Below are 230,686 nucleotides of genomic sequence, written 5' to 3' on the forward strand. Positions count from 1 at the left end.
TCATAGGATTCTCCTGCTGATATATTTTAGCAGTTAATCTCTATTTCTAAGTGTTCTTATTTAGTGGGGGGATTACCTTCCGAGTTAATGAATGTCAAAAAATACAACCTCCTACTTCATCATTAGAGGGCTCTACGGTTGAGATAATTATTAATAGAACTAGTCAAAACTCCCAATCAACAGTAGGCACCCTTTCCATTCCAAATTATAACTTCGACGGCTTTGTACTAGAAAGACCAGGTCCTGATACTACTACTAGGAATATGCGCAAAAGAGTTCCTACAGGAGTTTATAAAGTGAAATGGCATGAAACAAAGCTAAATCGTTCTTTGGGGAAAGCTTTTGTTCTTTTCAATGATGATGTTCCTGCTGACAGGTATATATTAATACATATTGGAAATTACCCAAAGGATACCGACGGCTGTATTTTACTAGGAAGCTCAAAGGGTAAAGACTTTGTGGGTAATAGCACCAATACTGTATTTGCTTTTTATAAACTATTCGAGAATTCTAACCTTACTAAAATCCGAGTTAAGATAACTGAGAGCTATTAAATGAAAGCATTTACATCTGTATTATTAGTAACTACCCTCGCCTTAGTATCCTGTGACAGTACGGGTAATACAAATAAACCTGAGACTAAGGATGCAGACGGTAGCATTACTACACCAAAACAGTCAGTATCTGATATCCCATTACATTTTAAAGACGCTCATGAATTTAGGCTATTTCTTGATACCAATCAGTATGGTGATGAAGAAAAAATAGACATGATTAATAATTTTTTCGATAGTATTTCTGATTACTCTACTAGTGAGTTAACTCACTCGTTTGCAAGTATAGGCGCTAATATTGAATGGGACGTTGATTTAATTTCTCAGTTCAAACACAACATGCAAAAAACAATCATTAATAATCCTAACTTATTGATAATTATTAGTGACAATCTGAATAATGATGAACTTAAACGCTTTGCAAAATTTTACTTTGGTAACGTTATTTGGAACGATGAATTTCCCAGCGAGCTATATTACCTCAAGACAAATAACTCACAGTCTTTTGAAGTATTTATTGAAACTTTTTATGGGCTCTATCAAGCAATGTCGCCTCGCATACTTAATACAAGCTATATCGTAGCAGATAAAGATGGCAATACTAATATTAGAGAATTACCTAGCTCTAATTCTAAACGTGTAGGTAAGTTTAATAATGGTAGTAAAGCTACTGCTTTATGGATAGAAGGCGATTGGCTTTTTGTTCATAACAAGTCCAATGTTGGTTACGTTCATGTAAGTAATTTAAATGCAGTTGATTCAGCCATAGACAAGTTACAATCTAGTGATAACCCTACTAATGTCATTTTAGAAAAAGAAGCTGACTTAGATATGGACGGTGATAGCGATGTCATAAGCGTTGCAAAGCCTAAAGAACAAGACGATAGAAACTTTGATCTTGAAATTTCCGTATATCGAACGGTCAACGGGAAAAGTCATTTGTGGCAACAAAACACGTTAATGTTCAAGGATCCAATCAATGGCTGCATGATGGACGGTTTGGAAGATATCAGTACAAGCTCAGGTAAGTTTACTATTGAATATATGTCTTGCTACGATAACAAGTATGGTAAAAGGTTTGTGAGCTTTTCCTATGACATTCAGTCAGATGATTTTAAGGTGATTAAAAATATAATAAGCTTTTTTAACTCTGAATCGAATGAGATGAACCAAACGTTTAATTGCAAAGATAATGGATATTTGTTTTCATCTTACAATGATGATTGTGAGTGGTTGTAGCAATTTTTTTGAATTTCTAGTAAGAGCAAATTAAATGAAAAATACGCTGAAAACACTTCTTTTGCTAATAGCCCCAATCTCTATCGTTGCTTGTAATGCACAATCAACTTCTTCAGAACATCAACCAAGCAATGAAGGAACGATAACCACGGCTAAAGTGGCTAACGTTAACAGCGACATTAACGCTAAGAGAAATATCGTTCTGTATATGGAAGCTCATGATTTATCCGGTCTTGAACAATCCTCTAAGTCAGACGCGCATTATTATCGAGTTCTCATTAAGAAATTATCTAATAATCGTTATTTAGTGCAGGATTTCTTTATCTTGGGAGATAAGTTTACAGATCCGTATATATTGACAGAGGGAAAGCTTGATTATACCGATAACGAGGACGTAGCCCATCCCAATAATTATTATCCAAGGGAAGGAATAAGAACCGTATTGTTTGAGTCTGGTAGTAAAAAAATACAATCCTATTATAAAAATAATTTGCCAACAGGGACTTGGATTGAGTATTTTGAAAATGGACAAAAAAAGAGTGAAGATACTTACAAAGATGGGGTTTTGCATGGTATATCTAAGAAATGGAATGAGCAAGGTGACCTAACAGGTGAATGCACTTATGACCATGGTGTCAAAAATGGTCGCTGTTATTCAAAATTCACGTTATATCCTAATATCTATCACTCTGACAGTAAATATAAGAATGGTAAAAGATTTGGTATTTCTAAATCATGGAATATAGATGGTACCATTGAAGAATTCATATTTAATGGGCCACTATCTCTGCAGGAAATCGAAAAGGATTTGACAAAAAATCAGTTTAAAATATTTACTCTTGATGTTACTGCAGATGGCATAGATGATTTAGTGATTAGTCGTATCAATGATAATGCTAATCTATATCAAGGTGACGAACTTTATGTTCTTATTGGAGACAAAGGTGGTAAATACAAATTGAGCTTGAGTACGTCAAATTATGCCAGCGATGGAGGTTACTTTTTATACGATATATTACCTCGACCGAACTATAATGGTTTTATTCTTGGCACATATTTTTCAAGTAAAGGTCAACCAAACATTAATTACTATTTTACCTTTAAAAATAAAGATTGGTATGTTTCAACCACTACGATGGGAGGGTCTATGCCTAGTGGAGAATATTATTATTGTATTGATAATAATCAAAAACACATAAAAGAATATACTAATAGTATGCCGCCTGCTGATGATACTAAGCCCTGTACCCCACCACCCACCAAGTACGTCGTCACGTCAGATAAGGCAGAAATATTGTCTGACACCTTTGAATCTAGATCACCACCAAATTACTATATCCAAAAAGATACTATTGAAGCTATTGATCAAAATGAAGACTGGGTACAAGTATCTTATAAAAATGGTACTAAATTTGGTTGGATCGATAAGCGTGATTTGACGCCTATACCAAACTAACTCGAGGCAAAGACATTCATTACAAGCTTTACCGATGATAGTAGCTAGAAAAGCTAATAAAAAAACCAAAAAAATCCGACTGCATTAAGCGATCGGATTTTTAATATTTGGTGGAGAGGTAATCATCCCAACCATAAGACACTTATCAAATAGAATTAAGCTGTATGGTTTAGTTTCTGTATTGGCGTAAAGCCACCATTGCCCATGCTCGGGCGCTCATAATTGCATTTGATCTTTAATAGTTCGATGTCATAGTGGCACGCCTTTCTGGCCCTTGTATTGATAGGTCATTGCTACGCTGTGGACTTTATTATCTTACAATTACTTATGGTAGGTTGTAGTGCTTAACTGTGGATAGTCGCTCAATCCTCTTTTCTGGTTTTACCCTAGCTGCTTCTGCATTGGACTCTGCCCAAGCTGCGTATGCTTTAGCCCTAGCTATTTTCTCTTCTGCCCTAACTGCTTTTTCTGCTGCCCTAGCAGATTCTACTTTTGCAATGGCTGCGTTCGCTTTTGCAATGGCTACGTCTGCTTTCGCAATGGCTTCTGCCCTAGCTACTTTTTCTGCTGCGTGTGCTTTTGTGTATGCTTCTACACTAGGTTGTTTGGCTGCAGCCATGGCATATTCATTATGGGCATTTGCTACTCCAAAAGTAAAAACAGTCAAAGTTATTACACCTGATAGAAATGTAAATAATTGGTTTAATGCTTTCATTGTATTGTTTACTCTCAGTTTTATTCAAATGTACCTACAATACACGATGTCTAAATCATTAGGCAAGCTTGCTTCCTCCTACTTCATCAAACGTTAAAAAGTCCTTAAAGTTGAATAAAATACTTCTCCTTTATAGCCTATATTTTATAGGGTATTAATAAAGGCGTTTTGACTGTATAGCTTACGTGTTAAAGTATTAAAGAAAACGTAATGATCGAAAAATCCTAGCGCCTTGATTTGCTCTAAGATCACCATTACTTACTGGTGGCTTTAATGAAAAAATACTTACCAAATCCTCCTTCTGGAAACAAACCCACACCTTATCATAATAGTAAGCTTATACTTGATCCAAGATTTCCTGAGGGATGAGAAATGAAAAAAAATATTTATAGGATTTTACTGACAATATTATCTATTACATTAGCAGGTTGCAGTAATGCGGAGAATAAAAATCAATCAGTGCTACCTCAGACTAATAAAGAAGATATTTTTTTAGATAAACCAAAAATGCAATCATCAAAAACATCCGAACCTCAATTAAAATGCGCACAGTTTAATCTAGATAATACTGTATGTACCTACTGGAAAAACTCTGAGAAATTTAAGGAAGAGATAAAAATCCAAGAATATGAAATTTACCCTTCGCTTATAGAAGTCCATGAATTATCTCCGACTGAATATAATTTTTTTACAACTACAAATATGTATTATAAAAACAAGAGTTATGAGGCTAATATTTTTCCAAATTCTAGAGTCCAACTATCAAATGGAAATGAAGTTATCAACTTAATCTGTAATAAAGATAGTTGTTCTAAGCCATTTTTATGGGGTTTTGCTACAGAGTCAACTATAAGAGATAATCCTAAATTAGCTGATGCGATGATGACTAAGATATCATTTATATATACCAAAAACTATAAAAGCTATCTTAATAAAATTAGCAAGCAGTCAATTAAAGACAAATTAGCTGTGAAAGTTTATTTTGAAAACCCAAATCTAGATGACTCAGACTATGTCATTAGATTTGTGAATAAAGAATCGCCACTTAAGAATGCGATTCAAGAATACTTAAACGGTCTAACACCAGAGGAGAAAAAGCTAGGGTTTGAGTCTAGTAATTTCGGCAATGAAAATTTTACAGTGAAAATTGAGAACCACATCGCTAAGATTCATTTTACTGCTAATGACTTAACTAAAGATTTGAGATCGCCACAGCAAGTGATCGATTTTACAATGGCTATCACTTTAACAGCCGAGCAATTTGATGCTGTTAATGATGCACAGATTTGCGTCAATAATACTTATAATTACGAAATAACTTTTTTTGCTAATGAAGAATCAGTTGATTGTCCCTTTTAACTTTTATTTCAACTATCTACATTTAAAATTAAACCAAAAAAAAATCCGACCACATTAAGTGATCGGATTTTTAATATTTGGTGGAGATGGCGGGAGTTGAACCCGCGTCCGCCAGCATTACGCTCATGAATCTACATGTTTAGTTTCTGTCTTTAGATTTAATCCGCACCGATCCGACAGTCAGGATGGATTGGACGATTCTCTACTTTTGAACCCAAGCGATTGAGACAATCACTTGTGGCGAGCCTACATGCGGACGCTTCAACTTAGTTGACCAACTGTAGGTGATCAGCAACTAAGTAAACAGGTTTAAACCATGTAAACAGGGTTTAAGCTGCTAGAGCGTAATTTTCGTCGTTTGCGACTATAACAATATATGTTTGATTAACGAGAGGACATATACTCTCGACATGCATCATTGAGTTTCATTACCAGCGTCGAAGCCAGAACATCCCCAATAAGGTCATCAATTATATAGGACTTATAGGTCGACTTTCAACATATATAATATCTATATTACATTACGTTACGTTACAGCTGCGCGCTCTAAGCCAGTACTTTATTGAACCACTTACCAATATTTTGAATCTGCGGCATGCAAACTTGATGTGCCATCGGATAAGTATGATAAGCAACATTATAGCCTTTAGCGGATAATAACTGCTGCGCCTGCTCGCCCAAAATTACAGGAACAACTGGATCATGCGTACCATGCTCAATCAATATTGGCATATCTTTATTAGCAGCGCTATAGCTAATATTATCATTAGTCGCTAGATAAGTAGAGAGTGTCATCAAGCCAGCTAAACGCTGCGGGTAGCCAAGTGCCACATGATATGCCACTGCCCCACCTTGCGAAAATCCTGCGATCACAATGTGTTCAGGCTTAACGCCACCCTCTATCTCACGGCTGATCAAATCACGGATTTGCTGCGCAGACTCTTCAATCTGAGCGACATCGACTTTACGCTCTAGGCTCATCTCTAAGATGTCGTACCATGCTGGCATTACCATACCACCATTCACCGTCACTGGGCGCTTTGGTGCATGCGGGAAAATAAAACGCACTGCCATATTATCCGCTAAACCTAGCTGTGGTACCACTGGCTCAAAATCATGACCACTCGCGCCCAAACCATGTAGCCAAATAACGGCTCTATCTATCTTTTTTTGCGTTGGATTATGCTCAACGATGACCGCATCTAAATAGTCACTCATATTTTTAAATTCCTTTAAATAAAAATGGTAGGTACATCAAACTTATTTTTAGTAAAACTGATATTCGCACTATATTTCAATATTTTTTATAATAATACTGATTATTTTACAGCCTTTCATCAAAACCGCCAGTCAAAAAAGTCTTCGCTAATAATGCCAATTTCCATCAACTTTTCACATCTTTTAAGGCCTGATAGCAAAAGCGAGTGCGACTTTTGTGCTACGATAAATTTATTAACATAGCTACTGACTCTAGCTACTGTATGATGCCCTACACTCATTTTTCAATGTTCCTATCTCATTAGATATTAATAACCCCTTTATCTTAAACAGTTTTTCTTTATATAGCGATATAGAGCTTATGACCCATATTTTATTGGTAGAAGACGATCCTGCTATCGCGATGTCACTGAAAGTCACTTGCAAGCGTGAAGGCTGGCAAATCACTTGGCTTGATAACGCCAGTAGCGTGTTGCCTTTTCTGCGCAATTTACATAATAGTGCTGAAGCGCAAGATCTATCGGCAATTATTTTGGATGTTGGGCTGCCAGATGGTGATGGTCTCAGTCTCTGTCAACAAATACGCCACACCCCTGATATTGCTGGCTTAAAGGACATTCCTATCATCTTCTTGACGGCTCGTAGCGATGAGGTCGATCGTATTTTGGGTTTGGAAATGGGCGGCGATGACTATTGTGCCAAGCCATTTAGCCCGCGCGAGTTGGTTGCTCGCCTAAAAGCCATTTGGCGACGTGAGCAATTATTGTCCCAGCAGTCTACTAATCATACAACAGCAGCAGATAATACCGTTAATGACAATTCTTCTAGCAATATGTCGGGGCAAGCCTTAACGTTTGAATGTCAGTCTGGCATCTGGCACTACCAACCACTTAATTATTCGTTAATGTGGCAAGAGCAGAAGCTTGAGCTGAGTAACACCGAACGCAAAATCTTATTGACCCTGTTAAAAGCGCCCAATCAAGTCTTTAGCCGTGAGCAACTGCTGAGCGCGGTGAGCGATTACCCTGATCATCGCTTGGCGAGAACTATAGACAGTCATATCAAGTCCATTCGTAAGCAACTAGCGACCGTCGATGCCAGCATTGATGTTATCCATACCCATCGCGGCTTGGGTTACGCCTTGTGTCCCGCCTAGCTGCACTACCCATAGCCATATTTTGATTAAAACCGACCTTCTATAACGTCAAATAATACACCTAAAAATATGAATCATAAAACCAACGATAGTGCTAACAGCCATCCTAATACTCATATTAATAAGGCTGATAACAGCGCGCATGCCAGCCAAAGCAATTGGTATGCAAAACTGCATCCTATCGGCACCGCGCAGCAAACGACTAAACCAAAACGACTGCTGAATTTAAGTATATTTTTTAGGATTTGGCTCGCGTTGGCGTTAGTGCTGATTATCTGCGGTGTGGTCGCATTTACTCAGCTGTTTGGTTATGTCAAACCGACGGCGCAGCAAGTGATCGAAGATACGTTGTTAGATACCAGCAAATTGCTGGCAGCAAGTTTGCAGATGCCGCTATCTTCAGGACAGCTATACGATGAGCAGTATCAAACGAAACTCGATGCGGCATTTATCGGCACGCCCACGATAAGTAAAACAACAGATCCAGAATATAAAAATAAAAGCCCTAGCAGCTTTCGGATATATGTCACCGATGATAAAGGCGTTGTCATATACGACTCACTACCCGAACCTGACAATGATGAAGGACAAGATTACAGCCGCTGGAATGATGTCTATCTAACGTTAAATGGTCAATATGGCGCGAGAAGTACAACGCTAGATCATAATCAGCGAGATGGTACGGTGATGTATGTGGCACAGCCGATAAAGGATGAAACTGGCAACTTGATTGGTATCATCAGCGTTGGCAAACCTGTCGCTAGCGTGTTGCCTTATTTGGACGATACGCGCAATCGCATGCTTATCACAGCACTGCTCATGAGTATTGCTGCCCTTATATTAGCAGGACTGGTCGCATGGTGGCTCAAGCAAAGCATCAGTTTGGTGACCCAATATACCAGTGCACTGGCAGAAGACACCAAAAAGCCCTATTTTTACTTAGGTCATGAACTTAATAGCCTAACGGATACCATTGAGTCTATGAAACATCGATTGGAAAATCGCGCCTATGTTACTGACTATGTTCATACCCTGACCCATGAGCTCAAAAGTCCGTTAACCGCCATTCGTGCCAGTAGTGAGTTGCTAGAAGACGACGGGCTTGATAAAGAAGATCAACAGATGCTCATCCAGTCCATTGGTGAACAAAGTATCAAAATGCAGCAATTGATTGATCGGCTGCTATTACTTGCCAAAGTTGAGCAACCGACTTTTAAGCTGAATCGCCAGCTGACCCCTCTACTACCGTTGTTGCAAACCCTTGCAAAAAACAATAGCGCTAAATTGCAACAGCAGCACCTAGCGCCTATCGACATCTATCTTAATGATAAATGGGTGACTGAAACAGCGACTTTATCACCAAATGCCTTGGCAAATACCAGCGTTTTCGCTGACCAGTTTTGGTTGGTACAAGTGCTGCAAAATGTATTGGACAATGCCATTCATTTTGCCGATAGCACAGTCGTTATTTATCTGCACAACATCGCGCAACATGGTTCAGCGCAAACTGTGACTATTGATATCTTTAATAATGGTAAATTGCTCCCTGAGTATGCCGTTGATAAAGCGTTTGACCGTTATTTTAGCTTATCGCATCAGAGCCAAGCTGCTGAAAAAGCCTCAGAGCATGCACCAGATAAATCTTCCAAGTTAGAAATCAAACAAGCACAGCAGCCCAATGTCACAAGTAATACCCTCAAAAAAGGCACTGGCCTTGGTTTAACCCTTGTGAAGCAAGTTATTGAGCATCATGGCGGTCATGTTGCCATTACTAATATTCAAGAAAATAGCGATGACAGTAGTCACAATAGTAATGAAAAAAACGCTGCTATTAAGCAATATTCAGGCGTGATGGTTAGTATTACCTTGCCTTTGACTAAAGAATAGAGGCTTAGATAAGATAGATAGACAGTTACTCAAATTCATTAAATTATTTTCGATTAGCAATAATGCCAGTTCATGAATTTTCCATCATTCCTACACAGGTTTTCTATCTGCTTGTTTTACGATAGCGTTATTCAAATTCGTAACCCATATTAAGGATAGAAAGACCATGAAAGACGCTATTGAACAAAATCAAATTATAAAAAACTGCTTAGGCGGTAGTCGTCATTTTTGCCTACAAGCGCTGTCAGGTGAAGGGATTGATAGTATCGCTTTTGGGCATTGGTTAGCCATTCCCAGTCAACAACTGCTATTGGTATTTCGCCACCAGCAATGTGTGGCTATTGACCACTATCAAGTAGCGGCTTAAAAATTCATTCAATTTACTGATTAAATCTTATCAACTAAGTTGCTGACTTGTTAATTATTTATAAAAAATCAGTCAAAAAAAAACCCTCTATCATATCTAGTTAGAAACACTAGTTAGATATGATAGAGGGTTTATAATTTTACGGCAAACAATTTAAGTAATCGATTCAACCGGCGGCTTAACATCTGCATTTTGGCCGCGATGGCGCAAATAGTGATCGAGCAAGACAATAGCTAGCATGGCTTCTGCGATAGGCGTGGCACGTACACCAACACAAGGATCATGACGACCTTTGGTCAGCATATCAACCGACTCGCCTTGTGTATTGATACTCTTGCCAGCCGTCGTAATACTAGAGGTTGGCTTAAGCGCAATACTGACACGGATGTCTTGCCCTGACGAGATGCCACCCAAAATACCACCAGCATGATTTGCAGTAAAACCGTCTGGCGTCAGCTCATCACGAGAGCTATGACCGAACTGCCCTGCCACTGCCATGCCGTCGCCGACCTCAACGCCTTTAACAGCATTGATGCTCATCATCGCATGGGCAATATCCGCATCTAAACGATCAAATACTGGCTCGCCAAGTCCGACTGGCACACCGCTAGCGATAATCTCAAGACGGGCACCGCAGCTAGTGCCTTCACGGCGCAAACTGTCTATCAAGGTCTCAAAACGACTGACAGCATCGGCATCGGCGCAAAAAAACGGATTGCTATTCACAAAGTCCCAATCAATTTGGCTTGGGTTTAGGACATTACTGTACTCATTGCCAATTTGGGTGACGTGACCACGGACTTGCACACCTAAGCGCTCTTGTAGATATTTCTTAGCGATAGCACCTGCCGCCACGCGCATCGCTGTCTCGCGCGCTGAGGAGCGCCCACCACCACGATAATCACGAAAGCCATATTTCATGCTATAGGTATAGTCGGCATGACCGGGGCGAAACGTGTCTTTAATCTCGCCATAGTCTTTGGATTTTTGATTGGTATTACGAATCAGCAGGCCAATAGACGTACCAGTCGTCTTACCCTCAAACACACCAGAGATAATCTCAACTTCATCGGACTCGCGGCGCTGGGTAGAGTATTTAGACGTGCCCGGTTTGCGGCGATCTAAATCGATTTGCAAATCATCTGCAGATAAGGCTAAACCCGGTGGCACGCCATCGACGATTGCCATAAGACCTGCACCATGCGACTCGCCGCACGTGGTGACCGTAAAAACCTGTCCAATGCTATTGCCTGCCATATTTATCCTTAAATAAATGAAGTCAATTTTTGAGTATCGCGTAAATCTCGATGGTTTTATTACTCAACAGTTCTAGTACTCGATAGCTCTATTACCTGACAGTTCTATTGAATGCTATCTAACAGTTGCACGTAAGCATTGAACAGCTCACGATGCGCCATGAGCTCATCATAAGTAATCGCAAAGACACCGTGACCACCGTGGGCAAATTTCAACCAATCAAACTGAATTTCAGGATAGGCTTGCTTCAATGCCCACTCACTATCACCTACTTCACAAACTAACAAGCCTTCAGGGCTCAGATAATCTGGCGCTTCAAACAAAATACGATGCACCAAATCCAGCCCATCTTGACCCGCGGCTAGCGCATGCTCTGGCTCATATAAAAATTCAGGTGGCAGCTCTGCCATAATAGCCGCATCAACATACGGCGGATTGGTGACGATCAGTTCATACTGGTGTTCAGCAGGAATCTTAGCAAACAGATCGGACTCAATCACATTAACCTGATGCCCAAGATCATGATGATCGACGTTAACCATGGCTACTTCAAGCGCACTTTTATCAATATCAACAGCATCAACCAGCGCATCAACGAAACGCGTCGCAAGTGCAATAGCAATACAACCAGAACCAGTGCATAAATCTAAAATACGCTCAGGCTGCGACAGTTGCTTGACCTCTAAACCGTGATCATAAAATACAGCAGCCTGCTCGTTGACGCTCTTACCAAGTGGCTTGGCAAGCTCATTGACATCAAAATATGGATGGAACTGCTGACGAATCAATTCTGCGATAGGCGATCTTGGAATTAGTACACGCTCATCGACATAAAAAGGCAAATCACAGAAGTATGATAAATTAATCAAATAGCTTAATGGTTTACGCTCAGCGATACGCTCTTCTAACAAACTCAGTACCAACTGCTTCTCTGAGATGGTCAAGCGACAATCGAGAATCTGCTCATTGGCTGACCAGTCTAAAGCCAGAGAATGCAAAACAATGGCGGATGCTTCAGCAAACTCATCGGTGGTGCCTTGTGCAACGACCACATCATAATTACGGAGCTGGGTGACCGAAAAGCGAATAAAATCACGAATACTGACCAATTGCTCGCGGGCCTCTTCTAATTCTGCAGGCAAATTGGCAAATTGATCGTCTTCACCCAGAATCCCACTCTCTAAATCAAACACCATTTCACTCTCTAGACCATCGTCATTGAAGTATTGATTTTGAAATTCTTCTGCGCTCATTGTTTGGTCTTCTGACATATCGCACCTTGCTGATTACATGTTCACTGACTACATGCGGATGGGTTAAAACGCCTTTTATTAAAAGCCGATCTATTAAATAAAAATTTATTCACCATTATAGACATAAACGCTAAGTTGCGCCAATTTTTGCAGTTTTATATTCATAAAAATGGCTCTAAAAACAATGTGAATAATGAGGATTGTAAGTAAGAATAGCGCATCATCTTATGCATACCCTCGCTCAGTTATTGCCCAACTGTAGTGAATACGTCAACGGTTGACGTTTGGCAAGACTTTAATGAAAAAAGATGTGTCAAAAGTTTGCGAAGCATTCAAATTATGCGCATAATAGCCCCATTAGTTATAACCATAAGTATCCCAATATGATGAAAATGAAGCCTCTTATTACCGCTATATCAATTGCTGTCGTTACTGCCAGTGTCAGCGCCGTTGCCGCACCTGATGATAATACGCGCACCTTACCAGTACGAACCGCTGACTCAATGCCTAGCATTGCCAAAAAAGTCAGCCTTAATGTACAAGAGAATCGCAGTAGCTCAATCGATGGTCGTGCTCCTGTCGTAGCCACGCCTGCTTTAAAGCCTAATATGCCTGACCGTATGACTCAGCTGATTGACGAAAAGCAGGAAGTCGATGTAGAGACAGCGCAACAAGCAGTCAGTGCTGATAACATGACGGTAGAAGAACTGGCTCGTAAGGATGTGCAGTCTGATAGCACTGACGATATTAGTGAAGGTCAAGCCGTCGCTGCCCCTACCGCAGCCATATCTGATACTAGCCCAGCAGATACTTCTATCAAAAGCATCGAAGATGTTAATGGTAAAAAACATACCACGCTGAATTTGTCGAATTATGCCAAACAAGTAAACGGTGCCACATGGACACCGAATATGAAAGTTAACTCGGCAATGACAATCAAAATGCAGGCACTGCTTGATTGGAACCATGCTTCTCCTGGCGCTATCGATGGCGGCTGGGGCATGAACAGTAAAAAAGCGCTGATCAACTTTCAAACCATGAAAGGTCTGCCAGCCACAGGTAAAATGGATCAAAAAACGTGGGATGCGTTAAATAAAAATATCCCAGCGAATAAACCGGTACTCGTGACTTACACCATCACTGAAGATGATATTAAGACCAACTTTGCTAGCACACCTGCAGGTTCAGAAGCCAAGTCCAAAATGAAAGGCTTATACTATCAAGACATTAAAGAGATGTTTGGTGAGCGCTTCCATATGGATGTGCGTTATTTAGATAAGCTGAATAAAAATAAGCAGTATAAAGCGGGCGAAACCATCACTGTTTTAAATACCCGTACACCACTTAAGCAGCGCATTAACCGTGTGGTTGCCAATAAAGCCGATAAGACATTATATGCTTATAACGGCGATAAGCTGGTGGCTACTTACCCAACGACAATCGGTAGCGATGCCACACCATCGCCACAAGGTTCGTTTAAAATCATTAACAAGGTGAAAATGCCTTGGTACAAAGCAACCGTTGGTAAAGGCGCAGACAAACAAATACATATGCTACCACCAGGACCAAATAGCCCTGTTGGCGTCGTATGGATGGGCTTATCTAAACCTTCATATGGTATTCATGGTTCACCAAAGCCTGAAGGCATCAGTCGCCAAGCCTCTGCAGGTTGTGTGCGTTTGACCAACTGGGATGTGTTAGAGGTTTACGCCAATATCGAAAATGGCGCGACTGTTGAGCTTAAATAAATTGAGCTTAATTAATAAGTCATAAATGATGAATAAAAAAAGACCTTACTATCAAGGTCTTTTTTTATGGCTGATAATCGGATTTATTGATTTAAATTGACAACATTATTCATTTTTATGCTTTATAGCCTTCTTCATTACCAGTAATGCTACCGACTTTTTTGGTAAAAAACATGCCTGCAGGGATGGACACCAAAACGCCCAATGCTACTGCTATTTGGATATGAGGTATTTCATTAAAACCTGTGACTAAAGCGCCAATCATAAAAACGCCAATGGTAACGGTTGCTGCGATTGAATAGATAACAGAGAATAATGGCCAGTTCATAACTTATTCCTCATTTTTATTGTGGATATAGTACCTTTATACACTAAACCCACAAAGAAAGTAAGTATTTCCTATAAACCTGCGAGCCAGCTATAGTAGGTGACTAAGCATAAAAAACCCTGTTAAAGTTAAGGTTTTTATTGTTATAAGTTAGTGATGCATAATTTTACTATTTTAAGTATTACTACTTAATGACACTGCGCTCTATTTAGTGGTAAAAAACCCATACGTTGTCCTCTTTTTATCATTACAATAATGTCTTTCTTTTACTTTTTAAGAAAGCTATTTGCCATGACCTCACCTGAAAACAAACCCTCTAATGATTCTTCAGTTATAAAAGATGCCTCAAGCACGGCCAATTATTCAGACAAAAAAGTGGTGCTAACTGACGCAGATGATAGCTCTGTACTAGATAGCACTGTTGAACATACTGAGTCTTCAAAAAGCTCAGAGACTCATGATGACAATGACTGTGGCGAGGATATGGCTTGTGCACAGCCGCCTGAAACAACGATAGCGATAAAGTCCATTGGTGCTGACGAGGTAGTGGCAACGTTAGAAACCGCTCAGCCCAACAATGAGTCTGAAACAACTAAACTTGAAATCACTGGGCTTGAGACACCACTATCCAATGAATCGTTAAAATCGACAACAGCGCCCAATCATAAAAATCTAAAAAATGTATCAGCAGAACATGCTCAAGCAGAAGAAGATAACGCTTACGAGCAAAATTCTCAAGAAGATGCTGAGGTAACGGTAGAGGCAGAGGATAGTGCCCCCGCTGATGCACAGAGCACTTATCCTATCTCTGATAACCCTCAGCAAGAAAGCAAAGCAAATAGTAACAACGCAAAACCGTCCTCAATTGATAAACAGCCAGACACGCCTAAAAATAATGACACTATCGTAAAAAATACTGTGAAAGATAAAGTTGATAATCAGGAAGAACTAGAAGACGAGATTAAAGAAAAAAAAGAAGCTAAATTGGAGTCTTATAAGCAATTTGTTGCCGAGCAATTCAGCAATCAAAAGGTAGACTATCCAGAAGTACGGGTCAGAATCGAGGCCAACGCTCTGCCTAGCAAAATATATTTCATTATGAATATACTTTCTGCCATCATCGCCAGTTATGGGTTAGTGACCAATTCAGCTGCCGTCGTCATTGGCGCCATGTTGGTTGCCATGATGTTAGGTCCCATTACTGGCATAGCGTTAGCGATTATTGATCATCGTATGCCATTGCTACGTAAATCACTGATTACGGTTATCGTTGGTGTGTCCTTAGTGGTATTGGTTGGTTTTATCGTCGGCTGGTTACACAAAGATCAGCCACTGACCGCAGAGATATTATCGCGCACTCAGCCAACCTCGATGGATTTAATGATTGCGCTGGCAGGGGGTACTGCTGGTGCTTATGCGATGGTTTCACCGCACCTATCAGTGGCAGTGGTCGGCGTGGCGGTAGCCACTGCATTGGTGCCACCTCTTGCCGCGAGTGGTATCTTATTTGCCAATGGCGAGACGCAGCTTGGACTTGGGGCACTGCTACTGGCGCTAACCAATATTATTGCTATCCAGTTTACCAATGCTTTAGTACTTTGGTTATTAGGCTTTCGCCGTTTGGTCGATGACGATTATAAATCCAGCACCTATTTGACCTTTTTACGGCGTAATGCGGTGACGTTATTATTGTTAGGTGGCTTAGGGACATATTTGACCATCAACCTACAGACCAATGCCAAACAACAGGTTTTTGAGAGTAGCGTCAAAGAAGCCATCAATAGCTACTTTATCGACAAAGGCAACGTGCTGACCAATACTCAGTTTGATACTTCAGAAGAAAATAAAGTCGTACGTGCGGTCATTCGCGGAGAGACGACGCCTACCTCATACGATGTACGGCAAATCGAAACCGTCATTGCTCAAGATATGGCAGAGAATTTCCCTGAGTATTTACCCATTAAGCTACAGCTACGCTACTTGCCAGTACAAGTCATTGAGTCTAATCCATTGATACAAGATAAACTGGATAAGACTGATGCGGCGATTTTGACCAATTAGCTTTTTTGACCAACTGGCTTTAAGATGCGCTACAAATCCATCGAGCATCTACATGCGTAGAATAACCTAGCCGTTGTAACTCTTGTACCAAGAGCTTGGGCGTTTGTGCTAAAATCGTTTGCAAAATTATTTTACTCAATTCTATTCGCCAGTAAGGAGCCGCTGTGAGCCAGCCATTTCGCTCAGCCGATATTCGTCAAGCTTTTATCGATTTTTTCATAAGCAAGCAGCACACCCCCGTCGCCTCATCGAGTTTGATTCCACACAATGACCCGACATTGCTATTTACCAATGCCGGCATGAATCAATTTAAAGAAACGTTTTTGGGTATGGAGCCACGTGATTATACCCGTGCGGTGACGTCGCAAAAGTGCGTACGTGCTGGCGGCAAGCACAACGATTTGGACAATGTTGGCTACACGGCACGTCATCATACGTTTTTTGAAATGCTCGGTAATTTCTCTTTTGGTGACTACTTTAAGCAAGCTGGTATTTGCTATATTTGGGAGTTTTTGACCTCAGATGAATGGCTAGCAATCGATAAAAATCGCTTGTATGTGACCATTTATGAGACTGACGACGAAGCCTTTGATATTTGGCATAAAGACATCGGCATCCCAAGCGAGCGCATTATTCGTATTGGCGATAATAAAGGCGCGCCTTACGCCTCAGACAACTTTTGGACGATGGGTGACACCGGCCCTTGTGGTCCTTGTACCGAAGTCTTTTATGACCATGGTGCTGATATCGAAGGCGGTCTACCGGGCACACCTGAAGAAGATGGCGACCGTTATATCGAGATTTGGAACTGCGTCTTTATGCAGTTTAATCGTCAAAAAGATGGCACTATGCTACCGCTACCAGCGCCAAGCGTAGATACTGGCATGGGACTTGAGCGTATCAGCGCCATCATGCAAGGCGTCCATGGCAACTACGAGATAGATTTATTTGTACATTTGATGGATGCGGCGGCTGAGATTTTAGAGATTGAAAACCAGCAACAATCGTCATTAAAAGTCATCGCTGACCATATTCGCGCCGTTTCATTTTTGATTGCTGATGGCGTTACTCCAAGCAACGAAGGTCGTGGTTATGTACTGCGCCGTATCATTCGTCGTGCGGTACGTCATGGCAATAAACTTGGTGCTGACAGTGAGTTTTTCTATAAAATGGTCGAGCCCTTGGTTGCTGAAATGGGTACGGCGTATCCTGAGTTAAAAGATAAGCAAAGCGTCATTGAAAATGCCATTCAAAAAGAAGAAGCACAGTTTGCCAAAACTTTGGCACAAGGCTTGCGTCTACTTGCCAGCGAACTGGAAGGTCTAAAAGATGGCGACACGCTATCTGGGGAAGCCGCATTTAAACTGTACGATACTTATGGTTTCCCGATCGATTTGACTGCGGATATCACTCGTGAGCGCGGTATTGTGATTGATGAAGCTGAATTTGATGAGCATATGCAAGCGCAACGTGAGCGTGCTCGTGATGCTGGCAAATTTGACGTTGATTATAGCAGTGTCATTCAAGTAGAAAACCCAACGACCTTTATCGGTTATGAGCAGCTTGCAGAAGAAGGCGTCACGATTGATGCGCTGTATCAAGATGGCAATCCAGCCGATAGCTTAGCTGAGGGCATGGAAGGCGTCGTCGTATTGGATCGCACCCCATTTTATGCTGAAGGTGGTGGTCAAGTTGGTGAGCTTGGCGAAATCCGCACTGCAACTGGCGTTTTTGAAGTGCAAGATACCAAAAAATCTGGGCAAGCCATCATCCATTATGGTGTTGTGACCATGGGCGACATTAACACCAAACAAACCGCCGATGCGCAAGTCTTGTCGAGTATTCGCGCAGCCAGTGCCAAAAACCACTCTGCCACGCATCTATTGCATGCGGCATTAAGAGAAGTATTGGGCGACGCGGTCACGCAAAAAGGCTCGCTAGTATCAAGCGAAGTCTTACGTTTCGATTTCTCCTATGACAAGCCCGTCAGCACTGCCGAAATTACGCGTATCGAACGCTTAGTCAATGAGCAAATTCAAGCCAACACCCCTGCTCGCATCGAGAATATGTCTATCGACGAAGCGATGAAACAAGGTGCAATGGCATTATTTGGTGAAAAATATGGCAGTGACGTTCGCGTCTTAACCATGGGCACTGACAGTATTGTCGATGGTCAGCGCAAGCCCTTCTCTATTGAGTTGTGCGGTGGTTTGCACGTTAAACGTACTGGTGATATTGGTGTGCTAAAAATTACCAGCGAATCAGGTATTGCTGCTGGCATCCGCCGTATTGAAGCGGTCACTGGCATGAATGCAATTAAAAATATTCAGCAAAGTGAACAACAGCTGAGCGAGCTTGCCAGTCAGCTAAAAGTAAAACGTCCTGAAGTGGCACAGCGCGTGCGTACCATGGCGGATAAGCAGCGCGAACTTGAGAAACAACTAGAGCGTTTAGAGCAAAAAATCGCCAGCGCCCAAGCAGCCAATTTACTCGATGAAGTACAGACCATCGCAGGCATGCCCGTGCTTATCAGTACCTTAAGCGGTATCGACGGCAAATCTATCCGTACCCTGATGGACGATATTAAGTCTAAACTTCCTGATAGCGTGATTGTATTGATTGGTGATAAAGACGAACAGTTAGCCCTAGCTGCAAGCGTGGCAAAATCAGTCACCGCTAAAGTAAAAGCTGGTGATATCATTCGTCATTTGGCAAGTGAGCTGGGCGGTAAAGGTGGTGGTAAGCCAGATTACGCACAAGGCGGCGCGCCAAAGTCTGGCAACTGTACCGCGGTTATCAACGCCCTACCTGCTTGGATTGAAACTCAGCTTAGCTAGTCCTGAAAAAAACATGAATACAGCGCATCACTTGGGTCTACTACGCATAAAATACGCGATTGGTTATAACGGTTATAACCAATCGCCATGTATCTAAGCGCTACGGGCACTTAACGTTGTGACGTAGATATGATATAAAGGTCAACGTTTATATGCATCGTGCGTGCATTACCTAGTCAGCACTACTGAATACATAAACGAAAAGCATGGGCGCAATTCTTATAATACGGCTTTATCTATACAAGCATTGATTGAGCGTCACATCCGCATACTGGCTCTCATTGATGATAATAAAAGGCCATTAATGAATAATAGGTAGATTTTTATGGCGTTAATAGTACAGAAATACGGCGGCACCTCGATGGGCAGTATCGACCGCATCAAAAACGTCGCCAAACGAGTCAAACGCTGGCATGACAACGGTCATCAAATAGTTGTTGTCGTCTCTGCCATGAGCGGCGAAACCAACCGTTTGATTGATCTAGCACGCCAAATTAGCACTCAGCCTGACCCCCGTGAATACGACCAAATGGTCTCAACCGGTGAGCAAGTATCGATTTCATTACTTGCTATGGCGATTAAAGAGCTTGGTGTAGGCGCTCGTTCATTTACTGGTCGTCAAGTCGCGATTAAAACGGACAATGCCCACAATAAAGCCCGTATCGAAAGCATCGATGACAAAAATATCCGCGCGCAACTCGATGCAGGCAATGTCGTCATCGTCGCAGGCTTTCAAGGTATTGATGACGAAGGCAACGCGACCACATTAGGGCGCGGTGGCTCTGATACCACAGGTGTCGCTATTGCTGCTGCCTTGGGTGCTGATGAATGTCAGATTTATACCGATGTTGATGGCGTTTATACCACTGACCCTCGTGTGACCTCAAAAGCCAAAAAACTTGAAAAAATTACCTTTGAAGAAATGCTAGAGATGGCAAGTCTTGGCTCTAAGATTTTACAGATTCGTTCGGTAGAATTCGCCGGTAAATATGGTGTACCACTGCGCGTATTATCTAGCTTTGATGAAAACAACGATGGTAGCTTCGACCAAGAATTTCAAGACAATGTCGGCACCTTAATTACGATAGACGAAGGAGACAATATGGAACAGGCAATTATCTCAGGTATCGCTTTTAATCGAGACGAAGCAAAAATAGTCGTGCGCGGTGTACCTGATCATCCTGGTATTGCCTCCGCTATCCTAAGCCCGATTGGTCGTGCCAATATTGAAATTGATATGATAGTGCAAAACCTCTCTACTAACGGCACCACCGACTTTACTTTCACTGTCAACCGTACTGACATGGACAAAACCATGAAAGTACTGGAAAATGAAGTCAAAGATGAGATCGGTGCTAAAGAGATATTGGCTAATGATGAAGTCGTTAAAGTCTCTTTAGTCGGCGTCGGCATGCGCTCTCATGCTGGTGTTGCGAGCCTCATGTTCCAAACCCTTGCTGAAAACAATATCAATATTCAAATGATATCAACCAGCGAAATCAAAGTGTCTGTCCTTATCCAAGAACAGTATTTAGAAAAAGCTGTTAAATCACTACATACCGCATTTGGTCTGGATCGTGAAGATGGCGAAAGTAAAATCGCTGGGCTATAATTTATTTTAAAACGCTTAAAATAATCGATTTAGCATCAACAGTTATGCATTAAGTCAGTATCAATTACTTTCAACAATGTATTAAATTAAATAGGGTCTTTTTAGATCCTATTTTTATTTTTTATTATTGCTAGGGTAACTATTTACCCAATAGTTTTGTGAAAATCCGTGACAGTCTCTGTTATGCCCCCTATAATGGGGCTTTCATTTGGGCTAAATGAATCTACCTATCATTACCGCTATTGGCACAATAGTAAGCATTGTGGTTGTCATTGATACATTGTCTTTCTAGTGCTGCGGTAATGTCCTGCAATTGAGAAGTAATCTGATGAGTAATAATTTGTTGATGCGACATAAGGAGTGTGACGCATGTTAATTTTGACACGCCGCGTGGGCGAAACGCTAATGATTGGTGATGAGGTCAGTGTGACTGTCCTAGGTGTCAAAGGCAATCAAGTACGTATCGGTGTAAATGCACCGAAAGATATTGCCGTACACCGCGAAGAGATTTACCAACGTATTCAGCATGAGCGTTCTGTACAGTCGCAAATGCAACATCTTGAGCAAGGCAATTTTGCGCCTTCATTTGATGACGAAGACTATTTCAATCGCTAAGTTACATACTTTCACTTTTTTAATCTGCTCTGAGGTCATTTATTTATGAGTATCCGCCAATCAGATGTATCGGCTCTACTTAATGGTTTGGATAAAAAAGCCATTGGATTCAATGATGTCATCAGTTTTATTGATGATTTTTATCGCTACGCACCTGCCCCGTTTGTGAACGGTATGGTACACAATGCAGCTGGTGAAAATGAAGGTAGTGCGAAAATTTTTGGCTTTGCCAAGCACCATGGTCTGAATCAATTGGACACGCTAAAACTGTTTGGCGAGCATTATGCCAAAGTTCAAGCAACTCCTAACGGTACTGACCATGCCAATATCCGCAATTTTTTACATTGGGGCTGGCAAGGGTTTTTGATGCAAAAAAATCCATTAACGGTTCGCCCTAGTGTTGATACGACGGCGCTTTAAAAAGTTATTAAATAAGAGAAGGCCACGCTGATTAGCGTGGCCTTTTTTATGTGCTTCATTTTTTATCATAAAACTTAGCCACCAGCCTATTTATCACGAAACTTGACGGGTTGGACTGCGCCTTTCGGATTAGGCATGTTTGGATAATGATGCTCGTGCTCGACATCACATTCTGCCCCGACAATAGAGCCATCGTCTTTGACTGGCTTATGAATATAGCCTGTGCGCTCAGCAGGTGGTAGATGCTCGTGCTCCCACACCATCACCGCTTGCATACAGGTCTCGCGCTGCTCAGCGGTCAGCTTGCGACCATCAGGCCACTTACCCAACTCAATCGCCATGCGGAATTTATCCACCACTTCTGGCGTTAAACTTGCTAATATCGTTTGCTTATCCATCCTGCCTATTCTCCACTACTATTTTTTATAACATATTTTTTATAACGTTTTTATATAAAAGAGACACTTATTCGTCGTCCATAATATCATCATCCACGTCAAGACTGAATTCCTCAGCATGGACGTTCCAGTGCAATTTAGTGCGACAAGCTTCATAAAAATCAAACCCTGGCGGGTGCAATAAAGTAAGCTTATCTGGATGCTTACGAATATAGAGCCGTTGCTCCTGCTCAAGTGGCACGCTTGGCTTGCCGTCGGCACTGACCATCGGCTGAGTGCGATTGTCTTCATGAATGCGAATGCATACTTCGCTATTACCGCTCACCACAATCGGTCTGCTAGACAGCGTATGGGGATGCATGGGCACCAAACAGATAGCATCCATACTCGGATGAATAATGGGACCGCCGCCAGAGAGTGCATAGGCCGTTGAACCGGTAGGCGTTGCTGCAATCAAACCATCACTATGCTGACGATAGACATCTTGACCATCGATTTTCATCTGAAAATCAATCATATGAACCGATTTTCCCGCATGCAATACGATATCATTGAGCGCCATGTCTTCATGAATGATAGTACGCCCTTCTCGTATCTCCATCGTTAATAGAAAACGATGATCCAACTGATAATCACCCATCAGGACTTGGCGCAATTTAAACGCCGCTTCATCAGGTTTTACATCCGCCAAAAAACCAAGCCGACCACGGTTGACGCCAAGTACAGGCACACGGTAGCGTGCCAACGCTTCAGCCGCGTGCAATATCGAGCCATCACCGCCAACAACGATGACCAAATCACAAATCTCACCAATCAAACTACGCTTAACGATTTTGACCTTTTCAATCTCAGTAAGGTTCAAAGTGGGCAAGTTCGCCGTTTGCACATCCATAATTAATGTGAGATTCATCTCATTGATAGTCTGGGCAATTTGTACCAAACTTTGAGTGACACTACGTTTACCAGCGCGGCCCATAAGCCCAATACGCCTAAAAGCAGGGTTTTTGATAGCGTGGAACAGCTCTGATTCATGTAAGTGCGGCAATCTTGCGGATTGCGCTGAGTTTTCCATAAAACGACTCGGCATAACGGTAAATTACTCGCCAATGATAGCGATAAACGAGCGTTTAGACTAGCATGTTTATGAATTATCGTTGTTAACTGTCGTAATCAACCCCATATAAAAGCCATCGCACGTTACTCTTAAACGTGTTTGTTTAGCTAGGCAATACGCCAAAATACATCAACTAATAATAGCTCTATAAGGTCGTGAAGCCTTGATGGCTGTCACGTAAACACAGTTGACAATAATGGCGGTTTTGCTAAAGTAGCTAGCATCATTATTATTTATATTTTATTAAGGACAACTTTATGGCCAATCCTATTGTCAGTCGCGCAGAACTTGCGATCGGCGGTAAGCCAATGACGGTCAAGGGCGTGATTCAAAAGACCAGTCTATTACTTGGATTATCTGCGATCACTGGTGTGGGCTTTTTCTTTTATGCCCTTATGGCAGGTTTGTCGCAAGGCTTTATCACGATGGCTGCCTTCGGCAGTATGTTTGCTGCTTTTGGTCTCGCGCTTTTTATCACTTTTAAACCTCATAAGGCCAAAACCTTTGCGGTGCCTTATGCACTGTTAGAAGGCATATTTTTAGGCGGCATCTCGCTGTTCTTTATGCGGATGTATCCGAGTGTACCAGTGACCGCTATGTGTGCCACTTTTGTGACGGCAGCCGTTATGCTAGGGCTATATCGCTCAGGTCTGGTCAAGGTGACTGAAAAGTTCCGCTCAATTGTGACTTCAGCATTGATTGCAATTATGCTGGTTTATGTGGCGCAATGGGTACTTTCTTTAGCGTTTGGTTCAAGCTTACCGTTCTTATTTGAAGGTGGTGCTATCGCTATCGGCTTTAGCTTATTTGTGATTATCATCGCTTCTTTCACGCTGTTATTAGACTTCGATAATATCGATCGCGGTGTGGCAATGGGTGTCTCTGAAGATTACGAATGGTTATTTAGTATTGGTATTCTTGCCACGCTCGTATGGATGTACATTGAATTTATGCGTTTGCTTAGCTACTTACAAGACTAACTGCTCTCTAAATCTACTTGTAGTTTGGTAAAAAACCGCCTTAGCTATTCATATAGTTAAAGGCGGTTTTTTTATGGGTAAAGTTAAATACTTATAATAGACATACTGTTTGGAAAAATGTGAGCAGCAAGGAAGATGAGTCTCAGTACTACATTAGTAGGCTAAGTAAGTATGGCGCAGCTAATCGTTTTTTTGAATAGGTATTAAGCACGCTTTAAGCGCAGCGCATTTAAGACCACAAACAATGAACTTAATGACATACCAATAGCAGCCAGCCAAGGTGGCACATAGCCTAACGCTGCTGGTATTAGCACACTGCCATTATAAATCAGTGCCCAGCGGAAGTTTTGTTTGATAATACGTTCCGTTTTATCAGAGATACGCTTAGCCGCAGTAATAGCGTCGATTTGACCATTTAAGATAATACTGTCACTCGATACTTGTGCCAAATCTGCCGCCCCCGCAATAGAAGTCGAGACATCTGCTGCGGCTAGCACTGGCGCATCATTAATACCGTCTCCCACCATCAACACTACGCCACCTTCCGCCTGTAGTTTTTGAATGTGAGTAACCTTGTCTGTTGGCGATAGACCATTGTAAGCAGAATGCATTCCTAAGCTTTCAGCCAATACCAGCGCTTGCGGGCTTGGGTCACCAGTCAACATAACTGTCTCAATACCCAACTCTTTAAGCGTATCGAGCATGGCTTTGGCACTATCACGCACCTTATCATTGAAATAGAAGCATGCCAGCGCTTGCCAAGTGACCGAGTCATTTTGTTGACAAGATAAAACCACCGCTGAGCTGGCGCGCTGTGATACTAAATCAATGACCATATCATTATCAGTATCGTTTAACGCAAAATCCACATGACCAATTCGATATAATACGCCATCAATCACTGCCTCAACACCGCCTGCTGGATAATGCTGTAAGGCCTGCGTCGATGGCAAATGCAACTGATAGGCAGCAGTCAATAGTGCATGAGCAATCGGATGACGGCTTCCTACTTCTAGAGCCGCAGCGATTGCTAATAGCGTATCTTTTTGCTCATCTGTAGCCGTTGCAATATCATTATCTTTAAGCAGCTCAATATTTAATAAATTTGGCTTACCATAAGTGAGCGTGCCTGTTTTATCAAAAGCGACATGAGTGATTTCAGCGAGCGTTTGTAGCGTATGTCCACGCGTCGTCAAAAACCCATAGCTTGCCAGTCGATTGGTCGCGACCGTCAGCGCAATCGGCGTCGCTAAAGACAGTGCACAAGGGCAAGTCGCGACCAATACCGCGACCGTAGCCCAAATCGCTTGGCTTGGGTCAACGATATACCAACCAATGAATACCAAGACAGACAATACCAAAATACGCGCCACAAACCAGCGTGCCAGCTTGTCTGCTTGCTGTGCCAGTTTGGGCTTTTCACTCATGGCACGGTTCATCAGCCGATCAATCAAGCCAATTTGGCTGTCTGCTGGCAATGCTGTGACCAGCATCTCAAACGGTTGGCTATCGTTTTGTGCACCGCCGACGATATAGTCACCTTGGCTCTTGATAATCAAGTCGCCCTCACCCGTCAATAGGCTTTGCGACACGGTAGCAGTCTGGCTCAGCAAAATACCATCGCTGATGATTTCAGAGCCAGCCTCAACTAAAATGATATCACCCACTTGCAAACTATGGGCGGTGACCATTTGTTTTTCTTTTGCCTCATCTGCTGTTGTTGATATGGCTGATTTTTGAGTACGCGTGCGTTGCCAGTCTTGTGCAATTTTTGATGTGAGCTGATGAACATTGGCATCCATGCTTTGCATAAAATTAGGCGTTGGATTGGCTGATGTGCTCGCCTCATTTGTATCCAAATTACTGACTTGATTACTCACGTCTTCATTTACAGCTGTTTTCTCGAGCTCATTTTTCTTTAACTGCTGTAATATAAGCTCGGCGGCTTCTTTATCTTCCGCAATTTTTTGTACCAGTACTGGCTCAACCACGACCAAGTCATTGGCCATGGTGGCGGCTTTTAGGCGTGCATTATGCTCAATGTAACGCCCTGCCAGTAAAAAGAAAATAAACATACTGACCGAATCGTAATAGGTTTCCCCTTGCCCAGTGATGGTCGCATATAGGCTCGCGAAAAAAGTCACAATCAGCGCGATACTGACGGGTACATCCATATTAACTTGACGGGCACGAATTGCCGACCACGCTGAGGTAAAGAACGGGATACCCGCATAGAAGAACACGGGCGTACTGACAAATAAAGACACCCAGCGCAAAAAATCACGCTGAAATATTAGCATGTCGCTGTATTCACCAAAATAGATGGCAACGGCATACATCATCGCTTGCATCGAGCCCAACGCGGCAATGCCCAATCTTATGAGCATTTGGTTGTTATGACGTGCCAGCATCGCCTCATGCGTATCTTGACGATAAGGCTTGGCTTCGTAGCCTATTTCATTAATGGTGGCAAGAATACGGCTGATCGGCAGCTTATCCTCGTTCCATATCACACGCATCCGCTGATTGGTCAAATTCACCTGACATTTACTGATGCCCTCTAACTCATCGAGACGCGACTCAATTAGCCAAGTACACGCCGCACAGCGTAGGTTATTGACGGACAGCTCTGCAACCGACAGTCCGTCTTGTGCATAGACAAACTGTGATTTGATCTCGTCATGGTCATAGGCCTCAAGGCGAGTCAACTGCGTCGGTAGACTTGCCGTGCGATTGATCTCTGAGCGATCCAGATAATACTGTTCAAGTCCTGCCTCTACGATGCTTTGAGAGGCTAACTGACAGCCCATACAGCACATCTCACGCGACTTACCCAATATCTTGGCATGGAACGGCGGCTGCGGTACAGGATCACCGCAGTGGAAACAGTGACCTGCGAGTGGCAGTACTAAACCTTCGATGATAGAGTTATCTTCATAATGCTGGCTGGTGGTCGATGCCATGGATGAGGGGACATTGGACATAATCGCGCTTACTTCCTTTAGACAGGTTTGCTCGAACCTTATTCGCTTTAAGTAAACTTACTATCACTAACGAGACTCAACGCCTATGCAGAAGACCTATCTAAAACAGCTATTTTAAATAACTCTCAGCACGGCTCGCAAAAAATAAAACAATAACAGTAGCGGTTAATTCATAAAAAACACATCGTTGGCGCATCTCTAAACTGCTATCGTGCATGGCTATGTGACATGGTGACATGAAGCTAATATGACACTTATATAACAATGATACTGCCAATCTAAAGCTTTTAATGCTTTGTTAGCAATGACCGTGTTTTAACAGAGATTATACTATAAGCAAGTGCTGTGAAGAGCATAACGACTCACAGCTTAAAATCAATGAATGCCTGCGTTGACGATGATAGATTGAAAAATTTGTCAATTTGCGTCATTATGAGGCAGTTTTTTATACCAAAATGGTGCGACATCAGTGCAAACATCCAATTCCAAGTTACCAAATACCAAGTTAACACAGCCCTCTAAATCTGTTAACCACACGCTCCCTTCACAGCAGCGTGGGTTGGTATTTAGTAGTCTTATCTTAATTGTCATTATTGCTGGCATGGTGCTCTTGGCGCTATATTTAATCAAACTTGATCGCACCATTACTCATAAGTTTGAGGGTAAGCGCTGGGATATTCCTGCTAAAGTGTATTCGCAGCCGCTTGAATTGTATCAAGGCGCGAGTGTCGACAAAGATACGATGAAGACATGGCTGGAGTTGCTGAACTATCAAAGCAACAAAGCTTATGATCGCACGGGAACCTATCATAGATCAGGTAATACCTACTTTATTCATACTCGCGGTTTTACTTATAGCGCCAACGATGTGGATAAAGAGCAAGTCATAAAAATGACCATTGCTGGTAATAAGATTGAGTCCGTGCAAAGCACTTTGCCTGCCAAAAGCGGCATCATTCGCTTAGAGCCGGTGAGTATCGGTGGTATTTATCCTGACAGTAATGAAGATCGTTTGGTCGTCTCGTTAGATGAAGTGCCACAACCACTCATTGATGCGTTAATAGCCACAGAAGATCGTGCATTTTATGAGCACAAAGGTGTCTCTATACGAGGCATTGCACGTGCCATACTGAACAACTTTTCTGGTGGCTCTAGACAAGGCGGCTCGACCATCACTCAGCAGCTAATTAAAAACTTCTATCTCAATTCAGATCGTACGCTGAAGCGCAAAGCCAACGAAGCGTTAATGGCAGTATTGCTCGAGCTACATTATAGCAAAGATGAAATTCTACAAACGTACCTCAACGAGATTTATTTGGGTCAAAACGGCAACCGCTCTATTAATGGTTTTGGCTTGGCATCACAGTTTTACTTTGATAAACCACTGAATGAGCTGCGCTTGGATCAGCAAGCCCTGTTAGTCGGTATGGCAAAAGGCCCGAGTATCTACAACCCACGTCGCCATCCAAACGATTCAAAAGCACGCCGTGACGTCGTACTGGGCAATATGCTGGCCGTTGGCTCACTCAGTCAAGAAGACTATGAAAAAGCGCTAAAGCAGCCACTTGGTGTCGTGGACAAACCTGTCGAAGGCAAAAGTCAATTCCCTGACTTTTTGGATATCGTCAAGCGCGAGCTGAATACCGTGTACTATTCTGATGATCTCAAGAATGAAGGTCTTATCATTATCAGTACTTTGGACCCTATTGCACAATTAGCCGCAGACAAAGCGGTTGATAGAAAATTGGGTGAGCTGCGTCGTAATAGTAGCAAAACTAAAGACTTGCAAGGTGCCTTAGTGAGTGCCAATCCTGAGACTGGTGAGCTGGTCTCTGTGGTGGGTAGTGGCAGTGAATTTACCGGCTTTAACCGTGCGGTCGATGCCAAGCGCCAAGTGGGTTCGTTATTGAAGCCTATTATTTATATGACAGCACTTGAAAGTGGACGCTATAATCTTGCAAGCTCAGTCGATGACTCACCGATTACCGTCAATCTAAGCGATGGTACTAAATGGAACCCCAAAAACTATGACAATCGTGACCATGGTTATGTGCCATTTACCACCGCTTTATCAAAGTCTTATAACCAAGCAGCGGTACGCTTAGGTATGGAGTTTGGGGTCGATACCTTTGCCAAGCAGTTACAGCGCATGGGTATTAAAGAAAAAATACCACCCTACCCGTCAGCATTGTTAGGTTCTGTTAATCTTAGCCCAATGGACATGCTTGGTGTCTATCAAGTCTTTGCAACTGGTGGCTTCCGTACGCCTATCCATAGTATTCGCACCGTCATTGATGACCGTGGTCGTATTTTACAACGTACTGGACTCAACACTCAGCGTAGTATTCCGCCTGAGACCAATTTCTTAATTAACTATGCTTTACAAGATGTGGTCAAAAACGGTACTGCCAAACGCGTGCAATCACTTGGTAGCAATCTAAATCTTGCTGGCAAAACAGGTACCACAAATGATTACCGCGACGCTTGGTTTGCAGGCTACAGTGGCAACTATGTCAGTGTGGTTTGGGTTGGCCGTGATGATAACAAGCCAATTGGTTTAAGCGGCGGTACTGGCGCATTGCCAGTTTGGGTTGACTATATGAATCGCTTGAAACTGACGCCTGTGGCACTACCAGAGCCTGAAGGTATTGAATGGTTGTGGTTAGAGAACAACTCAGGCAAGTTGTCTAATGAGCGCTGTGCAGATGCACGCTATCTGCCTGTCCTGTCGGCATATTTACCAGAAGAAGCCAGCAGTTGCGCTGTCGGCTTATATCAACAAGATCGTGCTCGTGAACAAAACCAGCAGCGCCGTAGTGAAGGTTTAGAGATTCCAAATGGCGAAGCTGTTGATAGCGACAACCAGGAAAACAGTGATGGGTCAAATGGTAATGATGCAGAAAGTCGTGCCGATACTTGGTATGATCGTGCCGTTGAATGGTTCTAAAGTTATTTGTGAAACTTAAAAAAGGTCTCAACTTAATGTTATCTCTCAAGCAAACTGTATCAGCTAGGTCAGCCGTCATAACGCGGTCTATCAAAATCAAGCCAGCCAATACGATGCTGGCAGTCAGTGCTCTAGCTGGCATGTTGAGTTTGAGCGCTTGCCAGACTGCGCCGACTGCATCTACCGCTATGAAAACCGTACCGACTCAAACGCTGCCATCATCGCAGACAGCTAAAGCCCCCATAGCGACTGTGACGCAAACGCCCATTGTCAGAACAGAGGACGAGGATGACTACCCCATTGAGCCTTATAATCCCTCTGAGCCAGCCGAATCAACCAATCCATTGACTCAAGAGACGCCTGTATTTACACCATCTAATCCCGTGTTGACCCAACCTGATTCAGTTATAATCATTCCTTCGCGTGATGACTACATCATCTCTGAGCCGTCAGCACCGTCACACAACGAATTGCTAGAGCAGGCAAGAAAAAACTCGCAGCAACGGACACAGCAAGCTACCACCAACAATAGCAACCTGCCAGCATTTCGCAATTTGATGCAAGCAGGTATCAGTCAACTAAAAGCTGGCAAACTGACCAATGCTGAAAACAGCTTTACCCGTGCACAGCGCCTAGCACCTAAATCTTCTGCGGTGTATTTCTATTTGGCACAAGTGGCATTAAAAAAGAACCAGCCGCGTAAGGCAGAAGCCATGGCACGCCGTGGTCTGAGTGTTTCTCAAGATACCAGTCGTCGTCGCGCGCTGTGGCAAATTATTTTGCAATCAGGACAAGCCCAAGGCAACGCTCGCGTCATCAGTGAAGCGAAGCAAGCCTTACGCTGATATCAAGACATACCGAAGTGAATAGATACCAAGTTTATCACTTGATATCTATTCACTTTTTATATTGTGCATACGCATCATTTATCCAAAATAGACATTTATTTTTAATTAAGGTTATCGTTATGGCATGGCAACAACTGCATTTACAATGTGAAAAAGCAAACGTCGATTTGGCTGAGGCACTGCTCCTAGAAGCAGGTGCATTATCCATTGCCTTAGACGACGCAGGTGACCAGCCTTTATTTGAGCCATTACCTGGTGAATCACCGCTATGGGATGAAGTTATCTTGACAGGGCTATTTGATGCGACCACCGATGCTGGCAGTCGTCAGGCAGTCGAGCAGCTCAGTCATGAAATCGCAGCACAAGTGCAAGCCACCCGTATCTGGCTCACGGCTGTAGATGATAAAGACTGGGAGCGCGAATGGATGAGCAATTACCATCCTATCGAATGTGCCAATAATTTATGGATTGTACCCAACTGGCTGACGCCGCCCAATCCTGAGGCGACTAACATTATTATGGACCCGGGCCTAGCTTTTGGTACAGGCTATCATGCCACTACCCGCTTATGTCTTGACTGGTTAACAGAACAAGATCTAAAAGACAAAGTGGTCATTGATTATGGTTGTGGTTCAGGTATTTTAGGCATCGCTGCTTTGTTATTAGGTGCACGCCACGTATATGCCGTCGATATCGACCCACAAGCAGTGCTGGCAACCAATCAAAATGCCGCACGCAATCACGTTGGGGATCGTCTGCAAGCGTTTTTACCAGAAGACTTCACTGACTACTGCGCACAAAATGATGTGTTACCTGTAGACGTAATCGTTGCAAACATTCTAGCCAAGCCGCTTATTGGCTTAGCGCCTTACTTCGCCACTTTAATCGCACCAAAAGGTCGCATTGTCTTGGCTGGTCTAATAGAGTCACAAACCGAACAGGTAACGGCGGCTTATCAACCTTATTTTGCGCTTGATGCAAAGCATGCTTTTACAGCGCAAGAAGACCAACATTGGCAGCGTTTATCTGGTACATTTACAGGCTAGCAACATTTAATTACATCTGTTACGATAGAGGGCAGTCAAATGTCATGCATTTGACGCCACTCTGTCCTTATTCATGATTTATGGACATTTACAGCTAATATTTAAAGCTGATACAAACGGCAGTATTAGCACTATAGGCAACTATTAGCGAGTGGCTAAGCGGTATTGATAACCATAATTTTTTGGATTCGACCCTATGACCACGCCCATAAAAACTCAGTGCCCTCATTGCCAAGCTTGCTTTAAAATACAGCAAACACAGTTGAATAAAGTAAACGCCACTGTTAGCTGTGATCAATGCCAACAGAGTTTTTTGGTCAATAAACATCTTATCCTCACTGCCGATGCTGTCAGTACTTCCACTATTCAAGAAAACACAACGACTGACACCAATACGCTATCCGATTCAAATGGACATTCTGCACAAACCGCTGACAATCATAATAAAAATCAACATGCAGCAGGCGCTTCTAAGTCACCACTCACTCCTCCACATTTAAAAAATATTTCATCTGATACTTTAATTGGGGACGATTTGATTCATGACGGCTTAATCTATGATGATATGGATAGCGATGAGCCAGAAGAAAGTGTTTTAGAGTATGATTCTCTAGATAGTATGGATGCTTGGCTGACTCAAGCAAGCAATATGAATAATAGCAGTTATACTTCTACAGCAGACAACCAACCAACAAGCAACCTCTCTAAAAAAACAGATAAAAACAACGCGTCATCAGCGAAAGTATCATCTGATGCGACAACAGAAAATTCCTCATCAGCACAAATGGCGCTCAGTTCAGCAGCCGCTAATGATATTCATGCCAATGTGGATGATACTGCGGACAATTCTTGGCTCGAAAAACTCCTAAAAGACCAAAATAAAAGCGAAGAGGTTCGACAAGACGATACCGACTTATCACAACTGTTGCTCGATATGGGTGTACCAATTAAAGATGAAGCATCAACCTCCGAAGAGCGTGTGAGAAAAGCACAAGCAAAGTTTACACCTACGCCGCAGAGACGTTCTATCGCATCCTTACTATGGACGCTAGGATGCTTAGTATTAGCACTGCTACTTTTTGCTCAATACGTCATTTTTAATCTAGAAACTTTGATGAAAAACCCAGTGCATGCAGAGCGCTTACAATCAGTATGTGCAGTGGCTGCCTGTAGTTTACCTAGTGCCGATCTAACAGCATTCACGATTACCAACCTTAATCATAAATCGAGTAAGATTAAGATGGATGGAAAGTCGAGCGATGTCAGTGCCACATTAAACAATCAAAGTGCCAAAGCACAGCTGTATCCGAATGTTAAAGTCAGCGTATACGGCGCAAATGATATGATTGGAGAATTCATCGCCACGCCAGCTGATTATCTATTAAGCAAGCAAAGCCAATTAGCGGCGAACAGTAGTCGAAACATATTATTTACCATCCCTGTTGCTAATAGACAAATTCGAGAAGTGACTATAAGTCCTCTGTATTGAATGGATAATTACCAACAAAATATTGTCTATCTATAAACAACCTTGTCTTTTAAAACTTCAATCGTCAGAAAAACGTAGACAGGTCGCAAGTTCAGTAGTGATGCAAGTGCGACCCAGCCAGTTATATTTTGTGGCAATGTTATAATAGTAAGCATATACCCTAGTCATACTGCTGCCAATATAAGGTTAATCTGTCAGCGCTAAACGATATTAATTTGATATAATACCCTGATATCTTATGGTTTGACTCTTTCCAATCCCAAGGACATTATCTTATGGCACCTCATGCACAGCATAATGCCAATCATTTTGCCACAAGCTCTGAGCATCCTGCCGATTATAGTACAGCTAACCATCATTCAACTCGTCATGTTGACTCCTCATTAGACAGCGATGCGAGCCAGCGTCATGAACCACTGCGCGTACATGTGGAGCGTGTGGTACGACAGTACTTCGCGATGCTAGGCGATGAGATGCCGACCGACTTGTATGAGCTTATTTTAAAACAAGTTGAAGAGCCACTATTATCGGTTGTCCTTGAAAAAACGCGAGGCAATCAAACCAAGTGTGCACAAATCTTAGGTCTGAATCGTGGCACTTTACGCAAAAAACTCAAAACTTATGACTTAATGTAGCATCTGCTATATGCATTTCTCTGTCTTTATTACCAATCATTATGTATGGCAATTTAACGTTATTGACGCTATCCACCATGATATGTCTGCAAAAATTGTCATTGTTACCTTGCCAGACGTTTACGTCAGGCTTTTTTTATGGAAATTTTCTTATGAGTACAACCCCACTTGCTCTATTGTCAGTCTCTGATAAATCTAATATCGTTGAATTTGCGCAAGGCCTTATTAAGTCAGGCTTTGGCTTACTGTCTACTGGCGGTACTTATCGTTTACTCACAGAAAACAATGTTGCTGTGACCGAAGTATCCGATTACACAGGTTTCCCTGAAATGATGGATGGCCGTGTCAAAACGCTACATCCTAAAATTCATGGTGGCATCTTAGGACGCCGTGGTACAGACGATGCCGTCATGAGTGAGCATGCGATTGAGCGTATTGATTTGGTTGTCGTGAATTTATATCCGTTTGCTGAAACTATTGCTCGTGCGGATGTCACCATGAACGATGCTATCGAAAACATCGACATCGGTGGTCCTACGATGGTGCGTTCTGCGGCGAAAAACCACGCTCATGTGGGTATCGTGACTGATCCAGCAGATTATGAGCGCATACTTGCCGCTTTAGGTGATGGCACCGAGCTGACACCTGCTTTGCGCTATGACTTAGCGGTTAAGGCTTTTGAGCATACTGCACAGTACGACGGAATGATTGCCAATTTCTTAGGTAGCCGTGTCAATGAAAGCCAGCAGCCTGAGAATTTCTCACGTACCTTTAATGTGCAGCTCGAAAAAGCACAGGATCTACGCTACGGCGAAAACCCACATCAAAACGCCGCTTTTTATACAGAAAACCATCCGCTAAAAAGCCAACAAGCTTCTATAGCGACTGCTAAGCAACTGCAAGGCAAGGCGCTGTCTTATAACAATATCGCCGATACTGATGCTGCTCTTGAGTGCGTGAAAGCCTTTAGCGCCCCTGCTTGCGTAATCGTTAAGCATGCCAATCCTTGCGGTGTCGCTGTGGATAACGATCAAGTAACCGCGTATAACACTGCCTTCAGTACTGATCCTGAGTCTTCTTTTGGCGGCATCATTGCTTTTAACCGCCCATTGACGTTAGTAGCTGCTAAAGCCATTATCGACAATCAGTTTGTAGAAGTTATTATTGCACCAAGCATCGAAGATGGTGTGCTTGAAGCGACAGCTGCTAAGAAAAATGTCCGTGTATTGGTGTGCGGCGAACTGCCAGCGCCAGATCAACGCGATAGTCAGCTTGACTACAAGCGCGTCAACGGTGGACTGCTAGTACAAGAGCAAGATCTTGGTTTGATTACAGCCAATGACTTAAAGATTGTCACTGATGTACAACCAACAGAAGCGCAAATCGCCGATCTATTATTCAGCTGGAATGTAGCAAAATACGTCAAATCTAATGCCATTGTTTATGCCAAAGGTCAGCGTACTATCGGTGTTGGTGCTGGTCAGATGAGCCGTGTCAACTCAGCGCGTATCGCTGCTATCAAAGCTGAGCACGCTGGATTGGCTACTGAAGGTGCTGTTATGGCATCAGATGCCTTCTTCCCATTCCGTGATGGCATCGATAACGCTGCCCAAGTCGGTATTGCTGCTATTATCCAGCCAGGTGGGTCTATGCGTGATGACGAAACCATTGCTGCGGCAAATGAGCATGGCATCGCGATGGTATTCACTGGTATGCGTCATTTCCGCCATTAAATTGTTCCGTATCACTTTGAATAGTAGCATTGATAGCAGTATTGAATTTTGTATCGCCATTAATGCTAAATCTTTATGATAAAAGTAATACTCATTAAAAAAGCCACTGTAGACAGTGGCTTTTTTATGCTTAAAACTTGAAAAGGTTATTCAGAAAGAATGACTAAGTAAGTATCTCAAGTTTTCCTTAATAGCTTTATTTCTAACGCCCTTGCGCGTTTGCTATATTGGCGTCATTAACTTCAACTTTATATACCAAGCGGAGATAATCCAAGTAATCTTGTAGCTGATCTTGCCCCAAGTTATCACGAATGATTGCAGCTGTTTGTGCTCTTTGCACATCAGATAATGGCGACTGCTCCTCTGTTTTAATACGATCACCGACCAACAAAGTCGCACCCATCTCAGTCTCACTGGCAATGGCAACGACGCCATTATTAGCTGCTTGCTGACTAAAGGCTAATCCGCGTTCTTTCTCTGTCAATAGAGTGGTTTGGCGATTAACTTCACCTAATGATTGAAAACGTACTGGCTGTTTATTGATATCAGCAGGCGTTTTAATACCAGCGGCTAGTTTCTTCGCCTCTTTTAGCGCCAATGCCGTTGCCTTTTCTTGACGTAATATCTGAGTAATTTTTGGCGTAGCAGCAGCTAAGCTAAGCGTTTTCGTAGGACGATAGTTGCTTGGCTGCACCCATACCGTACCGTTACCGACTTCGATACCTGCGGTTACTGCCTGATCTTGAATGGTAAACTCATCAAAAGCCTGCTTAATCACTGCTGGTTGTGATAGCTCCGACTTGTTGTTTTCTTTACGATAATCCTTGATACGTTTTAGCGTTACGTTCTCTTGCTGAGCGATGTCTTCGATACTAAAGCCATCTGCTGCCAAGTCATTAATCGCTGTCACTTTATCTGCATAGATTTCTTGACGCTTATATTCTTTCGCTTTTGCTGTCAGCTCTGCACGCATGCTTTCTAGGCTTGGGATTTTACTACCGTTATCTTCGGTTACAGTAAATATCTGATAGCCAAAGCTGGTCTTAATAGGTGCTGTTACATCACCCACACTTAAGCCCTCTAAAGCTTGCTCAACCGCTGCGGCATCATTACCAAATACAGAGGGATTAAAGGTGCCAATATCGCCACCTGTTGCTCCTGATGGATCATCTGACTCGGCTTTAGCCAATGCCGCAAAAGACTCACCTTTATCCAAGCGGGCTTTGATTTTGGCCGCTCTGGTCTTCGCGTCTTTACCCGTCAATAGGATTTGACTGATTTTACGTTCATCGACGACCGCTAACCCTTGCTTATAAGCTTCATATTGCTGCTGCAAATCCTCTGCCGTAACCTCATTCACTTGAATGGTTTTAGGACTTAATTGCAAATATGCCAAATCTACCATCGCCGCACTTTTTAGCGTATCTTTATTGGCATCATAATAGGCTTGTATATCGCCTTTACTTAACTTGACCTGATCTGCATAATCTTGCCAATTAAATCGATGCAGCCAGATATTGCGCGACTCAAGTTGTAAGTCAATCAATTGACTGACCGCTTGCATGGGATATACTGCCGTGCCAACAATACTGGCATTGAGCTGGTCGAGGCTTAACTGGTTACGAAACTCAGCAAATAGCTGATCTTTAGTCATGCCTCGCTGGCGCAAGAAGTTTGAAAATTGGTCGTTAGAAAAATTACCTTCTGCGTCCTTAAAAATTTCTTCTTCACGCAACAAACGATTAATCGTGTCATCAGAGACTGTCATACCAAGCTTGCCCGCTTGCTGCTCCAATAGCGTACGATCAATGAGACCTTTGAGCACCTGCTCGTGCAACACATCTTCATTTAATAGACTGGCATCATCAACTTGTTCTAGTATTTCAGTACGACGGTTATTTACGGCAGTCTGATACTCGGACAACCCTACGCTTGCTTCACCCACCTGAGCGACTTGGTTGGGATCGACCCCGCCTCCAAAATAGCTTTCGACACCCAATAGAGCGAGCGGCGATAGGCATAAAATCAATAAAATGCGACCTGGCCAGCTTTTTAAGAAATCGCGCAATTTATCCATAGTTATCTCTGCTTTATAAACCTATATTGATGAAAAACCATTGTAATATTACTATTAATATCAATGCTATCTAAGCAGGCAATGGTAAGAATAAGAAAGTGTGAATTTGATATAGAATAACAAGACTGAGTAAAACGGCCTTATTTAAACAACGCATCTATCGCGCGCCCTATGATACGTGATTTTTGATGCAGACTCAAAATATTCACGTGGTATGATACAAACTATAGCGATAAAAAAAGCACCTAATATCTAGGTGCTTTTTTATAATTCATATTATGACTTTTCAGCCATGCTATAAACCATATAGTACTTTACTAAGTAAACGCTGTATTCATTCGTATATCACGTCGTTATACAGCATCCGTTTTAATAAAACGGCTTAGTTTAAACGCTCTTTTAAGTTTTTACCCGCTTTAAAGCTTGGTACTTTACTTGCTGGAATGCTAAGCTCTTCACCCGTCTTAGGGTTACGGCCAGTACGTGCTTTACGGTCTTTTACGCTGAAAGTACCAAAACCAACCAATGAGATGCTATCGCCAGCTTCTAGCGCTTCACCAACACTTTCCATAACAGCATTCAATGCATCGCCAGCTTGGGTTTTGTTTAGGCCACTTTTGTCTGCGATGCTATCAATTAATTCTGACTTATTCATAAAATTTCCTTCAAGTTTAAGGGGGATAATAAACGCTCACGCCAAGCATTGTAACGCTCTCATAGCATTTAAGCAATAAAAACTGCCTGACTGGCGTATTAACAGGTTTCGCTTTGTTATCGTCTTTATATCAAGGCAGCATAAGGAGCGCAAGCGATTTTACATATTTTTGCCTACTGTACTACGTATTTGACACTCAATGTTACGCAAAGCCTCTGCAACGGTCATAACTGCTAGTAACCTTGGCTTTTCCTAACTTCGACTTAGCGAGTCAACCTCTATACTGCCTTATCGTTCAAAGAGATGTCATCTCATACTGAGGCATCGCCAGTCATAAATATCTGTGTCCTTGTTGATTACCAAATTGTAAAGTAATAATTTTCCAACTGACAGAAACTAGCGTTACTTTTTATTATAAAGGCGTTACTATAAGCAAAATATCACTGCACCTTTTGGGTCAATTTTGACTCTTGTTTGTCTTTTGCCTCTAATTTGCCAAATATAAAACGGATTATTTACATGAAGCGTTCTACGTTGTCTCACTCTTTTCTTAATATCATGCTGGTGTTCATCGAGTCGGCGCTGACACTATTGTTACGTTTAGATCCCGAACTACGTAAGGCCGCTTACCCACTTGCCAAGCAAGGTACTGTCGTGGCGCTACGCTTGTATCTACCGCATGTTGAGGTGTTTGCCACTTTTAGCACCAAAGGCGTATTATTAGACGCAGAGTTACCTATTGACCGCAGCGAACCTGACGTCATCATTAATGCTTATAGCATCCAAGTGATCAATGCGATCACCACTCATGACAGCGAAACCACCGAAAAACTACAAATGCGCGGCGAGTCTGTTCAAGTACAGTTGGTCAAGCAGTTTATTATGCAACTCGGTCTTGGCAGCTTAATTCAAGGTCTTATTAAAAAGATAAAAGGTGGCAAAGGTAAGACCAAGCCTACTGAAGCTGAAATGGCTGACAAAAAGGACAGCTATAAATTACGCATCAAAGAGCAACAAACCCAAATAAACACCTTGACTATTAAAAACCGTGAGCTTGAAATCACGGTTAAAGAGTTACAGAGCAAACAGAAAACCCTGATAATCGTCACCGTGGCTGCTCTTGTCATTATGATCGCAGCCATTATCGCGCTATTAATGAATTAATTTCGCCAACAACGACTTACCAATGTCAGCTTAACAATGAAAGGCTGCTTACTACTTTACCAAATGCGTTTGATGCCGATTAAAGCATATTAAGAGCTTAAATGACTAGGGCGTATTGACCATTCAGTACGTCCTAATATAATTGATAGAAGTTAAAAAAATGCCTGACTCAAACCTTAAGACTGTATTTTAGTATTTCAAAAATGCTAGGAATCAATATTTTCAATCTTATAGCCCCTCCCTTTAATACCATTGTTTTTATCAATCATAGTGATAAGCTCGATTAACCATTCAACCACACTTTAATCTTGACTAAATTACTCAGGATTAAGTATAATTGGCTTAATCGTTGCACACATCGGGTTCATCATCTGCTGTTTAATAACGATAAGACACAACTTAGCGGTTATGTGATTCCATCAGTAGCTTTCATATTGCGCTACAAGCTGCCACCACTATCATTTTGCTAAGGTCGTTGTTAAATAAAAATGACTTAAAAGTTTGGAGATAACACATGCGTTTGACTACTCGAGGCAGATATGCCGTTACTGCGTTACTGGATTTGGCATTACAAACCAGCCAACAAGACACTGCAGTCTCCTTATCTGATATCGCCAAGCGGCAATCAATTTCTATCTCTTACCTTGAACAACTGTTTTCCAAACTTCGTAAGCGTGGTCTAGTCACTAGCATCCGAGGTGCAGCAGGCGGCTATCATCTAGCCAAACCCTTGCATGAAATAGACGTCATGAGCATCATATCTGCCGTCGATGAGTCGGTTAATGCGATGCAGTGCGAAGGACGTGGCGACTGTCAAGGTGGTACAATGTGCTTAACCCATGATTTATGGTGTGCACTGTCCAATCATATCGAACAGTACTTGAAAAATATAACATTAGCGCAATTATTAGACATGGAAAATGTGCAGTCAGTGTCAGAGCGTCAGCACAGCTCTACCAAAGAGATTTCCATAAAAGATATCAACACTATTACCCTATCGAACAGCGAGGCAAACCCAGCATGAGCCAACATAACAACCTTATATACTTAGATTATGCCGCCACCACACCAGTTGCAAAATCAGTAGCTGCTAAGATGAGCGAGTATCTGACAGTAGATGGCATCTTTGGTAACCCAGCCTCGCGCTCGCATGGCTATGGCTGGCAAGCAGAAGAAGCGGTAGAAACAGCGCGTCAACAAGTGGCTGAAGTCATTAATGCTGATCCACGCGAAATCGTCTTTACCTCTGGTGCAACAGAATCAGACAACCTAGCGATTAAAGGTGCCGCCCACTTCTATCAATCTCGTGGTAAGCACATCATTACCAGTAAGATCGAACATAAAGCCGTATTAGATACGTGCCGTGAGCTTGAGCAAGAAGGTTTTGAGATTACTTATCTTGAGCCACAGCCAAGCACTGGGCTAATCTTACCAGAGCAAGTGAAAGAAGCATTACGTGACGATACTATCTTAGTATCACTCATGATGGTGAATAATGAGCTTGGTACGATTACTGATGTCGCTGCCATTGGTGAAATTACTCGTGAAGCGGGTGTGGTCTTCCACGTCGATGGCGCACAATCTGTTGGTAAAGTATTAATTGACCTTGAAACCACGAAGATCGATTTGATGAGCTTCTCAGGTCACAAAGCCTACGGTCCTAAAGGTATTGGTGCATTATTTGTTCGCCGTAAGCCACGTATCCGCTTGAAAGCAGAGCAGCATGGCGGTGGTCATGAGCGCGGTATGCGTTCAGGTACATTACCGACGCATCAAATCGTTGGTCTTGGAGCAGCATTTGCTTTAGCCAATGAGCGTTATGAAGAAGACCATGCACATGCAGCCAAGCTACGCCAAAAACTGTGGGACGGTCTACAAGATATCGAAGAGATTTACCTAAATGGTGATCTTGAGCACAGCGTACCTAACATCGTAAACATCAGCTTCAACTTCGTTGAGGGCGAGTCTCTCATGATGTCGCTCAAAGATTTAGCGGTATCATCAGGCTCAGCCTGTACGTCAGCGACGCTTGAGCCATCATATGTATTACGCGCTATCGGTCGCCCAGACGAATTGGCACACAGCTCAATTCGTTTCAGCTTTGGTCGTTATACCACAGAAGCAGACATCGATACTGTCATCAAACAAATGCATGAAGCAGTCGATAAATTACGTGCCTTATCACCACTTTGGGATATGTACCAAGAAGGTGTTGATTTAGATTCAGTCGAATGGGCTGAGCACTAAAATTACCGAAAACAACGACATAGTTATCAAACAGAACCATTAAACGATTGATCAGACACTTATAAATCCAGTTTTTATAAATACCGTTTTTATAAATACCGTTTCTATTAACTAAATGTTTGACCCCAATTATCGATGAGTAGTTAGACATTTAAAGTCAGTAATTGACTACTCATCATCTAACTAGGAGAAAACCCCATGGCCTATAGTGACCAAGTTATTGATCATTACGAAAATCCACGCAACGTCGGCAATCTTGATAAAAATGCCAAAAACGTTGGTACTGGTATGGTTGGTGCCCCAGCTTGTGGCGATGTAATGCGCCTACAGATTCAAGTTGATGATAACGGCATCATTGAAGATGCACGCTTTAAAACTTATGGCTGTGGTTCAGCAATCGCTTCAAGCTCGCTCGTGACTGAGTGGCTAAAAGGCAAAAGCTTGGATCAAGCGGGCGAAATCAAAAACAACGATATCGCGAAAGAGTTGGCCTTACCACCAGTAAAAGTGCATTGCTCTGTACTTGCTGAAGACGCCATTAAAGCCGCTATTAGCGACTATAAAGGTAAGCATAGCGCAGCAGTAGAGACAGAAGAAGCGGCTAGCTAAACCTATTAGCGTAAGTATTGTACTTCTAAGTACACGGTCTTAATGGCCGTACTTTAGTAGTCGATGTATTGAACAGCTACTAACGCTAAAGAGGTGACAATAACGCTAATGTAATTGTCACCTTTTATTTTCTAGTGATTCTTAACTGGTCGTTATTAAGATTTTTTTGGCAAGTGCGCTATTTTCATTGCCAGTTTATACAGATTTTTTTGATTGATATTTATCATTGATAGTCAATGGGAGTTGGCATGATTGAAATGACAGAACGCGCCGCTCAGCATGTTCGAGACTTTTTGGACAATCGCGGCAAAGGCGAAGGTATTCGAGTGGGTATCCGTACCGCGGGTTGCTCAGGCTTAGCTTACGTTTTAGAGTTTGTAGATACCCCTGATGAAAATGACACGCGTTACGAAAGCCGCGGCGTTAACATCTTTATTGATCCTAAAAGTTTGGTCTATTTAGATGGTTTGTTGATGGACTACGAAAAAGAAGGTCTTAACGAAGGCTTTAAGTTCACCAATCCCAATCAAAAAGGCGAATGTGGTTGCGGCGAGTCTTTTACCGTTTAATGGTTCAAAGGTTAAAAAACCCTTGATTTTAGAGTTTCCTAACTCTATATTCAAGCCATAATAAATATGTTCTCAGCTAAAGAAAACTTTCAAAATAAATAACAAGCAAGGCGTATGATATGACAGACATTACTGCAGAAGCCCAGTTTGATAACTTCTTTGCCCTATTTGAGCAGCCTGTACAGTTTGAAGTCAATCAAGAGAGTCTCGATCAGCATCTACGTCTGCTACAAAAACGTTATCATCCTGATAATGTCACCAAGAATCTAGCCAATACTACGCAAGCGCAACAGCAGTCTGAGCAGGCCTCAGCGTTAATCAATCAAGCCTACCAAGCGCTAAGTGCGCCTGATAGTCGTGCTAGCTATCTACTAGACATGGCAGATCAAGCACAGAATCTAGAGCATTCAATTGCAGACTTGGACTTTTTAGAAGATGCGATGCAGATGCGTATGGATTTAGATGACGCTATTGAGGGTAAAGATCGTGCGACATTGCAACAACTACACCCTCAAATCACCGAGCGACTGGCAAAACAGTCTAAGCATTTTAACGATGCTTACCAAAACCAAGATTGGCAAACGGCGATTGATGCGACACAAAAACTAAAATTCTTAGTCAAATTAAATGCTGACGTGACTACTGGTATCGATGAGTTAGCGACTGCTGAGCATTCAGATGATGATGATTTATACGTCTAACTAACTGAGTATAAGCCTGTTAATTTATTTTATATGCCAAATTTATTTATAAATGCTATTAGCTTATGACGCTTATTTGAAAACTATATTATAAGCGATGGTTAAAATAGTCACAGCGATGCCGTATAATCCCTTATTTTAAGCACTTTTAATCGCTAAGTATCTTCGTTTTCACGTGCATACAAAGCAGTTAAACCACAATAGTGCGCTTATCATATTTGTTCCATTTCACTTATTAATTTTATCTCCTTCATTTTATCTTTGAGTTATCTTATGTCTTTATTGCAAATTGCCGAACCAAATCAAAGCGCCCAACCCCATCAGCATCGTTTTGGCCTAGGAATTGATCTTGGTACCACGCGCTCATTGGTCGCGGTAGTACGCTCAGGCAAGGCGCAAGTCTTAGAGGCAAGCGCAGCTACCGATACCTTATTACCTTCTGTGGTCTATTATCCAAGCATAGGTAAGCCGTTAGTTGGCTCTGATGCATTAGCCCACTTAGCGGATGATCCAAAAAATACGATCGTCTCGGCTAAACGTTTTATGGGTCGTAGTCAAGCTGATATCAAATTCTCTCATCCTTATGAGTTAAGCGGCAGTAAAGATGACATGCCAGCATTTGTGACGGCTCAAGGTGAAGTATCGCCTGTTGAAGTATCAGCACGTATTTTAGCAGCGCTTGAGCAACGGGCAGCGAGCGCATTGCCTGCAGACAGTATCGAGGGTGCGGTCATTACTGTCCCTGCTTATTTTGATGAAGCACAGCGTCAAGCGACCAAAGATGCAGCCCAAGCGGCTGGTATCAATGTGTTACGTCTGCTAAATGAGCCTACTGCTGCTGCTGTCGCCTATGGTCTCGACCAGTCAACGCAAAACGGCGATAAAGAAAGTTATTATTTAATTTACGATCTGGGTGGCGGTACTTTTGACGTTTCTATCTTAAAGCTGACTGATGGCGTCTTTGAAGTATTGGCAACTGGCGGTAATAGTGCATTAGGCGGTGATGACATCGATCGTCTAATGACCAATTGGCTTATCAAACAATTAGCTATCGATCCTAAAGACGTGAATCGTCATGATAAATCGATACTCGCCCAACAAGCCAAGGCTTATAAACAAGCCCTGACGGATGCTGAACAAGTCAATATTGACATCACTGTGAATGAGCAATCTTATCAAGGTGTGCTGCGCCGTGAAGATTTGCTGGCTATTGCAGAGCCAGTTAGCCGCCGTACATTGAGCGTATGCGAACAAGTCCTGCGTGATGCCAAGCTTTTGAGTGCTGATCTAGACGAAGTGATTTTGGTCGGTGGCTCTACTCGTATGCCTGCTATACAACAAGTCGTGACAGAGTTTTTTGCTAAGCAACCGCTTTGTCGTCTAAATCCAGATGAAGTCGTGGCTTTAGGTGCTGCCCAAACGGCGCATCAATTGGTCAATGGCGATAGTAATAACAACCTACTATTGTTAGACGTAACGCCGCTATCGCTTGGTCTTGAGACCATGGGCGGCTTAGTTGAAGTACTGATTCCACGTAATACGCCTATCCCTGTCAAAAAACGCCAAGTGTTTACCACCTATCAAGATGGTCAAACAGGCATGGTGATTCATGTGGTACAGGGCGAACGCGAGACAGTAGATAACTGCCGTTCATTGGGTCGTTTTGAGCTATATGGTATCCCGCCAATGAAAGCTGGATTTGCTCGTATTGAGGTCACCTTTAGTATCGATGCGAATGGACAGCTAACCGTCAGCGCCCAGGAAACCACAACCAAGACAGAAAGTAAGATTGAGATTGTGCCTTCTTATGGGTTATCAGATGAGCAAAAAGAACAATTGCTCGTTGCAGGATTCAAGCACGCAGAAGAAGATAAAAATACACGTTCTTTAATCGAAACCAAAGTAGAAGCGGAGCGTGAAGTATTAGCGCTACAATCTGCCCTTAAAGAATTTGCAGCTTTATTGTCTTCTGAGGAGCAGCACTCATTGGCTGAGCAAATACAAGTGTTGCAGACAACGCTCATTACTGATGATTTGGCACTTATCGAGGCACAGCAAGCAAAGCTTAAGCCTCACAGTGATGCCTTTGCTGCCCGTATTATGAATCAAAGCGTTAAAGCCAGCATGGCAGGCACGAATGCCCAAGATTGGTAGCAGATACATTTAAAATGTGGCTTAGTCACCATACTAAGCTCATTTCTTATATTTTTATTCTTTTAATTGATTAGCACTGGAAAGACGATTTATGCCAAAAATTACCGTACTACCGCATCATGAAATTTGCCCTGAAGGCGCTGAAGTCGAGCTAGAAGCTGGCAGCAACTTATGTAAAGCGCTATTGGAAAAAGGCATTAAAATTGAACATGCATGTGAGATGTCAAAAGCCTGCACCACATGCCATGTGGTCGTCCGTAAAGGTTTTAATAGTTTAGATGAAATGGATGATATTGAAGCCGATTTATTAGATCGTGCTTGGGGATTAGAGCCTGACTCACGCCTATCTTGTCAGGTCATGCTCGATGATGAAGACTTAACCATTGAGATTCCTAAATATACGCTCAACCATGCAAAAGAAAACCACTAAACGCTAGAACACGTTCTAATATTACAGTTTACTTCATTAGATAAGAAAGCCAGCTATCATAATAATAGCTGGCTTTTTTGCGCTTGATTTTATAAACATTATTTTTGGATGATTATTTATGATGATTATTTATGATGATTATCATTGATTGTCATTACGTTTGCTTGCTGCCGCTATGTCAGTTGCCACTTTTTCTTGCTCCTGCTCGACACGTTCAAGCGCAAAATTTAAGCGTGCTCTGATATCTTGATAATCATTATCCTTCATATCTTTAAAATTTAGATGCAAATTGAAACCTGGTAGTGTGTGATCAACCCACTTTGATAAATGACCTTTATACGTATCTGGATCCAGCACTTGCCATGCATTTATCTTGCTATCAAAACCCTTTAACTTGAACGCACCCGCATGCTGACAGTCATAATTATGACAAATATAATCGTAGGTACTCTCACTGACCAGTATCTCATCTTTACCAGCGCTCGACTCCAGTCTTGCCGCTAGATTGGCCTCTTTACCAATAAGAGTATAGCTTAGACGGTTATTACTACCAAAATTACCAACATGGCAATAACCTGTGCTGATGCCGATACGGATGTACAACCCCTCAAAGCCCATCAAGCGCCATTTCTGCCTCAAAGTTCGCATCTCGCGACGCATATCTATTGCCATTGCAATACAGTCTAAAGCATCTTGGCGCGCACCGCGACTATTTGGCTCACCGAAAAAACACACCATGCCATCACCAATAAATTTATCAAGTACGGCGCCATGCTTGTTTGCTATCAATGTCATACAATGCATATAAGTATTTAAGATATCAGCCAAATTGTCAGCGCTCAAACTATCTGACAATTCCGTAAAGCCAACGATATCTGAGAACATAATCGTCAGCTTAGCGCGCTTATTAGCAACGGTAACTGGGCTATCAGATTTTACGATAGGCTCCCAAACTTGTGGAGGTATGAAGCGCGTCAACTTATTAATGACGGAGACCATCGTGCTTAATCGCCCAACAGCTTGATGAGCACGAGTTTCATAACCAATATACTCTTGGTACACATGCCAAAACTGATACAGTATGACGATCATACTGGCTAATAATATTATTGGTGTGGTCCAGCCTTCATGGCAATCTATATCAGCACTGCTTAGAGTAACGCTAACATAATAGAAAACAATGACGGTTATTACAGAGACGGCAATCAGTTTTAAATGATTTTCAGGGCTACTGATAATAATTCTGAGTGCTATGAGCGCGGCTAAGCTAAGCGAAATAACCGTGCAAAACTGTATCGATCCAATAACTACCGATAGTAAAATGATAACAATATTAGACGTCCAAAAGCTTTTTTGGCGGCGATAGTTATAAATCAAAATCATTAAACTTGGCAGACAAACAATAACGAGCAGTGCCATTGAAGTAGGTCTAAAATTAAAATGTACAGCGAGGAGTATGACCGTAAGTATTAAAACGAAGACTTCTGGATAGTCAAATCGATAAATCCCTTCATTTTTTGAAGAGTGATTTGGTCTCAGCGTGTCTAAAAAAGGCATATGAAGTATTCGCTCACGTAAAACAGGCTATGTAAAAAATTAAAAGGCTTGAGGATAGCACACGCGTACTACCTGCCTCTATGCCAAGTTGTGTATAAAATTAATCAATGATTACATTATACTTTTTAAATGCAACAAAACCCATGTCACTGATAGCCAAAAGCCTACCACTCATCACTCATCTTGTCTTAATACGCTACTAAATCAGGATTATAAGACATATCGTTTGAGCCAAACACAAAAAATCCAGATAATATTTATCTGGATTTCAAATACTTAAAACCTATTAATATATAAAAATTAGGGGCTGTAATAACTGAGCATAACGTTGGCACATAACCGTGAAACGACTAAGACACCAAAATAAGGCTTAACTTTAAACGTTTAGCCAGTTTTCCAGTTACTTTGATGGGTCAATCGATGCCTAGCCAATAGAGTATCATTATCAATTTGCCAATCAACTTACCGACCTATTACTACTCAGGTATTTATTACATTTGCCAATCAAATGGCATCTGATGATGGCCACGTAGCGCCATCATTAACGTCTGCTGCATCTGCGCCAACACTTCTTTAGTATAAGGAATAGCAGGAACGCCCCATACTGGATTTGGCCATTGCATGTCATTTTGATAGCGAACGATATGATGAAAATGAAGTTGCGGCACTTGATTACCGAGTGCAGCTACATTCATTTTATCAGCTTGAAAGGTCTTGGCTAGCTGACTCGATAACCAGCTTGATTCACGCAAAAACTGCGTTTGATCAGCCTCAGATAATTCATACAACTCTTTGATACCTGATACACGCGGCACTAATATTAACCAAGGAAACTGGCAATCATTGATTAAACGACAAGTCGATAATGGGAAATCACCCACTAAAAAGCTATCGGCAGCAAGTTTATGATGAAGTTGGAACATAATGACGGTTCTCTTGTTATGACACTCAGATAAAAGGAATATGAATCTAGAAAAGTAGAATTTAATTTACTAAAAAACAATAGGCTAAATATAGGATGTCGCTATTTTATCAGTTATCCGACCGATAAAATAGCGCTATGACTCATTGTCTTGACGTCCTACTCGAGCACTGGCTAGCTGACTTATTGAGCTGATTGAATCTACCGAAAATCATTGCTTAGCTCTCAAAATGCCGAAATGCCAAAACAACTACGCTGACTCTGCCACCGTATGCTCGCTAAAATAGCGTAATAATTCTTGAATCGCGGTGACGCGCTGTTGGGGCGTTGCCAGTTTATCAGCATCTTGATAACGAATACCAGAAGCACCATTCATACGATAACGCTGACCATTTGATTGAATCAACTTAATAATCGCTAAGGCATCGACTGGGGTATCAGGCGCAAACTCTAATGTCATGCTATTACTATTGGCATCAATCTTATTAATCTTGAGCGGCTCAGCTTGTATACGCAGTCCGTGGATGGCGAATAACTGCTTCGTTTGCTCTGGTAATGTACCAAAACGGTCAATCATTTCGGTACGAATATCAATCAATGCCTCTTTATCATCGGCATTACTGATGCGCTTATAAAATAACAAACGCTGATGGACATCATGTAGATATTCTTCTGGTATCAATGCTGAGCTATGCAGATTAATCTCACTAGTCAGCGACAACGGTGTGCTTAAATCAGGCTCTTTACCCGCTTTAATGGCTTTTGTCGCTCGCTCCAGCATGTCCATATATAAACTAAAACCAATCGCCTGCATATTACCACTTTGCTGCTTACCGAGTATTTCGCCAGCACCGCGAATTTCTAAGTCTTCGCTAGCCAGCATAAAACCTGCACCCAACGTATTGGCGCGTTCAATCGCATGCAATCGGCGTTTAGCATCGCCTTTAAGACCTTTGATAGAAGGCACAAGTAGATAACAATACGCTTGATGATGACTACGACCGACACGACCACGCAGCTGATGTAATTGTGCCAAGCCAAACTTATCGGCGCGCTCAATGATAATGGTATTGGCATTGGGTACATCAATACCGGTTTCGATAATGGTGGAGCATATCAGTACATTGAATTTTTTATGATAAAACTGCTGCATCACTTGCTCAAGTTGGCGCTCTTGCATTTGCCCGTGAGCGACCCCTACTCGCGCCTCAGGCACCAATTCACGTATGGTCTCTGCCATACGCTCGATACTAGCCACATCATTATGCAATAAATAAACCTGCCCACCACGCAGTAACTCACGCAAGATCGCCTCTTTCATTAAAGCATCAGTTTTTTGCATGACAAAGGTTTTAATCGCCAAACGTCGTGCTGGAGGTGTCGCGATAATTGACATGTCACGCATACCTGAGAGCGCCATATTGAGCGTTCTAGGGATGGGGGTTGCTGTCATCGACATACTATCGACATCCGTCTGAATCGCCTTGATACGCTCTTTATGGCGCACGCCAAAGCGATGCTCTTCATCGACAATCATCAAACCTAGATTAGAAAACTTCACATCAGGTTGTAACAGTTTATGAGTACCGATGACGATATCGACTTTACCTGCTGCTAAATCTGTCAACACCGTTTCTTGGTGCTTTTTGCCGCCAAAGCGTGATAGCGTCTCGATACGCACTGGCCAATCAGCAAATCTATCGCGGAAATTATCTTCATGCTGACCTGCTAGCAAGGTTGTCGGCACCAATACTGCCACTTGATAACCGGCGCTTACCGCGATAAACGCCGCGCGCATAGCGACTTCAGTCTTACCAAAACCAACATCACCGCAGATGAGCCGATCCATTGGTTGGTTTTGTCGCATGTCTTCCATCACCGCATGAATGGCATTGGCTTGATCCAGCGTTTCTTCAAAGGCAAATTGACTGGCAAAGAGCTCATACTGTGACGCATCTATTTTAAAATGAATACCGACTTTGGCTTCACGACGCGCTTGCATATTAAGCAGTTCGGCCGCTACGTCATGGATTTGCTCAAGCGCTTTTTGCTTAGCCTTATCCCATTTACCGCTACCGATTTTGTGCAATGGCGCAAGTGCTGGGTCACCGCCACTATAACGGTTAATCATTTGCAAATTAGCAACGGGCACATAAATACTGGCATCATCGGCATATTTTAAGTGAATAAACTCTTGCTCGCCATCACCCACATCTAACGTAATCAGCCCATTGTAACGCCCAATACCATGCTCGATATGCACCACTGGGCTGCCTTCAGTTATTTCAGTAACACTCTTAACCAAAAACTCTTCCGACACCCCGCTTTGGCGGCGACGGCGTGTTTGCAGCACTTGCCGACCAAATAACTGCGTCTCACTAATCAGCACCAAACGCTCAGGAACATAAACCCCGCGCTCAATGGGCGCAACGGTTAAACCAACCTGCGGCAGCTTATTACCTTTAACGCTGTTGGTTTTGTCCGCTGCTAGAAACGCTGCAAAGCTGTCATAAGCCTTAATGTCAATCTTGCCTTTGAACAGCTCAATAAGAATCTCACGACGACCCGCTGTTTCAGCAACGATCAATACTGGCGTCGCTGTTTGTGCTTGCAGCTCTAAAAATTCTAATAGCTGGGTAAGAGGCTCAGCCTTTTGGTGGTTAACGGTCAATTGTGGCGGCTCTTGCGCACTGAGCGTCACCAAGCCTTGCTGCTTATTTGCCGTCAGCGGCAATTGTGGCTGTAAATCTGATTGGTGTTCAACTTGTAACAATGAACTGTCTGCTAACAACGAATCACCGCTGTCAATCGCAGCGACATCCGTCATGCTAGCCAGCTCATTGCGCGCACTGAGAATCACGCGTGGATAATGATTAAGATGTTCGTTAAGAGTATTTGACAATAAATACAGCAACTCAGGCGCGACAATAGGTTTATCGATATCATGACGACGCTCTTCATAACGGCGCTGAATTTGTGACCAGTAATCTACCTGTTTTTCATTAATCAATTCATCAGTGATAAACAGCGCATCGCTTGGTAAGTAAGCAAACAAGCTACTCTCTGCTGTCCACGCTTTTAAATCAAAAAATAGCGGCTGATAATATTCAAGTCCGCTACTAGCGATACCTGCCATTACGTCTTTATGTAGCTCAAACTTGCGGCTGCTCGCATTAGGGAACATCGTGGCGAAGTTGGTACGAAACGTCTCACGCCCTTCATCAAGCGGGAACTCTTTGGCGGGTAGTATTTGGAATTGTTCGATAGGTTTTGAGATATCTGGCAGCTTGTGTAGCAGTGATAGTGACTCTTTGCCCATACTACTATCGTTGCCGCTCATCATTGTTTTGAGGTCATCAACGGTCAATGTCCGCTGGGTTTGCGGATTAAAAAAACGAATGGTCTCAATCTCATCATCAAACAAATCTAAACGTAATGGAAACGGCTGACCCATAGCAAAGATATCAATGATACTGCCACGTACCGCGAACTCACCCGGCTCAAACACATTCTCAACGGCGCGGTAACCTGCCTTTGCCAGCAATCCGCGCTGGGTATTGATATCAAATCGATCACCAACGCTCAAATCAAAATGCTGCCCAATCAACCAGCTTGGCGGTGCTACGCGATGCATTAATGCCTGTACCGAGATTAGCAGTACGCCTGTCGTTGGCATATCCGTTAATAGATTGATACGCTCACTAACAATATCTTGATGCGGTGACAGCTCATCATAGGTCAACGTCTCCCAATCGGGGAACACATAAGCATCGACGCCGCAAAATGCCAATTCCGTCTCTATCTGATTGAGCTGGTTTTGGTCACGCGTCACCACAACTTTTAATCGGTCGGCAACATTCCATAGCGGTGTTTGCACCAGACTTGCTAGCCACAAACTGCTGACTGCGCCATGCACAGGTGCCAGCCAACGCCGCTCGGCATTCTGGATAGGAAACAACTGCTGGTTAATTGGTTCAAAGGCGTCAGTCAAAGCAGTGATAGGCATAAAAAGTAGGATCAACGTTAAGAGTCAGAGAGCTATTATACGAATATTTCAGCAATTACCAAAATTTATGCCGTAACGGTTTGTCACTTAGCATTTTTATTAAAAAACCAATAGCCAAATAGCTGATAAAGATTATATTCGTATATAAAGACAGGATGATTAAATGTAAAAACCTCAACGGCTAAGCTGAGGTTTTTGAGTGCTATTTATTAAGCTAGTGTTAAATTAATGGCTTGTCGCTAGCGATAATACCGTTATTGTCTGCGTAGACAAACATACCAGAATTTAGTGTTAAATCACCAAAGCTGATTTCAATATCGGTTTGACCTTCATCGCGGCGATTCGATTTACGCGGAATGCAACCAAGCGCCATAACACCGATGTCCATTGCTGCCATATCATCAACATCACGGACGCAGCCGTACACGATAACCCCCACCCAGCCATTATCAATCGCTGACTGCGCAATCATGTCGCCTAGCAGCGCACAACGCATTGAACCACCACCGTCAACCACCAACACCTTACCGTTACCATCCTTGTCTTTACCATCGCTATTTAGCAATGATTTGACGCGACTATTGTCTTCGAAGCATTTCACCGTCACAATTTCACCGCAGAATTTCTTTTTGCCGCCAAAGCTATGAAAAGACTTGCCTTCGATATTAGGCAAACACACCTGCGACTTAGGATTGGCATCCAATAAATCACAGGTCACAAAGTTCTTTTTATCCATTGTTATTGATTCTGGCATATCTGACATAGTGACGCTCCTTGTTATATATGATTGGTTATTCATGACTGATTATTGATGACTAGGGCTTAATTTAATTGTTCCTTTAACTTAATACTTAGGCTATTTTTTAACTTTAGTCATTGCTAGCATTTGCTTATTTTCGATGATATCAGTGGTTTGGATAGCAGGTTCAGTACGGTATTTATTACGCTGATAAACATCATGCGCACTCATCGCCATGGCAATGGCAACGCGTTTGGCGGAAATGGGATGCAGTGACAATGATTCTGAAACTAAGGGCGATATCAGCTGAAAGGCTTTTTGACCAATACTTTCGAGCGGACGACCTTTATGCTTGCCAAGTAACAAGGACGGACGGAAAATGACTAGCTGCGTAAAACCTAGCGCCATAATAGACTGTTCAGTTTCAGCTTTTACGCGATTGTATAAAAACCGACTATGAATATCAGCATTCATGGATGATAACAAAAAGAAATTTTCAACACCTTTTTCTTGGCACAGTTTGGCAAAATTGACATTATAATCATGATCAACCTTTCGAAAGGCCTCATCGCTACCAGCCTGCTTCTTAGTCGTACCAAGACAGCTAAAAGCGTCCGTCTTTCGATCAACACCAACGCTGGCAAATATTTCAGCCAAATTATCAAAATCATTGACCTGATAAAAACGCATGCTGGTATTGATATAGCGTGGCGGACGCCTTGCAATCACAATTAACGTGTCATAAAGCTCACTAAGCTGTTTGACAAGATGCTGTCCGACCAATCCTGTCGCGCCAATTACAATTGCTTTTCGCTGCATAGCCTATCCATTTATAGTGTGTTGGAAAATAGATGATAATGAAAAATCTGATTTTAAAGCCTATCACCAAAGCTTTTCATCTTAGGGCGTATCCTCATTTTTAAAATGGTGATAACAATGAGATAAATCATAGTCAAATGAGGAAAATAGCGCAGATACTATCAGAATGTTAAATAGTATCGGGATATTAACCAGCTATTTGACATTTTTTTTAACATTGTTTGGCAAGATTCAGCCACTTTTAGCCCATTTAGATGTCCATCGATTGAATTGAGGACATGCCCTAGTATCATACCTAAATTAACGCATAACTGAGGGTATTCTATAGAATTTATTGTAAGAGATTTTATCGGCTAAGCGATTTATTCACTCATAAGCGGTTTTTAGTGCAACAATATTGATAAATATTTCAAGAAATAGTTGAGCAGAGACACAAAAAACTGTCGTATATATGATCACACAACTTCTTTAAGCATTAATCATCAAATATATTGTTCTAAGGGCGATAATTTGCTAAGATAACCGGCTTTACACGTTAACGCTGTTTAATTATTCCAAACAGTTTTGGCGCTTGCGATGCTCTATTGCTCATTTAGGTGCCTTTAATAACAGATAGGTACTTTAATATTAGACATCGACATCATGTTTGGCGAGACGGCTGCTCGTTACCGATGATGGTTAAACCCTTTTTTATTGTAATCCACATTCATATTTTTATCTGTCTTTATCAAGGAGATTCGCGTGGCTAATACTGCACAAGCTCGTAAACGCGCCCGTCAAAACACCAAACGTCGTCAGAACTCTGCGTCACAACGCTCTATGGTTCGTACTTACTTAAAACGTGTTGATGCGGCTATCGCAGCTAAAGATTATGACGCGGCTACCGAAGCTTACAAAAAAGCGGTACCAGTTCTTGATCGTATGGCTGACAAAGGTATTATTCATAAGAATAAAGCTGCTCGTCGTAAGAGCCGCCTGAACAAAACCATCAAAGGCCTACAAGCTTAAGATTGGTAACGTTTAGACCACATCTCGCCTTTATAGCGTGATGACTAAAACCTTGTTACTGGTTCTAATACTGGGGCAAGGTTTTTTTATGTCTGATTGAAAAATGAGTAGTAATCTTTTCAATAGTATTTAGATTAAATAGTATTTAAATCCATTTTACTTCTGGTGGTAAGAGCAATGTATTAGGATGAAAGCCGGCAGCACGGTAGTCTTCTAATAAAGTATGAATCGGGCGCACATACACTTCACCGCGCCAAACGAAGTGTGCACTGGCTTGTTCAAACGGCTTATCATCAAACCACAAAAACACGCCTTCCATCATCTTTGGCCAATCATTCCAATCAATCTCGACCACATCAAACATCACTGCTAAAAAAGCAGATAACAACGTATCATGACTAACAGCAAGCATGAGATGCCCTTGCCGCGGCTGATGTTGATAAAACAGCGATAAAATATCGAGACCGCCTTGGTAAGCGTTTTTGGTACCTTCAAGATTGCCTTGCAAAAATCGATTGATAAAGTTGAGTACACCAATTTCTTTAAATACTGGATTTGCTATTTCAGGCTCAGTCACTAGGCTACCAGGCTCGACCAACAATGACTGATGCGTAATATCACGTTGTAGTCCCGCACCTGCTTGCATCAGCTGCGCCGTGTCAATACAGCGTCCAATCGGACTTGAGATACTGTCTACATCGAGCGAGTACGGTAAATGCCCTGCCAACCAACGCCCCCAAGACTTCGCTAGTACTCGACCTTTAGGTGTTAGGGGTAATTGATAACTGGCAAAACCATTGCCATCAGAGCGTTCACGTAAGGAATGTCTGGTAAATAAAATAAGCCGTTTATCTTCAGGCAATAAGCTGACTGAGGAAATCATACTATCAGGCAAGTGCGAAGGCGCCGGAGCACTTGGAGTATGACTCGCAAGCTTTTCAGCAGACAGTTTTGAGGGATTGTTATTGAGATATTTGCTCATGGTAGCAAGCGTAGCAGATTTTTTGATATGAATGAACAAAATATCAGTTCAATTGTAATATTGCTTACGAGTCTATGCGGTTAGACTTTAAAATAAGCACTATTTTATATTCACTATTTTAAAAAATACGAATCAAGGTGACAAATAACTAAAAAGATATTTACTTTCAAGAGGCTAAAATTACTTAGCCGATATCAATGACTTTGTCCCACGCGAACGCTAATGCAGTGCTGCTCACCTCATTTGGATACGCACGTGGATTGACAATGACTCGTGTATTACCAATACGGTAATCAAATGCTTCGTGTGTATGTCCATGTACCCATAGTATTGGCGCCCAATCTTCATGCATCCAGCCAGATAAATCACTGATAAAAGCTGCGTTACTTGGTAGATTCGCATACTTCTCAGACACCGATAATGGACTGATACTATGATGGCTCATTACAACAGTTTTTTTGCCAAGTGTTTTGGCGGTGATCAATGCTTGCTTTAACCATTGACGCTGCTTAGCATGGATTTGCATCGATACTTCAGGTGAAAAAAGCTCTCCTCCAGCATAGATTTGTTTATAGTCACGCATAAAGCGCATAGCAGCAGCTATAGTATCTTCATTGGCCTGATATTGGTAATCTGTCCATAAAGTACAACCTAGGATACGTATGTCACCAATATCAATATGTTGACACTGTAGAAAACGGACGCCTTGCTGCGACTGGGCATTATAATTATCCCAAGTCGCCAGCTTTTTATCAAAATGTAGCACATCTTCATTAAAGTATTCATGATTACCAGCTATCGTAATCACAGGCACTTGCAAACGTGCTGCCTGCTCTTGTAGCCATGGCATACCACTATCACTGTTAGCAGTATCGCCCGCGACTAATACCACGTCTGCATCAGTTTTGGGAATATGCCCTAGCGGATGTGACTGACGCGCATAACTGTCAATATGTAAGTCACTTAAAATCTGTAATTTCATAAGTTCTAATATCATTAAATAAACGTAAATAGTTTAGCACTTTTTGATATACCCGCAAAAATTAAAAAAAGACAGCGGATGAGGCTGTCTTTTTTATCATGCTGACACTATAAAATGCTAAACGCTTTGTAAATATCCAAATATTTTATAAGTATCTAAATACCTCGGAGTATCTTTTGTAATTTAGCCGCAGGATCTGCTACCTGAGTAATTGAACGACCAATCACCAAATAATCAGAACCATCATCTAACGCCTGTTTTGGCGTGCAAATACGCTTTTGATCATCTGCATTGTCGTCTAGCAAGCGAATACCAGGGGTAATCAATTTAAAATCCTGACCACATAGTGTCTTGAGCGTTTTAGCTTCTTGCGCTGAACAGACCACACCATCAAGACCTGCTTTCTTGGTTAATTGTGCCAATCGACTCACTTGCGCATCTAGACCATCGGTAATACCTGTTTGCATCAATGCTTGATTATCCATAGAGGTCAGCACGGTGACGGCTATCAGCAAGGTATCAAAGTTACCGTCTAACAAGCGCTGTTTAGCCAATGACATCGCCTCTAAGCCCGCGCTGGCATGCACATTCACCATCCATACGCCAAGCTCAGCTGCCGCTAGTACCGCTTGAGCGGTAGTATTAGGAATATCATGGAATTTCAAGTCTAGAAATACGTCAAAATTACGCTGATGTAGCGCCTTAACTATCTCAGGACCACAGCGAGTAAATAGCTCTTTACCCACTTTTAAGCGGCATGATGTTGGATCTAACTGATCAGCTAATGCTACCGATGCCTCCATCGTCATATTATCTAAGGCAACGATGACTGGGGAGTTCATTGTATTATTCATGGTTTTACCATATCTATATCAGAATTATCAAAACACTATATATGAACTGCTCATAGGTCAGTACAAAATATAATTTAGTCTCGTTTTTGTTTGGTAAGTGTCGCGCCTTCATCTACAGTAAGTACTTCTGCGTCTTGCACTTGCACATTGGTCGCTGTCGAACCATAAACAGCCTCTTCCACCGTTGGTGCAGTTGCTTGGCGATCAATGACAGCGTTGGCTTGTGTCAGTTGCGCTTGCAAGTTCACATTCGCTTTTTGCAAACGCGAGATTTCCCACTTATTCTGTAAGACACGGAAGATAAGCAGTGCCAACAAGATGCCAATAACAATACCAAGCATAAGGCATAAAATCAGCAGCAATCCTAGATTCATCGTCGGTGCTTGCGAGAATAATAAATTTACGCCAACTTCGGTATTATTTGCCAACACCAAACCAAGTGAATAAGCAAAGCTCAAAAACAGCAATACAAATAGTAAAAAGCGCATGAGACGTCTACCTCGATTTGGAATGTCGTTAGTGTTTTAAAAATAGCACTCTAAAACCTTCATCAACCCAAACATTTATATGCTTATAAACTCACTAGTGATAAGTTCTAGCAAAAATGGCTGGCAAGCACTCTTGTTGGCAATTTTACCCAATAAATACTTTATAACACACTTAGCTATTTGCTACTGTATCATTGACTGCCTCACGTAATGCCTTACCTGGTTTAAAGTGCGGTATCGCTTTGGCAGGTACAGGTACGCTTTCTCCTGTTTTAGGATTTCGACCCATACGGGCACGACGATGGTGCAGACAAAAACTGCCAAAACCACGAACTTCTACGCGTCCATCATTGGCTAACGTATCGGTCATCAAGTTTAATATTTCACGTACTGCATCATCGACTACAGTATCAGTCATATTGTCACAGTTCGCACTTAAATTACTAATAAATTCGGACTTGTTAATCGCTTGCTGCATTATTACGCTTGCCTTGTTGATTAATGGATAAGATGACTGTGAATTGGACCATCATTTTCGATAGCTGGTTACTTTTAAGACAAGCTATACATCAAGATCATAAGGATAAATAGCCATTCACTAAAATAATCTCAGTGTCTTAAATAAGTAATAATTCACATCTCGTTACTCAATGTTGCAAATGATAGCGGATATTACGGTAAATGGAAATAAGAGTTTGCCCGTTTAAGCAAAAACCTCGTTGATTAAATAGTGCACTTAAAATTTAAGCAAAAAAAAAGCGACCATAGTCGCTTCTTTTATAATCTTATATCAATAACGTGCAGCTTACTGCATTTGCTCTTTGATCAAATCACCAATTGTTTTTGGCTGTGCATCAGAACTGGCAGTAGTACTAGTCGTGCTAGTGCTGCTTAGCTCTTTAATCGCTTGACGCTCTTCAGCTTCGTCTTTCGCTTTGATAGACAAGTTGATGTTGCGAGTTTTACGATCAACACTGATGATTTTCGCTTCAACGTCATCACCAACGCTCAAATGCTTAGTCGCATCTTCAACGCGATCACGTTGAATTTCAGAGGCACGTAGATACGCTTCAACTTCGTCAGCAAGCTCGATAGTAGCGCCTTTAGCATCTACTTCTTTTACTTTACCATTAACGATAGCACCGCGGTCATTGTTGACTAGGTATTCGTTGAATGGATCAGAGCTTAACTGCTTCACGCCTAGGCTAATACGGTTTGCTTCTGCATCTACTGACAATACCATTGCTTCAACGGTGTCGCCTTTATTGTAGTTACGGATAGCGTCTTCGCCAGTTTCGTTCCAAGAGATATCAGATAGATGAACAAGACCATCAATACCACCGTCTAGACCGATAAAGATACCGAAGTCAGTGATTGATTTGATCGTACCAGTGATTTTATCACCGCGCTCATGTTTCTTATCAAACTCATCCCATGGGTTAGCTAGAGTTTGTTTGATACCTAAGCTGATACGACGACGTTCTTCATCGATATCAAGAATCATTACTTCAACTTCATCGCCCACTTGAACAACTTTTGATGGGTGGATGTTTTTGTTGGTATGATCCATTTCTGACACGTGTACTAGACCTTCAATACCTTCAGAAATCTCAGCGAAACAACCATAATCAGTTAAGTTGGTGACGCGTGCTTTAACCACACTACCTACTGGGTAAGTGCCGCCAACGTTATCCCAAGGATCAGTACCAAGTTGTTTTAGACCTAGGCTAACGCGATTGCGCTCACGGTCAAACTTCAATACTTTAACTTTTAGGTCTTGACCAACTTCAACAACTTCAGATGGATGCTTGATACGGCGCCATGCCATGTCAGTGATGTGCAATAGACCATCGATACCACCTAGATCAACGAATGCGCCGTAATCAGTAAGGTTCTTAACGATACCTTCGATCTCGATGCCTTCTTCAAGCTTGTTCAATAGCTCTTCGCGCTCAGCTGAATTTTCAGCTTCCATAACTGCACGACGGCTAACAACAACGTTGTTGCGCTTTTGATCAAGTTTGATAACTTTGAATTCTAGCTCTTTGCCTTCAAGATGCGTGGTGTCACGGATAGGACGAACATCTACCAATGAACCTGGTAGGAACGCACGTACTGAACCGATATCTACAGTGAAACCGCCTTTAACTTTGCTTGAGATGATACCTTTTACGATTTCATCATTATCAGCGATTTTTTCAAGGAAGTTCCAAGTTTCAACACGTTTGGCTTTTTCACGTGAAAGCAAGGTTTGACCCATGCCGTTATCAACCGCTTCAACCACGACATCAACGCTATCGCCAACTTCAACTTCAAGTTCGCCTTCTTCGCTTAAAAACTCTTCACGAGCGACGATACCTTCAGATTTCAGACCAGTATCAACAGTGATCCAGTCGTTATCAATGGCCACAACAGTACCAGTGATAACCGAGCCACGCTCGATATCCAGACCTGTTTCTTCGATGCTCGCTTCAAATAGTTCAGCAAATGATTCCATTATGTCTACCTTTGTATAGCCGTATCCTGTCCAGCACAGTACGGATCAAATTTATGATTGCATAAAACGAGAATACTGGTTTTATATCCCATACAATCATATATAAAAACGTTTGTTGTTAGTAAGCACATAACTTATTAAACTCACTAGCAACAACTGTCTTATATTGCAATGCCTTATACTTTTAAATCTCTATGATTTAGAAAGAATATTTTTATCACTCTCTAGAGATTATTAGCGTCTACTACTGTGATTTTATACTAAAATCAAGCGTATAGGAAACTTTTTCATACTTACTAACTTGTTTTTATTAACTATTAAAGAAAATACCTTTATCCTGACAATGTCTTTTCACTTGTGCATAAACTTCATCAGCATCTAAGTTAGAGCTATCTAGTAGTAGAGCATCTTCTGCAGGCTTTGATGGTGCAGTCGCTCGATTCTCATCACGATCATCACGAGCTTTAATCGTCGCTAAAATCGCGTCAAAATCTGCCGTCTGACCAGCATTTATTAACTGTGTTACGCGGCGCTCGGCACGCGCTTCAGCACTGGCAGTCAAATACACTTTTACATCCGCATCTGGGAACACCACCGTTCCCATATCGCGACCATCAGCGACCAATCCAGAACGAGTTGCCATATCTTGTTGCAACTTTAGTAATGCTTGACGAACTTTTGGAAATACGGCTATTTGTGATGCATAGCCGCCCACGGTTTCATTACGAACCTGCTCACCAACCGCTTCACCATTCACTAAAATATCAACACGTCCTGATGCATTGTTAGGTACAAAAGCAATCTCTAGGCGCTGCGTTAATGCTAATACAACCATCTCGTCAATGGCTTGGCTTCCATCTGCCGCAACTAATCCCGCTTCAAATGCTTTGAGTCCAACGATACGATACAAAGCACCTGAATCTAGCAGTTGATAATTCAATGCTTGGGCTAAACGCCACGTGACCGTACCTTTACCTGCCCCACTTGGTCCATCAATGCAGATAACTGGGTAGCGCAACACTGGCGCTTGGTTATCATTACTGCCAGCACCAAAGTTATCAAGTATAGCGTTATCAGCTGTAGAAACGGTCATAATACTCACTTAATAGTAGACGATACTGATACGGCTTAGTGCATGCTAGCTGCAGAATAATATTTACTTATTTATCAAACGCTTGACAATTAATTCATCATTTCGTCATCAAATAGGGCGATATTATAGCAAAGAAACCTACCCATCACTAGCAGCAAGACTGATATCTTGTTAATTGCTTATATTGTCTTTCTTTTTTGCCGCTTTTCGTCGTTCACGGAAAAAGGTCTTAAGCATCTGGCTACTATGCTCACGACATAAGCCATTATGTACTTCGATAGCATGATTATAAAAAGGTTGTATCGGTAAATTTATCTGACTACCAACCATACCCGCTCGTGGCTCGCTTGCTGCATAAACCAATCTATCTACCCGCGCATGAATGAGCGCTCCGATACACATCGTACAAGGCTCTAAGGTAACGTATAACGTTGTCTGTAATGGTAAACGATAGTTTTTTAAGCGCGCACACGCTTCTCTTAATGCGACAATCTCGGCATGAGCGGTCGCATCGTGACGACCAATTGGCTCATTGAATCCTTGACCAATAATCTGCTGATTATGTACCAGTATCGCTCCTACTGGCACCTCTCCACACTCAGCACCTTGCCTAGCAAGTTTAAGAGCTATGTTCATCCAGCTCATATCTTGAAGTGACCAAAATGCGCTGGCTTGCATATCTTCAATAACTAACTGACTATTTGCAGTTGGATATGGCTTCAAGCTTATATTTTGTTTATGTTTCATTTATTTTGACAACTATTGCGGTAATTGCCAATCGATAGGCGTTTGCCCATACTGTACCAGATAATCATTGGTCTTAGAAAACGGCTTGGAACCAAAGAATCCACCACGATTGGCAGCAAGTGGTGATGGGTGTACAGCGGTGAGAATAAGATGCTTATCAGTATTGATATATTTGCCTTTTTTCTGTGCTTTACTGCCCCACAATATAAATACGGTATGTTCTGTTTGTTCATTAACCACATCAATCACCGCATCGGTAAACTGCTCCCAACCTTTATTTTGATGGCTATTTGGCTCACTTTCTCGCACGGTCAGAGAGCTATTTAATAGCAAAACTCCTTGCTGCGCCCAGTAAGTCAGGTCGCCATGTTTTGAGGGTGCGATACCAACGTCACTTGCCATCTCTTTTAACAAATTATTGAGTGAGGGTGGCTTTGGAATGACTTTGGGCACTGAAAACGATAAGCCCATTGCCTGCCCTGGTCCATGATAAGGATCTTGACCTAGTATCACGACTTTAACTTGTGATAAAGGGGTCAGGTTTAACGCATTAAATATTAAAGGTGCTGGCGGATAGATACTGTTTTCTGATTGATAGGCTTCTTTTAAAAACGCACGCAAGTCGTCCATATTGTTAGAAGTTAACTCGTCTGCTAACGCCGTTTTCCAATCTTCTGGCAAGCGCACATTGTCTAAAATTGCTTGTTTTTGCGCTGGCGTTTTTGGCGTTTGTTCATCGAATAATTCCATAGTATGTCCTGTTATATTTGTTATTAATTAGATAAATATCGAGTAATGATGCGTAAACCAATCTCGCACATGAATGGGAGCTCGCGATTTCATACGTTGGTTTTGTTATGAATTATAGCAATAAAAAAACGGCTACCACAGTAACATGGTAACCGTTGTTATTACATTAGTAGCAAAAACTTAGCTGGCGAGTGACTCAGAGTCTGGATGTGGCTCATGAGTCTCAACGACCGTCAAGATAATACGACTATCTGCTGATCCTTTATATGTAGAGTTATAATCCGTCTTACCACTGTACTTATCAAGCTTAACAGAATCACCATCTTGTTCATCATTAGCTTCAGGCTCTAAGGTGAGATGTACTACCCCACCATTGACCAAATCACCAAACAAAATCATACTTGCCAATGACTTTTTGATCTCATCTTGAATCAGACGCTGCATTGGGCGTGCACCCATTAGGCGATCATAGCCTTTGTGAGCCAAATAATCGCGTACTTCGTCATCAATCTCTAAGGTGACTTGTTTATCATCAAGCTGGACTTGTAGCTCAACCAAGAATTTATCAACCACAGATACCACCACGGAGGTATCTAATGGGTTAAATTGGATGATGGCATCTAGACGGTTACGGAACTCTGGCGTAAAGACACGTTTGAGCGACTCCGTATTATCACGGCTATGGTCTTGCTGAGTAAAGCCCATTGAAGAGCGGCTAATACTATCAGCACCGACATTGGTCGTCATAATCACAATGACTTGCTTAAAGATAGCCACACGACCATTGTTATCAGTCAACGTACCATGATCCATCACTTGCAGTAACAAGTTGAAGACATCAGGGTGCGCTTTTTCAATCTCATCAAGCAATAAAACACAATGTGGATGTTGATTGATTTTTTCAGTCAACAAACCACCTTGATCATAACCGACATAGCCAGGAGGCGCACCAATCAAACGCGATGCGGTATGGGCTTCCATATATTCTGACATATCAAAACGAACCAGTTCTACGCCTAACAAATTTGCCAATTGACGTGAAACTTCGGTTTTACCCACCCCAGTAGGACCGGCAAACATAAACGAACCAATTGGCTTATCTGGTGCTTTTAGACCGGCACGTGATAGCTTAATGGCGTCGGCTAATGTTTCAATTGCTTCATCTTGACCAAACACTAAGTGTTTAAGATCACGATCTAAGTGCTGAAGAATACTCTTATCATCACTCGATACTGACTTGGGCGGAATACGTGCAAGCTTGGCAACAATCGCCTCAATATCTGCCACATCGATTTTCATTGGTGGTTTTTTCTTAGCCTTGGCACTTTTTGACTCACTGAACGATTTGGCACGATCATTGGCTTTTGCAGTTTCCGCTTCATCCTGCATTTCGCTATCGCTATACGTGTCGCCATCGAGACCCTCAACATCGGCATCAATCTGAGCATCAAAATCTTGCTCTATATCCGCAATGAAGATTTCTTCTGCATCAATATCATCAGCATCAGGAATCACGCCTAAACGCTTATAGGCACCTGCTTCGTCAATCACATCAATCGCTTTATCTGGTAAGAAACGCTCGTGAATATGCTTAGCAGATAATTGAACGGCGGTGACCAACGCTTCATCGGTATATTCAACATTATGAAATTCCTCATAACGAGGCTTCAGACCGCGCAAAATATCAATTGTATCGTCGACACTTGGTTCTTTGACATCAATTTTTTGGAAGCGACGTGACAGTGCATGGTCTTTTTCAAACACTTGACGGTATTCGGTAAAGGTAGTTGAGCCGATACAGCGCAGCTCACCATTAGCAAGTGCTGGCTTAATCAAGTTTGATACGTCCATATTGCTACTCATTGACGACCCTGCGCCAATAATCATATGAATCTCATCAATAAACAAGATCGCATTGGGCTTCTTCTTTAGCGCATCAAGCAGCGACTTCATGCGTTTTTCGAAATCACCACGGTATTTGGTACCAGCGATTAATGAGCCAATATCAAGGCTATAAATCACGCAGCCATTCAATGGTTTCGGTGCTTTATCATTAATAATCAACCACGCCAAGCCTTCAGCGATAGAGGTCTTACCGACGCCAGGCTCACCAACCAATAACGGGTTATTTTTACGGCGACGACATAATACTTGCGCGGCTCGCTCAATTTCAGGGCCACGTCCAATCAATGGATCAGTCTTACCTTCAGCCGCACGCTGGTTCAGGTTGGTCGCAAACTCAACCAAGGGATCTTTACTGGTTTTTTCTGAGGCACTACGGCGTTCGCCCGTCATAGAAGCACGTGGCTCAGATGGCTCGTCTTTATCTTGACCATGCGATAAGTACTGGGTCAGCTCAAGACGACTAATACCCTGCTTTTTGAGCAAATAAACGGCATAAGTATCGTGCTCTGAAAACATAGATACTAAAATGTCTGAGCCTTCAACAAGGCGACCACCACCAATAGATTGTACATGGAAAATAGCACGCTGCAGAATACGATCAAAGCTTTGGGTTGGCTGCGGTGACTGCTCGGTGTCTGCGTCTACCGTTGGCGTATGCTTATTGATATAAGCTTCTAACTCGGTGCGCAGCGTTGAAACATTAGCATTACAGGCAGTTAATGTATTGGCAGCGTGAGTATTCTCTAATAACGCCAATAATAGATGCTCAACAGTGAGGTACTCATGCGATTTTTGGCGCGCAAGTGTCATTGCTAAACGCAAAGAAACTTCAAGATGACGACTTAACATAACGACTTCCTACGGTTATACCTATCTTTATAATTGATAGCTTTATGAATGAGTTAGTAAGTAAATCAGGGCGACAGATGGATTGTTCAAGGGCTAAATCTGTATTATCAAAAGACAGCGCTAAATGATATTGACCATGTATTACTCAAGTAGCAGTGCTATCTACTTATCACCAATTAAGCGTTTTGATCACTCATACTTGCTTTTCTTTATCTCAACACGATACTTAAGAAGAGTCAATCTATTAACACAGACTAAAATGTATCAAGGCGTACTGCGCATCAATATTTATAGTAAAGAAATAGCATGAAAGCTTCAAAAACTGAGCAAATAAAGGAGAAATCAGTAATAGAATAATAAATGAGAGAGTGAAGGATACAAGTGACTTTTTTAAGCCATCAGCTGATTAAATTATAGAAAAATTCAAGTTAATAAAATGACTAGAAAATGATACGAGTGCAGCAATCATTTCTATAAAATTTAGACAGCTGTTTGATGTGATTGCTTAATATAGATAAGGGTATATTAAAGAAAAATCAAGGTTAGGAAATTTTTATAATAAGGAATTTATGAGTGACTGCTTGGATACAGAGTACCTATCAAGCTCACAATGAGCAGTTTTTAGAGCGTGACAGGGTTTCTAAACGATAAAACCATTGGAAATAATAAGATAGAAACACGAAAAGAAGATAGAACTTTAAATTCATATTTACGCTATTTTCTTATTCGCCTTGATGTGGCTCAATCTGGGTCAATAAGGGATAGCCTTCACGATGTGCCAGACTGTTTACTTTTTTGGCTTTGGTCTCAGCGATATCTTTCGGATAGATACCAGCAATGCCTTTGCTACTGTTATGAATCGTTAGCATAACTTCGACTGCCGAATCCATACTATGACGAAATTCAGACTGTAAAATATAAACGACGAACTCCATCGGCGTATAATTATCATTATACATAACGACGGCATACATAGGCGGCTTAGCCACTTCTGGCTCTGCAACCAGTACATCTGCTTGTGGCGAGGTCTCGCCGTCCGTATCACCATCTTGTGCACGATTAGCAGGTATGGTTGGAAAGTGCCAATCAGCAACAGTTGGCAACGCTTGCAATAGGGTTTGTTTTATCATAATTGGCATACAAATTAATGGTTATATTTATAACAGAATAAAGAGCGCTAACAGAGGTTGGCAAATGCAATGCTTATTATAGCGCTCTTAAATATGAATAGATTAAGGCTCAATCGGACTTTCGTCGACTTCAGGTAAATCTAAAAGTGATAACGGCATATTATCAACTCGGTCGCCAAGCTTCCAATCATAGAGCTGCTCCACTTGTTGCCCGCCAGCTTGTAAGCTAAGTTTGACTTGTAACGGTTTAAAGCCTGATGGCATCATGAAACGACCACGAATACGAACGATACCTTCAATAGTATAAACTGGAGGATCTAGCGGCACCTCTACAAAATCATCGTCATTGAGCAACGTCAACGTTGGCTTTAGGCGTTTGGCTTTGCCATCGCTAGCAAGCATGCCTATATCGAAACCATATTCGAAGGCATTTTCAGGTAACGGCTCAATCTTTGCCGCTATTACCTGTAAAGGCATGCCGCCTTTGTCACGAAGGACATCAGCATATAATTCATTCAGTTGAGAGACTTGTCTATTCTCAACCGTTAATTCTTGCTGGTTTTCACGCAACTCTTTGATGTTAGCCAAGCTAATCGCCAGCTCCTGCTTAGCAGTAGCCGCTTGATTGGCCGCTATTTTATGACTAAGACGCAAATCTTCAAGCGCTTCTGTTGCCTCAGTGCTATTGATCATCGCTTGCTTGGTTTCAGTTTGCATAGAATGAAAGCCACGCTGATATCCTAATTTATGACCGAATATCAATCCAACAATGGCAGTCACCAATATGACAACGACAAAGAGAGCCAACACCAATGTGGATGCCCCTTGTTGGGTACCACCTACCTTAGTTACTGAACTAGCATTGGTTTTAAGAGAATGCGGACTACGCTCTAAATGATACAAATCAGAGTCTTTGCACGATGAAAGTGCGGGCTGTGAGCAAAAGCGTCGTACAAGCTTGACACGCATTTAGACAATATCTCTTAACAGTAATGGCAATATTATAGCGGAATTTATAATCAATACCTAGCACCATAAATGTGAATGATTTGACCACAGCTAAACATCTGCTACGGAACAATAGGTGCAAAGTTTAGACCCATTGTTTCATCGAATCCGAACATGACATTCATATTTTGTACCGCTTGTCCTGCTGCCCCTTTTACCAAATTGTCTTGTACGACAATCACTGTCAATTCAGCCCGTTCATTGTCTTGATGCACAGCAATGCGTAAACGGTTGCTGGCGCGGACACTACGGGTATCTGGATAAATACCTTTTGGCATGACATCAATAAACGCTTCTGACTCATAGCATGTTTCAAATATCTGCTGCCAATCAATAGCAGCACCCGCATCCGTCAGCTCAAGATGAATAGAGCTCAGCATGCCACGTATCATCGGCACAAGATGCGGTAAAAAACGAATGCGATGGGTGAACTGGCTGTCTAATAACTGCGCCACGCCTTGCTCAATCTCGGGCAGGTGACGATGTCCTTCAACGCTATAAGCTTTAAAGTTATCAGTAGTTTCAGCATAATTAAGCGCAAGTGAAGCTTGGCGACCAGCGCCAGAAACACCTGACTTTGCATCGATAACGATGCGGGATTCCACCAATCTCTCTGCTTGCTTATTTTGCATGTCGATTATTGGTTTCAAACCCAAAATAGCGGTAGTCGGATAACAACCAGGATTACCGACGACTAAAGCAGTGGCAAGTTTATCCCGATTGACTTCAGGTAAACCATAAACAGCTGTCTTTAGTAGCTCAGGACAAGCATGCGACTGCTGATACCAGTGTTCAAAATCGGACAGTGACTGCAAACGAAAATCAGCAGCCAAATCAATGACTTTCACACCGGCTTGCGTTAGCGCCTCTGCTTGCTTCATCGCTACGCCATGTGGAGTGGCAAAAAAGACCACATCACACTTTTGCAGCGTTGCAAGCGTCTCATCGCCCAAGTCGCTAAAGACAATATCTGATATACCGCGTAAGCTTGGAAATATCTCATCAGCGCGTGTACCAGCTTCGCTACGCGAGGTTAGCAAATCAATAGATACTTCAGGATGCGCAGATAACAAGCGAATCAGCTCAATACCCGTATAACCTGTACCACCAACAATCGCTGCTGAAATCATAAGATATTCCTTTTTATTTTACTTGGTAAATATCAGTGTTTGTTAAACAAATCTTAGATAGAAAGCTCGCTTATATACCTGAACTTTGTCATTTTTGGATTCTAGCAGCTTTAGATTTTATAATCGTGCACCGCATCGATAAATACTTTGGCATTGTCAGGATTGACCCACTGCGTAATACCATGACCTAAGTTTGCTATATAACCCGTTTTTTCGCCGCTTGCATAAGCACTATCAAGCATTGCATTTACTTCAGCACGAATCGTCGCAGGTGAACCATACAATGTTGCTGGATCCAAGTTGCCTTGAATGGCTTTACTACTCTGTAGTTTTTTGTGCTGTTTGGTCAATTGACGCTGACTTTCAGCCAATACTTGGCGTGCACGATCAATGGGCATCGTCCAATCTAACCCTAAAACATCAGCTTGACTATCTGCTTGCACATCCAACCATAACCCACCACCTTTGGTAAATAATACCACTGGTATCTGCGGATGGCGTACTTTTAATTCAGCGACGATACGCTTATTATAAGCATGAGAAAAATCGATAAACTGACGATGGCCAAGCGCCCCGCCCCAACTATCAAAAATCTGTAAAATTTGAGCGCCAGCGACCACCTGTGCATCTAGATAATCAATGACAGAAGTGGCTAATTTATCTAATAATTGATGCAAGAAATCAGGGTTGCTATACAAAAAGCCTTTAGTATAACGATAGTCTTTTGAGCTGCCGCCTTCAATCATGTAGGTGGCCAATGTCCATGGACTACCAGAGAAACCAAATAACGGCACTTGACCATTTAATGCTTTGCGGATGCTCGTCACCGCACGCATGACATAATCAAGAGAATCATTGGGTTCAAGTACTGGCAATCTATCTAAGTCTGCTTGCGTACGAATAGGATGTTTAAACTTAGGGCCTTCGCCCGCCTCAAAGTATAAGCCTAGACCCATAGCGTCAGGTATGGTCAAAATATCACTAAATAAGATAGCAGCATCTAAATCATAACGGCGTAGTGGCTGTAAAGTGACTTCAGTGGCGCGGTCCGTATCTTTGCACAGGCTCATAAAGTCACCCGCTTCTGCACGAGTGGCTTTATATTCTGGTAAATAACGACCAGCTTGACGCATCATCCAGACTGGCGTGGTGTCTATTGATTCAAAGCGTAATGCCCGTAACAATCTGTCGTTCTTTAAAGGCGCAAACTCTTGCTGAATCGAGTTACTATTGTCTGAAGCACTCATGTACAAATCTCCAAAACAACACCGCATTCATGATCATCAATGAATACGGTGCTGGATAAAATAAGTTGAATAAAAGAATATTAAAACGTTTAGATAGCGACAATCTATTCTAAAAAACCACAAATAATGAGATATTAGTTAATAACAATTTATTGGTTAATATCTCTCGTGTTAACAATCATAAAAACAGTAATCATTAAAAGTATTTGTGTTTTTTAGAGCGTCATTTGCCGTTAGTCTTTAATCAATAATATCGTGCTCATATTTGAAATTAGATGAATACCATGAATGGTCTACATGGTCAGCGCTAAATTATCACGGTGTACCATGACCACACGCTCTTCATTATTACCAAGAATTCTATCAAACTGCTCAGTACGCTCACGAGCCACTCGGCAAGCATCCCGAGATGAGAAGTTCACTTGTCCAACCGCTAAACGCTCGCCCGTATCTTGGTGAACCACCTCAACCACATCACCTTCATCGAAATCACCGCGTACTTCCACAACGCCGACCGGTAGCAAGCTCTTGTGATGCTCGACTACTGCTTTTGCTGCGCCTGCATCGACTATTAGAGTGCCTGACATACGTAAATGTGCGGCAAGCCATTGTTTGCGTGCAATGATTTTGTCTTGATCATTGGTGGTCAACAAAGTACCGACCGCTTCGCCTGATACCACACGAGTAATAACATCATCGATAGCACCGCTCACGATAACGGTTGGACAACCACCCATCGCAGCAAGACGACCAGCACGAATTTTGGTCAGCATACCGCCGCAACCAAGCTTGCCACCATCCCCTGCAATATCAAATAAGTAATCCGCCATCGCACGCTCTTGGCGAATCATTTTTGCATTAGGATTGTCACGTGGGTTGTCCGTAAACACCCCATCTTGATCGGTTAAAATGATATATAAATCGGCATTGACCATCGCCGCCGCCATCGCGCCCAAAGTATCATTATCACCAAATTTAATTTCATCAATGGTAATGGTATCATTTTCATTGATGACTGGTAGCACGCGCCACTCTAGTAATTGTGTCAACGCGCCCGTCGTATTGAGATAACGGCTACGATTGGACAAATCATCATGTGTTAGTAGCAGCTGCGAGCTTTGAATACCATGTTGGATTAATGCTGACCACCACGTTTCAATCAAACCCATTTGACCAATAGAAGCACAGGCCTGTAGTGCTGCTAGTTTCTTCGGGCGCTCCTCAAGGTTCATTCGTACCACACCTTCAGCAACGGCACCTGACGATACTAGCAGTACTTCGACGCCTTGCTTGTGCAATTTAGCGATCTGCTTTGCCCACTCATATATGGCAGTTCGATCCAGCCCTCGACCGTTATTGGTTAACAACGATGAGCCAATCTTGACAATAACGCGCTGAATATCAAAGTTGCGAGTTTGTTTAATAAACCTTGCTTCTTCGGTCGTGTTTTCTATGTCACCTGCCATATAAACTCCTGTCTCTCATGTGAATTGATTACGGGGATTGATCTAAAAAATTCAAGTATATCAGCTCAAGCGTGTTAGCTTAAGGAACATAAATGACCTCGACACCATCTTCGTCGTCATCGTCAAAATCAGCATCGTCGTCGCTTAAATCTACACCTTCGCGAGCCGCTTTGCGAGCCGCACGATAGGCTTCACGCTGCGCCTCAGTGTTTAGACGTACTTCTACTTCTAAGCGCTCAAAACGGCTTCTTTGTGCTTCAGCGAAGATAGGATCTTCTAGTTCACGCTCACGCTCTAGTTCAATCTCATTCATTAAATGATATTTAACTGCATCCGTCCCTTCACCCATTAGGGTTGACGTGCGAAATACATCGCCTGTCCAATCAAGCTCGGCGACAATATGAGTACAAAGCTCATCTAACTCTTCGTCAGGCACCTGATCAATTTTGTTTAATATCAAAATCTGGGGCAAGTTGGATAACTCAGGCGAAAAACGCTCAAGTTCATTCAAGATAACACGAGCGTTGGCTACCGGATCGCTGCCATCAATTGGCTTTACATCAACCACATGTAACAGACGACGAGTACGAGCCACATGTTTTAAGAAACGAATGCCAAGTCCAGCACCTTCTGAAGCACCTTCGATCAAACCTGGAATATCTGCCATCACAAATGAGCGATGACGACCGATATCAACCACACCTAGATTCGGAACGAGGGTGGTAAACGGATAGTCAGCAACTTTTGGTCTAGCAGCAGAGACTTGACGAATAAAGGTAGATTTACCAGCATTAGGCAAACCAATCAAGCCAACATCAGCCACAACTTTTAGCTCAAACTTAAGAACTTTTAACTCACCTTCAAAACCAGACGTCGATTTACGCGGTGCTTGGTTGGTAGAGCTCTTAAAATGGGTATTGCCCAAACCACCATCACCACCTTTGGCAATCAGTAGCGTCTGACCAAGTTCAATCAAGTCACCCAACACTTCGTCAGTTTCGGTATCAACTACCGTGGTACCGATAGGTACTGGTAAAAACAAATCATCAGAGCCCTTGCCTGAACAGTTTCTACTGTGGCCATTCTCTGCTCGCATAGCATCATGACGACGGGTATAACGATAGTCCACTAGGGTGTTGGTGTTATCCTCTGCAATGACGTAAATATCTCCGCCCTTGCCACCATCTCCACCATCAGGTCCACCACGTGGGACATACTTTTCTCGGCGAAAACTGGCGATTCCGTTACCACCGTCACCTGCTTTTACCGTTACGACGGCTTCATCAATAAATCGCATCTTACGTTCCTTTATTTACACTCTAGTTTATAGACTCAATAGCAGTCATATACTGCTTCTTTTGCCTATAGGTATCTTTTAAAAAATAGGAGACTTACGTCTATGTTGCTATATATCATTGCTTTATTTATGACAATAACACCCGATAACCAATTGGACTATCGGGTGCGGTATATATTAACTTAAAAAATCACATCTATTTGTCCATGCTAAAAGTGACTATTAAAATACTTTCTTATAAAGAGTACCTCAATATTAAAAACTCACTACTGCTGTACAAATGTATTAAGCTGGAATCTGTGTATAACTGATGCCTGCCATTTGTGTGGCTAAACGTAATACTTGCGTACTATAGCCAACTTCATTGTCATACCAGATATAAACAATGGCATGATTGTCGGTCAAAATAGTCGCTTGGGCATCGACAATACCTACATGGGTATCACCAACAAAATCCGTCGATACCGCTTCAGTAGAATCTGTATAAGCAATCTGTGTTTGCCACTGACTGCTATTAGAGATTTTACGCATGAATTCATTTAACGCATCAGCATTTTCTGGTGCTGTTTTAAGATTCAAGTTTAAAATCGCTAAGCTGACGTTTGGCGTTGGTACACGGATGGCATTACCCGTTAGTTTACCACTAAGCTCTGGCAGTGCTTTACCAACCGCTTTAGCAGCACCCGTACTGGTAATAACCATATTCAATACAGCACTACGACCACGGCGATCCGCTTTATGATAATTATCAATCAAGTTCTGATCGTTAGTGAATGAGTGAATCGTTTCAACGTGACCGTTTTCGATACCGTATTCATCGTTCAATACTTTTAACGTTGGGGTGATTGCGTTGGTGGTACAGCTCGCCGCACTGACGATTGTATCTTCACCGACTGTATCGTTATTTACACCATAAACAACGTTTTTAATCTCACCGCCAGCTGGGGCTGTTAATAGGACTTTTTTCACACCAGTCGATTGCAAGTGCTTACCAAGACCCGCTTCATCTTTCCAAATGCCCGTATTGTCAATCACTAACGCATCATTAATACCGTAAGCCGTATAATCGATCTCGCTTGGATCTTTGGCGTAGATGACCTGAACAAAGCGGCCATTGATAATCAAGCCGTTGTTTTCATCATCAACCACCACGCCACCAGCAAAGCTACCATGAATCGAATCACGCTCTAGCAATGAGGCGCGCTTGGCCAAATCGCCAGATGCCGCAGGACGTACAACTATGGCTTTTAACTGCATACCTTTAGCACTTGACGCTTGTGATAATAGCAGGCGAGTTAAAATACGACCGATACGACCAAAACCGTATAGCACAACATCAGTCGCAGGATTAACCGTAGTGTCATCACTATTAACGGCTTGAAGTGCTGCTTGTAAATCACTGTCATTAGCGATTAATTGACCAACATCAACCTGTGCAGACTGAAGCTTATCATTAGCCGCTAGCGCTTTAACCATGGCTAAAGTGTCAGCGATATCAATAGATTTAGCCTCTTGGTTACGCAAGGCTACTTTTTGATGCAATGCCAATATTTGACCAACTGACGTCGTATTTAACGTGTCACCGAACAAGGTTACTTGTACGTCTTGCTCATTATAGAGCTTATTCAATAGCCCCATCAGCTCAATCGCTTGTTGCTCTTGATTGTTGTAGTTGCTTAAGTGGTCTTGATGTAATTGGCGTAAGGTATCAGCGTTGCTCACGAGAAACATCCTTATGGTCAGTAATGTGTGATCAGTAAATGATAGAGAATACAGATTAGATAGATTATGTGTGGTCTACGCAATCACTCTAGTATGGCAACCGCACGATATCGGTGTCAGTTATTGATATAGAGTATTGAGATCGCCTAGATTTTAGCCTAAAACGGCCTATTTTGCCAGTGATAACCGATCTGCTAGCGCTTATAAAGCATTTTATTGAGTTGTGCAGGTTATTATGAAAATAAAGGCAGCCAATTATGCTGCCTTTTTGTTTATTATTGCCAGTATCAAATAGTGGATGATGAAGTAACACTACTATTTAACCCAATATCTAATAGGTGATGCTCATTATGGAACGAGGCTAACCGTTTGATTGGTCTGCGAGGTTAACTTAAATTCTTTTAAGTCATAGCCTTGCTGTTGAGCGATTTGACGATATTTGGCATAGGTTTCTTGAGTGACATTTGGCGAACGCGCCAATAACCATAAATATTTTTTATCAGGTGTTCCTACTAAAGCAGTCTTGTAATCAGCATCACGTGCTAGTACCCAATAGTCGGCACGACCAACTGGCAACCAACGAATCCACGATGGTAAAAATGTGACCTTTAACTTACTGCCTGACTCATCAACAGGCTTAGCGATACCCTCAGAAGTAATACCAGAACCGTCTTTCTGTACGCATTTATTAGTGACTATGATACCTGAACCATCGGTTTTTTCCGTATAATTGGCGGTGACATTACTGGCACAATTGCGCTGAAAATACATGGGCAAACGACCTATCTCATACCATGTCCCTGCATACCTTTTTAGATCAACGCTATCCACTGTGGTCGGTGTACTTGCAGACTTATGAATGATGGCATTTGGCTTAATTGACAGTGTCTCTGTAGTGGTTCTATCAATAGTGGCGTTAGCAGTCATGTCAGCGGTAGCATTGACTGGTAGCGTCGCCGCATACGCTGAAAATGCAGCTAATGGTATGATAATAGCTAGAGCTATGCCCGTATGCTTGATAAGTCCATTCATAAATATACGCTCCGGTATTTCTTTGTATGATGAGTAAGTAGAGGTTGATGATGAATCAGTATTTTGCTTTGAATGGTGGTTCTGTCCAGATTCTTTTTCGCTCAGCTCTTGTGACCATTTATAATCGTTAGTGTAGCGTCCACTATCCTTGATACAGTAATCACTAACGAAATTACTGCTTTCGCTATGTTTTGAATCGCCATCTTTGTTATTGTTGCTGTTAGTCATAGCAGACTCTTTTGCCCGTAGTGGGCTCTTATCGGCGCTTTTATATCCAAAATAGTGATCTTGCGAAGACGTTTTTTTTGCCAGATGGGTAGAATATTGGTCATTTAGATTATCATGGTTGTAGCTAGCATCGTTGCTGGCATGACCTGTCTGCCGTGTACTATCCTCATTCAGATGATAGTGGCGCGACTGGGTAGTCTGCTTAGATTGAGAACCAGCTTCCTTTGTATCAGACCATGCTGATTGAGGTAACTTATTGGTTTTCATAGAGGTACCATTATTGATAGTGACTGTTAACTATTCTTCTTATATGCCCTATATGTACTCTCATCTTCTGTGCGTCTTCAACTTTTAAAAATATATTGAATGTAAAAGCTGGCGCTGTAAAAACCAAATATTATGAGAGGACTTAAGAGGTATATTGATAAGCAATTCGCTTATAAGAATATAGAGTAAGTACTCTTTGTTTAGGTGATATATATTAATGGCAGCTCGACTATTAAAACAGTGTCGCAATGTAGGAAAAAGCAACGGTTTGTAAGTAACTATGCGTTTATGCAGCAGAATAAATACCGAGTAAACACATAGTTACTGATTGGATAAATATATTAAAAATCAATTATTTGCCCTGATAGATGCCAATTAATGCCAATTCTGGTTCAGGACTGGTCAGCATTGGTGCCAACACTCCCTCTATTAGTTTTTTACTATTCAAAGAACTGTCGAATACCAGCAACACTGATACCACCATGCTCTAATACTTGATGAATCATCACAGGTGATAAACCACCCAAACCGATAATCGGCATGTCAGCCAATTGTGCCAATGCTGACCATGATTCCCAACCAAGTGGCACAGTATCAGGATGTGTATGGGTAACTAGTACAGGAGACAAAAAGGCGCCAATGACGGGCGGTAATTGCTGCTGTAACCGAGTATGAGCCAGTTTATTGGCAGCATCAATACTAGCGGCATCATGACAACTGACTATTAACGGATAATTTTTAGACAGCACTGTATCTTGTGTATCCTTCGACCATTGTAACAATGCGGTATGAGACAGATGATTGGCAACGATTGAATTGGCAGTGGTTGTATCTTTCATTGCTAGCGGCGCTTCAGTGGTTAGGGTCTGTCCATTGACATCACAAGGGACAATCGCCTTAATATCTGGACGCATATGCATCAACTGCGCTGCTATACTTTCTGAGCCAGCTGCCTTTATTCGAATATATACCCAAGCATTGGCTGTTAGCTTATTTTGATGAAAAGTCAGCCATGCGGCCATTGGATCAGGTGAGGCATCAAAATGCGTCAATGGATAGGTAATTGCTATCGTTGTTGGCACACTCAACCATTCGAGAATCGTCTGGTTAGCAGCGGGTAAATGATACTTTCCTGCTAATAAATCTGCCTTATTTACCCACGTTAGCGCCTGACCTTCTAGCCCATATTGGCGATGCTTATGCTCCTCATACTGCTGCGCAGTCAGCTCAACCTTATAAATCTGTAAACTGACCTGTTTATCACCATAATCATGATGTAGACGTCCAAGCTTGACCATCGTATTGTCACAAATCTCAATACCTGTCTCTTCAGCGACTTCCCGAATCAATGCCTGCTCGGCGTTTTCATTGGTTTCTATTTTGCCACCTACAAATTCATAGCGGTTGCCTTGATGCTGGGCGGCGTTTCTAAATCCAAGTAAATATTGGGCTTTATGATGAATGACCGCAACTGCCACGTTTACGATAAGTACTTTTTCGCTGTTAAATGAGCTATCAATGTGGTTGTCTGCTTCATTTGGCATCGGCGTCTCCTTTATTACTGTTTTTTTAAAGTGCGATTTGATTGGTTTATACTTTCAAAAAACCAAGTCGATTTAAAACCAACCTATTGATTTATAATAACAATTAGCTGATTTTTATTTATTTAAACCTCATTTACAAAAGTTGCTTTAGATAAGTTTACACAATGACTGCATTTTATTTTATCAATTACCTTGCAAAATCCTTCAATGTAAATGATAATTATTATCGTTAAAGATAGTTACTGTATCGCCATTATTATTCAGCCATTTTTTATCAAAAGGAATTTATTATGAGCATGGTTATCTCTCGTTACTTGAATTGCCGTGAAAACCGTTTACCAACTTTGCAATCACAACACTTATTTGCACTCACTAAAGAAGTGCGTATCGAGCATGAGGGTGAAGAGTATCGACTACGTTTGACACGTAATAATCGCTTAATCCTGACTAAATAGATTAATATCATTGATCATCAATATTAGGGCGTGTCCTCATTTTAAAAATGGTGATAAAAATGAGATAAATTGCCGTCAAACAAGGAAAATAGCTGACTAATATCGAGATATTAGTCAGCTATTTGACGCCGTTCAGCAAGATTTAGCCATTTTAAACCCATTTAGATGACTATCGATTGAATTAAGGACACCCCCTAGCCTATCTATAAAAAAACGCCTTCATTCAAAGGCGTTTTTTATTGGATAAAACGATGCGATTTAGAACTGCCAACTGTAAACCACATCCACCGCGTTTTCTGCCGCTGAGGTTGCCTCTACATAAATACGTCGAGTTAACTGATAACGAATAGATAAGCTATTTTGAGCATTAAACACCCCTACTCCGTAGCGTATATACAAGTCAGGCGTCACGTAACCGGTGACGTTGACGTTGGTGTCTTCACTACTACCTGAGGCATCAACGGTCAAGCTCTGAAAACCAAAAATCTGACCGATTTGATTGGTTAGATTGCGCGTGCCACTCAGTCCAAAGCTTAAGCCCGCGGCGGCTAGGTTATTCGTCACTTGCGATTTAAAGCCTTGCTCACTGATTTGGGTGGCGCCCTTGTTATTAATTCGACCTGTCACCAAAGCATTCATCGCCTGCTGTTGGGTCAAACCTGCATTATTAAAGACAATAATATTGGGGCTTTCTGTATTGCCTTTGACACGCACACCTACCGTTTTACCACTGATCGTTTTAACCGCCTCAATACTGAGGTTAGGTTTCATCACATCACCGTTGAAGCGCACTTGTCCGTAGTTAAGCTCTAGGTTCTGACCAAAAGCGTTGATATTGGTACGACGTGATACTTGCACCACCCCTTTCGCACGCATGACACCCGTGCCATTTTGAGTGATATTAATCGCACCAGCTAAAGGAATAACGGCACCAAAACCACGGAAGTTGATATCATCACCCAAGTCGACACCGATATCCGCATTGATTGACCAAGGTTTCGATATTGCCAATACCTCATCAATATTGCCAATGAGACGACGATCAAGAACTACTGCATCCTCGGTTTGAGTAATGATATCTTCGCTGGCTTCTGGCGGACGAATGGTCGCTGACGGTACGCTGACCGCCCCTTTAATATCGACATAACGATCGCCTGGACGCACGATGATATCAATATCAGGATTGATTTCTGCCACTAACAATGGTGGCTGAGTAATCACCAAACGCTCGCCGCTGACGCTAAGCTTGGCTTGGAGTTTTTGTTGCCAATTAACTGTCCCAGTCAAAACCCCTTTACCCGTACCACTGCTAAAGGTTCCATCAATAGTCGCTTGCGTACCACGAATTTTGGCGTCAGTATTTACATTGGTTAAATTAATGGGCAAATCAAGCATCGCAATACGGCCATTAGCAAGTTTCACATCGCCATAGAATTGCGGCTTATCTAATGTACCGCCCAATCCTCCTGCCATCGTGACATTGCCCTCTAGCACTCGCATACCTGGGAAGAAAGGCTTGAATATCGCAAGGTTAAGCTCATTCAATACCAAAGCGCCCGAAATTGGCTTAGGTGTCTTATAAGGATCAACGACCACTTCAGCATAGCCCCGCGCACCGCCACCAGTGTTAATATCGGTACGTAGTTTGATGCCCTCAGGGACGGACAGTGCAATCAATGAGACCCGCTTATAAGGCAGAGTGACGGGTAAACTATCACCATCTTGAATCAAACCGATTTTGCCGTTGTCTGAATACAGTGTGGTATTAATCGTCGGTGGACGACCACGTTGCCAGCCAACAATCGCCTTACCATTAATTTTGCCATGCCAGTCGATATCTTTGGGTAAAAAGACCGATAGTAATGACGTATCTAGATTTTGTAAGGCGATATTCACCTCACCTTTATCAGGTGACGCGATTAAGTTTTCACGTAAGCACACCTTGCCCGTTTGATCGGTGGCCTGCCAGCAGTGCGCTGCCAACTGTACTTTTAAATCGGTAGTATTGCCATTTTGATTGTTGGGTAAATTAACAATTAACTGCGCTGGCTGTAACTGATTTAAGGTCGCATATTTGGATTGAACACGGCCCTTACCGATGACGCCAGACCAGCTTAGTTTATCCCGATTGAAGCCGCCTTTAAGCCTTGCGCCAATCGTAAGCTGCTCATTGGCAACGTCAAGATTGACTACATGCGCCTGCTCAGTACCATTAAAGGTTGCTTTAACGCTTTTAAAACTCTGTCCAGCTGCATCTAAGCCTTCAGCGGTGATAATAAGTTGACTTGGGCTGTTTGCCAAATTGACCAGCTTACCGCGCACGCGACCTTGGCGCAAAATAAAGCCCGGCAGCGCAATCCGCTCACCAACCAAATCGATATAAATAGTTGGCAGCGCTTGTCCTGTTGGCTGTGATAAGGTCGCACCGCCAGTGACTTTGCCAGCCAATTTATCTGACAACTGATCCAGACTGGTGATATTAATTTTGGTTTGTAATTGCTTAGCATTGCCATTAGCAGTGACATAATTATCACCCCAACGTAGCACTAAATTATCCGCGTTTAAGCTGTCTATCAAGGCATTTACTTGCTTATATTGCGCCTGTGCATCTTGCGTTTGTAGACGCTTGAAATAGCTTGCCAAATCTTTTGGCAGACGCATCTTCGCCGCTAAGCTACCCTTGGCACTAAGCGGTTGACCCTTTAGCATACCTCTTAAATCAATTTTTTTGATATTAATGATTTGCTGCGAGTCACTCCAGCGCCCATCCGTATCGATAGTACCGGTGATAAGGCTTGGGGTATCTTTGAGGAAATAACCAATATTAAAACGATCCATCACTGCGTCAATATCCCATGCAATGCCTTGACGTACATCAACCGTCCCTTTGGCGTCAATACTGCCTGCCGCGCCCACATGACGGAAACGCTTGATACGAATCAGCTGATCATCACCACTGGCATCAATGGTCAGCTTGCCCGCTGGCAATTGCTCAGCATCTAGCACTCCATCAAAATTCACCGCAAAACGTTGCAGTTTGCCTGCGGTATTGGCATTGTTTTTGGATGCCGTTTGCCACTCGCCGCTGGTCTTCAAGTCACCGGTAATAATCGCTGGATTGTTGGGCAGGAAATAACCCAAATTAAATTTATCGAAGCGGCCATTTATCGTCCAGCCGATATTTTTACGCAAATCGATGACGCCCTTGGCATTCACTTCGCCCGCTTCACCATTGTAATTAAGCTTACGAATACTGATAAACTTTGGCGTGCCAGCCGCATCAATAGATAGGCGTCCTTTTGGTACATCTGCAGTATCGACTTGCCCATTGAAGCGCGCATCGAACATAGACAGCTCGCCACCAACGATATCGACTTTGGCATCACCCGCACCCGTTATGCCAATAGCACGGCCATCTTGAGTCGCATCAAGTTGCGCCTGCAAGTCGGTATTTTTTAAATTAATAATATGACGCTGACCACTAACGCCACCTTTAGTAATAGTCAATAAACGACCACGCGCGCTGACACTACCGGTTAGGCGCTCAAGCGGCAAATCACTGCGATACTGTTTGGGTAATAATCCATTGGTACGCGCATCTATCTGCCATGTGAGCGGACGCTTTTTATTTGCCAATTGAATCTGCCCAGTACCTGATAAGTCGCCCACGACCCCTTTATAGTTCAGGCGATTGATGTCGATGACATCCCCAGCTTTGCGCACGCGCACATCATAGTTGCCTTTAGGAGCGGCATTCAATTCATTAATGACTGCATTGGCATCTACTGATAACCGTGAGCCACGAATGATGACATTCGCCTGTCCACGCGGACTATCAATATTACCGATATTAGGCACATCGCGGCGGATTAGGTTTTGCCATTTGGCATCGATATACCAAGGCGCTACCTGTGTCAACTTCGCTGACGTTTTGCCTTGGACGATATTAGCATTCACATGCTCGCCATCACGTTGACGCAAATCTGCATCAAGCTCTATGTTACCAGCGCTGTTTTGCTGCTGATAATGTAATGACAGTCGACCATTCAGCTTTTGCGGTGCATATGCTTTGAAATCAACATAGTCATTAGGAATAACGCGGCGAATATCAAAATTGCTACCTGTCGCTCGTACTTTTGCATCAAAACTGTCTTGCCAATCTAAAATACCTTGCAGAATTAAATTTCCAGCTGGCACCTGAGCATCTAAGCGATCAATACGTAACTGACTGTTTGCAATGACGGCGCGACCTTGATAGTGACCAGACGGAATGTCTTTAGCCGTCAGCTCAGTATTGATACGCAGACGTATTTCAGAGATAACCCCTGTCGCGGTAGCAGTACCACTTTTTAAACGAATTTTTTGGCTTTCAGCATAAGGGATCAAAATATCATCCCATTGCAATTTTGCCTGGAACGGCGAATCCTGATCTAAACCTTGTACAACAAAATCACCGCTCACATCGCTGTCATTGTAACGACTACGAACCTTACCAACCGTACGTTTTAGCGTCCCTGTTGCTGTGATATTCAATGGGTCAACATAGGCTTTTTCTAGCGCACTGACTTCTGCAATCGCGCTTAAATCTAGCGGATAGTCGCCTTGTAAATCAATTTCACCTTGTAAGGCACTGATTTTGACGATATCAGCATATTGTAAATCGCCGCGACCAACCGTTACCGTGCTACCGACCCATGTCAAATCACGGGCAACAATATCCTGCACAACGATGGGCTCTTTGGTCACTTGTTTATAAGTAATATTTTTTATTTTAGCGTGATCAAAGCGTAAGTTCACTGGTAGCTGTAACGTTTTATAATCGAACGGCTCACCCGTTGGTGGCTTGTTATTGATAATCTCAATGGTTTGTATGTCTGCATCACGCAGATGCACTTCTTTGGCAAATATGGCACGCCAGCCTATCTTGACGTAAGCTTTATCAACCAATACTTCAAGGTCTTCAGTCGCCTTGATATCGATATCAGTGACCCAGATACCATCACGTAAATTACCGCGACCATATTTAAAATCAATGCCCGTCTCAGCACTGACTTTCTCTAATATAAACTTCGTACCCGACTCTGTGCCCATTGCGTAAAAAAACACGGCAAACATGATGGCCAGCACAATTAAAATAAGCACCAGTAATTTGAGCAAAAATGACAGCGGATACCAACGTCTGACGGCACGAGCGTCTCGCTGTGCTGGATCTTCATCTGGGGCGTTATTAGGCGGGGTATTTTTTGTCAGCATGACACTCAACTACGTTAAAGAATGGTCACCGGCAATCGGCACGATAAATAAGAAATACAACGGATATTGCTAATAGCGCGTATTGAACCTGTCTCTATGTCACTAACGGAGACGACTTAATAATGTTCAATACGCGCTAAATGATGTCACTACTGGATTACATGGCTATAAAGGCGAGCCAATAAAGAAATGCAGTCTAACGGGTATGCTTTCTTCTGTCACGCCAGCAGCCACATCAACTCGTACCACACCGACTGGCGATGCCCAGCGGATACCAACACCGACGCCGACCTTTGTCTCAGTCTCGAAGTTTTTGTCGTAAGCATTACCCACATCAGTGAAGAATGCCCCACGGAATCCTGGTTTAAATTCATAGTTATACTCTGCACTACCAACCGCAAGCACTTGCCCACCAGTCAAATAGCCCTTGTCGAGCGGTGACAAGCTCTCATAGTCATAACCACGAATACTTTGATCGCCACCCGCAAAGAAGCGTAATTTATAAGGCACATCATAAAAATCATCTGCCCAGATGTAGCCTGTATTCAGACTGCCCAGCACTTGATGCTTTTGCTCATCGCCAAAACTATAAATGCCGCTGACACCCGCGCGAATGATTGCCATATTAGTGTCGCTAAGGGCTTTATCAGCTCCTGCTTCAAGCGAGTAATACTGACGCATACCGCGAGTCGGATTGGTCACACTGTCTACATCGGTTTTGTTCATACCATAACCGAATAGCAGCGCTTGCTGCTTAGGCTTAGATGAAGTAAAGCGAATAGGTAGATCGTCCAACTCTGTTTCATCGACCCCAGTCTCTAGCTCATCTAAACGGTAATTCACAGAGTAGCTGCGATTCCAGCCACTGTCACGGCGAATATTACGTGCCAATGCTGCTTTTAGCGTCGTAGTAGATAGGTCAAAGTTGCCTTCACCTTGGTCGATGACCTCTTCTTCATAGGTAAGACGCGCATCTAATTTATCGTTAAGTGGATGTTTCCAAGGTCGACTGGCATAAACAGCGACGTTTTTAGTAATTCTGGAAACTTCGGTCTCTGCACCAGCTTGGTAGCCTTTACGATTGAGCAAATTATAGTCTATTTTTGCCGTCGCTCGCACGCCCGTATCTGTGCCGTAACCAAGACCTACTTGGGCATCGCGCGGCTTACTTGAAGAGACAAAAACATACAACGGTACTTTTTTACTTTCTGCCACTTGTTGCGGGGTTTTTCGACCAGCCAGCGTTGGTGGTACAAAGTTTTCATCAGTGATTAAGCTTTCTTCATCAGGGAATATTTTTTGCGCAATATTACTGATGCCGTCGCTTATTTTACCCAAAAGATTGTCCGCTTCTTGGTCTTTTTCATCCAATACACGGTCATTTGGTAAGCGGCTCAAACGCTCTGCTTTTTGTTTGATAGCTTGTAGTTTATCAAGTGTAGCTGCATCAGCTTCAAAATCGATCGCCGCAATGTCGGCGGGATTGACTGTTTCACCGCTATTAGCAGTCGTATTACCCTCACTCTCTGCGTTATTTTCATCACCATCATCAGCGTTATTGTCTTGATTAACACGGCTACTATTAGAAGCAGCTGAGCTTTCAGCACCATTATTACCCGCAATGTCTAAGGCGCCATCACTATTAATATCGTCGTCGAGTGTGCCGCTATTATTGGTAGGCGTGTTATCAAAAGCCAAAGTACTGGCTTCACTGCGTTCATCTGGCGGCAATATCGACTCAACGTTGACCGTATTAAAATAACGAGTCGCTGATAAGTCATTGCTAAACTCGGTCACCGCTGGACGATAAAAAGGATCGCCGGGCTTAAAGTCGAACAACTGTTGTAATAGTGGCAACTCAACAGGTAGCTTGTCAGGATCTTGGGTTAAGGTGTTGGTTTCTTCATCGTATGTAAAAAACACAACGTCATCAAACTCATAACGATCACCAGTGTTGTAGACCAGCGATACATCTGCTGTATTATCTGGCAAGATAATATCGACGGATTTGTTGAGCCAATATTGATCAAAATAGCCATAAGTATTACTCAGCGACTCAAGGGCCGCCTTGCTATCTTTATAAACACGGTGATTGAAGATATCGCCTACTTGTGGCGGCAAGTCTTTTTCAAGTGCTATATATTCTGGTTGTTCACTGCCTTCACCGCGAATCTCAACAATACGGCTGTCCACACGTACCGGCTCGCCCAGCTCTTCGATAATGACATCGATCGTGTCAGCATTGCGCTGACGTAGGCGTAACGTAATATCATAGTAACCCACTGCTTGGGCTGCCTCTAATGCTGTTTGGCGCAGGCGTGGCAAGGCGGCCGTAAAGTCGGTAACTGACTGAACCGTCGTATCATCAAGGGCAGCCTTGATGTTTTTCATGGGCTGAACGTCATTATCCGCTTTGGTGAGCTTTGGCTTACCATTGACAGTACCTTCAGCGGTCGCTTGCCGTAGATAAATTGTAGTATCTACATGTGGTAATGCCATCACACCTGCATTGAATAAACGGTTATAAAGGCGTTTCACGATATTGCCTTTATTACGCGCCATTGGCTTGGGCTTACTAGCTTGTTCGATACTCTGGTTTATTCCCTGAGAGTCCGCTTGATAGTCTGGCAAGTAGTCATCAGGGTTGATGATATCTGACGTTGTACCATCTTCATTGGTCTCATCACTGGCGTTGGCAACAATCTCATTATCGAAAGTACCGGTTCCATCCACGCGCCCACTACTGACAGAGTCGCTAACATCGATCGGACGCGACATAACTTCAGCCGTCTGTGCACTTTCAGCAGCGCTCTCATTCCTACCTAATGTCTCAAGATTGTTAGGAGCTGGCAGATTGGTCGCATCCAAATCCACATCTAAACCAATAGGCGGGGTTGTATCATCTAATGTAGCAATTGGCGCGTCAAAATCTCGATCGTTATTGCTGATATCATTATTATTGTTACTGTAATTGTTATAGTTAACGTTGGTACTATTATTGATGTCATCAATATCTTTGGCATTCTGCATGTCCATCGCAGCCAGCTCACGATCAATCTCTTCAGGCGTCATCATCTGATAACCCTGCTGCTGTATGGCTGCGGCTTGTTGCAACAAGTCATCATTGGCGTTATTGGAAAGATCGAGCTGAGCATTATTTGCGCCAGCCATATTATCCATGGCATTTGCCTGAGAATTGGCCATACCCTGAGACTGAGCAGCTGGTTTTTTAGCGCTTTTATCTTGAGCATCAGACTTTTTAATGCCTAGGCTTTGTTCGCTGTACTCATCCAATACTGACTGATCGATAATGCCCTGCTCTACTGCCTTTTTTAGGCGCAATGCATCCAAAGCGATATCGAGCTGAGTATCATCATCTGACAGTGTGGTCGATTGAGTGCTGGTTGATTGACTGTTTGATTGATCGACAGCTATTTGATTGCTCGTAGGTTGTTTAGGAGAACTGACATTATTTGTGGTATCAGCCAATGCAGCAGGTGCCATACCGAAACCCACCAGGCTGGTCGCTAGCGCAGTGAAAAGTGCTGAGCGCGTAAAATGAATGCGCGGCGCATTGCCATGAGTTGCCATAGCTGCTGCACGACGTGTTTTTTGAAAACGGTCACTCTGAAAATCTTGAATTTCAATATCCTCTCGAACATTATCCGTATCACACTGCATCATCGATACATTGCGCGCAAGCGTTGAAGGCTGGTGTTTCATGTGTATTTCCTATCACCTCACGCGGCACAATATTATGAACGATAACAATCGCCTAGTCTTACCGGTGAATAAACTTATAGCAGTTGGCTGAATTATGGTTTACTGTCTTGCTTTGGATAATGACCGTTTATAACGCAAACCTTGGTGTCAGATTAGCACCATGTTTTTATCAAAAAATAGACATGCGTGAGTGGTAGCAAGCCTTTGCCATTACTCACACCTCGCGACGCAACCATGCAAAATTTACAAATCATAACTTAGATAATTATGAAATCATAGCGTCGAGCGCATGTATTTTTACCAAAGCCTTGCTATTATACGGCTTAATATTGATAAAACCTATGCTATATTTCGATAAGTTTTTGATACTGTTAATAATTATATCGATAATTACTTTCACTTTAAAAGCGGTATTCAGCGCTTTTCTTTGATCTAGCAACCGCGACCCGTCTGTAGGAATGTTCATGGCCAATCAGTTTCAATTATTTAAGCACCGCCGTTTTAGCGCCATGTTTTTTACCCAGTTTTTGGGCGCGTTTAATGACAATATTTTTAAGCAAGCGCTCATACTGGTTTTGACTTACACCGCTGCGAGTCAGTTGGGCATGGAAGTCAGTATTTTGAATAACTTGGCCGCGATGTTGTTTATTTTGCCTTATTTTTTGTTTTCTGCGCTGGCAGGACAAATCGCGGATAAATTCGAAAAATCAAAACTCACACGATTGATTAAGCTGCTTGAGTTCGTAATTATGGTGATTGCGGCAGTAGGGTTCGTGTTTGAATGGTATGCATTGTTATTTGTTGCGTTGTTTCTCATGGGTACTCAATCTACTTTTTTCGGGCCTATTAAATACGCCTACTTACCACAAGCGATGAAAGAAGATGAATTGGTTGGTGCTAATGGTTTGTTTCAAATGGGAACATCGTTAGCGATCTTGCTCGGTATGATTATCGCGGGTGTTTTAACTCAGATAGCGCAGCCGCTCTATTGGATAAGTGTGACCGTATTGGTCATCGCCGTATTGGGTTATTTTGTCGCACGATTGATACCCCACATGCCAGCGATGCAGCCAAACCTAAAAATCAACTGGAACATTGTGACCACTAGTGTGGCGACGGTGCGCTACTTATATTCATTGCCTTTTTTGTTCTTTGTCATCCTTGGTAATAGCTGGTTTTGGTTTTATGGCGCGACGTTTTTGACCCAAACGCCAGAATTCAGCAAGGTCATCTTACATGGTGATGAATCAGTGGTTATTTTCCTATTAACCTTGTTTTCTGTTGGTGTGTCGATTGGCTCATTATTATGCAAATCACTAACCAAAAACCAAGTCAGCTTACGTCTTTTGCCCTTTGGTATCGCCGGCTTAAGTATTTTTGCGATTGACTTATACTTTTCGCTGTCAGGATTGAATATTAACGTTACTAGTGAGGCGTTACTTGGTATTAGCGATTTATTTGGGATGAGTGGCAGCTGGCGCGTGTTTGCTGATTTATTCTTTTTGGGCTTTAGCGGCGGTTTATACATCGTACCGTTGTATGCCTCTATGCAAGCCTATGCACCCAAGAGCCACCGCGCGCGCGTCGTTGGTGCCAACAATATCTTTAACGCGATATTTATGGTCACCTCAGCGATTTTCTCTATCGTGATCTTGAACGCTTTGGGATTCAATTTACCTCAGTTATTTTTGGTGACAGGACTCATAAACATTGCCTTCGGTGCCTTTTTATACAGTAAACTCAATAAACATATTAAAAATGCGGTCATCCAAACGCATGATGAAGTGGCTCCATAAGTAAGATTGACATGCTGCTATAGCAATCGGTGTGTTATCAAATGGATAATATTGGTGCTGATAATTTAGATTGTTTGCTATAGTAATGTCTATGCGTTAATCACTATCATTATTTTAGAAAAACAGACAATGTTTTTAGAAGAACAGATAAGTTTAATTTTTTGATCGTATTTAAGCCATCAGGAGTGAATCATGGCCCTGCGTCCCTTATCCAAAGTCGACCAATTATTACTTGGGGTCGATAAGGCATTACGAGCTGTCGTACCACATTCAAACCCTAGCACTCGTCCACTACCAGTCAGCAGTGACGAGATTCCTGAGCTCACTATCACCGAGGCGCGACATGTCGCAGGATTGATGCGTATCAATCATACTGGTGAAGTATGCGCGCAAGGTCTGTATCATGGTCAAGCATTTGCCGCCAAAGACAGTGGCGTCAAGCAAGCCATGCAGCAATCAGCCGAAGAAGAGGTCGATCATTTGGTCTGGTGCGAGACGCGATTAAACGAGCTTGGCAGTCATGCCAGTGTCTTTACGCCATTATGGTATGGCATGTCTTTCGGTCTTGGCGCAGTCGCGGGTGCCATCTCTAATGAATTTAGTTTGGGATTCGTCGCAGAGACAGAAGCTCAAGTCAGCGAACATTTACAAGACCATATCACCCAATTACCAGAGCACGATAAACGCTCAAAAGAGATACTGGCACAAATGGATATTGAAGAGTTGCATCATCGTGAGCTAGCATTAGCAAATGGCGGCGCAGCGTTATCACCACCTGTACGTCATACTATGCGCTGGATGGCCAATCGCATGAAAGCCACGGCATATCACTTGTAATTGCCATCTTTGATAGCAGATTTTGAGCGATAGGTTGTGATGGTAAGTTCGTTGTGAGGGTAATTACAGTGCGCTTTATTATTGATATTGCTTTCATTTACCCTGCTGTCGCTGGCATGACGTACACGCTATCGCGTTACTATTAACAATCCTACTACTGATAGCGCTCAGTTGAATTTGTTAGGGTATTAAAAATTTGTATGATTTTGCCGCAAAGACATGAGCTAATAACCATTCAATTGCTAAATAACAACTAAATAAATTAAGGTAACGATTTTTATGAAAGCCATCAACCAATCGACTCTCTCTGCCCGTTCGTCTAGCAAGTCGCCTAAACTGGCAACTCTGACAGCACTGGCAACAGCTTGTGCCATGCTATTATCAGCGCCTGTCAATGCAGCAGAAACCAATGCGGCAACAGATGCTGCAAAGACCGATACTACTGCCACATCGGTGCCTAGTGCCATGGATTCTAGCAAACGTGTGATTCGCCTTGCTCGACCGACTGCGGCTAGTACAGCACAAGAGGGTACTTTACCGACTGCGGCGGTGACAGCCAATACTCAACCAACTGACCTTCAAAGCACTAGCGTTCCACAAAGTGCTCCTTTACCAAATAATGCTCAGCCGTATCGTGCGCCAATGAGTACATTGCAACCACAAGATGTTGTACCAGCACCAAAAATACCTGAGTTCACTGGCACCACTCGAGTTTATGAGCCTGGTCCTTTGACCGCTACTGGTGTCGACCTGCGTAGTGGTCAGCTTGCCAATATACCAACGCCGCAAGTGCAATTGTCAGACGTAAGCTTTGTACCGACCGTGTTGATTCCTCAGCAAAACGGTAATAACAACGATCAGCTAGATGTGAGCTTGCTTGATGATTTCATCGAAGACGTATCACCTAATGCCCGTCATTACCCACCAAACTTCCCTAACCGCTCACAGCGCCATTATACGCGTGAAAAAATCAAAGTATTGGCTGAATGGATACAGCCTTATGCTGAATCACCAAATGCCTCTTATGATGTACTGATTCGTGCTGCTAAACTTAATGGCATGGGACGTAACTTAGATTTGGGGTCAGACTATACGATACGTGGTGGAAAATATGTTGACCGTGCCATTAAACTGCAACCTGATAGCGGCGAAGCCAACTTCTTATATGGCATGATGTTGTCAGAAGGCGGCGGCTTCAAAGAAGGTCAAAAATACCTAGACCGCGCAGTGTCTCTTGGCTATACCGAAGCAGAGCAAAGCTTGGCACAGTCAGACTTGTTAAGTGATCGCCGCGATAACGCACTAGAGCGCTTACGTCGTCTTGAACAGAAAAACCCTAACAATGACATCATTCGTCAGCAAATCAAACTTATTGAAGAGGGTAAATTCTACATTTGGGATATACCTGCGCCTGACATCAATGTTAAGCCTAGTGCTTAACATTGATTAGGTGTTTAAATGTCATTAAGTAAGTTCACCAAATACTATGATTGCTCCATAAGCTAGATTGACTCGACTAAGCCCCTGACTTTATATGGAAATTACTTCAATATAGAGTCAGGGGCTTTTTTATGTCTAGCAAAACTCCATTGAACCCAACTTGCTGTCTACCTTAATTAAATGCGTGTTCGATTCGATTATCCAAGTTTAAACCGTATTTTTGAAATTTAAATAAAATAGTTTAATGCGAAAAGTTACGCTACACTTCTTCTTATAAATTACTGACTCAATCATGCTTTTACGACTAACTGGACTCACCTATGACTTTCGCTAGCCCTATCAAAAATATGGTGACGCATGCTAAGAAAACCCCATTTTCGATCACATCAGTCGCCTTGATAGCCGCGGTAGCATTACTACCTGCGTGCAGTACGGTATCAGTGAATAAGCAAGCGTCAGCGAAGACGATTACTGCGCAGCGCGGTAATATCGTCACCACCAAAAAACTCAGCAGTGACACGGCATCAGCGCTCTTATCGGCAGGGCTCAATGAGCAAGCCTGTATGCAGCAGTTTGATTTATGCCTCACTCAGCTTACTGACAGTATTTTGAATGAACACTACCGTCCTGCTTTGGCAGTTTTTGCAGAGTTACACTACGCAAAAGCGCGACAGCTTTCTGCCTCTCAAGACTGCCGCAATGCGCTGGCTCGCCCGCCACTTGATCCTTATTATGCCAACGCACCTTTAGAAGATACAGAAGCTAAAGTCCAGCAAGAAAACACCAATCGCTGTCTAACAGGTTATCAAGAGCGGCTATTCGATGCTATCAAATCCAGTTATACCTATTTATTTTATGACAGTTTGACGCATGATTTTGAGGGCGCAGATCAAGATAAAAGTCCCTCTCAGGCACAGAACCGTATTCCAAATGACACCGATATTCAAACCCAAGACATCTATAATGCCGCCAGTAATGATGTGATAACCCAGCTTTATAGATCAACCAACGGCTCAAATAAATTGATGGGCGGCACCAAAGTAGATTATTTGCCCACATCCGCTAGTAATCTTAATGACAGTAGCCAAGCCGCGATTGCCAATTATTCACCGCTCAAAGGTAAACCTACTGATCAAGTCAACGTCATGAAAATACAAATTGATGATTATGATCTTGGTGTTTATTTGCCTAATGAAAATAACTATTTGCAAAATGCACATAAGCAGACCTCTGCACTAGCAGACTTGGTTTCCACTTACGAATTACGCCTCTCTGGGCTTAACTCAATTAGCAAACGTCCAGGCTTAGGTATCAGCTTGGTGGCCTCACTAGATGACCGTTATACCACCACGATTCGCCAATTATTAGTGTCATCATTGTCAGGTCGATTGGCCAATGAGAAAGATGGAGACACAGATGAGAGCAAGCCAAGTTCGCGTATCTACCCTACTGGACATTTGCTATTAACAGGATTGATTGAACCAAGCGGCGATAGCGTATTGGATGTACTAAGCAGTCGCAAGCTCGATATTCATTTATACAACCCATACCAAAGCGAAAGCGTCAATATCCTTAATAGTGACTATCCACTGGCGGCTAACTTTTCTGCAGGTTATGGCTTGTGGCTGTCAGAGAACCAACTGGATGGCGTCGGTTATCTCAATTTAATCACTCGCCAGCCAGAGGCCAGACTGCCCAAATTATTCATGCTTGAGCCTTATGATCCCAATAAGCGCGTCCTGATTATGCTGCATGGTTTGGCTTCTAGCCCTGCCACTTGGGTCAATTTAACCAACGATATTCTCAACGACGATAAGTTGCGTGATAACTATCAAGTGTGGCAGATATTCTATCCAACCAATTTGCCCATTTTAGAAAACCGTTATCAAATACAACAGTTAATCAACAGCACCTACCAGCAAACTGATCCTAAAGGACAAAATCGTGCCAGCAAAAACAGCGTGATTATCAGTCATAGTATGGGTGCCATTATCGCCCGCATGATGCTATCTGATGAAAACTTGGTCGATGACCTAGATCGATTAGACGATCAAAATGTGCTGTCTGATAGTGAAAAACGTAAGATTCGTGACGCACTTAAAGCATCATTTGGCGAAGATCAGCTAAAAGAACGCTTTGAGCTAAAAGCCTTACCACAAGTAGATACGGCTGTCTTTTTATCAGCGCCTTTTCGCGGAACTGACTATGCAGATCGCTGGTTCACTCGGGCACTGCGCCGTATTGTCTATTTGCCAGTCGGTTTGGTAAAAACTGTCACGGACAATTTAGCAACTATTGCCACGCAGGGTGATTTGGCACAAAATTCTTTGGGTGCATTATATTTACAAAATGGCGCAAGTCAACTGAGCGACAAATCCTCTTTTATACAGCTGACGAAAGACATCACCATCAATGATCGTGTGACCTATCACTCTATCATTGCCAATAATGATGCCGACATTACCAAAGGACTGGCGCAAATGCAGCCAGCTGGTGCAAAGGTTGATTTGTCACAAGCAGTAGAAGAAGACATTGAAAATGAAACAGTCGGTACCAGTAGCCCTTCTGATAGCTCAAAGCTCTCTGCCCAACCACTGGTTGCAGCCGTCACTGTCAATGAAGATATCAGCCAGGCACTAACTGAACGTTTATCAGATGGTATTGTTCCTTATACCAGCGCTCATCTCGATGGCGCGGCTTCTGAGACGATTATCAGCGGTGGTCATAGCATTCAAACTAACCCGCAAACTATTTTGACATTACGCCAGATTTTACATAAACAATTGCAGGAATAATGATTGCTTATGTCATATAGCACTGCACTGGTCTTTGCACTTTAAAATTAAGAGTAAAGCAGATGGCTTTGCAACTTTGTACTCTGTTGGATATTTGTGCCTATACTAGGACAAAAATAAAACATTACTGTTATTAAGGTAAACTTGATAACACCTTGTTTTCCCAAGCGATTAGTCTGATATATCTGGGTTTATCTCAGCAGTTTTTAATGACTATCAGGTATGCGACCAATCTGTTGCGCAGCTTGCGTGTGTATCGAGGGAAGCGCATAATATATTGACAGCACCTGACAGTAATGTATTAATTTATAGGGATATAAATTACTTAATTCAGCTAAACAGTCGTTAGCTTAGCCGCACTCTATCCCTAAGATTGCTCGCTAATCAACACTGAGCCATTGCCCGTACTATTTTTTACCTTAATCTATAGACGATTGCGGGCAGTTACTTGAGCGTTTTATGGAAGCCAGCGCTATTCAGCTAACAGATAAGGGTAACCGTTTATGTTCGCTACGTTTATGATTGACCAGCTCGATGCGCTGATGCTCGCGCGTATCCAATTCGCTTTTGTTATCTCGTTTCATATTGTCTTTCCCGCCTTTTCTATCGGACTTGCCAGCTGGTTAACGGTGCTTGAATTCCGTTGGCTCAAAACAGGCGAGCCAATTTATGCTGAAGTTTATAAACACTGGGTCAAGATATTTGCCGTTGTTTTCGGCTTAGGCGTGGTATCCGGTGTAGTAATGTCCTACCAGTTCGGTACTAACTGGGCGGTCTTTTCTGACAAAGCCGGTAACGTCTTGGGCCCCCTACTCGCCTACGAAGTATTGACCGCGTTTTTCTTAGAAGCGTCTTTTTTAGGTATTATGCTGTTTGGTTGGGGGCGCGTGAGCAAACGTATGCACTTTGCTTCCACTGCCATTGTCGCCATTGGTACACTGATTTCAGGCTTTTGGATTTTAGCCGCCAACAGCTTTATGCAGACGCCGCAAGGCTTTATGATGGGCGCAGATGGTCTTTTATATCCTACCAACTGGCTTGAGATCATCTTTAGCCCTTCATTCCCTTACCGCTATGCTCATATGATGACAGCGGCATTCTTGACAACTGCCTTTGTCATTGGCGGGGTTGGTGCTTATTATATTCAATCTAAAAAGCATACTGAACATCGCCAGCACGGTCGTGTCATGCTAGGTATGGCCATGATTATGGCCATATTTATCGCACCCGCTCAAGTATTAATTGGCGATGAGCATGGTCTAAATACTTTAGAGCATCAGCCAGCCAAAGTCGCAGCGATGGAAGGTATTTGGGAGGATGAGCGCGGCGCAGCGTTACGCTTATTCGCTATTCCTGACCAAGAAAACCAAACCAATAAATATGAAATAAGCATCCCCTATGTTTCAGGCTTGATTCTTACCCATTCGTTAGATGGCGAAGTAAAAGGCCTAAAAAACTGGGCACCTGAAGACCAACCACCGGTGATGATTGTATTCTGGGCATTTCGCATCATGGTTGGTATTGGCATGTTAATGGTGCTGGTCGGCTTATTTAGTCTCTATAAATACTTTAAAAAACAACAATATAACCCCGAAAGTGTCTGGTTCCACCGTGCTTGGATGATGATGACGCCACTTGGCTTTATCGCATTACTGGCGGGCTGGTTTGTGACCGAGACAGGTCGTCAACCATGGACTGTATATGGTGTGATACGCACCGCAGAAAGCATGTCACCGCTCGCAGCACAGCAAGTGGCAACTACGTTGATTGGTTTTATTGTCCTCTATATATTTGTCTTCGGTGCAGGCAGTTTTTATATTCTACGCTTGATCGCTCAGGGGCCAAAACCGTACGAAGACCCTGCTGATGATAATTTCTATGAGCACTCAGTGACCGAAAGCCAAGGTCGTGCGCTCAGTGGCGATAGCAATCCTGCTAAGAGTACTGAAGAAGATATAGATACTCCTGCAAACGACGTCGATGATGGAGGGTTACGCTAATGTTTAACTACGGTGATGTATTAGACTTACCTTTAATTTGGGGCGGACTGATCGCTCTATCCGTCTTTATCTATGTATTGCTTGATGGCTTTGATTTGGGCTGTGGCATTTTGTTTCCCTTTGCTGGCTCAGATAAAAACCGTAGCCGCATTATGAACTCTATTGCCCCGTTTTGGGATGGTAACGAGACTTGGCTAGTATTGGGCGGTGGCGGCTTGTTCGCTGCTTTCCCAGTGGCTTATGGCATCATTATGACGGGGCTTTATCTGCCTGTTACTTTTATGCTATTCGGTCTAATAATGCGCGGTGTGGCATTTGAATTTCGCTTCAAAGCATCGTCACGTCGTCACGTATGGGACACTTTCTTTTTTGTTGGTTCAGTCGTTGCTACATTCTCTCAAGGTATTATGCTTGGGGCGCTTGTACAAGGTCTTGAGGCAAGCAACCGTCTCTATACTGGTGGGCCATTTGACTGGCTCACACCTTTCTCGATCGTCTGCGGCTTTGCCATGATTATTGGTTATGCCTTGCTTGGCTCTACATGGCTCATTATCAAAACTGAGCATACCCTACAAGTCTGGGCACGCAAAGTGTCTGGCTGGATGCTATCTGCTTTGGTAGTGGCAATGATCGTCGTCACAGCGTTTATGTATTTTTCAGACATTAATGCCCTCGAAGGCTGGTTTGGCTTCCCAGGTCTATTATATCTAGCGCCAATGCCAATTATAGTTTTACTATTATTTTTCTTGATGCGTAAAGACTTAAGTGGCAAGCGCGAATATCGTCCTTTCTTATTGACTGTGGCACTGTTTTTGATGGGCTATATCGGGGTTTGTTTCGCCATGTTCCCATACATCGTACCGTATCAGATGACGATTTATGAGGCAGCCGCAGCTGACACCTCACTATCTTTTATGTTAGTTGGTGCCGTCATAATGCTACCGATTATCCTGAGTTATACCGCTTTTGCCTATTACACCTTTAAGGGTAAAACTGGACATGAGCATATGTACTAAGGGTAAACAAAGGATATAAAAATGTGGCTACTGCAAATATGAGCAGTGGCTACACTTTTTAAAGCGCATTAACACGTAGTAGGAGGCGAGCATGAAGAAGCTCAGTAAGAAACAGTCACAATGGGCATGGTTCATTGGGCTATATATAGCAGGGTTTGCAGTTATTTTTACGATTGCTCAATTGATCAAGTTGGCTATGGGCATCTAGCAATCATTTGCAGCCCACTTAGCCATGGCTATATCACATAAAAAAGCAGCGCCGATTCATCGACGCTGCTTTTTTATGTGATTACTTATATAAGATTAATAAGAATTAGGCATCTTAATCTAAGCCCTTTATTATAAATCCCATAGTCTAAACGCCATAATCTAAGCGCCTTTATGGTGATCAACACCATTGCTTTTGATAAATTCATTTACCTGCGCTAAGCGTTCAGGCGTGCCCACATCTATCCAATTATCAGAAATTATTTCAGCCGTGATTTGGAACTTTATCATCGCTTGCTTGAGCAATGGTGCCAACGCCGCTGGCTGACCTGATATCAGCCCATCGACCAATCGTGGTGACATCACACTAATGCCAGCAAAGGTGTATTTGTCTGCATCACCAATCGGCTGCTCGCTGGCTAAACCATTATTGATCGCAAAATCACCGCCGTTATTATGCTCTGGATTGTCAATCAATAACAGATGTGCGCGCTGATCTGCGCCAAGCTTATAATCTCGCAACTGCGCAAAATCATAGGTCGTCCATACATCTGAGTTCACTAAGATAAATGGCTCGTCGCGCAGCTTGCCAGTTTGTAACGCTTGAAAAATACCACCTGCGGTCTCTAGAGGCTCATCATCCTCTACTGACCAATGCAATTTAACACCGTATTGACTGCCATCACCCAGTGTATCCATCAGCTTATCAGCCAGCCATGACGCATTAATGGTGATATCAGTGATACCAGCTGCTTGTAGCGCTTTAATGTGCCAGACGATAAGCGGCTGTCCACCCACCTCTACCAGAGGTTTGGGCGTATCAAGTGTTAACGGACGCAGACGCGTGCCCTTACCAGCAGCCAAAATCATTGCTTGGGTAATCATTGCTCGGTCAATCTCAGACATGTGCGCTCCTTTTTTTATTTTATGGGATTATACATTCAGATTAAAACTTGCTAATGTTTTAACGTCACTTATCAAATGAGCATTACTTATCAGATGAGCATTCGCGTCAAATAAAGCTCGCAAGTGCTTCGTTCTAAATATATTGCTGTACGAACTTACTTTGATAAGCTGGCAGTATATTATCCCTGAGACTCTCATTAAACGGCGCTACTGCTTGTTGCATATGCGGTCTACCGTGCGCCTCTAACCATTCTAACTCGAACATTAAATCACGCATCACCTTAGGAATATCCGCCAAATAGCGGTCTTTACCATCTCTCTCAGACAAGCGAATAAAAATTCCCAACACTTTTAGATGGCGCTGCACGCCCATGACATTTATATCGTTTTCGAGCTGCTCTATGCTATCTGCCGTAGTCAAGCCTGCCTGCTTTTGCAACTGCCAAAAATCATTAATCCATGCAGAGACTTGGCTCTCTGGCCATTCTACATAAGCATCTCGCAGCAATGACACCAAATCATAAGTATAAGAGCCGATGACGGCGTCTTGAAAGTCAATCACGCCTAAGCGCGAGCGATCCGCTTGGTCCTGCATCAAATTGCGACTGTGATAATCACGATGGACGATGACTTGTGGTTGCTGCAAAATCTCTTTTATTAAGGCTTCTTTTAAAGTATTCCATAATGCTTTATCAAGCTCGACACCGATATAAGGTATAAACCAATCGCTGAATAAATCCATCTCACGATCTAATAACTCGGTATCATAATCTGGCAGTTGATGTTGCGACTTGGCTGTTTCAACTGGCACGGTCTGTAGCGCGACCAACGTCTGCATTGCCAACTGATAATGCTCATCTATCTGCGCAGGCGTCGCATCAACGAGCAGATGGGCGAACTCTACCGCACCAAAATCCTGTAACACCAAAAATCCTTTCGTCACGTCTTGCGCGATGAGCGTCGGCACATTGATCGCCGGTGCCATCAGCTTAGTCACATTGATAAACTGGCGCATGGCGTCTTGTTCGTCCGCTGAATCCATGACAATATAATGTGCGACTGTCGTGTCATTACTGTCTGACAGCTGGATTCTATGGTATTGGCGAGCACTTGCGTCACCGGGTAGACTATCGAGTTGGAACGTTTGACCAGCAAATACTTGCTGCAACCAGCTCTCTAATTGTTGTAGACGGCTATTGAGTTTGGTATCGATCATATTAGGCTCTAAAAGTATTTTATCAGTCATAATGGGCATCGCAGGTTAAATATAAGTCATAAACAATTAAAGTAGTGATAAGTCAGGCAAAACCTTGTTAAAATAGCAACGTCTTGAGCCAAAAAAACTGCGATAGCAGGCGTATTGGGATATCATTCGACATCTAGCGCTGAGCATAACCTCAGCAACCATTCAAAAAACAGCTTGGCTATATTATAAATTTTGGTAAATAGTGTAGCTGATTTGGTTTTTTTTGACTATGATTAGTCGTCATTATATGTAAAACAGCCAAATTCTTAAGATAGCATTATCAATCAGTGATTTTTTAGTCGTTTATTAACCGCCATACATGATTAATAATATGGTTACTAAATTCAGTATCGCAATTCAATAGGCTCTGCAATCATAGGTGTGCCCTTGTTATATTCTCCGCTTTACCAAAGCATCCGTTTGATCTTATTTGGTGCCTTAGGCTTGTCCAGCCTAACCGTTAGTGCTGCGCCCAGCAATGCTGACACACAGCAAACTGAGTCGCTAATCACTGACAGTAGCACCCGCTATATCTCTGATGTTACACCTGATGCCAATCGCAGTAGCGTCCAAAAAGACAGCGACTATAATGATATCCGCTATCAAAATAGCAATAATCAAAAGACTGACTTTCAGCGTAATACGTCTCAAAAGGCTGCTACTGATGACAATGCGTCAGACAATAGTTTTGACAATACTTTTAATGAAAGCGCTTTTAATGAAAGCACCTTCAACGACAGCATCTCTAATGAGAATGCTACTAATGAAAGTCCTTTAGACAACCGCCCTCTAGAAATTACCGCCATCAACGAGAGTGATGATAAAGGTTTTGTACCAGCATCAGATACGATTGCGACCACTCAGAACAATAGCACTGCCCAGCTTGCTGAAACCACTGCACCTAAAGCCGCACAGAAGACTGGTAAAGTTGATGTGAGTGATGAAAGTATTCAAGATAGTCTGATGCGTTTAGCAGAATTTTATGAGCTGACACCTGATACAGATGCCTCAACGTTAAACAATGGTGATAATGCTAACCAAAATGTCATTCAAAACGAGCTAACACCTACCCCGCAAACCATTCCAAAAGTGGGTAAAAACTTACAGTTATTACCGAATGCTGTAGATAGCGCCCAACGCTGCGAAGGTCAATGGGTTTATCCAAAGAGCAACCCCAACTATCAACGCGCGGTCAATGAGGCAGGAGCAACCAATGGGCAGCCTGCGCCAAACTTAAATGGTCTCCCGAATAATCAAGCGCCGCTGTTTTCAGAATCAGATTATGGTTATTATGACAATGTCGACTATGCAGAGCTGTCGGGCAATGTCATCATCAATCAGGGTACCCAGCAGATAGAAGCAGAAAAAGTCTTGTTAGATTTGAGCAATGGCGTTGCCGCCGCTCAAGGCAAAGTCATGTTTACTGACCAAGCGACAGGTCAGCAAGTATTACGCAGCAACGCACTAGATAGCAATGCAACAAACCGCTCATCGAATAACCCCCAAGCCAATTTCACTGAGAAAGCATCAAAAGACGGGCTTATTGGGGTCGCCGATAGTTTAAATTATAATACTGAAACTGGACAGTCGACAGCCAATGATGTGGCTTTTGCTAGTGTAGAACTGCAAGCTCATGGTTATGCCAAGCGCTTGAACAGACCGAATGACAGTCAATATGAGCTAGATGACGTCATGTTTAGTACCTGTCCACCAACCAATCGTAAATGGCAGTTTGATGCCAAAAGCATTGATTTGGATACCGATACAGGTCGCGGCGAAGCCTATAACACTACTTTCCGTATCGCTGACGTGCCTGTGTTCTATTTGCCTTATTTCAACTTCCCGATTGATAATCGTCGCACCAGTGGTTTTTTATTGCCGAATGCCAGTATCAGTAGTGAAAGCGGTCTTGAGGTTGATATACCCTACTATTTCAATTTGGCACCCAATTATGATGCCACGCTCAATACCCATATTTATACCGATCGTAATCCTATGGTGTCAGGCGAGTTTCGCTATCTGACCGAAAGTTATGGCGAAGGTATTTTTAATGGTTCATATTTGCCTAATGACAAAGAGTACAATGACGAAGACCGCTCTAGCTTCTTTTATGATCATTATTGGTCATCTAAGAGCATTCCACGCTTAAGCGGTGATGCAAAATACAGCTATGTGTCAGATTCAGATTACCTCAATGATTTTGACACGCTGGGTCTATCAGACAGCACCATAAACTTACCACGCCGTGCGCGTGTCAATTATTATAATGACTATGTTGATGGTGAATTAAAGGTAGAAACCTTTCAAACTCTAGACGCTTTTACCAGTAATGGTAAACCCTTAGAAGACAAAGATAAACCTTATTCAAGATTGCCGCAGCTCAAGCTCGATTATCGACTGCCTTGGGCGAAGAGCTTCGATATCACTGGTGTACATGATTCCGCTTATTTCAAAAAATCCATCGACGATGGCTCTGAGAATGAAAAAAGTGGCGGGCGAATTTATAATAAACTCAGCGCCGTTTATCCAATGGAAAAATCTTGGGGTTATATCAAGCCCAAACTGAGCTTACAACATCTCTATACTTCTTATGACGAGGACAGCTTAGCCGACAACCAGTTGAGTGATAAAGACGGTAGCCAGTCGGTATTTGTACCTCAAGCCAGTATCGATGCAGGTCTGAATTTCTATCAAGCAGGCTCGCCTTTTGGCGCATTCGACGATACCATGGGTGGCTATCGCTTGCTAAGCCCACGATTGAAATACACCTACTCGCCATATGAAGACCAAAACGATATTCCGAACTTTAATACGCGTATTGCCTCTATTAACTATGAACAGCTGTTTTCTGACAGTTGGTTCTTAGGGCATGATCGCTTGCAAGATTTGCATTCGATTACTCCTGGTATCAATTATCGTTACATCGACGCAACGGGTGTGACACGTTTTGATGGTAGCATTGCAGAGCAGTTTTATATCGATAATGGACGTGTTACGCTTGATGATCAGCAACCTGTCTTCACCTCTTCATCTTCAGGGATGGTTTGGGATACCAGCACGCAACCTTACAACAACTTTTGGGTTGATGTTAGTGGCGCACTGACCAATGATTATGATTTAAATTATATTACGACTGAGCTGCGTTATCAGCCGTCTGACAACAGCTTGTTTAATGTTGGATTTGTCAAACGTCAACGTGATGAAAACACCGATCAGCTGCCACTCTCTGCTTTTACCGCATCGGCTGTCTTTCCAATCAATAACAGCTGGCGAATCTTGGCTCAAGGTCAATACGATTACAATCGTGATAAAGTCCTTGATTCGTTGGTCGGCGTTGATTACGAAGATTGCTGCTTTGGTTTTGCAGTTTATGGTCGTCGTTACTATAATGACTTAAATGTCAAAGACAAACCAACGCAAGCTATTATGGCAGAGATTAGATTGAATGGTTTGGGTAGTGGTAGCAGCCGCCTGACTCGCTTACTCTCTGATAAAATCTTGGGCTTTGAACCTGTCCAGACTGCTTGGAAAGATTAAGACCGTGCTTGTATAAATATTTTTGCTATATATTTCATAACCCTGTTTGTAACCCTATTATGGTCAATCCTGTCTAATATTTGACTGTTAAAAGTATTAAACAGTGTTGACCAACTACCATCCGATGCGATGACATTGATGAGGAGCATCATGAGATTTTTTTCTTTACGTCAAACCAGCCGTGCTGTATTGCTAGCTATGAGTGCCAGCCTTGCGCTTACATTGAGCGCCCAAGCTGCCACCGTTAAACCTGCAAAATCACAAGCGCCTCAGGCAAATGCCGTGACCGCGCAGAATAACGTCAATCGTTTGACGCCAGCCAATAGCACCGATGGCATTATTGCTTTAGTCAATGAAAATGCTATCTTAAAGAGCGATTTGATCGATGCTACTACCCAAGCACAAGCACGTGCACAAGCGGCTGGTGAACCAATAGCAAACTCAGCACAACTACAGTCTGAGGTGTTAAATGCGCTCATATTGCGTGAGTTACAACTGTCCATGGTTAAGCGCGTCGGTTTAAACCCTGATGAAGCGGCTATTAATCAACGCCTTGGTCAAATCGCGCAAGCAGAAGGGCTGACGAGCATCTCAGCTTTGCAACAGCGTTTGGACGCAGCAAAACCTGGTAGCTATGCGGCGCTACGTGCGCAATTAATCGAAGACGCAGCCATTCAAGCCTTGCAACAGCGCCAAATCGGTAACCGCGTGCGCATTAGCGAACAAGATATTGATGCATTTTTGGCCTCGCCTGAAGCCAAGCGCTTAAACCAGAGTGAGTATCAAACGATTCATGTACGAGTGCCTTACATGGATGACTACAGCCGACTCTCAGAAGCCCAACGCAATGAGGCGTTAAAGGTAGCAGAAGCTCTGCGTACTCGCCTGCTTGCACCAAACGTTGATGTCGCTGAAGCGGTCGCTGCCAGCCAAGGCAACTATCCTATTCCGCTACAAGGTGGCGATATGGGCTTTCATAAAGCCGCTTCTCTACCTACAGAGCTATCAAGTGAGATTACCAAACTTGAGGTTGGTGCGGTCAGCGCACCACTAATAACGCCTGAAGGCATCGACATCATCAAACTTGCTGACAAAAAAGCCAGCGACACTATGCTGATACCACAGTGGCGTACTCGTCACATATTGGTAAAAGTTGATGAGCTACAGACAGACGCGCTTGCTGAGCAAAAGATTAATGATTTGTATGAACAGCTACGCAGCGGCGCTGATTTTGCTGGTTTAGCATCGACCTATTCAGATGATCCCGGTTCCGCTGGCCGCGGTGGCGATCTTGATTGGGTGAGCGAAGAAGATATGATTGGTCCATTCGAAGCCATGATGAAAAATACGGCGGTTGGTGACTACTCTGCTCCTTTCAAAACCCAGTTTGGCTGGCATATATTGAAAATAGACGGCAAACGCCAACAAGATATTAGCGATCAATATCGTCGCAACATGGCACGTCAAGCGCTTTATCAGCGCTTAGCACCGCAAGCCAAAGAAGACTGGCTACAAGAGCTACGCGCAGGTGCTTACATCCAAGTACTTGGCTAACTGATATAGGCATCGATAAGTCAAATCTAATAATGCTTTGTCAAAAAGGGTATATGCTAATGCATGTACCCTTTCTTTATTGACGTTTATTTATGCGCTAAAAATAATCAGAAGGTCATCTTAAATATATTGCAGCATATCCAAACACAAGAATATCGAATAAAATAAATGTAAGCATTACGCACACAAAGAAAAGCCCCGAACCTAGGGCGATTGGTTCGGGGCTATGGCGCTTCATATTGTTGTTATTATTTCTTCCATGCTGACTCATCCTAAGTCATAAACAGTATCCTATAAGACAGCGGGCTGACCTGTGTTTTATTGATACTGTCTCAACACTGCATCCATGCGTATCCTTGTGTTGATGCAGGTATTGTAGGGTAATCAGTTTAATGCGACTAGAGGCTAAAGACCTTATTTAACGTAAGCATATGCTTACAGCCTCTTTTAACATTGCATCATACGATGGCTATAGTATTGGCAGGCTATCAACCCTAACTTCTCTGCTCTTCTGCATGTTCCTTTGAGACTTTTTCACCTTCTTTTTTACCTTCTACTATTTTATTATCAGTCTCTTTTATATCTTCCGCTTCTGCAGTAGGGGCATTTTGCGCTTGATTGCTCTCCTCTTCTGGTTCGTATTGTAAAGTCGTCATAACAGGAAAGTGATCCGAACCTATCGACGGCATACGCCGAATATCTACCACCGTAAAGCAAGCACTATGGAAAATATGATCCAGCGCCCAACGTAAAAATGGATAGCTGACATGAAACGTATTGATAAAATGTCGACCAATACGCGGATCCAACAATCCTGAGATACGTTGAAAGCGTCGAGTCGTCTTTGACCATGCCACATCGTTGAGGTCGCCTGCCAATATCGCCGTTTGCTTGTTTTCTTTGATGTGTTTGCCAACCATCAATAGCTCAGCATCGCGGGTAGTAGATTTATCCGCTTCCGTCGGGCTTGGCGGCATGGGATGCAAGCAATACAACCAAATCACGCGACCACTTTGCAGGCGCAGTTGGGCATGAATAGAAGGTATGTCATCAATCATCAAGTACTTAACTTCAGGATCAATCAACTCAAGCTTAGAATAAAGATGCATCCCATACAGATTATCTAGTGGCACTTTCACGGTGTAAGGATAATCAGCTTCGATTTGATGCAGCGCTTTTTCCCATTTTTCATCACTCTCTAGCGTAATTAAAATATCAGGCTGTCTTTGCTTCACCAAATCCACCAATTTTTGGGTGTCATCATTGGGCGTTAGTACGTTTGATACCATTATTTTTAGTTGATGCACCTGCCCTTCTGGCTTGTCTTTTGCCTTTTGAACTTCTTTTTTCCATAGCTTGGTATAAGGCAATACCATCCTAAGCTGAAAGGCTAATGTAATGCTTAAGACGGTAAATAACAGCCACTGTCCCAGCTGCCACTCTGACCAAAAAATCAGCATACCAACCCAAGCAATGACACCCAATACCATGATCTGAATACGCGGAAATTCAACACCGCGCACCCACCAATTATCCAGTGGTATCCAGCCCCAAATCGTCACAAATGCGATGAATCCTGCTAGCCACTGTATGCTGTAATATAATAGTGAGAGATCCATAGTATGTATTAGCCGTCTATTAAATGATGAATATCGCCATGGTTTTAACTGAACTGACGTTAGCTGTTTACTTTAGCATTTCAGAAGGTTATCGCCTACTGATGAGCATGGATTATTCGTTAACCGCTATAAAACATTACACTTTTAATTCGCCCACCATAACGAATACTACGGACGAACTTATTTTTAGGGCTATCTACTTGTGGCGAGTGAGGCATCGCCACTATCGCCATTAGGTTAATAACTTAAAGTTATACTGAACATCATTAATAGTGTATGAAAAACCACTAAAAACGGCCAAAACGCCTTGCTTTTTATGGCTATTCACGGCATTGTTATCGGCTGACAATGCAACAATTTATGGTAAAAAGGATTGAGTTTCATGAGTAATTTAACAGTAGGCTTGGTAGGCTGGCGCGGCATGGTCGGTTCAGTATTAATACAACGTATGACTGAGGAAAAAGACTTTGACGGTATTACACCCGTGTTTTTCTCAACCAGCAACGCAGGTGGTGATGCCCCAAGCCTTGATGGTATTCATACCGGCCAATTAAAAGATGCTCATGATATTGACGCGCTAGCAGCTTGCGATGTCATCATTACCTGCCAAGGCGGCGACTATACCTCGCAAGTCCATCAACCGCTACGTGATAGTGGCTGGAATGGCTACTGGATTGATGCGGCAAGCACCTTGCGAATGGAAGATGACAGCATCATCATTCTCGATCCAGTCAATCGCGCCGTTATTGACAGCGCCCTAGCCAATGGCAAAAAAGACTTTATCGGTGGTAACTGTACCGTGTCATTGATGCTCATGGCGATTGGTGAGCTGTTTAATAAAGGCTGGGTAGAATGGGTCAGCGCCATGACTTATCAGGCCGCTAGTGGCTCTGGTGCTAACAACATGCGCGAATTAATCGCTGGCATGGGCGTGCTACACAATGCGGTCAAAGACGAGTTGGCTGATCCTGCCAGCGCCATCCTTGAGATTGATAAAAAAATCGCTCAGACTCAGCGCTCAGATGATTTTCCTAAGCGATACTTTGGTGTGCCACTAGCAGGTAGCTTGATCCCCTATATCGATGTTCAGTTAGAAAACAAACAGTCAAAAGAAGAATGGAAAGGCGGTGTCGAGACCAATAAAATCCTTGGTAATTCTGAAGCCGATAAGATTGCTATCGACGGCATGTGTGTGCGCGTTGGCGCGATGCGCTGTCATGCGCAAGGCCTTACCATCAAGCTCAAAAAAGACATTCCGCTAGAAGAAATCGAAGCAGCACTTAAAAACAGCGGCAATGAATGGCTGGACTTGGTCGAAGACGACAAAGAAGCGACTATGAATCGTTTAACGCCAGTGGCAGTGACTGGTACATTGACAGTTGCACTAGGTCGCTTGCGTAAGCTCAATATGGGCCCTGAGTATCTAGGCGCATTTACCGTTGGTGATCAATTATTATGGGGCGCAGCCGAGCCGCTACGTCGTATGCTGAATATCATCCGTGAGCAAAAAGACTAAGTTTATTTTCTTAAAAAGTCAGTACAAAAAAGACAGCAAATGCTGTCTTTTTTTATGGGCGTACCACTTCCAAAAATTTGAATAGCACGGCAAACAAATGCAAGTCCTACTTATAACAAGCTCAGCAAATGTGACAACGCTCATCTTATACTTTGAGGCTAGTATTACTTTGTCTTGTAAGCAATCATCACTTCATTACGGCGCAAAAAAGGCAGTGTCCAAGGCGGATTATAACGCGCCAGTTCAGGCTCGCCCGTTATAGTCAAATTTTGGGTTTGCATCCAAGATTGTAGCTCTTCCGTTTTAGTCGCTACTTTTTTACTGCCTGCCAACCCTGAAAACTTAATCACACCGTACGTCTGTGCTGGCACCTCGGTAATCGTGATGTTTGGATTATTAGGCTTTGGCAGTGTTTGCATCGTATATTGACTGGGCATAGTAAATTGTACACGCCACTTACCATCGTCTTGCTGCATGCTTACTGGTGCTGTCATCGCAATTTTCTGTGATTCGCTATCACTCTTTTTGTTATTAGGCTGCATTGTAACGGGCGCAGTCATGCTAATTTTACTACTGCCGCCAGTTGGCGCTGTATTATTGCCAAATATATAGTCGGCTAACACTTTAAACCCTTCGCGACTCGCTGAGTCTTGGTCACCACTTACCAACGTTTGTGCCACTAGCTGCTTATCGTAACGACGCAGCTCAAAGTCATCCATTTGCGACAACACTGTATAATTCGGCTCTTCGGTCGCCATAGCTGCTCCTGAGGTTAATAATGAACCACTTAATAATAAGTAGGTTACCTTTTTCATAGTATGTCTCCAGCAGTTAAAACATCGCTTAGCAATGGTTACTGTCTCGCCATTATGATTTCTACTTTACCAACTACTCATAAGTACTGTCTGTGTCTTTTGGTTATGACAAAATACTATTAACCAAAAGACACATTTATCAGATATATCAATACCTCATAAACATCCATGTCCAAAAAAACTGCTAACAATGCTATAATTATCACCATTTTCATAGCGTAAATAGCGATAATCATATGCAATTTGTCTTACATAAAACGGCCAGCGGTGACACGCGTGCGCGCCGTGGTACGGTTCATCTCAATCATGGCGACGTACAAACGCCAGCGTTTATGCCTGTTGGCACTTATGGTACAGTCAAGGGCATGCTGCCACGTGATATTGAAGCCATTGGTGCGGATATTATTTTGGGCAATACCTTTCATCTATGGTTACGTCCAGGTACCGAGGTGATTGATAAGTTTGGCGGCTTACATAAGTTCATGCACTGGGATAAGCCTATCCTGACCGATTCAGGTGGCTTCCAAGTATTCAGTCTGGGTGCCATGCGTAAAATCACCGAAGAAGGGGTCGACTTTAAGTCTCCTATCGATGGTGCGAAAGTTTTTCTGTCTCCAGAAAAATCGATGCAGATTCAGTACAGCTTGAACTCAGACATCGTCATGCAATTTGATGAGTGTACGCCCTATCCTGCAACTCATGACGAAGCAAAAAAATCGTTAGAGTTGTCCTTACGTTGGGGACAGCGCTGTGCTGATGAGCACAACAGACTGGGCAGCACCAACGCATTATTTGGCATTATTCAAGGCAGTATGTATCCTGATTTGCGTCAGCAATCACTTGAAGGCCTGCTCGATATCGGCTTTGATGGTTATGCCATTGGTGGTCTGTCAGTTGGTGAACCAAAAGATGAAATGATAGATGTCCTAGATTACCTCCCTGATGATATGCCAGCAGATAAGCCACGCTATCTGATGGGCGTTGGTAAGCCTGAGGATTTAGTTGAAGGCGTACGTCGCGGTGTCGATATGTTCGACTGTGTGATGCCGACGCGTAACGCGCGTAATGGTCACTACTTCGTCACAGGCGATGCAGACAATGCTGGTGTGGTACGTATCCGTAACAGCCAATATCGCAATGACGAAGGTCCACTAGATCCTGAGTGCGACTGCTATACTTGCCAAAATTTTAGCCGTGCTTATCTCTACCATCTTAATAAGTGTAAAGAGATGCTGGGTGCTCAATTAGCGACTATCCATAACTTGCGCTATTATCAGCGTTTGATGCAAGGTATTCGTGATGCCATTGAACAAGACAAATTTGATGAGTTTGTCAGCGAATTTTATAACAAACGTGGACAAACAGTACCTGAGTTAAATCTACGCTAATCATACTTTTGCCATTGTCATAGCTATAAAAAGGGCTTAAGAATTATCTTAAGCCCTTTTTAGTGTGTTGCTTTTATTATTTCTAGTTAATCAGTACTAGCCCATTAACGAGGTTACAAATACCACGATCACGGCAATCGGTGCTACAAACTTAGCAACGATTTGCCATAATTGCCATGCACTATTAGACAGACCAAGCTCTTGTTGAATACTGCGTTGATCCATTTGCCAACCAACGAAAATAATTGCAGCAAGACCAGTTAGCGGGAGAAGGAATTTACTGGTAATTTTATCCAATGCATCAAAGATACCGTTCCCCATGATAGTGAAGTCAGACCATAGGTTAAATGATAGTAATGCCGCAACGCCTAATAGCCAAATCACTGTACTGGCAACGATGGTTGATACCGTACGACTCATCGGTGTACGTTCTTCTAAAAACTCAACGGTTGGCTCAAGCAATGAGATTGATGAGGTAATAGCAGCAAAAGTAATAAGTAAGAAGAACAACGTACCAATGATCGTCCCTGCACCCATGCTACCAAAAGCGATCGGTAAGCTGACAAAGATAAGACCAGGACCTGAAGCAGGGTCTAGACCATTGCTAAAGATGATTGGGAAGATTGCTAGACCAGCAGCCAAAGCAATAACCGTATCTAAAATCACAACGGTACGGGCGGTTTTTAGTAAGTTCACTTCACGACCCAAATATGAGCCATAAGCAATCATAATACCCATACCAATAGATAGGGTGAAGAAGGCATGACCCAATGCTGCAAGCATCACATCGCCAGTCAACTTGCTAAGATCTGGTGTGAATAGATAAGCCACTGCTTCGCCAAAACCACCGTTTATTACGTTGTAACCAACGATGACGAACAAAATCACGCCGAGTAGTGGCATTAAGACTTTAGCTGTGGTTTCGATACCTTTGGTCACACCAATACCGACAATCAAAGCAGTAATAGCCATAAACACGGTATGCCAAATCGTCAACGTACCTGCTGAAGCCAACATAGCATCAAAGGTCGCAGCAATAGAATCACTGTCTTGACCAATAAAACTGCCTGTACCTGCTTTAGTAATATAGTTGAGTGCCCAGCCGCCAATCACACTATAAAACGATAGAATTAAGAAACCACCTAAAATACCTGACGCACCGATGATGCCCCAACTGCGCGATTTACCTTCACTTGCTGCAACATCCGCAAAAGTGTTGACTGGGTTCTTTTGCCCACGGCGACCAATCAGCCATTCAGCGACTAGAATCGGAAAACCTACCAGCGCGATACAGAATAAATAAGCGATAACGAAAGCTGAACCACCGCTTTCACCGACCATATAGGGAAACTTCCATATGTTTCCCAAACCAACTGCTGAACCAACCGCTGCCAATACGAAGCCAAAACTTGAGCTCCACTGTGCATGTTCTTGTTTATTAATAGCCATTTTTTCCGTCCTCGTGCTTCAATTAACATCACTGATAATCTTCCTTGATTATCATAAATAGCCATGAGAAATATCAGGCTATTCAATAAACACCTCAATGTGAGGCGTCCAGCAACATTAAGAAAGAATTGTTTACAATATCGTAAAGGCTCAGTTTCTGCTAAGCCACCAAAAAAGTCAAGCGCTCATAAACATAAAAAGCCATAACAATTGGTTATGGCTTCTGGTAATTTTATCTATAACTGACAAGAGTTTGGCTGATTACTGAATGCATACTATATATGATTTTCAGCAAAAGCCAATCGCCGTTCTAGCGCACCACACCACGGCGGCTTTTTTGTAGTGAATCAATGAGCAACTGGATTTTTGGCTCTTTTGGTAGCAACTCATTATTCAAAACCTCAAGCGCTTGCACGGTCGTCAGACCAGATCTAAAAATCATACGATAAGCTTGACGCAATACCTCAATTGTCTCTTTTGACCATCCTTTACGACGCATACCTTCCACATTGAGACCATGAGTCGTTGCTGGATTACCAGATACCATGGTAAAGGCGGCTACATCTTTTAGAATCAGACTTGCGCCCCCAATCAAGCTATAGTCATCAACCGTACAAAACTGATGAATACCTGAATTACCGCCAATGATCGTGTGATTACCAATAGTCACATGCCCTGCAACGCCAACATTGTTGGCCAATACATTATGATCGCCAATCACACAATCATGAGCCACATGAGTGTTCACCATCAGTAGATTATGGCTGCCTATTTTAGTGAGCTCACTATCTTGTGCAGTACCACGGTGTAAACTACAGGCTTCTCGAATGGTATTATGATCGCCAATCTCAAGCCAAGTACGCTCACCAGCATACTTTAAATCCTGAGGATCTTCGCCAATGCTCGCAAATTGATAAAACTCATTGTGTTGACCAATACGAGTCAATTTGGTAACAACTACATGGCGATGCAGAACCGTGTGAGCGCCAATAGTGACCTCATCACCGACGATACAATACGGACCAATGATAGCAGTCTCATCAATTTGGGCGGACGGTGAGATGAGTGCTGTTGGATGGATCTGACTCATAATGTGGGCCTTTGTATGATCTGATGCGAGTAAATGGTAAAACAAATACAGCCAATTTAGTTTTATGAGAAAACCTAAGCATGGCTCTGCTGTTAAATGCGAGTGTCAATTATAATGCTTATGACCCGCTTTGACCTAATTCTTTAGACGCTTTGTTTAAAGAATTAGGTCAGCTACGAGGCACAATGGCTATTAGTAAACGTTATTGTTCTTGGCGAGCAATCATTATTTGCGCACTGGCAGCTAACTCATCGTCAACATGTACAGTACAGTCAAATTTATAAATACCGCGCTTCTGCATCACTGTTTTAGCACGAATAGTCAGCTGATCACCAGGAATCACTCGACGTTTAAAACGGACTTTATCAACACCTGCAAACAGATATAAATAACCATCTTCTGCGGTCAGACCGGCACTGATAAATCCGAGCACGCCTGAGACCTGAGCCATGCACTCAACCATAAGTACCCCTGGCATAATCGGCTCATCAGGAAAATGACCATTGAAAAACTCTTCATTGATAGTCACATTCTTAATACCCGTAATGCACTCACCAGGTGTGCAATCAATAATCTTATCTACTAAAAGAAAAGGATAACGGTGTGGCAAATAATGCTTTAACGTATGATAAGTTAATGGCAGCGTAAGACCTTGCTCAGCTAAGCTTTTCATTTCTTTATCATTCAAAATATCGATATCGGTGCTGCTCATAATGGTGCTTCCTTGCTATGTTTCAAATCGCTATGATTTTACTGTGTTTGTATATATGCATTGATATTTTCGCTAATCACGCCCAAGCTGACGGAAGCGTACAGCTGCCCGTCGCCAGTTAGCGGTCGGCATAGCAGCCGTTCCAGAGGAGTATGAACCAGCGGTTTTGATAGATTTGGTTACCATGGTCATCCCAGATAAAGTGACATCATCTGTAATCTCAATATGACCTGTGATACCGACCGCACCGCCAATAATACAGCGCTTGCCGATACTAGTGCTGCCCGCGATACCCGTTTGAGCCGCGATGGCCGTGCCATCGCCGATACGCACGTTATGAGCAACTTGTACCAAATTATCAATAATAACGTGATTGCCAATGACCGTATCATCAATGGCACCTCGGTCAATGCAAGTTTGACTACCAATTCGCACATGATTGCCAATTACGACCCGTCCTAATTGAGCAATACGCTCCCAACCAGTGTTACTAGGATCTTTGGTTGGTGCAAAACCAAAACCTTCTGCACCCACACTGACACCCGCGTGTAACCTCACATGATCACCAATGACACAATCATGCCCGATCACCACTTGTGATTTGATAACGCCATCAGTACCAATAGTCGTATTTTCTTCGATCACCACATGCGCCGCAAGTGAGCTACGCGCACCAATTTGCACATAATCGGCTATCACACAAAAAGGTCCGATATTCACCTGCTCACCAATGACCGCACTATCAGCAATCACAGCGCTAGGATGAATACCACCAGACAGTGACTCACGAGCAAACAACTGACTAGCACCAGCATAAGCTAAGTATGGGCTTGCGACGACTAACGCTATCGCTGTGGCGGGCACTTGATTGCGATATTCTGCAGTAACCAATACAGCCCCTGCCTCGCTGATAGCCAGACTAGAAATATAATGAGGATCGGCCAAAAAGCTTAACTGATTATGACCAGCCGTGGTCAAACTACCAATACTGCTGAATTTTTGACGTAGCTGTTCAGCGCTGATTTCAGCCTTATTGGTGATGGGCTGACGCTGCTCAATCCGAGTGATAAGTTGCTCAATCGTTATCATAGTGACTATTAATATAAATATTGTTATGAATAAGACAATCGCCAAGCTGAACAATCACCTTGGCGATCTACTAATATCTAACAGATGCTGCGTTCATGTAAGTAACTGCTATGGTTAACGACATGAACGCAAACAATCATGCTACGTTAAAACGTATTACCAATCTGGAACTGAACTTTTTCAGTTTCATCGCCTTCTTTATCACCAATAGGTACAGCATAACTCAATGAAATTGGACCAATTGGCGTATACCAGGTTATACCTGCACCCGCACTAAAGCGCATGCTATTGTCTTGCGTCAACAGTGGTACGCCCGTATCAGTACCGTCATTAGGATTGATAAAAGTGCGATCTTCCTTATCAGTCGTATCAAATACTTGACCACCTTCAGCAAACAATACTGGACGCACTTGATCTGCCCAATCGCCCTTAAACGGCATTGGCAAAATTAGCTCACTACCGAAGCTGACTAACGCATTACCACCGATGTCTTCGTCTTTGTAACGCACATCATCATTTATGGCATCATAATACGTTTGTGATTTTGGCCCAAGAGTTGAGGCCTCATAACCACGTACAGAGCCATAACCTCCAGCATAAAAGTTTTCATAAAATGGCAAATCATTACCATAGCCAAGCTTAGTATAACCGCGTGCTACCCAGTCTTTGTAGAAGGGATAATAGATGTTGCCGCTATAAACAAGTTTTTGATAGTTGGTATCACCCAAGCCAATGGTGGCATCGACCGTATGGCTCATACCTTTGGTCGGGAATACTGGACGATCTAAGGTGCTATAGTCCCAGCCGAATAGTAGGTTATAAGTATTGTAATCATTTTTGAAGCCCGTGCGTCCAGAAGCCTGATTTTCATCATTGACAAAGTTCTCAAACGTACCGCCATCATCAATAATTTGCTGAACGTTTGATACACCCAAGAAGCGACCACCACGTACTGAAGTGTTATCAACATTCAAACCGGCACTAACACGTTTGGTTTCGTCAACAGGATAACTATAGTTCAGCGTAGCACCATAAGAATCGGTGACATAGTTACTAACGTTTCTATCATCGTATTTCGTTTCACGATAATAGGCACTAAGACCTTGTGAGACGCCGTTTTCGGTAAAGTACGGATCGGTATAACCCAAGCTATAAGAATCACGGGTTTCTGAGCGTGATAGTGCCGCTTTCACACGGTTACCTGTACCCATAAAGTTGTTTTGTGTTAGATCTAACTGGAAAGTCACACCGCCGCTTTGTGAGTAACCCGCGGCAATCGTTGAGCTACCAGAAGGCTGCTCTTCAACCGTATAATTGATGTCTACTTGGTCTGGTTGATTCGGTACGGGCTTGACATCAACGTTGACAGCTTTAAAGAAGCCTGTACGCATCAGGCGTGTCCGTGACAACTGGATTTTGTCACTAGTTGCCAATGCGCCTTCTAATTGACGCATTTCTCGGCGCAGTACTTCGTCTTGAGTTTTGATGTTACCAGTAAAATTAATACGACGAACGTAAATAGGACGTGCAGGGTCGATGAAATAATCGATATCCACTACTTTGGTCTCGTCATTGATACGTGGTACTGGTCTCACCTGCGCCAAATAATAGCCTTCATTACCGTAACGACTCTTAAGTGCCGCGGTGGTTTCATCGAGCTTGGCTTGCGAGTACTTTTCATTGGGTGCAAAAGTTACCAACTCTGTTAGTTCATTGTTCTCAAAAGTCGGCTTACCTAAGAAATTCACTTCGCCAAACTGATATTGTTCGCCTTCGCTTAGACTCACTTCGATAAACACGCTGCTCTTATCTTCACTGATGTTGAGCACCGCATTATCTACTGCAAAACGCACATAACCATCGTTTTGGTAAAGCGCTTTTAGATTCTCTAAACTGGCAGCCAGTTTTTCTTTGGCATAACGATCAGACTTTGACAGCAGACGTGTCCACGAAGACTCTTTTACTGCAAAAACGTCTTTGATTTCTTCATCACTAAAGTGTTTATTGCCAATGATATTAATATCGACCACTTTGGCAGGTTTGCCTTCGACAAAACGCACGTCGAGCTTGACGCGATTGCCATCAAGTAACGTTTGATCAACCTCGATATTGCTGTTGTAATAGCCTTGGCTGATATATTGTTGCTGTAGCTCGTTGGCAACGCCTTGTAGCGTGGCTTGTTTCAACACATTACCGGCAGACAGACCAGCATTGTCTAGCCCTTGCTCTAGCCCTTCTTTTGGAATGAGCTTATTGCCCTCAAAATTGACTTCAGCAATCGTTGGGCGCTCAACGACATCAAACCGTAGCTGTCCACCTTCGATACGGCTTTGAATATCAGCAAAATTTTCGGTCGCATAAAGCGCCTTAATACTGGCTGCTAAACTACTGTCATTTACCGTATCCCCTACCGAAATAGGTAGAACCGGATAGAGGCTATCGGGGGTTAAACGTTGCAAACCATTGAAACCGATGTCAGTGACTACAAATTCTGCAGCCTGTACTGGCATACTCATCATCGCTACAACTAACGGCAACCCTGCCGCGCTCATAAATAAAGGCGTACGCATAAACACTATCCGTCAATAAAAAACTTGCTTAAGTTAAGTTAAAAAGCCCATATTGTCTAGCGCATTTCGCATGAAATTTAAGCGCATACGCAGCAGACTCAGAACACTTTATATAAAATGCATCACAAAATAAACTAAAAATTACGATTAGTACAGAGGCCATGATACAAAGCATGCTACCTATCATGGTCATAATCATCCCATAATAGGCGTAAAACCATTAGTATCTCGTGCCTTATCGATCATATTAGCGATTCGCTGGTCAAAACAGCCGACTAATATCATTACCAATTGCTAACACCATGAAACCTGCCAGCAAGAGTAAGCCGATATTTAGTCCAATCATTTGCACCCCTTCCGAGAGTGGCTTACCACGAATCAATTCAATAAGATAATATACAATATGACCGCCATCCAACACAGGAATGGGTAAAAGATTGAGTACAGCAAGACTCAAACTAATCAAAGCCGCCGTCGATAACACCATCTGCCAACTGATATCAAAACTCTGTTTGGCCACTTTAGCGATAGTAATCGGACCTGACAAATTGTTCAAACCAATCATGCCTGATAACATCTTACCCATTGAGCTGACGGTCATCACTGCAAGCTGTTCAGTTTTCTCAAATGATTTCACCAATGACTCACCAGGGCCATAGACTACAGTGGTCTTGTAAGCGTCAGGAATAACAATTTCGGACTGTGCCACCATAGCACCAATTTGCCCATAATCGTTACCCAAATTGTCTTTTTTGCCTTGCGGCATAATCTGAAGCTGTACGGTTTTACCATCACGCAATACTGTGAAGTTAAGCAAAGTTTCAGGACTGTCGCGGATGATACGAGTGGCACTGAGCCAATCTTTAATTGGTTGATCATTGATAGCAACAATACGATCGCCTACTTTTAGTCCTTGGCGACTGGCGGCACCATCAGCGGTCAAATCACCTACTATCGGTGCAATATCTGGTTGCCATGGCAGCATGCCAAAGCTGGTCAACGCATCTTTACCTTGCGCGCTGCCTTGCATAAACTGAGTTACGGGCGCTTGATAAGTTTTGATTGCATTATCAGCTTGTGTCTCTGATTGCAAAGTAATACTGACATTATCTGTCTCGCCCATCCGTCCAGCAAGCCGATAGTTGATGCCTTCCCACGTTTGTACCTCATGCCCATCAATCGCAACGATTTTATCACCAACTGGCAACTGTGCCATAGCAGCAGGCGTATCAGGTAGTACCTGCCCAATCTTGGTCGCCAGCTGCTCTGATGGCGTCATAAATAACACCCAAAATAGCGCAATAGCAATGATAAAGTTCATGATAGGACCAGCTGCAACAATCGCAATCTTTTTTAGTGGATGCTGACGATTAAACGCCAAATGTTGCTCAGCTTTTGCTACCTCGCCTTCGCGTTCATCGAGCATTTTGACATAACCACCAAGTGGCAAAGCAGAAATGCGATAATCAATACCGCTTTTTTTGCTCGTCCAGCCAAAGAGTTTGGGACCAAACCCGATAGAATAGGTCAATACTTTAACGCCGCAAAGACGAGCGACGATATAGTGTCCCCACTCATGTAAGGCAATGAGCGGACCTAAGACAAATATTGCCGCAAGGAGCGTTAATAAAAACGTCATGATCTTTTCTCAGTATGGTTTCTCAGCATTCTTTCTTTGCATCTTTTATTAACATCATTTTTTAACGACGCAGTTGTTGATACACTTACACCAACTTTGCCACAAGTTTTTCTGTAAGGTGACGTGCTATTTTATCAATTGCGAGTATATCTTCTATGTCAGCCGTTTCGTTTAACGGTGGCAGCTGTATGTCATTTAATGCTTGCTCATTGATATCAGCAATGTCGGTCAGGCGAATTTTTCCAGCCAAAAATGCCGCCACGGCAATTTCATTCGCCGCATTTAAGACAATCGTCGCTTGTGTGCCCGCTTGCATCGCCTGTCTTGCCAAACGCAAACAGGCGAATTTTTGCAAGTCAGGCTCAATAAACTCCAAACCACTAAGTGCAAATAAGTCTAACGGCTGCGAGCCACTATCGATACGATCAGGGTAACTGAGCGCATGGGCAATGGGCGTTTTCATATCTGGACTGCCCAGCTGCGCCAAAAAGCTACCATCGCTATATTCTACCATTGAGTGAATGATACTTTGTGGATGAATCACCACATTTATCTTATTTTCAGGCAAATCAAACAAATGACAGGCTTCAATCAACTCAAGCCCTTTATTCATCATCGTTGCTGAATCAACGGATATCTTTTGACCCATTGACCAATTTGGATGTTTGACCGCTTCAGCGACGCTCGCTTGCTGCATCTGCGCAAACGATTTTTGCAAAAACGGTCCACCAGAGGCTGTTAACCATAACTTGCGCACGCCGTGGTTTGGCTGATGAATTTGGGTATTGTCCTGCTGAATAGCCAGTGGTAAACACTGAAAAATAGCATTGTGCTCAGAGTCAAGCGGCAGCAAAGTAGCGTTATGCATTTTGACCGCATTAATCATCACTTGCCCTGCCATCACCAGCGCTTCTTTATTCGCCAGTAAAATACGCTTACCTGCACGAGCAGCAGCTAAAGTAGAAGGCAGACCAGCTGCGCCTACGATCGCAGCGACAACGGTATCCGTCTGCGAATCAGTGGCAATGTCGACCAGCCCTGCTTCGCCGCCTACCACATCGATGTCAAGACCTGCCGCACGGAGTCGCTGGGCAAAATCATCGACTACGGCGGTCGGTACGCTCACGCGCTTTGGCAAAAACTGCTGACAAAGTGCGAACAGCTTGTCTAAACGGTGATAGCCTGACAGAGCGTAGACCGTGTAAAGCTGTGGTTGCGCCGCTAATATTGCTAACGTGCTATCGCCAATCGAACCTGTCGCGCCTAGTACGGCGATGCGTTGCGTCATAACCATCGGTGCCTGTAAATGATACTCTAAAAAATTAAATAAGAAATCGATAAAACGTCTGATAAATAAGAGATGGACGATATCCAATGTATTGACTAGTCACTCATCTTAACTACTATAATTAGGGCGTATCATCGTCTATGAATTATTTTTTCAGTCCTAAACCACTATCAAACCTAACTGCTGTATCGCCCAAAAACCAAGCGCAAATATCGGTGTAGCAGATAGCAGTGAGTCGATACGGTCAAGCACGCCGCCATGCCCCGGTAAAATCGTTCCTGAATCTTTGACATCAGCGCGGCGCTTAAGCATCGACTCAAATAAATCGCCAAGTACCGAGGCTAAAATTGTTATTGCCGACAATGACACAAAGGCAATGAGCGCAGCGCCCGTCAATTGCAACTTAAATACACTGATGGCAATGACCACGAGCAGACCAGTGACCAAGCCACCAGCCAGCCCTTCCATACTTTTATTGGGTGAGACGTTCGGTGCCATTTTGCGGCGACCGAGCTTACGCCCCACAAAATAAGCGCCACTATCTGCGCACCAGACCAAAAGGAACACATAGAGCAACCACCATGCTGACAGTTGCCACAAATAAAACATTGCCGTAATCGATGCGGTCAATATCACCGCACCCATCAATGCCAGTTTTTTACCATACCAATTGGTATGAGTCGGGAACACTCGCACCCAAGACAGTGCCATTAACCATATAGCCAGTGAAGCCACCCACCAAAACAGCCATGTGACTTTAAACATGAGTGATACTAGGGTCAGCACCAAAACCAATAGCACAAACAGCGCAGGATGACGCCACTTAGGCATCAGCTTAGTCCATTCATGAGCGGCAATAATAACGCCAATCGCTAACAGCGGTGCAAATAAAATAGGGGTTTGGCTCGCAAACATTGCAATACCAACGATAATAACGAGAACAACTGCCGTCTTAATTCGTTGCCACATACTTATTGAGCCTTATAATAATGAAAAACGCATGGTCAAAACGTGCATTATAGCAGCTAATCTACAATAGCCCACTAATAGCAGTTGACGCTTATTGACGCGGTTTATTATTTCACAACCAAGCAATATTAACTACATATACGATAGCGGCTTTGTAAGAGCTTTTTCCTTTACAAAATAACAGGCAAATGCTTAACACCATTAACGACTTGCTTGCTCTATCACTATCTGCTCACTGGTTTTGCCAAAACGGCGCTGCCGCTGAGCGAACTCTGTTACCATTGCTGCCAACTCATCGGCTGCAAAATTCGGCCATAATGTCTGGGTAAAGAATAGCTCAGCATAGGCTGACTGCCACAATAAAAAGTTAGAAATTCGGTATTCACCGCCTGTGCGTATCAGCATATCTACTGCTGGTGCATCTGCTAATTGCACATAGTTACCGAGCAATTCTTTATTAATATCATCAGCACGTAACTGACCAGCCTCTACTTGCTGCGCCAGCTGTTTTGCTGCATGAGCAATATCCCATTGCCCACCATAACTGATAGCGATGACTAGAGTCATGGCTTTAAAGCCTGCTGTTTTTGCTTCAGCGTCCGCCATTAATGCTTGCAAATCATCACTCAGCTGACTGCGGTCACCAATAAAACGCAGACGAATACGATACTCATTCATGCGTGGTATTTGCTCATGAATGGTCGAGGCTAACAGTTGCATGAGTAGTGCCACCTCACTGGGCGGGCGTTGCCAATTCTCACTAGAAAATGCAAATACCGTTAATACTTCGATACCCGTATTAACGCAATACTCGACGATAGGATCGAGTGCATCTTTGCCAGCCACATGCCCTTGGCCTTTGCCCAAATCATTGGCTTTACCATAACGATTATTGCCATCCATGATGATAGCGATATGGCGTGGAAGAAGATCAGGAGCCAAAACGGCTGAAGTGGACATAGGCGAAAGTGCTTATTGTTAAGGTAAAATAATAATAATAACGGCTGCGATAACGATTAGAAAGCGGCATAACCATAATTCACAAACTTATCATAAACCCATCTATGGGCGTGATTTAGTTTGCAAGATAGCGCTTATAAAATACAGTTTACAAATCTGAGAAAGCCTATTGCCGTATCCGATTGATATAACATTGGCGCTATTATCGGTACCGTCTACACAATAATAAGCAGCCAATAGTACTGACAGATTGGCTGCTTATTATAAGGATATGATGTAACGGATTTTTTGTCTTACATGATCAAAAAACCAGTGCTTTACACGTCCATCAAGTCAGTTTCTTTTTTGCTCAAACGTTTATCGATGGTTTCGATATACTTGTCAGTGATTTTTTGGATATCGTCACTGGCACGGCGCTCGTCGTCTTCTGAGATCTCTTTTTCTTTGGCCAATTCTTTGATGTCATTCATCATGTCACGGCGAATATTACGGATAGAAACACGGCTACTTTCTGCTTCTCCACGCGCAAGCTTTTGCATGTCGCGGCGTGTTTCTTCTGTCAATGCAGGCATTGGCACACGAATCACATCGGCGGTCACTGGGTTGAGACCCAAATCTGCTTCGCGAATGGCCTTGTCAATTGCTTGTACCATGGTACGGTCAAACGGCTGAACCATGAGCGTACGTGAGTCTTCAACGTTGACACTCGCCACTTGATTCAAAGGTGTAGGCGACCCGTAGTAGCTAACCATCACGCCTGACAACATACCCGGATGTGCGCGCCCTGTACGGACTTTGCTAAAAGTGCTCTCAAGCGCTTCCAGTGTTTTTTGCATGCGCGCTTCGCCGTCTTGCTTAATCTCTTTGATCATTAGATATCCTTATTTATCGCTGTCGATAAATCATTCATTTGTTAGTAAATATACGGGTGTCCACTACTAATTATTAGCGACTGTAGTTATTAGCGACCAATCTAATTTTAATAACTGGTATTCTCGTATTAATATTTAGAGCGTTCAGGCAAATCAGTGATAAACGCGTGTGCCTTCATTTTCGCCCATGATGACGTTTAATAACGCATTAGGCTTGGTCATATCAAACACTTGTAGCGGCACGTTGTGCTCACGGCATAAGGCAATGGCAGTTAAATCCATCACGCCAAGTTTTTGCTCTAATACTTCATCAAACGTTAAACCATCATATTTAACTGCATCATCATGTAAGCTTGGGTCTTTGTCATAAACGCCATCAACTTTGGTGGCTTTTAGAATCAAGCCCGCTTCGATCTCGATACCACGTAAGCAAGCTGCCGTATCAGTGGTAAAGAAAGGATTGCCTGTACCAGCAACAAAGATACATACTTCGCCATTTTTGAGATAGCGAATGGCATTGCGGCTGCTATAGCTTTCGGTCACTTCACCAATTGGCAAGGCTGACATCAGGCGGGTTTTAATATTGCGGCGCTCAAGCGCATCACGCATCGCCAGACCATTCATAACGGTTGCTAACATACCCATTTGATCACCAGTCACACGGCCGACTAAGCCTTCTTGTTGCAACTGCGCGCCGCGATATAAGTTACCGCCGCCGACCACGATACCGACTTGAACACCAAGACCACGCAAATGGGCGATAGACAAGCTCATCTTATCGAGCACTTCGCTATCAATTCCCATCTCTTTGCCACCAGCTAAGGCTTCACCAGAGAGTTTCAGCAAGATACGAGAGTAACGCGGGTTTTTGTCAGACATGAGGTCACCTTGTTAGCATTAAATTATAATTAAAATGAGCGGTAAAACACAAATAGAGTTTGCCTTCGAATTTACTCGAAGTGTCATCACCGAGGTACTATATAGGAAGCACCGCAACTGATGACAAACGTGTAAAAAGGCTAAATTGCGCTAATTGTAGCAAAAACTGCCCGCAATTGGGCAATTTTCATGCGTCTATTACAGTGACTAATCAGCTACAGTGACTGCTTAGCCTTTGTAACTGGCAAACAAATCATATTCGCTAGCGTCGTCAATCGTAACCGTTAGGAATTGTCCGACTTTAACTTGAGCGGTAATCTCATCAACGTAGACATGACCGTCAATCTCTGGTGCGTCAGCATAGCTACGACAAATTGCAACACCCTCTTCACTATCGATTTCATCGACCAATACCATCAAGGTTTTACCGACTTTCTCTTGTAGCTTTTGCGCTGAGATGTCTTGTTGCAGCGTCATCAAACGCTCATAGCGTTCTTGCTTAATCTCTTCTGGCACATGATTTGGCAGGTCATTAGCCACTGCGCCTTCGACTTCTGAGTAAGTAAACGCACCAACGCGATCAAGGCGAGCTTCTACTAACCAATCAAGCAAGCATTGGAAATCTTCTTCTGTCTCGCCAGGGAAGCCCACCACAAAGGTTGAGCGAATGACGATATCAGGGCAAATCTCACGCCATGCATGGATACGCGCCAAGGTGTTTTCGCTATGCGCTGGGCGTTTCATCGCTTTTAGGATGCGATGGCTGGCATGTTGAAACGGAATGTCGAGATAAGGCAGTAGCTTCTTCTCGCCCATTAGCTCAACCACTTTATCGACATGCGGATATGGATAGACATAATGCAAGCGCACCCAAATGCCTAAGTCATTTAAGGCTTGGCACAAGTCATAAAACTTCGACTTCAGCGGCATGCCATTCCAAAAACTGGTCTTATATTTCAAATCCAGTCCATAAGCAGAGGTATCTTGCGAAATAATAAGCAATTCTTTCACGCCAGCATTTTTCAGCGCCAGTGCTTCATTCATGACGCTATCAATCGGACGTGAATCCAAATCGCCACGTAAGCTTGGAATAATGCAGAAAGTACAACGATGGTTGCAACCTTCTGATATTTTTAGATAAGCATAATGGCTTGGGGTCAATTTGATACCCGCCTCATTAATCAAATCTATCTTTGGATCATAACCAGCGTCCTGACTGCGGTCAGGCTTGGGCACATGCAGCGAAACGGCTCTAATGACCTCATCATAAGCATGAGCGCCAGTTACTGCCAATACAGCGGGATGCATTTCACGGATTTTATCTGCTTCTTTACCCAAGCAACCTGTGACGATGACTTTACCGTTTTTGCTAATCGCTTCGCCGATGGCATCAAGCGACTCTTGTACTGCTGACTCAATAAAACCGCAAGTATTCACGACAACTAGATCTGCACCTTCGTAATCACTCGCCACTTGATAACCATCACGGCTAAGCTCAGTGATAATGCGCTCACTATCGACCAAGGCTTTTGGACAACCAAGCGACACAAATCCAATCTTTGGCGCTGCACTAACTGGCATCGTAGCAGTCGCATTGGCAGTCGTTACATCACTACTTTGCTCAATGCTACGGTTTTGATTGTGATTGGCTCTATGATGGTAAGGTTGGTTAGTATTTGCTTGACTAACATCTGCCTGATTGTCTTGTGCTATATTTGGTTTGGCAGGATTAAAAACGGTGACAGTGTCTTTTAACATAGAATCTGTTGGCGTAGAAGTTGACGGTGAGGTAGTAACAGTCGTATTAACCGACTCGGTAGAAGTGTTGGGCATGGCTGACCTTGCTAGAGATAAATTGGCTGTGCGCATTGTACGTTTTTTTTGCAAAAATCGCCAGTTTTGCCGCTCTATAGTGTTGATTTATGGTTAAATATTATATCGCGTCTTCTTTTATTCTAGGCAATAGCCATGACAACCCATTTGACAACCGTAAAACCGACACCTGACTTAGCATTCATGTCACAGCATTTGTTCACCGCTATTTTATGGATCAATGATGATTTATCGATCACTTGGCTAAATGCCCAAGCCGAACAACTACTTGCTATTAGTAGTGGACGCTTACTGGGTCAGTCTATATTGACACTGCTTGCATCCAAAGCATTGAAATCAGCCGATAGCAATCATGACAGTGATAACCATATAACTGTCGATAAAAGTAGTGGTGAAGATATCCATGAACAAACTTGCTCTTTAAAAGAACGATTTCAGCAAGCAAAGCAGTATCAACAACCCTTTATCGATCATGATCACCTTATCAGCACACCGCTAAATGGTAATTTATCATTCTCAGTCGATTATAGCGTGACCCCTGTCATTTATGAGCAGCAACCTTATTTTATTATTGAGATGTGGGGCAAGGATCGCCAAAGTCGCATATCAGAGGAACAACGCCAGCAGCAACAATATAATGTTGCCCGTCATATGCTGCGCTCGGTCGCTCATGAAATCAAAAATCCGCTTGCCGGTATTCGCGGGGCGGCGCAATTATTACAGCGGCAATTCATCAAATTCAGTGACGCCTCGCCTCTTAATAGTGCTCCTCCTGCTATTCTTGGCACAAACCCTATGGTAAACCCGAATAGCCATCTGCAAAAAACGGCTGAAAAACTGCGCAATTATACTGATATCATCATCTCAGAAACGGACCGTCTAACCCATCTTATTGGGAAATTCCTTGGCTCCAATCAATTACCAAATTGGCAAACGCTAAATATCCATGAGCCACTGGAGCATGTTTTATCTTTGGTCGTCAATCAATATCCGCAAGTGACGCTACAGCGCGATTATGACTTGTCATTGCCTGAGTTATGCGCTGATAAAGATCAGCTGATACAAGTGTTTTTAAATCTGATTAATAATGCCTGTGAATCGATGACTGAGTTTGAGCAAACGCTGCAGCAAAGAGAGTTGTCCGAGCCTACTAAGGTGCAACAACCTGTCACTTCACAAACGAGTAATAAGGACAGCACCAGTTATAAGCCAACACTGCACATTCAAACCCGCATTGCCTTTCAACATACCATTGCTGGGCAACAGCACAAGCAAGTGCTACAAATCAACATTACCGATAACGGTTCAGGCATTGATCCAGCATTGATCGGACAGATATTTTTCCCAATGGTGACCAGCCGTGCCGCAGGGACGGGGCTAGGATTGTCTATCGTGCAAGATATCATCAGTCATCACCATGGTATGATTGACGTGAGCTCCCAACAATCAAAAAACCTTAACGACAGTGTCAAAAATGACTACAACCACCAACACACCAGTTTTACGCTGTACTTGCCTTTCAATCAGCCAGCGCACCATGCTTAAAATAGCCAGTACCCAAGGCTTAGAAACCATGACCTAACCTATGAAACAATCACCCTGAATCACTTGCTTATTAGGCCTGATAAATGACTGCATATAATGACCACGCCACATCTAACAGCGACAATCAAGGCTCTGCCCAAACATCAGACAATCAAGAGTCTAGTAACCGAGAGTCTGATAAACGAGAACCTGATAACCAAGCTACAAAAGTAACGGTCAATAATGCACCTAATACTAACCCTGCAACGTTATGGCTCATCGATGACGATGCAGCCCTGCGTTTGGTGTTGGCAGATACTTTTGAAGACGCAGGATTGACGGTTATCAGCTTTACCCAAGCGCAAGCGGCGTGGACACGCCTCAACGATATTTTGCAACAGCAGGAATCAGCCGCTCAGTTGCCCGATGTGATATTGACTGATATTCGTATGCCCATGATGGACGGGTTGTCTTTTAGTGACTGGGTACATGAGCATTTCCCTAAGCTGCCTATTGTCATTATGACGGCGCATTCTGACCTCACCTCTGCTATTAATAGCTATCAAACAGGTGCTTTTGAATATCTGCCAAAACCTTTTGACTTAGATGATGCAGTCGTCACGATTTATAAAGCCATTAATTATCAGCCCAATATGCTGGCAGCGGCGGCAGCAAACTCTACTCCTGAACCTACTCCGAAGACCATTACCAAAAATTCATCAAGTACTTTGCCCAATATGCAGGTAAAACCTGATACCAGACCCAAGCTTGCTAGCAAGGCTACTCTGGTCAGCAAAACCAATAAAACATCCAGCCCTAAAATCAAAGTTAAACCTGCCATCAGCGCCAATGACAATCCAAGTGGCATCATTGGACAATCTCAAGCGATGCAGACGGTGTTTCGTGCCATTGGCAGACTGGCACACTCACCCATTACTGTCCTGATTACTGGTGAATCAGGTACGGGTAAAGAATTGGTCGCCAGTGCGTTGCACCAGCATTCACCGCGTCACCAGCAACCTTTTATTGCCCTAAATATGGCCGCCATTCCACATGATTTGATTGAATCTGAATTATTCGGTCACGAAAAAGGGGCGTTTACTGGTGCGACGACGACGCGACAAGGGCGTTTTGAGCAAGCGGATGGTGGGACATTATTTCTAGATGAAATTGGCGATATGCCTTATAGCACCCAAACTCGGCTGCTACGAGTACTGGCCAATGGTGAGTTTTTTCGCGTCGGTGGACAGCAGCCGGTCAAAGTGAATGTACGCATCATTGCCGCTACTCATCAAAACTTAGAAGAACTGGTCAAACAAGGCAAATTCCGTGAAGATCTGTTTTATCGCCTCAATGTAATTCGCTTGCCGTTGCCGCCATTACGGACACGACCTGAAGACATTCCAGCATTAGCCCATTACTTTATGCAGCGGGCTGCTGAACAGATGAACAGTGCAGAGAAACAGCTGCATCCGACAGCGCTACACATCATGCAGGCTTTTGAGTGGCGTGGCAATGTCCGCCAACTTGAGAATGTCTGCCTTTGGTTGACGGTGATGGCCACAGGCGACACCGTGATGGTGGATGATTTGCCACCAGAGCTGCTTGAAAATATCTCGTCTGATTTAGAAGCGTATCAAGAGCAAAGTCAGCCTACACAAGCTATGACTCACAATGAGCAAATACGCCCTCATTCCCACAGTTCAAGTTGGCAACAAGCATTGGCTGCTTGGGCTGAGCAATCTCTACAAACAGGAGAAACCGATATCTTGCAGACGGCAACCCCTGAGTTTGAACGCGTTTTATTGACGGCAGCGCTCAACCATAGTGGTGGCAAAAAGATCGCTGCTGCTAATTTACTCGGTTGGGGGCGCAATACCCTGACACGTAAATTACAGCAATTAGATATTTCTTCAGCAGAAGGGCAAAATAATCGTTATTAAAGGCGCAAACTCATAAACATGAATACCATTCATATCAATAGCTTATAAAAATAAGTGAAAATAAATGATAAATATTTAAAAATAATTGCAAATAGGGGTTGCCAAACGTTTCAAACTCTATATAATAGCCAACCACTGAGACGCACTACCGAATCAGTTAACTGTCTATATTGTGTTTGAGTTTAAACGCTAATAATGATAGAGTAACGGAAAATGGGGCTGTGGCGGAATTGGTAGACGCACCAGATTTAGGTTCTGGCGCCGCAAGGTGTGAGAGTTCGAGTCTCTCCAGCCCCACCATTTTCGGATAGTACATCTTAGACCAAATATCAAAGCCTGCTTTTTAGCAGGTTTTTTTGTGTCTGTATTTTGTCGGAAAACAAACACTCACTTCAAAACTAATTCAGATCTCCTTCGCTTTTCTTTAATACCAGATTAGTATTTTGGAATAAAAACCCACACCCATCTAATAATTACAATAAAACAATATTTATAATTAATTAGTAATACTAACGACTAATTGTTTACATTAGTTAACTTTTTGTTTACATTACCCTTGACAGGCTTAGGTATGAGATATTCTATAAACATCATACTTAAATAAAAGAGTTAAGTTTATTGATAGTCCAAAAGGAAAGATAATGAAAACTATAGTTGCCTTGTTGGCTGCCCTATCATTGGTTGGTTGTGTTTCAGCATCTGAGCATGCTGCCCAAGTCCAAAACAATGGAAACATCTCTGTAGGGGTTGTTCAAAAACAGATTAAAGTTGGAATGAGTGGCGCAGATGTGTTGCAGGCGCTTGGCTCACCAAATATGGTTTCTACTGACGACAAAAGAAGAGAAGTTTGGGTTTACGATAAGGTAGCAACAGATACCGTGCAGTCATCAAGTACAGGCTGGGTATTTGCTGTTTTAGCTGGTGGCCAGACTAGCTCAGGAGCATCGTCTAGATCACAAAGAACGCTGACTATCATAATAAAATTTGATGAGCAAAACTTGGTAAGAGACTTTGCATACCATTCCTCAAAATTCTAAAGGCCAGCTAAATGAAAAAACTGAAATATATATTTGTTGCTTGTGCCTTAGGAATAACAGGCTGTGCAACCACTCCACCAGAAAACTTATTTCAAGTAGCAGAGACCTCATTACAAGATCGACAAATGCAATCGAGATTTTTTGAAACAAGCAACGAGGTAGAGCTTCTTTCGGCTGGGGTAGCTGTGTTACAAGACATGGGATATTCAATAGATGAAACAGAGACAAAATCAGGTGTTGTGACCGCATCTAAAACTGTAGATGCTACTAACAATGCGCAGATAGCGGGTGCTGTATTACTAGCGGTACTTGGTGGCGGAAACATGTCGATTGATAGCCAGCAACAGATAAAAGTTAGTTTCGTAACATTACCGTCTAAAAACAATAAAAATGGTTATTTAGCTAGAGCTACTTTTCAACGCATTGTGACGAATACACAAGGACAGGTAACCAAAGCCGAAACAATGAAAACAGAAGAGCTATATGCTGAATTCTTTAACAAACTATCTAAATCAGTATTCTTAGAGGCTCAAAAAATATGAATACATTAAAAATAGCTTTATTCGCAGCTTGTCTAACTTTGATTACTGGTTGCGCTACAACTCATGATGCCAGAATTTTAGGCGCTGACAATCAAGTAGAATTACGTAGTATGCAAACTAGATCTTTTGATACTAGTGATAAAACTGTAGTTGTTAGAAATGTCATATCAACGTTACAGGATTTGAGCTTTGTAATTGATAAGGCTGATACCGACCTTGGTACTGTTTCAGCGACGAGATTGTATAATGGCAACAAGGTTAGAATGACTGTAACCGCGAGACCGTCTTCTTCTAGCAAGTCTGTAATCGTTAGAGCTAACGCTCAGTACAACCTAAAGCCAATTGAGAATCCTAAAATATATCAAGATTTCTTCTCATCTTTATCGAAGTCGCTTTTCTTATCAGATAATGCTGTAGAGTAAAACATAATATCCTAACCATTAAAAATAAAAAAAACTCACTAAATAGTGGGTTTTTTATTTAACTCCTTCCACATAAAACTGTACTCTTAGTAAATTCGTAATTGCTCTAAACTCTTCAACACCTCTTCCATACTCTGATACCTTCTCTCCACCCGCTTTGCCAATGCTTTATTAATGATACCTTGATAGTGACTATATTCTAACGGTAAGGTTGGAATAGGCTGTTGGCAATGCTGAATCGCCCATGCTTTTAATTTGTCATTACTGTTAGCACATATCTGAAACGGTCGCTTGCCTGTTAGTATTTCAACCATCATAATACCAAACGCATAGATATCACTTTGCACTGTCGCACTCTGACTCTTACTTTGCCAGCGTTCAGGGGCAAGATACGCTGGTGTACCAGCAAGACTAGTCTCTATTGATTTACTAATTGGCTTAGCTAAGGCAAAATCGTTTAACAATAAATCAGCCTTGATACAGCTATCATCCGCATGATTTGGCAAAAAATCATCTAGCAAAATATTACTGGGCTTAATATCATTATGTAGCCAACCAGCGCTATGTAGAGTAGCGATAAGGTGCGCAGATTGCACCATAAAATGATGCTTTCGTTGAGAATTTAATAACGAATGATTTCGAATATTAAGCTGAGTTGCTAAGCTACCACTGAGATAATATGGCATGGTAAGTATCGTCAGCTGCGAAAACGGATCTAATACCTGTACCCTTAAAGTTTCATAAGCGAGCATTGGCGGAGCAATAGCAAAAAGACTGTCTTGAAATCTCTTTTGATTGGCTGATAAATTATTGATAGATTTTAGAATACCGATTTCATGGGTTAAGCCCGCCAAATTTTGATTGCTAGCAGCCGTTAACTGCCATTTAATCATCACTCGACCAAACTGTAGATGCTGGGCACGCGTCAAGCCTTGGTAGTCATTCTCGTTATTATTGTTACTTTGCTGGCTGAGTCGTTGATGCGAAATATCGTTATAATTCAGGCTTGAGAATAACGCAGTCAATGTTGGCAACATTTGCTGTGCTTGCATTTGTAATGCTTGTTTTGCACACGCTTTTGCATTAGAGGAATTACTGGCATTATGTTTCATGGTAAAGTGAAGCCTTTATACGTCTAGTATGCCACACGTTATTTTAATTTTTATGAGCGACTGAGTATTATGCCCCAATCCACTAAGCCTGTTAAGAATTACGCCCTACCCGACCATTTATTGGATTTACTTGGACAGTATTTACAAGAGCAAGTCACGCCCACTATCGAGATTGATCCTGCACAGCTCGCCTATCGCTGGGTCGGTGGTCATAATGGACATTTGGAGCCATTGGCAGTGAACTTATTTTTAAGTTTAGATGATTTGCATGGTATCGATACGCAAAAGGCAAAACTGGTACAAAACACACGACAATTTCTAAAGGGCTATCCTGCCAATCATGTCTTGATGACAGGGACACGTGGTGCTGGCAAATCATCGCTGATTCGGGCATTGCTACAAGCCTATCATAGTGAAGGATTACGCATTATTGAAATTGCCCGTGATGACCTGCGAGTGCTTGATAAGATACGCGCCGTCATTAATGCACTGCCGACCGAGTGTGGTTGTCACTATGTGGTGTACTGTGATGACTTGGCGTTTAACGGTCAAGACGAGAGTTATCGGACGTTAAAAAGCGTATTGGACGGCTCGCTAGACTCAGAGCAAGACAAGTTGTTGGTTTATGCGACCAGTAATCGCCGTCATCTATTGCCTCAGCTAATGAAAGACAATGTCAATATTTATAATGGTCAAACCGATGAGGTCAATCCTTATGAAACCATTGATGAGACGGTATCGCTGTCTGATCGCTTTGGGCTTTGGTTGTCCTTTCATCCAATGGATCAAAACACCTATTTGCACATCGTGCGCCATTATTTATCACTTTCGCCAAACCGCCATCTAGATAATGCGAATGACGTTAAAGAAAGTAATAGTGAAGAAAAAAATAAGACGCTACCTGATAACATCAGAGCAGCAGCGTTGCGCTGGGCATCAGAGCGCGGTGGACGTTCAGGACGAGTGGCGTATCAGTTTAGCCGCTACTGGATAGGACAGACACGATTAGCAGCTGAAGACAGTCCATTGTAAAGCTTCATTAAAAGTTATTTTTATGATGACGCTCAGTGCTTAACGACCGCGTGCAGAACCCAGATATTGTACGCGGTTATTTTCATTAATATCTGCCAAATCAACGGCACCATCGACCATATATTGGTCAAAATCTGCGGCTAGCCATAGATTACCTTTGTAAACGCTCTCAGCATCTAAACGAATGTATGCCATATTTGGCGTCTTGCTATTAGGATTATCAAAACCCTGATAACGCGCGCTAAAGTGAGTCAAAATTAAATTATTTACACCACTTTTTTCCACAAAATCAGCCACCAATTGTGCACTACTATGCATTGGATCAAACTCTGGATTTTTGCCTTGAATCTTAGTCAACACCTCATGCGTATACGTCGCTTCATGCACCAATAAATCCGTATCAACCAACGCCGCAGTGAGACACGCTGGCGTATCGTTATCACCAGCCACCACTACTCGCGTTCGTGATAAATCATCATTGACATAATCGGCTGTATATAACTGCTGACCCTCTTCAGTGATAACGTCATGACCTTGCTGCAATTTACCCCATAGTGCGCTTGCAGGAATACCTTGCGCCAGCAGTTTATCCGTATCAAGCGTGCGATGATGGATAGTCTGCGTGATACCAAATGCATGAGAAGCAACCCGATGTGCTAGCGGCGTAATATCGATATCAAGCTGATGTTGGTCGCTTAAGCGAATATTTATCTTGCTTGTATCACTTTGCTCAGATAGCACCTCTTCAATCGCTATAAAATTGAGAGCAAAAGGTAAATACAATTCCGTGGTTAAGGTAATGGCTTCGAGCAATGTCTTGATTGCTTTTGGGGCAATGAGGGTCAGCGGCTCACGGCGTCCTGACATGGCGGCACTCGCCAACAGTCCTGGCAGACCATAACAATGATCGCCATGCACATGGGTGATACAGATAGCAGCTAGTTGATTCAAAGAGAGCTTTGTATGTAACAGTTGCTGCTGTGTGCCTTCACCGCAATCAATCAATAGCCATGGGCGCGACTTTTTATTTTGATTGGCATTCTGTGGTTGATTGCCTTGCTGTGCGCTAGATAAATAAGGATTAAGACATTCAATCGCCAGTGCTGTCACATTGCGCTGTTTGGTTGGCACACCAGCAGAGGTACCCAAAAAAGTCAGCTTCAACATAGATTGCCCCTCTTACACATGATACTTATCTGCTATGACAATTGGCACATCATGGTTTTTTGCGCTGCAACCATCTGCCCACCATTGGCCGTACATTCACTGACCATATTGGACTCATAAGATTTCCAGCCGCCATAAAAGCTGGCAATACATAGTATAACCACGAGCAATTTTTGTGACCATGCTTTAATGGATACCTGCTGATGGTTCACATTGTCAGCAGTAGTATCAAGCGCGGGCTTAGCAGCAATGTCAGTATCGACATCAGTATGCTTGTTATGCGATTTATTTAAGTCTGTCATTTCTTATCCTAAAAAAGGTTTTGTCTATGAATAAACAAAACCTTTTATTTTAATATCAAATTAGTTATTTATGAACGATTAAATCCGCCGCTTTTAGAACTGCAAACGACCACCCTTTTCTTCTGCACGCTTAAAGGCATCACGCTCCTCACAGCGTTTTAGCCAAATTAAGATATTGGCATATTTACTGCTATCTAATCCTGTACCAGCATTGGCACCCACAACCGCAAGATGCATTTGGATATCAGCGGCACTAAATTCGGCCCCTGCAAACCAATGATTGTCTTGCAAATGCTGCTCCATCATCGCCAATATAGCATCTAGACTTTTGCTTATCATATTTTTTTCGACTTGGTTGCGGATGCTTTTGCTCACAGGCTTGATGAGCATGGGCGACTGCTCAACCACTTTGGTAAATACCAAACGCATGACCAATGGCGGCATCACTGATGCTTCAGCGAAATGTAACCAAAACGTGTAAGCCTCCCACGCCGCTTCATTATCATCGGCAGGCTTGAACTGTTTCTCGCTATCATAATGCTTCAACAAGTATTCGATAATAAAACCTGATTCGATGAGCACACGGTCATTTACTTCTAACATGGGTGCATGACCGAGCGGATGTATTTTTTTTAAACTGTCAGGCGCACGGTATGCTTTATTGCGCTCATAGCAAGTCAATTGATAATCGACGCCAAGCTCTTCTAACAGCCAAATAATACGAAATGATCGCGAATTTGCTAAATGATGAAGGTGTAACATAAACCATCCTAGTTATAATGTGAATAAGTTATCGTGTGAATAAGTCATAATATGTATAGTTGGTGCCACGCATTCCATTAATAAACGTTGTTAAGCGTGGCAGCAATGCTATCGATAATAGCGTAATTAATGCCTCTTTAACACAGAAACTGTGTAGAGTAATGACGAAAAATACTGCCCGCTAAGTCAGGTCTATATCGACTTGCTGGCAGGTGCTACTTTGAATGCAGCTCTTCAATTTTGCGTGTCATCTTATGTATTTTTTGCTGATACTTTCTAATTTTACGGAAACGATGCGCGGTTAATACACCTTTAATACGGCGGTTTTTCAGACGGCGACGTGGTGGGAAGCTACCCACTTGTGGCTCATTATAACCATGCAAACGGTCATCACGCTTACGCGCCAAGTAACCAAGCGCACTATCCACAATCATCATCAACAACGCGACAAAAATCATGCCGTACATAAATAAAGAGCCGCCCTCATCGATACTTTGATGCAAAATCGTGATGGAAAATATAAATAAAAATATCGGCTCAAGGTAGCATAAAGTGCCAAATAATGAGACGGGCAGCTTTTGGCTGGCAACCATGGTCAATGACATCGCAGCCGTACTGATAATGCCTAATAGTGGCAACAGATACCAAAACTTATCGGTAGATATCGCCAGCGCAAACCCGCCATTGAGATATAAAGCAATCAACACCACCGGCGTCAATAAAACAAGGTCAGAGATAAGCCCTGTAATCGGCGGCACTGCCAATTTACGACGCAGTAGATAATAGGGCGGATAACCCAAGCAAACAAATAAAGTCGCCCAAGAAATACTGCCGTACTGAAAGACATCATAGGCAATACCTGCGCCTGCGCAAATGGTGGCAATCCATTGTAACAAGCTCATGTCTTCGTTATAAAAAAACCGACCAACCATAATCATAATCATTGGATATAAAAAGTAACCCAGTGTCACCTCAAGCCCCAAATCATTGACAGGTGCCCACATAAATATCCAGATTTGCGCGCCCAATATTGGTGTGGGTATGATAAATAAAAACCATTCTTTGGGCGACTTTAGGGTTTTGAGATAATCAAAAATATGCTGCCACTGCTTAAGCACACTAATCAGCAGCACCAGACTCAATAGCATCATCAGTACGCGCCAAGAAGCGACTTGCGTCCCTGACAACGGCTGCATCAATAGACCAAATAAGAATAGCAATGAATATAAAAAATTTGCTGCCACTGCAGCGATGGTACCTTGCGACGTTTGATTCGTGGTAAGCATAACGACAACCTTGAAAAATGAGCGCACGTCCTTGGCAATTTTAGAAAAAAACAAAAGCCTCCGACGCGGACGTCGAAGGCTTTTTGATCTATAAACTCTGTTATCTACAACATAATCATATAATATTGAGATAAATACTTGGAATATATCGTGTTTATCTTGTGGTCGGTATTATGTCAAAGTCAGAATAGATAAGCAATACACCTGCTTCACTAAAGCGTTCACCTATCCATTCAGCATCTTACTTTGCACTCAACTGCTCGATTTTTTGCTGTATTCTATCCATCTTTTTTTGATAGCGCCGAATCTTGCGAAAACGATGCGCGGTTAAAACCCCATCAATACGCTGATCTATGAAACGACGACGCGGCGGAAACCCGCCCACTTGTGGCTCTCGATAGCCATGCAAATGATTGTCACGGCGGCGCTTAAGATAACCTTTTATACTATCAGCAATCATCACCAGTAACGCCAAACTTACCATACCATACATAAATAGCGAGCCGCCCTCATCGAGACTTTGACTTAGAACAGTGATGGATAAAACAAACAGCAGCATAGGCTCGACATAGCTTAGCGCCCCAAATAATGACACGGGTAATTTGCTACTGGCAATCATGGTTAAGGACATCGCCAGCGCACTAAAAGCTCCTAGCAGTGGTAATAAATACCAGAACTTGATGTCCTGTGCTGCCGTACTAAAGCCGCCGCTAAAATACAACATAATGAGCACTACTGGCGTTAACAGAGCCAAATCAGACAACAGCCCTGTAATAGGCGGCACAGCCAGTTTACGACGCAGCAGATAATAGGGTGGATAGCCCAAGCACACAAACAACGTTACCCAAGATACTGAGCCATATTGAAAGATATCATAGCCAATACCTAAGGCTGCACATAGCGCGGCCACCCACTGCAACGCACTCATATGCTCGTGATAAAAGAAACGACCCAACACTATCATCACCAGCGGTAACAAAAAATAGCCCAAGGTGACATCCAGACCAAAGCCATTGACTGGTGCCCACATAAATAGCCAAATTTGACCACCCAAAATCGGTGTGGGCAAAATAAATATCAGCCACTCTTTCGGAGTTTCTAAGGTTTTCAAATAATCAAAAACATGTTGCCATTGCTTGGTAAAACTGACCAACAATAGCAAACTTAGCAGCATCATGAGCACGCGCCATGAGGCTACCTGCGTACCTGTCAAAGGCAGCATAAATAGCCCAAACACGAACATCATCGAAAATAAAAAGCTCGATGATATCGAAGCAAGGGTTCCTTGAAAAGTTTGATTGGTCGAGAGCATAACAACAGCCTTAAAAATAGAACTTTATGGGCATTATTTATAAAAAATTAGAGCAGCGGAAACTTAAAGGCAGACTCTAACAATAGATGACGTGCAGAAAAAAATAAAAGCCTCCGACGATAACGTCAGAGGCTTTTTATAGAACAATCATATAAGACTAGATCAAAAAGCTAACTACTGAGACATTTATTCGTCGTCTGCGTTTTCACCGTCTGTACTATCAACATCTAATTCATTGTCAGTAGCAATATCCATAACGTCATTCGTTGCTGTGTTGCCAGTCGCCGCATCAATATCTATCTGCTCTTGACCTGCCACATCAAATGTACCGTCTTCTCTCATGGCATCAACCAGCTCATCGTCACCTTCTTCATGCTCAACACGCGCCATAGCGACCAGCTTCTCGTCTTTTGATAAACGAATCAGCGTCACACCTTGCGTATTACGACCAGAGCTAGCGACATGCTCAACGGGCGTACGAACCAACGTACCTTTGTCAGAGATTAAAATAATATCGTCTGTAGAGTCAACCTTGGTGGCTCTTACTAGCGCACCATTACGCTCACTGGTTTTGATAGCAATTACACCGCCGCCGCCACGATTTTGGGTATTGAACTCATCGATAAAGGTACGTTTACCAAAGCCGTTTTCACAAGCAATAAGGATTTCGCGGACATCATCTTCGATCACAACCAATGATTTTATCGACTCATTAGCCGCCAAACGCATACCACGGACACCTTTAGCCGTACGACCCATCACACGCGCATCATTTTCATCAAAACGAATGGCTTTACCACTGGATGCAAACAACATCACTTCTTGGCTACCATTAGTGATACGAGCACTGACCAGCTTATCGCCCTCTTCTAGTCCAACCGCAATCAAGCCGTTCGAGCGAATATTGGCAAACTGCTTAAGCTCTACCCGCTTCACCGTACCATTGGCAGTTGCAAAGAACACAAAAGGTGGCTCTGCTTGCGTGATAGCGTCTAATGAATCATCATCCCCATCTATTAGAGCATCTGTTAACGCGTCACCTTTTACCGATAATTCTTCCACTATTTTTGGAATTGGCAGTATCGTAGTGACGGTTTCATCAGGATTTAAGCCAATTAAATTCACCAATGGACGACCACGAGCACCGCGACTGGCAATCGGCACTTCAAAACCACGTAAGCTAAAGACACGACCGCTATCCGTGAAACACAATACGGTAGCATGCGTTGAGGTCACCACCAAATGATCAATCACATCATCTTCTTTCATTGCGGTTGCAGACTTGCCTTTACCGCCACGTTTTTGTGCGACATAATCATCAATCGGCTGAGTTTTTGCATAACCTGTACGCGAGACCGTCATGACAACCGTCTGTTCAGGAATCAAATCTTCACGGTTAAAGTCAGTACGTGAGTCAATAATATCGGTACGGCGCTCATCACCAAAGTTATCACGAATCTCAATCATCTCATTGGAGATAATGGTCATTAGCTTATCAAAATCACCAAGAATAGACTCTAAATGAGCGATTTCACGTAGCAAATCTTGGTATTCTTCGGTTAATTTGTCTTGCTCAAGACCCGTTAGACGATGCAACTGCATATCTAAAATCGCGTTGACCTGCTCAAGTGATAAGCGATAACGTTCTTCGCCCTCAATCAAGCCAAATGGTGCTTTAGGATCTTCGCCTTCGATATAGTCAGGACGCACAGATTGGCTACCAGCAGCGGTCAGCATCGCCACCACGCTACCTGAACCCCACGTATTATTCAATAAGCTTTCACGTGCCAAACCGCGGTTTGCAGACGCTTTAATCGTTGCAATAATCTCGTCGATATTGGCTAACGCAACAGTCAAACCTTCGAGCAAATGACCACGTACACGCGCTTTGTTTAACTCATAAATCGTACGGCGTGTCACCACTTCTTGGCGATGACGTACAAAGGCGGCAATCAGCTGACGCAAAGTTAGTAGCTTAGGCTGACCATTATCGAGCGCCACCATATTGATACTAAAGCTTGATTCGAGCGGCGTTTGCAAGAACAAGTTATTAACGATAACTTCAGCTGTCTCACCACGACGCAAATCAATGGCGATACGCATACCATCTTTGTCAGATTCATCACGAATCTCGCTAATACCTTCAATCTTTTTATCACGTACGAGTTCTGCGATACGCTCAATCATTTTGGCTTTATTAGATTGATAAGGTACTTCGGTAAAGACAATACGCTCACGATCGCGGTTGACACCCGTATCACTCATGGCTTCAATATGATAGCGACCACGTATGTGCAAACGACCTTTACCCGTGCGATAAGCATCTAAAATACCAGCGCGACCATAAATGATACCGCCTGTAGGAAAGTCAGGACCTGAGATGTGTGACATCAACTCTTCAGCTGATACTTGTGGGTTTTCGGCATAAGCCAAACAAGCATTAATCACTTCTGTCAGGTTGTGCGGCGCCATATTAGTCGCCATACCAACAGCAATACCAGTCGCCCCATTAATGAGTAAGTTTGGAACACGCGCTGGCATGACGCTAGGCATACGCTCAGAACCATCGTAGTTGTCTTCCCAATCAACCGTGTCTTTGTCTAAATCAGCAAGCATCTGATGCGTCAGCTTGGTCATACGTACTTCGGTATAACGCATCGCTGCCGGAGGATCATCATCGATCGAACCAAAGTTACCTTGACCGTCAACCATCGGATAACGCAAACTAAAATCTTGCGCCATCCGCACAATGGCATCATAGACCGCACTATCGCCATGTGGGTGATATTTACCAATGACATCGCCGACGACACGTGCAGACTTCTTATATGGCTTATTATAGTCGTTAGATAGCACGTGCATGGCGTACATCACACGGCGGTGTACAGGTTTGAACCCATCACGCACATCAGGCAGCGCACGCGAGACAATCACGCTCATCGCATAATCCAGATAGGATTGCTTTAGTTCCTCTACGATGCCAATAGGACTGACCGATTCGCTCATATACACTCCTTCACTCACATTGTTTTTCTAATGTTGACACGTTTGTTCAAGATACTCATGGGTTATACAAAAATATAGCTGCATCAATGCGCAGCTACTATCAGAATATAGACCCTAAAAAAGCACTGTCAAAGGTGCAAAACAATAGGAAAATAGTGATACGGTTTTTGTTAAAAATAATGTTCAATTAAAGAAGCTATTTTAGCACAAATTTGCTGATTTAGGGGCGTCTGGCTGTTATTAAAATTAAGCAAAACAGCTGATTAGCGGTTTTTTTCACTCTAATAACAAGGGTAAAAACAACTTTAACGACATACTTGTTTTGATTGACTGATTTTGCCGTTTTTACAAACAAATTTACCATCTTTTGAGCAGTGAGATACGCCGCCCATTTTGCCCGAACAAGGTGTATTCTTAGCCTGTGCTTGACTGATCGGAGCTGTGATAAAGACACAGGCAATTAGTGATAATATTATCGATTTCATATTTTTCTCTTATTGATGATTAAATGATATTCATGAAAAAACTGCATCCAGTGGATACAGTTTTTTCGATAGTCAGGCTATTTTTTATGGTTAAAATGACCTCTATTAAGCAGGTTTAAATTCCTGATTAAAGAACTCACGTGTGGCTTGCGTACAAGCCGTACTGACTAGACCGCCGTGATAGTTGCCCAATACAGCAACGCTTGCAGGTATGCCTTGCTGTGCTCCTGCATCTACTACGCGTTGAAGATTTTGAACAAAGTTACTTTGAACACTTGTTACCACAGAATTAATATTCCATTGGTTCATGGACGCCTGTCCAATAAGTTGAACATTAGAATTATCAGGACGATCATCAGCTGTCGTCGCATCAACATCTAATACTGTCACGTTAACGGTAAGCGCTGGATTTTGTGCGACACTCCCTTGAATAATAGCAGCCATTGAACTGGTATTTAGGTCATAAAAAACCGTTGGATCTTGATTACCACCACATAGCAGAGTTGGCATTTTTGGTACATATCCACGTAGATCATTGGCTTTTAAGGCTTTTCGTAAGTTGTTTTGTGGATTGGCTGCTAGTGATGCTCCTGTCATCGCGATTAGGCTATCAGGGTTCTGTAATGCATCTGCGACATAAGCGGTACGGAAGTCTGTTTTGATCAGATAATTATCATCCGCGAAGCCAATAGAAGCAAAGGGAACGGTAGGCGCTGGTAGAAGATCAAGCGTGGGATTGTTTTCAGGATCTTTTTCAAACAGCGCATTATCAGGCAGTTTATTAGCAGCGACCAACTCACCAAAGCTCAATAAACTTGGTAATTGTGTGTTTGCATAATTGGCAGTGAATATATCAGCAGTACTATTATAGACATTGCCATACGCATTTTGGAGACCAGATGCCAGTAGCGGTGCAAAACGCGATGCACCGATATTGACGTTACCCGAAAATATTGCATCACCAAACGCTGCCAGTGCATAAGGCCCTGATAAAGGTGCAATGGCAGTGACAGGCTCATCATTTTTCTCGAACATTCTTGCAGTTGCCATCGCCACATGCCCACCCTGAGAGTAACCACTGATGAATAACTTACCAGAGTCATCAAGGTTGGTGTAGTCAGGATCATTAGCGCGTTGTTGTCTTGCAATGATGGTACGGGCACTGTCTAACGCATCAGCCATGTCAGTGGCTTGTTGCTCAGCCACAAGGTATGGATGGTAATCAAGATCAGACTCATCGTAACCAGCATAGTTTGGTGCAACGACGATGTAGCCTTGAGCGGCAAAGTTGGCAGCGATTAATGTCGACTCACCAGCGGCTGGATTTTGAGGATTAGCGACTTGACTAAAATCGTAGCCTTTGTCCGTAGTTGTACCATGGGCATACAGCAAGATAGGTCGATCGCCTTGACAGTCAGCACTGTCGCCACTTGGTAGCATCAAAGCTGCTGTCGCGTTGGTACGCTCACCCGCGGCTCCTACTGTCGGATAGCTGACTTTTTCGATTTTGATATCGCATTTGGCATCAGGGGTTGCCGTACCATCAAGACCAAACTGGGTATTTATTTGCGCGGTGTTAAATGAGCTGATTGATTTAACTGACGTCGCAGAGTCAGAGCCTATGACAGCATCAAAGTCATTGTCATCGCCACAACCGACGAGTAGCAAGCTACTGGCAATAGCGACGGATAATAGGCAGCGCAGCATCACAGGCTTGCTCGTCGTAATGGATACTGATTGATGGGTACTGCTAGATGATTTGTCAGTTATAGCGGTAGTAGATTTAGATACGATCATGGTTGCTGTCCTTAGCGGTGGTAGATCAGACGTTTGCTGAGAGTCCTTGACAATAAAAAATTTCAGTATGGCAGACTCTTTTTATCGATTGGTTTTTATCGAATACAGTGAAGTATCAAATATTTTCAATAAAACTTACTCAATAATTGTTTCTTAAACCTTACTACTTATACCGTAAAATATTGTGAAAAGCTACTGGAAAACAGGTATTTAATGGCATCTTTAATGCTATGGTAAAGCTAGTATTGGCGTCAAACCTAGCTTAGCTTTTGTCTTTGTTGTACGATGTTCCAAAATACCACCCTAATACAGATAGCGCTTTATGCAAACCCATAGTGAAAGTACCAAAGAACATGACAACCAATCGGTTGATCTGACACAAACAATCGACGCATCAGGCGATATACGTGCCGATCGTAGCTTCGATGCGATTGCGGATCATTTTGAAAAAAAGGTCTACGGTGGCTTAAAAGGCGATATTCGATTGGCGGTGCTACGCCGTGATATCTTTGAATATAGCGCGCAAATGAGTGAAAGCCTTGGGCGACCTTTACGTATTTTGGATGTGGGTGCAGGGCTCGCACAGATTGCAATAGAGCTGGCAGCTCAAGGTCATACATTGGTCATCAATGACATCTCAGCCAATATGCTAGAAAAAGCGAAAGCGAGTGCCGCGCAGATAGACGAAAACCTCGATATCACATGGTATGTTTGCCCCTATCAGGAGCTGCCAGAAAAATTAGACAAAGAAAAGCATGAAAAGTTTGATTTAATCATGTGTCATGCGCTGCTTGAATGGTTGGCAGAGCCCGCTGCCGTGATGGACTTTTTTGATCAGCAATTAACGGATAATGGTGCGCTATCTTTATGCTTTTATAACCCAGTAAGCTTTGATTATCGCAACCTGATCATGGGGAATTTTAACTTACTCGATAATACAGAATACAAGGCGGACAACAAAAAAAGCCTCACGCCCAACCATCCTGTCGCCAAAGAAGAAGTTGAATCTTGGTTGACGGCGCATCATTATCAGACCATACGTACCAGTGGTCTGCGCGTATTTCATGATTATGCCCCGCTTAAGCGTGGTGGTCACAATGACCCAGAGGCCGTGATACGCATGGAGCTGCGCTACTCGCAATTAGAGCCGTATAAACGGTTGGGACGTTATTTGCACATATTGGCGACGCGATAAGCGTAAGTGCAAGCACCTGTTTTTTGGAGGGAGTTTTAATCAATATAATCGCAGCAGTGTAAAATAGGTATAAAGTAGATACAAGGCAGCCAAGCGTCAATAGCATACCGTGTGCATGTCGCGAGGTTAATTTCCTAATCCTTTATAAATGCTTTGATTATAACGACTATTCTGTCTCATCAACTCTCTCTGATCTATCATACTCTGACCAAGTCGTCGCATTGATGTCTTTTTCATCAAATACCACGACATGCTCTAGGATAGGTAAGATACCAATCTGCGATCCAATCTCATGATTATGGTGACTGGCGACTAAAGACAGTACCGTTTGCCCGTCGTCAAGTTGCAAGCGATATAAATAGTTGGCACCGCGAAATACGCGTCCAACGACTAAAGCGGTTTGTGTGCTCTCATCGTCATGAATGATATCATCAGGGCGCACCAACACCTTAATCGGTGTGCCGTTAGGATAATCATACTCGCAATACTGTGGGTACCCTGATTCATCATACACTTCCATACGCCGATAGATATCGCCTAATGCCGTCTCAACATGGCCTTCTTTGATGATGCCATCTATCATCGCGCCTTCGCCGACAAACTCGGCGACAAAAGGACTGATTGGCTCATGATATAGCTCGCTTGGGGTTGCCCACTGTACCAGCTTGCCTTTATGCATCACCCCCACTTTATCAGCCAGTGCAAAGGCTTCGTTTTGATCATGAGTGACCAATATTGCCGTGGTATTGGTGCGTTTAAGAATATCACGGACATTCATTGCCAATGATTCACGTAGCACCACATCTAGATTAGAAAACGGCTCATCGAGTAGTAATAGTTTTGGCTTTGGGGCTAATGCACGGGCTAATGCCACCCGCTGCTGTTGGCCACCTGACAGCTCATTTGGACGTTTGTCAGCATGCTCAGACAATTCAACCAGCTCTAGCATCTCAGCGACACGGGCTTTTTTGTCAGCAGCAGACCATTTATTCAGACCAAAAGCGATGTTTTTTGCCACGCTCAAATGCCCAAACAACGCATAGTCCTGAAACACCATACCCATACCGCGTTTGGCGGGTGCGACTGCATACGAGTTGCGGTCAGTTTTATCAGTAAGACATTGATTGTTTAAGAGAACCGTACCATCACGGCTTTGTTCCAGCCCTGCAATCGCTCTTAGTGCCGTGGTCTTGCCGCAGCCGCTATAACCCAAAAAGCAACCAATCTCGCCTTGCTTCAATTCCAATGACAAACCATTGACGATAATCGTATCGTCATAACCGACGATTAAATCTTGCACACTAAAATAAGGACTAGTAGCCGTAGCTGCCTCAGTATTTGTCTCAACATCTTGGCTAAAAGCACTACTTTTTTCTAAAGACTTACTAGGCTGGGCGGGCGACGTCTTAACTTGAGCAACTGGTAATTTTTTTATATGCTCCAGTCTTGCCTTCGCCTTTATTGACTTGGCATTGATTGATTTAGAGTCTGCTGAGCCTTTCATTGAATCAGTGTACATAGACGGTACCAGTTAGCTATTAGTAAATAAAACCCATAGATAAAACAGTGAAAACAATCATAAAATGGAGCGTTATCGGATAATGCAGATTCACTCTAAAAACACCTTAACCTTGCTTATCGCTTTGACGCAATAATATCCAAACAGGCAGCAGCCCAACCAGCACAATCAATAAACTTGGCAACGCAGCTCGTCCCCACATGCCTTCGCTGGTCATCTCAAACACCCGCACCGCCAGCGTATCCCAGCCTTGGCGACGCGTCATTAACGTAATCGGCATCTCTTTCATGACTTCAACAAACCCCATCAATAGTCCTGTCAATATTCCTGGACTAATGACAGGCAACATCACTTGCCGCCAGCGCTGGTAAGGACTGTCACTCAGTAATTTGGCAGCCGCTTCTTGATTGACCGTTAGTCGCTGTAGCTGTCGATCAACTGGCTGAAAACTCACCGTCATAAAACGCGTTGATAATGCCAATAGCATCACTATCACACTGCCTGATAATACTTGCTGCGTGGTAATCCCAAAGGCAATCATTTGGTTGTCTAGCCAAGCAATTGGGATAAAGATGCCCACTGCCAATACTGTACCCGGCACCACATAACCCAAATTTGCCAAAGTAGTCATGAGCTTGGTCAATTTATCAGGATACTGCCGCTTAATCCACGCAATAATAATCGCCAAAAAGGCAATAAAAATCGTGGTCATGCTAGCAATCATGAGGCTGTTGGTCACAAAATCAATATAGCGCGCATCGAAATCTTGGCGAAAATTCAATGCCGTCCAGTAGATAAGCTGCAAAAATGGGATTAAAAAAGCGCCAGCAAACACCAAGGTACACAGCAATGTCATACCCAATTTCGCGGGCGTGCTGGCATCAAAACGCTGACTACTACCTTGAGTCACATTATTGCCGCGCTTGGTTTGCCAATACTGCTCAAACAATACCACAATAAAGATCACACCGATGAGCAAAGCTGCCAATTGTGCCGCAGTGGTCAAACTAAAGAAGCCAAACCATGCTTTGTAAATAGCCGTGGTAAAGGTATCAACATTAAAGACTGACACGGCACCAAAGTCTGCCAAGGTTTCCATACTGGCAAGCAATAGTCCGCCAATAATCCACGGCAAGGCTTGTGGTAATGCCAACCGAAAAAACACGCGGCTACGGCTTAAGCCCAGCATTTGTCCTGCTTCAATCGCGCGCCTGCCTTGCGATAAGAACGCTTGACGCGCCAGCAAATAGACGTAGGGATAAAATGCTAGGGACAATACCAAACCTGCTCCCCAGACATTACGGATCGAAGGAATCGCTGTATCAAAGCCTAGGTCGCGCAAACCTGTTTGTAATGGTCCACTAAAATCAACAATACCAATGGTGACAAACGCCAATACATAGGCAGGTATCGCCAGCGGTAACATCAGCGCCCACGAAAAAAACCGCTGTCCAGGGAAGCGGTACATACTTGTTACCCAAGCAAGCGCTGTGCCAATAGTGCCAGACACGACCGTTACCATCAGCAATAAAATCGCGGTATTTTTAAGCACTTGCGGCAGCACATAATCTGCCATGTGCGTCCAGATATCAGCAATTGGCTGCGTCCAAGATAGCAACACAATCAAAATTGGCAAAAGCATAAACGACGAAATCAGTCCTAAGACTGATTTTGAGATAATACGTTTACGGACGGCGTGGTCTTGGCTGACAGTCTGCTTGCCATCAATATTATGATTATCCATATTGTTGGCATTAGCACTATCATTGACTGTATCGTTTTGACGTACAGACGCGTCTGGCGTTTTGATCATATCATTATTACCGTGTCATACGCATAAAGACCTTATAACATTATACCAAACTCAAAAATACGGCTAAAAACACTGTCTGCTTTGAACATAAACACTATCATTTAGCCTATCAAGCTTGATACTCGTGCTTGATAGGCATTGTCATTTTTGAGAAGGGTATGACTGTCAATACCTTATTTATAACCTGCTTTGTCCATCAACTGAATGGCTTGGGTTTGTAGCTCACCAAACTTTTGCACATTGATATCGTCTTTTTTGAATTCACCCCATGATCTGAGCATTTCTGACTCATCAACCCCTACTTTTACTGGGAATTCTTTGTCTGAGCTGGCATAAAGACCTTGCGCCTCATCAGAAGACAACCACTCTATCAGTTTAAGCGTCCCATCTGGATTGTCTGAACCTGCGACCACACCAGCACCTGAAATATTTACGTGTGTACCAGTCGTGCCTTGGTTTGCCCAAAATATTTTCACAGGGAAGTTAGGTTTTTCATCGAGCAGACGACCGTAGTAGTAACTGTTGGCAATGCCCACTTCACACTGACCAGCAGCGATGGCTTCTAGCATACTGGTATCATCACTGAACACGTCAGTAGCTAAGTTAGCGACCCAACCACGGACGATTTCTTCGGTTTTCTCTTCGCCTAAATGCTCCATCATACTGGCCACAAGCGACTGGTTATAGACCTTTTTAGAGGTACGTAGGCATAACTTGCCTTTCCATTTTGGATCGGCTAAATCTGCATAAGTAGACAATTGGTCGGCACTGACTTTACTTGGGTCATAAAAGATCGTACGAGCACGCAATGATAGCCCTGTCCACTGACCTTTTGGATCACGATATTTGGCAGGAACGTTGGTCTCTAACACAGTAGAGGATACTGGTTGTAACAAGCCTTGCTGAGCCGCTTGCCATAAGTTACCCGCATCAACCGTGAGCAGCATATCGGCTGGCGTGTTCTGACCTTCAGCTTGCAAACGCGCCATGAGCGGACCTGTACTATCTGTGACCAGCTCAATCTTCACACCTGTCTGTTCTGTATAACGGTCTAGCAATGGCTTAATCAGCTGCTCATTTCGCGAAGAATAAATAGTAATCGTTTGACCACCTTCACTCGTAGCACCATCATTAGCAGCTGGTTGCTCAGTAGCCGCCGCTGATGTCTCCGCCTCCACGCTCTCTTCTGTTGTAGATGAATTGCTACAACCAGCCAGTCCCAACATCATGCCAAATACGGCAACAGGCAAGATAAGCTTAGTAGAAGTTAGGTTAGCGCTAATGGCATTCAATGACATGGTTTTCCCCATAATGATGCTACGAAAAGGTGAGATAAATAGACGAGATGACAATAAGATAAGACGGCGCTAAAGACCTATAATAATAAGGTTCAATCACGCGATAATCTCTGAAACAACATACTAATAGAAATGATATTAATTATCAATACATTTGTTTAACTCAGAAATACACCGATAATTTGGCTCAATTGTCTCTTTTTAAGGACAAATTTATAGATCTTCATGGAGTAATGTATAGATTTTCTAAGTGATGGCATGTCTTAATTATCTTTCAATGATCTGCTGATTCACGACAGCAACCATTGACCTAAAATCACATTGACGGCGGCTTCTGTACGCAGGATGCGCGAGCCTATAGTCACTGCCGCGCAACATTGAGTGGCGAGCAGTGCTATTTCATAATCAATCCAGCCGCCCTCGCTACCGATACAAACCAGACTTGGCAATCCTAACGATGGCGGCTGTTGTAGATACTGTGTCAAGGATAGCTCACTATACGGGTGCGCCACGATGGCTCGATTGGTTACCAAACCTGCCAGCTCATCTTCCACGAATGGCTTGAAGCGTTTTTGTAAAGTGATACGAGGTGCTATGGTGTCAACCCCTTGTTGCAGCCCTTCTAATACAAACTCATCAAGGCGCTCAAGCATCGGACTTTGCCAATAGCTTTTTTGCGTGCGATAGCTATTGATTAAGATGATATCGCGCACACCAAGCGCGGTCATATCCATGATTAAGCGGCGTAGCACTTTAGGACGCGGTAGTGCCAATACAACGGTCAAATCTAACTTAGGTGGCGGCGAAGTGGTGAGCTGGATATCACGCAACTCAATAGCATCAGAGCGGATGCTCTCAATCACAGCAGTGCCCAAATGACCGCCCATTTGACCGATTTTCAGCGTATCACCAACTTTTGCTGTTAGCACTTTATTGACGTGATTTATTTGTGATAATTCATCAATATATGCCGCATCCGAAGAGAAGTTTTCAATGGGTAATAATAGACAATTCATAGCAGCTCTTGGCTTGGTTGTTGAATAGCATGCTGCTCGACAACCTCTTTAATCATGGTAAATTGGCGGGTCAGTACGGCTTGCTGTTGTCTCGTCATTCGCGCGCCAGCTTGCCCTGCTTGTGCCGCTACCTCAAGATCACTGAGCCAAGACACTAGCTGCTGATAAATGAGCGCTACCTCCTCTTTAGCGGCAGGCTTCTTACGAGAGGATTGTTGATTCGTATCATCATTAGTAGTAGCCGCACTAACAGTAACGGGACGATAGAAAACATTGTTTGGCTGATATAACGCGCCGACCTCCGCCAATTTATCCACCACGCTTTGGCAAGACTGCGTATAGCGTCCCATGAGTACAGGCGTTGCCACACTCGCTGGCTCAACGGGATTATGTCCACCGACATCTACTAACGAGCCGCCGACCAGTGCCACATCTGCCAACTTATACCACGTCATCAGCTCACCCATGCTATCAGCCAGATAGACTTGTGTGTCTACATGAATGCTATCTTCTGCACTACGCCGTGCCATTGTTAATTCGGACGCTTGAATGAGCGCTGCTACTTCATCAAAACGTTCAGGATGTCTAGGTACAATGATAAGCAGCGCATCAGCGAGCGCGGGATGAGACAATAGCTGTTGATGCAATGACAGTGCCGTCTCTTCTTCGCCACTATGGGTACTTGCGGCAACCCAAATCGGTCGACCAGCGATATTCATCTCTTTTGCTAATGTGGACTCTTTGGCCGATTCAGAATATTGGTTTGGTACGCTAGAATTTTCTGTATAGTTGTTTTCTATATCAGCCGCTTTATCTTCAATTTGAGGCGTATTAATCACCCATTTGAGTGAACCTGCGACACGAATTTGCGCGCTATTCGCACCCAATTGTCGAAAGCGTTTCGCTGAGTCGCTGTCTTGGGCGATAATCAAAGTCAGATTTTTCATCATGCTGGCACTGACCGCAGCAATTTTTTGATAACTTTTAAAAGAAGACGCTGACAGCCGACCGTTGACCAAGATACTGGGAATACGGTGTTCGGATAATTTGGTTAGGATATTTGCCCACAGTTCCGTTTCTACAAACAGAGCAGCGATGGGCTTGACATGCGCCAAAAAAGCCTCAATCACAGTTGGGCTGTCGACAGGTACGTAGCTATGGCTCATCCGACCTTGAGCAATATCATCGGCGAAACGGCTAGCACCGCGAGCAAAACCTGTCTGCGTGGTATTGGTTAGCCATATTTGATAGCCATCAGCCAATAATGTATCTAATAATGGCGCGACGGTATTGGTCTCGCCCAATGACACCGCATGACACCAAATAACGCCTTTATCAGTTTGCGCATTAGTCACTTTAGCCACTGGCCGCGGCGGATATTGTTTGCCAAAACGCTGCGCCACTTCTTGTTGATAGTTGTCGCGGTTGTGTGAGCGTTGCCAAACTTGGAGTCGATATAGCGGCTTAAGTAAGCCAATGGCGCACTGATAATACAAAGGCGCAGTATAAACAGTGCGGCTGGGCAACGATACTGGGTCAGTCGCTTCTAAAGCACAATCAGAGGATATAGGAGAAGATGGCATAAAGTTGCCCAGATTAGTAATGGCTTAAATAATATAGTCAATTCACTATAAAAGAGTGACGGCATTCACCTCTTTAAATTAAATCGACTATAGTAAGGTGACGGTAAAAAATGCGCCAATTCTACCTGAATTTAGCGATTAACAATACGCTTTACAGCGTGTTGCCATAAAATATTTTAGACAATAATTAGGATCAATATTGCCACTACGAGTATGGCGGCGAATAGCAGCTGATAGCGCTTCATGCTATGTTGCTCTTGTTTTTGTGTCGTTATCAGCGCTTGCGCCTGTTGCCATTGCCCTACTACGCTCGCCGCTTCCGCGTGTCCATTCTCCGCTGCTTGCTCTAGCCAATACTTGCCAGTATCTATATCTTGCGCCACGCCAACCCCTTGGTAATACATCTTGCTTAGTAGGCGCTGCGCACGACTGTCATTTTTGCTGGCTGCCTGCTTAACCCACTCAGCACCTGACGCTGTAGCAGCACCCTTATCAACCGCTAATCCTTCACCAAGTAACTCATACATTGCCAAATGTAGCATGGCAGCGCTATTACCCGCATGCGCCGCCTCTTGTAGTGTTAATAACGCTTGCTTTTTTGTCGTCAAATGACTCTCTGAAAAGCGCATTTGCGTGCGCGGCTGACTTTGCTTGGCAATATGCTGTTCTAACTGCTCTAGCACTTTATGGGCTTGCTGATATTCACTATTGCCAGCCGTTTGAATGACCTCTATGTTATCCAGCTCTACGAGTAGTTGCGTAAAAATCGCGGGCGTTGGCAATTCTTGAGGAGAAGACACTGACGATGGTAGTGGCTGCTCTAATACCGTATTTTCTGAGGTCGTATGAGGTTGCACTGTTTCTGATTTAGACAGCACAGGCTTAGTTTGGTTCTCTTGCTGAGACAGGTTCTGAGATTCTGGCACATCATGTGGCGTATGACTCAACCCTTCTTTTTCTAACGGTTCCTGACTATCAACCGTTTTAATGCGCTCTACACTAGCGCTTGTATTTGGTGTGCTGATATTAATGGCTGGTGTGATCGAATTAGCAACGTGATTGTCGTGCGCATGTGGCAACCTTGCGCTAACCGCTTGATACAGACCACTAGCCACTTGACCGCCTTGTACCGCCTTAAACGGCCGATCAATATGACCAAATAGACGCATCCCTATCGGCTCTATTGCAAAAAACAATGACGTAACGCTATTAGCATCAGCCGACTGACAATAGACAACCGCCAGATGTTGATAAAAATCATCGGTTGTAAGAGCCAGTTCAGGATAGCGCTTATGTAGCTCAAACTGTCCATACCAATGCGGCGTACTTTGCCATTGCTGTGCCAATACTCGCCCTGCATAAAACGCCAAAAATACCATAAAGTTACGATAGCGTTCATCGAGCAATAATGTCTCTTCATGCCATCGACCAGTTTTAACCATCTCACGGCGTATGTGCGACAGCAGCGTATCGACTCGCTGTAAGCTGGCCAATGACTCATCTAATATACAATCACGAAGCTCACTTTCGTAAGCAATGCCACCAGCGATAGGACGATCCGCTAGAAAGTCTTGCCAATAGCCTGCTGCAATATAGTCAAAGGGCGTTAGAGGTGATGCAGACGATGCATACATAGACAAGCGCATCCTTTATCGGGATAAATTAATAGTAATAAAAATAAGGTCATCATGGGACTAAACTGACATCAGTCGTTTACCTTACCCTAAAATCGAAAATGCTACAATAAAGGACTAAATAAGCGTACCACATTATCAAATAAACGCTCTGCACCATGGCGCTGTTGCCACTGCTCTAAACTCAAAAAACGGCAACTTTGTAAGTAGACTTCTTGACAATCAGCCACTTGAGCGACCATCTCTGGTGTATAAATGGCCAAGCTCACCTCCATATTTAGATAAAAACTGCGCATATCGATGTTTACAGTACCAAATAAACAATAATCATCATCGATAACCACTGTTTTGGTATGCAACAAACCACCCTTAAACAAGGCAATCGTCACGCCTGCCTCGAGCAGCTCTTGATAATAGGCTTGTGACGCATGCTGTACAAGAAACGAATCCACCTTTTCAGGGACAATCAGCGTCACCTCAACCCCGCGTTTGGCAGCGATCGTTAATGCTCCCGAGAGCGCCTCGTCAGGTACAAAATACGGTGTGGTAATGCGAATGCGTTTATTGGCGCGATGAATAACGGTCACCAATGTATTGTAAATCACATGGGCTGTCACTTGCGGTGCAGAGGGTATCAGCTGCGCCAGCACTCCTTCTACCATCGGCATCTTCGGTATCACAATCGATGTCGAGCCAATATTTGGTTGCTTATAATAGTCAATCTCACCAGCCAATACCTTTACCCGACTGTTTAAATCATTAATAGTTGGGTTCATCACATATAGTTTACGAGTATAGCCATTTACTCGCTGATTGAGCGCGTCTAGATTGTCATTGTTTTCCGCACCAATATCCGTGGCCACCACGATTGCCATGGCTGTCGTAATACTAATAGAGTGTTGACTAGTCGTGCGTATCGCCACATCAATCCACTGTCCAACGTTTTTATTTTGTTTAAAAAACCTCGGATCGACCAAGTTAAAGCTACCGATATAGCCAATGTGCTCATCAATCACCACAATCTTACGATGATTGCGCAAGTCAGAGCGCTTAAACAGGGTTTTAAATAAACCCACTGGTAGTGACTGATGGACAAAAACACCTGCTTTTTCTAAAGTACGATGCGCGCTACTATTAAAAAAACTAAAGCTGCCCACGCTATCGGCCAATATATGACACTCAACGCCACGCTGCGCTGCCGCTGACAGCGCCTCTATCACCTCTAGCACTTGTCCTTTAGGATAAACAATATAAAACTCCATCAAGATAATACTCTGAGCGGCATTGATATCTTCGATTAATCGCTGAAAAATAGTATGAGGATCTGTCAATAGCTGCATATTGTGATTAGGAAACACGCCCAGCCCCGTCCAGCGCGTGCCTATTTGACTGACACCGCGGTAGTTGGCTGGCAGCAGCTCTTGTCCCTGATCAAAAACCAAATTCTCACGCCGTGCCATATCATCCATCAATAAGCTTGCTTGGTCTACCCGTTGACGATAGCGCCGCCCTATCATCGGCTCACCCAATAGTATATAAGCGATAAAACCGAAAAGAGGCAAGGTATAGAGCACAGCAATCCAAGCAATAGACACACCGATATTGCGCTGTACCGACACAACACGTAGCGTCATTACTATCATGAGAACAATATGCAATACCAGACCCAAGCCTGCGAAGTCTCCCCAAGACCAGGTCGTAAAAGTTTGTTCAATAGTAGAATTTTCTATGCCCGCCTCCAACAATCAACATAAAATAAAGCATGAGTCGTAAAACACCCTCAATAGTATAGTAGTTTTTGACCATCAAACAATGACTAACCATAATAAGTTTTTAGGCAGCAACCTTAGAAAACACGTGCCTCAGACTACTATTAATAATAGCTGTCAGACAGTATTTTCAATTATTTTTCAAAATAGTTAAAAAACTGTTTGACAGCCATGTGTAAATCTATATAATACACACCCACAGCAGCAGAGCTTAGTGACAAACTTAGAGCTCAGTTGATGTTGAATAAATTGCTTAGCAATTGTTCGAAGGGTGATTAGCTCAGTTGGTAGAGCGTCTGCCTTACACGCAGAATGTCGGCGGTTCGAATCCGTCATCACCCACCACTATTTAGTATAGCGTTACTTTCAAGTAGTAGGCTAAGTGGTTAAATAAACTAAGTACGACCTAAGCAGCGGTAGTTCAGTTGGTTAGAATACCGGCCTGTCACGCCGGGGGTCGCGGGTTCGAGTCCCGTCCGCTGCGCCATATTTAAAACGAATTTAAACTCTCGAGTTTAAGCAAGTTTCGCCTCAAACATTAGATTGTTTGAGGTTTTTTTGTGTCTGCAATTCTCCTTAAAGCCTTTATCCGTAAGGGTTGGTTATTCTTTCTTTATCAACCCTTAAGAAGTAGTCCACTCTTTAATAATGTATTTTCTATAAGTCTGCATACATGCACTCTGCTTCTTGAAAATCGGTGACCAAGTGCTCGGTGACCAAACGGTGACCATTTTGTGACCAAGATTATTAAAAGTTGCTGATGGTAACTGATCCCCAAATTTTATGCTTATCGATAAGTTCAGGAGCTTAAAGGATCAGCCTCAAACTAAGTTTGAGGTAAAGACGGAAACCTTTCTACCCATTCACCGATAACCACTTTGTCAGTTTCAATACAAAATGGTATTGCCCACAACCTCAATTTTTCTCCTAAATGAAAACATTCCAAAGGTGTTTCGAACTGATGGTGTTTAGGATAAATAAGCATCATGTCTCCACTCCCATTCAAATATTTGTGACCATAAGCAAATAGCTGATAAATATCATCCTGTTCTATATCAAAATTCTTTTTATTTGAGTTTATTAACTTCCATTTGGTATCAAGTACATGGTAGTTTTTTCTTTCTTTACTGATTAATAGATCAGGCTTTAATTGAAAGCGCGATTTTAAACCTTTTTGGTCATTCACCATGTGCTTATTAGAAGCCTGTGTTGTTAGTTGCCAGGGCGACTTGATATCTCGTCGTAAGCATTTTGCCACATACTTCTCGAACAAAATTTCCATTGGGAATAACAATGCAATACCCCGATGCTCTCCCTTTTGAAAGTTTGGATTAAGCTTTTCAAGTATTAGTTGGCACCATGGCTTTATCGCTCGGTAGGATTGCAATATTTTGATGTCTGACCACTTATGCATTGAGTTTAGAGGCTCTCTAAGATTCGTTATAGGGTCTAAGATGTGTGAGAGCTCATTAGCCAGTTGCCAGTTCTCAGAACTCCTACAGTGCTGCTGTACGTAATCCAATGCTGTTTTGATTAGTTGGTTCTCAAGTCGATTTGGATGATAGACATCATGACGAATATGAAAAAGATGAGCTCGGCCAACCGTTTGCCTTTGTTGAACTGTAATATCAAGCTGGCCACGAATAAATCTACTTTCTTCTTCAATTCTTTGATAGTCAAATCTGAGCCCAGACGCTACCAGCTCCTTTAGCAAATATAAAAACTGGTAGTATATCCACTCATGAATAGGTAAGTTCATTCGATTGAGACTGGCAGATTGAGCCTCTTTATAGGATAGGTTTAATACGGAGCTTAGCATTTTGCATAAGACCTCTCTGCTCTTATCTGACTCTTGAGCACCTAATCCTGTCTTTGGTAGTATCTCAATACCTTCGCCGCAAGGACTTTCCAAATAACCTACATAAGATTGTAGCTCCAAGTATTGTGGACGCTTATAAGTAATAAACCGTCCATAGCTCTCTTTTTCACTTAATCCCACTAACCAATCAAATGTTTCTTGCTTGATAATAGCTAAATCTAAGCTAGGACATGCTGTCTTATCTGTAGTCAGCTGAGCATATTCTCTGACTTGAATCATGCTTCGCCATCCGAAGATTCAGGCTGAGTCTGATTTAGAATTTTCCTATAGGATTCAGGGTTGTTAAAAGCAGTCTCATTGATAAGGTAACGACGATCGTTTAGACCTTTAATACTACTATGGAATAACTCACTAACTTTTGGCAAAATACTTTCTGTTTGAATGAATTTTTCAGTGTGAAGTTTACTAGGATCATTCAACACCCAACTAATACGCTCCCAGTCTGAAAAGAAGTATTCTTGCAGTAACGGGATAATCCGTCTCTTAAAAATATTACCTAATTCAATTTCTTTTTCGGCATCTGAATCCAAGTCTTTCAAAGACCAGAAGTACGAATGACCTATGGTGTGTTCACGATCTAACAGCACTTCAATACGCTGATTTATTACTGTTAATATTTCAGATACAGCAATGCCATGAACTGTTATGCCATCTAAAAGTTCAGGCTTAGGTAATAGCTCAATAAAATCAAATCGTCGGCGTAATGCTAAATCTAGCTGTGCAAGAGATTTATCAGCGGTATTCATCGTTCCTAGCACGTAAAGATTTGAGGGGACTGAGAACGGTAATTTTGAATAAGGCAGTATAACTTCGCGCGCATCTGTACCACCTTTACGCTTATCAGGCTCAAGTAATGTAATAAGCTCACCGAAAATACGAGATATATTTCCGCGGTTGATCTCATCGATAATTAGTACGTGATTGTTTGAAGCTTTTGGCAAGTTACTTATAGACTGGCTATCTAGCGAGTAATCTTGATGCTCCAAACTTTTAGCTAAATCATCCCACGTAAATCTATTAATTTTATAACAAGTTTTCTGAGTTAAGTTTGTATTGTTATTTAAGGTATATATATCAAAATTAATATCTCGCAGAATCCAGTTTACCTTACGAGTATGGTGAAACTCTGCGAGCCCCTTGAAGCTTGTATCAAATATATAGTCTGACGTGACAATACCAACAGCTCGTACAGTTTTTTGATCCTTAAGGCAAAGTAACACATCTCCAATATTAATGTTTTCGGAAAAATCTTTAATAGAAGACCTATCGTTACTACCCATACCATTTAAATATTCTCTTTCCTGTTGACTACGCTCTGATAAATTAGCCTTTAAGTTACCCGTATATCCCCAACCTATACGAGCCTCATTATTATCAAAGCAATACTTACGTAGCTCTTTCTGATCTGAATCACCTAATGATATCTTCCAAAATTTTGGTTTTTCTGCTAATCCTTCTATTTTATTTCTAGTAACTATGTTGGCCGCACGGTCTGCAATCTGTTTGAATATCCCGTCTTCTATATCGTAGGAAATTTGCTTTGTGTCATCATCGGTTTTTGCTCTAATTCCCTCAACGAAGTCCTCGTAAGCAAAGCTTTGATGAAAGGTAGTAAAAGCTATACGCTGTTCTGATACGAGCTCATCGTACCTTTCTTTAATAACATTCCTCTGATCATCAGGATCTAAATCTTGTTCTTCCAGCTCAAAATACCATTCGGGATCTGCTAAGCTGACAGCTCGCCATGTGGTTGAGTAGGTTTTACCTGTACCTGGTGGTCCATATAGAATCTGATTAAGAGAACTATAATTAGAAATATTTGTGATTAACCTCTCATTTAATTCATCGTTGGAACTAGCCTCAATTGTCACTTTCTTTGGTTTAATGCCCAACTTATCACTATACAGAACTGACATAAACTGATGCGGGGTTATCTCTAAATCATGGTGTTTTTTGATAGATTGATATATATCAGTGAGCATTAATAAGCGTTGGATCACATTCTTATAAGGAGGTATTTCCGATTCTGGGAGACCGAACGCTTTCAGAAAATGTTTGATATGAACAGTAGAGGAAATAGGTAGGATAATGTTTGGATTGTATATAGATACTAAGCGAGCACGACGTCCCGCTCCCATAACACATCTAGGCTCTACACCTGCGCGATCATATACCTCATTATCTTCATCAATCCAAGTGATATCAGTGTTCACGTCAGCATCGATTATCACTTGATGTATATTAAGAACATAACTCAATGCATCATCGTCACTTAGGTCGCTCAAGCTTTGATGTTTATATAGTGTTCCATCTTTTTGTAGATAAAGTAGATGCCCTTTTGCCGTGCCCGGCATATAACGACCAAATATAGGCTGTAGACCGCGCTCTATCCATCGACAATAATTATCTGTGATAGATCCATGACCTAAGCAGTATTGCTCCTGAGTTAATTCAGTTATCTTATTTTTTGGAAACTTGCTTAAAAACTCTTCATAAAGCTCTTCAACACCTTCTGGTCTACTTGTAATCGCATCGTCTTGGCTTAACTCAATAATCTTCGATACTAAATCACTATCTATTTTTGTTGTATCCATACTGTTAGTTCCTCTAAAAAACTCAAAAATTACAATCAGAAAATGGTTTATAAAGCATTTAATCACAAATAAAAATTTTCTCGGCATTAACCCAGTGGGCGGTCGCTCAAATGTTTGAGATTATATAGATGCCACTAAAGGCATACACAAAGTAGGAGCGACACCATGAGTAAGTCTACACAAGCAAAGCCAACTTCGAACCAAGGCAACGGTGGGAATTGGCCAACTAAGAACGGTTCAAGCAATTCGTCAGGATCAAATCGCGGAAATGCAAAGCCTAAATAAATTCAAACATAATTAATTTGGAGAGGCAGATGCGGTAGCAAGCCACATCTGCTTTCAAAAATATGAGATATTCAAGCAACAAAGATTTTAATCATCATATAAAGCGCCTAATAAAGCAAGGCTGGTTATTTAGAAAGAAACGAAAACACAATCAGATCGTTGCACCATGCGGACAGTCTGTTACTTTTTCTAAAACGCCGAGCGATCATAGAGCTCTTAAAAATTTTATCAACGATATTAGACATACAAAAGAAGGTTATGCACAATGAGAACTACAAGCATTAAGACAAGCCCTTATTTTTTCCCTGCTGAAGTAGTAAGAGCTATTGCTAGAGCAATTGATAGCAAGAATGATAGTGAATCGTTAGATAACAAATGTCATGATCTATATCTAAGTAAGAATGAGCTTGACCAGCTTATCAATATACATATACATAAAGTTATCGAACGAGTTGAGCTAAAAAAATCAGTTGAGAACGAGCTTAAAGCTTTAATTGCTCAGATGTTTGATGATTATCTAAAGATAGTAGCAACCTATAATCTATCAGAGCAGCATAGAGATGACATTGGACCTTGGATAATTGAAGCATTTTTTTGCCCTTATTTAATTAATATTGTCTCTTTTTTAGGAACAAGAACAAGACCTTTTGAAAAATCTGACTACATTGAGCTAATCAATGATAACTCTACAGGCTTGGAGCTTACTTTCAAAATTATTGAAAAACGTGTTAAAGGTTGGAATTCTTTTTATACCAGTTTATCTAAGGGCGATAAAGATAAGATTACGGCATGGCGTCGCGGTGATGATCTACCCAGTTATGGCAGTTTGCTAGCGATTCTCAATCCTAATCACCATGATATATCAAAGAATATTCTGGTTTTCTTAATAACGGCTCGTGCTATTGCGTACTTTAAAAAACACAATGATTTTGAATTATTGACCCAATATTTAAAACCGCCTACATCTTTTAAAGCTCTGATGGTTCAATTCGAGGACTTACTATTAGCACTACATGAAAGAGATATGCAATATGTAGCCACTCTATATCAGAATAAAGATGAGCAATTTCTTCATCGACCTTCTACTATTATTTTAGAGCTTCTGACTTATAGTCTAAGCAGTTTTTCGAAGGATGAAATAGAGAAAGCTAAAGAGTATTTTGTTAAGACATTTGAGCTTAGCCTTTATCGGTCAGGACACTTATGCGAGCAGATTATCGAAGTCGGTTTCGTGATTGCTAGCTGGCAAGAGAGACCTGATATGAACTTAATATCAAAGCTAAAAAGTGTCCAAAACCTATATGGCTACACTCTACCTACGATATTGACTGAGGATACCAAACGTAAGAAGGAAAACCTAGTTGAAGACTGGGAAATCAATATGTGGCGAAGCAATGCGCAAAGGGTGTTCAATAAATTTAAGGTTGAACTACCAGAAAAATATAAAGTGAGCTCAGCTGTTCTACCTATACATTTAAACGCAAAAGAACTAGCACTTGACCTTAAAAAACCTAATAAAAAAGTGAAAATAAATAACAATGCCAAGCTTCATAGGAATAAGGGTAAGAGCAAGCAAGTAACGACACAGCTTATTTGGAACACATTACGAAAGGAACTAGATGCTGTTAACCAACTCTTGCAAGCTGGTGCTGACATCAATATCCTCTCTGATAACAACGAATCAGCTTTATTAGTCGCTTTACAGCACATGAATTTAACTGAGATTCATGAACCAGACGATAGGTTTTATCAAGCGCTCAAAGATTTAGAATACGTACCGAAAACGATTAATGCAATGACCTCTAAAAAGCATCTTTTGCCATTATTAAGTGCAGTACAGACAGGGCGACTTGAGGTCGTTGAACATATTATAAACTTAGGGGCAGATGTCAATAAAAAAGGCGGTGGAAGCCATCTAGATGCCCTAACCACATGCCTATTTTTAATTGGAACGATCAAAAATTCGAAACAGTTAAACAACCGTTTTTCTATGATCGCTGAAGATCCAAAAACTGCAGTAAAGAGAATGAGTGATTTTGAGTTTTCTGCTTTTGTTAGAGAAACTCAAGGTAGCTTGGGTTTCAATAGACAACAAGTAACGAACCATCTTGCTAAAATTATGAAAAGTTCGGACGAAATGGCTATTCTCAAAGAGTTGTGTGCAGTTGTCGAGCAGCAAACACAGGCAGGTTATGAGTTAATTGACTTAGATGAGATGCGTAAAATAGCAAAGCTACTAATTGATAAAGGTACAAACCCTAGCTCTAAGTATAACTGGCATGACATCGATGGGTACACTCCATTCTTGTTAGCCTGTGAGCTTAATGAAGCTGAACTGGTCTCCCATATGTTGAATAACGCTACTGAAGACTCAAAAGATGAAATCATCAATATGGTATATAGAGATCGTAGAGATGGTCAAGCTGTGAGCTATGAGAAAATCTGTCAGCACTTTAAAACTGATGATGTAATGGATATTGTAGACAGGAGTTTAACTTTAGTGAGTAGTGATAAAGTAAATTAACTTCATTAGTGTAATCTTTTAATATAACCTGATAGCCATAGGAAGATATCCTTGCTTTCAGGTTATATTAGATCGAATATACGCATAGCAATCTATGGCATACATTCAATGTCCGTAGTATTCCCATCGTTGTATATTCTGAGCTTAGGCTCCATTACTTTGTCTCCATAATCGTAGGCTATAAACTCAGGTTGATGTCTATCTATAGCTTGACCAATATATACACAAGCAGCATTTGAGGCACAAACTAATAGATGTACTTTTTTGATACCATGCATTTGATTCAAGTTAGTAAAAATCTCCTTAAGTCTATTAGCTAGTTTCTCACCCTCAAGTGGATGCGCTATTGCGCCATTACCGTATCCGTAACTCTGAGGAGGATATATATTTATTACTGGAAGCTTGTCTTGGGCTTGCTGATTAAGATGGTCAATTGTTGAATCAATCATTTCAGCATCTGCAGTTAGTTTGACGCTAACAATAACCTCTGATTGCTCTGGGTCAATCTCTGGCTCATCAATAATAAACGCATCTTCCCTAGGATCTACTCCAGGCCACATCCAACTACTAGCATCTCTGTAACGCAGCATTGGCATTAATTTGGATTTATTACCAAACTTCGCGCCAAAACCTATTAAAGCAAAAGTTGGACCTAAAACGAATACTGCAGCACCAGACCCTTCAGTCCGATCATGAATTCTATTAACACATTTCTCGATATTCTTTGAAGCATTCTCTTCAAAACTATTATCAAGATCCATTGACTCACTTGCACCAGAGTTCACACTAATAATATGATCTGATGCTCTATGTTCAAATACACTTAGGGACTTTGATATTGCCACTGAATTAGGTTTTTCTACATGCTGACTGTTTACACCCCAAGGAATAAAGAAAATATCAACTGGCGTATAATTTAGAGCATCAAGTAACTTGTTGCACAAATAAACATGCTCTTCACGCATTTTAGTTAATAATGGCGCTGGATAATATGAGCTTGCAACCCTATCTACCAAGCGATGATGTACATCACATAACAATAAAACGTTACTGGGTTCATTAGACAATAGAGTTGATAGATATAGTGTTCCTCTTGGGCCTTTAGTAGAGGATGCAGTGATATGAGCTAAATAGCCGTAGTTACCTTCATAACCTGTCAGTTCGTCTACATCTAAACGTTGACCACATCCTCTGAACATACATCTACCATGGCTATCATCCATGACTTTACGTATTGTATTAACTGTAAAATCTTTACCTCTACCACCATCATTAGTTTTCAAAATTAGATCATTTACAAAATCTTTTAACGACTCATTCGTTACAGAATATGAGCTTTGAAGACAACCAGACCATAAAGACATAACTTCATTTTTCTGATTTATATTTTTATTTTCAAAAACTTCAACTTCAGAAAGTCTATAATCCACCGTTATTTCAAAATTTTTACTTAAGTATTGAATGAATAAGTGATTGTCATTATCTGTAAGAGAAAACGTAAAAACATCAAGTAGCTCACCATCATTGAACAGCAATGTCAGTAAGTTATGGAAGCTTGCGTCTGAAAGAAAGCCAACAGAATCCCATTGCAATCCTGTCTCTTTAAGATGATCAAGATATTGTTTGGCTGAGTCAAGATCAGTAAATATAGTCTTGTTTAGGGTTTGATCATGCGGGATCTGAGTTACTACAGATAGATTATTTGTAGTCATTATTTAATCGTCCAATTCAGTAGAAAAAGGTAAATAGCCTAAAAATATTTTAGAGTTTTGAGAGTATGCAATCCAAAAGCCAATATGACTAGTACCAACGATGACGTACAAAATACGTTCCGATAAATATTTAGAACTAGTGAATTGACTCGCTAAATCATTTAAGTCCGTACTAGATGGATTGGGTTTTGGCTCAGGGTGTGTATGCCATAAACCTAGCAGACCACCAAAACCTTTGGTATCTTTCCAATATTTTTTCAGAGCTTTATCGTGAGATTTGGAACGAAAGAAAGTGGTGCGAGTACGTCTATCTCTGAACATTGGCGTAGTTAAGTCGTCTACTACTATTGTATGACTGTCTGGATAATAGCTACCTAATAATATACCGCCAGCTTCCTTGGATTTGGCTTGTGACTGTCTAAAATCGAACCATGTGGATATGACAGACTCGGCTATTGCGCCATCGTATGCTTTATCATTTTCTTTTTCTTTCCATATAATGCGCTTATTTAGGTACTGCAACATGAGCAACCTGCCACTTTAATAGTATTTAAAGACTGTAAGTAGTAGCCACCATTTTGTAGAGCCAATGCGTGATGTTTGGTGGCCTTCAAGTTATAGTTGGTCGGTAACTTATTGGTAGCGCACCATGACTGTAATCCTACTTTATTCTCGATTACATATTCAGCCATTATTACTGCTGTTTTCATAGCATGAACTGAACCGTATGCAGTGAACGCTCCAGCACATCCAGTGATATTTCTTGATAAAACTATGCCTGAAGGATTACTAAACAAACTGGTATTTATATAATTTGAAGGATTGCCATCGTGATCATAGTAAAGACATTTTAAACAGCCATCCTCATTGCTTTTGAATCCTAGAATATGACCACCCAACCCGTAAGCCTCTAGCCAACCAGATATAACTTGGACATTCGCCTCGTAAGTATATAAGCGGCGGCACACCTCTAGTTCTGTGGGAGGGTGACCAGTAGCTAACACTATGGAATGAATTTCAGATAGCTGTTCATCATTCTGGCTATTAAGCCAGTTTAAGATATTAGTTTTGTAGACTACTACTTCTAATTCAGGTATGTTTTGTTGGAGACGATTTTTAAGGGCACTAACCTTTGACTGGTTGACATCTTGTATTCCAAGGTAATGCCGCATAATATTGTCGGTTTTCATATCATCATAATCAACCAGTATTAATTTATCGACATCTGACTCAGCCAGTATCTCTGCAACTCTTGACCCAACTGAACCGCATCCGGCTATCACAACAGTTTTCTTACTTGAAAATTGAGACTCCATGCCAGTACGATTAAGTAAATACTCGCGCCAACCGCGCTGCAAGGTTTGAATCTTAAAATTGCGATATTTATTCGAAGCCATATCCTGATAATAGGAGATGACCAAGTAAGTACGCATTTTAGGCGTAGGTATCTCTAAGAGAACGATTTTAAACTTACTTTTCTTATTTAAGCTGTCTAACTGTTGGGTACTGAAGTTTAAGGTTTGTTGTTCCCACCAGTGTTCATCAAAGGATGTGAAAAGATTAGGAATAACAAAATTCTCGATACGAGACAGGATTATTTTAGTTACTTTTATAGCAGTGTAAGGGTTGGAGCTAGGTGGATGTTGACTAGCTCCGTCAACTAAGTATTTGATATGATGACACTGAGGTGTATTACGTTGTTTCGTAAGATTAATACACCATGCATATAAGCTGTCAGACTGATTTGGATTATGCGTCGCAATAACAATAGGGTCATCCGATACGACTGTTTGATTGTAACCATCGATCTCTTCGTATAAAGCCTTTCTGTTTCCAGCACTGTAAGATTCAAGGGCATTCGTCAGAATGCTTATAGCCGTATCTACAGCATATTTGAAGAGGCCAAATAAGTCAGCGCTATCAAACATCTCACCTTGATGATCTGTGACACATATCAAGCCGTTATTACCCACATGATCTAACGCTGGCAAGTTGCACTGAGCAACTGACACTGTAGGCAATGATAGCCAACGCTTTTGATCAATATATTTGACTGATAAAGGTACTGTCTGACCATGAATATTTAAATCAAAGCCGATGGCTATAAAACCATCCTTTTTATCATAGCTCTCAATGCTTTTACCACCAAGAGATTGAATATAATTTTTGAAGCTTTGCTGTATGCCATCGCTGATTTTCATAACATTACCTATGCTGATGAGCCAGTACTGACATATGGCGCTTCATTACTCTTTTTAGCTTTATCGATTTTGTCCACTACTGGAAAGTCATCACCAAAAATTTTTCTTAATGTCTTACTGGCTTCATGCGCGTCTGGCTCATTGACGGCTGATTGTAAATTATCTCTTAGTGTCTCAAAACGCTCCTTAGTAATAGCCATATCCTCATCGTTGACAGATTTTAGCAAGTCACCACCTGGTGTTATAGGCAGATTAATGCTGAGACGACCAAAGTAATCAAAATTACTAAGGATAGTTTTAATTAAATCCAGTAGAACCTCTCCATCATTCTGGGTATCTACATCTGGTTCTAACCAATGATACGCTGCCATAGTCAGTCCAATGCTATGGATACCAACATATTTATGGTTGCGCCACCTTTTTAAGTAGCGTACACATCTACGAAACTGTCTACGTTGATCAGAACCGTTATCCTCATAGGTATCATTACCTTTATATAAGCCATTGATTATTGAGTTGATACCTTCAGGATCCGCTGCCTGCCAAATTCGCTTATCTTCAGTTAACCCTTTTCTACCTTTAGCTAGATAGTATGTATCATCGTATTCGTTGTTAGATTTGGCATATATTGGTAAATCAACATGATAATCAGCTATCCCATTTTTTTTATATGTTACTGTAATACAAGATCGACTTACCACTACATCACGATTTGTATGTTGGATACATTCTGCTATTAACTCTTTTAGATCTACAGTATCTTCATAATCTTCAATATAACAGTCAAGAAGTACACCAACATCGATATCATAATCACCAGCTCTGACAGGTTTAATACCCGTATTTAAAGCGTAGCTTCCTTGGTTGAAGCTTCTTTCATACTGAGGATAACCATCGTCTTTTCTTTCTGCCAATTTACTCTTAAGCTTATCGATGATTAGGTCGCGTTTTTTACGTAAAAAGTCGTTCTCTTCGTAAGTGCCTAATTTAATAGCATTATGAAATTCTAAGAACTGTTTTTGTAAATCTGCCATATACGTTACCTCTCAATAATTGTTAAGTTTTAATAGTTATAGAATATATCAAGTCTCTACCAACATTGATAGGTACAGAACATTTGCATACGACAAGTAATGTCGCATCCATCCAAGTCAACGCTGAAAAATATCCAACAATAGCTTAAAGTAGCTCTACCAAAGCAAAAGCTTAAGATATCGTATTACAGGTCGATATCTGGTGAGAGCAAGCGGGTTATATGATAAATTACCACTCAGAATATTAAGCACTAAACATGCCAGCCATTTATGGCTGAAAATAAAGAAGGAAGTGAGGCGATATGCCTATATTGAACTGGTTGAATAAAGAGCAAGCGTTGACCACAGCGCGTGACTGTCCGTATCGTCTATTAGAGTTGGTACCGGAATTATCGTATGGCGAGTCAGATACTGACAATATGCTTATTCAAGGCGATAACCTCGATGCATTGAAGGCGCTCATTCCTACGCATTCAGGGAAGGTAAAGTGCATCTTTATTGACCCGCCTTATAACACCAAAAGTGCTTTTGAACACTATGATGATAATCTAGAGCACAGCAAATGGCTGTCGATGATGTATCCACGCTTGGAGCTTTTGCAGCAACTATTATCTGAAGATGGTTCAATCTGGATTACGCTTGATGATAACGAAGCCCATTATTTCAAAGTTATTTGTGACGAGATTTTTGGAAGAGCAAACTTTATAGGAAATATAATATGGCAAAAAAGAACCTCGCCAGCTAATGACGCTATATATTTCAGTAAAGATCATGACAATATTATTGTATATGCAAAAAACAAAACTATATGGCGCCCTTATAGGTTGCCATTGAATGAAGCTCAAGCTAAAAATTATAAAAATCCAGATAATGATGAGCGTGGATTATGGAATTCAGCAGCTTACACTTGTGCGAAGAGTTCAACAGAGCGACCTAATCTTTACTATCCTATTATCCAGCCGAATACAGGCGAGGAGATTTGGCCAAAAAAAACTCGAGTTTGGGCTTATGGACAAGAAACTCACGAAAAACATTGCGAAAATAATATGATTTACTGGGGTAAAGACGGACTATCAAAGTCACCTCGAATTAAAAAGTTTATTGAAGACGCAAAACCAGTTGTACCTAGATCTATCTGGATGAATTCAGAGGTAGGTCATAATCAAGAAGCCAGAAAAGAAGCGCTTAATTTATTTTCAGATACACCATTTTCCACACCTAAACCTGAAAGTTTGATGCAGCGTATCCTTCAAGTAGCTACACAGCCAAAAGACCTTATCCTAGACTCGTTTCTTGGTTCTGGTACTACAGTTGCAGTAGCTCATAAAATGAACCGCCGTTATATCGGTATTGAACTTGATGAAAATGCAGTCACTCATTGCCAGCCAAGGCTAAAAAAAGTAGTCGATGGTGAGCAAGGTGGTATTTCAGAAGACGTCAACTGGACAGGAGGTAGTGGCTTCAAATTCTATCGCTTAGGTGAAGTCATTTTTAGCGAAAATGGCTCTTTAAGAGAAGGTATCAGCTTTGATTCGCTTGCTTCGCATATTTGGTATGGCGATACCCGACAAGCACTACAACAGTCAGCTAAATCACCACTACTTGGCGTGCACAATGGCGTCGCTTACTACCTACTTTATAACGGTATTTTAGGTGATAAACGTCCTAACGGTGGCAACGTACTCACATCAAAAGTGCTAACAATACTGCCACCTCATCCTGAAGACCCAAAGAATGGTAAAAAAGTCATCTATGGTGAGACGAGCCGAATGGGAGACGCCCGTCTCAAAAGTGAAAATATTATATTTAAGCAAATACCATACGATGTGAAAGGAAGATAAGCGATGTTTGAACTAAAGAGCTATCAGCAAGGCGCACTTGACACACTTACGAGTTTTTTTCAGCGTTGCCGTATGGATGGCGATATTGACACAGCATTTCAGCAGACACTACAGGATAATAATTTTGTAGAAACCCCTTACCGTGCTTACTCTTTTGATGATACACCTTATGTCTGTATTCGTATTCCGACAGGAGGCGGCAAGACTGTGCTGGGCGCTTATGCGGTATCTACAGCTGCGACTCATTATCTATCGCAAGATTTCCCGATTGTATTATGGCTAGTACCTACTACTACCATTCAGCAGCAAACCGTCTCGGCTCTCAAGAGCAATCCAGACTATACTGATCATTTAAACCGCGCTTTTGCCAATCAAGTCAGTGTTTACGATATCGCTGATGTCAATCAAATCCGTGCCCAGGATATTGGCAATAAAACAATTATAGTAGTCTCTACTATTGCTAATTTACGAGTAGCTAAGACGTCTGATCGTAAGGTATATCAGTATCATGAAGACTTTGAACCGCATTTCGCCAAACTGAGTCGTCAGCATCCTTTTTATGACAAGCTTGAGACCGTCAGTGAAGATGATGTTTCTGAAAACGGTTTGACCGTCAATGATATAGGTAAGATAAAGTACTCTTTTGCCAACCTATTAGCACTTTATAACCCTCTAGTTATTGTCGATGAAGCCCACAACGCTAGGACGTCATTGACCTTTGATACCCTAAAACGTGTGCATCCTGCGGCTATTATTGAGTTTACTGCAACCCCTAACACCTCAACGACCAATGGTAGTAATATCTTATATCATGTCTCAGCGGCACAACTGAAAGCTGAAGAAATGATCAAACTACCTATCATTTTGACCGAGCATATTAATGGCTGGGAAGAAGCGGTACGTGATGCGGTATTAACCCGCGATAGATTAGCGCTTAAAGCACAACAAGATATCGACTATATACGTCCTATCGTCCTACTACAGGCAGAGAACAAGAACGGCAAGGTAACGGTTGAAGTACTCAAAAAGTGTCTAATTGAAGACCATGGCATTACTGAGGATAAAATTGCGGTAGCCACAGGGACACAGCGAGAGCTAGATGGCATTGATCTTTTTGACCCTAACTGTTCTATCGAGTACATCATTACTATAGAAGCTCTGAAAGAAGGCTGGGATTGCTCATTTGCCTACGTATTCTGTTCAGTCAAACAGGTTTCTTCTAGTAAAGATGCTGAGCAGCTATTAGGACGTGTATTGCGCATGCCTTATGCAAAACGTCGCATGATAGAAGATCTAAATAGAGCTTATGCCCATTTGGCCACCACAAGTTTGGCACAGGCAGCAAAGGAGCTGACAGATAAACTCATCTCAATGGGTTTTGAAGAGATGGAGGTAGCTACGTTCCTTCGACAGCAAGATGCCAATCAAGGCGATTTATTTGGTCAAGTAGATAAAGATGACGCTGTAAACTCGAAACCTAAGTTGACACCACCTTCTCTAATGGTTGAGGTGCAGGATACGATAGATACTACCGAGTTATCAGAAGAAGAACGCAGTAGCATTAAAATATCTGAGGTAGATGGTCGCCAAGTGGTTACGGTTACGGGTAAAGTTTCAGAGCCGTTGAAAAAAGCCATTACCAAAGTGGCCGTTGAAGATAAAAAAGAGATTGAGACTTCAGTTGATAGGCATAACTTCAGTGTACATGCCGCTTTGTCACCAGCAGAGAACGGAGTGAAATTTGCTCCGCTACCAAGATTGTGTGTCATGGTTCAGGGTGAGCTTGAACTGGTTGAGAAAGAAGTATTCTTGGATGTATCAGGTTGGAATCTATTAGATTATCCAGCTAAGCTCGACTATCAGCCCACTGAAGAGACGACAAGCTTCCTAGTCGATGTAGAAGGCAAAAAAGTTAAATACAATCTTGCTCATGAGTCACAAACTTTAAATCTAAACCTGGCTAATACCGAAGTGACCCAAGATGAACTTATAGGCTGGCTAGACAATGAATGCCGTCAAAGTGATGTCACTCAGCGTGAAATGACGAGTTTTTTAACTAAGGTAATCAACCAATTATTGCAAATACCCGCGCTGACACTCACTACTCTCATACGTAATAAGTATCCACTTGCTCGTTCTATACAGGAGCTGGTATCTGCATATAGACAGCAAGCAATGACTAAAGGATATCAGCAAACCTTATTCGCAAATGATGCTGACGTGCTTACGACTTATGATTTTAGTTACGAATTCAAAGCAGATAATTATCCAACACGACCACCTTACTATTCAGGTAGTTATGCATTTGACAAACATTATTATCCGCAAATCGAAGACATGAAATCTTCAGGTGAAGAGTTTGATTGTGCTCAGACTATTGATCTACTACCTCAAGTGAAGCATTGGGTGAGAAATCTAGTTAGACGAGGAGAAGCATCGTTTAGCTTGCCACTGGCGCATACCAACTTTTATCCTGATTTTATCGTTGAATTGCAGGACGGTCGTATCTTGGTGGTGGAATATAAAGGTAAGCCTTACGAAACCAATGATGATTCAGCAGAGAAACGTATGGTAGGCGAACTTTGGGCAAGTCATAGCCAGGGTCAATGCTTATTCTTAATGGCGGTGAAAAAAGATGATAAAGGTCAAGACGTGCGGCAGCAGATACTTAACGTTATTGGGCAAAGTAGCTAACCTATGTATAGTTTGCTAACGTACCTAGATAACATACCTGATCCTGAAGATCTGGCTAGTGATATTATCGATAATATTGAGGCGGGGCTGGCAAGCTTTAGGGCTGTTCTGGATGAGCTTTAGGGTTAAGTTGTTAATATATATACCGATTTAAATTATATCTTTAAAAGTTAACTCTATTATTTTATACAAATTACGAAATTATATTTAAACGAGATAATTTGATGCATGAATATTCACACGAAGAACTACAAAATGATTCTGATGAAGAGCTCTTTATTAAGCTTAAAGAGGCTTGGAATTACGACGCCAATGAACCTTTAGAGGTATACGGTACACTTAAAGAGATCACTCCATCAGGCGGACGTTCTTTCTATGTTTTAGAAGACATTAAACATATCCATAGAAATGAAAAACTAAGATTTCCTTTAAATTATGACCCGCCTGTGCAAGGTGTATTTATTGGAAGACTTTCAAGATTTAATATTGAGCACGTCACAACAGGGAATAAAGCTAAAGCTAGAGTTACCTTGTCACCCAAAGATGAGCGCGATAAGCATAACAATCCTTTTGATTTGATGGCTTTAGCGCTAGATCTCTTAGTTGCTGTTGAGAGCGTTGATGAAGAGTTTGACTTTACAAAATCCACTTTAAATTTTCTTCAGATTGAAGAAGATCAGTATCTAGAAAGCTATTTATACAAATTGCATTTTGATAAAGCTGTAGAAAAAATTGATCAAGAATTAATAGCAAAAAAAAATGAATTAGAGAGTCAGCTACAGTTAAAAAAACAAGAAGTTGAAAAAATAACTGAAGATTTAGATGTAGAGAAAGAATCCCTCAAAGGTTCAAACGACCATCTAAACATCAAACTAACCGAACTTGAGAGTCAAAAAACAGCTTTATTACAAGTTTTAGGTCAAGTTGAAGAAAATGTATTAATTTCTCAAAAGGCTTTAAATGAAGCTGAAACTGAATATGAAGATTTTATAAAACACTTGGATAGCAACATGGCAAAGCTCAATGATATTCTCAAAACAAAAGCAGAAATGCTGAAAAAAATCGACTTGTTAGAAGAAGAAGATTTAGACAAGTTCCTACTTAAATTAGAAGAACGAGATAAGAGAGAAGGTCATAAGTTCTCTGAAGTTTTTGATTCTAATTACACGCAAGCAGTAGCTTACATACAAGCTTACTTATGGCAACGTAAGATTGTCTATAAACGTAGCGTTTTAGAAGACTTTCTAGCATTAATCTCAACAAATGATCTTATTATACTTGCTGGTGACTCAGGTTCTGGTAAAACAAACTTGGTTAAATCATTCGCTAAAGCCATTGGTGGTAAATCTATTATTGTACCTGTTAAGCCCAACTGGACAAGTGCAGAAGATTTATTAGGATATTACAACCCTTTAGAGAATAAATATCTGTCTACTAAGTTTTTGGATGCGCTGTTAGAAGCCCAGCAGAATCCACATGTTCCCTATTTAATATGCTTAGATGAAATGAATTTAGCACGCGTAGAGTACTATTTTGCTGATTTTTTAAGTTTATTGGAGGAACGCGATGAACAACCTGAAATCCAGCTTTTTTCATCTTCTGAAGGTGAGGTGTTAGCTAGTGAGTTAAAAAACTTTATTTCGCTTATTAATGACACTGCAGTAAAACTAGATAATCGTGATATTAATGGCTTTATAGATATTATGAAAGATGAAGAATTCAATGCCAAGCTTCATGAAGTGTGTGGGTTCAAAGAAGGCGATTCTCTCTTGAAGTATCATAGCTATCTTAAAAGAATGTTAAAGAGTTTCTTAAATACGCCGTCCTCTATAAAGTTGCCTCAAAATGTACGTATTATTGGAGCGATAAACGTAGATGAAACTACCCATTATTTATCACCTAAGATCTTAGATCGTGCACATATTATGAAGTTCGGTAGTCCTCTTCTGGCAGACTGGAGCTTAATCGAAGATGAGGTTGAGGATTTTGATTTGGATATGAGTTTACCAATTAATTTTACTTCGTCTGAGCTTGGTGAGCGATTACCGTATCCTGAATTTGATAGAGAGTCAGAGTTAACACAAGATTTAATCACGTTGGTTAAAGATTACCTTGATCCACTAGGCATTGAATTCGGCTTACGTACGATACGCCAAGCCTTGGGATATTCTGAAGCACTAGGTAAATTTGAGACAAAATACAAGATAATTCTTAATAATATTATTCTACACAAGGTTTTACCTAAGTTGTTATTTGACGGAAGAAAGATTGATAACCAAGGTAGACTTCGCGAAGATATCTTAAGAGCAATGAGTATGCATCTACAAAACGAGCTTAATGGCTTGAGTTTTTATGATGATGCCGATAGCAGTATAGCTGAGTTGTTGAAGGTTATTGGTAATGCTGAAGCAAATGATTGGGTTGTCAACTACTGGTCAAGATAATGTTTAAATTCCTCGAAATTAAATACCTAGCGATACAATGGACTGATAAAGAAACGGTCTTCAAGCTAGAAGAAAGTAACGACACGCTTACTATAGAACAAACTGATAATGGTACTTACGGAGACGGAACTGTTCAAACAGTAACCTATCCAAAAGTGCATCATTACCTTGGTTTTAGTTTTGAAGGTGAGGTTTCACATACCCCATATTTTGAACTATCAAATGGAAAGCGTGAATATTTAGTTTGCTTGAAGTCACCTAAAAATAATAAGACTTGGTGGATTCAAAATAGTGGCTGGGACAAGAAGAATAAACGTTATTACAGTGAGCTATACCGCACAGTAGGTAAACTATCTTTAGTAGTTCAAAACAGATCGTTAGAGATAGAAAATAACGACCTAGAATTCACAGTTAAAGAGCTTGAACACTATCTAAGCGATTTCAAAAACGATTTGTGGCTACTGATTTTAGATACTAATAATCCCGCTAAAGCAAAAATAAGCAAGGAAGTGCCAAATATATTTCAAGAGGATGTATTAGAAATATTCAAAAATTTTGTTGATGTATCAATAAATCTGATCAAAAACCCCAATATGTTTCTATCTGAGCGACAAAACTTATTACCAATTAAGAAAGTTAAGCCTATACCCCGAACTTTTAGAGAGTTAATACAAAAACCTAATCGAAAATACGCTACTGGCAGAGATTTTTACGAAAGCTATGACACTTCAGAAAACAGATACATCCACTATTGTGTATCTAAGACACTTTATTTATTACAAAATCTTGATCGCTTAGCAAAGAATCAAGTTAGTAGCTATCAACAGAAAATTGATGATACAAATGAATGGAAAGATGAGTTATTAAATCAGGAAGTTAACGTTATTGATAAGGATGTATATCAAAATGAAATTGACACTATTAAGTCTCAGATACTAAGTATAGTTACTGAGTTTGGAAAACTAAAAATCAATATTGAGCCAAAAGAGTGTCATGAATTTCATCGCTTAACTTATCATAACTTCAGTATTCGCCTCAGTTATAAACTCAAGGAAGAAAATGGGTATTTCATTAATGAACTGGATGGAATCAGTAGAGATGATTTTAAGAAGCGCTACGGAGCTGATACTATAGTATTTAAAATTAATGATCCTGATTATGCCAATGAAGATTTTAGCAGAATAACTAGTCTAAACTTTGCCGGTTTTTGTACATATAATAGATATATTAAGGAATCCAATAACAGTACTGGAAATCAATCAGATGTAATAGTCACTGATATATTCAAGTTTAATAAAATTACTTGGATAGATTTCGATATAAATAATATTTATGAATATACAAAATTAGCGAATAAACTTAAAGAAATGGAGACTCGCAAAGTTCAGCTTGAGGAAAAAAATTGGACAGAACCGCTTAATTATAAAGAGAAGCAAGAGTTTAACAAAGAAGCTTCAATATTAGAGCGCAGAACTGAAATCTATAAACAAGCTAAAAAGCAAATTAGTACAGTGTCGACACAACTTCCTACACAAATCTCAATTTTGAAGCAAGTTTTAAATTTCTTTACGACAAACAACGTCAAAAAGCAAGCAAACAGCCCAAATAGTATGGTGTTCATTCAAAATCCATTGTATGCAGGCTGTAAAAAGTTTTTTAAACAAATTATGGACGTGAACGGTTTGGACCAAAGTCTATTTGATGCGATGTTAGAAATAGATGAGATAGGTTTGGTTAATATATCTAATCTATACGAGAAATGGTGTTTAATTAAAACTATTCAAATACTCAAGAATATTTATGGTTTTGTTTTACAAGAGGACTGGCAAAGCAAACTAATTCAATCAGTACAAAGCGAGCAGTACAACATAAGTTTGATGATGAAATGTGAAAACACATCTCAGTCAATTAAAACAACCTATGAAAAAGTACTCACTAGCGGCAGACGTCCAGATATTGTAATCGATTTAACTTATGATATTTACAGTGTTTCATATGACTCAAATTCTAAAAATTATATTATAAACGTCATTAAGACTGTTACCAAACGTCTAGTTTTAGATGCTAAATTTCAAAACCTCAATCAGAATTCACATGATAGTTTAATAAATCAGCTATATTTTCCAGAAGATGAAAGCGATCGATATAAACCTAATCACTTAAAACATAAAAATTATTCTGAAGATGGTCATAATCAAGTATTTATTATTCATCCAAAACCTAAAGTTATCGAAAAACCTACTAGTCCATTAAAGTGGGGAAGGTTTTGTGACTATGGTCAGAGTAATGAAGCTAGACATAAATACGGAGGCGTCTTTCTTAGTCCTAGTCTTAATCATCCACAATCAATCGATAACTTACAAAGATTGATTGGAATGTTTTTACAGCAGAACGACCAGAAAGATTATGTTGAAGGTCGAATATTTCATAATATGAGTTGTATAGCATGTGGTAACTCAGAAAATAATAGCTTGGATTTAAGTTACTCACAAACTCAAGGTAAGAATGATATTTGGACATTGAAATGTTATAAATGTTCTCAACTAACCATTCAAAGTGTTTGTTTTAACTGTAAAAACATCATTTTTAAAAATGGTTTGAAATGGGCTTATCATAGAACTCGAGCTGAACAAGTCTCGAATGTAGTTTGTCCAGATTGTGAAAGTTTTTTATAGTATAACTTTGAGGGATGTAGTTTTATGAATGGTCATTTTACTTTGTACATTGATGAATCGGGTGATTTTGAAAGTCCTAATCAATCTTGGCTGATTGGTGGACTAATCATTGCTGATTCATTCAAGAGTTCAGAAGATAAGTTACGTGCTGCGATACACCCTCTTATCGAAAAATATGAGCTAAACGGTCAAGATGACTTTCATCTAACTGAAATACGTAGAAACTCAGGTAATGATAAAGCTTTACATATTGCCACAGATTTATTTAAAACTTTAAATTCTGCTAATACGTCGTCTTGCTTCGTTACTACTATTAATAAAGCTAAAGTCAGCGCCCATAACCTTGAGCGTACCTACCGCTTGATGCTTTTAGATTTGATTATTCAAGCTGAAACTGCCGTTCACGAATTTTTCAATTCTGAAATAACTCATTTAGACTTAGTTATAGCGACAAGAACGATTAATACAGTCCGCCAAACTACTGAATTTAATATTGATCAGGAAATATTGCAGGCACTGCCTAAAGCAGTAGAGTCAGACTTAGTAGCTTCGGGACAAATTGCCCTATTGAACAATATAGAAGTACATATGAGAGATGCCAAATATCAATGGGGACTAATTTGTGCGGACTTCATATGCAATATAACTTACAACCAAAGATTTTCAGAAAACTATAAGATTTTGAACGACTTAAAAGATAATCGGCAATTATTTTCTTTTGAAACTTTTGCTTCACCTGAACTAAGAAGGATCTTGAATCATGAGCGTAATCAAAATTATATTAATGCATTGTTCGATAGCCTAAAATTAGTAGATAAACATCCTAAAAATAAAGATTATGAATCTACTTTGTACCGACTCATCAAGACGGTATTTACACGGACAGGCTCTTCTGGAGCAAAAATATACTTCGAAGGACTATTAGAAAGGATATGGCGTGATAAGACAGTCTATAAAAGTTATTTTCAAAAATTAAATATTTTAATAAAGCTACTACGTATACTTGAAGATGCTAATACAGAACTAAGTATTCGCAATTTTAATTCTTTTCAATTTAAATTAAATAATTTAACTTTACTGTGCTTGAACCATATCGGTGACGTTGATAAGGCTAAAGAAGTAGTACAGAAACAAAAATCTATAATTAACGGAATTATATCAGACCCAAGCAATTTTCCAATAATATTAGATTTTCACTCTAGAGAAATAGAGATATACGTTAACTCTTTAGATTTTGAAAAGTCTGAAGTTTTAGCTCGTGCTCATTGGGATATGATAGATGAGTATCGCAATATCTGGGAGTTAATTTCACCTGATATGGAGAAGTCAGACTTCTTACGTTCTAGTATGGCAATTCGTGCTAAAAGCACCCTAGTACGCTGCATGACACTAAATTATAGCTCTGATAAAACAGAAGTAATCCAAAGCTATATTGAAGATATATTACCCTATCTAAGCCATAAATCTGATAAGAGCCGTATTTTCTGCCTGAGACTACTAATACTAAGTAAAGAGCATCGACTAGATGAGGCTATCAATGTAGCTATTGACTATATAAGTGGAAATGAAGATGTTCAAGAGTTTGACTACTTCTTCTTTCTATTTATACTAAATCAAAAACTGCTTATCTCTGAAAAGTCAGATATTAAGGAATTGATAACGAGAGTTAACGATATAGTGAACGGTATTTCATTAAATAGTTTCTCCATGCAATATATAGATATGTTGAGATGTCGAGAGCTAAGCTTGTTTTATCATTTTAAAGGTTTGAAAAGAGAGTCCCATGATTACCTCAAGAGCGCACAAAGCCTTGAACTAGTGGAATTAAGTCCTATTGCAAAGTATTTGTCTGCAATGAACCAAGTTCAGTTAGACTTCATTAATAATAATTTAAAAAACCTTAATCATTATGATTCTAACCACCCTAAGTTAAATATAAATAGTATCGAAGCATCAATAGATAGCGATTCACCTAATCTACTATTTAACTTGCGATATTATTTAGCTAGCTAAGCTAGCTAAGCTTGGTAAGAAACATAATCGAAATACTAATTTGGCTCAATTGCCATAGTGAAATTCCCTTCTTTAATATTTCTTTAGTAAAAAAAGTAGAATGAAAGAATATTTGCAGAAGAGAAGAAGCTTAAATCAAAAAAGCCAGATAGTTCAACTATCTGGCTTTTGAGTATAATTAAATTATTACCTACCAACTGTAAGCTGCCCGCCAGAAAAGCTAATACATGGTTCGCAAAACCAAGATGACTGTTTTCTGATATAAGGTATATCCGCTGGCACATCAAGTTGATACGGTCGTCCACAGTACTCACAATGCACATCATCTAAATAAGCTTGGCACTCCGCTAATATGCCAAACAAAATATGATAATCGATATGGTATTGTCTGCAGAGTATTTCTATATACTCTACATACCGCCCATCATGCTCGTATGCCCAATAGTCTTCACATAGTTGTATGTCGGACTGATCTGCATTAGCGCTAAAAATAAGTTTTAAGCTCATGGTTATCTCCAAACCAAATAATTAAGGTTAATCACAACGAATAAGGAATCTCGTAATGATTCATAATGGCCAAAAATTTGGTCTCAAGATTCGTTAAGGTATAACGATTCAGCGCTAATCCTTCATTTAACTCTCGTTGCACCCATATCCTGACTGCCTCATCATTATAAAATATCGGATTGACGCCTAGCATCTTTGCTAACTGTGAACCCTGTTGTATTTGCAGGTTTGCCATAAGCTTGGTAGATAGCGATATCGCTACAGCACTTAGCCAAATTGAACCATGCGGCGGTTTAATAAATGTGTTCATGTATAATCTCCTGTAGATTAATATTTCTTTCTGTTAGTCGTAATGACTTTCTACAGATTAAATTATACATACATTTTGAGCCATTGCAACTTAAAATAACCTTCTATAGAGCTTTTTATTACTTAATAGAACATTTAACCTATTTGAGAAACTATAGTTTGCTGGATATTATTTGGTGTAATAACTGATAAGCGCAGCGTTATCTTGGGTTCTAAAAGAAGAGAGGTTTATTCTTCTTCCTTAACTATCTCATAAAGGTCGCCCACTTCAATATCCAAATATAAACATAGCTTCTCTACAACCTCTAGATCCACTCTTGTCGCTTCTTCGTTATACATACGTGTGATTGTGCCTCTATTTACATCCGTGTCTCTAGACACATCAGCAATCTTTAACCTTTTTTCACCCATAATTCTAGATAAATTACACTTCACCATAACCTCCTCCATAATAAAATAACCTACTGTGGATAAAAATGTCTTGCAAAAGATTATTTTTAGTGTAAATTATGTTCTATAGCAGGTCATAAAGCTATCAGATAATAACACTTTAATCTTTAGTAAGGATTTTACTATGAGTTATACCTATTTAACAACCGAAGAGCTGTCACAACGTATTAAATATGACAGCAAGACCATACGCAACCAGCTTAAAGATGCTGTGTTTATTGAGGGCGTTCATTACATCAAACCATTTGGAGGTAGAAAAATCCTTTTTATATGGCAAAAGATTGAAGAGCTGATGCTGACAGGCTACGACGATACTATTCCATTTGCAGCGGGAGCGTAATCATGGCGAGTATCAATAGCCGTAATGGCAACCTGTACGTAGATTTCCGATACATAGGTCAGCGCTGTAGAGAGCAAACCTTACTAACAGACACTAAGCCCAATCGAAAGCGCCTAGAAAACTTCGTTAGCAGAATGGAAGCTGACATTCAATTGGGGAGTTTTCGGTACGAAAACTATTTTCCACAAAGTAAAAAGCTTGCGCAGTTTCAAAGCTTAGAGCTTATGAAAGCAACAAATAGTCATAAGGACTCAAGCTCAGGCTTTGATAGCTTTAGCAAAATTTGGTTAGAAGAGAAAAAGCCAGAATGGCGAGACTCTCAGATAAGTAATATAGAGGGTATATTTAGAATTTACCTAACTCCTCATTTTGGCAATGTAACGCTGAATACTATTAGTAAAGCTAAAATAATGGCTTTTCGGGGCAAGCTAGTTAAAGAGGGAAATAACGGACGACCGTTATCAGCGTCTCGCATTAATCATATCATGACGCCATTACGTATGGTGCTGACCGAAGCCTCTGAGCGTTTTGATTTTGACAGCCCTTGGAAGAATATAAAACCACTCAGTGAGCCTAAAAGTAATGTTAGTCCTTTTACTTTAGATGAGGTCATGCTCATTATCAATAATGTGAGAGCAGATTATAAGCCTTACTATATCGTACGCTTCTTTACAGGTATGCGTACAGGTGAGATTGATGGCTTGCCCTGGAAGAATATAGATTTTGAGCGCCGACAAATCATCGTTGATCAAGCAGTCGTTAATGGTGTTATAGGTGAGACTAAAACTACAGGCTCAAATCGTATCATCCAGATGAACCAGCTAGTTTATGATGCATTGCTTGAACAGCAGAGCCTAACTAAACATCAAGGTGAGTTCGTTTTCTGTACAAAAATAGGTAGTCCTTTGAATCATCGTAATGTAACAAAGCGAGTTTGGTATCCGTTACTACGATATTTAGAGCTTTATAAACGTAATCCTTATCAAAGCAGACATACAGCCGCGACGCTTTGGCTCGCTGCTGGTGAGTCGCCTGAGTGGATTGCTGCGCAAATGGGTCATAGCAACACTAAAATGCTATTCACAGTATATTCGCGTTATGTGCCGAACCTCACTCGTCAAGATGGAAGTGCGCTGGATAAGCTATTGAAAGACCGAGGTATACTACAAAACCTATGAAAAGGCCTATACTCAACAAAAAGACATCCAAATAGGTGTCTTTTTGTTGTATTAACGCTGGATGGTTTAAATGAACGGAGCTACAGTTATTTAAATGACTTATAACGGTTGCGTAGCAATGGATACAGACAACAAAGTAGCTAACAGGGATTACAAAATTAGTGAATGGTTACAAACAAATATTATTAATTGGTCAAATATAGATGAAATTTCGTGCTTACTTGTTGAATTAAAATTTCTACAAGATACTTTGCCTGAGCAATTCAGATCAGCGCTAGAAAGTGAGTATCATGCTTTATCTGAATGGGTAAAAACAAAAGATACAGTTTCTACTTTAACTGAACTAGAGAAACTACAGATATACGAAAGCGGTATTGATCAGAAAAACTTCCTAAAAACCATAAAGACACGTCATAAGTATCTCAAAGATCTCTACCTCATTAATTTTTTAGCCAGTCGTTCAGACTTACCAAAAATAAATAGCATTCGTTCTTTTTACTTTTTTCTCTGCCTTAAAATGGTTGAGTTGACTGATTATGATAGTAGGATTGAAACCACACTTGATGAATGTCGGTTTTTAACGAGTAATATTCGTGAATTCCTAGTCCCATTTTTGCCAGACATAACAGAGTTTGAGAGTCTTAATGATCTCCAAAGCCACCTTATCGAGTCTCAAGACAATGATCATTACACCAGATGGTTAAATAGCACTCCTGATACCTTTGAGTCAGAAATAAAAAAATATGGTAACAAGTTACTAAATAAGAGCACATCATTCTCTTCCAGCAATGCTAAAAATGAGCTTAATAGGCGTATAGCTAAATATCTTTATGAGTATGTCCTGCCGATAGAAAACTATTTCAAAAACGACTCTGGTATTACTCGCGTAACTAGTACCACCTATCAGGTTGCTAATGGCTCATTACATTATGATGACACGACAGGCAATACAATCAGCGACTTAGTTAATCTTACTAAGGATGTAAATAGTACAGAAGCTTTTGAAGATGAAGAACGTCAAGATAACGAGAAAGAATTTTTTGAACAAATAACAGTCAATACTCCCAGTAACTATTATCTTGATTTGGTAAGGGCTGAAGGTCAATCAAACAGTCGTCGAAAAAGTGCTATGAATTTAGTTACTAGTGTCAATATAGCCCATGAAGATGATATATCTACATTGGTAAAGTACCTTGGTTGTAAGCTCAAGGAACTAGATTTAGGCGAGCTAGATAGAGGACGTTGTATAGATGAGAAGTTTAAGTTTGACCTAAGTCATCAATCTGCCCTCTATTTACTAATGATCTTATTAACCGGTAATGAGAATATATTTCAATCAGATAATTTAGAAGATGGGTTTAATGGCTATCGATATAAACTTCAATTCGCACCGAAACGTAGTTATACGGATGAAAGTTGGGATAAAAAATTATGTGCTAATAATGAAAGTATTCTTTTCCTCTACATGCCAATTGTTCTTATAGAGCTACACCGTGAGATGACTTACGTATTGGATGATGATTTAATGATTTCGATTCATGCCCAAGCTATCAACGATATCAAAGCAATCAATAAAAAGTATAAAGTAAGATTAAGTTTTAATAAAATAAAAAACTACTTTACTAGCTACTTATCTCAGAACGGTATCGATAAAGCCTTGATAGAAGTAATTACTGAGTCTCCTGTACATCATTTATCAGCGCTGCCTTATTACAATGTCTCTCAGTATAGTCTATATCGATGTCAATTTAAATTTACTAATCACTTGTTAGGTCTGATTGATGATAAAAACATCAAGGGTAGCAAAGGAAGAATAGACATTTTCTTCGAAATAACTAATGAAAACTCTGTGCCCCATTTTAATGATGAGAAAATGGGCTCTTTACTAGCTATTCAAAAAAAACCATTAATTCCAATCATCGAAGAGTTAAAGAAAAATATTCTAGAAAAAATTGGCAAAACTAGTTTTTTAAAATTAGGTGATTTTGTAGAGTTGCATAACTTTTTCACCGATTATCTATATATTTGGCTATCCATTGCTAGCGGTTACCGCCCAGTGAATGAGCCATTCGGAAGATTGTCAGATATACATACCAGAACAGGTTTGTATTTTATAAGTGATAAAGAAGTTCAGCAAGATACTATAGGCAGATTTATATATCTACCAGCTATATTATGTCAACAAATTGACGAGTACATAAAGTTTATCAAAGGCAACGCTAGTCTTTTTAATAAATTAGGGAACGACATTGGACTAATTTATACGAATATTCTAGACGGCAATATTGGACTGGTATGCTACTTGAAGCTGGATGAAGCAACTAGCACAGTTACTAGACTAAAACTGGATAATGTTTTCCTTAAAAAACGTATATCAGCTTATATCTCTTTACCACTCAACTGGCCTCGTCACTATATACGCTCGCTACAAAACGAGCATATTGGAAAATATTCTTTTGACCCATCTCTGAACAAAGACAGTATCGGATATGATGTGGTCAGTGCTTGGATGGGACACTCTGATGAGCTTGGATATAGCTTTTACGATAGATTTAGTGGATTAAAACGAAGTGAACTTAGGGCTTTTGCCCAAACTATAAATGAACTGACTAAAGATATTGGTTTTAAACTAATTAAGTTGGAGCACTAGATATGAGTAATAATAAATCAGGTGCTGAAATACGTAAAGAAAATCGAGATCAACGAGAAGAAAAACGTTTTTTGATAGCTCGTAAACTAATAGATAAATATATTGATTTTATTAAAATTTTAGAATCAGAAGACCACCAAAAATCTTTCAATTTAATGTGGGCTAAATTTGATAAAAATTTATCTACTAACAAGCATTTTCAAGATGTAAGAAAGTATTCTACTGCTTACAGTCATGCCGTAAAGTACTGTCAAGATCGTATGGAAGATAAAAACATTACTATAGGTTTTCCAAAACTCATTATTCAATCATCTCGTCCAGCTTCCTTTCGCACACAGGAATGGTTTTCTGATGGTAAGGACGTACTAGATTTCTATTTAGACTGGAGTAAACGATTAGAAGCTCAAACTAATATTGATCTAACTTTAAACGATGTATTTTTAAGTCTTATTTTTCATAGTGCAGTACTAAAAGTGTCTGTGCTACAAGCAATATTGAAGCAGCTATCTGATGACTGCTTAATGATTGAACAAGTCTATGGTCTACCAATCATTGCTGTGATTGTTGACGATAGCTCCTATCATACAAACACTTATGTAGGGACAGAAGCTGTACACCAAACGCAAGTTTTTATATCTCCTCTATCAGCACATATTCTTCAGTCCTATATCAAAGAAAAAGCAGTACCAGTCGCAGATAAGCTAAAAAATATTAACATTTATAATTTATATCAAAGCATGCGACAGACACTAGAAAGTAGCGTTAATTTTGGCTTAAGACGATTCTTAATTGCAGCAGTGTACATTTTAGAAAACTACCTTTTACTTAATTTGCCCGAGTATATGTGGTATATCGTTACGGGCAAAGAAGATACATTTAGTTTACCAACTTCCAATTGGCAATCGCTCATATATGAGATTCGGCATGATACAACTAATCAAGCACAGCTGAGTAACCAAGTACCTAGTACTTCTAATAATATTTCTACAGTAACAAATTCTCAATTAGTAGTTGAGATAGCGAAGATTTTTAAAAGTGATAGTAATAATAAAATTTCTAAAAAACTATTTGTTAAAAAATTAAAAAAACTCGATAGCGAACTTAAAAATAGTTATGCGCCTTTAAACGAAAGGGCAATCGTTGGTTGGCTGCTATCAATGACAACCAGTCATATGGTCTCTAGCATTCAGACTTATAGCAATAGAATTACCAATCGATGGTTAGCCCTGACAGAAAATGCGAGTCTAAAGGACTATCAAGAAGATGATTTTGTAGCACTATATACTGAGATGATCGAACTTAGTAAAACTCCAAAGGCCGCGAACGCAGCTGCTGAATTAATTGATAAAATTCATCAGTATATGGTTGCGCATCATAATATCGAATCTATACCTCCTTTTGCTACGAGTGATAGACCTCATCATAGAGTCGGTTACATTTCAGAAAGTATGTTCCAAGCTATACTTAATAAAATTGATAGTCTCACTATGACTGTTGATGAAAAGCAGGCTATAAGCCTAACACTGATACTAGGTCAACGGTGTGGTCTGCGGATTGGTGAAATCGTTAAGATAAGAATAAGAGATATTGCAGAGACACAGAACTATCTAGAAGTTCGAAATAACAAATTTGGAAACAATAAAAGCCTCTCTGCACTGCGTCGTATATCACTTTCTCAATTATTGCTAGAGTCTGATATGCAACTCATAAGACGTGTATATATCAAACGTTCTAGGTACAAAAACCAGACACTCATAGCAAATCAAGCTGGCATGCCATATAACTCTAATGCAATCTCAAAAATAATTAGTACCCTTATAAAAGAAGTTACTGGTCTTAAATACCTCACTACGCATCATTTAAGACACAGCTGCCTGACTAATTTTCAATTGATTTCCTTTTTATACGATAAAGATTATAAATTCAATAACCATTCAAGTGCAAAATTCTTAAAAAGCCTACTACCTTATGAAGATAAGCAGGCTGTCAATATTATCAATCATTTCGAGACGAGTCTCGCCTACAAAAAAGTATACGCCTTAGCAGGAGTAGCAGGTCACGCCAGTCCTAGTACAACGTTTGCATCCTATGTGCATCTTACTGATATTCAAATTGGACTACTGTTATATCATGTAGATTTTAAACTATCTGTTAAACATGCTCCGCTACTAAAAACTCCAAGAAGAAGAAAATATGAAATTGAAAACGTACCATTAAAAATTAATGAATATCTTATATACAAGATGAAACTACCAGAGTTACCACAGCCTAAGAGTAGTAAATCAGTTAGCGAGAATCTAACCAAACAAACTGATAAGAACAAAAGATATGCTTTCGATGAAGTGAATCAAATTTTGGAAGCTTACACCGAAAAAGATGACTATGAATACCTCATGCATATCTACGATGTCAGTCAAGATACGTTTGAAAAATGGCTTTACAATGCGCAGCAACTAAGGAGGGCATCAGAGTTTCAAACTACAAAAGGTAATCCTAGACTATTTGATCCAAACAATAAGCACAGTCTACTACCTGTAAAGGATAGATACGGTGACGATAGAAAAAATATGATACGAATGACAGATAAATTTCGTGATATTTATAAAGGAAGTAATGATAAAGGTGCTATTAATAAGTTTGTTTTTCATACCCTTATTAACGCTCAACCCAGTAAGAACTTTATCATTTTTAAGCATGCTGCAGACATTTACAACTATCTTGAAATTGTCTGCCAGCTAGTATACAAAAAAGATATTAGCTTAAAGGTCTATAATTATGAGCAGGCCTCAGAGGCAGATCAAACCTCTTGGAATCTTGCATTAAAGACTATACCTAGATCACAAATGGAGTTTAATGAACTCGATTACGCAAAAGTTAAATCATATCAAAAGAAGATTCGAGCTGAGCTTTCACTGACGAGCCAAACTCAGCCTATAAGAATTGAGAATAGACTGGATTCTAATATTCCTATTAGCCAGTGGAGTGTTCGGACATTACAGATATTCTGTCATTATGTATACATCATGATAGGCGAAAAACTTAATTAGATAAAATCTAGAGGTTTAAATAAAATGAATTTATCCGCAAAAACCATCAGATTTAAGAATATTACTAAAATTGACTTACATCCATTGGCTAAAAAACTCTATGAGTTGATTATCGAAGCATATGTTGCAGGAGGGCAAGAAGAGTATCTTAAGCTGATAAGCGATAGATTTGATTGTTACCCTAGTCTACCTATCCATAATGTCTCACTGATAAGTAAAGGTGCTAATAAATATCTATTGATTGGAGGTTGTTTTTCACCTCTATTTAATCTTAGAGAACTTAATGAAAGTAATACGCTTTTTCTCAGTTATAAGACGTCTAAAGATAATACTAACACTGAACATAAAAAGCGTATTGAGAAGGATTTCAATCAAGATGTAGTTGATTTTATTTTTATGGATTTTATTAGATCTATGTCTTTAATCTCGCTCAAAAGGCCTGGCTCTATAGAATCAGCACTAAGAAAAATTACTCAAGATTATAATAGTAGTATTTGGAACGAGGTGTTTGATAATAGGAGGAACTACTTGCGCCAAGCTGATTACTCCGAACTGTTAGATATGGATCGCAACACAATTAAAAATCACAGTAATCCTCTATGAGAATCAATAGTTACGATATGAATAGTTATAAGATTGTTTTATCAAAGTTCTCTAAACTAAAAGTTAATAGACCTTCCAATTTTTTGGGCAGCTCTGAGGAGCAATATAACACTTTAACTGAAACCTTAGGTAGGGCATGTATCAACATCCGACCATAGTACTGACAGAGCCTAATTTTTAGGAATGAGGCGGCAAAAACTAGTCTTGAACTGAACTGTTTATAGTAAGAAGCTTATACTAAAATAATTGCTAGTTTACGACCGGATAAAATGGCTTTCCCCAATCCATCTTGCTATGATTTGCCATCATGATCTCTAACATTAACGGCAAGATAGCAGATAAGATAGCACCACTATCCTTGATTTGCGAACGATTGACTTGGCTATTGTGAGTGGCACCGCCATGCATTATTTGATTACGCAGGGTATATAACCTATCAAATACTACCGCTAATACTGTATCTGTATCTTTATTACTAAGTGCACGGTGAGCTTTATCTTTGGCTCGTTTAAAATCTTCTTCCCATGCTTGCTGACTAATCAGACCATTTTGATAATCCCAAAATGGCTGAAAAGTGTATTAGTTATCCAATAATATACGAATGCTACCGGAATATTTCTCCCAGACTAACTTGTAGACCTGTTGGTCAATGTCTAGACTGCATACCAGCTGTATAAAGCGTCTAAACTCACTGCGCTCTGAACTAGTGGTAAACAAGGCTACTTCACGAGCATAAGCTGCATTGAACGCAATCCATAGAGTGATGAAACGTATGTCTTCATCATCGACGCTCGTTGCCTTAGACAGCCAACTTAATGAGCGATGCATACGCAAGCGAAATAGGTCAGAAAACTCAGATTTTTGAGTTTGGTAGTAACTATTAATTAAGATATTTTTCATATTGATTTATACTTTTTCGATGTGAAAAAACCGAAATTATAAAGATTATACAACTCGGGTTAATTAGCTTACTTATTTTGTAGTAAATACTTTGAGCTATGCTGAAAAAACTGTAGAACCAAACTTGGTAAACTAACGACTCAATGAGGAGTTTATCATGACTAAGAAAATCAGAACCTATAGTGCAGCATTCAAAGCTGAAGCCGTTAAAAAGATAGCAGATAATAAGGGCAATGTTTCAGCGACTGCAAAGCAGCTTGGCATCGCCATGCAGACATTATCTAACTGGCAAAACAAAGCTGATAAAGGCCAGCTTATTGGTACTAAAGAATATGATCCTGAGCTCATGGCTATACTAGAAGAGAATAAACGTCTTAAACGTGATCTCAAAGTTGCTCAGGAAGAGAGAGATATTCTAAAAAAGGCCACGGCGTACTTCGCGAAGCACAGTTGATGAGGTACGTCTTTATCAAGGATAACCAGAAAATATTTAGCATCACTTGTATGTGTCACGTATTAGATGTCAAGCCATCAAGCTATTATAACTGGATAAATCGTGGTGTTAGTAATCAGCAGATCCACCGCAACCAGTGTGAGCTGCTGGTTCGCGTGGCTCATGATGAAACTAAGCAGCGCTATGGCTGTGAGCGATTGCATGCTCATCTTGCAGAGCAAGGCCATCATATCAGTCAATACATGGTAAGACGCATTAAAGAAGAATACGGCATTGTTTGCCGTCGTCACAAGCGTTTTAAAGTTACCACCAACTCAAACCATAACAAGTTTATTTATCCAAACCTGCTCGATCAAAAATTTGATACCAGTCGTCCTAACGAAGCTTGGGTTAGTGACATCACTTACATATGGACAGATGAGGGTTGGCTATACTTAGCAGGTGTTAAAGACATCTACACTAAAGAGCTGGTCGGCTATGCTATCCACAAGCGTATGACAGCAGATTTAGTTTGCCGTGCACTCAATATGGCCATCAAGAACAAACGACCCAACCAACGGCTGATTGTGCATTCTGATAGAGGCAGTCAGTACTGTAGTTATGACTATCATAAGATCATTAAGAAGCATAAATTTAAGGGTTCAATGTCCAGACGTGGTAATTGCTTTGATAATGCTCCGATAGAGAGTTTCTGGGGCATATTGAAAAATGAGTTAGTGTATCATCAGGATTATAAAATGAGATTCGAAGCTATCAATGACATCATTAAATATATTGAGCTTGAGTATAACCAGACTAGAATCCAAAAGGGTTTGGGCTATAAAACGCCAAGACATGTGTGGTTTGACTCTTATCGTCAAGCTGCGTAACTAAAATCTCCCAAGTCAATGTCTACAGATTTGACAGCATAGGTCACTTCTTTGAAAATATGTTATGAGTCCTGAATATAAGCTTGTCTAATGGTGTGAACCAATAGTGTAGCTGTAGGAACTGAAAAGTACTTCACCTAAAGTAATAATAGTGACAGGAATAGCCCTCCAGAACATTAGTCATTTGGACGTTCTGAAAATAACTCTACTATTAGATAGATACCGTGGTAAACAGTCAAAAGTTAAATATTTTGCTTTTCTTATTACCAAAATTTAAATCGTTTTCGATTAACTTTCTTTCTGAGCATAGCAACATGTATGACGCATGGTATGGTGACCTTGTAGGCAGGTCCAGACATATCTATAGCGGTCCATACACTAGTTACTGCTAATGCAAAAGGACCCGTAAGTAATGATGCTGACTTCATCAAAGCAGTATTAGTTGCAAACATAAGTCCTCTGCCTAGTAACATTCTAGACATTTGGTTAGCAATAATCAGGGTAATCTGATATGAAGCAAAACCCCCAGTTCTAAATAAAGTAATAAAACTCTTCGTAGAGAGAAGTGCTATATTAATATTCGACTTCCCTCCCATCTCCTTTAGTAGTAGTTGCTTTTCTTCATTTGTCATCTTTTCTAAAGCTTTAGTCAGAATAACTTCTAATATCGAGTTTTCAATATTTTCTATACTATCATTTTTGTCATAATTTGCTTTCAATTTAGAGGCTACGTCACATACAACTTCATGGTATGACGGTCCTTCGAAGCCTCGAAACATATTCATGAATGAATTCCCTCCCATATCCCTTATTTCTTTTGCAATTAAATCTGCATATTTTGAATGATTAGGGGAGTTCTCTTTATAGACTGTATCTACTACTAGATCACAAGAAAATTTCTTACTGAGATATTCAACTAATGGATCAAGATCTTCGTTAGATGCTTTATCCAAAACAGTATTAAGGTTACTGTCATAAATATCAGTATTTTTCATAATTAGGTTCCAAGTCTATATAGACCTTCATAAAGTATGCTCAGAGCAGTTAAGCAGCGATTAAAATATATTTAGTTAAAAGTTACGTTTTAAGAACTATACATTAAAAAGATAACAACTATAACTGCTATTAAACAAAGGCAGTTTAAAGTAACTAAAATTTTATTTGATAAGGATATTTTATCCAGTTTATTCTGTGTAATGTCATAATTACTATTTGACTTAACAAGTGCTTCATCTGTGGTAGACTTTAGGTTAAAGGTTAGTTGTTCATATTTAGCTTCAATAGTCTTGTTAATTGAAGTGGTTTTTTCATCTATCACTTGACTGTTTTTATCTATTTGATGTAGTAAAGAGTCGTATTTACTATAAACCAATTTATTGATAATAGAAATTTCTTCTGACAACTTACTAAAATTATGACTATTTTTTTCAGAAAATAATTTTTCTAAATTAGAGGAGTGTTCTAGTAATATTTCTTTCTCTCTCTGGAAAACCTCTATAAATTTCTGATATGTATCATCAGTAAACTGACGGTTATCCTCTATATTACTCAATAAAGTATTAAGATTATTGTTTAGTAACTGGCTAACATCAGAAATAGCCTGCATTGTTTCTTCAGCTAAATTCTTATGGCTCAGATCTGAAGACTGTAGTAAGCTAGTTAATAGTTCATCACTCTTAATTAATTCTTGATTATATTTTTTTAGGGTTTCAGCAATATTATTAGTATTTTCATTATTACTGGCTTTTAATGATGACTTTAAGTCTGATAAATTATTTTTTGTATCAACACTATACTCGTCGATAGATTTTAACAAGTCCTGAGACTTATTATCAATTTTTTTTATCCTTTTTGCTACATCTTCTAACTCAATATCATTTTTGATAAAATCTTCAAGTCTACATATTTCCCCACTTAATTTACTACTATTTTTTGAGATCTCTTGTTTAGTATAGTTTATTTGAAGTTCGATGTCGTAAAGCATTTCCTCTTTTTGGTTAGAGTTTTTTTCTTCTATCATCTTGCCAAATATATCTTCTACTAATATATCAAAAGACTCTTCGTAATCAATTTTTTCCTTCATTTTTTCCCTCTACAACTTTAAAGTCAATATTTAATTGTCTAATTAACATTATCCAATATAGTTTTCTCATATTATCTGATTCTTCTTTAGCGAGATTTGAAAAATCAGATATGGCTAGTTTAAATTCATTCTGGACAAACCCAGAGAAGTTATTACTATGTTCTATTTCTAAATTACGATCATAGTTAAATCTGATTAAGCTTTCTTCTAAGTTCGACTTTTCTTTGTGTAAAAGGTATCTTTTTTTGACTAAATCTCTTTCTCTATTTCTTAGCTTTAAAATAATATTTTCAGATTTTTTTATTTTTTTCTTGCTTTCTAATTCTATATATCCTAGATACTTCAAATAAGAATTTTTTAGCGAATAGTTTATAACTACTAACTGTTTATCTATAATAGATTTTATTTTATTTAAATCACTATTATAATTGTCTTGAAAGAAATAGGTTTCAAAGGCATAGTTGTTTAGATGAGCTTGCATATCATCTATATCACTTAAGTGAGGAAAATCACTCAAATTAATACTACCTATACTTTCTCGTTTTATTAATTCCCACTCATCCTGGATATTTGAAATATTCTTTCGTAAATAGTCATCTAGCATATTAGTATTTTTTTGTTTAGGTTCTTTTATGATTTTCTCTAAATTTTCGAGTCTTACATGCGAAAGTTTATTTTTACAGTCATTATAAAAATTACTGATATATACTATGTGGTTATTTAAATCTTCTTTCTCGCCATTAATAGATATTTGATGCTTATTGATATTAATATTACTATCTTTTATTTCATTATCGATATCTTTGATCTTTTTTTCTATCCTAGACAGATCAATATTAGCTTCTTGGTTTTTTTCTGATTTAAAATTCTTAGAAATCTTACCGATTTGATATCCGTGACAAAGCCTGATAATAGGATTGCTAGCAGAGTAGATAACATCGTTTAGCTCATCAAAGAAATCCTTTCTAATACTTTTTAGAGGTTGGAGCTTTTCACTAGGGTCTGTTGCAAGCTTATACCAACTATCTCCCACCTCTAATGCGTAGAGTTGGCTTTTTACATCCCACTTCCAGTCATTATCTAAAGTATATATTTGCTCTTGAATATGAGTGCGAATATCGTCTTTATTTATAGAACCTTCTTGCTCATGAAGTTGCTTACAGAGCCTTAGACTTGAGTCGTCTGAATAAAACTTAGTAAAGACAATCTTAAATCTTTGTGGGTTAACCCTCCATTTTTGCAACTCATCTAATTCTAAGTTTTCAGGCTGTACTACCAAACCTATGTTATCGATAGTAGTGACTAATAGCACCAAATCAGCTTTTTCAATCTTATCTTTAATCGCCTTAGTAACAAATTCGCGCTCATTATTGTTTTCTGCTTTAACTCCTGGTAAATCACGAATGACAATGTCTTTATATCGATCACTTTTTTTACTCAAATATTCTTCAGGAATACTGATGTCAATTTCTTCGATATTATATTGACCCCCCATAACTTCCATATCAGAGCGAATTTTTGCTAAAACCTTTTTGGCTTGGTTGTTATTTAAATTTATCTTATCGTTGCTACTTTCGCTAACATCATGTATATGCCAGTAGTTGTCATTAGACGCGCGATAGCGAACTACTGTTGCTGTAGCAGATCTTCCATAGTCTCTATCTGCTCTAAGAACATTCTGAACCGTACTATAGTGTTCTGGAAGTACGCCTATTAGCTCAAGGATTAAAGATGTTTTGCCTACTTGTGAAGCGCCATAAACAGCAACAAATATTTGATCTTTGATTTCACGTGTTGAATATAGGTCGTTGTCAAACTTTAGCATAAACTTTGAATGAGCAGATTTAGCCCACTCAAATCTATGTTGATAAACTTCAGGCCATGTTAAGTTGTTCATTGTTCAATACTCTCCGTACGTCTTTATGAGCATTTTTTAAATATTTGAGTGCAACCATCAGATGATGTTGAGTATCAGTTGAACCTATACCATACATTTGCTCTAAATTTGAACGTAAATACTGTGATATTTTTTGCATATGCTCATCATACTCACTAATTACCATCGCATCGTTTTTGCGTCCTAAATCTTGTGCATATGCCTCAATAAATGTTTTGTTTGATTTATCTGTTAGATTAACGGAGTTAGACATTTGGTATGCAGTGAATGCTACAGCACCAATTGCAACTGCTAAACCTGCTACTCTAGTAGCTAGTAACGCAGCTGTTTGTAATCCATCATTGCTGTTCGATGGATTATCTGAAAAATCAATCTGCCCATCAAGTTTACCATCCATCATGTCCAAGCCTGTTAGTGACCCAACTATGCCCATAACTGTCTTGATACCTTCAGCCGTTGTATCAGTATCTCTAACGACATTTGCCATCAATCCTTGTAGATCTGTTGTGTCAAGGTTGCTATTTTCGATCTTGTTTTTTAAAGCAATGGTATCTCCATCTGAATGTAAATAAGCAATTTGGACAATGCGAGAATACTCCATTGCTACAGCAGGCAGTACCTCAATGGCTTTTTCAATTATTTCGTTATGGTTTTTCTTGCTGCTACCACTTTCAGATAACTCTTCTTTTCTTAATAATATTCTAAGTCCTGCATTAACTGACTCATGATAGTCTGCTGGAGAGTCTTCGTAATTGTCCATTTTTGTATCTGAATAACCTAATAAGTTGTTAGGTGTATGATTACTTAGCTTTAAGTTTAACTGATTTTGAGCAGTTTCATTAATAGCCGCTAAGTTCGAAGTCATAACGGCTGTAGGAGTAAAATTACCTTTAACTCTTTCTTTACGTTTATCATCAATTTTTGAGCCATTAAGTGTGAAGCGCTGAAAGCCTATTTTAGTATTGTTTATAAGACCTAATTCTTCATTATCATATTGTTTTTGGGCCTGCTCGATTGCTTCTTTTACCAATTTAGTAGTTTTTTTACTAAGCTCCTTTGATAAGTCTTGCTTGTATTTATTAGCAGAGTTATCAAACTTCTTTATAAGCTTATCTACTAAGCTGTTTTGATTACTATCGCTAACCTCAGCATTTAGGGCTAATCCTTCAAGATCGTTTATGACTTCTGATAAATCATTATCAATGACCTCTAGCAAAGTATGAATTTTATTATTTTCTACAGCAGAGTTTTTATCTAATAGAGGTATTACAGCTTTTTCGAAATTATCTTTCCAGTTATTCAGATCTGTTCCTGTAAAAATGACTTTATCCTCTGAAACTTTAAAGACTTCTTTTGCTCGTTTAGTGAGCTGGCTTATCTTTTCTTCATTATCACGATAGTTTTCTGAACGAGAAATAGCAATAACGGGCTGACGCGATTGTAAGCTTTCTGCTAAGTCATCAGTAATATCAGTTTGCACATGTGCCAGTCTTTCTTCACTAGTTACAAGGATAACGCCTAGAGCATGAGTCATGACATAGCGCATAAGCTGCTGCCAAGCGTAGTTTTTATGTGTTTCCACCTCATACCCTGGTAGTAACACCCAACCAAATGGAATGTCGAAGACTACAGGTACAAATAATTTGACGTAAACGACACGTTCATCATCTTTACCATCGCATTCCCATTGAGTAATAATCTTTTTAAACTCTTCTTTGGCACACTCAATCTCAGACTCTTCTTTTGTTTTTGTGTTAAAAACAATCTTACTAGCCGTTATTTCTGTAATTCCTTGCTTCTCATAAACAAATACAGGAACTTGCTCCCCCCGACCACTATTAGAAGTAAGCCAATCATCAGCATTGTAGATGGTGCTTAGCAAAGTGGTTTTTCCTGCTCCTTGTGTACCTCCAATGGCTACGAAGTATTCGTTAGCTAACAGACGACTCAAGTGAATTTTTCGATAAGTTTCAACAATTTTTTTCAAAGTCTCTTTACTACAACTATCAAGATCACAAGCAATGTTCATTACCTGTCTTAAGTTGCTTTCTAACAATTTTAAATATTCAGCATTCATTTTTTACGTTCCATTTTGCAGTTCAAAAAATTACTCTTACTCATTGAATAAATATACGTTTAAGCCTAAAAACAATAAAAATTTCAATTATATGTATTTAGTTATATCGATAAGTAATTCCTTAAGACTTTTGTCATTTGCTCCTGAATTTCACTCGGACTAATGATACAGATATGTGGTATCCAATATTGGACGATAGAAACGACCTCTCTTGGGTGTACATCTTTGCATATCAGAAGTAAGTCTCCATTATCAAGCTTTCGTAGCAGCTCTTGATTGGGTAGTAGATCACGACGCTCAAAATATCCGGCAACTTTCGCATCGATTTGTAAGACGATTTCACTGATTTGATTACCAAAGAATAAACTGTCCGTACTAAGGATTTTCTCTTTGATATCTTCAGAACATGCAAAGGTCTTATTATTAACTTGCAGGTTGACTATTTGGGTAAAGCAAAATGTCCGTGTTTGTCCATGACGACAGCCAACTACATACCAAATACCATTTTTATTGAGTAGGTGATAAGGCTCTAAATGATGGTGTTTGCTGCTACTGTCACTAGCGCTTTCGCCGATTTTACAGTAATCGAATTCAATATATTGGCAATTCGTAATAGCTTGATTGATGGCTTTAAATTCATTAGTACGCGCGCTAATGTCTTCATAAGCAAAACCTTTAACGAGTATGCTTTGATTGAATTGTTCTTGAAAGAATTGGCGGTCAATTTTTGGTAGGAGATCTTGAACACTGGCAAAGTTAGCGAAGCGTTTGATATCAGTGATATCTAAATATCCAATTTTTTTGGCATTGAGACAATAAAACTGTGGACCTGCTTCACTAAAATCTAAGAGAGTTAGACGATCTTGAAAGTCTCTTTTTAGGGTACGAATAGATACCTTATAGATATCTGCTAGCTCAAAAATATCTAACCGTTCACCGTTGTTGAGTCTAACGATAATATCAGATAAGCGATATGCAAGGCGTTCATGCTTTTTTAATTCCATTACTATTACTCAGTTCACACTGTATAAAAAATTATAATAATATTACATGAACTATACAGAAATGTTATTATGCACTTTTATCTAGATTTCTCAACCAATATTTAACGCTCTTATGTCATTGCTTAGCTAAGTTATTCATGTTCATGTTATTTACATGGCAAAGCTAATTCAGAGAAGTAACACAATATTAAAGTTGCCAATTACGATAATCCCTTTTATAAAAAACAATATGAGCATGAATACGCGGTACCAGTACAAACCTAGAGCTCACATTAATTTGTTTAGCAATAGTACATTGTCCACAACGTTGCAAAAAACTGGTATAAGCCTGTTGTATCCTCAATAATTACATTGCTATTCAGATTAATACGTTGGCCGGAATTAAATTCAAACCAAATAGGAATGTTTTGAGGCCGTTGCCGTGTTATAGAGAGATCGCTTAATAGTCTCTTACCTCTGCACTTTTCCCTAAGAACTTTTCTAGGTAGATCATTGCTAACACTCATAGATACAGATCTAGCATTAGTGTAGCGTAGGGGTATGACAGGTTGTGTCAATAATACGAAGTTGGAAAAAATTTTGGAGGGTGTTTGGGAGTATCGATTCGTAAAGGAATGAATGAATAAAAATGCAGCTATATCCAGTATAATGGATTATGCTGCGGCTTCTTAGATTATAGTAACAACATAGATATGAGTGGGGAAGAATGAAAAAAACGACCAATATAATCAGAATGACTAGCCCAATAATTAAGCATTTATATATCAAAAATGCCTAATTATTATGCTATTTCAGTGACCAAAATATATTTATTACCCTTGCTAAGATATATTAAAATACGCTAAACGTCCTAATAAAAAATCATCTATAACTCTTTTGGTATAAAGCTTTGTAGGTTAATGTTACTTAATATAGGTTAACGAAATATGGTGGGTCTAGCCTGTCACGCCGGGGGTCGCGGGTTCGAGTCCCGTCCGCTGCGCCATATTTAAAACGAATTTAAACTCTCGAGTTTAAGCAAGTTTCGCCTCAAGTATTAGTTTACTTGAGGTTTTTTTGTGTCTATTAATTCTGCCATACCCTTATTAACTTTCCTCTCATATCATTTGTCCTTAACCACCCTACCAGCTCTTTTCACTACTCTGAATCGTAATAATTATTGCTAGTGGTTTAGCCTACCAGCTACTTCAACACATCTCCTTGTTTACAAAAATAATAAAGCTGACCATTTAGTCATTTAATTTAATAAAATCATAAACTTAGGTAATATCAAATACTTAGAAGGCTTGATAGACCGTTTTTCTTAGCCAGCTTATGGTTGTCACTCACTATAAAACATGCTTAACTGTTTCAAAGTGTTAAGAATTATTGCGGATAACATAGCCAACAGAGCATTTTTTATACTTTTGACAATACTTATATCGATAGCATTTATCTTCATTATTTTAGATTGCTATCGAAAATTGACCGCGCTTTATCCTTAGCAGCGTTGACCCGTTTTGACAGGAAGTTAAAACGCGCTTCTGTCATATATCCAACCTGCTAGGATGACCCACTCTATATAAAGGAATATTACTGTGCGTTATCACTTATTTGCAAACCTGCCACTGGCTAGCCAATTATGTAGAACCAATATTCAGAAAAAACTGTTTTTTAGTAGCTCATTAACCACGGCCTTAGCCGCGATCGTTGCCTTGAGTACGATGAGCAGCAGCCATGCAAAGGTGCTTTTCACCGATACCAGTCTTTCTGTACTATATGGTAATGACTATGAGCTGGTAGAAGACGGAGAATTGACGACCATCACTCTGGAGCACGCATCTACCCACAGTTGGGGCGGCGTATTTTTCTTCGTCGATCGTCATCAAGGCGCAAATGATATTGAAAACAATAGATTTAAAGAAACGTATGGTGAGTTTGCGCCCAAGCTTAAGCTTACAACTTTCGATGATAGCTTTATCAAACAGCTCAATCTAGCGGGGCAATATGAGTTTGGCTCGAACAGCAAAGGCTTTAGCCAAGACAACTATATGATAGGACTAGGGGCAGATTTGAATGTTCCTATTTCAGGTATGAAGTATGCCTCTGCTTCCCTATATCATGTCTTCAATGATAATACTGATGATGACCAGCAAATCACCTTAACTTACGGTTGGGAGAAAAACAATTTTGTGGTCGATGGTTATGTAGACTACTCTTTTAACAACGATGACTTAAAAAACCAACTACATATCAATCCGCAAATAAAGTATAACTTACAACCACTATTAGGCATTGATAATCGCTTAGAGGTCGGTATGGAATATAGCTATTGGAAAAATAAGTATGGTAGTGATACAACTCAAAATGTGCCTAGCGCTCTAGTGAAGTTTCATTTTTAACCGTCTAATTGGTTTGACGAATAGTTCTAAAACAGCTTTCAACTCTTTCTTAATAAAATAAATAGTCCTCATGCAAAATTGACAGCTTGCATGAGGACTATTTGTTTTATATTTGATAAATTAACTCTTAGGATTCCACTGATTCTCAAGCTAGATAAGCAATAAGCATTCATATGTTTTATGAGGCTTTTACGACGTATAATTACTGGCTATTTATAGCCGCTAAATAATCATCTTTAACTGACTTTATCAATGGCTATGTTTCAAACTTATTCAGCATTTTTTTATTATAAAAGGGACAAAATATGGAATATAACCACATACCCAGACAATCATTGGGCTTCTTCCCCACTCCCTTGATAGCGCTCAGCAGATTGAGTAAAGCGCTTGATGGCCCTACTATTTTTATGAAACGAGATGACAACACGGGACTGGCATTGGGTGGCAATAAAACCCGTAAGCTTGAATTTATCATGGGTGATGCCCTTGCTCAAGGTGCTGATTGCGTGATTACGGCAGGTGCCGCACAATCAAACCATTGTCGCCAAACTGCTGCCGCAGCGGCAAGCTTGGGACTTGACTGCCATTTAGTATTGGGTGGAGAAGAACCCGAACAAACAAGTGGCAATCTTTTATTAGACAAAATTTTTGGATCACACATCCATTGGGCAGGCGCCAATCGTAAAGGAGAAGATATTCCTAAAATCGTTGAGCAATTAACAAAACAAGGCAAAAAACCATATGTCATACCCTATGGCGGCTCCAATGAGCTGGGTGCTTTAGCGTTTGTAGAAGCTTTTAAAGAGTTAGAATCGCAACGTGAAAGCATGGACCTATCATTTACTCATATCGTTTTTGCTTCTAGCTCTGGGGCAACACAAGCCGGTTTGATGCTTGGCAAAAAAATACTCAACTCGCCCGCCCAAATCGTAGGTATCAATATCGATAAAGGCGAAACAGACAAAGTGCCTTTTGATCAGTATACCGTCGCGCTTGCCAATAGCACGGCCTTCCTTATTGGTGCCGATCATCAGTTTTCAGAAACCGATTTAATACTCAACTCTAATTATGTGGGCGAAGGCTATGGCGTGGTTGGTACATTAGAAAATGAAGCCATTGCAATGACAGCTCAAACAGAAGGCATACTTTTAGATCCTGTCTATACGGGTCGTGCGATGGGCGGACTCATAGATATGATTCGGTCTGGCAAAATCAAGAAAACCGATCGTGTCTTATTTTGGCATACGGGCGGTGCACCAGCTTTATTTGCCTACTCAAGTGACTTAGATATGATGAAAAGAAATGGATAAATAAATTTTAACGCATTAACTCAAGCTATAGGCATTAACTGCAATATTATGAGCGTTGATTCAGCCGGCTTACACTAGCAATCAGCGCCACCATAACCACTCCCATAATGATGAGAATCCCAGACATCATGTGCGCTGCCTCGTAATTTAGCGCCTCTACTTGCTCGTATATCGCAATCGAGACCACTTTAGTCTCATCGGATATACTACCCCCTATCATCAAAACCACGCCAAACTCACCAATAGTATGGGCAAAACTTATTAAGCTACCGAGCACAATACCGACACGTGCTTGTGGCAGAGCGACTCTGAGAAACCGTTTGAAACGGCTTGGCTCCAATAAATGTGCCACTTCCATCACGCTTTGTGGAATACGTAAAAATTGGGCGTAGACAGGCTGAATATAAAAAGGCAAGGAGTAAATAATGGAACCAATGACAAGACCTTCAAAGGTAAATATCAAGGGGCTGATATTATGTTCGCTAAGCCATTTACCAATACCGACACTAGGGCTTAATAGTAATAAAAGGTAAAAGCCGATGACGGTAGGCGGTAAAACCAATGGCATGGCAATGATGCCCATGAGCAAAACTTTAAGACGTGACACAACTTGCCTACGACTGGGCTTAGCGAGCCAATAAGCCACAGGCGTTGCGAACAGTAATAGACAAACGGTAGTGACACCAGCAAGCTTAATACTGACCCAAAATGGGTTAAGCATATCGGACATAAGAGATTGGTCTATCATAATGTCACTGCTCGTTGCCATTCGTTATGAGGGTAAAGGATCTATTGTATCTAATATTAAAAGATTGAACAGACAAATATAATGTCAGCTTTTATAAATAGCGCGTTGATAAACAAAGCGCATTGATAAACAAACAGTGTAGCGTTTATCAGTCACAGTATCAGTCTTCTTGTGTCCATATTATTTATTAAAACCTAACAAGATTATGGTCTGTTGCAAAACAATCATAGCGTAAAATAAAAAAGCACCTTATTAGGGTGCTTTTTTATTGCATTCACTAAGCTCATCGTATTTGATATTACCGTCAAAAATGATGGTTAAAAAATTTCTTTTAACACGGTAATATTAGAATTAATACGAGTCAAAAAAAGTTCTATCAACCTGCTTCACCACGAAGCTAACGATGACGCACTACGCTGAGTAATAAAGCCGTCTGGAGTCTGACCATTATCTGCTTGCCAGCGCTGGAACGCCAATCGAGTATTGGTACCCACGATACCGTCAGCGCCTTTAGTATCATAGCCTGAGTTAGTCAAACGCTGCTGTAAATTTCGTACTTGAGCTGTGGATAATGGACGCTCATAACGCGGCCATGATTTCTGTAATCCGCCTTGTCCAGCAAGCGCTTTACCCAATAAGCTGACACCTAGCGCATAGCTCGATGAGTTATTATAAACCTTGATCACATCAAAGTTTGGACTGAGTAGCAGCACTGGACCATCCTTGCCGGCTGGTAGCCACAGCTCCATTTCGGTATTGGCATCCAAATAAACATCAGCTATCGTATCAACACCCATTGCTGCCCATCTCGCGGCAGGCTGCTTACTACCAACCATGGAGTAATCGAATGAGGCAGGAATGGTCGCTTCGTAAAATGGCGCTAGACCTCGAACCCAACCTGAGTTGCTCAAATAATTAGCGGTGGACGCCAGTGCATCGCCCGTTGCCCACGGGTTACGGTGACCATTACCATCGCCATCCACTCCGTGCTTCAGCCAAGTATCAGGGATAAACTGCGTCTGTCCCATGCCGCCTGCCCAAGAACCATCGAGCTGCGACCAAGACACATCACCGCGCTGCAATAGCGTCGCTAATGACAACAACTGAGTTTCGGCAAACTCTTGGCGACGACCATCATAAGCCAGACTCGCAAGCGAGCTTGGTATGCTGCTATTACCCGTCACCACGCCGTATGACGACTCCATGCCCCAAATAGCAGCGATTATTTCTGCATTGACACCGTACTGCGATTCTAATTGCGACAAAAATGCCCGTTGCTCGGCGAACTTACGCTTACCAGTACTCACACGCCCATCAGATACGGCAGAATCGACATATTCCCATGGCATCTTAGAAAACTCTGGCTGCCCTGAGTCAAGTGAGATGACTTGTTGATTTAAATAAGCGGTATCAAGTAAACGACGCACCGTCGCTGCATCATGGCCTGATGAAATCGCCCGCATAGAAAAATCCGACTTCCAATCAGAAAAGCTGTTATAGCTTGGCTTTGCCACTGGCTGCGGCTTGATGACAGGCTTCGGTGCTGGCTTCACTTGAATGGTTTGAGTTTGGGTAATCTGAACGTTGCCTTGACGCACAGGCTTGCTAGGTTTTTGCATCGCCTGTTGGCTGGTACACCCAACCATCACTAACGCAGGAAACAGGGCAAGATATTGTTTTTTTAACATCATAAAATTCTCAAGTATGAATAAGTAAAGCGACTCAAATAAACCGATTTAGTTAAGGTGGCTTTATTCAAACGCTCTAAAATTCAAGCGCTCTGAATAAAGCCACTAAACTTGCCAAATCAGTCAAAACTTGGCATCACATTTAACGCCCTAGTACCGCACGTGGATCAATAGGATTGCCATTTAAGCGCACTTGGAACTCTAAGCCGACCTGATTGGTTTGGCCACTATTACCCATGTTTGCAATGCGCTGACCGCGCTGCACAGCATCGCCTTCTTTGACCAGTAGCTGACTATTATGCGCATAAGCGGTGATGTAATTATCACTATGACGAATCATAATAAGATTGCCATACTCTGGCAAACCATCGCCCGAGTACAGTACCGTGCCAGATTGGCTAGCAAGTACGGGATCACCGATATTACCAGCAAACCACATACCCATCGTGCCCGCTGCCGCATCAAAGTTACGGGTCACTTGATTGCGACTCGGATATTCATAACCTGACGTTGCGTTAGCCGTCACTTCGTATACAGGGCTTTGTGAGCTATTATTAGGCACGCTCGTTACAGGTGGTCTGTACGTTGGCTGTGTCGTTGTAGGCGCGTTATAACGATTGTTATCGGCTGGCGTACCTTGCCACAGCTTGAGCCATTGACCACTATAAATCGTATACTTGCTGTCCAAACCATTCAGCGAACCGATTTGACGGTAACTGAGACGATAGCGCTCAGCAATTTGGCTGACCGTGTCGCCACGCTGTACACGATGGTAGTTAGGAACGCCTTGTGCATTGGTAATAATCTTAGGTCCCGCTTGGTTGGCTGATTGGTAAGTAGGCTTGGTTGCACAGCCCACCATCGTTAACGTTGCTGCTGTTAAAGTACCTATCAATGCCACTGTTGCAAAGCGCGATCCAGCAATAAGCTTCTTCATACAAGATTTCCTATTCTTTATGTTACTCACAAACTCCTTGTGTTACTCACAAGCATTTTGCTAACTTTTATACCGTTTAGTATTTAGTATTTGGCAAATACCATTATCAATCACTCGATAGTAAACCATTTTTTAAGGCGTGTCCTCATTTTGAAAATGGTGATAAAAATGAGATAAATGGCAGCCAAATAAGAAAAATAGCGCAGATAATATCAGGATATTGACCAGCTGTTTGACGCATTTTGGCAGCGTAAATTTATAGCATTAACGCCGACAGCGTTTTAAGCGTGTCTGATGGCGTATGATGCAGGCGCACTGGCGATAGACTAATATAACCCGCCGCTACCGCTTGATCATCCGTCATATCTGTGGAGGAGGACTGCAAATCTTCAGTTTCTAATGGCAACTCATGCGGGCGTTTACGTAGCGACAACCAATAAGCATCACGCCCACGTGGATCGACCACATGATGTACAGGACGCGCAATCTGACGGTGCCCTAACGCCGTTATTTTCCGACCTTTGATATCATCGGCACTATCCACATCAGGAATATTAACGTTTAATACATGATAGGGCAAATTTTTGCAAGCATCTAATATCGGTGTTTCTATCAATAATTTAACAATTTCAGCTGCCGCCATTTGATAATGACTGGTCTGCTCCTGCCCTTCTCCTTTGACGCCGCCGCCCACTAGGGAGGTCGCAATGGCAGGTATTCCAAAGAGCTGTGCGGTTAATGCAGCACCAAAGGTACCCGAAAATAAAACGTCTTGACCAAGATTGGCACCAGAATTGATACCAGTAATCACACAATCAAAACGCGTATCAGGATATAACTCATGCAACGCCAAATGTACACAGTCCGCAGGCGAACCATTTACCGCTATAAAACCAGAATCCAATTGATGAGTATATAATGGCATCGAGAGGCTCAAAGCACTCGCGCAGCCACTTTGCTCACTGTTTGGCGCAACCACTACCACCTCTGCAATAGCAGACAGGGCTTGATATAATGCCAATAACCCTGGTGCATAAACCCCATCATCATTACTAATTAAAAATTTCATTTTCACTCAATATACTCATTAATGACCGCCTGTCCACTTATGAACTTTAGCCGCATAAAATTGCTATAATCAGACCCGAAAATGGTGGTTAGATTGTGTGATCATACTGTTGACGCTGACATCCACATTGGCCTTTTCTGTATAAATAGTATTTATACACAGCATTTAACGAGCGTCAAATGGTAGCTGAATTTACTATCAAAGTTAAAAAAGCCATACCGCTATCAAATAAAATAACACTGTGTTTATATCACAGCATGGATATGAACAAATTGATAGAGCAAAACGCGGATGCCACCATAATTTTGGGCGATTATACCCTAATAATACGCTGACACGAACCCAGTCTTTGCGCAGAATCTATTCAATTTATAATTTTATCACGATGATATCTGCATCAATAACAGCAAAAAAACTTGGCGTGACGTTACAATAGGCAACACCTTACAACAATACAAACTTATATTTTTATGCTGACGTAACTTATGAGTCTATGCTGCTGATATGTTGCTCAAAAAGAGCTTTGGCTCACAAGATATCTACACATAAATCAATATTTTATGTGACTTTTGTTTTTTTACCCATTAACATATCACCATTAATTAAAGATAAGCGAGTGTAATACTGCATGAAAAATCAATCGATATTATCTATAGCTTCTGTGATAGCGAAGACGGCGTCCAAAATTAGTGTTGCAGGACTGGTAACCTCTGTTGCCATGCTGTCTCAAGCATCCTTTGCGGCGAATAATTCTGCTACAACCATACCTCTAGATATGTCTGGCATCAATGTTACTAAGCATGAAATTGCGGTCATGCAAGTGCTATCAGAGATATGTCCACCGATGCTCAATGGCAAACAAAAACAGCGCTTTTATAAATCTTATAATGTGCAGCTTCACGAGTTGATGCCGTCTTTAGAAGATCCAAAAGCAGCGATTCAATATCTATCCACTCAGCAAGATTATCGCCAGATATTACAAGGCATTCGTAGCTGGACAATGGGCTTCTCTAAACAAGACAACAAAGCTCTATGCGAAGATTTGGCGAATGCTGAATACCAGTAGTGGAATATCATAATTAAGCTCAACAATTACAACATTATAATTGGCTTACTTATCATACATCCTATGATATCCCTTACAATAGCTATGCCCCAGTATTGATTCTAAATTGATAAAGTCACCTATAATTAATGACAATAAATCATGGCATTATCTGTCTTGGAACGTTGAATACGGGCTATTTAGCGACAACTTATAAGCTTGTTCATCAGGCTTGTAAGTAACAAAAAAGCTTACGATAATTCTGTTTATACCAACAGGATGACCGTAAGCTTTTTTATGACAGTCGAATTATTTCTATTCGAGACATTGTGGCAGTCCTAGTCTGAGCAAACGTTTACTTCTTACCACTCTTTCTTTTTAATCGGGTCTTTTTTTGCATTTATCGATTCCCCATCGGTTGGCATTTTGCTAAGATAAGGCGTTAATTTTATGTCTGTCGCTCAGCCATCACCACTCTTATTAATACATTGTTTTTAAACAGAATGTTTAAGACAGGCTACTTAAAATGATGCATAAGATTTAGTGCAAGGTACAAGCGGTAGATACATTTGGTTTCATGATGCGGTGTAACGATATATGACAGTAAAGCGTGTAAAAAATCAGCTGGTGCAGCTGGTAGTCGGTGTGAGTATCTCTATGAGTGCAGTGATGGCAAACGCAGCCATCCAGCCGCCTGAGATGGATAATACCGCCTATGTATTGATGGATTATAATACTGGTGAGATTTTGGCACAAAAGAACGCCAATGAATCGCTACCGCCAGCGTCTTTGACAAAAATGATGACCAGTTACATCATTGAGCAGCGCTTAGCATCAGGCGACCTCAAAGAAGATGACCAAGTCATAATGAGTCCAAATGCTTGGTGTCGTGGTAGTAGCAGCCAGTCTTGTATGTATGTGCCGGTAAATAAATCTGCGAGCGTTATCGACATGCTACGCGGTATTATTATTCAATCAGGTAATGACGCCTCAAAAGCTATGGCTGAGCATATCGCTGGTAGCGAAGCCTCATTTGCTATCTTGATGAATGAGCAAGCAGAAAAACTTGGTATGAAAAATACCCATTTCGTCAACTCTACTGGTATGCCTGACGAAGGGCATGAGGCATCAGCACTAGATTTGGCCAAATTGTCACGCGCTATTATCAAGAATAGCGGCGACTATTATGGTATTTATGCAGAAAAAGAGTTCACCTATAACGGTATTACTCAAGGTAACCGTAATGCTCTACTTGCAACCGACCCAACCGTCGATGGTTTAAAAACTGGCCACACTGATGCCGCAGGCTATTGCTTAGCAGCTTCAAGCAATCGTGATGGCATGCGCTTGATTTCTGTGATTATGGGAACAGAGAGCCAGCAAGCACGTGCCGATCAATCACGTGAGCTGCTCAACTGGGGCTTTGGCCACTTCACTACTGTCACCAAAGCACCTGCCGGACAATTCGTCAGCAAAGTTCCGGTCTGGTTCGGTGAAGCTGATGAAGTAGAGCTAGTCACTGCGGATAATTTACAAATTCTAACCAGCAAAACGCAAAAAAATAAAATCACGACTGTGGTAGATATTCCTGAGAGCCTAGAAGCACCCATCAAAAAAGGTCAAGAAATTGGCAAAATGATGGCCGTTATTGATGGTAAAGCGGTGGCTTCAGTGCCTATTATAGCGACCAGTGATATCGAGCAGTCAGGCTTTATGAGCCGCACTTGGCAGCGTGTCGTACGTTGGGCACAAAATCTGTTTTAGAGAATATTAGTAAAAGCTATTTCTCAAGAACATTACTGAAAAAAAAGACGCCTCAAAACGGGGCGTCTTTTTTATGTCCTCATTCACCACAGAAATTGTATTATTCCTATAAAACAGCGTTATGAGAAAACAGGTGTAAACACGGTATTTAGTAGACTAAGAAGATTTGACACCGTTCATCATATTTTTCAGATTAAAAGCAAGCACCTTTGTCAAAAATACGATTTTCGACACTATTTACAATAAATGAAAGGCAATCGAGTACATTAAACGAGGTTAGTACGGTAAATATGACAAATATTTCGATCTATTACGTCCATACCAACCAGCGCTTAAGCAAGTCGCTTAATGCTTTATCTTTATAAGTGGCGCTATAACAGTAATCGACACCAGCTGCTTTCAAACCATGCTCAAAGCTATCTAACTGCTTCGCTCGATGTGGTGGATACCAATATACCAATAAAGCCCGATGTTCACTTTCAAATTGACGAATACGCTTGGCTAACGACTCAGCTTTACTTGGAAAAATATCTTCCGCAAACATCACCATATTCACCTGTCTTACATTCATCTCCTCTATAACCAGTGTTTCATGCTGACGATAAATGACAGTCGCACCTAAACGCTCTAGCTCCTTCGCTAAAAACCCAACTTCATGATAATAATAGTAAATAATAGTCAATCCAGCCAATAAATGCTGCTGCCGAGACTGCTGTTTATTGGTCATCGATATGGTCAGCATGAATTGGGTGCCTGACCCTAACGTACTATCGACTTCTATAGTAGCGCCCATCAGCTGAGCCATTTGCTTGACGACTGGCAAACCAACACCTGAGCCTTCATATTGACGAGTTTGTGATGAATCCACTTGGAAAAACGGATTAAAAATATCATCGATATGAGTGCTATCGATACCAATACCTGTGTCTTTCACACTGATTTGCCAGCGATTGCTTTTATCAAAATGAGTCAATTGCGACGTAATAGTCACCTGCCCCGCTGGAGTAAACTTAATCGCATTGCTCAATAATATCGATAATATTTGTTTTATTTTTTCCGCATCCCCTTCCAGACCATAGTCTATATGATGAATACGGCTAATCAACTCTAGCCTTTTTTGCCGAGCAATAGGCTCATATTCTGCCAACAGATCGGTGATTAACTGCAGTGGATTGAACGCAATACAATTAATACTCATCTGACCTTTTTGTATTTGATTCAATTGAATAATATGATCAAGCGACGACACCAATTTATCACTACCGTCACTGATAATTTCAACCGCATCTTTTTGTTCTCTATTGAGGGTATCGTAATCTAACAGCTGTAAACCGCCTACGATAGCATTTAGCGAAGTTTTCAACTCATGGGTGATCATGCTTTGAAAGTTATGCAGCTGCACATCGAGGGATACGTCTTTGTTGTGTAATTGCTGCTCAAAAATAGCAAGCGCCTCATAATCTTGTTGGACTTTCTGTAAACGATCAAACAATACAGCCAAAGTTTGCTTGATTTGCACCAGTTCCTGAAATTCAAAAAGCTGTGGAATCACTGGTAACTGCTCAAGCTCTGGGTTTTTCACAACGATGTGACAGACTTCTTTCAAAGCTTCAATATCTCTGATTGGCCATTTGAGTTTGCGCAGAATGTACAATACCCAAAGTACCGTCAATATCGTGGTGATAAGCCATAGCAATATATTGCTTCGAAACCAATGTGAACGCAGGGTGTTCACATCTAAAGTGAGATTAATATATCCAACTAACGCGCTATTTTTATTGGCCTCAGCAGACGCTGATGATTCTTGCTCACCATTTGATAAAGTCGTGGACGATTGCTGACTGCTGTTTAACGTATCTAGCGCGCTATCATCACCGATATCGTCACTGGTAACGGGATAATTGAAGCTGACAGTATCTGCAAATAAGGCATTCTTCCAATCATCTCTGGATTGATTAACTTCATCAATAGGTTTGGGTGTTGAATAAAATAAAATACTTCTAATGCTGGGTTCACTTTCTAACAAGAATCTCACTTGCTCAGCCACGATATCAGCACCATCGGCTGTCGATGCGCTGGTGGTCAACATGGTAGCCAATTGCTGGATATGCTGACGCTTCTCTTTATAGTGGTATAACAAACCATAAACGATAGACATCAAGAAGCCTGCCAACACAGCCAAAATAATGGCTTGTACGACAGAACGCCAAATAAGCGTAGGGATGGTTTGAGAGGGACGGTTGTTCATATTACTTAACTGAGTTAAGAAAACTTTTGATTATAGTACAGGTATTTTGTAGGAGTAGTGAGGGAAATATCACATGTTAATAAAACTTAACAACGTATTAATATATCATGATGACCGATATAATCATCATGATATGGCACATTACAGAGAAGCATGAACAATAGAATAAAACAGTCTTTATTTACTACAACAATATAAAGACCGTCATCATTTTGCTAAATTAACGCTTTTTATCTTTATTGGTGAATTTCTGCTTATCTTTGGTAGTAAATTTCTGTGCCCGATTACGCTCGCGTTGGCGCAACTGTTGCGTCTTCGCTTTGGTTGGCGTATCGCTCTTGTTGGCATATGGGTTGTCATTTTGTTTAAGGACAACGTTGAGCGGCGTGCCTTCGAGCTTAAATACTTGACGGAATTGGTTTTCAAGATAACGCTGATAGCTCTTAGGTAGCGCGCTGGTTTGGTTACCATGAATGACAATCACGGGCGGATTGTGACCACCGATGTGAGCGAAGCGCAGTTTAATACGGCGACCAGCAACCGTTGGTGGTGGATTGGCTGTCACCGCATCTTGCAGAATCTGAGTCAAGCGATTGGTTGATACTTCAAACATCGAAGATTTATAAGCACGCAAGATAGACGGGTATAGATTACCCACACCCGTACCATGTAGTGCTGAGATTAAATGCACTTTTACATAAGGGATAAAGTTAAAGCGGCGATCCATCTCAATCTTGATATAATTTTTCTGATCAGCAGTCAGACCATCCCACTTATTAATCGCAACAACTAAAGCACGACCCGCATCAAGCGCATAACCAATCATATGCAAGTCTTGATCAACGATACCTTCATGCGCATCAATAACAATAACGGTTACATTAGAATCTTCGATTGCTTGCAGGGTTTTAATGACCGAGAATTTCTCTACTTTTTCATCAATTCTGCCGCGGCGGCGCACACCAGCAGTATCGATTAAGACGTAGTCTTTACCTTCGCGTGTATAAGGAATATAAATACTGTCACGCGTGGTACCGGGCATATCAAAAACCACTACTCGGTCTTCACCCAATAGACGATTGACTAGCGTCGATTTACCAACGTTTGGACGACCTATGATCGCTAACTTCAAACCTTTTGGCTCTACGACATTCTCTTGCTCAGGCATATCAGCCGTCAATATTTCAAGCAAATTACCGACACCGCGACCATGACTTGCTGCCATCGGATATGGCTCACCCAATCCTAATGCATAAAACTCGGCAGGTGCAGCGTCGTGAGCACCATCGACTTTATTGGCAACCACATAGACTGGTTTGCCAAGTGTATGTAAAAACTTACCAATCTCAGCATCTGCGCCGATCATACCAGCACGAGCATCCACCACAAATACGATGATGTCTGCTTCATGAATCGCTGTATGCGATTGCTCAGACATATAGTCATCAATGTTGCCGCTACCATCATCCGCCTCACCAATACCACCAGTGTCTACAACGATAAAAGATTTGTCTTCATAGGTCGCATCACCGTACTGACGGTCACGAGTCAGTCCTGACAAATCAGCAACCAATGCCTGCCGACTTTTTGTGAACTGATTAAATAAGGTGGATTTACCGACGTTTGGACGACCAATTAAGGCGACCACAGGCTTGATACTCATGGGTTACTCTCAGTGAAATGCACGATGGCGGGCAGTACAGTTATTCTTATAACCAGTGATATAACAGTAGTCGTGAATAGGCTGCTCTTGACCGCAAATTAAAATGAATGATAAAAAAATAGCAAAAATAATCGTCAGCTATTTTACACTTAGCAAGTGGTACATAGGACGACTAAATTATAGATAAATAATATATATATGGATAACACCTACGGCGCATCGGTCGCATAGAGTACGCGAAAGCCTGTGTTTAAACAAGCGATTTACACAAGGCACTAAACGCTGACGAAGCAGCGTTTGTGTTCTCTAAAATTACAATCAACCAGTTGGCTTACAGTTGACTTAACGATAGTATCAAAACACACTATCTGAGTAACTGTTAACCGATAAAAAGCTTAGCGGGCTAACTGCCAAATAGCAACTTGTCCTGACGTGCTTTGGGTCATTAAGCGGCTGCCTTGTACCTGCAAGCTACTCAAAGCGCCCTTGGTTTGTACACGGCTAACGATTTTACCGCTAGCTGGATCAAATAAGTGTACCACGCCGTCAAAATCACCCACAGCAATATAATTGCCAATCATCACAGGATTGGTTAAATGACGATAAGCCAGCTCTTCACTTTCCCAAAGAACCTCACCAGTACTGCGATTATAGGCAACCACTTTACCCTCTAAACTGGTAGCAATCACCTGCTGGTTATTTACAGCAAGTGACTTTAAGCTGGCAAGCTCGTTGACAAACATGACTTGACGCGAAGCCAAATCAATACCTAATAACTGACCGCTATAACTGATGGCAAATAGCTGGTTTTTATCGACGATCGGCGTACCATCGACATCACTCATGCGCTCAACTTCACTACTACCAGTGCCAACACCAACACGTCTTGACCACTGCGGTAAACCACTATCAGTCGTCACCGCATGTAAACGACCATCAGCAGTCGCTAATAACGCCGTTTTGCTATCTAATAACGTTGGCGCCGCACTACCGCGTACACTGATGGCTGGAACTTGTGTGGCAAACTGCCAGACAGACTGACCTGTCTGTAGTGACAAGCCATGTAAAAAGCCATCGTTCGCTGATAGAATGACACGGTTATTGGTAATTAAAGCGGGTGTCAATACTGATCCTGATAACTGCTTCTGCCAGCGTTTTGCGCCAGTCACACTATCAAATGCCATCACTTGACCACCGCGTGTGCTAATAATCGCTGTTTGGCTTAAAGCATCTAAAGCAACGCCGCCCGTGATTTGATCGCCAACGTTGATCGACCATAAACGTTCGCCTGCACTGTTAAAGCCGGTCAAGTCCCCACCGCGCGATGCAGTGACGATTTGTCCATTGACATAACCTACTTGCAAGTCTAATGGATCTTTCTTACTGGCTTTTTTATTGCCAATATCTGTGCTAAAAACCGGTTGCAACACACTGATAGGCTCAGCAATCTGTACCAGCTTGACTGGATCATTGACGACGGGTTTAATACCGCGATTACACCCAATCACCGCAGTGCTCATCACTGCCAATACTGCCACATGCATCACCGTCGATTTGATGGTTTTAGCTTTTGATATCTTGCTAGAGCGAATAGATTGAGTCATTATGAGTTCTCACTACAAATAAATTATTATTAATTAGTAAATTGGTTATCAGTAAGTATAAGATCGGCGATTAGTACTCACCAAGCACATTCAATGAGTGCTGGTGGTTCATGCGACGCGATTGTTTTACTGTACCACTTAGCTTGTAGAACGGTTATAGATACGCGCTATTGACTAGCAATTATCAGGCATTAGGTAGAACGCAAACGCTATTATTGGTTAACAGCGCTTGTCACTGTACAATTATTGCGCAACCTCGGCAGCAGCATTTTCTTCCACCAAGGGCTGTGCAGGATTACTTGACTCTTGAATCAGACTGACTGGTTCGTCGATAGGCTCAGGTACGATGCCCAGACTCTCCATCTTTAATGCCAATACTGCACGCGTCTCTTGACGGTTGCGTAACAACTCCCAAGCATTATTATAAGACTTGATCGCTGAGTCTTTATTATCTTGTGCCAAATAAATATCCCCTAACAACTCTTGTTGGCTGGCTTCAAATGAGCTTGGCATATCATTGTTGGCTTCTGCTAATGCAGCATCCGTATCGCCCGCCGCCAGTAACGTTGTCGCATAGCGCAAACGAGTAATTGCCTGTAAACCTGCATCACCTAAGTCAATAGCCAATGCTTTTTTGAAGGTTTCACTTGCCTCGGTAAATTCATTATTATCTACTTGCTGACGCGCTTTAATCATCAGTGCCTGCCAAGCGTAAACCGACTCACCATGCTTACTGACTAGCGCATCAATATCTTTGTTTAGCTGGGTGCGACTTTGGGCAAGTGCTGCCTGTGCTTCTGCTTCCAAATCAGGGTTTTGTGAGGCCAAACTGACTTCTTCATTCAACCGCTGAATGTCTGCATAATGATCTGCTGCAACGGTGTCTACGCGCGCATGGTTGTCCTGCCAATATGTCCAACCAAAATAAGCGGCCAGTGCCAACAAAATCGCAGTGACAATATAGCTGCCATACTGCTTTAACGCTTGCATTGAATTGTCTGCATTCGGCGAATTGGGTGTCAGAGCCATATGTGTTTACCTGATAAAAGTGTTATGAAATTGCTAATGCTAAAACCGCAATCGATTACTGACGGATAAAATTTTCTTTGTTCGACAGCCAATCTGTCGCAACCGTCTGTTGTTCGCCCGTCTGCATGTCTTTAACGCTGAGGGTATTATCATCCAGCTCTTGCTGCGCAATAATAACGGTCAATGCAGCACCTGACTTATCGGCTTTCTTCATTTGCGCTTTTAGGCTCGTCGCACTCGCCATTTTCACCCGAATGTCTGGGCGACTATAGCGTAGGCGCTGGGCATAGCCAATACCAGCACTATAAACCTCTGGATGCGCAACCACGAAAACATCGCAAGCGGGAACATCAGCAATCGGCGCAACCGCTTCCATTAACAGTAATAAACGCTCAAGCCCCATGGCAAATCCAACAGCAGGCTCAGATTTTACTGGCTTATTGCCATCAGTACCGATGGATTTTAGTTGCCCGATCAAACCATCATAACGGCCGCCTGCACAAACAGTCGCTTGGCTACCAAGCTTGTCGGTCACCCACTCAAAAACCGTTTTGTTATAATAATCAAGACCGCGTACTAAGTGTGGATTGATCTCAAAATTAATACCCAGCTCTGTTAAATAGGCTTGTACTTGCTCAAAATGCGCCACGCTTTCTTCACCTAAAAAGTCAGCAAGCTTAGGCGCGTCTACCAATAGAGCTTGGGTGCTTGCTTCTTTGCTATCTAAAATACGTAGCGGATTGGTGGTCAAGCGGCGCTTGCTGTCTTCATCCAGCTGATCTTTTTTATCGGTTAAATAAGCAACCAATGCTTCGCGATAAGCATAACGCTCATCAATTTCGCCCAGACTGTTCAGCTCTAAACGCATCTCATCTTTTAGACCCAGCTCTTGCCACATTAGATGAGTCATGGCGATCAGCTCAGCGTCAGCGTCTGGTAAGGCACTACCAAAGCTTTCAACACCTATTTGATGAAATTGACGATAACGACCTTTTTGTGGACGCTCATAGCGAAACATTGGACCGATATACCATAATTTAGGCGTATCACCGCGCAGCAAGTTATGCTCAATCACAGCACGTACTGCACCTGCCGTACCTTCAGGGCGTAGAGCCAACGGCGTTGGTGGCTCAGATTTATCGGTAAAGCTATACATCTCTTTTTCGACAATATCAGTCGCGCCGCCAATGGCACGCGCAAACAAATCGGTTTGCTCAACGATTGGCAAGCGAATATGCTCAAAGCCGTATCTGCCCAGTACTTCAGCCAATATCGCTTCTAAATGCAGCCATTTTGCGGACTGATCAGGCAAAATATCATTGAACCCTTTGATAGCTTTAATCATGGTACGGTCGTATCCTTAAAAATTTTAACAAGTGTCTCTTTTATTTTTTGCTCATAATAGTGTTTTATTTTACGCGGATAATCTCATTCTCGCGTTTTTTAGCCAAATCTTCGGCATGTGCGCGTACCATGCCTTCTATTTCATCGACCAAATTGTCGGTATCGATAAGATGGCTTTTTTCACCCATACGATATACCAAGGATCTTGGTGCGGCACCAACAATGCCAATATCGGCCTCTTTCGCTTCACCAGGACCATTTACTTTACAGCCGATCACAGACAGATTCATCGGTTCACGAATGTCTTCTAAACGCGACTCTAGAGCCGTCATGACTCTAATCACATCAAACTCTTGGCGAGAGCAGCTTGGGCACGCAATAAAGTTGACACCATTAGAACGTATATTGAGCGATTTTAAAATATCAAAGCCGATTTTAATTTCTTCTTCAGGCTCTGCCGCCAGTGAGATACGAATGGTATCACCGATGCCATCTAATAATAAACCGCCAAGTGCAATCGCGGATTTGACCGCGCCCGTACGATAAACGCCCGCCTCGGTGACGCCTAAATGCAGCGGGTTATCAATTTGGGCAGAAATCAGGCGATACGCATCCAAGGTCAAAAACACATTACTGGCTTTAACCGATACTTTATATTGATCAAAATTTAGACGCTCTAATATATCGATATGGCGCATGGCTGATTCAAGCATCGCCTCGCCAGTTGGCTCGGTATATTTGCGCTGAATGTCTTTTTCGAGCGAGCCTGCATTGACACCGATACGAATAGGGATGTTGTAATATTTGGCACAAGCAACCACTTCGCGTACTTTAGCATCGCTACCGATGTTACCTGGATTAATACGCAGACAGTCAGCCCCTGCTTCGGCAACTGCTAACGCAATCTTGTGGTCGAAATGCACATCTGCAATCAAAGGCACACTGACCAGCTTACGAATTTCGCCAAAAGCTTTGACCGTATCCATCGTTGGCGTCGACACCCGCATCAAATCCGCACCAGCTTCAACGCAGCGTTCGATTTGAGCGACAGTTGCTGCCACATCGCAAGTATCTGTATTGGTCATACTCTGCACACTAATCGGCGCATCACCACCAATCGCGACATCACCGACATATATTTTTTTGGTAAGGCGACGGTTAATAGGCGCTGACGTTGACATAGACAAACCCTTCAGTTAAAGCGAAAAAACGCAGAAAAAATACACTTATAATAGCTTGCAGATAGCAACTTTTAAAAATAAATCTTGTACAGCAGTCGATAAGACTAGCATTCAAAATTAGCCGCTTAAAAAGTTAAGGCGCTAACTCAAAATTGGCTTGCTTATCCGTTGCATAAGTATTTAGCGCAACCGCTTCTTGGTTAAGCATTATGCTGACATTATCAACATTATCAATTTGTACATTAAACGGCGGCGTACCTGACAGTTTATAATCCCCAGATGTCTGCGAGCCACTCATTAGACTACTACCAGAAGCATCAGTAATACTCACGACGGCGGTATCCGTCAGTTTGACATCTAAAGACGCTGGACTTGCATCGCCGCCCAAGTTTAGAGCAGAGCCAGAGGCACCAACGCCCATCTCATCAGTATTGATTGCCGCACCTTGCGCTTGCTCTATCGCTGAGACGTCTTCGACCGTCGATACTGGCTGCCCGGTATTCTCTTTACTTGCATTACTCACCATGCGAAATAAGAAAATCGCTAAAATAATGACACCAATGACGGCGATGATCAGTAGTGGGTTAAAACGAATTCGATTGTGCGTATCACGTTGCAACGTGCCCATTGGGCGCAGTGGCGTATCCGTGTTGTTGACGGATTTGGCTTTTAGTTCGGTAGGATAAGCGGCATCAAAGCTGGTTGCTATTTTTACAGGATCCAAACCCAAAAACTTAGCATAATTGATGGCAAACCCACGCGCAAAAGCAGCTTGCGGCATCTCCGAAAAATTTTCATTTTCAAGCGCTTGCAAATGACGCTTTAAAATAAATAACTCGGCAGCTACCTCGTCTAAGCTGATTTGCTTATTTTTACGGGCTTGCTGCAACACGGCACCAAATGATCCCTGAGCGTTAGATTGAGTGTTTAATGATGGGGTGGTCATTTCCATGGTGCCTCTGGATTGTTAAGCCAAGTCTTAAGTTGTTTTGCTTCATCACTTAAAGGATAAGCAGATAAAAGCTGCTGTGCCAATTGCTGGCGCGTCGTTATGTTATTTTGTGCAGCGGCCAATTTGATACCTTGTAATAGCAAACGCGGGCTAATGCCCTGCCCTTGCACCAGTATCAAGGTTTCATCATACAGCCTTTGAGCCTGTGGAACACGTTGCTGCTCAAGCAATAAGTCGACCAACTCGATATGGGCAATAATACTATTGCGATTGCCATCAAGTGCCCGTAAAAATGCTTTAGCAGCCGCACTGCGATCCCCTAGCTGTAAGTAAGTGCGTCCTAGATTCTCTAGCGCACCAATACGACCTTCGTAACCTAATGCTGAACCTGCAATCTCAAACTGCTCTGCCGCCTCACGATAACGCGTCATTTGTGACAAATAAACGCCATAGTTATTGTGGGCTTGCTCAAAATCTTTATCAAGCGTGATCGCTTTTTTAAAATACTGATCGGCTTTTTCGAGATTGAGTCGACTGCCCTCTTGCTGCAGCAAAACGCCCATCATATCATAGGCTGGCGCGTAACGGCTATCGGCAGCAAAGGCTTTTTCGAGTTGGCGCTGAGCGGTATCAAGCTCATTTTTGCGGATATATTGCGCGGCAAGTGAAGTGCGCACGCGAGCAATTTCTTGTTGATCTAAGTTACGATTGTCATTGGGTCGCGTAGACGTTTGATAAGCCGCGATGTTTGTCAAATCATTGGTCGGCGTGCTTTGACAACCAGTGAGCAGCAACCCTACCAATGCTGTCACTAATACCGTACGCTTCGACATCGCTATTGGGTCAATAGCCACTTGTCCATTCGCTGTACTCAATCGATTATAAGTCTGAGAAAATATTTTTTGATAATTGAACTGACAAGAATTTCTAGAAGTCATCATAGCCGCCATCATAAAACTGTGATTCAATGCGTTCGATCCTCGAGGCATCAGTTTAATAGATTTAGCCCGCATAAGTACAATTTAGTTGTTATTAATTGCTGTGCACATTCAAACTAATCGTTATTGCTACATTTTTATTACCATTGCGACAGATAAAAGACAAATACGATGCTACATCGAAAATGTCTATTCACCATTTATATGACCATCATACTAAACACTTTCACGATCCTTGATGCTTTGCTGCCACGCGGCTGAACGACGCGTTCTATCAGCAACTTGCCCAACCAATTGACCACATGCCGCATCAATATCATCACCACGAGTTTGACGTATAGTACAAACAAAACCTGCTTCACTTAATATATTACTAAAGGCATGAATTCGATTATTACTCGACTTATCATAATTTGCATGAGGGAACGGGTTGAACGGTATCAAGTTAATCTTACTTGGTAAATCGCCCAATAATGCGACCAATTGCTCAGCATGCTCATTACTATCATTGACACCATCTAGCATCACATATTCAATAGTCACGTGTTTTTTGTGGCGCGGATTTACTTCAAAAACGTAATTTCTCGCTGCCGCCATGAGCTGCTCTAATGGATATTTTTTATTGATCGGCACTAATTCATTACGCAGCTCGTCATTTGGTGCATGCAATGAAATCGCTAAAGCCACGTCAAGCTCCTGTGCCAACTCGTACATTTTTGGCACCACACCTGAAGTCGACAAAGTAACGCGGCGTTTTGATAAACCATAAGCATGGTCACTGAGCATCAATTCCATCGAGCTGACAACGGGACGATAGTTTAATAACGGCTCGCCCATGCCCATCATGACGACGTTGGTGACGTTGTTTTCCCACAAACTATGGTCAACATTTTCTAAACTATCATTTTCATCGGTCATATAAGAGGCATTTGCCACCCATAATTGTCCAAGAATCTCAGCCGCCGTCAAATCGCGCTCAAAGCCCTGCTTACCCGTACTACAAAAGCTACAGTCGAGCGCACAGCCCACTTGCGAAGAGACACACAAGGTTTTACGACCGTTTAATTTACTATCATCTGCGGGAATCAATACGGTCTCGACCAACGAGCCACCCGTGACTTCAAATACCCATTTACGCGTACCATCATCGCTGTATTGACGATGAATCACTTTTGGCGGAATGACGCAGGCATTGGCTGATAATTTATCACGCAAAGATTTACTCAGATTGGTCATTTGCTCAAAATCAGTGACACCCTGCTGATATATCCACTTAATGACTTGCGTCGAGCGAAACGGCTTTTCACCAATACTCTTAAAGTATTCCGCTAGCTGCGCTTGTGTCATACCTAGTAGATTGGTTTTCGCCTGCGCCTCGTCTACTAATTTTATACTCTTAGTAGTCTTAGCAGGGACGTGTTGGACGTCAGTTTGAATAGGAGTTTGAGCAGTTGACATAATAAATAACCTTTTTGCATCTACTGGTATAAGCGATGCAATTGTTGAGATGGGTGTTGCAGACGTACTCAATATATGAGTGCATGAGCAATCCGTTATGAGCGCATTTTTTACCAAAAACCGAAAGTAATATGCTGATAAAGGATTGATAACGCTATATAAAACCAATAATGAGGGAAAAAGTTGAAATTTCAATATATAGTCAGACTATTATAATAGCTAAAACGGCTTATACCAAAAGATATAAGCCGTCTTGCCACACTAATAATTTATAGTCAATTTTATAAGCTATTAGTGCATAGTGAATCAAATATAGAGCTGGTACAAGGAAGACAAACGCCAATTGTACATTGAGTACATTAAGCGAGTCTGACACCGTAACAGACTATATTTGGTTTACTATATTAACGCGTACGTGCACAAACTTCTTCTTCATTGAAGAAGTAGCTGATTTCACGTGCTGCTGATTCAGCTGAATCTGAACCATGAACCGCGTTTTCATCGATGCTGCTAGCGAAGTCAGCACGAATAGTGCCTTCAGCGGCGTCTTTTGGGTTAGTAGCGCCCATGATGTCGCGATGCTTAGCGATCGCATTTTCGCCTTCTAATACAGATACCAATACTGGGCCTGAAGTCATAAATGATACTAGATCGTTGTAGAATGGACGCTCAGCGTGCTCAGCGTAAAAACCGCCCGCTTTTTTATCATCAAGTTGCATCATTTTAGCGGCAACAATTTTTAGACCTGATTTTTCAAAGCGATCGTAGATAGCGCCGATGTTGTTGCCAGCTACTGCGTCAGGTTTGATGATAGATAAAGTACGTTCGTTAGCCATGAAAAGCTCCTAATAAATAATGAATTCGATAAAAATGAGATGGTAAATACTTTGTTTTATCTTTGGCCGCAATGTTGACTTGGGCAGATTTAAATAACTCATGGTCTATCAATGCGATAATATGAGCACCAACACAGGATTGCTGCCTATTATAATGATTAGCGCTATAAATGATAGGGTTAATTTATGACCGCACCTTGCATAAAAGTAAATTTATGACCACAGCTTATCTTAAGACAAAGTGAGCATTCATCAATAGCAGATTCTTACCCTACGTATCTCATCGCTAACTATCTTTGTCATTGATGGGCATAGAACCAACTTGGCGAAAACTCTATGTAAGTGTTACCAAAAAAAATCCCTCAGCATATAATGCTAAGGGATTTTGTTAATACGCAGCTATGAAGGTCACTGCTTTCAAGCAATACTAAAAAGCAACTACTCGCCTAAGCGGCTGTCGCGGCAACTGCCAGCGCTACATTCACGCACACGATCATTTAAGAAGTTCACTCGCTCAGTTGTCACCCGAGTCGCACAGCCCATATTGACAAAAAATCCTTCATCATTATTATAACTACATTGGTCATTACGCTCGCGTATCCACGCCAGTTGTCCGCGCTTTAATTTGGATTTTTGCTGGCTATTTAACTGCTTAGCCAATTTTGCATAAGAATTATTCAGCTCTTTATCCGCTTCTAAATATACTTTCGTTAAGCAATATAAATCATCAAAATCATTGTTGGGTTTGTCACAGTTTTGCGCGCCCCATGACAGCATAGGAAACATAAAAGCCGCAGACGTTAGCAGCGCTAAAGCTGCTTTGCCTATAGAGTGCTTGATAATAGTCGATTTCATCACGTTTTCCTTTTTATATATTGATAAATTTACATTCATTTATAACATAATATACCAATTAAACCAGAATAATGTTAGCAATTCTCTCCTTTATACTATTTTTTCTTATCTCAATTTATTCAATGACTAGATATCTTGATTTTTTATCGTTAGAGATTAATAGTGATTAACACTTTTTATCACTTGGCATTAATAATAGTTAGCATAATAGAAAATGATGAGAATTTACTCATAAGACATTACTCACAAGATAATACTCATAAAAAAAATCCCAATGCTCAGCACTGGGATTTTTTATTAATACTAAAAGCGATTTAAGCAACTTTCTAGTAAAGACTAAGCATCATACGGGTCGCGTAATACGATAGTCTCTTCGCGGTCAGGACCGGTTGAGATAATATCAACTGGGCAACCAATCAATGCTTCGATACGTTTGATATATTTTTTCGCATTTTCTGGAAGTTCATCATAGTTAGTGATACCAACGGTTGACTCACTCCACCCTTGCATCGTCTCATACTTAGGCGTGACTGACTCATAGAATTCAGCATCATGTGCACCTGCACATTCAGTTTCAGGCAAGTTATAACCCACACCAATTAGTAACTCTTCAAGACCGTCTAATACGTCAAGCTTAGTTAAGCAGATACCTGACATAGAGTTCAGTACCACGGCACGGCGTAATGCTTCAGCATCGAACCAACCACAGCGACGCGCACGACCAGTGGTCGCACCAAACTCATGACCGACTTTAGCCAAATGCGCACCAACATCATCAAATAGCTCAGTTGGGAATGGACCACTACCGACACGGGTAGTATAAGCTTTAGTGATACCAAGTACGTAATCTAAGTACAATGGACCGATACCTGTACCAGTCGATACGCCGCCAGCGGTTACGCTTGAGCTAGTAACAAACGGATAAGTACCATGGTCGATATCAAGCAATGTACCTTGCGCACCTTCAAACATCAGATTCTTGCCAGCCAGACGCAATTGATTAAGGTCTTCGGTTACATCAGTAACCATACCTTTAATCTCCTCTTTCCACTCTTGGCAAAGCTTAAGTGTCTCATCAAAATCAATCGCTTCAACTTTATAATATTGAGTCAATTGGAAGTTATGATATTCGATTAAGTTGCGGAGTTTTTCTTCTAAATCATCACGGAACAAGTCAGCAAGCTTGATAGCACGGCGCGCTACTTTATCTTCATAAGCAGGACCGATGCCGCGACCCGTCGTACCGATTTTACCAGTACCGCGTTTTGCTTCGCGTGCTTGGTCAAGTGCCACATGATACGGCATGATAAGTGGGCAGTTTGGAGAGATACGCAGACGCTCACGTACTGGTACGTTGTTGTCTTCTAGCTCTTTCATCTCTTTTAATAATGCGTCAGGTGCTAACACCACGCCGTTACCGATAAAGCAGGTAACGCCTTCACGTAAAATACCTGATGGGATTAAATGTAGGATGGTGGTTTTGCCATCGACAACTAACGTGTGACCAGCGTTATGTCCGCCTTGAAAACGTGCAACTGCTGAAGCTTTTTCGGTTAGTAAATCGACGATTTTACCTTTACCTTCATCGCCCCATTGGCTACCCAAAACTACGACATTCTTACCCATGATCAATCCTTACCTTTATGTATTGAGGTGTGTGCAATAACGGTTTAAAACCTGTGATAACTTTCGTTATCTTGATTTTAAAGACGTTAAAAAATGGTAATACTACTAATATTAAAAACTAATGCTTAAATACTCTGTAACTGCCAATGATTATCTCTAAAGCTCAAAAGATGCGTCATATCAGAGGGACGATCTTCTGCATTCAATGGCATGGTGACGCGATAGCCTTGCTCACGTAAACTCTCAACCTGCTGTAGCAGTATCTGTCTCTGTTCTTGGTTCGCACTGCTCAATGCTTCATAGTCGACCAATACGATGATTGGTGTCTCAAGCTGCGTGTGTGCAAGCAAACGACTGACATCCATACTAAAGCCCGTGGCTTCACGTGGCTGATTGATTGCTAACTGATTGCCACTTTGCATACCATCGAAACGACCGCCACGTACCAGAGGTTGCGTCTCACTATTGATATAGCCGTTGAACACAATACCCGTGTGGTAATGATAGCCTGATAATTCCGTCACATCGATACTCACAGGGCATTGCCACTGGTCTTGTAGATGTGTTTTTAGACGTTGTAATTCATTGATAGCAGTCGCGACTTGCGTGTCCTGCTGTGCAGTCTCTGACAATCTCGCCAATAGATTGGTAATATCATGACCAAAACGTGCCAAAGCATAAAAATCATCACCCATTGACAATAACTGGCAGACACGCTTTAGCTCTGGTAGATTTTTATTGGCATATAAATGCATGAGTTGTTCAGTGTCATTATCAGACAACGCTGCCAACTCAGCCAAGCGTTTGAATATCGCCACATGACCCAAGTCTATATGCAGCGTCGCACTCATATTTAGCTTATTTATCATGCCAAACAACACATCTATCAGCTCAATATCTGCGGCAAGTGAAGCACAGCCAAATATTTCAGCACCGAGCTGCAAAGGCGTACGTGAGCCAAACAGCCCTGATGGCAAGGTATGAATCACATCACCTGCATAGCAATAACGCGCAATACCTGTGCCGCCCCAATGCGCATCAATACGCAAAATCTGCGGGGTAATATCCGCACGCAGACCCATCAAGCGACCCGTTAGCTGATCGATAATCTTGAAAGTTTGACGCTTTAAATCTTCTGAGGCGCCACTCAACAATGACTCTGTAAATTCAATCATTGGTGGATTGACCAACTGATAACCATGAGCAATAAGCTGCTGAGTCAGCTGATACCTAAGCACTTCTTGCTTACGCGCATCTTCGAACAGCACATCCACCACCCCATCAGGCAACAACCAGCTATTGGCAACGTCGCTGGCAAAGTTGTTTAAATATGGCATGCTAGTAGAGGTAGCAGTGTTTTCAGCAGGCTGAGCCGCCGCTTCATTAGTCGTATTTAACTGGGCAAGTTTTGCAGAATCAGAACTGACAGACACAATAAATCCTTGTTTGGCGTATCGCTTACCAAAAACGCGGTACTGATGCGGTACTTAAAGGTTATATTTACAATTGCATTGACGCCATGCATTTTTATTTTTAACGCGCAACATCATTGACCCAATTATTTATAAACAAACTAGGTAGCCGCAAAAGGGTGAGTAATAAGTATAATTTAGAATGATAAGACGAGTATCTTTATGCGCTAATAAACGGCGTTAAATAATCAAGGCACTTTATGCTTTAGTTTAGCATAGCAGCCAAGGTTCGCCTAGTGACAATTAGCCACAATTACTATCTAATTACGTCTTATCAGCACTTAATCTATGAAGGTTATCTATAGACTATATAAGTAATCGTTGACTCAAAAATGGTTACCATCATTTTATATGATAAAGAAAATAATGAGCAAAGTGAGAACAACGCCTTCGATACCGACTCATGGTACACTAAGCCATATTTTTATCTCGGAAGCCTTATGTCATCTGATTACCACCCAAACCCTGCCAACAATCAAGCCAACGTTTTAGGTACGGCACTTGCCAGCTGCTGCTTTGACCCTATTACCGGTTATTACCGCAATGGCTTTTGCCATACTGGCAACCATGACGTCGGTCAGCACACCGTATGCGCCAAGATGACTAGCGAGTTTTTGAACTTTTCTGCCAGTCGCGGCAATGATTTGATTACGCCGCTACCTGAGTATGGATTTTCTGGTCTTAAGCCTGGTGATTATTGGTGCATTTGTGCGTTACGCTGGGTTGAAGCTTTGGACTTTGATATTGCCCCGCAAATCAAACTAGAAGCTTGCCACGAAAGCTTATTGAGCTTGGTCGATATTGATACTTTGAAAAGTTACGCCCTTTAATAACGATCATTATTAACAACAATCATTATAAGTTCTGATTGTGACACGTTTTTTACTTTATAAAGGGAGGGTGTATGGAAAACAATAACGACCAGTTGATCAAAAAAACCGCGCGTATTGCACCTAACTCTAATATCAATCGTATTTACGCCGATATGAATGATGAACATCTCTATCTAGACAATGATGACAGCTATATCTATGGCGATGCTGATACCACCACTGAGGACACCATCGAGACCATGACGGTCTACGATCCTGACTCTGAACGCTATGAAGATATTGACTTGTCGAGTGCCGATGAAGTCGTCAATTGCTATGCTTATTCACGTAAGACCGGTGAAAACCTCGATAAATTAGCGCTAAACGATGTTAGTCGTGCCTTAAATAATAATGGTCAGTTTATTTGGCTTGGTCTCTATGATCCAAGCCTAGAAACCATGGTCAAAGTCAAAGAAGCCTTTGGGCTACATGAGTTGGCGATTGAGGATGCTTTCGCCGATCACCAGCGTGCCAAAGTCGAGAACTACGACAATGACATGGTGTTTGTGGTATTGCGTACCGCTAAGCTTGAGGACAATGTCATTCGCTATGGCACCACCGCGATATTTATGGGCAAAAACTACCTGATTACCATCCGTAATGGTCCATCAAACTCCTACGCACCTGTCCGTGAGCATTGTCATCGTCGCCCTGAAAAGCTGCGTATGGGGCCGATATTTGTACTGCATGCTATTCTCGATTTTATCGTGGATAATTATATGCCGATTACCGATCGTTTAGGTCGCTATTTGCGTGAGCAAGAACGTTACGTGTTTACCTATGAGTTTGATAAAGGTACATTAAAAAACCTTTATGAGCTCAAATCGCAACTCGTACATATGCGGGCGATTATTTTACCAGTACAGGATATCTGTAGTTTTTTTATCAATCATAAAAAAAGCGAGATGGTCTCTGGGTTTTCTCAGGCCGCTAAGCCCTACTTCCGCGACGTCAATGACCATTTGCTACACTCATTAGACGCTATTAATGGTCTAAACGAGATGCTGAGTGTGGTCATGAATACCTATATGGCCATGGTTAATATGGGACAGAACGAGGTGGTGCGTAAGCTTGCTGCTTGGGCAGGTATTTTAGCTGTACCGACGGCCATTGCGGGTATCTATGGGATGAACTTTGATTTCATGCCCGAGCTGCATTGGCAATATTCCTACTTTGTCATCATGCTCATCATTGGGTCATTATGTGGCTATTTATATTACAACTTTAAAAGGCTTAAATGGCTATAACCAAAATTTATAGTTGCTGTTTCATTTGTAGCCAGCGTTCAGCTTTTAAAAACAGCATCCTTGGTGGTGCTGTTTTTCCACTTTATTATTGATAATAATTCTTATTTGTAATACTATTCACATTTATTATTGCTAAACTCTTGCCGCCATTTCTATTATTCCAATGCCATCATATACGATTGACTCAGTCAATAGCACAAACCCTACACCGTCGGATTTGTATGGGACGGTTTTGTTATTTTACGGCTGGCGTACTGACATATTGTCAATTTGCATCTATCGAGGTTTTTATGCGTTTATCCCGTCTTACTCAAGCTGTCGCGGTCGTTACCGCAGCCTTGATTCTTACTGCTTGTGGCAGTGATTCCGACACAGCCACTGCTATCATAGATGGGACACCGCCACTACTAACCACTGATAGCAACTTTACTGATGGCTATAGCGCGGTTGCAGCGGTATTTGTCTCAGGACAAGTACAAGATAGCAGCGGCGTCAAATCATTGACTTATATGCATAATAACGAATTAGCCCAAGCGCTAACGCTAGATGCTGATGGTTATTTTGATGATCGTATTTTATTAACGCTAGGTAGCAATACCATTGTCTTAGAAGCCACAGACAATGCCGGTAATATCATGCGCTCAACCAAGACCATCTACGTAGGCGATACGATTGCCGCAGGTGGTTCGCATACCGCTGCCCTGCGTGATGGTCAGCTATATGGTTGGGGTCGCAACAACTATGGTCAGACAGGACTCGGTCTGACCACAAAAATCAGCGATATTATGGGACATCCAGACACGCCGATGCTAATGAACAGCGCACCAAAAGATTTGCTATCTATTGGCTTTAATCAAAATCATTCACTCGCTATTGCTCAAAATGGTCAAGTTTATAGTTGGGGTGAAGACAAATACGGGCAGCTGGGTCGCGGTGATGGGGGTCGTAATGACTGTAGCAAGACTGCAGACTGCCGTTTGGATATCAGCACGATCGAAGGTATCGAAAACGCCGTCATGGTCGCACCCGGCTATAGCCATAACTTGGTATTGACCGAAGAGGGTACGGTTTGGACCTTTGGTGCCAATGGGTATGGTCAACTTGGTAATAATACCAGCACCGATAGCAGCACCCCTGTTAAAGTTGACTTTACAGCAGCCACAGAGGCAGGACATATCGTGCAGGTGGCTGTCAGTGGCAATAGCTCTTATGCCTTAGATGACAAAGGTCAGGTTTGGGGTTGGGGCAGCGATGCTTACGCCAATCTTGGCAAAGGCAAAGTCTGTAACACTACAACCAACTGTATCAACGTCAATGCAACCCCTGTACGTATTCATGTCATTAATGAAACGATTAATAACGCCATTACTGCTAAGACAGATGACGCCACTCAAAAAGCTGACGACCAACCCGCTATAGATGCAGAAAAAGTGACCCAATTGACGGCTGGCAAAGACCATATCTTAGCATTGACCAATAAAGACGCAGTGTATGGCTGGGGGTTAAATGCCACTAGTCAATTGGGCTACAATGGTGAGACATTTAATGGCAGCGAAAAGGCATGGGCAGATGTCATTACCTCACCGACCAAACTGCCTTGGTTTACAGATAAAGAAGTTCGCCGCGTCTATGCCAATGGCAATGCCAGCTATGCGTTACTGGATAATGTCGCCACTAATAATGGCTCATCAGCAACGGATGGTATTCTCTATGCATGGGGCATGTTTGGGGAGACAAATGGCGCAGGCAAGACCATTTACAACGACCTAGATGAACCAACCAATAAGCTGCCGAATCTAAAGAATATCGATAATATGGCCATGGGTGCCATGCATCTGATTGCTCATGAAAAATCGTTTGACCAAGATAATAATACGCTGAAAGCTGGTCATTTATTTACGTGGGGCTGGAGCTTTGAAGGCTCACTCGGCAACAAAGACACCACTCATATTTGGATGTACAACAACCCTATCCCAGTTGCTTTACCTAGTCAGCTATAAGTGTTTTAAGTATGA

165 protein-coding genes, 3 tRNA genes, 1 other RNA gene and 1 pseudogene are annotated in these 230,686 nt (G+C 41.6%); 70 read left to right on the plus strand and 100 right to left on the minus strand.

Features of this window, described 5'->3' with window-relative positions; translation table 11 throughout:
• The first annotated feature begins 50 nt into the window (after positions 1 to 50).
• The 3 genes from JMX95_RS13805 to JMX95_RS01385 are packed head-to-tail and all read left to right on the plus strand — an operon-like array spanning position 51 to position 3,249.
• Positions 51 to 554, plus strand: coding sequence for a DUF5675 family protein (locus JMX95_RS13805; protein WP_227675921.1), 504 nt, complete (start codon positions 51 to 53; stop codon positions 552 to 554).
• Entirely contained in the window at positions 555 to 1,793 is a 1,239-nt protein-coding gene (locus tag JMX95_RS01380; RefSeq protein WP_201553629.1) for an SH3 domain-containing protein, read from the plus strand.
• Between the two features lie 34 nt (positions 1,794 to 1,827).
• Positions 1,828 to 3,249: a GW dipeptide domain-containing protein gene (locus JMX95_RS01385; protein ID WP_201553628.1), complete on the plus strand. Its 1,422-nt coding sequence runs from the start codon at positions 1,828 to 1,830 to the stop codon at positions 3,247 to 3,249.
• Between the two features lie 325 nt (positions 3,250 to 3,574).
• Here the strand turns inward: JMX95_RS01385 and JMX95_RS01390 are convergent, their stop codons facing one another.
• Complete coding sequence (locus JMX95_RS01390) at positions 3,575 to 3,964, minus strand: hypothetical protein (protein ID WP_201559837.1); 390 nt, start codon at positions 3,962 to 3,964, stop codon at positions 3,575 to 3,577.
• Positions 3,965 to 4,336: 372 nt separating this feature from the next.
• Between JMX95_RS01390 and JMX95_RS01395 the strand changes: the two genes are divergently transcribed.
• A complete protein-coding gene (locus JMX95_RS01395; RefSeq protein WP_201553626.1) occupies positions 4,337 to 5,323 on the plus strand; it encodes a GerMN domain-containing protein in 987 nt (328 codons plus the stop codon).
• A 78-nt stretch (positions 5,324 to 5,401) separates the two neighbouring features.
• Here the strand turns inward: JMX95_RS01395 and ssrA are convergent.
• Both ssrA and JMX95_RS01405 read right to left on the minus strand, forming a co-directional pair.
• Positions 5,402 to 5,779, minus strand: a transfer-messenger RNA (tmRNA) gene (gene ssrA / locus JMX95_RS01400).
• Between the two features lie 90 nt (positions 5,780 to 5,869).
• The gene (locus JMX95_RS01405) at positions 5,870 to 6,541 is read right to left on the minus strand and encodes an alpha/beta hydrolase (RefSeq protein WP_201553616.1); all 672 of its coding nucleotides are present in this window, start codon (positions 6,539 to 6,541) and stop codon (positions 5,870 to 5,872) included.
• Positions 6,542 to 6,902: 361 nt separating this feature from the next.
• Here JMX95_RS01405 and JMX95_RS01410 point away from each other — a divergent pair, with 361 nt between their 5' ends.
• The 3 genes from JMX95_RS01410 (at position 6,903) to JMX95_RS01420 (ending at position 9,951) form a co-directional block, all read left to right on the plus strand.
• The gene (locus tag JMX95_RS01410; RefSeq protein WP_055124388.1) at positions 6,903 to 7,697 is read left to right on the plus strand and encodes a response regulator; all 795 of its coding nucleotides are present in this window, start codon (positions 6,903 to 6,905) and stop codon (positions 7,695 to 7,697) included.
• 69 nt (positions 7,698 to 7,766) lie between these two features.
• A complete protein-coding gene (creC, locus tag JMX95_RS01415) occupies positions 7,767 to 9,584 on the plus strand; it encodes a two-component system sensor histidine kinase CreC (protein WP_201559838.1) in 1,818 nt (605 codons plus the stop codon).
• A 166-nt stretch (positions 9,585 to 9,750) separates the two neighbouring features.
• Positions 9,751 to 9,951, plus strand: coding sequence for a hypothetical protein (locus tag JMX95_RS01420; protein WP_055124390.1), 201 nt, complete (start codon positions 9,751 to 9,753; stop codon positions 9,949 to 9,951).
• A 153-nt stretch (positions 9,952 to 10,104) separates the two neighbouring features.
• Here JMX95_RS01420 and aroC read toward each other — a convergent pair whose 3' ends face one another.
• Both aroC and prmB read right to left on the minus strand, forming a co-directional pair.
• A complete protein-coding gene (gene aroC, locus JMX95_RS01425; RefSeq protein WP_087814151.1) occupies positions 10,105 to 11,208 on the minus strand; it encodes a chorismate synthase in 1,104 nt (367 codons plus the stop codon).
• Positions 11,209 to 11,312: 104 nt separating this feature from the next.
• Positions 11,313 to 12,479, minus strand: coding sequence for a 50S ribosomal protein L3 N(5)-glutamine methyltransferase (gene prmB, locus JMX95_RS01430; protein ID WP_087814152.1), 1,167 nt, complete (start codon positions 12,477 to 12,479; stop codon positions 11,313 to 11,315).
• 290 nt (positions 12,480 to 12,769) lie between these two features.
• On the opposite strand from prmB, the gene JMX95_RS01435 reads away from it, so the two are divergent.
• Positions 12,770 to 14,209 carry a L,D-transpeptidase family protein gene (locus JMX95_RS01435; RefSeq protein WP_087814153.1) on the plus strand — a complete coding sequence of 480 codons (1,440 nt, stop codon included), beginning with the start codon at positions 12,770 to 12,772 and terminating at the stop codon, positions 14,207 to 14,209.
• 115 nt (positions 14,210 to 14,324) lie between these two features.
• On the opposite strand, the gene JMX95_RS01440 is transcribed toward JMX95_RS01435, so the two are convergent.
• Positions 14,325 to 14,537 carry a hypothetical protein gene (locus tag JMX95_RS01440; RefSeq protein WP_087814154.1) on the minus strand — a complete coding sequence of 71 codons (213 nt, stop codon included), beginning with the start codon at positions 14,535 to 14,537 and terminating at the stop codon, positions 14,325 to 14,327.
• Between the two features lie 291 nt (positions 14,538 to 14,828).
• Between JMX95_RS01440 and JMX95_RS01445 the strand changes: the two genes are divergently transcribed.
• The 5 genes and pseudogenes from JMX95_RS01445 (at position 14,829) to JMX95_RS01465 (ending at position 22,082) form a co-directional block, all read left to right on the plus strand.
• On the plus strand, positions 14,829 to 16,598 hold the full coding sequence (locus JMX95_RS01445) for a DUF389 domain-containing protein (RefSeq protein WP_087814155.1): 1,770 nt from the start codon (positions 14,829 to 14,831) through the stop codon (positions 16,596 to 16,598).
• 164 nt (positions 16,599 to 16,762) lie between these two features.
• Complete coding sequence (gene alaS / locus JMX95_RS01450) at positions 16,763 to 19,435, plus strand: alanine--tRNA ligase (RefSeq protein WP_087814156.1); 2,673 nt, start codon at positions 16,763 to 16,765, stop codon at positions 19,433 to 19,435.
• 325 nt (positions 19,436 to 19,760) lie between these two features.
• Positions 19,761 to 21,047: an aspartate kinase gene (locus tag JMX95_RS01455; protein WP_087814157.1), complete on the plus strand. Its 1,287-nt coding sequence runs from the start codon at positions 19,761 to 19,763 to the stop codon at positions 21,045 to 21,047.
• A 369-nt stretch (positions 21,048 to 21,416) separates the two neighbouring features.
• Positions 21,417 to 21,584 (plus strand): annotated as a pseudogene (csrA, locus tag JMX95_RS01460) (carbon storage regulator CsrA); the annotation flags it as partial.
• 123 nt (positions 21,585 to 21,707) lie between these two features.
• On the plus strand, positions 21,708 to 22,082 hold the full coding sequence (locus tag JMX95_RS01465) for a HopJ type III effector protein (RefSeq protein WP_045445094.1): 375 nt from the start codon (positions 21,708 to 21,710) through the stop codon (positions 22,080 to 22,082).
• Positions 22,083 to 22,168: 86 nt separating this feature from the next.
• Here the strand turns inward: JMX95_RS01465 and JMX95_RS01470 are convergent, their stop codons facing one another.
• Entirely contained in the window at positions 22,169 to 22,480 is a 312-nt protein-coding gene (locus JMX95_RS01470; RefSeq protein ID WP_045451872.1) for a YeaC family protein, read from the minus strand.
• 67 nt (positions 22,481 to 22,547) lie between these two features.
• Positions 22,548 to 23,552: an NAD(+) kinase gene (locus tag JMX95_RS01475; protein ID WP_227675922.1), complete on the minus strand. Its 1,005-nt coding sequence runs from the start codon at positions 23,550 to 23,552 to the stop codon at positions 22,548 to 22,550.
• Positions 23,553 to 23,851: 299 nt separating this feature from the next.
• Here JMX95_RS01475 and JMX95_RS01480 point away from each other — a divergent pair, with 299 nt between their 5' ends.
• Complete coding sequence (locus tag JMX95_RS01480) at positions 23,852 to 24,574, plus strand: Bax inhibitor-1/YccA family membrane protein (RefSeq protein ID WP_045445091.1); 723 nt, start codon at positions 23,852 to 23,854, stop codon at positions 24,572 to 24,574.
• 203 nt (positions 24,575 to 24,777) lie between these two features.
• Here the strand turns inward: JMX95_RS01480 and JMX95_RS01485 are convergent, their stop codons facing one another.
• A complete protein-coding gene (locus tag JMX95_RS01485; protein ID WP_087816175.1) occupies positions 24,778 to 27,558 on the minus strand; it encodes a heavy metal translocating P-type ATPase in 2,781 nt (926 codons plus the stop codon).
• A 469-nt stretch (positions 27,559 to 28,027) separates the two neighbouring features.
• Between JMX95_RS01485 and mrcB the strand changes: the two genes are divergently transcribed.
• The 6 genes from mrcB (at position 28,028) to purH (ending at position 36,256) form a co-directional block, all read left to right on the plus strand.
• Positions 28,028 to 30,505 (plus strand): penicillin-binding protein 1B, encoded by a 2,478-nt coding sequence (gene mrcB / locus JMX95_RS01490; protein ID WP_201559839.1) that lies wholly within the window; start codon positions 28,028 to 28,030, stop codon positions 30,503 to 30,505.
• A gap of 35 nt (positions 30,506 to 30,540) precedes the next feature.
• Complete coding sequence (locus tag JMX95_RS01495) at positions 30,541 to 31,350, plus strand: tetratricopeptide repeat protein (protein ID WP_201559840.1); 810 nt, start codon at positions 30,541 to 30,543, stop codon at positions 31,348 to 31,350.
• A gap of 122 nt (positions 31,351 to 31,472) precedes the next feature.
• The gene (gene prmA, locus JMX95_RS01500; RefSeq protein WP_201501574.1) at positions 31,473 to 32,399 is read left to right on the plus strand and encodes a 50S ribosomal protein L11 methyltransferase; all 927 of its coding nucleotides are present in this window, start codon (positions 31,473 to 31,475) and stop codon (positions 32,397 to 32,399) included.
• Positions 32,400 to 32,595: 196 nt separating this feature from the next.
• On the plus strand, positions 32,596 to 33,888 hold the full coding sequence (locus JMX95_RS01505) for a DUF3426 domain-containing protein (protein ID WP_201559841.1): 1,293 nt from the start codon (positions 32,596 to 32,598) through the stop codon (positions 33,886 to 33,888).
• Positions 33,889 to 34,163: 275 nt separating this feature from the next.
• Positions 34,164 to 34,523, plus strand: a complete 360-nt coding sequence (gene fis / locus JMX95_RS13735) for a DNA-binding transcriptional regulator Fis (protein ID WP_087816165.1) — start codon at positions 34,164 to 34,166, stop codon at positions 34,521 to 34,523.
• 152 nt (positions 34,524 to 34,675) lie between these two features.
• Complete coding sequence (gene purH / locus JMX95_RS01515) at positions 34,676 to 36,256, plus strand: bifunctional phosphoribosylaminoimidazolecarboxamide formyltransferase/IMP cyclohydrolase (protein ID WP_201501576.1); 1,581 nt, start codon at positions 34,676 to 34,678, stop codon at positions 36,254 to 36,256.
• A 202-nt stretch (positions 36,257 to 36,458) separates the two neighbouring features.
• Here the strand turns inward: purH and JMX95_RS01520 are convergent, their stop codons facing one another.
• Positions 36,459 to 38,333 carry a SurA N-terminal domain-containing protein gene (locus JMX95_RS01520; RefSeq protein WP_201559842.1) on the minus strand — a complete coding sequence of 625 codons (1,875 nt, stop codon included), beginning with the start codon at positions 38,331 to 38,333 and terminating at the stop codon, positions 36,459 to 36,461.
• Between the two features lie 382 nt (positions 38,334 to 38,715).
• Entirely contained in the window at positions 38,716 to 38,988 is a 273-nt protein-coding gene (locus tag JMX95_RS01525) for an HU family DNA-binding protein (protein WP_045445077.1), read from the minus strand.
• Between the two features lie 519 nt (positions 38,989 to 39,507).
• On the opposite strand from JMX95_RS01525, the gene JMX95_RS01530 reads away from it, so the two are divergent.
• From JMX95_RS01530 to fdx, 8 genes are all read left to right on the plus strand, one after another.
• Positions 39,508 to 40,152: a hypothetical protein gene (locus tag JMX95_RS01530; protein ID WP_201559843.1), complete on the plus strand. Its 645-nt coding sequence runs from the start codon at positions 39,508 to 39,510 to the stop codon at positions 40,150 to 40,152.
• 514 nt (positions 40,153 to 40,666) lie between these two features.
• Entirely contained in the window at positions 40,667 to 41,176 is a 510-nt protein-coding gene (locus JMX95_RS01535; protein ID WP_045451863.1) for an Rrf2 family transcriptional regulator, read from the plus strand.
• Positions 41,173 to 42,399 carry an IscS subfamily cysteine desulfurase gene (locus tag JMX95_RS01540; protein ID WP_045451862.1) on the plus strand — a complete coding sequence of 409 codons (1,227 nt, stop codon included), beginning with the start codon at positions 41,173 to 41,175 and terminating at the stop codon, positions 42,397 to 42,399. Before JMX95_RS01535 ends, JMX95_RS01540 begins: the two co-directional genes overlap by 4 nt.
• 198 nt (positions 42,400 to 42,597) lie before the next feature.
• Positions 42,598 to 43,008 (plus strand): Fe-S cluster assembly scaffold IscU, encoded by a 411-nt coding sequence (iscU, locus tag JMX95_RS01545; RefSeq protein ID WP_055124404.1) that lies wholly within the window; start codon positions 42,598 to 42,600, stop codon positions 43,006 to 43,008.
• Between the two features lie 248 nt (positions 43,009 to 43,256).
• The gene (gene iscA, locus JMX95_RS01550) at positions 43,257 to 43,577 is read left to right on the plus strand and encodes an iron-sulfur cluster assembly protein IscA (RefSeq protein ID WP_045445072.1); all 321 of its coding nucleotides are present in this window, start codon (positions 43,257 to 43,259) and stop codon (positions 43,575 to 43,577) included.
• A 119-nt stretch (positions 43,578 to 43,696) separates the two neighbouring features.
• Positions 43,697 to 44,278, plus strand: coding sequence for a Fe-S protein assembly co-chaperone HscB (hscB, locus tag JMX95_RS01555; protein ID WP_201559844.1), 582 nt, complete (start codon positions 43,697 to 43,699; stop codon positions 44,276 to 44,278).
• 273 nt (positions 44,279 to 44,551) lie between these two features.
• The gene (gene hscA / locus JMX95_RS01560; RefSeq protein WP_201559845.1) at positions 44,552 to 46,432 is read left to right on the plus strand and encodes a Fe-S protein assembly chaperone HscA; all 1,881 of its coding nucleotides are present in this window, start codon (positions 44,552 to 44,554) and stop codon (positions 46,430 to 46,432) included.
• Between the two features lie 91 nt (positions 46,433 to 46,523).
• Positions 46,524 to 46,862: an ISC system 2Fe-2S type ferredoxin gene (gene fdx, locus JMX95_RS01565; RefSeq protein WP_045445066.1), complete on the plus strand. Its 339-nt coding sequence runs from the start codon at positions 46,524 to 46,526 to the stop codon at positions 46,860 to 46,862.
• Positions 46,863 to 47,003: 141 nt separating this feature from the next.
• Here fdx and JMX95_RS01570 read toward each other — a convergent pair whose 3' ends face one another.
• The 5 genes from JMX95_RS01570 to JMX95_RS01590 form a co-directional block, all read right to left on the minus strand.
• Complete coding sequence (locus JMX95_RS01570; protein WP_227675923.1) at positions 47,004 to 48,281, minus strand: adenylate/guanylate cyclase domain-containing protein; 1,278 nt, start codon at positions 48,279 to 48,281, stop codon at positions 47,004 to 47,006.
• Positions 48,282 to 48,910: 629 nt separating this feature from the next.
• Positions 48,911 to 49,342, minus strand: coding sequence for an HIT domain-containing protein (locus JMX95_RS01575; protein ID WP_045445060.1), 432 nt, complete (start codon positions 49,340 to 49,342; stop codon positions 48,911 to 48,913).
• Positions 49,343 to 49,591: 249 nt separating this feature from the next.
• A complete protein-coding gene (gene mfd / locus JMX95_RS01580; protein WP_201559847.1) occupies positions 49,592 to 53,347 on the minus strand; it encodes a transcription-repair coupling factor in 3,756 nt (1,251 codons plus the stop codon).
• Positions 53,348 to 53,567: 220 nt separating this feature from the next.
• A complete protein-coding gene (gene rraA, locus JMX95_RS01585; RefSeq protein WP_201559973.1) occupies positions 53,568 to 54,101 on the minus strand; it encodes a ribonuclease E activity regulator RraA in 534 nt (177 codons plus the stop codon).
• Between the two features lie 102 nt (positions 54,102 to 54,203).
• Complete coding sequence (locus tag JMX95_RS01590) at positions 54,204 to 54,905, minus strand: NAD-dependent epimerase/dehydratase family protein (protein WP_045445057.1); 702 nt, start codon at positions 54,903 to 54,905, stop codon at positions 54,204 to 54,206.
• Positions 54,906 to 55,646: 741 nt separating this feature from the next.
• On the opposite strand from JMX95_RS01590, the gene rpsT reads away from it, so the two are divergent.
• Positions 55,647 to 55,913 carry a 30S ribosomal protein S20 gene (gene rpsT, locus JMX95_RS01595; RefSeq protein WP_010200097.1) on the plus strand — a complete coding sequence of 89 codons (267 nt, stop codon included), beginning with the start codon at positions 55,647 to 55,649 and terminating at the stop codon, positions 55,911 to 55,913.
• A gap of 145 nt (positions 55,914 to 56,058) precedes the next feature.
• Here rpsT and JMX95_RS01600 read toward each other — a convergent pair whose 3' ends face one another.
• The 19 genes from JMX95_RS01600 to JMX95_RS01690 all read right to left on the minus strand — a co-directional run bounded on the left by JMX95_RS01600 (position 56,059) and on the right by JMX95_RS01690 (position 79,131).
• Positions 56,059 to 56,895, minus strand: coding sequence for a histidine phosphatase family protein (locus JMX95_RS01600; RefSeq protein WP_201559848.1), 837 nt, complete (start codon positions 56,893 to 56,895; stop codon positions 56,059 to 56,061).
• A 184-nt stretch (positions 56,896 to 57,079) separates the two neighbouring features.
• Positions 57,080 to 57,877 carry a metallophosphoesterase gene (locus tag JMX95_RS01605; RefSeq protein ID WP_227675924.1) on the minus strand — a complete coding sequence of 266 codons (798 nt, stop codon included), beginning with the start codon at positions 57,875 to 57,877 and terminating at the stop codon, positions 57,080 to 57,082.
• A gap of 155 nt (positions 57,878 to 58,032) precedes the next feature.
• Entirely contained in the window at positions 58,033 to 58,731 is a 699-nt protein-coding gene (gene pyrF, locus JMX95_RS01610; RefSeq protein WP_201559850.1) for an orotidine-5'-phosphate decarboxylase, read from the minus strand.
• Positions 58,732 to 58,805: 74 nt separating this feature from the next.
• Positions 58,806 to 59,219 carry a lipopolysaccharide assembly protein LapA domain-containing protein gene (locus JMX95_RS01615; RefSeq protein ID WP_201559851.1) on the minus strand — a complete coding sequence of 138 codons (414 nt, stop codon included), beginning with the start codon at positions 59,217 to 59,219 and terminating at the stop codon, positions 58,806 to 58,808.
• A 172-nt stretch (positions 59,220 to 59,391) separates the two neighbouring features.
• Complete coding sequence (locus tag JMX95_RS01620) at positions 59,392 to 59,697, minus strand: integration host factor subunit beta (RefSeq protein ID WP_045445047.1); 306 nt, start codon at positions 59,695 to 59,697, stop codon at positions 59,392 to 59,394.
• A 327-nt stretch (positions 59,698 to 60,024) separates the two neighbouring features.
• The gene (rpsA, locus tag JMX95_RS01625) at positions 60,025 to 61,716 is read right to left on the minus strand and encodes a 30S ribosomal protein S1 (RefSeq protein WP_055124414.1); all 1,692 of its coding nucleotides are present in this window, start codon (positions 61,714 to 61,716) and stop codon (positions 60,025 to 60,027) included.
• A gap of 310 nt (positions 61,717 to 62,026) precedes the next feature.
• Positions 62,027 to 62,809, minus strand: a complete 783-nt coding sequence (cmk, locus tag JMX95_RS01630) for a (d)CMP kinase (protein WP_087816139.1) — start codon at positions 62,807 to 62,809, stop codon at positions 62,027 to 62,029.
• A 171-nt stretch (positions 62,810 to 62,980) separates the two neighbouring features.
• Entirely contained in the window at positions 62,981 to 63,556 is a 576-nt protein-coding gene (gene tadA, locus JMX95_RS01635) for a tRNA adenosine(34) deaminase TadA (protein WP_087816137.1), read from the minus strand.
• Positions 63,557 to 63,568: 12 nt separating this feature from the next.
• Positions 63,569 to 64,306 carry a uracil-DNA glycosylase gene (locus JMX95_RS01640; protein WP_087816135.1) on the minus strand — a complete coding sequence of 246 codons (738 nt, stop codon included), beginning with the start codon at positions 64,304 to 64,306 and terminating at the stop codon, positions 63,569 to 63,571.
• Between the two features lie 180 nt (positions 64,307 to 64,486).
• Positions 64,487 to 67,060 (minus strand): AAA family ATPase, encoded by a 2,574-nt coding sequence (locus tag JMX95_RS01645; RefSeq protein WP_087816133.1) that lies wholly within the window; start codon positions 67,058 to 67,060, stop codon positions 64,487 to 64,489.
• A gap of 722 nt (positions 67,061 to 67,782) precedes the next feature.
• Positions 67,783 to 68,190 (minus strand): ATP-dependent Clp protease adaptor ClpS, encoded by a 408-nt coding sequence (locus tag JMX95_RS01650; protein ID WP_201559852.1) that lies wholly within the window; start codon positions 68,188 to 68,190, stop codon positions 67,783 to 67,785.
• Positions 68,191 to 68,292: 102 nt separating this feature from the next.
• Positions 68,293 to 69,159, minus strand: coding sequence for a hypothetical protein (locus JMX95_RS01655; protein WP_045445038.1), 867 nt, complete (start codon positions 69,157 to 69,159; stop codon positions 68,293 to 68,295).
• A 101-nt stretch (positions 69,160 to 69,260) separates the two neighbouring features.
• A complete protein-coding gene (gene argC / locus JMX95_RS01660) occupies positions 69,261 to 70,328 on the minus strand; it encodes an N-acetyl-gamma-glutamyl-phosphate reductase (protein WP_055124420.1) in 1,068 nt (355 codons plus the stop codon).
• Between the two features lie 110 nt (positions 70,329 to 70,438).
• Positions 70,439 to 71,575 (minus strand): uroporphyrinogen decarboxylase, encoded by a 1,137-nt coding sequence (hemE, locus tag JMX95_RS01665; RefSeq protein WP_045445031.1) that lies wholly within the window; start codon positions 71,573 to 71,575, stop codon positions 70,439 to 70,441.
• A 293-nt stretch (positions 71,576 to 71,868) separates the two neighbouring features.
• The gene (gene proB, locus JMX95_RS01670; RefSeq protein ID WP_201559853.1) at positions 71,869 to 73,041 is read right to left on the minus strand and encodes a glutamate 5-kinase; all 1,173 of its coding nucleotides are present in this window, start codon (positions 73,039 to 73,041) and stop codon (positions 71,869 to 71,871) included.
• 79 nt (positions 73,042 to 73,120) lie between these two features.
• Positions 73,121 to 74,338, minus strand: a complete 1,218-nt coding sequence (gene cgtA, locus JMX95_RS01675; protein WP_201559854.1) for an Obg family GTPase CgtA — start codon at positions 74,336 to 74,338, stop codon at positions 73,121 to 73,123.
• Between the two features lie 285 nt (positions 74,339 to 74,623).
• Positions 74,624 to 76,069, minus strand: coding sequence for a glyceraldehyde-3-phosphate dehydrogenase (locus JMX95_RS01680; RefSeq protein ID WP_201559855.1), 1,446 nt, complete (start codon positions 76,067 to 76,069; stop codon positions 74,624 to 74,626).
• 339 nt (positions 76,070 to 76,408) lie between these two features.
• Positions 76,409 to 77,587, minus strand: coding sequence for a lipocalin family protein (locus JMX95_RS01685; protein ID WP_201559856.1), 1,179 nt, complete (start codon positions 77,585 to 77,587; stop codon positions 76,409 to 76,411).
• A 440-nt stretch (positions 77,588 to 78,027) separates the two neighbouring features.
• Positions 78,028 to 79,131 carry an NUDIX domain-containing protein gene (locus tag JMX95_RS01690; RefSeq protein WP_201559857.1) on the minus strand — a complete coding sequence of 368 codons (1,104 nt, stop codon included), beginning with the start codon at positions 79,129 to 79,131 and terminating at the stop codon, positions 78,028 to 78,030.
• A 296-nt stretch (positions 79,132 to 79,427) separates the two neighbouring features.
• Between JMX95_RS01690 and hemP the strand changes: the two genes are divergently transcribed.
• The gene (hemP, locus tag JMX95_RS01695) at positions 79,428 to 79,586 is read left to right on the plus strand and encodes a hemin uptake protein HemP (RefSeq protein ID WP_227672156.1); all 159 of its coding nucleotides are present in this window, start codon (positions 79,428 to 79,430) and stop codon (positions 79,584 to 79,586) included.
• Positions 79,587 to 79,844: 258 nt separating this feature from the next.
• Here hemP and JMX95_RS01700 read toward each other — a convergent pair whose 3' ends face one another.
• On the minus strand, positions 79,845 to 84,839 hold the full coding sequence (locus tag JMX95_RS01700; RefSeq protein WP_201559858.1) for a translocation/assembly module TamB domain-containing protein: 4,995 nt from the start codon (positions 84,837 to 84,839) through the stop codon (positions 79,845 to 79,847).
• Positions 84,840 to 85,004: 165 nt separating this feature from the next.
• Positions 85,005 to 88,562 (minus strand): autotransporter assembly complex protein TamA, encoded by a 3,558-nt coding sequence (locus JMX95_RS01705; protein WP_201559859.1) that lies wholly within the window; start codon positions 88,560 to 88,562, stop codon positions 85,005 to 85,007.
• Between the two features lie 464 nt (positions 88,563 to 89,026).
• Between JMX95_RS01705 and JMX95_RS01710 the strand changes: the two genes are divergently transcribed.
• From JMX95_RS01710 to JMX95_RS13810, 7 genes are all read left to right on the plus strand, one after another.
• The gene (locus JMX95_RS01710) at positions 89,027 to 90,358 is read left to right on the plus strand and encodes an MFS transporter (protein ID WP_201559860.1); all 1,332 of its coding nucleotides are present in this window, start codon (positions 89,027 to 89,029) and stop codon (positions 90,356 to 90,358) included.
• 198 nt (positions 90,359 to 90,556) lie between these two features.
• Complete coding sequence (gene coq7 / locus JMX95_RS01715) at positions 90,557 to 91,195, plus strand: 2-polyprenyl-3-methyl-6-methoxy-1,4-benzoquinone monooxygenase (RefSeq protein ID WP_201559974.1); 639 nt, start codon at positions 90,557 to 90,559, stop codon at positions 91,193 to 91,195.
• Positions 91,196 to 91,474: 279 nt separating this feature from the next.
• The gene (locus JMX95_RS01720) at positions 91,475 to 92,635 is read left to right on the plus strand and encodes a tetratricopeptide repeat protein (protein WP_201559861.1); all 1,161 of its coding nucleotides are present in this window, start codon (positions 91,475 to 91,477) and stop codon (positions 92,633 to 92,635) included.
• Positions 92,636 to 92,955: 320 nt separating this feature from the next.
• Positions 92,956 to 95,430: an esterase/lipase family protein gene (locus tag JMX95_RS01725; protein WP_201559862.1), complete on the plus strand. Its 2,475-nt coding sequence runs from the start codon at positions 92,956 to 92,958 to the stop codon at positions 95,428 to 95,430.
• 503 nt (positions 95,431 to 95,933) lie between these two features.
• Complete coding sequence (locus tag JMX95_RS01730; protein WP_227675926.1) at positions 95,934 to 97,430, plus strand: cytochrome ubiquinol oxidase subunit I; 1,497 nt, start codon at positions 95,934 to 95,936, stop codon at positions 97,428 to 97,430.
• Entirely contained in the window at positions 97,430 to 98,446 is a 1,017-nt protein-coding gene (gene cydB, locus JMX95_RS01735; protein WP_201559863.1) for a cytochrome d ubiquinol oxidase subunit II, read from the plus strand. The genes JMX95_RS01730 and cydB overlap by 1 nt, the downstream gene beginning before the upstream one ends.
• A 91-nt stretch (positions 98,447 to 98,537) precedes the next feature.
• Positions 98,538 to 98,654, plus strand: a complete 117-nt coding sequence (locus JMX95_RS13810; RefSeq protein ID WP_372815413.1) for a DUF2474 domain-containing protein — start codon at positions 98,538 to 98,540, stop codon at positions 98,652 to 98,654.
• A 161-nt stretch (positions 98,655 to 98,815) separates the two neighbouring features.
• Here JMX95_RS13810 and murU read toward each other — a convergent pair whose 3' ends face one another.
• Positions 98,816 to 99,559 carry an N-acetylmuramate alpha-1-phosphate uridylyltransferase MurU gene (murU, locus tag JMX95_RS01740; RefSeq protein WP_320157774.1) on the minus strand — a complete coding sequence of 248 codons (744 nt, stop codon included), beginning with the start codon at positions 99,557 to 99,559 and terminating at the stop codon, positions 98,816 to 98,818.
• 133 nt (positions 99,560 to 99,692) lie between these two features.
• Positions 99,693 to 100,805, minus strand: coding sequence for an aminoglycoside phosphotransferase family protein (locus JMX95_RS01745; protein WP_227675927.1), 1,113 nt, complete (start codon positions 100,803 to 100,805; stop codon positions 99,693 to 99,695).
• 963 nt (positions 100,806 to 101,768) lie between these two features.
• On the opposite strand from JMX95_RS01745, the gene JMX95_RS01750 reads away from it, so the two are divergent.
• Positions 101,769 to 104,342: an LPS-assembly protein LptD gene (locus JMX95_RS01750; protein WP_413786812.1), complete on the plus strand. Its 2,574-nt coding sequence runs from the start codon at positions 101,769 to 101,771 to the stop codon at positions 104,340 to 104,342.
• A gap of 150 nt (positions 104,343 to 104,492) precedes the next feature.
• Positions 104,493 to 105,896, plus strand: coding sequence for a peptidylprolyl isomerase (locus JMX95_RS01755; protein WP_201559866.1), 1,404 nt, complete (start codon positions 104,493 to 104,495; stop codon positions 105,894 to 105,896).
• A gap of 494 nt (positions 105,897 to 106,390) precedes the next feature.
• On the opposite strand, the gene JMX95_RS01760 is transcribed toward JMX95_RS01755, so the two are convergent.
• Complete coding sequence (locus JMX95_RS01760; RefSeq protein WP_201559867.1) at positions 106,391 to 107,515, minus strand: endonuclease/exonuclease/phosphatase family protein; 1,125 nt, start codon at positions 107,513 to 107,515, stop codon at positions 106,391 to 106,393.
• Positions 107,516 to 107,897: 382 nt separating this feature from the next.
• Between JMX95_RS01760 and asd the strand changes: the two genes are divergently transcribed.
• Positions 107,898 to 109,031: an aspartate-semialdehyde dehydrogenase gene (asd, locus tag JMX95_RS01765; protein ID WP_201559868.1), complete on the plus strand. Its 1,134-nt coding sequence runs from the start codon at positions 107,898 to 107,900 to the stop codon at positions 109,029 to 109,031.
• Positions 109,032 to 109,195: 164 nt separating this feature from the next.
• Here asd and JMX95_RS01770 read toward each other — a convergent pair whose 3' ends face one another.
• Positions 109,196 to 109,846: an SOUL family heme-binding protein gene (locus JMX95_RS01770; RefSeq protein ID WP_201559869.1), complete on the minus strand. Its 651-nt coding sequence runs from the start codon at positions 109,844 to 109,846 to the stop codon at positions 109,196 to 109,198.
• Between the two features lie 236 nt (positions 109,847 to 110,082).
• Here JMX95_RS01770 and tgt point away from each other — a divergent pair, with 236 nt between their 5' ends.
• Complete coding sequence (gene tgt / locus JMX95_RS01775; protein ID WP_201559870.1) at positions 110,083 to 111,234, plus strand: tRNA guanosine(34) transglycosylase Tgt; 1,152 nt, start codon at positions 110,083 to 110,085, stop codon at positions 111,232 to 111,234.
• Between the two features lie 96 nt (positions 111,235 to 111,330).
• On the opposite strand, the gene JMX95_RS01780 is transcribed toward tgt, so the two are convergent.
• The 12 genes from JMX95_RS01780 to rimO form a co-directional block, all read right to left on the minus strand.
• Positions 111,331 to 112,683 (minus strand): sodium-dependent transporter, encoded by a 1,353-nt coding sequence (locus JMX95_RS01780; protein WP_201559871.1) that lies wholly within the window; start codon positions 112,681 to 112,683, stop codon positions 111,331 to 111,333.
• A gap of 310 nt (positions 112,684 to 112,993) precedes the next feature.
• Positions 112,994 to 113,773, minus strand: a complete 780-nt coding sequence (gene lpxA / locus JMX95_RS01785; RefSeq protein ID WP_060490688.1) for an acyl-ACP--UDP-N-acetylglucosamine O-acyltransferase — start codon at positions 113,771 to 113,773, stop codon at positions 112,994 to 112,996.
• 202 nt (positions 113,774 to 113,975) lie between these two features.
• The gene (gene fabZ, locus JMX95_RS01790) at positions 113,976 to 114,485 is read right to left on the minus strand and encodes a 3-hydroxyacyl-ACP dehydratase FabZ (protein ID WP_045444990.1); all 510 of its coding nucleotides are present in this window, start codon (positions 114,483 to 114,485) and stop codon (positions 113,976 to 113,978) included.
• 72 nt (positions 114,486 to 114,557) lie between these two features.
• Positions 114,558 to 115,574, minus strand: a complete 1,017-nt coding sequence (gene lpxD / locus JMX95_RS01795) for a UDP-3-O-(3-hydroxymyristoyl)glucosamine N-acyltransferase (RefSeq protein WP_201559872.1) — start codon at positions 115,572 to 115,574, stop codon at positions 114,558 to 114,560.
• 146 nt (positions 115,575 to 115,720) lie between these two features.
• On the minus strand, positions 115,721 to 118,144 hold the full coding sequence (gene bamA / locus JMX95_RS01800; RefSeq protein ID WP_201559873.1) for an outer membrane protein assembly factor BamA: 2,424 nt from the start codon (positions 118,142 to 118,144) through the stop codon (positions 115,721 to 115,723).
• Between the two features lie 262 nt (positions 118,145 to 118,406).
• A complete protein-coding gene (gene rseP, locus JMX95_RS01805) occupies positions 118,407 to 119,783 on the minus strand; it encodes an RIP metalloprotease RseP (protein WP_201559874.1) in 1,377 nt (458 codons plus the stop codon).
• 85 nt (positions 119,784 to 119,868) lie between these two features.
• Positions 119,869 to 121,077, minus strand: coding sequence for a 1-deoxy-D-xylulose-5-phosphate reductoisomerase (gene ispC / locus JMX95_RS01810; protein WP_201559875.1), 1,209 nt, complete (start codon positions 121,075 to 121,077; stop codon positions 119,869 to 119,871).
• A gap of 153 nt (positions 121,078 to 121,230) precedes the next feature.
• Positions 121,231 to 122,040 carry a phosphatidate cytidylyltransferase gene (locus JMX95_RS01815; protein ID WP_201559876.1) on the minus strand — a complete coding sequence of 270 codons (810 nt, stop codon included), beginning with the start codon at positions 122,038 to 122,040 and terminating at the stop codon, positions 121,231 to 121,233.
• Positions 122,041 to 122,241: 201 nt separating this feature from the next.
• The gene (gene uppS / locus JMX95_RS01820; RefSeq protein WP_201559877.1) at positions 122,242 to 123,000 is read right to left on the minus strand and encodes a polyprenyl diphosphate synthase; all 759 of its coding nucleotides are present in this window, start codon (positions 122,998 to 123,000) and stop codon (positions 122,242 to 122,244) included.
• A 317-nt stretch (positions 123,001 to 123,317) separates the two neighbouring features.
• On the minus strand, positions 123,318 to 123,872 hold the full coding sequence (gene frr, locus JMX95_RS01825; protein WP_045451790.1) for a ribosome recycling factor: 555 nt from the start codon (positions 123,870 to 123,872) through the stop codon (positions 123,318 to 123,320).
• Between the two features lie 153 nt (positions 123,873 to 124,025).
• A complete protein-coding gene (pyrH, locus tag JMX95_RS01830) occupies positions 124,026 to 124,751 on the minus strand; it encodes a UMP kinase (RefSeq protein WP_045444979.1) in 726 nt (241 codons plus the stop codon).
• Between the two features lie 228 nt (positions 124,752 to 124,979).
• Positions 124,980 to 126,584, minus strand: coding sequence for a 30S ribosomal protein S12 methylthiotransferase RimO (rimO, locus tag JMX95_RS01835; RefSeq protein WP_201559878.1), 1,605 nt, complete (start codon positions 126,582 to 126,584; stop codon positions 124,980 to 124,982).
• A 135-nt stretch (positions 126,585 to 126,719) separates the two neighbouring features.
• Here rimO and JMX95_RS01840 point away from each other — a divergent pair, with 135 nt between their 5' ends.
• From JMX95_RS01840 to JMX95_RS01865, 6 genes are all read left to right on the plus strand, one after another.
• The gene (locus JMX95_RS01840) at positions 126,720 to 128,129 is read left to right on the plus strand and encodes a two-component system sensor histidine kinase NtrB (RefSeq protein ID WP_201559879.1); all 1,410 of its coding nucleotides are present in this window, start codon (positions 126,720 to 126,722) and stop codon (positions 128,127 to 128,129) included.
• Between the two features lie 83 nt (positions 128,130 to 128,212).
• Positions 128,213 to 130,051, plus strand: coding sequence for a sigma 54-interacting transcriptional regulator (locus tag JMX95_RS01845; RefSeq protein ID WP_201559880.1), 1,839 nt, complete (start codon positions 128,213 to 128,215; stop codon positions 130,049 to 130,051).
• A gap of 215 nt (positions 130,052 to 130,266) precedes the next feature.
• Positions 130,267 to 130,351 (plus strand) — tRNA-Leu (locus JMX95_RS01850).
• Between the two features lie 341 nt (positions 130,352 to 130,692).
• Entirely contained in the window at positions 130,693 to 131,088 is a 396-nt protein-coding gene (locus JMX95_RS01855) for an outer membrane protein assembly factor BamE (RefSeq protein ID WP_201539591.1), read from the plus strand.
• Between the two features lie 11 nt (positions 131,089 to 131,099).
• Positions 131,100 to 131,630, plus strand: a complete 531-nt coding sequence (locus JMX95_RS01860) for a hypothetical protein (protein WP_060490679.1) — start codon at positions 131,100 to 131,102, stop codon at positions 131,628 to 131,630.
• The gene (locus tag JMX95_RS01865) at positions 131,627 to 132,052 is read left to right on the plus strand and encodes a hypothetical protein (protein WP_060490678.1); all 426 of its coding nucleotides are present in this window, start codon (positions 131,627 to 131,629) and stop codon (positions 132,050 to 132,052) included. The genes JMX95_RS01860 and JMX95_RS01865 overlap by 4 nt, the downstream gene beginning before the upstream one ends.
• A gap of 86 nt (positions 132,053 to 132,138) precedes the next feature.
• Here the strand turns inward: JMX95_RS01865 and JMX95_RS01870 are convergent, their stop codons facing one another.
• Entirely contained in the window at positions 132,139 to 133,164 is a 1,026-nt protein-coding gene (locus JMX95_RS01870) for a protein kinase domain-containing protein (RefSeq protein ID WP_201539590.1), read from the minus strand.
• A gap of 69 nt (positions 133,165 to 133,233) precedes the next feature.
• Here JMX95_RS01870 and JMX95_RS01875 point away from each other — a divergent pair, with 69 nt between their 5' ends.
• On the plus strand, positions 133,234 to 134,196 hold the full coding sequence (locus tag JMX95_RS01875; protein ID WP_201559881.1) for an ATP-binding protein: 963 nt from the start codon (positions 133,234 to 133,236) through the stop codon (positions 134,194 to 134,196).
• Positions 134,197 to 134,235: 39 nt separating this feature from the next.
• On the opposite strand, the gene JMX95_RS01880 is transcribed toward JMX95_RS01875, so the two are convergent.
• The 8 genes from JMX95_RS01880 to JMX95_RS01915 all read right to left on the minus strand — a co-directional run bounded on the left by JMX95_RS01880 (position 134,236) and on the right by JMX95_RS01915 (position 144,313).
• Entirely contained in the window at positions 134,236 to 135,363 is a 1,128-nt protein-coding gene (locus tag JMX95_RS01880) for a ribonuclease Z (RefSeq protein ID WP_201559882.1), read from the minus strand.
• A 32-nt stretch (positions 135,364 to 135,395) separates the two neighbouring features.
• Positions 135,396 to 135,665, minus strand: a complete 270-nt coding sequence (locus tag JMX95_RS01885) for a hypothetical protein (RefSeq protein ID WP_201559883.1) — start codon at positions 135,663 to 135,665, stop codon at positions 135,396 to 135,398.
• A gap of 93 nt (positions 135,666 to 135,758) precedes the next feature.
• Positions 135,759 to 136,427 carry a glutathione S-transferase gene (locus tag JMX95_RS01890; RefSeq protein ID WP_045444962.1) on the minus strand — a complete coding sequence of 223 codons (669 nt, stop codon included), beginning with the start codon at positions 136,425 to 136,427 and terminating at the stop codon, positions 135,759 to 135,761.
• 215 nt (positions 136,428 to 136,642) lie between these two features.
• Complete coding sequence (gene rarD / locus JMX95_RS01895; protein WP_201553568.1) at positions 136,643 to 137,713, minus strand: EamA family transporter RarD; 1,071 nt, start codon at positions 137,711 to 137,713, stop codon at positions 136,643 to 136,645.
• A 241-nt stretch (positions 137,714 to 137,954) separates the two neighbouring features.
• Complete coding sequence (gene rarD / locus JMX95_RS01900; RefSeq protein ID WP_201559884.1) at positions 137,955 to 139,025, minus strand: EamA family transporter RarD; 1,071 nt, start codon at positions 139,023 to 139,025, stop codon at positions 137,955 to 137,957.
• A gap of 186 nt (positions 139,026 to 139,211) precedes the next feature.
• A complete protein-coding gene (gene gyrA / locus JMX95_RS01905) occupies positions 139,212 to 142,031 on the minus strand; it encodes a DNA gyrase subunit A (protein ID WP_201559885.1) in 2,820 nt (939 codons plus the stop codon).
• Between the two features lie 305 nt (positions 142,032 to 142,336).
• On the minus strand, positions 142,337 to 142,516 hold the full coding sequence (locus tag JMX95_RS01910) for a hypothetical protein (protein ID WP_193009516.1): 180 nt from the start codon (positions 142,514 to 142,516) through the stop codon (positions 142,337 to 142,339).
• 105 nt (positions 142,517 to 142,621) lie between these two features.
• Positions 142,622 to 144,313 carry an alpha/beta hydrolase family protein gene (locus tag JMX95_RS01915; RefSeq protein ID WP_201559886.1) on the minus strand — a complete coding sequence of 564 codons (1,692 nt, stop codon included), beginning with the start codon at positions 144,311 to 144,313 and terminating at the stop codon, positions 142,622 to 142,624.
• Positions 144,314 to 144,635: 322 nt separating this feature from the next.
• Between JMX95_RS01915 and JMX95_RS01920 the strand changes: the two genes are divergently transcribed.
• Complete coding sequence (locus JMX95_RS01920) at positions 144,636 to 145,508, plus strand: methyltransferase domain-containing protein (protein ID WP_201559887.1); 873 nt, start codon at positions 144,636 to 144,638, stop codon at positions 145,506 to 145,508.
• Between the two features lie 166 nt (positions 145,509 to 145,674).
• On the opposite strand, the gene JMX95_RS01925 is transcribed toward JMX95_RS01920, so the two are convergent.
• The 7 genes from JMX95_RS01925 to JMX95_RS01955 all read right to left on the minus strand — a co-directional run bounded on the left by JMX95_RS01925 (position 145,675) and on the right by JMX95_RS01955 (position 156,113).
• The gene (locus JMX95_RS01925) at positions 145,675 to 147,027 is read right to left on the minus strand and encodes an ABC transporter ATP-binding protein (protein ID WP_201559888.1); all 1,353 of its coding nucleotides are present in this window, start codon (positions 147,025 to 147,027) and stop codon (positions 145,675 to 145,677) included.
• A 106-nt stretch (positions 147,028 to 147,133) separates the two neighbouring features.
• Positions 147,134 to 148,840, minus strand: coding sequence for an ABC transporter permease (locus tag JMX95_RS01930; protein ID WP_201559889.1), 1,707 nt, complete (start codon positions 148,838 to 148,840; stop codon positions 147,134 to 147,136).
• 173 nt (positions 148,841 to 149,013) lie between these two features.
• Complete coding sequence (locus JMX95_RS01935; protein WP_201559890.1) at positions 149,014 to 150,138, minus strand: extracellular solute-binding protein; 1,125 nt, start codon at positions 150,136 to 150,138, stop codon at positions 149,014 to 149,016.
• Positions 150,139 to 150,428: 290 nt separating this feature from the next.
• Entirely contained in the window at positions 150,429 to 151,154 is a 726-nt protein-coding gene (locus JMX95_RS01940) for a 16S rRNA (uracil(1498)-N(3))-methyltransferase (RefSeq protein ID WP_201559891.1), read from the minus strand.
• Positions 151,151 to 152,737: a 3-deoxy-D-manno-octulosonic acid transferase gene (locus JMX95_RS01945; protein ID WP_201559892.1), complete on the minus strand. Its 1,587-nt coding sequence runs from the start codon at positions 152,735 to 152,737 to the stop codon at positions 151,151 to 151,153. Before JMX95_RS01945 ends, JMX95_RS01940 begins: the two co-directional genes overlap by 4 nt.
• A gap of 176 nt (positions 152,738 to 152,913) precedes the next feature.
• Complete coding sequence (locus JMX95_RS01950; protein WP_201559893.1) at positions 152,914 to 154,371, minus strand: tetratricopeptide repeat protein; 1,458 nt, start codon at positions 154,369 to 154,371, stop codon at positions 152,914 to 152,916.
• Positions 154,372 to 154,475: 104 nt separating this feature from the next.
• Positions 154,476 to 156,113: a cardiolipin synthase gene (locus tag JMX95_RS01955; protein ID WP_201559894.1), complete on the minus strand. Its 1,638-nt coding sequence runs from the start codon at positions 156,111 to 156,113 to the stop codon at positions 154,476 to 154,478.
• A gap of 296 nt (positions 156,114 to 156,409) precedes the next feature.
• Between JMX95_RS01955 and JMX95_RS01960 the strand changes: the two genes are divergently transcribed.
• Together JMX95_RS01960 and JMX95_RS01965 are read left to right on the plus strand one after the other, a co-directional pair.
• Positions 156,410 to 156,485: transfer RNA gene (locus JMX95_RS01960), tRNA-Val, on the plus strand.
• A 65-nt stretch (positions 156,486 to 156,550) separates the two neighbouring features.
• Positions 156,551 to 156,627, plus strand: a tRNA-Asp gene (locus tag JMX95_RS01965).
• A 339-nt stretch (positions 156,628 to 156,966) separates the two neighbouring features.
• Here JMX95_RS01965 and JMX95_RS01970 read toward each other — a convergent pair.
• Both JMX95_RS01970 and JMX95_RS01975 read right to left on the minus strand, forming a co-directional pair.
• Positions 156,967 to 158,238 (minus strand): McrC family protein, encoded by a 1,272-nt coding sequence (locus tag JMX95_RS01970; RefSeq protein WP_201559895.1) that lies wholly within the window; start codon positions 158,236 to 158,238, stop codon positions 156,967 to 156,969.
• On the minus strand, positions 158,235 to 160,613 hold the full coding sequence (locus JMX95_RS01975) for an AAA family ATPase (protein ID WP_227675930.1): 2,379 nt from the start codon (positions 160,611 to 160,613) through the stop codon (positions 158,235 to 158,237). Before JMX95_RS01975 ends, JMX95_RS01970 begins: the two co-directional genes overlap by 4 nt.
• 550 nt (positions 160,614 to 161,163) lie before the next feature.
• Between JMX95_RS01975 and JMX95_RS01980 the strand changes: the two genes are divergently transcribed.
• On the plus strand, positions 161,164 to 163,422 hold the full coding sequence (locus tag JMX95_RS01980) for an ankyrin repeat domain-containing protein (protein WP_201559897.1): 2,259 nt from the start codon (positions 161,164 to 161,166) through the stop codon (positions 163,420 to 163,422).
• 92 nt (positions 163,423 to 163,514) lie between these two features.
• On the opposite strand, the gene JMX95_RS01985 is transcribed toward JMX95_RS01980, so the two are convergent.
• Genes JMX95_RS01985 through JMX95_RS02000 form a run of 4 tightly spaced genes read right to left on the minus strand, consistent with a single transcriptional unit; the run spans position 163,515 to position 168,369 of the window.
• Complete coding sequence (locus JMX95_RS01985; protein WP_201559898.1) at positions 163,515 to 165,134, minus strand: SAVED domain-containing protein; 1,620 nt, start codon at positions 165,132 to 165,134, stop codon at positions 163,515 to 163,517.
• A gap of 3 nt (positions 165,135 to 165,137) precedes the next feature.
• Positions 165,138 to 165,659 (minus strand): Mov34/MPN/PAD-1 family protein, encoded by a 522-nt coding sequence (locus JMX95_RS01990; protein WP_201559899.1) that lies wholly within the window; start codon positions 165,657 to 165,659, stop codon positions 165,138 to 165,140.
• Positions 165,644 to 167,335 (minus strand): ThiF family adenylyltransferase, encoded by a 1,692-nt coding sequence (locus JMX95_RS01995; protein ID WP_201559900.1) that lies wholly within the window; start codon positions 167,333 to 167,335, stop codon positions 165,644 to 165,646. Before JMX95_RS01995 ends, JMX95_RS01990 begins: the two co-directional genes overlap by 16 nt.
• 8 nt (positions 167,336 to 167,343) lie before the next feature.
• On the minus strand, positions 167,344 to 168,369 hold the full coding sequence (locus JMX95_RS02000; protein WP_201559901.1) for a nucleotidyltransferase: 1,026 nt from the start codon (positions 168,367 to 168,369) through the stop codon (positions 167,344 to 167,346).
• Between the two features lie 302 nt (positions 168,370 to 168,671).
• Here JMX95_RS02000 and JMX95_RS02005 point away from each other — a divergent pair, with 302 nt between their 5' ends.
• From JMX95_RS02005 to JMX95_RS02025, 5 genes are all read left to right on the plus strand, one after another.
• A complete protein-coding gene (locus JMX95_RS02005; protein ID WP_201559902.1) occupies positions 168,672 to 170,210 on the plus strand; it encodes a site-specific DNA-methyltransferase in 1,539 nt (512 codons plus the stop codon).
• A gap of 3 nt (positions 170,211 to 170,213) precedes the next feature.
• Positions 170,214 to 172,904, plus strand: coding sequence for a DEAD/DEAH box helicase (locus JMX95_RS02010; protein WP_201559903.1), 2,691 nt, complete (start codon positions 170,214 to 170,216; stop codon positions 172,902 to 172,904).
• Positions 172,905 to 173,128: 224 nt separating this feature from the next.
• Positions 173,129 to 175,348, plus strand: a complete 2,220-nt coding sequence (locus tag JMX95_RS02015; RefSeq protein ID WP_201559904.1) for an McrB family protein — start codon at positions 173,129 to 173,131, stop codon at positions 175,346 to 175,348.
• Positions 175,348 to 178,023 (plus strand): DUF2357 domain-containing protein, encoded by a 2,676-nt coding sequence (locus JMX95_RS02020; protein WP_201559905.1) that lies wholly within the window; start codon positions 175,348 to 175,350, stop codon positions 178,021 to 178,023. The genes JMX95_RS02015 and JMX95_RS02020 overlap by 1 nt, the downstream gene beginning before the upstream one ends.
• Positions 178,024 to 178,047: 24 nt before the next feature.
• Positions 178,048 to 180,036, plus strand: a complete 1,989-nt coding sequence (locus JMX95_RS02025; protein WP_201559906.1) for a DUF3800 domain-containing protein — start codon at positions 178,048 to 178,050, stop codon at positions 180,034 to 180,036.
• 538 nt (positions 180,037 to 180,574) lie between these two features.
• Here the strand turns inward: JMX95_RS02025 and JMX95_RS02030 are convergent.
• Positions 180,575 to 180,853, minus strand: coding sequence for a hypothetical protein (locus JMX95_RS02030; RefSeq protein WP_201559907.1), 279 nt, complete (start codon positions 180,851 to 180,853; stop codon positions 180,575 to 180,577).
• Positions 180,854 to 181,080: 227 nt separating this feature from the next.
• Complete coding sequence (locus tag JMX95_RS02035) at positions 181,081 to 181,302, minus strand: helix-turn-helix domain-containing protein (RefSeq protein ID WP_265089045.1); 222 nt, start codon at positions 181,300 to 181,302, stop codon at positions 181,081 to 181,083.
• A gap of 124 nt (positions 181,303 to 181,426) precedes the next feature.
• Between JMX95_RS02035 and JMX95_RS02040 the strand changes: the two genes are divergently transcribed.
• The 5 genes from JMX95_RS02040 to JMX95_RS02060 all read left to right on the plus strand — a co-directional run bounded on the left by JMX95_RS02040 (position 181,427) and on the right by JMX95_RS02060 (position 189,120).
• On the plus strand, positions 181,427 to 181,642 hold the full coding sequence (locus tag JMX95_RS02040) for a hypothetical protein (protein WP_020442991.1): 216 nt from the start codon (positions 181,427 to 181,429) through the stop codon (positions 181,640 to 181,642).
• Between the two features lie 2 nt (positions 181,643 to 181,644).
• Positions 181,645 to 182,820, plus strand: coding sequence for an Arm DNA-binding domain-containing protein (locus JMX95_RS02045; protein ID WP_201559908.1), 1,176 nt, complete (start codon positions 181,645 to 181,647; stop codon positions 182,818 to 182,820).
• 118 nt (positions 182,821 to 182,938) lie between these two features.
• A complete protein-coding gene (locus tag JMX95_RS02050; protein ID WP_201559909.1) occupies positions 182,939 to 185,470 on the plus strand; it encodes a hypothetical protein in 2,532 nt (843 codons plus the stop codon).
• A 2-nt stretch (positions 185,471 to 185,472) separates the two neighbouring features.
• A complete protein-coding gene (locus tag JMX95_RS02055; protein ID WP_201559910.1) occupies positions 185,473 to 188,517 on the plus strand; it encodes a tyrosine-type recombinase/integrase in 3,045 nt (1,014 codons plus the stop codon).
• A 24-nt stretch (positions 188,518 to 188,541) separates the two neighbouring features.
• Positions 188,542 to 189,120, plus strand: coding sequence for a hypothetical protein (locus JMX95_RS02060; protein ID WP_201559911.1), 579 nt, complete (start codon positions 188,542 to 188,544; stop codon positions 189,118 to 189,120).
• Positions 189,121 to 189,699: 579 nt separating this feature from the next.
• Here the strand turns inward: JMX95_RS02060 and JMX95_RS13740 are convergent.
• Entirely contained in the window at positions 189,700 to 190,020 is a 321-nt protein-coding gene (locus JMX95_RS13740; RefSeq protein ID WP_265089708.1) for a hypothetical protein, read from the minus strand.
• Positions 190,021 to 190,177: 157 nt separating this feature from the next.
• Here JMX95_RS13740 and JMX95_RS02070 point away from each other — a divergent pair.
• Positions 190,178 to 191,343 (plus strand): IS3 family transposase gene (locus JMX95_RS02070; RefSeq protein ID WP_201559912.1). Its coding sequence is split into 2 segments (ribosomal slippage): positions 190,178 to 190,436 and positions 190,436 to 191,343, totalling 1,167 coding nucleotides; the frame shifts between segments, so codons are not numbered across the junction.
• Between the two features lie 263 nt (positions 191,344 to 191,606).
• Here JMX95_RS02070 and JMX95_RS02075 read toward each other — a convergent pair.
• The 5 genes from JMX95_RS02075 to JMX95_RS02095 form a co-directional block, all read right to left on the minus strand.
• Positions 191,607 to 192,338, minus strand: coding sequence for a YaaW family protein (locus tag JMX95_RS02075; protein ID WP_087813553.1), 732 nt, complete (start codon positions 192,336 to 192,338; stop codon positions 191,607 to 191,609).
• 89 nt (positions 192,339 to 192,427) lie between these two features.
• On the minus strand, positions 192,428 to 193,426 hold the full coding sequence (locus tag JMX95_RS02080) for a hypothetical protein (RefSeq protein WP_201559913.1): 999 nt from the start codon (positions 193,424 to 193,426) through the stop codon (positions 192,428 to 192,430).
• A complete protein-coding gene (locus JMX95_RS02085) occupies positions 193,410 to 195,323 on the minus strand; it encodes a dynamin family protein (protein ID WP_201559914.1) in 1,914 nt (637 codons plus the stop codon). The genes JMX95_RS02080 and JMX95_RS02085 overlap by 17 nt, the downstream gene beginning before the upstream one ends.
• Positions 195,301 to 197,400, minus strand: a complete 2,100-nt coding sequence (locus JMX95_RS02090) for a hypothetical protein (RefSeq protein ID WP_201559915.1) — start codon at positions 197,398 to 197,400, stop codon at positions 195,301 to 195,303. Before JMX95_RS02090 ends, JMX95_RS02085 begins: the two co-directional genes overlap by 23 nt.
• Before the next feature lie 101 nt (positions 197,401 to 197,501).
• Positions 197,502 to 198,404 (minus strand): helix-turn-helix transcriptional regulator, encoded by a 903-nt coding sequence (locus JMX95_RS02095; RefSeq protein WP_201559916.1) that lies wholly within the window; start codon positions 198,402 to 198,404, stop codon positions 197,502 to 197,504.
• A gap of 1,577 nt (positions 198,405 to 199,981) precedes the next feature.
• On the opposite strand from JMX95_RS02095, the gene JMX95_RS02100 reads away from it, so the two are divergent.
• Together JMX95_RS02100 and JMX95_RS02105 are read left to right on the plus strand one after the other, a co-directional pair.
• Positions 199,982 to 200,785, plus strand: coding sequence for a DUF5020 family protein (locus JMX95_RS02100; protein WP_227675931.1), 804 nt, complete (start codon positions 199,982 to 199,984; stop codon positions 200,783 to 200,785).
• Positions 200,786 to 201,090: 305 nt separating this feature from the next.
• Entirely contained in the window at positions 201,091 to 202,095 is a 1,005-nt protein-coding gene (locus JMX95_RS02105) for a D-cysteine desulfhydrase family protein (protein WP_201559917.1), read from the plus strand.
• Positions 202,096 to 202,141: 46 nt separating this feature from the next.
• Here the strand turns inward: JMX95_RS02105 and modB are convergent, their stop codons facing one another.
• From modB to surE, 4 genes are all read right to left on the minus strand, one after another.
• Entirely contained in the window at positions 202,142 to 202,843 is a 702-nt protein-coding gene (gene modB, locus JMX95_RS02110) for a molybdate ABC transporter permease subunit (RefSeq protein WP_201559918.1), read from the minus strand.
• A gap of 386 nt (positions 202,844 to 203,229) precedes the next feature.
• Positions 203,230 to 204,534, minus strand: coding sequence for a lytic murein transglycosylase (locus JMX95_RS02115; RefSeq protein WP_055124471.1), 1,305 nt, complete (start codon positions 204,532 to 204,534; stop codon positions 203,230 to 203,232).
• Between the two features lie 139 nt (positions 204,535 to 204,673).
• The gene (locus JMX95_RS02120) at positions 204,674 to 205,468 is read right to left on the minus strand and encodes a M23 family metallopeptidase (protein ID WP_201559919.1); all 795 of its coding nucleotides are present in this window, start codon (positions 205,466 to 205,468) and stop codon (positions 204,674 to 204,676) included.
• 256 nt (positions 205,469 to 205,724) lie between these two features.
• Positions 205,725 to 206,537: a 5'/3'-nucleotidase SurE gene (gene surE, locus JMX95_RS02125; RefSeq protein ID WP_201559920.1), complete on the minus strand. Its 813-nt coding sequence runs from the start codon at positions 206,535 to 206,537 to the stop codon at positions 205,725 to 205,727.
• 628 nt (positions 206,538 to 207,165) lie between these two features.
• On the opposite strand from surE, the gene JMX95_RS02130 reads away from it, so the two are divergent.
• Entirely contained in the window at positions 207,166 to 207,603 is a 438-nt protein-coding gene (locus JMX95_RS02130) for an MCR_0457 family protein (protein WP_201559921.1), read from the plus strand.
• Between the two features lie 576 nt (positions 207,604 to 208,179).
• On the plus strand, positions 208,180 to 209,346 hold the full coding sequence (locus JMX95_RS02135) for a D-alanyl-D-alanine carboxypeptidase family protein (protein WP_045444873.1): 1,167 nt from the start codon (positions 208,180 to 208,182) through the stop codon (positions 209,344 to 209,346).
• A gap of 310 nt (positions 209,347 to 209,656) precedes the next feature.
• Here JMX95_RS02135 and JMX95_RS02140 read toward each other — a convergent pair whose 3' ends face one another.
• The 13 genes from JMX95_RS02140 to JMX95_RS02200 all read right to left on the minus strand — a co-directional run bounded on the left by JMX95_RS02140 (position 209,657) and on the right by JMX95_RS02200 (position 226,513).
• Entirely contained in the window at positions 209,657 to 211,594 is a 1,938-nt protein-coding gene (locus tag JMX95_RS02140; RefSeq protein ID WP_201559922.1) for a sensor histidine kinase, read from the minus strand.
• Positions 211,595 to 211,814: 220 nt separating this feature from the next.
• Positions 211,815 to 213,257 carry a ribosome biogenesis GTPase Der gene (gene der / locus JMX95_RS02145; RefSeq protein WP_055124475.1) on the minus strand — a complete coding sequence of 481 codons (1,443 nt, stop codon included), beginning with the start codon at positions 213,255 to 213,257 and terminating at the stop codon, positions 211,815 to 211,817.
• A gap of 395 nt (positions 213,258 to 213,652) precedes the next feature.
• Positions 213,653 to 214,861: an outer membrane protein assembly factor BamB gene (gene bamB, locus JMX95_RS02150; protein ID WP_201559923.1), complete on the minus strand. Its 1,209-nt coding sequence runs from the start codon at positions 214,859 to 214,861 to the stop codon at positions 213,653 to 213,655.
• A gap of 243 nt (positions 214,862 to 215,104) precedes the next feature.
• Entirely contained in the window at positions 215,105 to 215,890 is a 786-nt protein-coding gene (locus tag JMX95_RS02155) for a YfgM family protein (protein WP_201559924.1), read from the minus strand.
• Positions 215,891 to 215,945: 55 nt separating this feature from the next.
• Positions 215,946 to 217,235 (minus strand): histidine--tRNA ligase, encoded by a 1,290-nt coding sequence (hisS, locus tag JMX95_RS02160; protein WP_201559925.1) that lies wholly within the window; start codon positions 217,233 to 217,235, stop codon positions 215,946 to 215,948.
• 64 nt (positions 217,236 to 217,299) lie between these two features.
• Positions 217,300 to 218,415 (minus strand): flavodoxin-dependent (E)-4-hydroxy-3-methylbut-2-enyl-diphosphate synthase, encoded by a 1,116-nt coding sequence (gene ispG, locus JMX95_RS02165; RefSeq protein WP_055124478.1) that lies wholly within the window; start codon positions 218,413 to 218,415, stop codon positions 217,300 to 217,302.
• A 133-nt stretch (positions 218,416 to 218,548) separates the two neighbouring features.
• Positions 218,549 to 219,361, minus strand: coding sequence for a helix-turn-helix domain-containing protein (locus JMX95_RS02170; protein WP_201559926.1), 813 nt, complete (start codon positions 219,359 to 219,361; stop codon positions 218,549 to 218,551).
• Positions 219,358 to 220,308, minus strand: coding sequence for a type IV pilus biogenesis/stability protein PilW (gene pilW / locus JMX95_RS02175; protein WP_227675932.1), 951 nt, complete (start codon positions 220,306 to 220,308; stop codon positions 219,358 to 219,360). The genes JMX95_RS02170 and pilW overlap by 4 nt, the downstream gene beginning before the upstream one ends.
• Positions 220,309 to 220,521: 213 nt before the next feature.
• Positions 220,522 to 221,763: a 23S rRNA (adenine(2503)-C(2))-methyltransferase RlmN gene (rlmN, locus tag JMX95_RS02180; protein ID WP_060490621.1), complete on the minus strand. Its 1,242-nt coding sequence runs from the start codon at positions 221,761 to 221,763 to the stop codon at positions 220,522 to 220,524.
• 404 nt (positions 221,764 to 222,167) lie between these two features.
• Positions 222,168 to 222,599, minus strand: coding sequence for a nucleoside-diphosphate kinase (gene ndk / locus JMX95_RS02185; RefSeq protein ID WP_055124481.1), 432 nt, complete (start codon positions 222,597 to 222,599; stop codon positions 222,168 to 222,170).
• 438 nt (positions 222,600 to 223,037) lie between these two features.
• A complete protein-coding gene (locus JMX95_RS02190; RefSeq protein WP_201559927.1) occupies positions 223,038 to 223,454 on the minus strand; it encodes a lysozyme inhibitor LprI family protein in 417 nt (138 codons plus the stop codon).
• Between the two features lie 336 nt (positions 223,455 to 223,790).
• Positions 223,791 to 225,080 carry an adenylosuccinate synthase gene (locus tag JMX95_RS02195; RefSeq protein ID WP_045444847.1) on the minus strand — a complete coding sequence of 430 codons (1,290 nt, stop codon included), beginning with the start codon at positions 225,078 to 225,080 and terminating at the stop codon, positions 223,791 to 223,793.
• Between the two features lie 125 nt (positions 225,081 to 225,205).
• Positions 225,206 to 226,513 carry an ATP phosphoribosyltransferase regulatory subunit gene (locus JMX95_RS02200; protein ID WP_201553545.1) on the minus strand — a complete coding sequence of 436 codons (1,308 nt, stop codon included), beginning with the start codon at positions 226,511 to 226,513 and terminating at the stop codon, positions 225,206 to 225,208.
• A gap of 479 nt (positions 226,514 to 226,992) precedes the next feature.
• On the opposite strand from JMX95_RS02200, the gene JMX95_RS02205 reads away from it, so the two are divergent.
• From JMX95_RS02205 to JMX95_RS02215, 3 genes are all read left to right on the plus strand, one after another.
• On the plus strand, positions 226,993 to 227,382 hold the full coding sequence (locus JMX95_RS02205) for a DUF2237 family protein (RefSeq protein ID WP_045451983.1): 390 nt from the start codon (positions 226,993 to 226,995) through the stop codon (positions 227,380 to 227,382).
• A 74-nt stretch (positions 227,383 to 227,456) separates the two neighbouring features.
• Positions 227,457 to 228,671, plus strand: coding sequence for a magnesium/cobalt transporter CorA (corA, locus tag JMX95_RS02210; protein WP_055124484.1), 1,215 nt, complete (start codon positions 227,457 to 227,459; stop codon positions 228,669 to 228,671).
• Between the two features lie 290 nt (positions 228,672 to 228,961).
• On the plus strand, positions 228,962 to 230,671 hold the full coding sequence (locus tag JMX95_RS02215; protein WP_201559928.1) for a chromosome condensation regulator RCC1: 1,710 nt from the start codon (positions 228,962 to 228,964) through the stop codon (positions 230,669 to 230,671).
• Positions 230,672 to 230,686: the final 15 nt, after the last annotated feature.

This window comes from Psychrobacter sp. NC44, assembly GCF_904846655.1.
GTDB lineage: Bacteria > Pseudomonadota > Gammaproteobacteria > Pseudomonadales > Moraxellaceae > Psychrobacter.

Bases quoted from the DNA above. Each gene is read 5' to 3' on its own strand.
- JMX95_RS01380 (WP_201553629.1), top strand. From the start codon at position 555: ATGAAAGCATTTACATCTGTATTATTAGTAACTACCCTCGCCTTAGTA.
- JMX95_RS01385 (WP_201553628.1), top strand. From the start codon at position 1,828: ATGAAAAATACGCTGAAAACACTTCTTTTGCTAATAGCCCCAATCTCT.
- JMX95_RS01390 (WP_201559837.1), bottom strand. From the start codon at position 3,964: ATGAAAGCATTAAACCAATTATTTACATTTCTATCAGGTGTAATAACT.
- JMX95_RS01395 (WP_201553626.1), top strand. From the start codon at position 4,337: ATGAAAAAAAATATTTATAGGATTTTACTGACAATATTATCTATTACA.
- JMX95_RS01405 (WP_201553616.1), bottom strand. From the start codon at position 6,541: ATGAGTGACTATTTAGATGCGGTCATCGTTGAGCATAATCCAACGCAA.
- JMX95_RS01410 (WP_055124388.1), top strand. From the start codon at position 6,903: ATGACCCATATTTTATTGGTAGAAGACGATCCTGCTATCGCGATGTCA.
- creC (WP_201559838.1), top strand. From the start codon at position 7,767: ATGAATCATAAAACCAACGATAGTGCTAACAGCCATCCTAATACTCAT.
- JMX95_RS01420 (WP_055124390.1), top strand. From the start codon at position 9,751: ATGAAAGACGCTATTGAACAAAATCAAATTATAAAAAACTGCTTAGGC.
- aroC (WP_087814151.1), bottom strand. From the start codon at position 11,208: ATGGCAGGCAATAGCATTGGACAGGTTTTTACGGTCACCACGTGCGGC.
- prmB (WP_087814152.1), bottom strand. From the start codon at position 12,479: ATGTCAGAAGACCAAACAATGAGCGCAGAAGAATTTCAAAATCAATAC.
- JMX95_RS01435 (WP_087814153.1), top strand. From the start codon at position 12,770: ATGTGTCAAAAGTTTGCGAAGCATTCAAATTATGCGCATAATAGCCCC.
- JMX95_RS01440 (WP_087814154.1), bottom strand. From the start codon at position 14,537: ATGAACTGGCCATTATTCTCTGTTATCTATTCAATCGCAGCAACCGTT.
- JMX95_RS01445 (WP_087814155.1), top strand. From the start codon at position 14,829: ATGACCTCACCTGAAAACAAACCCTCTAATGATTCTTCAGTTATAAAA.
- JMX95_RS01455 (WP_087814157.1), top strand. From the start codon at position 19,761: ATGGCGTTAATAGTACAGAAATACGGCGGCACCTCGATGGGCAGTATC.
- JMX95_RS01465 (WP_045445094.1), top strand. From the start codon at position 21,708: ATGAGTATCCGCCAATCAGATGTATCGGCTCTACTTAATGGTTTGGAT.
- JMX95_RS01470 (WP_045451872.1), bottom strand. From the start codon at position 22,480: ATGGATAAGCAAACGATATTAGCAAGTTTAACGCCAGAAGTGGTGGAT.
- JMX95_RS01475 (WP_227675922.1), bottom strand. From the start codon at position 23,552: ATGGAAAACTCAGCGCAATCCGCAAGATTGCCGCACTTACATGAATCA.
- JMX95_RS01480 (WP_045445091.1), top strand. From the start codon at position 23,852: ATGGCCAATCCTATTGTCAGTCGCGCAGAACTTGCGATCGGCGGTAAG.
- JMX95_RS01485 (WP_087816175.1), bottom strand. From the start codon at position 27,558: ATGTCCAATGTCCCCTCATCCATGGCATCGACCACCAGCCAGCATTAT.
- JMX95_RS01495 (WP_201559840.1), top strand. From the start codon at position 30,541: ATGTTATCTCTCAAGCAAACTGTATCAGCTAGGTCAGCCGTCATAACG.
- prmA (WP_201501574.1), top strand. From the start codon at position 31,473: ATGGCATGGCAACAACTGCATTTACAATGTGAAAAAGCAAACGTCGAT.
- JMX95_RS01505 (WP_201559841.1), top strand. From the start codon at position 32,596: ATGACCACGCCCATAAAAACTCAGTGCCCTCATTGCCAAGCTTGCTTT.
- fis (WP_087816165.1), top strand. From the start codon at position 34,164: ATGGCACCTCATGCACAGCATAATGCCAATCATTTTGCCACAAGCTCT.
- purH (WP_201501576.1), top strand. From the start codon at position 34,676: ATGAGTACAACCCCACTTGCTCTATTGTCAGTCTCTGATAAATCTAAT.
- JMX95_RS01520 (WP_201559842.1), bottom strand. From the start codon at position 38,333: ATGGATAAATTGCGCGATTTCTTAAAAAGCTGGCCAGGTCGCATTTTA.
- JMX95_RS01525 (WP_045445077.1), bottom strand. From the start codon at position 38,988: ATGAATAAGTCAGAATTAATTGATAGCATCGCAGACAAAAGTGGCCTA.
- JMX95_RS01530 (WP_201559843.1), top strand. From the start codon at position 39,508: ATGAAGCGTTCTACGTTGTCTCACTCTTTTCTTAATATCATGCTGGTG.
- JMX95_RS01535 (WP_045451863.1), top strand. From the start codon at position 40,667: ATGCGTTTGACTACTCGAGGCAGATATGCCGTTACTGCGTTACTGGAT.
- JMX95_RS01540 (WP_045451862.1), top strand. From the start codon at position 41,173: ATGAGCCAACATAACAACCTTATATACTTAGATTATGCCGCCACCACA.
- iscU (WP_055124404.1), top strand. From the start codon at position 42,598: ATGGCCTATAGTGACCAAGTTATTGATCATTACGAAAATCCACGCAAC.
- iscA (WP_045445072.1), top strand. From the start codon at position 43,257: ATGATTGAAATGACAGAACGCGCCGCTCAGCATGTTCGAGACTTTTTG.
- hscB (WP_201559844.1), top strand. From the start codon at position 43,697: ATGACAGACATTACTGCAGAAGCCCAGTTTGATAACTTCTTTGCCCTA.
- hscA (WP_201559845.1), top strand. From the start codon at position 44,552: ATGTCTTTATTGCAAATTGCCGAACCAAATCAAAGCGCCCAACCCCAT.
- fdx (WP_045445066.1), top strand. From the start codon at position 46,524: ATGCCAAAAATTACCGTACTACCGCATCATGAAATTTGCCCTGAAGGC.
- JMX95_RS01570 (WP_227675923.1), bottom strand. From the start codon at position 48,281: ATGGCACTGCTCGTTATTGTTTGTCTGCCAAGTTTAATGATTTTGATT.
- JMX95_RS01575 (WP_045445060.1), bottom strand. From the start codon at position 49,342: ATGTTCCAACTTCATCATAAACTTGCTGCCGATAGCTTTTTAGTGGGT.
- mfd (WP_201559847.1), bottom strand. From the start codon at position 53,347: ATGCCTATCACTGCTTTGACTGACGCCTTTGAACCAATTAACCAGCAG.
- rraA (WP_201559973.1), bottom strand. From the start codon at position 54,101: ATGCCAGAATCAATAACAATGGATAAAAAGAACTTTGTGACCTGTGAT.
- JMX95_RS01590 (WP_045445057.1), bottom strand. From the start codon at position 54,905: ATGCAGCGAAAAGCAATTGTAATTGGCGCGACAGGATTGGTCGGACAG.
- JMX95_RS01600 (WP_201559848.1), bottom strand. From the start codon at position 56,895: ATGAGCAAATATCTCAATAACAATCCCTCAAAACTGTCTGCTGAAAAG.
- JMX95_RS01605 (WP_227675924.1), bottom strand. From the start codon at position 57,877: ATGAAATTACAGATTTTAAGTGACTTACATATTGACAGTTATGCGCGT.
- pyrF (WP_201559850.1), bottom strand. From the start codon at position 58,731: ATGAATAATACAATGAACTCCCCAGTCATCGTTGCCTTAGATAATATG.
- JMX95_RS01615 (WP_201559851.1), bottom strand. From the start codon at position 59,219: ATGCGCTTTTTACTATTTGTATTGCTGTTTTTGAGCTTTGCTTATTCA.
- JMX95_RS01620 (WP_045445047.1), bottom strand. From the start codon at position 59,697: ATGCAGCAAGCGATTAACAAGTCCGAATTTATTAGTAATTTAAGTGCG.
- rpsA (WP_055124414.1), bottom strand. From the start codon at position 61,716: ATGGAATCATTTGCTGAACTATTTGAAGCGAGCATCGAAGAAACAGGT.
- cmk (WP_087816139.1), bottom strand. From the start codon at position 62,809: ATGACCGTTTCTACAGCTGATAACGCTATACTTGATAACTTTGGTGCT.
- tadA (WP_087816137.1), bottom strand. From the start codon at position 63,556: ATGAAACATAAACAAAATATAAGCTTGAAGCCATATCCAACTGCAAAT.
- JMX95_RS01640 (WP_087816135.1), bottom strand. From the start codon at position 64,306: ATGGAATTATTCGATGAACAAACGCCAAAAACGCCAGCGCAAAAACAA.
- JMX95_RS01645 (WP_087816133.1), bottom strand. From the start codon at position 67,060: ATGTTAAGTCGTCATCTTGAAGTTTCTTTGCGTTTAGCAATGACACTT.
- JMX95_RS01650 (WP_201559852.1), bottom strand. From the start codon at position 68,190: ATGATAAAACAAACCCTATTGCAAGCGTTGCCAACTGTTGCTGATTGG.
- JMX95_RS01655 (WP_045445038.1), bottom strand. From the start codon at position 69,159: ATGCGTGTCAAGCTTGTACGACGCTTTTGCTCACAGCCCGCACTTTCA.
- argC (WP_055124420.1), bottom strand. From the start codon at position 70,328: ATGATTTCAGCAGCGATTGTTGGTGGTACAGGTTATACGGGTATTGAG.
- hemE (WP_045445031.1), bottom strand. From the start codon at position 71,575: ATGAGTGCTTCAGACAATAGTAACTCGATTCAGCAAGAGTTTGCGCCT.
- proB (WP_201559853.1), bottom strand. From the start codon at position 73,041: ATGGCAGGTGACATAGAAAACACGACCGAAGAAGCAAGGTTTATTAAA.
- cgtA (WP_201559854.1), bottom strand. From the start codon at position 74,338: ATGCGATTTATTGATGAAGCCGTCGTAACGGTAAAAGCAGGTGACGGT.
- JMX95_RS01680 (WP_201559855.1), bottom strand. From the start codon at position 76,069: ATGTTTCTCGTGAGCAACGCTGATACCTTACGCCAATTACATCAAGAC.
- JMX95_RS01685 (WP_201559856.1), bottom strand. From the start codon at position 77,587: ATGAAAACCAATAAGTTACCTCAATCAGCATGGTCTGATACAAAGGAA.
- JMX95_RS01690 (WP_201559857.1), bottom strand. From the start codon at position 79,131: ATGCCAAATGAAGCAGACAACCACATTGATAGCTCATTTAACAGCGAA.
- hemP (WP_227672156.1), top strand. From the start codon at position 79,428: ATGGTTATCTCTCGTTACTTGAATTGCCGTGAAAACCGTTTACCAACT.
- JMX95_RS01700 (WP_201559858.1), bottom strand. From the start codon at position 84,839: ATGCTGACAAAAAATACCCCGCCTAATAACGCCCCAGATGAAGATCCA.
- JMX95_RS01705 (WP_201559859.1), bottom strand. From the start codon at position 88,562: ATGAAACACCAGCCTTCAACGCTTGCGCGCAATGTATCGATGATGCAG.
- JMX95_RS01710 (WP_201559860.1), top strand. From the start codon at position 89,027: ATGGCCAATCAGTTTCAATTATTTAAGCACCGCCGTTTTAGCGCCATG.
- JMX95_RS01720 (WP_201559861.1), top strand. From the start codon at position 91,475: ATGAAAGCCATCAACCAATCGACTCTCTCTGCCCGTTCGTCTAGCAAG.
- JMX95_RS01725 (WP_201559862.1), top strand. From the start codon at position 92,956: ATGACTTTCGCTAGCCCTATCAAAAATATGGTGACGCATGCTAAGAAA.
- JMX95_RS01730 (WP_227675926.1), top strand. From the start codon at position 95,934: ATGTTCGCTACGTTTATGATTGACCAGCTCGATGCGCTGATGCTCGCG.
- cydB (WP_201559863.1), top strand. From the start codon at position 97,430: ATGTTTAACTACGGTGATGTATTAGACTTACCTTTAATTTGGGGCGGA.
- JMX95_RS13810 (WP_372815413.1), top strand. From the start codon at position 98,538: ATGAAGAAGCTCAGTAAGAAACAGTCACAATGGGCATGGTTCATTGGG.
- murU (WP_320157774.1), bottom strand. From the start codon at position 99,559: ATGTCTGAGATTGACCGAGCAATGATTACCCAAGCAATGATTTTGGCT.
- JMX95_RS01745 (WP_227675927.1), bottom strand. From the start codon at position 100,805: ATGACTGATAAAATACTTTTAGAGCCTAATATGATCGATACCAAACTC.
- JMX95_RS01750 (WP_413786812.1), top strand. From the start codon at position 101,769: ATGCGTTTAGCAGAATTTTATGAGCTGACACCTGATACAGATGCCTCA.
- JMX95_RS01755 (WP_201559866.1), top strand. From the start codon at position 104,493: ATGAGATTTTTTTCTTTACGTCAAACCAGCCGTGCTGTATTGCTAGCT.
- JMX95_RS01760 (WP_201559867.1), bottom strand. From the start codon at position 107,515: ATGGATCTCTCACTATTATATTACAGCATACAGTGGCTAGCAGGATTC.
- asd (WP_201559868.1), top strand. From the start codon at position 107,898: ATGAGTAATTTAACAGTAGGCTTGGTAGGCTGGCGCGGCATGGTCGGT.
- JMX95_RS01770 (WP_201559869.1), bottom strand. From the start codon at position 109,846: ATGAAAAAGGTAACCTACTTATTATTAAGTGGTTCATTATTAACCTCA.
- tgt (WP_201559870.1), top strand. From the start codon at position 110,083: ATGCAATTTGTCTTACATAAAACGGCCAGCGGTGACACGCGTGCGCGC.
- JMX95_RS01780 (WP_201559871.1), bottom strand. From the start codon at position 112,683: ATGGCTATTAATAAACAAGAACATGCACAGTGGAGCTCAAGTTTTGGC.
- lpxA (WP_060490688.1), bottom strand. From the start codon at position 113,773: ATGAGTCAGATCCATCCAACAGCACTCATCTCACCGTCCGCCCAAATT.
- fabZ (WP_045444990.1), bottom strand. From the start codon at position 114,485: ATGAGCAGCACCGATATCGATATTTTGAATGATAAAGAAATGAAAAGC.
- lpxD (WP_201559872.1), bottom strand. From the start codon at position 115,574: ATGATAACGATTGAGCAACTTATCACTCGGATTGAGCAGCGTCAGCCC.
- bamA (WP_201559873.1), bottom strand. From the start codon at position 118,144: ATGCGTACGCCTTTATTTATGAGCGCGGCAGGGTTGCCGTTAGTTGTA.
- rseP (WP_201559874.1), bottom strand. From the start codon at position 119,783: ATGACGTTTTTATTAACGCTCCTTGCGGCAATATTTGTCTTAGGTCCG.
- ispC (WP_201559875.1), bottom strand. From the start codon at position 121,077: ATGGTTATGACGCAACGCATCGCCGTACTAGGCGCGACAGGTTCGATT.
- JMX95_RS01815 (WP_201559876.1), bottom strand. From the start codon at position 122,040: ATGTGGCAACGAATTAAGACGGCAGTTGTTCTCGTTATTATCGTTGGT.
- uppS (WP_201559877.1), bottom strand. From the start codon at position 123,000: ATGTCCACTTCAGCCGTTTTGGCTCCTGATCTTCTTCCACGCCATATC.
- frr (WP_045451790.1), bottom strand. From the start codon at position 123,872: ATGATCAAAGAGATTAAGCAAGACGGCGAAGCGCGCATGCAAAAAACA.
- pyrH (WP_045444979.1), bottom strand. From the start codon at position 124,751: ATGTCTGACAAAAACCCGCGTTACTCTCGTATCTTGCTGAAACTCTCT.
- rimO (WP_201559878.1), bottom strand. From the start codon at position 126,584: ATGCCCAACACTTCTACCGAGTCGGTTAATACGACTGTTACTACCTCA.
- JMX95_RS01840 (WP_201559879.1), top strand. From the start codon at position 126,720: ATGACAACCCATTTGACAACCGTAAAACCGACACCTGACTTAGCATTC.
- JMX95_RS01845 (WP_201559880.1), top strand. From the start codon at position 128,213: ATGACTGCATATAATGACCACGCCACATCTAACAGCGACAATCAAGGC.
- JMX95_RS01855 (WP_201539591.1), top strand. From the start codon at position 130,693: ATGAAAACTATAGTTGCCTTGTTGGCTGCCCTATCATTGGTTGGTTGT.
- JMX95_RS01860 (WP_060490679.1), top strand. From the start codon at position 131,100: ATGAAAAAACTGAAATATATATTTGTTGCTTGTGCCTTAGGAATAACA.
- JMX95_RS01865 (WP_060490678.1), top strand. From the start codon at position 131,627: ATGAATACATTAAAAATAGCTTTATTCGCAGCTTGTCTAACTTTGATT.
- JMX95_RS01870 (WP_201539590.1), bottom strand. From the start codon at position 133,164: ATGAAACATAATGCCAGTAATTCCTCTAATGCAAAAGCGTGTGCAAAA.
- JMX95_RS01875 (WP_201559881.1), top strand. From the start codon at position 133,234: ATGCCCCAATCCACTAAGCCTGTTAAGAATTACGCCCTACCCGACCAT.
- JMX95_RS01880 (WP_201559882.1), bottom strand. From the start codon at position 135,363: ATGTTGAAGCTGACTTTTTTGGGTACCTCTGCTGGTGTGCCAACCAAA.
- JMX95_RS01885 (WP_201559883.1), bottom strand. From the start codon at position 135,665: ATGACAGACTTAAATAAATCGCATAACAAGCATACTGATGTCGATACT.
- JMX95_RS01890 (WP_045444962.1), bottom strand. From the start codon at position 136,427: ATGTTACACCTTCATCATTTAGCAAATTCGCGATCATTTCGTATTATT.
- rarD (WP_201553568.1), bottom strand. From the start codon at position 137,713: ATGCTTACCACGAATCAAACGTCGCAAGGTACCATCGCTGCAGTGGCA.
- rarD (WP_201559884.1), bottom strand. From the start codon at position 139,025: ATGCTCTCGACCAATCAAACTTTTCAAGGAACCCTTGCTTCGATATCA.
- gyrA (WP_201559885.1), bottom strand. From the start codon at position 142,031: ATGAGCGAATCGGTCAGTCCTATTGGCATCGTAGAGGAACTAAAGCAA.
- JMX95_RS01910 (WP_193009516.1), bottom strand. From the start codon at position 142,516: ATGAAATCGATAATATTATCACTAATTGCCTGTGTCTTTATCACAGCT.
- JMX95_RS01915 (WP_201559886.1), bottom strand. From the start codon at position 144,313: ATGATCGTATCTAAATCTACTACCGCTATAACTGACAAATCATCTAGC.
- JMX95_RS01920 (WP_201559887.1), top strand. From the start codon at position 144,636: ATGCAAACCCATAGTGAAAGTACCAAAGAACATGACAACCAATCGGTT.
- JMX95_RS01925 (WP_201559888.1), bottom strand. From the start codon at position 147,027: ATGTACACTGATTCAATGAAAGGCTCAGCAGACTCTAAATCAATCAAT.
- JMX95_RS01930 (WP_201559889.1), bottom strand. From the start codon at position 148,840: ATGATCAAAACGCCAGACGCGTCTGTACGTCAAAACGATACAGTCAAT.
- JMX95_RS01935 (WP_201559890.1), bottom strand. From the start codon at position 150,138: ATGTCATTGAATGCCATTAGCGCTAACCTAACTTCTACTAAGCTTATC.
- JMX95_RS01940 (WP_201559891.1), bottom strand. From the start codon at position 151,154: ATGAATTGTCTATTATTACCCATTGAAAACTTCTCTTCGGATGCGGCA.
- JMX95_RS01945 (WP_201559892.1), bottom strand. From the start codon at position 152,737: ATGCCATCTTCTCCTATATCCTCTGATTGTGCTTTAGAAGCGACTGAC.
- JMX95_RS01950 (WP_201559893.1), bottom strand. From the start codon at position 154,371: ATGTATGCATCGTCTGCATCACCTCTAACGCCCTTTGACTATATTGCA.
- JMX95_RS01970 (WP_201559895.1), bottom strand. From the start codon at position 158,238: ATGATTCAAGTCAGAGAATATGCTCAGCTGACTACAGATAAGACAGCA.
- JMX95_RS01975 (WP_227675930.1), bottom strand. From the start codon at position 160,613: ATGGATACAACAAAAATAGATAGTGATTTAGTATCGAAGATTATTGAG.
- JMX95_RS01980 (WP_201559897.1), top strand. From the start codon at position 161,164: ATGAGAACTACAAGCATTAAGACAAGCCCTTATTTTTTCCCTGCTGAA.
- JMX95_RS01985 (WP_201559898.1), bottom strand. From the start codon at position 165,134: ATGACTACAAATAATCTATCTGTAGTAACTCAGATCCCGCATGATCAA.
- JMX95_RS01990 (WP_201559899.1), bottom strand. From the start codon at position 165,659: ATGTTGCAGTACCTAAATAAGCGCATTATATGGAAAGAAAAAGAAAAT.
- JMX95_RS01995 (WP_201559900.1), bottom strand. From the start codon at position 167,335: ATGAAAATCAGCGATGGCATACAGCAAAGCTTCAAAAATTATATTCAA.
- JMX95_RS02000 (WP_201559901.1), bottom strand. From the start codon at position 168,369: ATGGCAGATTTACAAAAACAGTTCTTAGAATTTCATAATGCTATTAAA.
- JMX95_RS02005 (WP_201559902.1), top strand. From the start codon at position 168,672: ATGCCTATATTGAACTGGTTGAATAAAGAGCAAGCGTTGACCACAGCG.
- JMX95_RS02010 (WP_201559903.1), top strand. From the start codon at position 170,214: ATGTTTGAACTAAAGAGCTATCAGCAAGGCGCACTTGACACACTTACG.
- JMX95_RS02015 (WP_201559904.1), top strand. From the start codon at position 173,129: ATGCATGAATATTCACACGAAGAACTACAAAATGATTCTGATGAAGAG.
- JMX95_RS02020 (WP_201559905.1), top strand. From the start codon at position 175,348: ATGTTTAAATTCCTCGAAATTAAATACCTAGCGATACAATGGACTGAT.
- JMX95_RS02025 (WP_201559906.1), top strand. From the start codon at position 178,048: ATGAATGGTCATTTTACTTTGTACATTGATGAATCGGGTGATTTTGAA.
- JMX95_RS02030 (WP_201559907.1), bottom strand. From the start codon at position 180,853: ATGAACACATTTATTAAACCGCCGCATGGTTCAATTTGGCTAAGTGCT.
- JMX95_RS02035 (WP_265089045.1), bottom strand. From the start codon at position 181,302: ATGGAGGAGGTTATGGTGAAGTGTAATTTATCTAGAATTATGGGTGAA.
- JMX95_RS02040 (WP_020442991.1), top strand. From the start codon at position 181,427: ATGAGTTATACCTATTTAACAACCGAAGAGCTGTCACAACGTATTAAA.
- JMX95_RS02045 (WP_201559908.1), top strand. From the start codon at position 181,645: ATGGCGAGTATCAATAGCCGTAATGGCAACCTGTACGTAGATTTCCGA.
- JMX95_RS02050 (WP_201559909.1), top strand. From the start codon at position 182,939: ATGGATACAGACAACAAAGTAGCTAACAGGGATTACAAAATTAGTGAA.
- JMX95_RS02055 (WP_201559910.1), top strand. From the start codon at position 185,473: ATGAGTAATAATAAATCAGGTGCTGAAATACGTAAAGAAAATCGAGAT.
- JMX95_RS02060 (WP_201559911.1), top strand. From the start codon at position 188,542: ATGAATTTATCCGCAAAAACCATCAGATTTAAGAATATTACTAAAATT.
- JMX95_RS13740 (WP_265089708.1), bottom strand. From the start codon at position 190,020: ATGAAAAATATCTTAATTAATAGTTACTACCAAACTCAAAAATCTGAG.
- JMX95_RS02075 (WP_087813553.1), bottom strand. From the start codon at position 192,338: ATGAAAAATACTGATATTTATGACAGTAACCTTAATACTGTTTTGGAT.
- JMX95_RS02080 (WP_201559913.1), bottom strand. From the start codon at position 193,426: ATGAAGGAAAAAATTGATTACGAAGAGTCTTTTGATATATTAGTAGAA.
- JMX95_RS02085 (WP_201559914.1), bottom strand. From the start codon at position 195,323: ATGAACAACTTAACATGGCCTGAAGTTTATCAACATAGATTTGAGTGG.
- JMX95_RS02090 (WP_201559915.1), bottom strand. From the start codon at position 197,400: ATGAATGCTGAATATTTAAAATTGTTAGAAAGCAACTTAAGACAGGTA.
- JMX95_RS02095 (WP_201559916.1), bottom strand. From the start codon at position 198,404: ATGGAATTAAAAAAGCATGAACGCCTTGCATATCGCTTATCTGATATT.
- JMX95_RS02105 (WP_201559917.1), top strand. From the start codon at position 201,091: ATGGAATATAACCACATACCCAGACAATCATTGGGCTTCTTCCCCACT.
- modB (WP_201559918.1), bottom strand. From the start codon at position 202,843: ATGATAGACCAATCTCTTATGTCCGATATGCTTAACCCATTTTGGGTC.
- JMX95_RS02115 (WP_055124471.1), bottom strand. From the start codon at position 204,534: ATGATGTTAAAAAAACAATATCTTGCCCTGTTTCCTGCGTTAGTGATG.
- JMX95_RS02120 (WP_201559919.1), bottom strand. From the start codon at position 205,468: ATGAAGAAGCTTATTGCTGGATCGCGCTTTGCAACAGTGGCATTGATA.
- surE (WP_201559920.1), bottom strand. From the start codon at position 206,537: ATGAAATTTTTAATTAGTAATGATGATGGGGTTTATGCACCAGGGTTA.
- JMX95_RS02130 (WP_201559921.1), top strand. From the start codon at position 207,166: ATGAAAAATCAATCGATATTATCTATAGCTTCTGTGATAGCGAAGACG.
- JMX95_RS02135 (WP_045444873.1), top strand. From the start codon at position 208,180: ATGACAGTAAAGCGTGTAAAAAATCAGCTGGTGCAGCTGGTAGTCGGT.
- JMX95_RS02140 (WP_201559922.1), bottom strand. From the start codon at position 211,594: ATGAACAACCGTCCCTCTCAAACCATCCCTACGCTTATTTGGCGTTCT.
- der (WP_055124475.1), bottom strand. From the start codon at position 213,257: ATGAGTATCAAGCCTGTGGTCGCCTTAATTGGTCGTCCAAACGTCGGT.
- bamB (WP_201559923.1), bottom strand. From the start codon at position 214,861: ATGACTCAATCTATTCGCTCTAGCAAGATATCAAAAGCTAAAACCATC.
- JMX95_RS02155 (WP_201559924.1), bottom strand. From the start codon at position 215,890: ATGGCTCTGACACCCAATTCGCCGAATGCAGACAATTCAATGCAAGCG.
- hisS (WP_201559925.1), bottom strand. From the start codon at position 217,235: ATGATTAAAGCTATCAAAGGGTTCAATGATATTTTGCCTGATCAGTCC.
- ispG (WP_055124478.1), bottom strand. From the start codon at position 218,415: ATGTCAACGTCAGCGCCTATTAACCGTCGCCTTACCAAAAAAATATAT.
- JMX95_RS02170 (WP_201559926.1), bottom strand. From the start codon at position 219,361: ATGACCACCCCATCATTAAACACTCAATCTAACGCTCAGGGATCATTT.
- pilW (WP_227675932.1), bottom strand. From the start codon at position 220,308: ATGATGACTTCTAGAAATTCTTGTCAGTTCAATTATCAAAAAATATTT.
- rlmN (WP_060490621.1), bottom strand. From the start codon at position 221,763: ATGTCAACTGCTCAAACTCCTATTCAAACTGACGTCCAACACGTCCCT.
- ndk (WP_055124481.1), bottom strand. From the start codon at position 222,599: ATGGCTAACGAACGTACTTTATCTATCATCAAACCTGACGCAGTAGCT.
- JMX95_RS02190 (WP_201559927.1), bottom strand. From the start codon at position 223,454: ATGAAATCGACTATTATCAAGCACTCTATAGGCAAAGCAGCTTTAGCG.
- JMX95_RS02195 (WP_045444847.1), bottom strand. From the start codon at position 225,080: ATGGGTAAGAATGTCGTAGTTTTGGGTAGCCAATGGGGCGATGAAGGT.
- JMX95_RS02205 (WP_045451983.1), top strand. From the start codon at position 226,993: ATGTCATCTGATTACCACCCAAACCCTGCCAACAATCAAGCCAACGTT.
- corA (WP_055124484.1), top strand. From the start codon at position 227,457: ATGGAAAACAATAACGACCAGTTGATCAAAAAAACCGCGCGTATTGCA.
- JMX95_RS02215 (WP_201559928.1), top strand. From the start codon at position 228,962: ATGCGTTTATCCCGTCTTACTCAAGCTGTCGCGGTCGTTACCGCAGCC.